This is a genomic window from Variovorax sp. VRV01, assembly GCF_014852545.1.
In the GTDB taxonomy this organism is placed as follows: Bacteria; Pseudomonadota; Gammaproteobacteria; order Burkholderiales; family Burkholderiaceae_C; genus Variovorax; species Variovorax beijingensis_A.
Genome location: NZ_JACVBS010000013.1, coordinates 1 through 188,002, shown reverse-complemented (window position 1 = coordinate 188,002; position 188,002 = coordinate 1). Strand labels below are relative to the sequence as shown.

Sequence of the window (188,002 nt, the reverse complement as noted above, 5' to 3'; positions counted from 1 at the left end):
CCGAACTTGGCCGACAGCACCGTGGCGATGGCCGCCGTCAGCGTGGTCTTGCCGTGGTCAACGTGACCGATCGTGCCCACGTTCACGTGCGGCTTGGTGCGGGTGAATTTACCTTTTGCCATTTTTCAATCCTTGAAAGAGCATTCCCGTGTATTGGTTTTATGTCTGCATCCGATTGCTGGTTCGCCCCGCACGGGAACGCGGCGGCACCGGATCGCAGACAACGAGGGCCGCGCACTGCGCGGCCCTGCATTCTTGAAACTTACTTTGCGCGAGCAGCCACGATGGCTTCGGCCACGTTACGGGGAGCTTCGGCGTAGTGCTTGAACTCCATCGTGTACGTGGCGCGGCCTTGCGACATCGAGCGCAGCGTGGTCGAGTAGCCGAACATTTCCGACAGCGGCACTTCGGCCTTGATGGACTTGCCGCCACCGATCATGTCGTCCATGCCCTGCACCATGCCGCGGCGTGACGAGAGGTCGCCCATCACGTTGCCGGCGTAGTCTTCGGGGGTTTCGACTTCCACGGCCATCATGGGCTCGAGAATCACGGGGTTGGCCTTGCGGGCACCTTCCTTGAAACCGAAGATCGCGGCCATCTTGAACGCCATTTCGTTCGAGTCCACATCGTGGTACGAACCGAAGTGCAGCGTGACCTTGACGTCGACGACGGGGTAGCCCGCCAGCACGCCTTGCGTCAGCGCTTCCACAACGCCCTTTTCCACCGCGGGGATGTATTCGCGGGGAACCACACCGCCCTTGATGGCGTCGACGAACTCGAAGCCCTTGCCGGCTTCCTGCGGTTCGATCTTGAGCACGACGTGGCCGTACTGGCCCTTGCCGCCCGACTGGCGAACGAACTTGCCTTCGGCTTCTTCGACGGTCTTGCGGATCGTTTCGCGGTAGGCCACCTGCGGCTTGCCGACGTTGGCTTCCACGCCGAATTCGCGCTTCATGCGGTCCACGATGATTTCGAGGTGGAGCTCGCCCATGCCGGCGATGATGGTCTGGCCCGATTCCTCGTCGGTCTTGACGCGGAACGAAGGGTCTTCCTGCGCGAGGCGCTGCAGGGCGATGCCCATCTTTTCCTGGTCGGCCTTGGTCTTGGGCTCGACGGCCTGCGAGATCACCGATTCCGGGAACACCATGCGCTCGAGCGTCACGATGGCCGCCGGGTCGCACAGGGTTTCGCCCGTGGTGACTTCCTTCAGGCCCACGCAGGCGGCGATGTCGCCGGCGCGGATTTCATTGACTTCTTCGCGGTTGTTCGCGTGCATCTGCACGATACGGCCGATGCGTTCCTTCTTGCCGCGTACCGGGTTGTAGACGCTGTCGCCCTTGGTCAGCACGCCCGAGTAGACGCGCACGAAGGTCAGCTGGCCCACGAACGGGTCGGTCATCAGCTTGAACGCGAGCGCCGAGAACTTCTCGTTGTCGTCGGCCTTGCGGGTGACAGGCGCTTCGTCTTCGTCGAGGCCGTTGACCGGGGGAATGTCGGTCGGTGCCGGCATGTATTCGACGACGGCGTCGAGCATGGCCTGCACGCCCTTGTTCTTGAAGGCCGAGCCGCACAGCATCGGCTGGATCTCGCCGGCGATGGTGCGCTGGCGGATGGCCTTCTTGATTTCTTCCTCGGTCAGCTCGTTGCCTTCGAGGTACTTGTTCATCAGCTCCTCGCTCGCTTCGGCAGCGGCTTCGACGAGCTTTTCGCGGTATTCGTTGCAGACGTCGGTCAGGTTCGCGGGGATTTCACCGTAGGTGAAGGTCACGCCCTTGTCTTCGTCCCAGATGATCGCCTTCATCTTCACGAGGTCGACGATGCCCTGGAAGTGCTCTTCGGCACCGATCGGGATCTGGATCACGACGGGGTTGGCCTTCAGGCGGTCCACCATCATCTGGCGCACGCGCAGGAAGTCGGCGCCGGTGCGGTCCATCTTGTTGACGAACGCAAGGCGCGGAACCTTGTACTTGTTGGCCTGGCGCCAGACGGTTTCGGACTGGGGCTGCACGCCGCCGACCGCGTCGTACACCATGACGGCGCCGTCCAGCACGCGCATCGAGCGCTCGACTTCAATCGTGAAGTCCACGTGGCCGGGGGTATCGATGATGTTGATGCGGTGTTCGTCGAACTTGCCGGCCATGCCCTTCCAGAAGCAGGTGGTGGCAGCCGAGGTGATCGTGATGCCACGCTCCTGCTCCTGCTCCATCCAGTCCATCGTGGCGGCGCCATCGTGCACTTCACCGATCTTGTGGTTCACACCGGTGTAGAACAGAATGCGCTCGGTCGTCGTGGTCTTGCCGGCGTCGATGTGCGCGGAGATGCCGATGTTGCGGTAGCGCTCGATGGGGGTCTTGCGGGACATGATTTACTTTCGGGTTAAATGCGTTGAGCGCTGGGCCTCGAGCACGGGCGACATCGCCCGAAACCCAACACCCAACGCCCAAGCGAAGTTTGATTCTTAGAAGCGGAAGTGGCTGAACGCCCGGTTGGCTTCTGCCATGCGGTGCACTTCGTCGCGCTTCTTCATGGCGCCGCCACGGCCTTCCGTGGCTTCCATGAGTTCGTTGGCCAGGCGCAGGGCCATCGACTTCTCGCCGCGCTTGCGGGCAGCTTCCTTGATCCAGCGCATCGAGAGCGCCAGGCGGCGCACGGGACGCACTTCGACCGGCACCTGGTAGTTGGCGCCGCCGACGCGGCGCGACTTGACTTCGACCATCGGCTTCACGTTGTTGATGGCAACGGTGAAGGCCTCGAGCGGGTCCTTGTCGGGGTTCTTCTTTTCGATGAAGTCGAGCGCGCCATAAATGATGCGCTCGGCGATCGCCTTTTTGCCGCCTTCCATGATCACGTTCATGAACTTCGACAGCTCGACATTGCCGTACTTGGGGTCCGGCAGGATTTCACGTTTGGGGACTTCGCGACGACGTGGCATTTTTCTAACCTCTTTGCTTCAGTTGGCATCGTTTCCGATACCGCGAGAGCCATTCCGGACTCTCACTTACTCGACCCGGGATTGGGTCACTTCGTTCGATGTGCCCGCCAAGGCAACCGAACACCGTTTGTTTTTTGGCAACAGGAAGGCTTAAGCCTTCTTGGGACGCTTCGCGCCGTACTTGGAGCGCGACTGCTTGCGGTCTTTCACGCCCTGCAGGTCGAGCGAGCCGCGCACGATGTGGTAGCGAACACCGGGCAAGTCCTTGACACGACCGCCGCGAACCAGCACGACGCTGTGTTCCTGCAGGTTGTGGCCTTCGCCGCCGATGTAGGAGATGACTTCGAAGCCGTTGGTCAGGCGGACCTTGGCAACTTTACGAAGCGCCGAGTTGGGCTTCTTGGGCGTCGTGGTGTAGACGCGGGTGCAGACACCGCGGCGTTGCGGCGAGTTCTGCATGGCAGGGCTCTTCGAATTGATCTTTTCGACCGTTCGACCCTGACGCACCAGTTGATTGATGGTTGGCATGAATGAATTAGTCCCAAAACAACCCGGCTTTTGGCTGTGAAGCCGCCCCTGCCTTGTCGTGACGCAAGAAAAGGAAACCGGGAATAACGAAAACGTGAAACCCTTCGGAAAATTCCGAAAAGCCCACGAGTATAGCAGGCGGGCTTGAAACGGCAAGGACAGCGTCGGCCGGCGTTGCCTGGCGCTCTTCCTTACTTGATCCAGAGCCGGACAGCATCCCAGGCGCGGCCGAGGATGCCCGCCTGCTCGACGCCTTCCAGCGCCACCAGCGGCACGTCCGCCAGCGGCTGGTCGTCCAGGGTCACCTTGAGCGAGCCCACCGGCTGGTACTTGGTGAACGGCGCCACCAGCGGATCGGGACGCGCCACCTGGGTCTTGATCTTGCTGGCGGTACCGGTCGGTACCGCGACCACGATGGCTTCCGGGCGGCCCAGCTTGAGCGTGTTGGCCTTGCCTTTCCAGACCGCCGGCGTGGCGGCCGGCTGGCCGGCGTCGAACAAGCGCACGGCGTCATAGGCGGTGTAGCCCCAGTTCAGGAGCTTTTGCGATTCGTTCGCGCGCACGGTCTCCCCCGAGGTGCCCAGCACGATCGACAGCAGCCGGCGCCCGCCGGTCAGGTTGGGGAAGTCGCGCTTGGCGGTGGCGATCATGCAGTAGCCGGCCGCTTCGGTGTGGCCGGTCTTCAGGCCGTCGACGGTCGGGTCGCGGAACAGCAGCAGGTTGCGGTTGGTGTCGTTGGTCGACGGTGTGCCGGGATAGCGGTATTTCTTGATCGCGTAGTACTTGGCTTCCTCGGGGAAGTCGCGCACCAGGCGCGTCGCGAGAATGCTCAGGTCGCGCGCCGTGGTGGTGTGGCCGGGCGCGGTGAGGCCTTCGGGGTTCTTGTAGGTGGTGTTCTTCATGCCCAGCGCCTTGGCCTGGGCGTTCATGAGCTCGACGAAATGCTCCACGGTGCCGCCCACGCCTTCGGCCAGCGCCACGGTGGCGTCGTTGCCCGACTGCACGATCAGCCCCTTGATCAGGTCTTCGACCGGCACCTGCATCTTGGGATCGATGAACATGCGCGAGCCGGGCATCTTCCAGGCGCGCTGGCTGACCGGCATGGTCTGGGTCAGCGTGATCTTCTTGGCACGCAGCGCGTCGAACACGATGTAGGCCGACATCAGCTTGGTGAGCGACGCCGGTTCGACCGGGCTGTCGATGTCCTTCTGCGCAAGGATCTGGTTGGCCGTGACGTCGAGCAGCAGGTAGCTGCGCGCGGCGATCTCGGGCGGCGCCGGCACCTGGGCAGCGGCGATCATGCAAGCCGATGCGGCGGCGGCCAGCACCAGCGCGCGAAACGCGTCAAAAAAACGATTCATGGGAGCAATAGGAGAGAAGCGGGGAGGAGGCGAAAACACAAGCCCGTGAGGCTTTTCATGCGGCGCCCGCGCGCAGATGGCGGACAACCAGGCTTTTGAGGAGGGGCAATTGTCCGTGAAAGAAATGGCCGCCCCCCGGAATAACCGTGACAGGCAGTGACTGCGGCCGCGCCCAGTCCATGACCGCCGCCAGCGGCACCGTGTCGTCGGCCTCGCCGTGGACCACCAGCGTGCGCTCGTGCGCCTCGGCCGGCAGCGTGGCGACGGAAAAGCGCGAAGCCGCCGTTCCAACGAGCACGAGCTGCCGCAGGTCGCGGCCGGCCCAGAGCTTTTCGGCCGCGCAGCTTGCCACGAAGGCGCCGAACGAGAAGCCGGCAATCGCCAGCGGGCCTTGGGGCGCGAGCTGGGAGATGACGTCCAGCATGTCTTCGCACTCGCCGCGCCCCTCGTCGTGCACGCCTTCGCTCGCACCCACACCGCGGAAGTTGAAACGCACCGCGGTCCAGCCGCAGGAGACGAATGCGCGCGCCAGGGTCTGCACCACCTTGTTGTCCATGGTGCCGCCGAACAGCGGATGCGGATGGGCGATCACGGCGATGCCGCGCGCAGCCTCGGCCGGCTGGTCGCGCTGCACCTCGATGACGCCGGCGGCGCCCTGGAGGCGAATCTTCTCGGTCTGGGAATTCATGGTGCGAGGAATGGAAGCACCCGGCCGCGAGGGTCCGGGCGCAGGGTACGAGCGCCGGACTTCGCGAAAAGTTCAGCGCCCGACATCGGGAGGCAGCAACAGGCGCTCGACGACCTGGCCGTTCTTCAGGTGCGAGTCGACGATCTCGTCGATGTCGTCGGCATCGACGAAGGTGTACCAGACCGCTTCGGGATAGACCACCGCCACCGGGCCGCCGGCGCAGCGGTCCAGGCAGCCCGCCTTGTTGACGCGCACCTTGCCGGGACCGGCCAGTCCAGCCTCCTTTACCTTCGCCTTGCAGCGGTCGAAACCCGCCTGGGCGTTGTGCAGGGCGCAGCAGTCTTCCCCGTTCTTGCGCTCGTTCAGGCAGAAGAAGATGTGGCGGCCGTAATAGCCGCGCGGCGCGGCGGAAGAGGAACTGGGCATCGGGAGATTTTAGTGACGCCCGCCGCAAGCCATCAGCCTGCCGGCCGCCCCCGGCGCGACAGCGCCGCCACCACATAGGCAAGGACCGCGAACGGCCACAGCCACCCGAGCCACTGCGCCAGGCCGTGGAAGCGGATGAAGCGCCCCTGCTCCCAGGTGGCGAGGGTCTGCGCGAAATAGGCGCTCTCGGGCGCCTGGTTCAGCAGGCTCAGCTGGATCACCAGCGCCACCAGCAGCAAGGCCGCGCACAGCCGGCGCGGTGCCCCGAGCAGCAGCACGCCGGCCACCATCGCCGTCGCAATGCCAACCTGCACCGGCAGGCCCAGCCAGGCCCATGCGTGCTCGGGGCCGTAGCTCAGCGCGGCCGACAGCGCCGAGGCGGCAATGCCCGCCAGCAGCGTGAGCGGCAGCAGCACGGCACGCCGGGCGACCGTGCGCGTCACCATGAAAGCCAGCAGGCATGGCACCAGGGCGCCGAGCATCACGCACAGCAGCTCGACGGCCGGCACCAGCGGCTCCAGCTCGAACTGGCGCAGCGGCATCCAGTCGATGAAAGGCGTGTCGAGCAGCCACTCCGAGACCGCGACCTCGAGGCGTTCGAACACCTGGCCGAGCCCGAAGGTGACGGCGGCCGGGAACAGCAGCGCCAACGGCCACAGCGCGAGCAGCACCAGCGCGCCGCGCGAGTCGTCGACGAACCACTGCGAGCGCGTGCGGCTCCAATGCGCCACCGCGCCGAGGCGCTCGAGCCCCGCCGCGAGCAGGGCCCCCAGCAGCGCGCCGGAGCTGTTCAGGCCCAGGTCGACATTGGAGGGAATGCGCGCGGGCAGATAGCTCTGCAGCGTTTCCATGGCAAAGGCCACGGCCGCGCCGGCCAGCGTGGCGCGCAGCACCGCGCGCCAGACGCTGGCGTCGCGCCGCGTTCGCAGCACCGCCAGCGCACACAGGAAGCCGAAGGGAACGTAGCCGCCCACGTTGATCGCGAAATCGAAGCCCGTCCAGTACTTGGGCCACGACGCCGACAGGTAGGCCCAGGGGGCGATGCCCTGGTCGCGCCAGTCGGCGAACGGGTACAAGCTGGCATAGACGATCAGCGCGGCGTAGGCCAGCGCCAGGGGCAGCGCGGCGGACTTGTGCTGTGTCTCCACCGTGGCTTTCGGGCTCAGAACGGCTTGACGACCACCAGCACCACGATGCCGAGCAGCAGCAGCACCGGCAGTTCGTTGAACCAGCGGTACCAGCGGTCGTTGCGCTGGGTGCCTCCGGCCACGAAACGGCGCAGCAGCACGCCGCAGGCATGGTGATACCCGATCACTGCCAGCACCAGCGCCAGCTTGGCATGCAGCCAGCCGTTGCCGGGGCCGCGCCCGATGCCATAGCCCAGCCAGAGCCAGAGGCCGAAACCCAACGCCGGAATGGCCAGGAAGGTGGTGAAGCGCAGCAGCTTGCGTGCCATCAGAAGCAAGCGCTCGCGTTCGGCCACGGACTCGGGCGGCACCATCGCCAGGTTGACGAAGATCCGGGGGAGGTAGAACAACCCCGCGAACCAGCTGGCAATGAAGACGATGTGAAGAGATTTAACCCAGAGCATGGGGCCAGTTTAGTGGCGGGACCGCACCATGCACGTCGGGCTTTGGCGCCGGCGCGGATGCAGCGGGCAAAAAAAAGCCCGACGTCTTCACGTCGGGCTGGGAAGCCCTTTTGCTGTCACACATCAAGGCACCCGCTCAGGGAGGAAAAGCGGGGAGCGGTAAACCGCCCGCTTTTGAATTTAACAAAGGCGAAACAAAGTTTCAAGCGGCTCGGGCCAGATTCTTTGACAATTCCGCGCAAAAAAAGAGAACCTTTGGTCTACGCATCCGGAGGGTTGTCGGACAACACTTGGCCAGCCGCTCAGCGCACGGGCGGAGGCTTCAGGCACAATTTTCCGCCTATGACGCCATCTTCCTTTGCCATGTATCCCGCCGGCCGGCCGCGCCGCCTGCGCCGCGACACCTTCACCCGCAACCTGGTCAGGGAGCATGCGCTGACGGCGCACGATCTCATCTATCCGGTGTTCGTGCAGGAAGGCGAGAAAAAACGCGACGCGGTGGCGTCGATGCCCGGCGTGGATCGCCTGAGCCTGGACCTGCTGCTGCCGGTGGCAGAACAGTGCGTGGAGGCCGGCATTCCGGTGATGGCGCTTTTTCCGGTGATCGACGCCAGCCTCAAGACGCCCGCGGGCGACGAGGCCTTCAATCCCGACGGACTGATCCCGCGCGTGGTCGCGGCACTCAAGTCGCGCTTTCCGGAACTCGGCGTGATGACCGACGTCGCGCTCGACCCCTACACCAGCCACGGGCAGGACGGCCTGCTCGACGACACCGGCTACATCCTCAACGACGCCACCGTGGAAGTGCTGGTGAAGCAGGCGCTCACACAGTCGCAAGCCGGCGTCGACATCGTGGCGCCGAGTGACATGATGGACGGCCGCATCGGCGCGATCCGCACCGCGCTGGAGGCCCGCGGCGACATCCATACCCGCATCATGGCCTACAGCGCCAAGTACGCGAGCGCCTTCTACGGCCCGTTCCGCGACGCCGTGGGCTCGGCCGCGACACTCGGCAAGAGCAACAAGAAGGTCTACCAGATGGACCCGGGCAACAGCGACGAGGCGCTGCGCGAGGTCGGCCTCGACATTGCCGAGGGCGCCGACATGGTGATGGTCAAGCCCGGCATGCCGTACCTCGACATCGTGCGCCGCGTGAAGGACGAATTCCGCGTGCCGACCTTCGCCTACCAGGTGAGCGGCGAATACGCGATGCTCAAGGCCGCAGCCCAGAACGGCTGGCTCGACCACGACGCGGTGGTGCTCGAGAGCCTGCTCGCCTTCAAGCGCGCCGGCGCTGACGGCGTGCTCACCTACTTTGCGCTCGACGCCGCGCGGCTGCTGCAAAAACAATAGCGCATGCGCATCTTCGAAATCGACCGCTCGCGCGTGAGCGAGCATCCGGCGCTGGCGCCTCTCGCACTGCCCGGGGCCTGTGCCGCGCAAGGCTATCTCTGGATTTCGCTCACACGCGAGGAATTCCGCGCCTCGCTGTCCGAGGTCCAGCAGATCCTGCAGTCGCTCTGCCAGGCGCAGCTGGTCGACCTGCACGTGGCGGACCTGCTCAACGACCAGCTGCCGTCGCACTACGACTACACCTCGCAATATGACGTGCTGGTGTTCCGGCGCCTCTCGAGCGGCCCTGGCCAGGCGGCGCTGGGCAACGGCAAGGGCACCACGGGCGGCGAGCCGCCCCTTCCCGCGCCGTTGCGCCGCGGCCCTCCCGTATTGCGCCGGGTCGACACCCGCCCGGTGGGTTTCGCGCTGTTCGACCGCGTGCTGCTGTCGGTGCACCCCGAGGACGGCGCGGTGCGCGATGCCTTTGCCGCCCGGCTGCTCGCCGCGGGATCGCCGGACGACAAGGGCGCCCCCGCGCTCGACGTGCGCGCCACCTCGGCCCGCGTGCCCACCGGCACCGCCGACCTGATGCTGCGCGTCGTCAACCAGATCGTCGACGGCTACCTGGACATGCGCCGCGAACTCACGCGCCAGCTCGACCACTGGCAGACCGAGCTGATCGATCCGCGCAGCCGCTTCACCAACTGGGGCGCGCTGATGGAAGCCCGGCAGTCGCTGCACCACCTGGACGAGATCTGCGAAGACCAGCGCGCGGCCATCCAGGACTGGATCGATTCGCTCGAGACGCTGCCCCCGGTCAAAGGCGAGGCGGAGCAGCGCGAGCGGGAACTGATCATGGTGCGAAGCCGCGACGTGCTCGAGCACATCGAGCGCGTGGTGCACCACGTGCACCGGCTCGAACAGAACGCGGAAACCGCGGTGCAGATGCATTTCAGCGTGCAGGGCCACCGCGCCAACGACATCATGCGGGTGCTCACGGTGCTGACGGCCATCTTCCTGCCGCTCAATCTCATTGCCGGCATCTTCGGCATGAACTTCGAGTTCATTCCGCTGGTGCACAAGGCGGATGGCTTCTGGATCGCCATGATCGCGATGCTGGTGATCGCGCTGCTGCTGGTGCTGGTGTTCTGGCGCAAGCGCTACCTGGCGCGCACGCGCTGAGGGCCCCGTCCCGCTTCAAAGCAAAAAAGCCACGCAATTGCGTGGCTTTTTTGCTTACCCGCGAGGGCCAGCGGTTTCGCCGGTCTTACTTGGCGACGGCGCCCGAGCCTTGCTGGGCCTGGACGCGTGCGTCCATCGGGTGGGGCATCGTCGAGATGACCTTGCTGTTGACGCGCGAGCCGCCGGTCACGTTCTGGTCGGGAGCGTAGGCCGTACGGACGGCTTCGGCTTCGACGAGCGCGCGGTCCTTCGACACGGCGACGGTTTCCGGGCCGCGCGAGCCGCGGGTCACGTTCTGGTTGGGAGCCGATGCGGTGCGCACGGCTTCGGCGTTGACTTCGTCGCGGCTCTTGGTCGAGACGGCGGTGTTCACGCCTTCGTAGGATTCGGCTTGGGCGCCGGTGGCGGCCAGCAGGGTCAGGGCAGCGGCGGCGAGGATGTGCGAAGTCTTCATTTCAATTCCTTGTATTGGTTGGATGGTTCGTCCACCAGGCTCGCTCGTTCATTCGTCCGTGCTCACCTGTGCGGCGAGTTTCCAACTGAACGGCCTGTGTAAATCACGCGGAACAGAGACACGGTGTTTCCTCTATTGAAACAATGACGCACCGGCAGCATGCACACGAACCGGGCGCACCGGCGCCTGCAAATGCCGGGGCTTCCCCGAGAATCGAAGCGGGCCGGCCGCGGAACGGAAACAATGGGCGCTTTGACTTTGACATGGACAGTCTCGATCTGATCAGAACCTTCCGGGAAGTGGCCTCGCATGGCAGCTTCTCGCACGCGGCCAAGAAGCTCGACATGTCGAAGGCGACGGTCAGCAAGTACGTGGCGGAACTCGAAACCCGCTTCGGCGTGCGGCTTCTCAACCGCTCCACGCGCTCCGTGAGCCTGACCGATGCCGGGCAACTGCTGCTCGAGCGCAGCACCCCGGTGCTCGAAATGGTGGAGCTCACCCAGGCCGAGCTGCAGGAGCGCGCCAGGCAGCCCGGCGGCCGGCTGCGGATTTCAGCGCCGCACGGCATGGGCAACGGCGAGTTTCCGAGCCTGCTGGCCGACTTCATGCGCTACTACCCGGACGTGAGCATCAGCCTGCAGCTGACCAACCGCACGGTCGACCTCGCGGAAGAAGGCATCGACGTCGACATCCGCAGCGGCCCGGTCGAGGACGCCAACCTGATCGTGCGCAAGCTGATGCTCATGGAGATGGTGGTCTGCGCCTCGCCGGTGTACTGGAAGAAACACGGCAAGCCCGAGCATCCACGCGACCTCTCGGCGCACGAGGCGCTCACGCATTCGCTGCTGGGCGCCCAGCCGGTCTGGCGCTTCGACGACGGCGGCGAGCCGCTGGACGTGCCGGTGAAGAGCCGCATGGACTGCACCGAGGGTGCGCCGCTGATCCGGGTCGCGATGCACGGCTTCGGCGTGATCTACCTGCCCTCGATCCTCGTGCAGTCGCACATCGAGCATGGCGAGCTGGTGCCGGTGCTGCAGGGCTATGCGCGCAAGGACATGTGGCTGTCGGCCGCCTACCTGCAGCGGCGCCACAACAGCGCGGCGCTGCGCGCGCTGCTCGACTTTCTGCAGACCCGCGTCGGCAAGGGGCCGGGCTCGCGGAAGAAATAGGCCGGGCCCCGGCCGCACTCAGCCGACGTGTTTGGCAAAGAACCCGAGCGTGCGCGTGCGCGCGAGCTTGGCGGCCTCGGCGTTGTAGGAGCCGCGCTGGTCGCAGTTGAAGCCGTGGCCCGATTCGTAGACGTGCACCTCCACCTCGGGATGCGCCTTCTTGAAGGCCTCGATGGTGTCCAGCGGGATCCAGTGGTCCTGGTTGCCGAAATGCGCGAGCACCGGCACCTTGGGCTGGCGCGCGGTTTCCTCCGGCGTGGTCATGCCGCCGCCGTAGTAGGGCGCCGCAGCGGCAATACCCGGAACCAGGCTGGCGGCGCGCCAGACCAGCAGGCCGCCCCAGCAATAGCCCACGATGCCGACCTTGCCGGCTTTCGACGCATAGGCCACGGCGGCCTCGATGTCCTGCAGCACGCCGGGCGCGGGCAGCGCCTCGACCGCGGTCTTCAGCGCGAAGCCGGCCTTCATGTCCTCGTCGCTGTAGCCGAGCTCGACGCCGGGCTTCACGCGATGGAAGGTCGAGGGCGACACCGCCAGGTAGCCGTCCGCCGCATAGCCGTCGGCCACCGAGCGGATGTGCGAGTTGACGCCGAAGATCTCCGGCACCACGACCACCGCGCCGCGCGGCTTGCCGGCCGGTTCGGCCACGTAGGCGGGAAAGGTGAAGCCGTCCTTGGCTTTCAGATCGATGAATTGACCCATGTTGTCTTGCTCCTTGAATGGCAACTGAAAGGAAAAGGAATGCCGGTTACTGGCGCAGCGCGCGTTCGACGAAGTCGAGCCGGTCCTGGCCCCAGAATATCTCGCCATCGATGACATAGCTTGGCGCACCGAACACCTGGATGTCGATCGCTTCCTGCGTGTAAGCCTCGTAACGCTCCTGCACCGCCTGGCTCTGCGACTGCTCCGCGCGCTTGGGCGACAGCCCGCATTCGACGACCAGCGAATCGAGCACCTTCGGGTCGCCGATGTTGCGCTCCTGCACCCACACGGCCGCGAACACTGCCGCGCACATGCGCATGGCGGCCTCGGTGCCGTCGTGCATGTCGACCGCGATGATGACCCGGGCCGCATCGTCGCTGGCCACCGGAAAGAACTTCGGCCTGGTGTTCAGCGGCAGGCCGAGGTGGCGCGAACAGCGCGCGAGGTCGACCAGCCGGTAGGCCTGGCGCTGCGGCGCGCGCTTGCCCAGCGGCAGCCCGCCCGACACCGGGAACACGCTGCCCAGGTCGATCGGCCGCACGCGCACCGTGGCGCCGGCAGCCGCAGCGATCGCGGCAAAGCGGGAATGCCCCAGATAGGTCCATGGGCTCTGTGGCGCAAAGTAGTAGTCAATCGTCTTGTCAGTGCTCATGCGCGTGCCCCCGATGATGTAATCCAAGCCAACGGTTTTAACTGACACGCAGTTTCTCTGCAGGAGGTAGGTTTTGGACCAGGTGCTCTTGATCACGGGCGGCGGCCGCGGCATCGGCGCCGCCACCGCCCTGCTGGCGGCGCAGCGCGGCTACGCGGTGGCTGTCAACTACGCGAGCAACTCGCTCGCCGCCGACGAGGTGGTGCGCGCCATTCGCGCGGGCGGCGGTACCTCCATTGCCGTGCAGGCCGACGTGGGCGACGAAGCCCAGGTGCTGGCCATGTTCGAGAAGGTCGATGCCAGGCTCGGCCGGCTCACGGCTCTGGTCAACAACGCCGGCGTCGTCGACGTGCAGGCCCGCGTCGACGAAATGAGCGTGGCGCGGCTGGAACGCATGTTCCGCATCAACGTGATCGGCAGCTTCGTCTGCGCGCGCGAAGCGGTTCGGCGCATGAGCACCCGGCACGGCGGATCGGGCGGCGCCATCGTCAACGTCTCGAGCGCCGCCGCGCGGCTGGGCTCGCCCGGCCAGTACGTCGACTACGCGGCCAGCAAGGGTGCCATCGACACCTTCACCATCGGCCTGGCCAAGGAAGTGGCCGCCGAGGGCATCCGCGTCAACGCGGTGCGCCCGGGCCTGATCGACACCGAGATCCATGCCTCCGGCGGCATGCCCGAGCGCGCCTTCGAGCTCGCGCCCACCGTGCCGATGCAGCGCACCGGCAGCGCGGAAGAAATTGCCGGCGCGATCCTGTGGCTGCTGTCCGCCGAGGCGAGCTACACCACCATGGCCCTGCTCGACGTGACCGGAGGGAGGTAGAAGTGAGCACCTCGATGGACCTGATCAAGCCGCTGGTCACGCTGGTGGCCATCGTCAACCCGCTGGCCATCGTGCCCTTCTTCATCCATTACACGCAGGGCTACTCGGATGCGCAGCGCCGCCACACGGTGCGCATGTCGGCCTTCAGCGCCTTCGTGGTGATTGCGGTCAGCGCGCTGATCGGGCTGCAGCTGCTGGCGTTCTTCGGCATCTCGATTGCCAGCTTCCAGGTGGGCGGCGGCCTGCTGCTGCTCATGAGTTCGCTGTCGATGCTCAACGCCAAGCCGGCCGAGAGCAAGACCAATGTCGAGGAACTGCGCGCCACCGAGGTCAAGGCGTCCATGGGCGCCTCCATTGCGGTGGTGCCGCTCACCATTCCGCTGCTCACCGGGCCGGCCACGATCTCCACCGTGGTGATCTATGCCGACAAGACGCAGCACCTGTGGGAGCTCGGGCTCCTGGTGGGGTATGGCGTGGTGGTGGCGCTGGCCACCGCGCTGGCGTTTTCGCTCGCGCAGCCGATCGCGCGCGTGCTCGGCAAGACCGGCATCAACATCATGACGCGGCTCATGGGCCTGATCCTCGCGGCGCTCGCGGTCGAGGTCATGGCCGACGGCCTGGGCAAGCTGTTTCCGATCCTGCAGCGCGTGGGCTGACCGAATCAGCCCAGCATCTTCTCGATGACTCGCCAGTGCGCGGGCTCGACCGGCGTGATCGACAGCCGGTTGCCCTTGCGCAGCACGACGAGCTCGGCCAGCTCGGGCCTGGCACGCAGCTCGGGCAGCGGCAGCAGGCGCGTCTTGCGAACGGCCTGCACGTCGACCAGCAGCCAGCGTGGATCGTCCTTCTTCGAGGCCGGGTCGTAATAAGGCGACGTCGGGTCGAACTGCGTCGGGTCGGGCTTGATGCCCGAGGCCACGCGCGCAAGGCCTGCGATGCCGGGCTCGGGGCAGCTCGAGTGGTAGAACAGCACGCCATCGCCGACCTTCATGCCGTCGCGCATGAAGTTGCGTGCCTGATAGTTGCGCACACCGGTCCAGGCCACGGTGGCGTTGGGCGCGGCGAGCGCATCGTCGATCGAGACCTCGTCGGGCTCGGATTTCATCAACCAGTAGTTGGGCATGGTCCCGCTATGGTGTCACATAGTCGGACACGACGACCCATTTCCCATCCTTGATCTGGGACAAGCGCGACTGGTCGTTGCCCAGGCGCTTGGTCGCGGTGTACGAGCTCTTGGGGCTGCCGAACATGTCGGGCTCGAAGGTCATGCTGTCCATGGACTTGATGAAGCTGTCGGTCGTGAGGTTCGGGCCGGCCTTCTGCGCCGCCTTGATGAACGAATCGATGATGACGTAGCCATACACCGAGAACACCGTCGGGTCTTCGTTGAACTTGGTCTTGTACTTGTTGGCCCAGAAGCGCAGCGGCTGCGACTGCTCGTCGGTGTAGGGGTTCTGCACCGTCATGGTGGCGTAGATGCCGTCCATGGCCTTGCCGCCGAGCTTGTGGATCAGGTCGGTGTAGGAGGCGCTGGAGCCCAGGAAGGTCGGGTTGAAGCCGGTCTTGCGCGCCTCGCCCACGGTGCCGATGGTCTCGCGGATGATGGTGCCGAGCACCACGAGGTCGCAGTTGGCGGCCTTCATCTTGGCGACCTGCGAGCTGAAGTCGGTGGCGCCGCGCTTGAACGAGGTCTTCTCGGCCAGCTCCATGCCGGCGGTCTTCAGGCCCGCCTCGGCGCCGCGCAGCACCTCGAGCCCGAATTCGTCGTCCTGGTAGATGGTGCAGACCTTCTTGGCGCCCTTCTCCTTGATCATCTTGGGCAGCGCCAGGCGGATCTGGTCGTAGTAGGTGGCCGCGAACGAGTACTTGAGCCGGTTCAGCGGCTCGTACATTTCGCGCGCCGCGGTGATCGGCATGAAGTTGACGATGTTCTTCTCGAACTGCACCGGCATGGCCGCCATGTTCTGCGCCGTGCCGATGTGGCCAGCCATGATGAAGATCTTCTCCTGGTTGACCAGCTTCTGCGCCGCGAGCACGGCCTTCTTCGGGTCGTAGCCCGAGTCCTCCACGAAGAGCTTGAGCTTGCGGCCGTGGATGCTGCCCTGCTCGTTGAGCTCGTCCACGCGCAGCTGCATGCCGTTGCGCGCCTGCTTGCCGAAGCCCGCGAGCGGGCCCGACAGGTCCTGGATGGTGCCGATGCGGATTTCGTCCTTGCTCACGCCCTGCTGCTGCGCGGACGCGAACGTCGCGACCAGGCCCAGCACGGCCAGGGTCGTCACTGTCTTGAGCTTCATCATGGCGTTGTCTCCTCGGGTTGACGAAAAATGAATCAGCGGTACATGGCTTCGATGCGCTCCGCGTACTTGGCCTGCACCAGCTTGCGCTTGAGCTTCATCGTCGGCGTGAGCTCTTCGTCCTCGGCGCTCAGCTGCGTTTCGAGCAAAAAGAATTTCTTGATCTGCTCGACCCGCGCGAACCTGGCGTTGACACGGTCGATCTCGCACTGGATCAGGCCCAGCACCTCCTGCGCGCGCGTCAGGCTTTCGTAGTTGCTGAATGGCACGTCGTGATCCTGCGCAAACTTCTCGACGTTCTCCTGGTCGATCATGACGATCACCGTGAGGTAGGGTTTCCTGTCGCCGATCACCACTGCGTCGGTGATGTAGGGGCTGAACTTGAGCTCGTTCTCCAGCTCGCTCGGCGTGATGTTCTTCCCCCCTGCCGTGATGATGATGTCCTTCATGCGGTCGGTGATGCGGAAATACCCTTCCGCGTCGACCGTTCCCACGTCGCCGGTGTGCAGCCAGCCGTCGGCGTCGATGGTCTCGGCGGTCTTCTCCGGCAGGTTGAGGTAGCCCATGAAGATATTGGGGCCGCGCACCAGGATTTCGCCCGTCTGCGGATCGAGGCGCACCTCGTTGTAGCTGGTGGCCGGGCCGATCGAGCCCGGCCGGATGCGCGAAGGCGGCACGCCGGTGGAAGCGCCGCACGATTCCGTCATGCCCCAGACCTCCAGCATGGGCACGCCCAGCGCGAGGTACCAGCGCACGAGCTCGGGCGAGATCGGCGCCGCGCCGGTCACGAGGAAGCGCGCGCGGTGGATACCGATGAGCTTGCGAACGTTGTCGAGCGCCAGCCAGCGCGCCAGGCGGAACTTCAAGCGCAGCCAGGCGCCCACCGGCTGGCCCTGGAGCACGCGCTCGGCAATCTGCCGGCCGACGCCGATGCTCCAGCCATAGGCGGCCTGCTGCAGGCGGCTGGCTTCCTTGAGCGCGATCATCACGCCCGAGTAGAACTTCTCCCACACGCGCGGCACGGCGGTGAACACCGTGGGCGAAATCTCGCGCACGTTCTCGGGCACCGTTTCCGGGTTCTCGACGAAGTTGAGGATCGAGCCGGTGTACATCGCGAAGTATTCGCCGCCCATGCGCTCGGCGATGTGGCACAGCGGCAGGAAGCACATGCGCTCGTCGCCTTCGCCCTGCGCGAGCAGCGTGTTGTAGCCGCGCATGGTGTAGACCAGCCCGCGGTGGCTGTGCATCGCGCCCTTGGGCTTGCCGGTGGTGCCCGAGGTGTAGACCAGGATCGCGAGGTCTTCCGGGCGGCAGGCGGCGATGCGCTGCTCCAGCGCCTGCGGATGGGCCTGCAGGTGGTCGCGGCCGAGTGCGCGCAGGGCGTCCAGGCTGATGACGCCCGGGTCGTCGAGGTCGCGCAGGCCTTTCATGTCGAACACGACGACCTTGCGCAGCATCGGCAGCCGCGCGCGCACTTCGAGCGCCTTGTCGAGCTGCTCGTCGTCCTCGACGAAGAGCACGGTGGTGCGCGAGTCCTCGCAGAGGTAGTGCACCTGCGAGGCCGCGTCGGTGGGATAGATGCCGTTGGACACGCCGCCGCAGCTGAGCACGGCGACGTCGCACAGCACCCATTCGATGACGGTGTTGGCGAGGATCGACGCGCATTCGCCCGGCCCGAAGCCGAGCGCCAGCAGGCCGCCCGCAATCTCGCGCACGGCCTCGGCGGTCTGCCGCCAGGTCCAGGCGCGCCAGATGCCGAATTCCTTCTGCCGCATCCAGACCTTGTCGGCGCGCAGCTCCACGGCCTTCCAGAACACGGCGGGGATGGTCTCGCCCGGCACGACGATGCCGGGACTCGGCTGCAGATGCGCGAGGTCCCAGAGGCCTGCTGGAGCGCGCAGGGCAGTTGTGCTCATGCCTTCATCTCCAGGTCTTCTTCTTTTTCCAGCGCCGCTCGCCGCGCACGCCGTCGTCCTTGACGCCGAGGTAGAACTCCTTGATGTCCTCCTTTTCGCGCAGGCGTTCGCAGGTATCTTCCATGACGATGCGGCCGTTCTCGAGCACGTAGCCGTGGTCGGAAGCGTTGAGCGCCATGTTGGCGTTCTGCTCCACGAGCAGGATGGTGGTGCCGCGCTCGCGGTTGATGCGCACGACGATCTCGAAGATCTCCTTCGTCAGCTTGGGGCTGAGACCGAGGCTGGGCTCGTCGAGCAGGATCAGATGCGGCGCGGCCATGATGGCGCGCGAAATGGCGAGCATCTGCTGCTGGCCGCCCGAGAGCAGGCCGGCATCCTGCGCGGCCCTTTCGCGCAGGATGGGAAAGTAGGTGTAGACGCCCTCCATGTCGCGCGCCACGCCGTCGCGGTCCTTGCGGGTGTAGGCGCCCATCAGCAGGTTGTCCTTCACGGACAGCAGCGGGAACACCTCGCGGCCTTCGGGCACATGGCTCAGGCCCTGCTGCACGATGTAGGCCGGGTCCTTGGCAGTGATGTCCCTGCCCTGGAACTCGATGCTGCCCTTTCTCGGGTCGATGATTCCCGAGATCGTTTTGAGGATCGTCGTCTTGCCTGCGCCGTTGGAGCCCAGCACGGTCACGATCTCGCCTTGCCTGACTTTCAGGCTCACGCCGCGGATGGCCTTGATGGGGCCGTAGGCGCTTTCGACGTTGAGTAGTTGGAGGACGACGTCGGTCACTTCGTTGTCCCTTGAGGATTTGCTCGATCGTTTGACAAGAACGGGGAGCGGCGTTGGGGCCCCTGCCCCGGGCCGGCCGACGTCACCGGCCCTTCGGGCTTCCCTGCGCTGCTCGCGACAAGCGGGGTCTCGCAGAACTCGCTTCGCTCAAACAGCTGCGAGCCCTGATCCGCTTGTCGCTCCGCTGCTCGGCGGCGCCTCAACGGCCCGCCCGGGGCAGGGGCCCCAACGCCGTGGACACGCTCAGGGTGGTTCCACCTCCGCCCGAGCCCGGTGTGCGGTGCGGGGTGGGCGCCCCCTCTGTGCCGCTGAGGAGCGCAGCTTTCCGCGGATAAGGGCTCGCCCTTGTTTGAGCGAAGCGAGTTTGGGCGAGACCCCGCGGAAAGCGAGCACCGGAAGGGAGCCCGAAGGGCCGGCATAGTGGGGGCGACCGCGCCGCACCGCATACCGGGCGCCTCCAACGAAGCGGCGAACAGAACATTCACGCCCCAACCCTCCTCAAGCTGCTCACGTCATCCACAGTCCCGAGATAAGCCTCGATGACACGCGCATCCGCCTGCACCTCGCGCGGCGTGCCGGTAGCCAGCACCTCGCCCATGTTCATCGCGAGCACGCGGTCCGACACCTTCGACACCAAGGACATGTCGTGCTCGACCATCAGCACCGACACCCCCAGCTCATGCTGGATGTCCTGGATCCAGAAAGCCATGTCCGCCGTCTCTTCGACGTTGAGCCCGGACGATGGCTCATCGAGCAGCAGCAGCTTGGGCTCGGTGCACAGCGCACGCGCGAGCTCCACCACCTTGCGCACGCCGTACGGCAAGCCGGCCACCATCGAATCGCGGTGATGCTGCAAATCCAGCAGATCGATCACCTGCTCCACCTTCTCGCGTGCCGCAATTTCCGCGCGCCGCGTGGCCGGCGTGAAGAACACCTCGCTCCAGAACCCCGTCTGCCGATGCGTGTGGCGGCCGATCAGCAGGTTGTGCAGCACCGTCGCATGCTCGAAGAGTTCGATGTTCTGGAAGGTGCGTGCAATGCCGAGTGCCGCAATCGCGTGCGGCGCCTGATGTGTCAGCGCCAGCGGCCCGGCCGCCCCGCCATGCCACGTGATCTCGCCCATTGTCGGCGTGTAGATCCGGCTGATCAGGTTGAACACCGTCGTCTTGCCCGCGCCGTTCGGTCCGATCAGCGTGAACACCTCGCCGCGCCGCACGTCGAAGCTCACCTTGTTGACCGCGAGCACGCCGCCGAAGCGCACGCTCAGGTCCCTGGCCGAAAGAAGGATGTCGCCGCTGCTCGTCATCTCAATCGGTCCGACTTGGTGAACGACTTCTGTCGCTTGAACAACCCCTTGCGGTAGAACGGAAAGAGCTGCAGCCAGGTGCGGATCTTGAGCCAGCGGCCATACAGCCCCAGCGGCTCGAACAGCACGAAGGCGATCAGCACCAGCCCGTATACCAGCCCCTGCAGCCCCGGCGCCTGCCCGATCACGGCCGGCAGCCAGTCCTTGCCCATCGAGATCAGCTGCGGCATCGCGATCAGGAAAATCGCGCCCAGGAACGCGCCATGCACCGAGCCCAGGCCGCCGATCACCACCATCAGCAGCAGGTCGATCGACTGCAGGATGTTGAACTGGTCGGGCGAGATGAAGCTCAGCTTGTGCGCATACAGCGCGCCGCCCAGGCCCGCGAGCGCGGCCGAGATCGCGAACGACATCGTCTTGTAGCGCGCCAGGTGAATGCCCATGCTCTGCGCCGAGATTTCCGAATCGCGGATCGCCACGAAGGCGCGGCCGGTCGGCGAACGCAGCAGGTTCAGGATGCCGAGCGTGCTGAGCACCGCCACCACCAGGCACAGGAAGTAGAAGCCATTGCCCGACCCGAGCGACCAGCCGAACAGCTGCGGCGGCTTCACATGCAGCCCCGCGTTGCCGCCCGTCACGCTCTCCCAGCGCGCGAACACTTCCTCGACGATGAAGCCGAACGACAGCGTGGCAATGCCCAGGTAGATGCCCTTCACGCGCAGGGCCGGCAGCGCGACCACCACGCCCACCGCCGCCGACAGCGCCGCGGCCGCGAGCAGCGCAATCGGAAACGGCACGCCCAGGTTGGTCAGCACCCCTTGCGTGTAGGCTCCCGCGCCAAGGAAGGCCGCATGCCCGATCGAGAACTGCCCCGTGAAGCCCGCCAGCAGCATCAGGCCCAGCCCGACGATGCCGTAGATCAGCACGAAGGTCAGCTGCGCGAGCCAGTACTCGTCGATCGCCCAGGGCGCGGCGACGAGGAACGCGGCGAGCAGGCCGTACCAGAACACATGGCCGCCGTGCTTGGCGAGGCGGATGTCCTGGTCGTAGCTGGTCTTGAAGATGAAGCGCATGAATCAGGTCCGTCGCCGGGCCGCCCCAAGGCGGACCTGCGCCCCCTCGGGGGGCAGCGAGTACACGAAGTGACGAGCGTGGGGGCACATGCTTCTACACCTTCTTGCGCAGCTTCTCGCCAAAGAGGCCGTTCGGCTTGATCATGAGCATCAGCAGCACCACGATGTACGGCGCCGTGTCCTTGAAGCCGTCGGGCAGGTAGAAGCCCGCAAACGATTCGACGATGCCGATCACCAGCCCGCCGACGATCGCGCCCGGCAGGCTGCCGAAGCCGCCCACCACCGCGGCCGGAAAGGCCTTGAGTCCGATGAAGCCCATGTTCGCGTGCACGAAGGTGATGGGCGCGAGCAGCATGCCGGCAATGGCCGCGACCGCCGCCGCGAGCCCCCACACCAATCCGTTCAGGCGCTTCACCGGAATGCCCATGTAGTACGCCGCGAGCTGGTTCTGCGACGAGGCCTGCATCGCGATGCCGAGCTTGCTGTAGCGGAACATCGCGAACAGCAGGCCGCAGAGGATGGCCGTGGCGATGATGATCGCGAGCTGCTCGAGGTTGACCACCAGCCCGCCCAGCTTCCAGATCTGGTCCTTGTAGGGCACGGGCAGCGTGTGGGTGTCGGTGCCGATGCCCGGCACCATGGTGATGAGCCCGCGCGCCACGTAGGCGATGCCGATGGTGAGCATCACGATCGAGAATTGCGGCTGCCCGAGGATCGGGCGGATCACCACCAGTTCGAGCAGCACGCCGAAGGCCGCCATCGCCACCACCGCGAGCAGGGCCGCGAGCCAGAACGGCATCCCGAACAGCGACATGCCGGCAAACGCGCCGAAGGCGCCGAGCATCATCAGGTCGCCCTGCGCGAAGCTCACGGTTTCGGTGGCCTTGTAGATCAGCACGAAGCCCAGCGCGATCAGCCCATAGATGCAACCTTGTGCAATGCCCGACAGCAGGAGTTGGAGGATCTGCATGGGGCCTCTTCTTGCGGCTACTGCCTGAAGCCGCCGGCTGCGTCGTGCAGCGCGAGGCGGCGCGAGCCGGCCAGGATGTCGCTGGGCTTCAGGCCGTAGACCTGGCGGATCGAATGGCTGAAGTGCGTCGAATCGGGATAGCCGGTGTCCAGCGCGATGTCGGTCAGCGTGCTGGCCTGGCGCACGTGGCGCAGCAGGCTGCGCGCGCGCTTCCAGGCGCGGAAGGCGCGAAACGCCATGCCGGTTTCCTGCTTGAACAGATGCAGGAAGCGCGAAAAAGAAAGATGCACCGAGGCCGCGCAGCCTTCCGCGGAAGTGGGTGCGGCCGGGTCGGCGTTGATGGCGTCGATCACCTTGCGGATGCGCGCATCGAGCGCGCGCGGCGCCAGCGGCCCGCCGAAGAACAGGGCATCGAAGTCGAAGCCGTCGAAGTCCGTGCCGCGGCCCGATGCGGCGAGCAGGTGCGCATGGACATTGCGCATGCGCCGCACGAAGGCCGGCGCATCGACCGGCCCGCAGTGCTGCATGAAGGCCGGCATCCGGGCGGGATCGACCGACTCCGATTCGATCAGCAGGTTGAAGATGAGCGGATGCGCGCTTTCCACGCGGTGCGGCACCTGCGGCGGCACCACCAGCAGCTCGCCCGCCTGCCAGGCGCCGCCGCCGACGCACAGGCGGTTCGGCGGCGCGCCGGCGGGCGATACGTACACCCCGTACCCGCCCATGGTGCGCTCGGCCGCGGCCCCGAGCAGCCCGGCGTAGAACACACGCTGGTGCGTGAGCCACATCAGGCGCTCCCCGCGCTGCGCGCCGCCGCTTTCCGGCGGCGCCGCCTTCGTTCGCTGCATGGTGTCGGTCTCCTGCATCGGGCCGCCGCCGGCCCGGGGCCGGCGCTGCGTTGGCTGGATCGTAGCGGCGGGGGCCGGCTGCGCGGCGTGCATTTGCGCGGGGACTTTCCCTAGGGCTTGCTGGCGCTATGGCACGAGCGCGCGGCGAAGCTCGGCGCAGCACAGCGCGACGGCCGTGTCGGCCTCGTCGAGCACCTTGCCCATGGTAATGAAGCCATGGATCTGGCGCTCGAAGCAGACGTACGCGGCACGGTTGCCGGCGGCGGTCAGCGCCTCGGCATAGGCCATGCCTTCGTCGCGCAGCGGGTCGTAGCCGGCCGTGAGCACCAGCGCGGGCGGCAGGCCCGAGAGATCGGCGCACAGCAGCGGCGACGCGCGCCAGTCGAGGTCGTGCCGGGGGTCGTCGATGTAGTGGTCGTGGAAGTACGCCATCGTGTCGCGGGTCAGCAGGTAGCCCTGGCCGTTGGCCTGGTGCGAGGGATGGCCGCGGCGCATGTCGGTGGCGGGATAGACCAGCAGCTGGAAGGCGATCGGCAGGTCGCCGGCATCGCGCGCGGCAATGGCCGCCACCGCGGCGAGGTTGCCGCCCGCGCTGTCGCCGCCCACCGCGAGGCGGCTTGCATCGAGGCTGAGCGAGGCGGCCTCGCGGCGCACCCAGCGGGTGGCGGCCAGCACGTCGTCGACGGCAGCCGGGAAGCGATGCTCAGGCCCCATGCGGTAGTCGACCGACACGACCGCGCAGCCCGCGCCGTTGGCAAGCGAGCGGCACAGCACGTCGTGTGTGTCGAGGTCGCCGATGACCCAGCCGCCGCCGTGGAAGTACACGAGCACCGGCAGCGCGGCATGGGCCAGGGAACCCAGCGGGCGGTATAGCCGCACCGGGATGGTGCCGTACGGCCCGTCGGCCTCCAGTCCGCGGACTTCGGCGACCGGCGGGGCCTCGGGTTGGGTGGTGGCGCGGCGCTCGCGATAGAAGGCGCGCGCCTCGGCCGGCGAAAGCGTGTGCGTGGGCGGGATGCCGCGCGCCTCGATGAAGTCAAGCAAGGCGCGCGCCTGGGGGTGCAGCATGGTGTCTCCGGTGGATCGGTCCGACCATGCCCGCGCCGCCCCGGCGCGGCTTGCGAAAACTGGCTAAGCCTTGCGCGGCTTCACGCGCGAGGCGGCTTCCTTGGCCAGCCTGCGGGCGGTGCCGGTGTCGGCCGCATGCACCAGCGCCACGCCCATGCGGCGCTTGGCAAAGCTCTCGGGCTTGCCGAACAGGCGGATGTCGCTGCCGGGCACCTGCAGCGCCTCGGCCACGCCGTCGAAGGCGATGCCGGCAGCATCCACGCCGCCATAGATCACGGCGCTGGCACCCGGGCTCTTGAGCGAGGTGTCCACCGGCAGGCCGAGGATGGCGCGCGCATGCAGCTCGAACTCGTTCTGCCATTGCGTGGCCATGGTCACCATGCCGGTGTCGTGCGGACGCGGGCTCACTTCGCTGAACCAGACCTCGTCGCCCTTCACGAACAACTCGACGCCGAACAGGCCCTGGCCGCCGAGGTCGGACGTGACGGCCTCGGCAATCTGCTGCGCCTTCTGCAGCGCGGCCGGCGCCATCGGGTGCGGCTGCCAGCTTTCGACATAGTCGCCGCTGACCTGCACATGGCCGATGGGCTCGCAGAACCGGGTCTGCACCGCGCCGGCCGCGTCCCTGGCGCGCACCGTGAGCAACGTGATCTCGTAGTCGAAGTCGATGAAGCCCTCGACGATCACGCGGCCGTGGCTCACGCGGCCGCCGGCCATGGCGTAGTCCCAGGCCTTCTGCACGTCGGCCGGGCCGTCGATCTTGCTCTGGCCCTTGCCGGAGCTGCTCATCACGGGCTTGACGATGCAGGGATAGCCGATGCCCGCGTCGATGGCCGCCTGCAACTCGGCCAGCGAGTCGCAGAACTTGTAGGGGCTGGTGGGCACGCCCAGCGTCTCGGCGGCCAGGCGGCGGATGCCTTCGCGGTCCATCGTGAGGCGGGCGGCACGGGCGGTGGGAATCACGCGCACCACGCCGGCGTCCTCGAGCTGCTGGAGCATCGGCGTGGCGATGGCCTCGATCTCGGGCACCACGAGCTGCGGCTTCTCGGCCTCGATCAGCGCCTTGAGCTGCTCGGGGTCGCTCATGGTGATGGTGCGCGCATGGTGGGCCACCTGCTGGCCCGGCGCGTTCTCGTAGCGGTCGACCGCGATGGTCTCCACGCCCAGGCGCTGCAACGCGATCAGCACCTCCTTGCCGAGTTCGCCGGAGCCCAGCAGCATCACGCGGGTGGCCGAGGGGGAAAGAGGGGTGCCGAGGGTGGTCATGGTCGGAGTCGAAAAGAGGGAAGAAAAAGCAATCGCAGCACTGTAAGCCACCCGCGGGCCACCGGTGTCACGCGCGGCAACGGCGGCCGGGCGGGGCTGCTTCACAATCGATCTCCTGCCGCGGTGGCGCGTCCACCCGCTCCCTCTTTTTTCGCTTTCATTCTTCAAGGAGTTTTCTCATGACGATTCAGACCGTCGGCATCATCGGCGCCGGAACAATGGGCAACGGCATCGCGCAGGCCTGCGCGGTGTTGGGCGTCAACGTGGTGATGATCGATGTCGCCCAGGCGGCGGTCGACAAGGGCCTGGCCACCATCTCGGGCAGCCTCGACCGGCTGATCAAGAAGGAAAAGCTCACGGCCGAGCAGAAGACTGCCGCGCTCGCGCTGATCAAGGGCTCGACCGATTACAACGACCTGAAGGGCGCGCAGCTCGTGATCGAGGCCGCCACCGAGAACCATGCGCTCAAGCTCAAGATCCTCAAGCAGGTCGACGAGCTGCTGGCGCCCGAGGTGATCATCGCCTCCAACACCTCCTCGATCTCGATCACCCAGCTCGCGGCCGCCACCTCGCGCGCCGACCGCTTCATCGGCATGCACTTCTTCAACCCCGTGCCGATGATGGCGCTGGTGGAGCTGATCCGCGGCTACCTCACGAGCGACGCCACGCACGACGCCGTCAAGGCGCTGGCCGAGAAGCTCGGCAAGTCGCCGATCACGGTGAAGAACGCGCCGGGCTTCGTGGTCAACCGCATCCTGGTGCCGATGATCAACGAGGCCTTCTTCGTGCTGTCCGAAGGCATCGCCACGGCCGAAGACATCGACGCCGGCATGAAGCTGGGCTGCAACCAGCCGATCGGCCCGCTGGCGCTGGCCGACATGATCGGGCTGGATGTGTGCCTGGCCGTGATGGAGGTGTACCTCGAGCAGTTCGGCGATTCCAAGTACCGGCCCTGCCCGCTGCTCAAGGAGATGGTGGCTGCGGGCCAGCTCGGGCGCAAGACCGGGCGCGGCGTGTACACCTACTGATCTGGCGTCCGACAAGAACAAGGAGACAAACGCCATGACCGCGACACCCACCACCCCGCCGGCAGAAGGCTGCATCGACACCCAGGTGCTCGACCACGTGCTCTTGATCGGCATCAACCGCCCCGCCAAGCGCAACGGCTGGACGCCGCCGATGTTCAGGCAGCTGGCCGAGGCCTACACCCGGCTCGACGACGACCCGGCGCTGCGCGTGGGCGTGCTGCATGCCTTCGGCGACCACTTCACGGCCGGGCTCGACCTGCCGGCGGTCACCGAGTACATGAAGCGCGGCGAGAAGGCGATTCCGGCGGGCCTGGTGGAGCCGCACGACTTCGGCCTGCCCGGCTACCGCCGCCGCACCAAGCCGATGGTGGCGGCGGTCAAGGGCATCTGCTTCACGGTGGGCATCGAACTGATGCTGGGTGCCGACATCGTGGTGGCGGCCGACAACTGCCGCTTCTCGCAGATGGAGGTGCAGCGCGGCATCATGGCCACGGGCGGCGCCACGCTGCGCATGGCCGAGCGCGCGGGGGTGGGCAACGCCATGCTGCATTTGCTCACGGCCGACGAGTTCGACAGCGCCGAAGCCTATCGCCTGAACTTCGTGCAGAAGGTGGTGCCGGCCGGACAGGAGCTCGACGCGGCGCTGGCCATTGCGCAGCGCATCGCGGCGCAGGCCCCGCTGGCGGTGGTGGCCACGCGGCTCAACGTGATCAAGGCCGTCGAACAAGGACCGCTCGCGGCCGTCTCGGAATTCATCGAGACACAGAAGCGGCTGTCGAACAGCGAGGACGCGGCCGAAGGCGTGCGTTCCTTCGTCGAGCGGCGGCCCGCGCGCTTCAGCGGCCGTTGACGCTGCCGGCGGGTCAGCCGCGTGCCTGGGCAATCACCAGCAGGCCGTCCATGATCAGGCTTTCGACCAGCTCGAAGTCCCCGTTCATCACGGGCGCCATCTTCCAGCCCGCGCCGCCGGTCATGTAGCAGGCGGGCTCGGCGCCGCAGTGCGAGCGCACGTGCTGCACCATGCGCTCGACCGCGCCGGCAATGGCATAGGTACCCCCGCTGGTGAGCGCGTCGCTGGTGTTGGTGGGGAATTCGCGCACCTCGCCGGTCGGCACGTGCAGGCCGGCCGTGCCCGACTCCAGCGCACGCAGCATGATGCCGTGGCCCGGCAGGATCAGGCCGCCCAGGAACTTGCCGCCGGCATCGATGGCCTCGACCGTCACCGCGGTGCCGATCATCACCACCACCATCGGCCGCGCCGGCCCCGCGTCCAGCATCCGGTGGCGTGCACCGATCATCGCCACCCAGCGGTCGGCGCCCAGCCGCGTCGGATGGTCGTAGCCGTTGACGATGCCGGCCTCGGCCGCGCTCGACACCACCCAACGCGGGGCGCAATCGAAGCGCTCGACGATCTGCTCCTCGGCGCGGCGGCGCACCGCGTCGCCGGCCACCACGCAGCCGAGCATGGAGCCGGGCGCGGGCAGCTCGGCCCAGGGGCCGTCGGCCAGCCGCTCGATGTGGTCGAGGAACTCCGCCCCATGCGCCTGCAGCGCGGCCCCCGGATGCGCCGCATCGTAGAGCGCCCATTTGAGGCGGGTATTGCCGATGTCGATCGCAAGGAAGGGGGATGCCATGGGCGGGATTATTGCGACTTTGTCGTGATCGATGCTGGCACGTCTTTGACACACGCGGCGCGGACCTACGCGCCCATGCCCGGTTTCGCCGCTACATTCGCGATTCCCCTCAACCAAGGCGCAAGGAGAGAACCATGGGTTTGCTCAGTTTCATCAAGGAAGCCGGCGAGAAGCTGTTCGGCGGATCGTCGGCGCAGGCGGCCGAGCCGGATGCCAACGCCAAGGCCGCGGCGGCCATCAAGACCTACATCGAGACGCAGAATCTCGGGCTCACGGGCCTGGAAGTGACCTACACCGCGAGCAGCGGCGTGGTGACCCTGGCCGGCCAGGCGCCTTCGCAGGAAGCCAGCGAAAAAGCCGCGCTGGCCGCGGGCAACGTGGCCAATGTGACGAGCGTCGACAACAAGCTGGTCGCCCCGCCCGCACCGCCGGCCCAGTACCACGACGTGGTGAAGGGCGACACGCTGTCGGCCATCTCCAAGAAGTACTACGGCGACGCCAACAAGTACAACGTGATCTTCGAGGCGAACAAGCCGATGCTGAGCCATCCGGACAAGATCTATCCGGGGCAGAAGCTGCGCATTCCGGTGCTGTGAGCTGATTCAGCCAGCTGCAATGAAAAAGGCCCACTGGTTTCGGTGGGCCTTTTTGTTTAGTTCTGCTTCCAGGGCAGCCCGCGCTTGCGCCAGCCGCCGATCTGCCCGCGGTGGCCGCTCTCATCCGGATTGCCCTCGAAACCTTCGAGGATGTTGTAGGCCTCCAGCCCCAGTTCGGTGGCGCGCCGTGCGGCGGCGATGGAGCGCACGCCGCTGCGGCACAGCAGCACCAGCTTCTTTTTGCCGTCCTCGCCCGCCGCGCGGATGCCGCCGTCGAAGGCCGGGTTGAGCGCCATGCCTGGCCACTGCTTCCAGGCCAGCGGCACGGCGCCGGGCACGTAGCCGACCCATTCGCGCTCGGCGTCGGTGCGCACGTCGACCAGCACGGCCTCGCCGCTGGCCATCCACTGCGCGGCCTGCTCGGGCGTCACGTCGCCGGCATAGCCTTTTTCCCCAACGGGTTCAGTCATCTCTTTCATTCCTTCCAATCGATAGGGTTACTTCACTGGCAACAGCCGTCTTCACGCTGTTCGGCGTCCTCGCCGGATGATGGAATTTTTCACCAGTTCGTGAAAACCCTGTTTGTCACATATTCCAGCGCGCCAAAGATGCGGATGGGCCTGCCGAACATCGCGCCAAGAAGGCGGGCAGGGTTTCTTCGGTCAGAAATTGTATGGAGAGAGACAAGATGACAGACAGCAAATCGCCCGGCCGCCGCAACCTCCTGAAGGGTGCCGCCGTTGCCGCAGGCGCCATGTCGGCGCCGATGGTCAGCATGGCCCAGACCACCTCCCTGCGCTTCCAGAGCACCTGGCCGGCCAAGGACATCTTCCACGAATATGCGCAGGACTTCGCGAAGAAGGTCAATGACATGGCGGGCGGCCGCCTCAAGATCGAGGTGCTGCCCTCGGGTGCGGTGGTGCCGGCGTTCCAGCTGCTCGAAGCGGTGAACAAGGGCACGCTGGACGGCGGCCATGGCGTGGTCGCCTACCACTACGGAAAGAACTCGGCGCTCGCGCTGTGGGGTTCGGGTCCGGGCTTCGGCATGGACGCCAACACGGTGCTGGCCTGGCACAACTACGGCGGCGGCAAGGCGCTGCTCGACGAAATCTACAAGAGCCTGAACATGGAGGTGGTGTCGTACCTCTACGGCCCCATGCCCACGCAGCCGCTGGGCTGGTTCAAGAAGCCGGTGGCCAAGGTGGAAGACATGAAGGGCCTGAAGTTCCGCACCGTGGGCCTGGCGGTCGACATGTTCACCGAGATGGGCACGGCGGTGAACCCGCTGCCCGGCAGCGAGATCGTGCCCGCGCTGGACCGCGGGCTGATCGATGCGGCCGAGTTCAACAACGCCTCCAGCGACCGCGTGCTCGGCTTTCCCGACGTGGTGAAGAACTGCATGCTGCAGAGCTTCCACCAGTCGGGCGAGCAGTTCGAGGTGCTGTTCAACAAGGGCAAGTACAGCGCGCTGCCGCAGGAACTGCGCTCCATCATCGACTACGCCGTGCAGGCCGCGAGTGCCGACATGAGCTGGAAGGCGGTGCAGCGCAACTCGCAGGACTATGCCGACATGAAGAAAGCCGGCATCAAGTTCTACAAGACGCCCGACGCGGTGCTGCGCGCGCAGCTTGCTGCCTGGGACAAGACGGTGGAGAAGAAGTCCGCAGAGAACCCGCTGTTCAAGAAGGTGCTCGACTCGCAGCGCGTGTTCGCGGAGCGCGCGCTGCAGTGGCAGAACGACTACGGCGTCGATTTCAAGATGGCCTACAACCACTACTTCGGCAAGAAGAAGAGCTGACACCGGTCGGTGTGCGCTTCGTGTCGCTTCGCCAAACCTCTTGCAGGGAGCAACACCTGTGGCCCGGCAAAGCCGGTTCCACGGTGTTCCACGGATGGGTCCTGCCTATCAACATGACATGAACACCCAACGCTTCCTCCACGCCGTCGACCGGTTCAGCATGGTCGTGGGCAAGACCTTCTCTTGGCTCATCGTGGCGCTGATGCTGCTGGTGTGCGGCGAGGTCTTCAAGCGCTACGCGCTCAACGCACCCACCGCCTGGATCTTCGATGCCAACAACATGCTCTACGGGACGCTCTTCATGATGGGCGGCGCCTACACGCTCTCGCAGGCCGGCCACGTGCGCGGCGACTTCCTCTACGGCAGCATGAAGCCGCGCACGCAGGCCGCGCTCGACCTGGTGCTGTTCATCCTCTTCTTCCTGCCCGGCGTGGTGGCGCTCACCTGGTCGGGCTGGACCTACTTCGGCGAATCGCTGGCGATGCGCGAGCAGACCTTCAATGCCGTCCCGATTCCGCTCTATCCCTTCAAGTTCGTCATTCCGGTGGCCGGCGCCGTGCTGCTGCTGCAGGGCATTGCCGAGATGGTGCGCTGCGTGCTGTGCCTGAAGACCGGCGCGTGGACGCCGCGCCTGAAGGACGCGGAAGAGATGGACGTGGTCGGCGAGCAGCTCGCCGGCAGCACCCATGTGGACGAAGCCGACAAGCGCGAGGTGATCGACAAGGCCAAGGCCATCGAGCAGGCTGCGCAGCAGCGCAAGAGCGGCACGGCAGGAGGTACCCAGTGAGCGACCCCGCACTCGGCCTCTCGATGCTCGGCCTGATCGTGGTCGTGATCATGCTGGGTTTTCCCACGGCGTTCACGCTGATGGGGCTGGGCATGTTCTTCGGCTTCATCGCCTTCCACGATCCCGCCGCGCACTGGCTGGACAACAGGATCTTCGACCTGATGGTGCAGCGCGCCTTCGGCGCCATGACCAACGAGACGCTGCTGTCGATCCCGCTGTTCGTGCTGATGGGCTATGTGATGGAGCGCGGCGCGCTGGTCGACAAGATGTTCCACAGCGTGCAGCTGGCCTTCCGCCGCGTGCCGGGGTCGCTCGCGGTGACCACGCTGATCGTCTGCACCTTCTGGGGCATTGCGAGCGGCCTGGTCGGCGCGGTGGTGGTGCTGATGGGCGTGATCGCGATGCGGCCGATGCTCAACGCCGGCTACGACACGCGCCTGGCGGCCGGCGTCATCACGGCGGGAGGCACGCTCGGCATCCTGATTCCGCCCTCGGTGATGATCATCGTGTACGCGGCCGTAGCCGGGCAGTCGGTGGTCAAGCTCTATGCGGCGGCGATGTTCCCGGGCTTCTTCCTCGCCTTTCTCTACCTGATCTACGTGATCGGCTGGGCCATGCTGCAGCCGAAGGTCGCGCCCAAGCTGCCGCCCGACCAGCAGCGCGCACCCATCTCACCCTGGGTCGCGCACATCGCAGCCAGCTATTCGCCGCGCATGCTGCCCGCGCTCGCAGCGGCCGTGGTGTCGCCGGCGCGCGCGCTGCGCGGCGCGGCCGAGGGCGTGCGCATCACCTGGTGGATGCTGCTGCGCAGCCTGCTGAGCGCGCTGGTGCCGCTGGCGCTCGCGGCCGCGACGCTGGGATCGGTCTGGTGGTACGTGGCGATCTACTCGCAGGCGGACAACAACAGCGGCAACGCGCCGGTGGCGCAGCAGCAGCAGCAGCAGCAGCAGGCGGCGCCCGAAGCTTCTTCCGGAACCGGGCTGGCCGAGCCGCCGGCGTCCGACGCGCCGAAGGAGCCTGCCGCGGAAGGCGGCCTGCAGGAGCCGCCGGGCGGCGTCGAGGAGCCTCCCGGCAGCGAAGCCCCGGCCCCCGCGGCGGCCGAGGGCGGCCTGCGGCAGCTCGGCGAAGCGGTCGATGCGCCGAAGACCGCCGCCGTGCCCGAGGCCTTCTACACCGGCTTCCTGCTGGCCAGCCTCTTCACGCTCGCGCTGCTGGCCTGGTACTACTGGCGCATGGACGCGGAGCAGTTCGAGATCCTGCGCATGCTAGTGTCGTCGGTGATGCCGCTGGCCACGCTCACCCTGGTGGTGCTGGGCGTGATCCTGTTCGGCATCACGACCGCCACCGAGTCGGCCGCGGTGGGCGCGGCCGGCGCCTTCCTGATGGCATGGCAGGCCGGCACGCTGAACTTCAAGAAGATCAAGGAGGCCGTGTTCCTCACGCTCAAGACCACCTCGATGGTGTGCTGGCTGTTCGTGGGCTCGGCGCTGTTCTCGGCGGTGTTCGCGCTGCTGGGCGGCCAGCGCATCGTCGAGGAATGGGTGCTGGGCATGAACCTCAGCCCGCTGCAGTTCCTGCTGCTGTCGCAGGCGATCATCTTCATCCTGGGCTGGCCGCTCGAATGGACCGAGATCATCGTGATCTTTGTGCCCATCTTCCTGCCGCTGCTCGCGCATTTCCAGATCGACCCGCTGCTGTTCGGCGTGCTGGTGTTCGTGAACCTGCAGGCGGCGTTCCTCTCGCCGCCGGTGGCGATGTCGGCCTTCTACCTGAAGGGCGTGTCGCCGCCGCACGTGACGATCAACCAGATCTTCGCGGGGATGATGCCCTACATGCTGATCGTGATCCTGTGCATGGTGTTCATGTACATCTGGCCGGGGCTGACGCTGTGGCTGCCACAGTACCTGTATGGATGAGGCGCCGCCGGTGCCGCGGCGGCACTGCGAGCGGAACCAGACGGAGAACGCCGGCGCTCAGCGGCGCCGCTCCACGTACGGCCGCGCCTGCAGCAGCACGATGCGCTCGCCCACCGTGGCCCATTCGATGTCCTGGTCGACGCCGTTGAACGCGCGCTTCACGGCCGTCCCCACGGTGGCCAGCCGCACCACCAGCTCGTCGGTCAGCACGTTGCGCCCGGCCTCGACCGGCACCTCCTTCACGCCGCCGTCCCTGTCCAGCTGCAGCGCCGTCTCTTCGGCCGAGCGGCTCAGCACCTGGATCGCTTTGGACCAGCTCGAATACATCACCTGCTCGGCCACGCGCCGCCCCTCCACCACGCGGATGCCGATGCCGCGCTTGGCCGAGATGTAGGTGGCGTGCGGATGGCCGGCGTCGAAGGGGTCGCGCGTGATCATCACGCCGGCGCTGGTGGAATCGATGGCCGTCTGCACGAACACGCCCATCAGCACCGACTCGGCGCCGAAGCCCGCGGCGCTGCGCGCCTCCCAGGCCTCGGGGTTGAACACCGAGGCCCAGACCTTCTTCACCGCGAGTTCGAGCGCGTCGCCGGTCTTGACGTTGGGCACGGTGGTGTAGAGCCCCGCGCCACTGAAGCCGGGCAGGTCTTCGGAGTTGGACGAGCTGCGCACGAACACGCCGCCACCGCCGAGCTGCGCCTGCCATGCGGCCCGCCATGCCGCAGCGCTGGCCGCATCGACCGGCCACTGCACGATCTCGTCGCGCAATTGCGCCAATGCCTTCTGCCGGATCTGCGGATCGCCCGCGAAACCGGGCTGCTGCCGCATGCTGGCGATGCGCCCGGCCAGGCCGTTCGCGCGCATGAAGCGGTCGTAGTGCGCGAACGGAATGCAGAAGCCGTCGGGCACGGTCGTGCCCGGAATGCGCGCGGCCAGCATGGCGCCGAGGTTGGCAGCCTTGGCGCCGCATTGCGCACTGTTCCGGGCGCGCAATGACGCCAGCGGCAGCAGGCGCGTCTCGCGCAGGTCCGGCTTCGCGGCCTTGCCGCTGCCCGGCAGTGCGCCGGTGGCCGCCGCACGCGCCGCGCGCGGCGGCAGCGCGGCGATCTCTTCCGCCGTGAGGCGGCGCACCTGGTAGCCCGACGCGGCCACCTTGAGCGCCACCCACTGCCCCGCGTGCTCGCGCAGCACGGCCGCGGCATCGCGCACATAGGCGTTGGGAATGCCCCAGCCCTTGGCCAGCAGGTTGACGTGCGACAGCGCGGTGGACGGCCGCTCGGTCAGCACGCCGGCCACGGGCGGCAGGCCGATCGGCACCTGGCGCAGCACGGCAATGTCGTCGGGCAGCAGCGCGTTCAGCGCATTCGCGCCCGAGGCCTCGTCCACGATGCGCACGCGGCCCGTGGCCGTGCCCAGGTTCATCGGCATGTAGGGCTGCTCGCGGATCAGCGCCTCCTGGCTGACGAAGCCGATGCCCGCCTCGTTCGCGATGCGTTCATGCAGCGTCGAGTTGGTCTTGAATTTCACGGACGCGAAGAAGCTGGCCTTCACCTGCGCATCGGCCTCGCGCAGCAGCGCGGGCGTGAGCCGGTCGCCTTCCCAGAACTCGTAGGTGAAGCTGCCGATGTTCTGCTGCCAGCTCAGCGTGCCGAACAGGAAGCGGCGATCGGGCACGAGGTAGTTGCGGTCGATCTCGCGCTTGCCCGCGCGCGGCGCGAGCCCGGTCTCGCGCACGAAGCGCACATGCAGCTGGTAGCGCGGCGTGTCGATGTAGTAGGTGCGCACCGGCCTCGCATGGCGGTCGACCGCGAACAGGACGTGGGCCAGTTGCATCGGGGTGCCGGCGTCGTACACGCGGGCCAGGGTGTCGAAGTCGCCGCGGCTGCGCAGCATCGGCAGCGACGCGGGTGCGGCCGGCCGCGCCGGAGGCTGCGCGCCTTCCGGAGCCGCCTTGTTGTTCTGCTGCTGGTAGTAGGAAGGCTTGCGCGCGAGCTGCGCGCCCGCGGGCGCGGCGGCAACAATGGCCATCGCGGCGCAGGCGAGCGCTGCCGCCCACCGGGCCGCACTATTGTTTCGGTAGCGCAATTCGCCCAGTGCACAGGCGTTCTTGTTGTTTTTCATGCCGAGTCCTCGATTACAAGCGGTTGCCGAATGTGCGTGCGCTTCACCAAGCAGGGGACATGCGCTGACAGCGGCAGCGGATTCTCGCGCGTTACATATCCAACGCTTTCATCCGGCCCCGGGAACCAGAGACAAACCCATGAACCGCCCCGCCTTTCCTGATCTTCACCGGCCATGGCACCGATGGCTGCTCGGCTTCGCGCTGCTGTGCCTCGGTGCGGCGGCCAGCGCACAGCAGGACCCGCCGGGACGCGTGGCGCGCCTGAACCTGCAGCAGGGCACGGTGAGCTTCGCGCCGGCCGGCGAAGACAGCTGGTACGACGCACAGCCCAACCGCCCCATCACCACCGGCGACCGGCTCTGGACCGACCGCAATGCGCGCGCCGAAGTCCACATCGGCTCGGCCGCGCTGCGCATGGACGGACAGACGCATGTCGAATTCTCCGAACTCGACGACGACACCGTGCGCCTCACCGCGAACCAGGGCAACCTGCAGCTGCGCGTGCGCGACGACCTCGCGGGCCAGCGTTTCGAGGTGGACACCGGCAACCTCGCGGTCGTGATCGACGCGCCCGGCGAATACCGCGTGGCGGCCGACCCGGCGGCCGGCACCACCTGGATCGCGGTGGCTTCGGGCCGCGTCACGCTCTATGGCGAGAACGGCGAATCGCAATCGCTGGGTGCGCGGCAGCAGCTCACCGTATCGGGCCGCAACCTGGCCGCGGTGGGCGGTGCGCCGGCGCAGAGCGGGAGCTTCGACGCGTGGGTGGCCGAACGCAACCGCATCGAGGACCAGTCGATCTCCGCACGCTATGTGTCGCGCGAGGTCGTGGGCTACCAGCAGCTCGACGCCTACGGCGACTGGCAGAGCGACCCGACCTACGGCGACGTCTGGTTCCCGCGCGGCGTGGACGCCGACTGGGCGCCCTACCGCGACGGCCAGTGGGTCAACATCGCGCCCTGGGGCCTGACCTGGGTCGACGCCGCGCCCTGGGGCTTTGCGCCTTTCCACTACGGCCGCTGGGCACGCGTGGGCCCGCGCTGGGCCTGGGTGCCGGGACGGCCGGCCGCACGGCCCGTGTATTCGCCCGCGCTGGTCGGCTTCGTGGGCGGCGGCGGCGCCAACGCCGCCTTGCAGATCGGCGATGGCCGCAGCGGCGTGGGCTGGTTCCCGCTGGCCCCCGGCGAGGCATGGCGGCCCGGCTATCGTGCGAGCCAGCGCTACCTCGACCAGGTGAACCGCATGGCGGCCTACCGCAACCGGCAGGCCGAGCTGCGCAACGGCTTCTATGCCAACCAGCAGATGGCGGGCGCCGTGACCGTGCTGCCGGCCGATCGCTTCGGCCGCGGCCCCTTCGGCCGGCGCGACCTGGTGCGGCTGCCGGACGACCGCTTCGCGCGCGTGCCGGTCGCGCCGGCGCCGGGCATCCCGATGCACAACTTCGGCGGCGGCTTCGGCCGGCCGGCCGCGGTGGCACCGCCGACGCAGCTGATGGCGCGCGAGCAGCAGGAACTGCGCTACGAACAGGCGCGGCGAACCCAGCAGATGCAGCAGGCGCAGGCGATCCAGCAACAGCAGCAGCAACAGCAGCAGATGGAATGGCAGCGCCAGCAGGGCTTGCGCCAGCAGCAGGAATGGCCGCAACGCGGCGCCCAGGACCAGTGGCAACAACGGCAGCAGCAGCAGATGCAGCTCCAGCAACAGCAGCAACAGGCTTTGCGGCAACAGCAGGAGGCGCAGCAGCGTGCAGCCCAGGCGCAGGCCCAGGCACAAGCCCAGCAGCAGATGCAGCAGCAACAACGCGCGGCACAGCAGCAGGCCCTGGCTCAGCAACAGATGCTGCGCCAGCAGCAGGAGGCGCAGCAACGCGCCGCCCAGGCGCAGCAGCAGATCCAGGCACAACAGCAGGCCCAGCGCCAAGCCCAGGAAGCGCAGGTGCGCGCGATGCAGCAGCAACGCGGCTTCACCGCACCAGCTCCAGCGCAGCCTCAACCTCAGGCCCAGCCGCACCTCCCTGCGCAACCGGGCCAGTCCGGCGCCGACGACCGCCGGCGGCTCTGGACCTCTCCCGACCAGCGCTGAACGCCGGTCTCACGGCGCGGCAGCGCCACCGCGCCGTGCAAGCCCCGCCGCAAGCGGCGCTCTTGGCCGGCGGCTACAGTCGCCGCCAAGGAGCGTCTTTCCATGCGCACATTCGACTTCGATCTTTTCGTCATCGGCGGCGGCAGCGGCGGCGTTCGCGCAGCCCGCATGGCGGCCCAGCAAGGCGCACGCGTGGCCTTGGCCGAGGCGGCCGAACTCGGCGGCACCTGCGTCAACGTGGGCTGCATTCCGAAGAAGCTCTACAGCTACGCGGCCGGCTATGCCGAATCCTTCGAGGAAGCCGCGGGCTATGGCTGGCAACTGCCGCAGGCGCCGCAATTCGACTGGGCGCACCTCAAGGACCAGCGCGCAAAAGAAATCAAGCGGCTCAACGGCGTGTATGCCTCGCTGTTGAAGAATTCCGGCGTCGTGCTGGTCACGGGCTGGGCGCAGCTGCTCGACGGCCACACGGTCGAGGTCGACGGCAAGCGCCACACCGCGCGCCATCTGCTGGTGGCCACCGGCGGCACGCCCTACGTGCCCGACATCCCGGGCCGCGAGCACATCGCCACCTCCGACGCGATGTTCGACCTCGACCCGTTTCCCAAGCGCCTGCTGGTGGTGGGCGGCGGCTACATCGCCTGCGAGTTCGCATCGATCTTCAACGGCCTGGGCGCCCAGGTGACGCAGCTGCATCGCCGCGCACACCTGCTCACCGGCTTCGACGACGACGTGCGGCAGTTCCTGGCCAACGAGATGGGCAAGGCGGGCGTCGAGGTGCGGCTGAACTGCGAGGCCACCTCGATCACGCGCGGGGCGCACGGGCTCACGGTCACGCTCGCGCGCGGCCAGCAGATCGAAGCCGACACGGTGCTGTTTGCGACCGGCCGCGTGCCCAACACCCAGGGATTGGGCCTCGAAGCGGCGGGCGTCAAGCTCGACGAGCGCGGCGCCATCGCGGTCGATGCGCACTACCGCAGCTCGGTGCCGTCGATCCATGCGGTGGGCGATGTGTCCACGCGCGTGCAGCTCACGCCGGTGGCGCTGGCCGAGGCGATGGTGGTGGTCGATGAACTGTTCGGCAAGGGCCGGCGCCGGCTCGACTACGAGTTCATTCCGACGGCCGTGTTCACGCACCCCAACATCGGCACCTGCGGCTACACCGAGCTCGACGCGCGCGCGAAGTTCGGCGACGTGGCGGTGTTCTCGAGCGAGTTCAAGTCGCTGCGCCACACGCTGTCGGGCCGCACCGAGCGCACCTTCATGAAGCTGGTGGTCGACAAGGCCAGCGACCGCGTGGTCGGCCTGCACATGGTGGGCGCCGATGCGGGTGAGGTGGTGCAGGGCTTTGCCGTGGCGATGCGCGCGGGCGCGACCAAGGCGCTGTTCGACAGCACCATCGGCATCCACCCGACGGCGGCCGAAGAGTTCGTGACGATGCGCGAGCCCATGCCGGGCTAGCGCTGCTTGTTTTCGAGCAGCTTCACCATCACGAACAGCACGCGGTTGGCGGGCGTGGGCACGCCCAGCGCCTCGCCGCGGCGCACGACGAAGCCGTTGAGGTGGTCGATTTCGCTGGGCTTGCCGCGTGCGAGGTCCTGCGCGGTCGATGAATACTGCGAGGGCATCGACTGCGCAATGCCGCGGATGGCCGCATCGGTATCGCCCGGGATTTCGACGCCGTCGGCCTTGGCCACGGCCAGGCATTCGGCGACCACGTCGCGGATCACCTCGGCCACGCCCGTGCCCTTCACGAGTTCGCCGTAGGGCAGCTGCGACACGGCCGACAGCGCGTTGTAGGCGCAGTTCAGCACCAGCTTGGCCCAGAGCGAGCCGCGCACGTTGCCGGAAATCTGCGTGGGCACGCCGGCGGTCACCAGCTGCTGCGCAACCTGTTCGCTGCGGCGCGAAGGCGCAATCACCAGCTCGCCGCGGCCGTGGTGCTTCACGTGGCCGGGGCCGGCCATCTCGGTGGCCACATAGACCACGGCGGCGGCCACCTCGCTGGACGGCAGCACCGCGCGCACCCGCTCGTCGTTGTCGACGCCGTTCTGCAGCGTGAGCACCAGCGCATCGGGCGAGAGATGCGGCTTGATCTGCGCCGCGGCCGCTTCGGTGTCGGTGGACTTCACGCAGAACAGCACAAGCTGGGCGCCCTGCACCGCGCTGGGCTCGGTACTGGCGCCGAGCGGCACCTGCTCGTCGAAGGCCTTCGTCTCCAGCCGCAGCCCGTTCGCACGAACCGCCTCCACGTGCGAAGGCCGGCCGATCAGCACCACCTCGTGGCCCGCGCGCGCCAGCATGGCACCGTAGTAGCAGCCGACTGCGCCGGCGCCCATGACTGCGACTTTCATCGTTTCGCTTCCTTGGTTGTCTGACTGTTCGAGTACAGAGATTAGCGAAGCCTGCTGCCTCATGCCTGCGTGCCGCGCGATTTCACGCCCTCCTCCATCAGCCATTCCCGAAACGCCACGAAGGCCGGCAGGTCGAGCCGGTCCGGCCGATAGCAGAGGTAGTGCCCCTGGTCCACGCGCACCGGCATGCCGCAGGGGCTCAGCAGCGATCCCTCTGACAGCTCCTCCTGCACCAGCAGCTTCGGCACCAGCCCGATGCCCAGGCCGCTGAGGGCCGCCTGGATCAGCGCCGAATACTGCGCGAAGCGCGGCCCGGCCACGGTCTGCACCTCGGGCACGCCGTGCTGCGAGGCCCACTGGCGCCAGGCGGTGGGCGCGCCCTCATGGTGCAGCAGCGTGTGGGCGACGACGTCGGCCGGCTGCGCGATGCGGTGGCGCTGCTCGACCAGCGCGCGCGCCGCGATCAGCACGAATTCCCTGCCCGCGATGTATTCGGACACCACGCCGGGCCAGCCGTCGGGGCCGTAGCGAATGGCGGCATCGACGCCGGCCGGGATGCCGTCGCTGGGCTCCAGGTGGCGGCTGAAGCTCAGCATCACATGGCGGCTCTTCTGGCTGAAGGCCGGCAGGCGCGGGATGAGCCACTTGGTGAGGAAGGTGGGCACGCTCGCGAGCGTTAGCAGACCGGCGCCGGCATCGCCCGAGCGCGCCTCGAAGGTCGCGGTCTCGATGGCGCGCAGCCCGCCCGAGATCTTCTGCCAGTACACCCGCCCCTGCGGCGTGAGCTGCACGCCGCGGCCGTTCTTCTGCAGCAGCTCGCGGCCCAGGAAGGCCTCGAGCCCCGCGATCTGCTTGCTGACCGCGCTCACCGTGATGCACAGGGCGCCGGCCGCGAGCGTGATGCTCTGGTGGCGCGCCACGGCGTCGAAGGCCAGCAGTTCCTGGATGGTGGGGCAGTCGCGCTTCATGCATGGCTCCGGTTGATGAAAGCTCCGTGAAAAACACTTTCCGATTGCTCAAGCGTCGTCATCCAGCTTTCACCCATAAGTACGCATGTGCTTCCTAGAATTCGCTGGAGCGCGGCAACTGGCCGTGCGCAAAAAGTAGCGCACCCGGAAAGTATGCCGGCTGCACAAGACATCGGGAGACATCCACTTGGTTCGCGGCATCTCGCTCATCTACGGCCTGTACCTGCTGCTGCCGATCGCCCTGCTGCTGGTCGGCAGCTTCGGCGGCAACTGGACCAACACGCTGCTGCCCACGGGCATCACCGGGCAGTGGTACCTCGACCTCTGGCTCGACAGCTCGTTCCGCAAGGCCTTCGTGAGCAGCCTGGTGGTGGCCATGTCGGCCTGCGCGATCAACACCGTGCTGGCGCTGCCGCTGGCCTATGCGCTGTACCACGGCGCTGGGCGCGGCAGCAGCCTGGCGGCGCGCATCGTGAGCGCCATGCCGATCGCGGTGCCCGCCATCACGCTGGCCTTCGGCTACATGATCGTGTTCAACACCGACCTCGCGCCATGGCTGGGTTCGATGCCGCTCTTGATCGCGGCGCACGCGATCCTCACGCTGCCCTACCTCACCAACACGCTGCTGGCCGACCTGCGCCACCTGGACCTGGGCCGGCTGGAGCAGGCGGCCGCGACGCTCGGCGCCTCGGGCTGGCAGCAGTTCACCGGCATCGTGCTGCCCAGCCTGCGGCAGAGCCTGATCAGCGGGCTGGTGATGGTGGCCGCCATTTCGGTGGGCGAGTTCGGCGTGTCGAACCTGCTCACGAGCTTCCAGAACCGCACCTACCCGGTGGTGCTGCTGCAGGCCTTCTACGGCGCGACGGGTTTCGCCTGTGCGGCCACGGTGATCCTGCTGGTGCTGGCGAGCGCGTCGGCCCTTCTTTCTTCCTCCCTTGTGAAGCAGCGCGCATGAGCCTCCTCCTCGACAACGTTAGCTACAACTACCCGGGCAGCACGCACGGCCTGCACGAGGTGTCGCTCGATGTGCGCACCGGCGAGCTGGTGGCGGTGATCGGGCCGAGCGGCTCGGGCAAGTCGACCCTGCTCAAGCTGGTGTCGGGCCTGGAAACCGGCCACACCGGCCGCATCGCGCTCGACGGCGAAGACATGTCGCGCACGCCGGTGCACCAGCGCCACATCGGCATGGTGTTCCAGAGCTATGCGCTGTTCCCGCATTTGAGCGTGCTCGACAACGTGGCCTACGGGCTCAAGCTGCGCAAGGTGGCTGCGGTCGAGCGCCGCAAGCGCGCGCAGGAGCTGCTCGACGTGGTGGGACTGGGCGAATACGCGCAGCGCGCCGTCGCGCAGCTCTCGGGCGGCCAGCAGCAGCGCGTGGCCCTGGCGCGCGCGCTCGCCATCGACCCGCGCGCGCTGCTGCTCGACGAGCCGCTCTCGGCCCTCGACGCCAGCGTGCGCGGCCACCTGCGCGACCAGATCCGCTCGATCCAGCAGCGCTTCGACGCCACCACGCTGCTGGTCACGCACGACCAGGAAGAGGCGCTCGTGATGGCCGACCGCGTGGCCATGCTCAAGGACGGCCGGCTGCTGCAGATCGCGACGCCGCGCGAGATCTACGAGAACCCCGCGAGCCGCGCGGTGGCGGAGTTCGTCGGGCTCTCGACGATCCTGCCCGCGAAGGTCGGCGCGCCGGACCGGCTGGACCTCGGCTTTGCCGAGCTCGCCGCACCCACGGGCAGCCGCACGGCCGGCAGCGCGGTGCATGTGCTGGTGCGGCCCGAGCACATCCAGGCCGATCCGCCGGCCGGCAGCATCAACCGCCTCGCGGGCCGCACCGGCGCGCAGCGCTACCTGGGCGCGCTCACGCGCTACGACTTCGAGGTGGCGGGTGCGGGCAAGCCCTTCCTCGCCGAATCGGCGACGCCCGCCGCCGAAGCGATTGCCATCGCGCCCGAACACCTTCGCCTGCTCGACCACTGACCTTTTTTCCCCTCCAAGGAGCCACCCCATGCAACGCAGACATCTGATCCAGGCCGCCGGCGCACTGCCCGCACTGTCATTGGCCTCCCTCGCGGCCCGCACCGCCTTCGCCTTCGACGGCCCGGAGCTCTACGCTGGCGAGAAGGCGCTGTACGCCGAGGCGCAGAAGGAAGGCCTGTGCGTCTCCTTCGACACCGGCCCCGAGTGGGCCAACTGGAAATCGCTGTTCCGCGACTTCAAGAAGCGCTACCCCGAGATCGAGCTGACCTACAACGACATCGGCTCCGCCGCCACCGTGGTCGCACTCGAAAAGACCAAGCGCCGCCCGCAGGCCGACACCGCCTACTACTTCGCGGCCTCCGCCGTCGACGCCGCGAAGAAGGACGTGGTCGCGCCCTTCAAGCCCGTGAACTTCGACAAGCTGCCGCCGGTGTTCCGCGAGGCCGAGGGCCGCTGGTTCACCATCCACACGCTCAACATCGCCTTCCTGGTCAACAAGAAGCTGGTGAAGAGCGTGCCCACCGGCTGGGCCGACCTGCTCAAGCCCGAGTTCAAGAGCACGGTGGTCTACCTCGACCCGCGCTCCACCGGCATCGGCCAGGTGCTGACCTTTGCCGCGGCCTATGCCAACGGCGGCAGCGTCGACAACGTACAGCCCGGCACGGACTACCTGGGCAAGCTGCATGCGGCCGGCAACGTGCTGCGCGTGGAAGGCACGACGCCGTACGCCAAGTTCCTCAAGGGCGAGATCCCGGTCTGGATCAGCTACGAGAACGATGGCCTCAAGGCCAAGCACGTCGACGGCATGGGCGACGCGGTGGAGGTCGTGATCCCGAAGGAAGCGAGCGTGGCCGCGCCCTATGCGATCAGCCTCGTGAAGAACGGCCCCAACCCCAATGCCGGCAAGCTGTGGCTCAACTTCATCATGAGCGAGGCCGGCCAGTCGCTGTTCGCGCAGGGCTTCGTGCGGCCTGCCGTGCCGGGCACGCCGCTCTCCGCCGATGTCGCGGCCAAGATGCCGGCCGCGCCGCAGATCCGTCCGCTCGACGTGGTGAAGGCCTCGGAACGCAAGGCCGAAGTCGACAAGCTCTGGGCGCAGGCCGCACTGGGCAAGTAGGCCGCCATGCGACGCTTTGGCGCCTGGCCGGCCTGGGCCTTCATGGCGCTGTTCTTCGCGGTGCCGCTGGCGGCGCTGCTGCCCGAGGCCTTCGGCGACGGCGGCAGTGCCTTCGGGCGGCTGTTCGGCAACCCGCTGTTCCTGGGCGCGCTGCGCAACACGCTGGGCCTGGGCCTCGCGGCGGGCGCGATCTCGGCGCTGGTGGGCACCTGCATCGCGATCGAACTCGCGCGCCAGCCCGAGGGCCGGCGCCAGTGGATGATGACCCTGCTGGGCTTGCCGCTGGCCTTCTCGGGCCTCGTGATCGCCTACGGCTTCATCCTGGCCTTCGGGCGCGCGGGCTTCGTGACGCAGCTGCTGGCCGGCCTGGGTGCGGACCCGGCCGCGCTCGGCAGCTGGATCTACAGCGTGTCGGGCCTGGGTTTTGCGTATGCGTACTACCTGATCCCGCGCGTGGCGCTGTCGCTGTACCCGGTGTTCGCCAACCTCGACCTGCGCCCGGCGCAGGCGGCGCGCACGCTGGGCGCCTCGCGGGCGCGGGCCTTCCGGGATACGGTGCTGCCCGAGGTGATGCCCTCGGTGCTGTCGAACGCCTGCATGGTGGCCGCGATCGCCATGGGCACCTATGGCACGGCGTTGGCGCTGGTGGGCACGCAGCTCAACATCCTGCCGCTGATGCTGTTCGCGCAGGTGGGCGACGGCGGTTCGGATTTTGCGGTGGCAGCGGCCTTGTCGCTGGTGCTGATGGTGGTGTGTGTGATCGTGATGGGAGTGGGCGATGTCCTTACGCGAAGGCGCGAGCGCGGTGCGGCCGGCGCCGGTCATTGAGGCGCTGGCGCGCCTGGCGCAGAAGCAACAGGGACCGGCGCGCCACCGCCAGCCGGTGGCCATCCTCGGCCCCGGCGACGGCGGCCCGGCCGAATGCGAGGCGGCCTACGCCGTGGCGCATGCGCTGGCCGGTGCTGGCATGGCGGTGGTCTGCGGCGGACGCGGCGGCGTGATGGCCGCGGCCTCGCGCGGCGCCGCCGAGGCCGGCGGCATTGCCGTGGGCATCCTGCCCGAGGACGACGACCGCAATGCCAACGAATGGCTCAGCGTGGCCATTCCCACCGGCATGGGCGAGATGCGCAACGGCATCATCGCGCGCAGCGGCGTGTGCCTGGTCGCCATCGGCGGCAACATGGGCACGCTGTCGGAAATGGCGATGGGGCTCAAGTGGGGCAAGCCGGTGTTCGTGATGCATGGCGACGTCGAACTGCCGGGCGCGGTGCAGGCTGCGGATGTGGACGACATGCTCGCCAAGGTGCTGGCCTGTCTTCTCGCCTGAGCCGGTTGCGGGGGCAGCAGCCGGCACGGCCGCATTGCACAATGCCGTCATGCCCTACATGCCCACTTTCGTCGCCCCCGCCCGCTTCAACGACGCCGCCGCCGCGCTCGAACAGGTCAAGTCCATCTACCAGGGCGGCCTGGCGCATCTGCGCGAATCGATGCTGCGCTTCGTGGCCGGGGAGGCGCTGCCGGGCCGGGTGCGGGCCTGCTACCCCTTCGTGCGGGTGCACACGCATACCGTCTCGCGCCACACGCCGCCGGCCAACGCGGGGCTGAGCTACGGCTTCGTCGCCGGGCCCGGCCGCTACGAGACCACGCTGACGCGGCCCGACCTGTTCTCGCGCTACTACCTCGACCAGTTCCGCCTGCTGCTGGAAAACCACCAGGTCGAGATCGAGGTGGGCACCAGCACGCAGCCGATTCCCATCCACTTCTCCTTTGCCGAGAACGACCACATCGAAGGCACGATGAGCGAGGAGCGGCGCGCGCTGATGCGCGACGTGTTCGACCTGCCCGACCTGGGCGTGATGGACGACGGCATCGCCAACGGCACCTACGAGGCGCTGGCGGGCGAGGCGCAGCCGCTGTCGCTCTTCACGGCCGCGCGCGTGGACTACTCGCTGCACCGGCTGCGGCACTACACCGGCACCGCGCCCGAGTGGTTCCAGAACTTCGTGCTGTTCACCAACTACCAGTTTTACATCGACGAGTTCGTGCGCCTGGGCCACGAGGCCATGGCCGATGAGAAGAGCGAGTACGTCGCCTTCATCGAGCCCGGCAACGTGGTCACGCGCCGGCGCGGGCTGGCCGCCGGCGCCAGCACCAGCTATGGCGGCCTGCTCGACGGCAGCCAGGGCACGGCGCCGCCGCGCCTGCCGCAGATGCCGGCCTACCACCTGGTGCGCGAGGACTGCAGCGGCATCAGCATGGTGAACATCGGCGTCGGCCCGGCCAATGCCAAGACCATCACCGACCACATCGCCGTGCTGCGCCCGCATGCCTGGATGATGCTGGGCCACTGCGCGGGCCTGCGCAACGCGCAGCAGCTCGGCGACTACGTGCTGGCGCATGCCTACGTGCGCGAGGACCACGTGCTCGACGAGGAGCTGCCGCTGTGGGTGCCGATCCCGGCACTCTCGGAAATCCAGCTCGCGCTGGAAAAGGCGGTGGCCGACGTCACGCGCTACACCGGCCCCGACCTGAAGAAGATCATGCGCACCGGCACGGTGGCGAGCACCGACAACCGCAACTGGGAGCTGCTGCCGGGCAACCAGCCGCAGCGCCGCTTCAGCCAGAGCCGGGCCGTGGCGCTCGACATGGAAAGCGCCACCATCGCGGCCAACGGCTTCCGCTTTCGCGTGCCCTACGGCACCTTGCTGTGCGTGAGCGACAAGCCGCTGCATGGCGAGATCAAGCTGCCGGGCATGGCCAACCACTTCTACCGCGAGCGCGTGGAGCAGCACCTGCGCATCGGCATGCGGGCCATCGACATCCTTCGCGAGCAGGGTTCGACCCGGCTGCACAGCCGCAAGCTGCGGAGCTTCGCGGAGGTCGCTTTTCAGTAATAGTTGGCACTTCCTAGGGTTTACACCTACTACCAGATGTAGGCGGGCGACGCATTTCGCGGACATCATCTGGAAACATTGTTCACAACTGGAAACAAAATGCCTCGCTCGTCGCCCGAGAAGCTTTCTCGCCGCAACTTCAATGCATGGATGGCGGGCGCGGCCGCCGCTGCGGGCGCGGGGCATGCCGTCCTGTGGCCCCGTTCGGCCGGAGCGGCGGAGCCGCAACTTGTTTCCAGGCTGCGCATCGTCATTCCGGCCAACGAAGGCGGCGGCTGGGACCAGACCGGCCGCGCGCTCGGCGCGGCGCTGCTGGCCTCGGGCGCGGCAGGCGAGGTGGTCTATGAGAACATCGGCGGCAAAGGCGGCACCATCGGTCTCGCAAAGTACGTCGAGAAATACGACGCCGACCCCGACACGCTGCTGATGAGCGGCATGGTCATGGTCGGTGCGGTGGCACTGCAGAAACCGGCCGTCACCATGGCCCAGGTCGCGCCGGTCGCGCGCCTCACCAGCGACTACGAAGTGGTGGCCGTGAAGGCCGACTCCCCCATCAAGACACCGAAAGACCTGATCGCCCAGCTGCGTGCCGATGCGGCCAAGGCCGTCATCGCGGGCGGTTCGGCCGGTGGCGTGGACCACATGTACGCCGGCATGCTGGCCCGCGTGGCCGGCAACACCGCGGGCCTGGTCTACCAGCCGTACCCCGGCGGCGCGCAGGTGGTGGAAGCGCTGGTCACCGGCAAGGCCGTGGCCGGCATCTCCGGCTTCAGCGAATTCAGCGCGGGCCTGTCCAACGGCACGCTGCGCGCCATCGGCGTGTCGTCGAAGCGGCCGTTCCTGGGCATTCCGTCGGTGCGCGAGCAGGGCGTGGACGCTGACCTGGCCAACTGGCGCGGCGTGCTCACCGGCAAGAAGGTGACCGAGCAACGCCGGGCCGTGTTGCTCGAGGCCGTGCACCGCGCCACCAACGCCGATGTCTGGCAGAAGACCATCAAGCGCAACAACTGGGATGCGTACTGGATGGCAGGCAAGGATTTCGAGAGCTTCCTCGAACTCGACCTGGCGATGGCCGGGCCGATGATCTACCTGCTCAAACTCAAGGCCTGACGGCGCTCTTCAGGCAAAGAGCTCGGGCATCTCGCGCTGCGCCCTGGGCGTGAGCGCCAGCGCGCGGCCGTCGAGTTCCTGGCGTACCCAGCCACGGCGCAGCGACAGCTGGAGCCAGGCCGCGCCGAGCGCGCCGCCCAGGTGCGGGCGGCGCTCGCTCCAGTCGAGGCAGGCGCAGGCAAAGCGCCGGCGCGAGCGGCGCACCGCATCCACCTCGACCCCCAGGCTCTCCAGCGCGATCGCGCCCTCGGGCGTGAGTTCGTACGCGCCGCTGTGCAGGCCGCTGAGCCAGCCCTGCGCATGCAGCCGGTCGTGCAGCGCGACGCCCGCCGTGCCGGCCATGTGGTCGTAGCAGGTGCGCGCGGCGCGCAGGCGGCTCGGCGTGCTGGGCTTGAACTGCTCGGCGCGCGGCGCGCCGGCCACCACCATCAGGCTTTCGAGGGCGGCCGCCACGTTGTCGCCGGCCAGCCGGAAGTAGCGGTGCTTGCCCTGCACCAGCAGCTCGACCAGCCGCTCTTCCTTGAGGCGCGCGAGGTGCGCGCTGGCGGTGGAGGCGGCCACCTCGGCGACGGTGGCCAGCTCGGTCGCGGTGCGCGCGTGGCCGTCCATCAGGCAGCTGAGCATGCGGGCGCGCGCGGGTTCGGCGATGGCGCCTGCAAGGCGGGCCAGCTGGAGATCCACGGTGGAGGATGAGTGCGTGTCCATGCGCCGATCGTAAGACCCGCCCGCAATCGACACTTCGTTCACGGGCGAAGTGTGGCCGCGGTGCCGGCTGCACACTGGACGCCATGAACACCAGCCCCACTTCCCTCGCCGGCCGGCCTGCCGATCCGGTCGCGGCCGTCACGCATGCCGATCCCTATCCCTTCTATGCCGAACTGCGCGCGGGGCCGCCGCTCGCGTGGAACGAGACGCTGCGCCTGTGGGTCACGAGCCGCGCGGAGGTCGTCGAATCGCTGCTGCTCGCGCACGGCGCGCTGCGCGTGCGGCCGGCGGCCGAGCCGGTGCCGCGCGCCATCGTGGGCAGCGCGGCGGGCGAAGTGTTCGGCCATCTCGTGCGCATGAACGACGGCACGGCGCACCAGGCCCATCGGCCTGCGCTGCAGCGTGCGCTGGCGGGGCTGGACCTCGGAGCCGTTCGCGCAGCGGCATTGCGGGTCGCGCACGGCGTGCCGGTGCAGCCCTTGTCGGACGCGCTGTTCTCCATGCCGGTGCGGGCCGTCGCGCACCTGCTGGGCTTTGGCGATGAAGCGCTGCCGCGGGTGGACCGGTGGATGCGCGATTTCGTCGCCTGCCTGTCGCCGCTGTCGACAGCAGAGCAGCTGCAAGGCGCCAGCGCCGCCGCGGGCGAGCTCATGGCGCGCTTCGAAGCGCTGGCCGCCGGCGCAGCGCCGCGCGATGGAACACTGCTCTCGGCCGTGCTCGCCGAAGGCGAAGCCAGCGCGCCGCTCCCGCGCTCACTGCTCGCGAACCTCGTCGGCCTGCTCTCGCAGACCTGCGATGCGACGGCCGGCCTGCTGGGCAACAGCCTGATCGCGGTGATGCGCGAACCATCGCTGCCGCAGGCAGCGCAGACCCAGGGCGGGCTGCAGGCCATCGTGGAAGAGACGGCGCGGCACGACCCCTCGGTGCACAACACGCGGCGCTTCGTGGCCGAGACCGTCACCATCGCGGACACGCCGCTGGCAGCGGGCGACACGGTGCTGCTGGTGCTGGCCGCGGCGAACCGCGATCCCGCGCTCAACCCCGAGCCCGAGCGCTTCAGCCTCGTGCGCGCGCGGCGCCGCATGCTCGGCTTCGGCCACGGCGTGCACGCCTGCCCGGGCCAGGCGCTGGCCTGCACGCTGGCCGCCGCGGGGCTGGAGGCGGTGCTGCATCGCAGGCCTGACCTCGCGGCACTGCGCGAACGCGGCTGGCACTACCGGCCTTCGGTCGCCGCGCGCATTCCGGTCTTTCATTGACGGGAATGCGAAGGCCGTTCAGGCGCGCGCGGAAGCCCAGCGTCCGGTGCCTTCCAGATGGGGCGACAGCGCCGCATCGCCCCAGCGCAGCGGCAGGGCCGCGGGCCGGCGCAAGGCGTGCTCGACGTGCAGCCGCAGCAGCCGCTCGGCACCTTCGAACTCGGCGATCTCGGGGCCGTTGAGCACCAGCTCCGCGGTGGCCGCCACATGCAGCAGATCGCCGCTGTCGTAGTCGATGAACAGCAGGCCCGCGCGCGGATGGGCCGCCAGGTTGCCCAGCGTGTTGAAGAAGCGGTTGCCGTTGAAGTCGGGCACCGTGAGCACGCCACCGTCGTCGACGCGAACGAAGCCGGGCCGGCCGCCGCGGTGCGACACGTCGACGCCGTGCGAACGTGCATCGGCTTCGTCGCCGGCAGCCGCCTCGTCCGGGTAGGCCGTGGCGATGAACAGCGTGTCGGCGCTGCCGATGAGACGCTGCGCGTCGAGATCGAGCGTGTCGAGCCGCTGCACGGGCGCGCTGCCGTCGCGCGCGGGCACCAGTTCCGGCTCGCGCGCCTGGATGTAGCGCGGGCAGTTGCCGAAGCTCTGCTGCACCGCGACCATGAAGCCGCGAGCATCGAGCGCCTCGACCGTGCCGTTCATGCGGTTGCGCCGCCGCGTGTGCGGCTCGATGCCCAGCAGGCCGAGCGCGGCGCCCTGGGCGAGCTGCCCGGCCAGCGGATCGCCAGTTGCCGGCAGCGCGTCGACGCGCAGGTGCGTGGCACCGGGCGAATACGCGAAGCCCGCGGGCGCCGCAAGCACGCTGGCCCAGGGCTGCAGATCGGCATCGAGGCTGCCGACCACGAGGAACGGCAGCTGCGCGAAGAATTCGCGGTGCTGGTCGGGCATGTAGTCGCGGATCACGCGCGGCCCCATGGCCTCCATGCGCTCGCGCCAGCCCGTCTGCAGTTGCAGTGCGCGCTCGCCGGCGTGGAAGGGCGCGGCGATCATGATTCCGCCGCCGCCAGCCCGACCGGCGTGCGCACCATCGGCACGAAGCCGGGCAGGGCCTCCACGCGCGCGAGCCAGGCACGCACCTGCGGGTAGGCATCGAGCGCCACGCGGCCTTCAGGCGCATGCGCCACGTAGGCGTAGTTCGCGATGTCGGCCAGCGTGGCCGCAGACCCGGCCAGGAAGGGCTGCTGCCCGAGGTGGATCTCCATCACCGCGAGCAGCGCATGCGAACGCGTGACGGTCTCCGTGGGATCGGCGGCCCGGCCGAACAGCGCCATGACGCGCGCGGCGGCTGGCCCGTAGGCCAGCGGCCCCGCGGCCACCGAGAACCAGCGCTGCACGCGCGCCGCGCCCACCGGGTCGCGCGGCATCCAGCGCGCCGGGTCGGCCGAATAGCGCTCGTTGAGGTAGACCAGGATCGCGTTGGAATCGGCCAGCGTCGTTTCGCCATCCTCGATCACCGGCACCTGGCCGAAAGGGTTGCGCGCCAGGAACTCGGGCGTGCGGTTGTCGCGCTTCTTCAGGTCGAGCTCGATGACCTCGAAGGGCAGGCCGAGCATCGAGAGGAACAGCCGCACCCGGTGCACGTGGCCCGAGATGGCGCTGCCATAGAGCTTGATGGGTTGGGCGGGAGGGGAGGCGATGGCGTTCATGGTGGTTCTCTGCAATGTGGAGTGGGCGTGATCGGGATTCTTCTCTCTTGCGCTGAATGAAGGAATAGCCATTCCTGCATTTGACTGCTGCGTCAATCGGTTTAATCCTGTTTAATCGCGCCATGGATCGTTTCAAGGCCATGCAGACCTTCGTGCAGATTGCCGACCAGGGCAGCCTGACCCGCGCCGCCGAGGCGCTCGGCAGCTCGCTGCCCGCGGTGGTGCGCGCGCTCGCCGCGCTCGAGGCGCACCTGGGCGTGCGCCTGTTCCACCGCACCACGCGCCGCCTCTCGCTCACCGAGGAAGGCCGCCACTACCTGCCGAGCGCGCGCGAGGTGCTGCTGGCGGCCGATGCCGCCGACCTCGCGCTCAAGGCCGAGGCGCGGGAGCCCGCGGGCCAGCTCACCATCACTGCGCCGGTGCTCTTCGGCCACATGTACGTGGCGCCCGCCATCACGCGCTTCATGCAGCGCCACGACAAGGTGCGCTGCAGCGTGCTGCTGCACGACCGCACGGTGAACCTGCTGGAGGAAGGCATCGACGTGGGCATCCGGATCAGCCCGCTGGCGGATTCGTCGCTCGTGGCGCAGACGCTCGGCACCATCCGGCGCGTAGTGGCGGCGAGCCCCGAGTACCTCGCGCGCCACGGCACGCCACGCCATCCGCGCGATCTCCATGGCGCCCCCTGCGTGCGCGGCCGCATCGACGCGCCGCCGCAGTGGATGTTCCACGACCGCGGCAAGACCGTCAGCGTGACGCCGAGCTGCCGCCTCGAGTTCAACCACCTCGCCCCGGCCATCGAGGCCTGCGCCGCGGGCATGGGCTTCGGCACCTTCTTCTCCTACCAGGTGCTGCCGCATGTGGCGCAGGGCCGGCTGCAGCTGGTGCTCGAGGATTTTGAGCCGCCGCCGCGGCCGGTGAGCGTGATCTATCCGAACGCGCGGCTGCTGCCGGCCCGCACGCGGGCCTTCATCGACTGGATGAAGACAGAGTTCAACGGCCTGCGGATGTGACGCCCCGGTTGCCGGATACGGTTCCGAACCTGCGCTGCTTGTCCATCGGTTGAAGCGATTGCGGCAGCGTTCGCGAGCCTGGGCCAGAATGGCCGCGTGCCATCCTCCTCTTCCACCCCCCTCTTTCACGCCAGCCATCTGCTCAAGCGCTATGGCGGCACCACGGTCGTGGACGACCTGTCGTTCGAGATCGCGCCCGGAGAATGTCTTGGCGTGATCGGCCCGAACGGCGCCGGCAAGACCACCACGATCCGCATGTGCCTGGGCCTGACCGCGCCCGACGGCGGCGAGATCTCCGCGCTGGGCCTGCAGATGCCGCGCGATGCGCTGGCCATCAAGGCGCAGCTCGGCGTGGTCTCGCAGTTCGACACGCTCGACCCCGACTTCAGCTGCGCCGAGAACCTCGTGGTGTATGGCCGCTACTTCGGCTTCAGCAAGGCGCAGGTGCGCGAGCGCGTGCCGCAGCTGCTGGAGTTTGCGGCGCTCTCGCACAAGGCCGATGCAAAGCCGGGCGAGCTCTCGGGCGGCATGCGCCGGCGCCTCTCGCTGGCGCGTGCACTGGTGAACGACCCGAAGCTGCTGATGCTCGACGAACCCACCACGGGACTCGACCCGCAGGCCCGCCACCTGATGTGGGAGCGCCTGCAGGTGCTGCTGCAGCAGGGCAAGTCGATTCTGCTGACCACGCATTTCATGGACGAGGCCGAGCGCCTGTGCTCGCGCCTGCTGGTGCTCGACCACGGCCGCAAGATCGCCGAGGGCCGCCCGCGCGATCTGATCGCCGAGCACCTGGAACCCGACGTGGTCGAGGTGTATGGCAACGGCGCGCTCTCGCTGGCCGAGTCGCCGGAACTGAAGGCGATGGCGGCGCGCGTGGAAGTGAGCGGCGAGACGGTGTTCTTCTACACGCAGGACGCGCGCCGGCTGCTCGATGCGCTCACGCGGCACGGCCGCCTGCGCACCTTCCACCGGCCCGCGAACCTCGAAGACCTTTTTCTCAAGCTCACGGGCCGGCAGATCCGCGAGGACGGCTAGGGTGAAATCATGAACACGACGACTGCAAGTTCTTCTGCTGCCGCGGCACCGCCGCCGGCCCGTTCCGTGTGGCGCGCGCCCGAGATCTCGTTGCGCTGGTGGCCCGTGTTCCTGCGCAACCTGCTGGTGTGGCGAAAGCTCGCGATACCGAGCCTGATCGGCAACATCGCCGAGCCGCTGATCTGGCTCGTGGCCTTCGGTTACGGCATGGGCGCGCTGGTGGGACAGGTGGCGGTGGACGGCGTGAAGGTGCCCTACATCCTGTTCCTCGCGAGCGGCTCGATCTGCATGAGCGCGATGAATGCCGCGAGCTTCGAGGCGCTGTACTCGGCGTTCTCCCGCATGCAGGTGCAGAAGACCTGGGACGGCATCATGAATGCGCCCGTCGGGCTGGACGACATCGTGCTGGCCGAGATGCTGTGGGCGGCGTTCAAGTCGATCTTCACCGTGACCGCGATCCTGTTCGTGATGCTCGGGCTGGGCATCAGCCACAGCCCCAAGCTGATCGTCGCTTGGATGGTGCTGATCGGCGCGGGCATCACCTTCTCCTCGATCGCACTGATCTTCAATGCGCTTGCCAAGAGCTACGACTTCTTCACCTATTACTTCACGCTGTTCATGACGCCGATGATGTTCTTGAGCGGCGTGTTCTTTCCTTTGGAACAACTGCCTTCCGCCGTGAGGGCCGTGGCGGCATGGCTGCCGCTGACCAATGCGGTGGCGCTGGTGCGGCCGCTGTTCATGGACCAGTGGCCTGGCGACTGGTGGCTGCATGCGGGGGTGCTGGCGGTGTATGCGGTTGCGGCTTTCTGGGTGGCGCTGGCGTTGACTCGGAAGAGGTTTGGGGGGTAGGTGGTTTTTTTGGGTTTCGGGGCCGGGTCTCGCCCCGGCGGGCGACTCACTTTCTTTGCTTCGCCAAAGAAAGTAAGCAAAGAAAGGCGACCCCTACTGTCTGCGTCCCTCCGCTTCGCTGCGGGCAACCTGCGGTGCTCGATTCCGGCGGGGGTCCGCAGAACTCGCTTCGCTCAAACAGCTGCGGCCCTGATCCCGCCTCCATCTGCGCTCCTCGGCGCATACAGAAGGGGTGGGAGCGGGTGGCCTTCGCTTCGCTCGGCCCCAATACCAACAGCCCAACTCAATACCAACAGCCCAACCACCGCGGGCGCTGCGCGCCTGCGGTGGCTTGGTGGCCGAGCGCAGCAATGGCCCGTTCGGTTTGCCCTCCCCTCTGGCTGCGCCGAGGAGCGCAGGGTTTCGCGGATCAGGGCTCTCAGCTGTTTGAGCGAAGCGAGTTCTGCGAGACCCCGCGAAACCCGAGCACCGCAGGTTGCCCCGTAGCGCAGCGAAGGGGTCGCAGACAGTGGGGTCGCCTTTTCTTTGCTTACTTTCTTTTGGCGAAGCAAAAGAAAGTGAGGCCGCCGCCGGGCGGAATCCCGGCCCCGGAAAGCCAACACCCAAAATGAGCCCAAAACAATTACATTGCACACAATTAAATTGCTCGCTACAATTCCAGCCATGCGCAGCAGCCCCACACAAGCCACAGACGAAATGCTCAAGCTGGACAACCAGCTCTGCTTCGCCGTCTATTCCGCCTCGTTGGCCATGACCCGCCTCTACAAGCCGGTGCTGGAAAAGCTGCAGCTCACCTATCCCCAATACCTGGTCATGCTCGCCCTCTGGGAACATGACGGGCCGATGGTCTCCGAGCTCGGCGAGCGCCTCTCGCTGGATTCCGGCACGCTCACCCCGCTGCTCAAGCGGCTCGAAGCCACCGGCTACGTGGCCAGGGTGCGCGACGCGGCCGACGAACGCCGCGTGCACATCACGCTCACCGCTGCGGGCCGCAGGCTCAAGGCCCGCGCCGCGAACGTGCCCGAATGCCTGATGGCCGCCGCCCAGTGCTCGGTGCCCGAACTGATTTCGCTCACCCAGCAGATTCAGTCGCTGCGCGACCGCATCAAGAAGGCGGCCTGACAGGCACACCGGTTTTCTCCCCGCTTCGATCGAAAGAGAGAGAAGCTTTTTTCACCCTCCCTCCATCATCAAAGGAATCACCATGACCACCAAGCTCGACAAGGTTCTCTACACCGCTGAAGCCCACACCGTCGGCGGCCGCGACGGCGCAGGCAAGTCCAGCGACGGCGCCATCGACGTCAAGCTCAGCTCGCCCGGTTCGGGCAAGCCCGGCACCAACCCCGAGCAGCTCTTCGCGGTCGGCTATGCCGCCTGCTTCATCGGCGCAATGAAGGCCGTCGGCCCGAAGATCGGCGTCAAAGTGCCTGAAGACGTGGCCATCGACTCCAGCGTTTCGCTTGGCCCCACGAACGGCGGCGCCGCCTACGGCATCGCCGTGAAGCTGGCGATCACGCTGCCCGGCCTCGACGCCGACCAGAAGCAGAAGCTGGTCGACACGGCCCACCAGGTCTGCCCGTACTCGAACGCCACGCGCGGCAACATCGACGTCGAGCTCTCGATCGCCTGATTCCGCGCCCTGCGCAACAACAAAAAAGCGTCCCGGCCACAAGCCGGGGCGCTTTTTTCATGGCCGAGCTTGTCTCACGGGTGACGCGGAAAAGGGAAGCGCGATAGCGCCTTTCATCGAGCTTGGCTAATGTGGCTGCAGCACGCGCCATCCCCGCAACCCACACCACCACCATGGAGATCGACACCATGAGCAGCACCACCAGCCTCCTGATCCGCAAGGGCGAACTCGCCACCACGCGGCTGCACACCGCCGCCGACCAGCCGCTCGCAGACGGCCAGGTGCGCGTGCGCATCGACAGCTTTGCGCTCACCTCCAACAACATCACCTACGCCGCCTTCGGCGATGCGATGAGCTACTGGCAGTTCTTCCCGTCCACGGAAGAAGGCTGGGGCAGCATCCCGGTATGGGGCTTCGCCAGCGTGGTGCAGTCGCTGCACCCGGGCGTGGCGGTGGGCGAGCGGCTCTACGGCTACTGGCCGATGTCGTCGGGCGCCGTGCTGAGCCCCGACCGCCTCTCGCCCGGGCGCTTCACCGATGCCGCCCCACACCGCGCCGAGCTGCCCGCGGTCTACAACCAGTACTTCCGCTGCAACGCCGACCCGCTCTACACCTCGGACACCGAAGACGTGCAGGCGCTGCTGCGCCCGCTGTTCATCACCTCGTGGCTGATCGACGACTTCATGGCCGACAACGATTTCTTCGGCGCCAACACCCTGCTGCTGTCGAGCGCATCGAGCAAGACGGCCTATGGCACCGCCTTCCAGCTGCACCAGCGCGAAGGCATCGAGGTGATCGGCCTGACCTCGCCCGCCAACGCGGCCTTCTGCGAGAGCCTGGGCTGCTACCACCGCGTGGTCACCTACGACGCGCTCGAGGGCATCGCGGCCGGCACGCCCTGCGTCTATGTGGACTTCGCGGGCAACGCCGGCCTGCGCAACGCGATCCACGCGCGCTTCTCCAACCTCAGGTACAGCTGCTCGATCGGCGGCACGCACGTCGAGCAGCTCGCGGCCAAGGGCGCGGGCAAGGACCTGGCAGGCCCGCGCGCCACGCTGTTCTTCGCGCCGGCGCAGATCAAGAAGCGCACCGCCGAGTGGGGCGCCGACGAATTCGGCCGGCGCATGGTGGCCGCCTGGCACCACTTCCTGGCCACGGTGACCGACGCGAAGAAGCCCTGGCTGCGCGCCGAGCACCACCACGGCGGCGAAGCGGTGCAGGCCGCCTATGCGCAGGTGCTGGCCGGCAAGGGCGACCCGCGCACCGGCCATATCCTTTCGCTTTACAAACAACCGGGCGGCCTCTGACATTCCGGGGGCCGGGGTAGCGACAATCGCTGCATGACCCTTTCCCCCGCAGCGCCCGCGAACACCCATCCTTACGAGAGCCTCACACCCGACGTGGTGCTCGACGCCCTCGCAACGCTCGGCCTGCACGGCGACGGCCGGCTCACGGGTCTGAACTCCTATGAAAACCGGGTCTATCAGGTCTACCTGGAAGACCGCAGTGCGGTGGTGGTCAAGTTCTACCGCCCCGAGCGCTGGAGCGAGGCCGAGATCCTCGAGGAGCACGGCTTCTCGCTCGAGCTGGCGGCGGCCGAAGTGCCGGCCGTGGCGCCGCTGGCTTTCGACGGCGCCACGCTGCACCGCCACGGCGGCTTTGCCTTCAGCGTGAGCCCCTACCGAGGCGGCCGCGCGCCGGAGCTGGACGATTTCGAAGTGCTCGAATGGGTCGGCCGCTTTCTCGCGCGCATCCACACGGTGGGCAGCGCCAGGCCTTTCGAGGCCCGGCCCGCGCTCGACCTGCAGACCTTCGGCATCGCCTCGCGCGACTGGCTGCTGGCCCACGACAAGGTGCCGCTCGACGTGCAGCGCGACTGGGAAAAGGCCTGCAACGAAGCGCTGGACATGATTGCCGCCACCGCGCTGGCGGTGAACGCCCCGGCCTCCGACTTCCAGCCGCGCAAGCTGCGCCTGCATGGCGACGTGCATCCCGGCAACATCCTGTGGACGCCGACCGACCGGCCCGGCGGCGGCCCGCACTTCGTCGACCTGGACGATGCGCGCACCGGCTTCGCGGTGCAGGACCTCTGGATGCTGCTGTCGGGCGAGCGCGCGCAGCGCACCGCGCAGCTCTCGGGCCTGCTCGACGGCTACGAGCAGTTCCGCGAATTCGACCGCCGCGAACTCGCGCTGATCGAGCCGCTGCGCACCCTGCGGCTCATCCACTACAGCGCCTGGCTCGCGCGGCGCTGGGAAGACCCGATCTTCCCGATCAACTTTCCGTGGTTCGGCTCCAGCGACTACTGGAAGGGCCAGATCCTCGTGCTGCAGGAGCAGTGCGAGCAGATGGCCGAAGAGCCGCTCTACGCTTAGGGCGCCGCTTCGGCCGCGAGGCTTTCTGCCACGCCCTGCAACAGCCGCTCGGCCAGCACGTTCGGCGGCCCGCTGCGCCACACGCCGTAGGCCTCCGATTGCGCCACCGCGCGGTCGAGCGGCCGGAACACCGCCCCGCGCAGAGCCGAATGCCGCATGGCCTGCGGCACCAGCGCGACGCCCATGCCCTGCGACACCAGCGAGACCACCGCGAGCCAGTGGCGCACCTCGTGCCGCACCTCGGGCAGGAAGCCGGCGTCGGCGCAGATCGACAGGATGCGCTCGTGGTAGTCGGGCGAGGCCTCGCGCGAGAACAGCACGAAGGGCTGGCTGCGCAGGTCGGCCGGCGCGAGCACGCGCTTGCGCGCCAGCGCGTGGCCTGCGGGCAGGCAGCACACGAAGGGCTCGGACAGCAGCAGGCGGTGCTGCAGCTCGGGCGGCATGCGGCTGGTGTGCACGAAGCCCAGGTCGAGACGGTCGTGCAGCAGCTCGGCGATCTGCACGCCGGAATTGATTTCGGCGAGCGTGACGCGCACCGCCGGGTGCCTGGCCTGGAACGCGCGCAGCGCCTGCGGCAGGCCGCGGTAGAGCATCGCACCGACGAAGCCGATGCGCAGCCTTCCCGCCGAGCCCGCGGCCACGTCGCGCGCCTCCAGCGCCGCCTCTTCCGCCTGCAGCAGCAGCCGCCGCGCCGAGATGCGCAGCGCCTCGCCCGCATGCGTGAGCCGCACCTCCTTGCTGTTGCGCTCGAACAGCCGCGCCCCCACCGACTCCTCGAGCTGGCGGATGGCCACCGACAGCGGCGGCTGCGAGATCGACAGGCGCCGCGCGGCGCGCCCGAAATGCAGCTCCTCGGCCAGCACGGAAAAGTAGCGCAGGTGTCGCAGTTCCATGGATAGGTAAATCGAATCGAACAAGACCTAATCGATATTAGACACGGATCGTCGGGGCCCCAACAATGCGGCGAACCAGGAGACAAACGCATGGCCCAGAACGACGCCACCGCCGCGCACGCCCACCCGATCCCCGACCGCCACGGCCAGAACCTGTTCACGGCCGACACCGAGCTGCACAGGCTGCTCGCGCTCTACCTGCCCGCCGATCTGCTGGCCCACATGCAGCCGCATTTCGAGCGGCTGGGCGGCCTCGCGGGCGGCCTGCTCGACGACCTGGCCGGCACCGCCGACCGCAACCCGCCCACGCTGAAGCAGCGCACCCGCACCGGCCTGGACGAGCAGAAGGTCATCAAGCATCCGGCCTACGTGGAGATGGAGCGCCTCGCGCTCAGCGAACTCGGCCTGGCCGCGATGTCGCACCGCGAGGAGACGCTGGGCTGGAAGGGCCGGATGCCGCCGCTCGTCAAGTACGTGCTGACCTATCTCTTCGTGCAGGCCGAGTTCGGCCTGTGCTGCCCGGTGTCGATGACCGACTCGCTCACGCGCACGCTCAAGAAGTTCGGCCGCCCCGAGTTGGTCGCGCGCTTCCTGCCGCGGCTCACGTCGCTGGACTTCGACGAGCTTGCGCAGGGCGCGATGTTCATGACCGAGCAGGCCGCGGGCTCCGACATCGCGGCCACTGCGACGATGGCGCGGCAAGAGACTGATGGCAGCTGGCGCATCACCGGCGACAAGTGGTTCTGCTCCAACCCCGATGCCGACTTCGCGATGGTGCTCGCGCGCGCCGAGAACGGCCTGCCCGGCATGAAAGGCGTGTCGCTGTTCCTGCTGCCGCGCCGGCTCGAAGACGGCAGCCTCAACCACTACCGCATCATCCGGCTGAAGGACAAGCTGGGCACGCGCTCGATGGCCAGCGGCGAGATCCGGCTAGAAGGCGCGATTGCGTACCTGGTGGGCGAGGAAGGCCGCGGCTTCGTGCAGATGGCCGACATGGTCAACAACTCGCGCCTGTCGAACGGCGTGCGCGCCGCCGGCCTCATGCGCCGTGCGGTGGCCGAGGCCGAATACATCGCCGCCGAGCGCCGCGCCTTCGGCCGCACGCTCGACCAGATGCCGCTGATGCAGCGCCAGCTCGACAAGCTGCGCCTGCCGGCCGAACAGGCGCGCACCATGGTGTGCCAGACCGCGCTGGCGCTCGCGCGCTCCGATGCCGGCGAGCCCGATGCCTACGCGCTGCTGCGCATCCTCACGCCGCTCATCAAGTTCCGCGCCTGCCGCGATGCGCGCAAGGTGACGGGCGATGCGATGGAAGTGCGCGGCGGCTGCGGCTACATCGAGGAATGGAGCGATCCGCGGCTCGTGCGCGATGCGCACCTGGGCTCGATCTGGGAAGGCACCAGCAACATCGTGGCGCTGGACGTGATCCGCGCCGTGAAGCGCGAGGGCTCGCTGCCGGTGCTGCGCGCGCACTGCGAGAAGCTGCTCGCCGATGCGGAACTGGCACCGGCTTTTGCGGCGGCGCTGCGCGATGCGCTGGCGCGCGCCGCCGCGCTGGCCGAGACGGCCGCCCGCGAAAGTGGCGACGTGCTGGCGCGGCAGGCCGCCTCGGCGCTCTACCACTGTACGAGCAGCATCGCGATGGCCTGGGAGGCGGCACGCAGTGGCTCGGCCGCGCGCCTGCGCTGGGCCCAGCTGGTGCTGCTGCACCGCGTGCTGCCGCGCGACCCGCTTGCGCCCGACGCGATGCCCGCGGACTGGAACCTCACCGCGATGCGCGCCGCCAACGCCGTCGCCTGATTCACGACACAAAAAACGGAGACATCACCTTGCGACACCTCACTCACTTCTTCGCGGCCCTGGCCGCCTGCGCCGCGCTGCTGGGCGCCGCACCCGCCGTGCAAGCCCAGGGGCCCTTCCCTTCCAAGCCCCTGATACTGGTCGTGCCCTTCCCGCCCGGCGGCCCGACCGACGCCATGGCCCGCACGCTGGCCGCCGAGATGAAGGACCGCCTCGGCCAGCCGATGATCGTGGAGAACCGTGCGGGCGCAGGCGGCAACATCGGCGCCGACTACGTGGCGCGCGGTGAGGCCGATGGCCACACGCTGCTGTTCGGCACCTCGGGCCCGCTCGCCATCAACGCGAGCCTCTACCGCAAGATCGGCTACGACCCCGTCAAGAGCTTCGCGCCCGTGATCCAGGTCGGCTACCTGCCGAACATCCTGGTGGTGAACCCCGCGCTGCCGGTGAAGGACGTGCGCGAACTCGTCGCCTATGCCAAGGCCAACCCCGGCAAGCTCAGCTATGCGTCCTCGGGCAACGGCGCCTCGTCGCACCTGGCGGGCGTGCTGTTCAACTCGGTGGCCGGTACCGACCTGCAGCACATCCCGTACAAAGGCACCGGCCCCGCACTCAACGACCTGCTCGGCAACCAGGTCGGCATGACCTTCACCGACATCCTCACCGCGCTGCCGTACGTGAAGGCAGGCAAGCTGCGCGCGCTGGGCGTGGCAACGGTCGCGCGTTCGCAGGCGCTGCCCGATGTGCCGACGATTTCGGAGCAGGGCTACAAGGGCTACGACGTGAGCGTGTTCTTCGGCATCGTGGCGCCGGCCGGCACGCCCGCGGACCGCGTGAGCAAGCTCAACCAGGCCTTCGCCGAGGTGCTGAACTCGCCCAAGGTGAAGCAGATGTTCGCGGCGCAGGGCCTGGAAGCCTCGGCGGACACTTCGCCACAGAAGCTCGGGCAGTTCATCGTGAGCGAGTCGGCCAAGTGGAAGGACGTCGTCAAGAAGTCAGGGGCGCAGCTGGATTGATTTCGCCTTGTTGTTCGGGGCGCGCTCACGCCGACGGGGTACCTTGCTCCGCGAATGTCCTCCGGCCTGCGGCCTCCCCCTTTATTTCGCTGCGCAAGGCACCCCATCGACGTGAGTGCTTTCAGAGCACTGCTTGATCGGCGGCAAACCAGCAGCGTGCCCCGGTGCACAGGGCATCGGGTGCTCCCCGCAGCGAAATCAAGGAGGAGGCCGCAGGCCGGGGGACATTCGCGGAGGGGAGTACCCGGTGGCCTGTGCACGCGCCCCGGACAACAGCACCAAGAACAACAGCGCCAGGAACAAAAGCCCCACACACAAAAGCACGGAACATCGAAATGACACAACCCCAAGGCGCCCTCGCCGGCATCCGCGTCCTCGACATCTCGCGCATCCTCGGCGGCCCGTACTGCGGCCAGATCCTCGGCGACCACGGCGCCGACGTGCTCAAGGTCGAACCGCCGCAGGGCGACGACACGCGCACCTGGGGTCCGCCCTTCAAGGACGGCGTGGCCTCGTACTACCACGGCCTGAACCGCAACAAGCGCGTGCAGCACCTGGACTTCTCCACCGACGAAGGCCGCAAAGCACTGCTCGCGCTCGTGGCCGAGGCCGACGTGCTGATCGAGAACTTCAAGACCGGCACCATGGAGCGTTGGGGCATCGGCTACGAGACGCTCTCGCAGCGCTTTCCGCGCCTCGTCTGGTGCCGCGTCTCGGGCTTCGGCGCCGACGGCCCGCTGGGCGCGCTGCCCGGCTACGACGCCGCCGTGCAGGCCATGACCGGCATCATGAGCATCAACGGCGAGGCCGACGGCGGCCCGCTGCGCGTGGGCCTGCCGGTGGTCGACATGGTGACCGGGCTGAACGCGGTGATCGGCGTGCTGCTCGCGCTGCAGGAGCGCAACCGCAGCGGCCGCGGCCAGTTCGTGGAGGCGGCGCTGTACGACAGCGGGCTCTCGCTGCTGCATCCACATGCGGCCAACTGGTTCATGGATGGCACCGAGCCCCGCCGCACCGGCAACGCACACCCCAACATCTATCCCTACGACGCGCTGGCCACGGGCACCGACCCGGTGTTCGTGGCGGTGGGCAACGACCGCCAGTTCGCGAGCCTGTGCCGCTGCATCGGCCTGCCCGGGCTGGCCGACGACCCGCTCTACCGCACGGCCGGTGCGCGCTCGGTGCACCGCGCAGGGCTCAAGCAGCAACTCGAGGCGGCGATGGCTGCGTTCGACGGCCGTGCGCTGGTCGAGCAGCTGATGGCCGCGGGCGTGCCGGCCGCGCCGGTGCTGCCGGTGGATGCCGCGCTCGCGCATCCGCACACGGCGCATCGCCAGATGGTGGTCGAGATGGAAGGCGGCTACCGCGGCATCGGCGCGCCCGTGAAGCTCAGCCGCACGCCGGCGAGCTACCGGCACGCGCCGCTCACGCCAGGCGAGCGCTTCCTGCCCGAATCCGCGGCCGGCGCCAGCGCCTCATGACTCGGGCCGCACGCCCGCGCCCGCCTTGGGCGCATGGAAGGCCTGCATGAACGCGCCCTGCAGTTCCGCCGGCAGGTCGGACCGGTGGCACATCGCATAGCCGAGGCTCGGCGGGTCGTCGGCAAGCGCAACGAAGCGGATGTCGGGCCGCGCAATGCAGGCAAGCGATTCCACCACCAGCCCGATGCCCGCACCGGCCGCCACCAGCCCCACGAGCGAGATCGACGAACTCGCGCACTGGTTGACCTGCGTGGTGATGCCCGCACGCGCAAGGTACGCGGCGATGCGGTCGAACACCACCGGCCCGATGTCGCGCCGCACCCCGACCAGCGTCTGCTGGCGCAGGTCCGCCGCCGCGATGCACCCGGCGCCCGCCAGCGGATGCGCGGCCGGCACCACGGCCATGAAGCGGTCGCGGGCCACCTCGCGCACCACGAGGTCGTCGCGCGAGGACGGCGGATGCACCACCGCCAGGTCGAGCCTGCGGTGCGCCACGGCTTCCTCGAGCTCGTCCGACAGGCCTTCGGTCAGCGCCAGCACCACGCCCGGGTGCGTGGCCGAAAAGGCACGCATGGCATCGGGAAAGAAAGACAGCGCCGCGATGGGCGTGACGCCGATCTCCAGCCGGTCGAAGGCGCCGCGCCCGATGGCGCGCGCGGCCTCGTCGGTTTCGGCGGCGCGCGACAACAGGCGCCGGGCATGCGGCAGCAGGCGCGCGCCCTGCTCCGTCAGCCGGACGCCGCGCGCCTGCCGGTCGAACAGCGCAAAGCCCAGGGCCTCCTCGAGCCGCTGCACCCGCACGCTGAGCGCGGGCTGCGAGATGGCGAGCAGCGAAGCCGCGCGGCGGATGTTGCCGATCTCGGCGAGCGTGACGAAGCATCGCCATTGCTTGAGTTCCAAGGAGCGGTCTCCAGCACAGCGCCGCAGGCAGCGGCGATCAGGGTGCGATCGGATTGCCCGGCGTGCCGGGGCTGCCGGCTGCAGGAGCGGCGGCATCGGCCACCGGGCGGTAGGAAACACGCACCGAGGAAGGCGGCGGCACCGCTCGCGGCGCAGAGGCGGCGGCCGGCTGGGTCACACCGCCCTTGGTGACCGTGACCGGCGCAGCGGTTGGAATCGCCGCCACGGGCGCCACACCCGTGATGCCGGAGGTACCGGAAACCGGGACCGTGGCCCCCACCGCCGCCGTCGTGACCGGCGCGGCGCCGCCTGCAGGCGCGTAGCCGGCCTTTCCGGCATTGGGATCGTGCAGCACCACGCTCTTGCCCACGCCCACGCCGGTGCCGATCGGACCGATGCCGACGCCGACACCCACGCCCGCATTGCCGGCCACCACGCCGGTGTTGTTGACCGCCACGCCCGCGCCGAGCGGACCCCAGCCGGTGTTGAGCCCGACGGAGAAATTGCCGTCCTTGGTGGCGCCCAGCCCGAGCGAGAGTCCGGGCACCAGCGGAATGCCAATGTGATAGTGCGAACAGCCGCTCACCGCCGCCAGCAGCAGCGCCGCCGCGACGGCGGCCGCTGCACGGGCGGTGCGCGGCCGGGCGTTCACACCAGCAGCGCGTTGACGCGCCTCACGTAGGCCGCGGGGTCGGCCGGCAGGCCGCCTTCGGCCAGCAGCGCCTGGTCGAAAAGGATGTTCGCAAGATCGTCGAAGTGCTCGGAGCCGTCGAGCTTCTTCACGAGCGCGTGCTCGGCGTTCACTTCGAGCACGGGCTTCAGGTCGGGTGCCGGCTGGCCGGCCTGCTTGAGCATGCGCGCGAGCTGCGTGCTCATGCCGCCGTCCTGCACCACCAGGCAGGCCGGTGAATCGACCAGGCGCGTGGTCACCCGCACGTCCCCGGCCTTGTCCTTGAGCGCTTCCTTGAGCTTCTCGAGCAGCGGCTTGAAGGATTCGGCGGCTTCCTCGGCGGCCTTCTTCTCGGCCTCGTCCTGCAGCTTGCCGAGGTCGACCGCGCCCTTGGCCACGCTCTGCAGCGGCGTGCCGTCGAACTCGGTGAGGTAGTTGAGCGCCCATTCGTCGACGCGGTCGGTCATCAGCAGCACCTCGATGCCCTTCTTCTTGAAGACCTCGAGCTGCGGGCTGTTCTTGGCGGCGGCGAGCGTGTCGGCCGTGATGTAGTAGATCGCGTCCTGGCCTTCCTTCATGCGCGCCTTGTAGTCGGCAAAGCTCACGCTCACGGTGTCGCTCGTGGTGGAGGCGAAGCGCAGCAGCTTGGCGATGCGGTCGCGGTTGCCGAAGTCCTCGCCCAGGCCTTCCTTGAGCACGGCGCCGAACTCGGCATAGAACTTGGCGTACTTGCCCGATTCGTCGGCCGCGGATGCCGCTGTTTCGGCGGCCGTCGGCGCATTCTTGTCGACCACGTCGGTCACGGACTCGGTCGGCTCGGGGGCCGGCACCGATTCGCCGGAGCCCACGTCGATCTTGCCCTCTGCGCTTTCCGGCCCGGTCTTCTGCTTCTTGGCCAGGTCTTCGAGCATGCCGAGCACGCGCTTGGTGCTGCCTTCGCGGATGGCCTTCACGTCGCGGCTTTCCTGCAGCAGCTCGCGGCTCACGTTGAGCGGCAGGTCGGACGAGTCGATCACGCCCTTCACGAAGCGCAGGTAGCTGGGCAGCAGCGCCTCGGCGTCGTCCATGATGAAGACGCGCTTCACGTAGAGCTTGACGCCCGCGCTCTTGTCGCGGTTCCACAGGTCGAACGGCGCCTTCGACGGAATGTAGAGCAGCTGCGTGTACTCGGTGCTGCCTTCCACGCGGTTGTGGCTCCAGGCGAGCGGCGCCTCGTAGTCGTGGCTGATGCTCTTGTAGAACTCTTCGTACTGCTCGGGCGTGATGTCCTTCTTGGGGCGGCTCCAGAGCGCGCTGGCCTTGTTGACGGTTTCCCATTCGCCGGTCTTGACCATGTCGCCGGGCTGGTCGTTCTCGCCTTCCTTCCACTCCTCCTTTTCCATGAGGATGGGCAGCGAGATGTGGTCCGAATACTTGCCGACGATCTGCTTGAGCTTCCAGGCGTTGAGGTATTCGTCGGCGTCGTCGCGCAGGTGCAGCGTGATGCGGGTGCCGCGCTCGGGACGCGTGATGTCGGCCACCTCGAAGTCGCCGGCGCCGCCGCTCGTCCAGCGCACGCCCTGCTCGGGCGGCAGGCCCGCGCGGCGCGACTCGACGGTGATCTTGTCGGCCACGATGAAGCCCGAATAGAAGCCCACGCCGAACTGGCCGATGAGCTGCGCGTCGGCCTTCTGGTCGCCGCTGAGCTTGCTCACGAAGTCCTTGGTACCACTTTTGGCGATGGTGCCGAGGTTCTCGATGGCCTCCTGGCGCGACAGGCCGATGCCCTTGTCGGTGATGGTGATGGTGCGCGCGGCCTTGTCGAAGGAAAGGCGCACGTCCAGCTCGGGCTGGTCCTCGTAGAGCTCGGGACGGTCGATGGCCTCGAAGCGCAGCTTGTCGCAGGCGTCCGATGCGTTCGAGATCAGCTCGCGCAGGAAGATTTCCTTGTTCGAATAGAGCGCATGCGTGACGAGGTGCAGCAGTTGCGCGACTTCAGCCTGGAACGGGAGTTTCGTGTTGGAAGAATCAGCCATGGGAAGAGAAGAAATATCGAAGCCAAAAAATTCTAAGCCGGGCGGCCTTGACCGCACGCTCGACTCGCCAACTCTGCGAGTTGGGGCTTTCGCCCCGAAAAACAATAGGCCTACCTGGCCTGCGATTCCACCTCGCGGGTCCAGCGGTCGATCAGCCGCTTGCGCTCGGCGGCCCTGCCGTATTTCTCGAAGTCGTACTTGATGAGCTTCACGTCGCTCATCGACGGAATGCGCGCATCGGGCTTGAAGGTCTTGTTGGCGGGCGACTGCAGGCTGCCGACCTGCCCCCCGATCGCCTGGCCGGCCGGGCTCATGAGCCAGTCGTAGTAGCGCTTCGCATTCTCCTTGTTGCGCGCGCCCTTGACCAGCGCGATGCCGCCCACCTCGTAGCTGGTGCCCTCGCAGGGCGCGGCGGTCTTGACCGGAAATTTGTCATACCGCCAGCGCTCGAAGCCGAAGATGAAGCTCACGCCGATGGCCACCTCGCCCTTGGCGACGTTGGGCGCCTGCGCCTGGCCGCTGCGGGTGTAGCTGGTGACGTTGCGGTGCAGCTTCCTCAAATAGTCGAAGGCCGCGTCCTCGCCCATCTGCTGCACCAGGCCCGCGATGATGGTGTAGGCCGTGCCGCTCGAGGCCGGGTGCGAGATCTCGATCTCGCCCCGGTATTCGGGCTTGACCAGGTCGGCCCAGCATTTGGGCTCGTGCAGCTTCTTGCGCTTGAGCAGCTCGGTGTTGAAGCCGAAGCCGATGGCGCTGGTGTAGAAGCCGCCCACCATGTTCTGCGACATCGCGTACTGGCGCACCGACCAGTCGTGCAGGTCGTTGATGTAGGCCGGCCGGTAGGCTTCGAGCAGGCCCTGCTCGGCGGCCTGCAGGAACGGGTCGCCGGTGCCGCCCCACCAGATGTCGGTCTTGGGGTTGGCCGCCTCGGCGCGCAGCTGGGCGCCGATCTCGCCGGTGCCCTTGTGCGCCTGCTGCACCCGGATGCCGGTCTCGCGCGTGAAGGCCGCGGCCGCGGCTTCGCACCAGCCCGCGTCGGTGCTGCACAGCGCGTTCACCGTGCCCTGCGCGGCGGCGCCGGCAGAAAAAAGCAGGGCCATGGCGCCCGCGCATGCGGCAAGGGCCGCGGCATTCCTCTGGACAAAGGGGCGCATGCGTTCTCCGGTGAATGAGTGACTGGCTGGCTGAAGGATGAAAGGCGACGAAAGGATAGCGGGCAAAGCCGCTCAGCGGGCCGCCAGCAGCGGCGGCAGGTGCTCGGCCAGCCAGTCGACCACCACCCGGGTCTTGTGGGGCAGGTAGCGGCTGCGCGAGCGGATCACGTTGAGCTCGAAGCCGAAAGGTCGCGGCTCCTCGAACACGCGCACCAGCGTGCCGGCCGCCAGCGCATCGGCCGCCAGCCAGGCCGGCAGGCGCGCGAGCCCCATGCCGCCGATGGCGGCTTCGAGCAGCACCTCGGCGCTGTCGCAGCGCAGCCGCGAGGGCAGCACCACTTCGGCCAGCCGGCCTTCGGCGTCGTGGAAGCGCCAGGGCGAGATCTGCCCGTCGCGGGCGTAGAACACCGCCTCGTGCGACGGCGATGCGCCCAGTTCGGCCACGCTGCCCGGGTGCCCGCGTTCGGCCAGGTAGGCCGGCGCGGCGCACAGCACCATCCACTGCACGCCGACCGGCCGCGCGACCAACTCGGCGCTGTCGGCCAGCTCGCCGCTGCGGATGGCCAGGTCCAGCCCGTCTTCGACCAGGTCCACGCGCCGGTCGTTGAAGGAAAGCTCCAGCGACAGCCCCGGATGCCGGCGCGCCAGCGCGAGCAGCAGCGGCCCGACCTTCAGCCGCCCCAGCATGGCCGGCATGCTCAGGCGCACCAGCCCGGCGGCGGTGCTGCGCGCGGCGTCGGCCATGGCCTCGGCGGCATCGAGTTCGGCCAGCACGCGCCGGCAGCGCTCGTAGTAGCCATGGCCTTCCTCGGTGAGGCTCTGGCTGCGCGTGGTGCGCAGGAAAAGCCGCGTGCCCAGCCGCGCCTCAAGCCGCGCAATGCTCTTGGCCACCGCGGAGCGGGTGACGTGCAGCCGCTCTGCCGCACGCGCAAAGCTGCCGGCCTCCACCGCGGCCACGAACTCTTCGATGCCCTGCAGGCGTGGACTCATTGGATACTTTCAGGCGCCATGGAGTTGAAAATTATCCACCACTGGATATATCAACTCGCCAATAGCATGAAGGCTTCTTTTTTTGTGGAGGCTTTTTCATGCAGGCAAGCAGAACGCTCAGGCGCTGGCAACTTTCTTCCTTCGGCCGCGAGCAGCTCGAACAGGTGGCGCTGCCGCTGCCCACGCCCGGCCCGGGCGAGGTCCTCGTGCAGGTGGGCGCGGTGTCGCTCAACTACCGCGACCTGCTGATGATCCGCGACGGCATGGGCATGAAGTTCGACCTGCCCTTCACGCCCGGCTCGGACATGGCCGGCACGGTGGTGGCCGTGGGCCCGGGCGTGCAACGCCTGGCCGTGGGCGACCGCGTGGTCAACACTTTCTGGGGCGGCTGGATCGACAGCCACTGGCCGGCCGAGGCCGTGTCGATGGGCGGCCCCGGCCCGGGCATGCTCGCCTCGCACGTGCTGATCGACGCGGCCTGGGCGGTGGCCGCGCCGGCCACGCTCGATTTCGCGCAAGCCAGCACGCTGCCGTGCGCCGGCCTCACGGCCTGGTTCGCGCTGGCCGAGAGCGGCGCGCTGCGGCCCGGCCAGACCGTGCTGGTCCATGGCACCGGCGGCGTGGCGCTGTTCGGCGTGCAGCTGGCGCGGCTCCATGGCGCGCGAGCCATCGTGGTCACGGGCAGCGAAGAGAAGCGTGCGCAGACGCTGGCGCTGGGCGCCAGCGAAGTGCTGATGCGAGACAGCGACTGGCCGGCCGAAGTGCGCCGGCTCACGCAGGGCCGCGGCGCCGACCATGTGCTCGAACTCGCGAGCGGGCCGAACCTCGACCGCTCGCTGCAGGCGGTGGCGCAGGGCGGGCGCGTGTCGATCATCGGCATGCTCGGCGGCGAAACGCTCAGCGCTTCGTACTACGCGGTGGTGCTCGGCCGCGTCACGGTGCAGGGCATTGGCGTGGGCCATCGGCGCGCGCTCGAAGACCTGGTGCGCGCCGTCGACGCCAATGCGCTCGAGCCCGTGATCGCGGCGCGATACGCCTTCGATGACTTGCCCGATGCGCTCGACCATCTCGCGCGCGGCGCCTTCGGCAAGATCGTCGTCGTGCCCTGACCAAGCCCTTTAGCGGTTTGCGCAACGCGTGTCAGAAACAAAAGACCGCTGAACTGTGAACAGGTTCCGCCAGCTGCAACAACATGCGTGACGCATGCTGTTTACGTTCCTAGAATCCGCCCGCGCGCGGCCCCCGGCCACGCAATTTTTTTCAACTTCTGGAGGGATGGAGCAGATGGAACATAGCACCTACAAAAAGTGGTCGGCCGAGTTCATTGGTACTTTCTGGCTCACGCTGGGCGGCTGCGGAAGCGCGGTCCTGGCGGCGGCCTTTCCGAACAACCTGGGCATCGGCTTCCTGGGCGTCGCGCTGGCGTTCGGCCTGACGGTGGTGACCGGCGCCTATGCGCTCGGTCCCATCTCGGGCGGCCACTTCAATCCGGCGGTGTCGATCGGCCTCGCGGCCGCGGGGCGCTTCAAGGCCTCGCAGCTCGCGGGCTACATCGTCTCGCAGGTGCTGGGTGCGATTGCCGCGGCCGGCGTGCTCTACCTGATTGCCACCGGCAAGCCCGGCGCCGACATCGGCGGCTTCGCCACCAATGGCTTCGGCGAACACTCGCCCGGCAAGTACGGCATGACGGCCGCGCTGGTGTGCGAGGTGGTGATGACCGCGGTGTTCCTGATCGTGATCCTCGGCGCCACCGCCAAGCGCGCGGCCGGCGGCTTCGCGGGCCTGGCCATCGGCCTGTGCCTCACGCTGATCCACCTGATCTCCATTCCGGTCACCAACACCTCGGTGAATCCCGCGCGCAGCACGGGCCCGGCGCTGTTCGGCCCGTCGTACGCGGTGTCGGAGCTGTGGCTGTTCTGGGTGGCGCCCATCGCGGGCGCGATCATCGGCGCGCTGATCTACCGCGCGCTGCTCGGCAACAGCGACGACTGATCAACTGCCGCTGGCCGACTGCACGAGCGGCAGCGCGGTCGACTGCCCGATCGACTCGGTGCCCGTCGCATGCGAGGCCGCATAGGCGCCGGCCTGCACGTCGGACACCGGCGTCGTCGAGTTCATGGCCGGCGCGCTGGTCGACTGGCCGATGGACTCGGTGCCGTCGGGACGCGCGGCGGCCATCGCGCCGGCCTGCACGTCGGGGTTCTCGGGCGAATTCATCTGCAGCGGGTGGTAGTCGGAGCCGTCGGTGGTCTCGGCCGACGCATTCACGGCACCGAGCGCCGCGAACGCGGCGAAGGAGCCAAGGGCAAGAAGCTTGAAGGAAGTGCGCATGGTGTGTGCTCCTGAGGGTTTGTCTCCGGCCGCGTGCCATCGCGCGAACTGCGCGTGGCAGGGCCTGGATGCACTCTAGGCAGCCCGGCTGAGCGCGCCGTGAGCAGGAAATTAGCCGGGCGTGAGCGGCGCCGTTGCCGCAGTCGCCGCCGGCGGCAGGTGCACCCGGGCCAGCAGCCCCGGCCCGCCGCCACCTTCTGCCTCATCGCGGTTGCGCAGCTCGATGCGCAGGCCATGCCGCTCGGCGGCCGTGCGCGCAATCGCCAGCCCGAGCCCGCTGCCGCCGGCCGGAGCGCCCGGCACGCGAAAGAAGCGGTCGAACACGCGGCCGATCGACGAGGCCGGAATGCCCGGCCCGTTGTCGAGCACGTCGACCACCGCATGGCCGTCGACCTCGTGCAGCCGCACGTCGACCACTCCGCCTTCGGGCGCATAGCGCAGCGCGTTGTCGATCAGGTTGTCGAACACGCTGCGCAGCTCGGCGGCCGGCGCCTGCACCACGGGCGCGATCGATCCCTCGAAACCGATGTCCACGCGCCGCGCGTCGGCCAGCACCATCAGCTGGCTCACGCTCTCGCGCAGCAGGGTCTCGATGTCGACCGCTTCGCGCGAGGGCGCGAGCGGGCGTCCCGGCGCGTCCTGCCGCGAGAGGCTCAGCAGCTGCTCGATCAGGTGCTGCGCGCGCGTGACGCCGGCCTCGAGCTGGTTGAAGCGCTCGGTGGCTTCGCCCGCGGGCACGTGCGCGCGCAGGTTCTCGATCTGCAGGCCGATCGCGGCCATCGGCGTGCGCAGCTCGTGGGCCGCGTCCTGCACGAAGCGGCGCTGCGTGGCGAAGGCGCTGCGCATGCGCGACAGCAGGTGGTTGAAGGCCTGGACCAGCGGCGCGATCTCGTCCGGCACGCGCGCCAGCGACAGCTCGGTGGGGCTGCGCTCGTCCTGCGAGGCCACGTCGCGCGCCACCGCGCGCAGCGAGCGCGAAGCCGCCGACACGATGAGCCAGAGGATCAGCAAGGCCAGCGGCAGCAGCAGCGCGATGGGCAGGCCTTCGAGCAGCGCGCGGCGCAGCGCCCGGCGCCGGCGGTAGTCCTCGTTCTGCAGCACCTGCACGCGCGGCTGGTCGGCGCGCGGCCCGGCCTCGGCCGTGAACACGCGCCAGCGCGACGGCGTGGGCGCATCGGCGCGCGCATCGCTGAAACCCGGCCGCGGCTGCAGCGGCACCACGGCCAGCGGCGGCCAGGAGCTTGCGCGCAGCGTGCGGCCATCGGCGCTCCAGAGCTGCACCACGAAGGCGCCGCGCACCAGGGCGGCGTTGCCGTCGAGCGGACGCGGCGTGCGCGGCGGATCGCTGCCTGCATAGGAATCGGCGACCAGCCGCATCTGCTCGTCGAGCGCGTTGTGCACCAGGTCGCCATAGGCCACGAAGGTGAACCACGCCGTCAGCGCCGCCGCCACCAGGTGCAGCGTGACGAGCCAGAACAGCAGTTGGGTGCGCAGCGAGCGCGGGCGCCACCAGCGGCCGCCGCGCACAGAGGTCATTGGCAAACCTCCGTGCTTCGCACTGCGGTGCGAGCCCCCTTCGGAGCGGCCGGGCGGGGGCTCATGCCGCAACGCGCCAGCCGAGCCCGCGCACGTTGCGGATCGAATCGGCACCGAGCTTGCGGCGCATGCCGTGGATCAGCACGTCGATGGCGTTGCTGGTCACTTCCTCGCCCCAGCCGTAGATGCGGTTCTCGAGCTGCTCGCGCGAGAGGATGGCGCCGGGCCGCTCGAGCAAGGCGTGCAGCAGCGCGAACTCGCGCGCGGTGAGCGCCTCGCGCGCCCCATCGACCAGCACCTCGCGCGTGGTGAGGTCCAGCTGCATCGTGCTGCCGCCGATCAGCGAATGCGCGGCGCCGTCGCGCCGGCGCACCACGGCCCGCATGCGCGCGAGCAGTTCGCGGAATTCGAAGGGCTTCCGCAGGTAGTCGTCGGCGCCCAGGTCGAGGCTGTGGATGCGGTCGTCCAGGCCGTCGCGCGCGGTGAGCACCAGCACCGGCGTGGCATCGCCGCGTTCGCGCGCGCGGCGCAGCACCTCGGTGCCGTCCTGCCGCGGCAGGCCCAGGTCGAGCAGCACGCAGGTGTAGCCGCCGTCGCCGAGCGCGCTCTGCGCCAGTTCGCCGTCGCGCACCCAGTCGGCCGACCAGCCCGCGCCCTCGAGCGCCTGCTTCAGGCTGCGCCCGATCATCTCGTCGTCTTCCACCAGCAGCACACGCATTGCGGCGACTCCTTGGGCGCCAAGGTAGCACGCGATCGGGATGACCGGTAGTGCCCTGCGCCGCGGCGCAGCGTAGAGGCGAAGTCTTAGGCGGGGCTTAGCACGCGAACCTCGTGCCGCTCGCCCTCGCCATCCGCTGCAAAGGCCAGCAGGCGCATGGCCTCTTCCTGCACGCCGAGCCGCTCGGCCTTCGGCCAGCGGGTGAAGGGCTCCAGCACCACCGCGGCCGTGTTGTTCTTCGCGCGCTCGATCTTCCAGACGCCCGCGACGAAGCCGTCGAGCAGCACCGTGCCACGCACGATGCCGTTGGCAGTGAACACGCGGGCGCGGTGCGCCTCGCTCATCACGCGGCTGCGGTCGGCATGCGAGAGCAGCAGGTTGTCCCATTCGGCGACGAGGCGCGGCGGCGCGGGCGTGTCAGGCCCGGGGCGCGGCGCGCGCGGCAGGTCGAACAATTCCTGGCCCTGCTCGCCGATGAAGCTGCGCAGCTGCGGCTGCAGGCGCTCGGCCACGGCCTTCCAGCCCGCGAGGCCCGACCATGCGCCGGCATCGGCGAGCGTGGCGGGGCCGAAGGCCGCGAGGTAGCGCAGCAGCAGCTCGTCCTGCGTGGCCGGTGCGGCATCGGCGGCGGATTCGCCGAGCCACTGCGCGATGGGCTGCAGCCGTGCGCTCTGGTGCGAGTCCCAGCTGCCCGCGGGCGGCAGGTGCACCAGCGGCACGCTGTTGCGGATGAGTGCGGCGAGCGAAGCGGGCTCGCGGTCTTTCCAGCGCGCCGCAAGAGCCTGGCCGAGTTCGGAGCTGGTGAGCGGGCCTTCGCGCAGCAGCGCGAGGCCCGCCTGCACCACCACCGCACGGTCGATGCCTTCGAGCGCCCGCGCGTGGCTGCTGCCCTTCAATCCGCGCTGGTGCACGGACTCGAGCAGCGGCCGCCAGGCCAGTGCGTCCTTTGCGGCCATCAGGTGCAGGGTCGCGCGCATCGTCGACATGCGCACGACGCGTCGCTGCTTGAGGGCTTCGGTCAACTGCTCGCGGCGAAAGCCTTCGAGCCGGCTCCACAGGCCGATGTAGGGCGGGTTCGGCGCCTGCGCCTGCAGCCCCGCGAGCTTTTCGATGGCCTGCGCGGGCGTCGCCTTGCGCCGCTCCAGCAGCATCTGCCGCGCCAGCGTGGCCCGGTTCAGCGCGCGCTGGCTCAGCACCACGGCCATCGGCAACGGCTCAGAACTTCTCGTGCGGAGCGAGGTAGCGCCACTGACCGACGGGCAGGTTGCCGAGCATCACGCGGCCGATGCGCACGCGCTTCAGGCCCACCACCTTCAGGCCGACCAGTTCGCACATGCGGCGGATCTGGCGCTTCTTGCCCTCGGTGAGCACGAAGCGCAATTGCTCGGGGTTCTGCCATTCGACCCGTGCCGGCTTGAGCGGCTGGCCGTCGAGGCTCAGGCCGTGGCGCAGCCTGGCGAGCATTGCGGGCGGGAAGACCGCCTGCACATTGGTCGTGACGGGATCGTCGTCGTCCATGCGCACCAGCTGCCCGGTGGGCGCGGGCTGGCCCAGGCCGTGGTAGGCCACGCGCACCAGGTACTCCTTCTCCATCACCGAGTCTTCGCCGATCAGCTGGCGCGCGATGCGCCCGTCCTGCGTCATCACCAGCAGGCCGATGGAATCGATGTCGAGCCGCCCGCACGGCGCGAGGCCGCGCAGCTGCTGCGGGCTGAAGAAGAAGCGCGCGTTGTCCTCGGCCCAGCGGTTCTGCGGCGTGAAGAGGGTCACCGCGGGCTCATGGCCGTCCTCGGCCTGGCCGCTCACATAGCCGATGGGCTTGTTGATGAGGATGGTGACCTGGTTCGCCTGCTGGCCCTTGGCGGCCTTGTCGACCTCGATGCGGTCGGACGGCGTGACCTTCACGCCCATTTCGGCCGGCTTGCCGTTGACGCGCACCCAGCCGTTGGCGATCCACTCATCGGCCTCGCGGCGCGAGCAGAGGCCGAGCTCGGCCATGCGTTTGTTGAGGCGGATCGGGGCGGGGGCGTCGGTCATGCGGGGCGCGGTCGGTTGGGGGCGGGTCACGCCCGGTGAAGCGGTGCGCAGCCGCATTTTCGCCGATGGGCGGCCGCCCGCGGGATGTGTCGCAATGCATGGGGATAATGCGCGCCAATGGCCCGCCGACGGCCCGGACCCGCATGACCAAAATCCTGATCCTCAGTGTGAGCGCCGGCAACGGCCACGTGCGCGCAGCGCAAGCCCTCGAAGCCGCCGTGCAGTCGGCCCCGCCGCACACGGCGGTCCATATCGATGCCATGGCCCATGTGGCCGGCGGCTTCCGCAAGGTGTACACCGACTGGTACATCCAGCTCGTGAACCGCGCGCCCGAGCTGTGGTCCTACCTGCACCAGCGCACCGACGCCACGCCGCACCACGCGCCTTCGCAGCGGCTGCGCCGCGGCATCGAGCGGCTGAGCACCGGCGCCCTGCTGCGCGAGATCCGCCGCGAGAAGCCCGACGCCGTGATCTGCACCCACTTCCTGCCGGCCGAGCTGCTGATGCGCGAGCGCAACCGCGGCCGCATCGACTACCCGGTGTGGCTGCAGATCACCGACTACGACCTGCACAACATGTGGCTGGTGCCGGGCATGGCAGGCTACCTGGCCGCCACGGAGGAAGTGGCCTTCAGGCTGCAAGCGCGCGGCATTCCCGCGGAGCGCATCCACGTGACCGGCATCCCGGTGATGCCGGCCTTCTCCGAGCCCGACGCGCCGGCGCTCGCGCGCAATGCCTGCGCCGCGGCGCTCGGCCTCGATCCCGCACGGCCGGTGCTGCTGATGGCTTCGGGCGGCGCCGGCGTCGGCGACCTGGCGAGCATGGTCGAGCGCGTGCTTTCGCTCGGCGGCGACAGCGGCTTGCAGGTGATTGCCGTGGCCGGCCGCAACACCGAGGCGCACGGCAGGCTGCAGGCCCTGGCCGCGCGCCATCCGGGGCGCGTGGTCGCCATCGGCTTCACCCACGAGATGCACAGGCTCATGGCGGCGGCCGACCTGGTCGTGACCAAGCCCGGCGGGCTCACGGTGTCGGAATGCCTGGCGCTCGGCAAGCCGATGCTGCTGATCTCGCCGATTCCGGGCCAGGAAGAGCACAACGCCGGCTTCCTGATGGAAGAAGGCGCGGGCTGGCTGGCCTACGACGCCATCGGCCTCGACTACAAGGTGGCACGCCTGATGGCCGACCCCGCCAAGCTCGCGGACATGGCCGAATGCAGCCGCGCGCTCGGCAAGCCGCGCGCGGCGGCCGCGGTGCTGCGCCACGTGCTGGGCGAAGCCGCATGACGGGCGCCGTGGAGAAGACGGGCGTGGCCCGCACGCTCGGCTACCTGGCATGGGTGGTGGTGATGGCCTTCTTCTTCGCCAATGCCGAGATCCAGATCGAAGGCGGCGCCGGCTGGGCCACCTCGCTGCCCACCTGGCGCATCGAGAACAGCATCTGGCTCGACATCTTCTGGGGCGGGCGCGCGATGACGGGCTACCACGCCTGGGTCTTCACCTTCATGGTGCTGGTGTTCCTGGCGCCGCTGGCCTTCAACGGACGCTGGACGTGGCGCGATTTCGGGCTGGCCGTGGCCGGCCTGATCGTGTTCTGGGTCTGCGAGGACTTCCTCTGGTTCCTCATCAACCCGGCCTTCGGCTGGGCGCGCTTCAATGCGGTGGATGCCTTCTGGCACAAGCACTGGATCTGGGGCGCGCCGGTCGACTACTGGGGCGGCCTGGCGGTGGCCCTGCTGATTTTGGTGACGCGGCACTGGCGGCGCGCGAAATGAGCGCAAGGAAATACAAGCGCAGGAACGGCAGCGGCGCCGCCGCGGCGCACGCCGCGCCGCGCCCCGGGCACTGGGCCGATCCGCTCGACGCGCTCGGCGTCGAGAACCTGCACCGCATCACGCCCACGCTGTACCGCAGCGCGCAGCCGCGCATCGCCAACGTGGCGGCGCTGAAGGCGCTGGGCATCGGCACCATCGTGAGCCTGCGCTCCTTCAACGACGATCGGAAGGTGTTCGCGGGCAGCGGCATCCGCCTGGTGCGCGTGCCGATCAACACCTGGTCGATCGACGACGCCAAGGTGCTGCGCGCGCTGGTGGCCATTCGCGAGGCCGAGAAGCAGGGGCCGGTGCTGATCCACTGCATGCACGGCGCCGACCGCACCGGCGTGGTCGCGGCGGCCTACCGCATGGCGGTGCAGGGCTGGGACAAGGAGAGCGCGCGCCAGGAGATGTTCCGCGGCGGCTACGGCTACCACACGCTGTGGCGCAACATTCCGCGCTACATCGATCGCTTCGATGCAGAGAAGATGGGCCATGCGCTGGCCCACGCACCGACGGTTCCCGCGGTGTCTTGAAGGCGTCTGCAGCTTTCGCACGCCGCTCCTATACTGGCCGCCCCGTGGCCCTGGGCCACCTTCGAACCTGCCTCTTTCACGAGGCTCAAGGGGCTCATCCATGGCACTGCAACTGCGCTCCCTCATCCGTGCGAACGGCGAACTCGAACTCTCGCTGCACGACGAGCCGATTCCCGAACCCCAGGCGCACGAGGTCGTGATCCGCGTCGAGGCCTCGCCGATGAATCCGTCGGACCTGGGCCTGCTGTTCGGCGCGGCCGACATGGGCACTGCCAAGGTCTCCGGCACGCCCGAGCGGCCGATCGTCACGGCCACCGTGCCCGAGCGCGCCATGCCGGCCATGGCCGGGCGGCTGGACCAGTCGATGCCGGTCGGCAACGAAGGCGCCGGCGTAGTGGTGAAGGCCGGTTCGTCGCCCGCGGCGCAGGCGCTGCTGGGCAAGACGGTGGCCGCGATCGGCGGCGCGATGTATTCGCAGTACCGGGCCGTGGCGGCGGCCCAGTGCCTGGAACTGCCCGCGGGCACCGCGCCGGCCGAAGGCGCATCATGCTTCGTGAACCCGCTCACTTCGCTCGGCATGGTCGAGACGATGCGGCGCGAAGGCCACAAGGCGCTGGTGCACACGGCCGCCGCATCCAACCTGGGCCAGATGCTCAACAAGATCTGCCAGAAAGACGGCATTGCGCTGGTCAACATCGTGCGCAAGCCCGAGCAGGAAGCACTGCTGCGCGGCATCGGCGCGAAGTACGTGTGCAGCACGAGCTCGCCCACCTTCCTCGACGACCTGACGCAGGCCCTGGTCGAGACCGGCGCCACGCTGGCCTTCGATGCCACGGGCGGCGGCAAGCTCGCGGGCCAGATCCTCGGCTGCATGGAAGCGGCGCTGAACCGCACCGCCAAGGAATACAGCCGCTACGGCTCGACCACGCACAAGCAGGTCTACATCTACGGCGGCCTCGACCGCTCGCCGACGGAGTTCGTGCGCAACTTCGGCATGGCGTGGGGCATGGGCGGGTGGCTGCTGTTTCCGTTCCTGCAGAAGCTCGGGGACGAAGGCGCGCAGCGGCTGAAGGCGCGCGTGGTGGCGGAGTTGAAGACCACGTTTGCGAGCCACTACACGCGGGAGGTTTCGTTGCTCGAGGCCTTGCAGCTCGATGCGATCGGGGTGTATGGGAAGCAGGCGACGGGGGAGAAATTTCTGCTCAATCCGAACAAGGGCGTGGCGGCTTGAATGCCGCTGCCCTCACCCCTGCCCTCTCCCGGAGGGAGAGGGAGCAATAGCCCGACACCATCTCGCCGCTCCGTCTTGTCCCCTCTCCCTCCGGGAGAGGGCTAGGGTGAGGGCTCTGTGCCCCCGACAAAGCGCGGCGCCCGCCAGCTAAACCACCAACCGATACCCCACGGCCGTTTCGGTCAGCAGATGCCGCGGCTGCGCCGGATCCGCTTCCAGCTTCTGCCGCAAATGCCCCATGTAGATGCGCAGATAGTGGCTCTGGTCGGTATGCGACGGGCCCCACACCTCGCGCAGCAGCTGGCGCTGCGTGAGCACGCGGCCGGCGTTGGCGACCAGCACTGACAGCAATCGGTACTCGGTCGGCGTCAGGTGCACCTCGGCACCAGCGCGCCGCACGATGCGCGCGGCGCGGTCCAGTTCGACCTCGCCGAAACGGAACACCGCTTCTGCCGTTTCGTCGCCGCCCGCCGCGCGCGGCCGGCGCAGGTTGGCGCGCACGCGCGCGAGCAGCTCGCCGGTGCCGAAGGGCTTGGTCAGGTAGTCGTCGGCGCCGGCATCGAGCGCGGCGATCTTGTCGGCCTCGTCGCTGCGCGCGGACAGCACGATGATCGGCACGGCCGACCAGCCCCGCACATCGCGGATCAGGGAGACGCCATCGCCGTCAGGCAGGCCGAGGTCGAGCACCAGCAGGTCGGGCTGGCGCGTGCCGGCCGCTGCGAGCCCGTCGCGCAGCGTGCCGGCCTCGTGCACCAGCCAGCCTTCGGCCTCGAGCGCACCGCGCACGAAGCGCCGGATCTGCGGCTCGTCCTCGATCACGATGGCGGTGGGCGATGGCATGGATTCAGAATTGTGCTTCGGCTGTTTCCGGTGGTTCCCGGCGCGGCAGGGTGACCGTGAATTCTGCACCGCCGCCCTGCGCATTGGCCGCGGCAATCTCGCCGCCGTGCGCGCTCACCACGGCGCGGCAGATCGCCAGCCCCAGGCCCACGCCCGGCGTGGCCGACTCGGTTTCGCCGCGCGTGAACTTGTCGAACAGCTTCTGCTCGCGGCCCAGGAGCGCGGCGGGCAGGCCCGGGCCGTGGTCGCGCACCGTGAGCCTCAGCGTGCCGGGCTCGGCCCGCGCGCCGACCACGATGGGCGGCGCGCCGTACTTGGTGGCGTTCTCGATCAGGTTGACCAGCACGCGCTCGATCAGCACGGCATCGAATTCGACCAGCGCAAGCCCGGGCTCGAGCGCGGTCTGCACCACGGTATGGCCGAGCGCGGTGCGCGCCGCGCGGATGGCCGAGCCGACCACCTCCTCCACCGACTGCCAGTCGCGCCGCAGGTTCACCGCGCCGCCCGCAATGCCGCTTTCGAGCCGCGCCATGTCCAGCAGGTTGTTGACCAGCGCATGAAGCTCGTGGGCCTGCGCGACGATGGCGCGCGCCGCCTCGGCATGCGCCTCGGGCGGCAGCGTCTGCAATGATTCGGCCAGCGCGATCAATGCGGTGAGCGGCGTGCGCACGTCGTGCGAAATGGCGCCGAGCAGCGCGTTGCGCAGGCGCTCCGATTCCATCTCGACCACCGCCTGCTGCGCCACCTCCACATAGTGCACGCGCTCCAGCGCAATCGCGATCTGCCGGGCCAGCGTGTCGAGCTGCTGCGCCTGCTCCGGGATCAGCAGCCAGCGCGGCTGCGCCGGCGAGAGCGCGAGCACGCCGCGCACGCGCATCGGGGCCTGCAGCGGCACGTAGTGCCAGGGCTGGGCCGCCAGCGTGGCGGTGGCCAGGCCCGCAGGCTGGCCGTGGCGGAAGGCCCAGTCGGCCACCTGCGCATCGAAGCCCTCAGGCGGGCTCTTGGGCAGCACGAGCTGGTCGGCCGCATCGGTGACCAGCACCAGCGCCTGGCCGCCGAAGTGCCCCTGCACCGCGGCGGCGCCCAGCGCCACCACCTGCGTGCTTTCCAGTGCGGCCGAGAGTTCGCGCGTGAGTTCGAACAGCGAGCGCGCGCGCCGCTCGCGGCTGGTCGACACGCCGGCCGCAAAGCGCAGCCCCGCCATCAGCTGGCCCACGAGCAGGCCCACGCCGAGCATGACCGCGAAGGTCAGCACGTACTGCACGTCGCTCACCGCGAACGACAGGCGCGGCGGCACGAAGAAATAATCGAACGCCGCCACGTTGAGCAAGGCCGCAAGCGCCGAGGGCCCGCGGCCGAAGCGCATGGCCACGCCGACCACGCCCAGCATGAACAGCATCACGATGTTGGACAGCTCCAGCACGCGGGCCAGCGGCGTGCAGACCAGCGTGAGCACGACGCTCGCGGCCGTGGCCCAGGCATAGCCCGGCCAATGGACAGGCGCCTTCTCGTGGTCGTCGTCATCGGCGCGCGTGGCGGCGATGGGCGCGCGCGCCAGGCGGCGCGAGCTGTCGGCGCGGCCGACTTCCATGATGTCGAGCGCGGGCGCGCGCCGTGCCAGCGCGCGCGAAAGCGGCATTGGCGTGGCGGGCCACCAGCGGCGCCAGCCGCCGGGCCGCTCCGGGCGCCCCAGCACCAGCGTGGCGCAATTGAGCCGCCGCGCCTCTTCGGCCAGCTGCTCGGCCACGTCGGAGCCGGTGAGCACCGCGGTGGCCGCACCCAGTTCCTCGGCGAGCTTGAGCACCGCGAGGATGCGGTCGCGCTCCTCGGCGGCGAGCCGCTGCAGCCGCGGCGTCTCGACATATGCGGCGTGCCAGCGCACATTGAGCTGCCCCGCAAGCCGCGCCGCAGTGCGCACCGTCTGCGCGTCGCCCTCGTGCGGCCCGACGCACGCGAGGATCGCGCCCGAGGTGTTCCAGGCCTGCAGCGCGCCGCCCTGCCCGTCCTTTCCGTTGCGGCCGGCCGCGCCCGACTGCTCGACGCGCCAGCCGCGCACGTCGTCTTCCACATGCTCGGCGGTACGGCGCAGCGCAATTTCGCGCAACGCGATCAGGTTGCCCTTGCGGAAGAAGTTCTGCGCGGCACGCTCGGCCTGCTGGGGCAGGTAGACCTTGCCGGCGGCGAGCCGCGCCGCGAGTTCGTCGGGTGTGACGTCCACCAGCACCACCTCGTCGGCTTCGTCGAGCACGGTGTCGGGCACGGTCTCGTGCACCCGCACGCCGGTGATGGCGCCGACCGTGCCGTTGAGGCTTTCGAGATGCTGCACGTTGAGCGCCGACCAGACCTCGATGCCCGCGGCCAGGAGCTCCTGCACGTCCTGCCAGCGCTTGGCATGGCGGGAGCCGGGCGCATTGGTGTGGGCCAGCTCGTCGACCAGCAGCACGGCGGGCTTGCGCGCGAGGGCGGCATCGAGATCGAATTCGGCGAGCCTGCGGCCGCGGTGGTCCACCTCCCGCAGCGGCAGCAGCTCGAGCCCCGCGAGCAGCGCCGCGGTTTCGCTGCGGCCATGGGTCTCGGCCACGCCGACCAGCACGTCGCGCCCCGCGGCACGCTCGCGCTGCGCGGCGCTCAGCATGGCCCAGGTCTTGCCGACGCCCGCGCTCGCGCCGAAGTAGATGCGCAGCTTGCCGCGCAGTGCGCGCGCCTCGTCGCTGCGCAGTTGCGCAAGCAGGGCATCGGGATCGGGGCGGGTGTCGGGCATGGTGCTGGCGGTGGCTGCGCAGGTTAGCGCATCGGCGCGCCCTTGCGGCGCTTGGCATGCCGCCGCGCGGTGCGCGAAAGCGCCCACCAGGCAAAGACCAGCGGCGCGAAGAGTGCTGCAAATGCCAGCAGCAAGTGGAAGAGGTCAGTGGCCATCGAGCGCGAGATTCAATGCCAGCACATTGACGCGCGGCTCGCCCAGCCAGCCCCAGAGCGGCGCCTGCGTGTGGCTGGCGACCAGCGCCTTCACCTGCTCGGGCGGCAGTCCGCGCACGCGCGCCACGCGTGCTGCCTGGTAGAGCGCGGCGGCGGGGCTGATGTCGGGGTCGAGCCCGCTGGCAGAGGCCGTGACCAGATCGACCGGCACGGCCGCGGTATTGCCCGGGTCGACGGTGCGCAGCGCCTCGATGCGCGCCTTGACCGCATCGGCCAGCGCCGGGTTGAGCGGCCCGAGGTTCGAGCTGCCCGAGGCGCTCGCGTTGTAGGGCTGCGGCGCGGTGGCCGAGGGCCGGCCCCAGAAGTGCTTCGGATCGCCGAAGTTCTGGCCGATGAGGCTGGAGCCCACGGCCCTGCCGTCGCGCACGACCAGGCTGCCGGCCGCCTGCGACGGAAACAGCGCCTGGGCCGCGCCGGTGACGGCCAGCGGATAGACCAGGCCGGTGAGCGCACTCAGCAGTGCGAAGAGCACCAGCGCGGGACGAATGATGTTGTTCATGGTGAAGAGCTCCTCAGACCAGATGGACTGCGACCAGCAGCCAGTCGGTCAGCTTGATGCCGATGAAGGGAACGAGCAGGCCGCCGAGGCCATAGATGGCCAGGTTGCGGCGCAGCAGCGCGGCCGCGCCCACCGGCCGGTAGCGCACGCCCTTGAGCGCGAGCGGAATCAGGAACACGATGACCAGCGCATTGAAGATCACCGCCGAAAGAATCGCCGACGACGGGCTCGCGAGCCGCATCACGTTGAGCGCGCCGAGCTGCGGATAGGTCGAGACGAAGATCGCCGGAATGATCGCGAAGTACTTCGCCACGTCGTTCGCGATCGAGAAGGTGGTGAGCGAGCCGCGCGTCATGAGCAGCGCCTTACCGGTTTCCACCACCTCGAGCAGCTTGGTCGGGTTCGAGTCCAGGTCGACCATGTTGCCGGCCTCCTTCGCCGCCTGCGTGCCGCTGCCCATGGCCACGGCCACGTCGGCCTGCGCGAGCGCGGGTGCGTCGTTGGTGCCGTCGCCGGTCATCGCGACCAGGCGGCCTTCGGACTGGTACTGGCGGATCAGCGCGAGCTTGTCCTCGGGCGTGGCTTCGGCCAGGAAGTCGTCGACGCCGGCCTCGGCCGCAATGGCCGCGGCGGTGAGCTTGTTGTCGCCGGTGATCATCACCGTCTTGATGCCCATGCGGCGCAGCTCGGCAAAGCGCTCCTTGATGCCGGTCTTGACGATGTCCTTGAGCTCGACCACGCCGAGCACGCGATTGCCCTCGGACACGGCCAGCGGCGTGCTGCCGCGGCGGGCGGTTTCCTCGGACGCGCGCAGCACCTCGGCCGGCATGCTGCCGCCGATCGATTCGACATGCCGGCGGATCGCATCGACCGCGCCCTTGCGCAGCAGCACCGCGTCGGCATCGAGGCTGTTCGGCGCGGCCGGCAGGTCGACGCCGCTCATGCGGGTCTGGGCAGTGAACGGCACGAAGCGCGCGCCTTCGACAGATGCGGCCTCCAGGCCATCGCGGCGAGCGAGTTCCACGATGCTGCGGCCCTCGGGCGTTTCGTCGGCCAGAGACGCGAGCATCGCGGCGCGTGCGAGGCGGCCCTTCGGCACGCCGGGCGCGGGCAGGAAGGCACTCGCCTGGCGGTTGCCGTGCGTGATGGTGCCGGTCTTGTCGAGCAGCAGCACGTCGACGTCGCCGGCCGCTTCCACGGCGCGGCCCGAGGTGGCGATCACGTTGGCCTGCATCATGCGGCTCATGCCGGCCACGCCCACGGCCGAGAGCAGGCCGCCGATGGTGGTGGGAATCAGGCACACCAGCAGCGCCACCAGCGCGGTGAGCGACACCACGGCGCCCGCGCCTGCGGCCTCCACGCTGAACAGCGAGAACGGCAGCAGCGTGACGGTGACCATCAGGAACACGAGCGTGAGCGCGACCAGCAGGATGGTGAGCGCGATCTCGTTGGGCGTCTTGTGGCGCTTGGCCGCCTCGACCATGCCGATCATGCGGTCGAGGAACGACTCGCCCGGGTTCACCGAGATGCGCACTACCAGCCAGTCGGACAGCACGCGCGTGCCGCCGGTCACCGCCGAGAAGTCACCGCCCGATTCGCGCACCACGGGCGCCGATTCGCCGGTGATCGCGCTCTCGTCGACCGAGGCCACGCCTTCGATCACCTCGCCGTCGAGCGGGATGACGTCGCCGGTCTCGACCAGCACCACGTCGCCCCTTCGGAGATTCGGCGCCTGTTCGGGAAGCCACTGCGCGCCGTGGTGCGGCTCCTTGAGCTTCTTGGCCCAGGTGTCCTTGCGCAGGCCGCGCAGCGAAGCGGCCTGCGCCTTGCTGCGGCCCTCGGCCAGGGCTTCCGCGAAGTTGGCGAACAGCACGGTGAACCACAGCCAGATGGTGATGGCCAGCACGAAGGCAGGCCTCATGCCGGTGTCGCCCGGGAAGCTCAGCGAATGCACCCAGAGCAGCGTCGTCAGGATGCTGCCGACGTAGACGATGAACATCACCGGGTTGCGCCACTGCGCGCGCGGGTCGAGCTTGACGAAGGCGGCCCATAGCGCGGGCTTGACCAGCGACGCATCGAGCAGCGAGAGAGTTGTCTTTGTATGAATCATGGTGCGCTCCTTCACTTCCAGAGCACGAGGTGTTCGACCACGGGCCCGAGCGCCAGCGCCGGCACGTAGTTGAGGAGGCCGACCAGCAGCACCGTGCCGATCAGCAGCGAGACGAACAGCGGCCCGTGCGTGGGCAGCGTGCCGCCGGTGACGGGCAGGCGCTGCTTGGCCGCGAGCGAGCCGGCAATGGCCAGCACCGGCACGATTACCGCGAAGCGGCCGAGCCACATCGCAAGCCCGAGCAGGCCGTTGTAGAACGGCGTGTTGGCCGAGAGGCCCGCGAAGGCGCTGCCGTTGTTGTTGGCAGCCGAGCTCAGCGCATAGAGGATTTCGGAGAAGCCGTGGGCGCCGGGGTTCGCGATGCCGGCCTTGCCCGCACCGGCCAGCACCGCCATCGCCGTGCCCGCCAGCACCAGCACGGGTGTGACCAGGATGGCGATGGAGATCAGCTTCATCTCGCGCACCTCGATCTTCTTGCCGAGGTACTCGGGCGTGCGGCCGATCATCAGCCCCGCGATGAACACCGCGAGCATCGCGAAGATCAGCATGCCGTACAGGCCGCTGCCCACGCCGCCGAACACCACCTCGCCCAGCTGCATCAGCACCATGGGCACCATGCCGCCGAGCGGCGTGAAGGAGTCGTGCATCGCAATCACCGCGCCGCACGAGGCGGCCGTGGTGACGGCGGCGAAGAGCGCCGAGGCATCGATGCCGAAGCGCACTTCCTTGCCTTCCATGTTGCCGCCGCTTTGCAGCACGCCATGCAGCTGGTCGACGCCGAGCGCGCCGAAGAGCGGATTGCCGGCCTGCTCGGCGGGAATGACGACCATCACCGCGGCCACGAACATCACCGTCATCGCCGCGAGCACCGCCCAGCCCTGGCGCAGGTCGCCCACCACGCGGCCGAAGGTGAAGCACAGCGCCGCCGGGATCAGGAAGATCGCGAGCATCTGCAGCAGGTTGCTGAGCGCGGTCGGGTTCTCGTAGGGATGCGCCGAGTTGGCGTTGAAGAAGCCGCCGCCGTTGGTGCCGAGCATCTTGATGGCTTCCTGCGAAGCCACCGGCCCCATGGCGAGCGTCTGCGTCCTGGTGGTGGCGTCTTCCATCACCGGCTCACCCTTCTCGTTCTTCAGCGGCTGGCCGTCGGCACCGTTCTTCGGCTGCTGGAAGGCCGTGGCCTCGACCGTTTCTACGGTCTTGTAGGCCTCGAAGTTCTGGATCGCGCCCTGGCTCACGAAGAACACCGCGAGCACGAACGACAGCGGCACCAGCACCCACAGCGTGATGCGCGTGAGGTCGGCCCAGAAGTTGCCGACCAGGCCCTTGGCCTTGCCGTCGCCGCGCCGCGCGAAGCCGCGGATCAGCGCGAAGGCCACCGCGATGCCCGTCGCGGCCGAGAAGAAGTTCTGCACCGCGAGCCCAAGCATCTGCGTGAGATAGCTCATGGCCGACTCGCCGCCGTAGCCCTGCCAGTTGGTGTTGGAGACGAAGCTCACCGCGGTGTTGAAGGCCGAATCGGGCGAGATGGCACCCATGCCCGCGGGATTCAGCGGCAGCCAGCCCTGCAGGCGCTGTAGCGCATAGACGAAGACCGCGCCCACGGCATTGAAGGCCACCAGCGCGAGCGCGTAGCGCAGCCAGTGCATCGATTGCTCGGGGCGCGTGCCTGCGAGCCGGTAGAGCGGCGCCTCGACGCGCTGCATCCAGCGCGGCACGCGCTCGTTGCACAGCGCGGCAAGGAATTTGCCGACAGGCCAGGCCAACACCAGCAGTGCGGCCAGAAAAAGAGCCAACAGGCCCCATGCGGAAGAAGTCATTTCAGAACTCCTCGGCACAGATCAGCGCGAACACGAGGTACGCGAACAGGAGCACGGCCACCAGCGCGCCGAAGCCGTAAAGTGCTTCGAGGCCGATCACGATGCGGCCCCTTGCGCCGTTCCCGCCGCATTCTTCGGCGCGCCAAGCCGGTCCAGCCCGACGGCCATGGCCGCGGCCACGGCCCACAGCGCCAGAAGGGCGCCCATCCAGACGAAGTCCATTCATCACTCCTCAAGCGAAAACAAGGACTCGAGTCTCGGCAGGCGTCCGTAAAAACGGGAAACAGAGTCGGCCAGGGCGCATAAAGAAACCGTAAAAGCGTCCCCTCTTTTCCAAGGGGCTCGACAACACCTCGGCCGCCGCTTGATAATCAAAGCAGCTTCTTTGAATAAGAAAGATGACCTCGCGCCCCCTCGACGCCAAGCCCGCCTGGATGCCGCACCAGCCGGCGGACCGCATCCTGTCCACGCTCAAGACCCGTGGCGCGCTCGGCATTCCCGACATCGCCAAGGTGCTCGACGTCACGGTGGAGGCCGTGCGCCAGCAGATGGCCAAGCTGCAGGCCGAGGGCCTGGTCGATGCCGAGAGCCGCCCCGCGGGCCGCGGCAGGCCCACGCAGATATGGCGCCTCACCGGCGCCGGCCACGCGCGCTTTCCCGACACGCATGCCGAGATGACGGTGCAGATGATCGGCGCCGTGATCAGCGTGTTCGGCGAGAAGGGCATGGACCGGCTCATCGGCGCGCGCGAGGAGGCCATGCGCGCCAACTACCGCGAGGCCATGCGCGGCACGCGCAGCCTCAAGAACAAGCTCGAGCGGCTGGCCGACATCCGCAGCCGCGAGGGCTACATGGCCGAGTTCCGGCCCGAGGGCGACGGCTTCCTCTTCATCGAGAACCATTGCCCCATCTGCGCCGCGGCGCGCGCCTGCACCGGCTTTTGTCGCAGCGAGCTGCAGCTCTTCGACGAAGTGCTGGGCCCCGGCGTGAGCGTGAGCCGCGTCGAGCACGTGCTCGCGGGCGCGCGGCGCTGCGCCTACCAGGTGAGCCCGAAGAGCGCGCCCTGATTCGATTCGATTTCTAAACCCGAAAGGAAAGCCCCACCATGGAACACACCCTGCCGCCCCTGCCCTACGCCCTCGACGCGCTGGCACCCGAGTACTCGAAGGAAACGCTCGAGTACCACTACGGCAAGCACCACAACGCCTACGTGGTGAACCTCAACAACCTGCAAAAGGGCACCGAGTTCGAATCGATGCCCCTTGAGGAAATCGTCAAGAAGTCCAGCGGCGGCATCTACAACAACGCCGCCCAGATCTGGAACCACACCTTCTTCTGGAGCTGCATGAAGCCCCAGGGCGGCGGTGCTCCGAGCGGTGCGCTGGCCAAGGCCATCGATGCCAAGTGGGGCAGCTACGACGCGTTCAAGGAAGCGTTCGTGAAGTCGGCCGTGGGCAACTTCGGTTCGGGCTGGACCTGGCTGGTGAAGAAGGCCGACGGCTCGCTGGACATCGTGAACATGGGCGCCGCGGGCACGCCGCTGACCACCGGCGACACCCCGGTGCTGACGGTGGACGTCTGGGAGCACGCCTACTACATCGACTACCGCAACCTGCGCCCGAAGTTCGTCGAGACCTTCCTGGCCAAGCTGGTGAACTGGGACTTCGCGGCCAAGAACTTCGGCTGAGGAACCGGGTTCGGCCCGGCGGGCATCCTCATCACCCGTTGATGAGGTTGAGGATGTTGCCGTCCGGGTCCTTGAACCACGCGACCTTCATGTCGCCCATGACATGGATGTCGCCTTCGAGCCTTGCGCCGGGCATGTCGTAGTGCTCGAAGCGCACCCCCTTGGCCTTGAGCGCGCCCACGAGCCGCTCGATGTCGCCACCGACCGGCCAGGTCACGGCCGTGGCCTGGTTGGTGCCCGCGAAGGCCGAGCGGTACACGTTGATGCGGGAGTTGCCGCTGCGGTAGACGATCACCTCGTCGCCCTCGGCATCGACCTGCGCCAGGCCCAGCGTGTCTTCATAGAAACGGCGCGCCACGGCGAGGTCCTTCACCGCGAGATTGGCCACCGCGTTGATGTTTCCGAGCATGAGAGTCTCCTGTGAAGCCCAGCGCGCAGTGGACGCGCGGCGGGCGAGCCAAAAATACTCAACCATTTGGTGGAGTATTTGACTCGCGGCGGCCCGTGTCAAGACCGCGCTAGTTGCTCGCGTGCTCGTGAAGCTGGGGGGCTGTTTTGTAGGAGGATGATGTAAGCCGCTGTTGCAGGGCCGAAAGCAACCCAAAGTAGTCATCGCGAACGCACACGCGCAATTCGTGAAGGAATGCACATCGCGCGGCCGCCGCAGCTTGAGCGGTTTTCAACGAAGCGTTCAGCGCCGGGCAACCACGTTGCGCGCCAGCAGGCACAGGATCTCGTACATCAGCGTGGCGCCCAGCAGCGCCGTGTTGCCCGACGGGTCGTAGGGCGGCGATACCTCGACCACGTCACCACCCACGAGGTTCAGGCCGTCCAGGCCGCGCAGCAGCCCCAGGGTTTCGCGCGTGCTCATGCCGCCAACTTCGGGGGTGCCGGTGCCGGGCGCATAGACCGGGTCCAGGCCATCGATGTCCAGCGACAGGTAGGTGGGTCCGTCGCCGACGATGCGCCGCGCTTCCCGCACGATGGCTTCCACGCCCTTGGCCTCGAACTCCTCGATGAAGACCACGCGCATGCCGCTGTCCAGCGAGTAGCGCCAGCCTTCGTCGGAATTCTGGGCCCCGCGGATACCGATCTGGATGGTCCGCCTGGGGTCGAGCAGGCCCGCCTCGACCGCACGGCGGAACGGTGAGCCATGGCTGAACTTGGAGCCGCGGAAGTCGTCCCAGGTGTCGGTGTGCGCGTCGATGTGCACCATGCCCAGCGGTTCGCGCGGCGCCATGGCCTGGAATATGGGGAAAGTGATCGAGTGGTCGCCGCCCGCGGCCAGCAGCGTCTTTCCGGCCGCGAACAGAGGCTCGAAGAAGCGGCGGATGTCTTCGTGCGAATGCTCCAGGTGGAACACGTCGGTGAAGGGCACGTCGCCGACATCGGCCACGCGGCAGGCTTCGAAGGGATTGAAGCCCGTCACGTGATGGATGGCACGTGTCATGGACGACATGTTGCGGATCTCGCGCGGACCGTAGCGCGCGCCCGGACGCGCCGTGACGCCGCCATCGAAGGGCACGCCGGCGAGGGCGATGTCGAGATCTTCGAGGCGCTGCGCGAAGGGCACGCGCATGAACGTCGGAATGCCGCTGTAGCGCGGCAGCGCCTGCATGGCAGTGTCTGTGCTCATCGAAGGCATGAGGTCTCGATTGAAATCAGAAGGTGGCGGGAGTGTTGACCCACAGCACGCGGGCCGGCGTTTTTCCGGGATTTCGGTAGCTGTGCGGAACGTCGCTGGAGAAGTAGAACGAGTCGCCGGTGGAGAGCCGGTAGACCTCGTCGCGCAAGCGCAGCTCGAATTCGCCTTCGATCACGTAGCCCACCTCCTCGCCGGAATGCGCGATCTGCTCCAGGCTTTCGGCCTTGGGCTCGAGCACGTGGATGTCGGCCTGCATCAGCTGGCCCCGGATGGGCACGATCACGCGCTCGAGCTTCACGCCGCTCTTCTTGCCGCGCGCGCCCGTGAACTCGATCACCGGCCGCTCGGCCGCGCGCGTCACTGGCGAGCTGGGCGGCGCGAAGGCGGCCGTGAGCTCGGCCACGTTGGTGTCGAGCGCGCGCGCCAGGCGGTGCAGGTTGGCCAGCGACGGCATGACCTGGCCGCGCTCCACCCGCGACAGCAGGCTTTCGGAGCAGCCGGCCGCATCGGCAAGTGCCTTCAGCGTGAGGCTGCGCACCATGCGCGCATGCTTGAGCCGCGGCCCGAGCGCGGTGAATGCGAGCGAGTCGTCGTCAGGCAGCGGGGCGCTGCTGTCGGCGGTGTTTTTCTTCGTTGTCTTGGCAGTGCGCATGGAGTGGTCAGGAGGCCGGCCTCGTGCCGGGAAGGTCAGGCATTCGCCATCACGGTGAAGTGCACTTCGACCGGGCGGTTGTCGTTGATCGGAATGATGTCCTGCGGGCAGGCCGACATCACGGCGACGCAGTCCATTTCGGCGCGAAGGTCCACGTAGTCCCCTGCCTTGGAAACGGGCGGGAGCCAGTCTACGCCGCCATCGGCGGCCACCGGAATGTTCATCCAGAGGTTGAGCGGCTGCGGCACCTCGCGCGCGCGCAGGCCAATGGCTTTCAGCGCCATTCGCATGTTGTCGGCGCAGTTGTCGTGATAGTCCGCCACGCCCAGGTTCTGGTAGCGGTAGGCGTCGCAGGCGGCCATGAGCGTGTCGTGCACGCCGGGCGAGGTGTCGGCCAGCAGGGTCATGATGGGCCGGCGGCGGTTGGTGGCCAGCGGGTCGCCGGCCTTGGGGATGATGCGGTCGATCACGGCGCGCGCGTGCTCCATCGACATGAACTCGCTCAGGTCGTCGGCCTTGAAGGCCCAGAAGTCGCACACCTGGCTGCCGTGCGTGTTGATGACGCGGATCACCTGGCCCTTGGCCAGCCGCACGGCGCGGCCGTTGCGCGCCGGCACTTCGTAGACCTTGCCGGGTTCGGGCGTGCCGTCGGCGGACACGGGTTCGCGCAGCGTGTTGTTCGCGCCGACGGGTTCGCCGTTGTCGGCCACGGCGGCGGGGGAAGCGGAGGACGGATGTTCCATGGTTCTATTCCTTGGGGTGCTCGGGAGGGGTGGAGGGAAAGACCGGCTCGGCCAGACGCACCAGGCACCAGGCCAATGCGCGCGTACAGGCCGTGAGGTCTGCGATGGGGGTGTCTTCGTCCGGGTGATGGCTGATGCCGGCGCAGCTGGGCGCGAACAGCATCGCGGCAGGGCAGAAGCCCGCCAGCGGCATGGCGTCGTGGAAGGCGCCGGACACCATGTCGCGGTGGCTCAGCCGCAGGGCGAGGCAGGCTTCGCGCGTCAGGTTCACGAGTGCGCCGTCGAACTGCACGGTGGGCTTGTCCTGCAGCACCTCGATGCGGCCGCCGGCAGGGAGCGTGGCGTCGAGCAGCGCGCGAACGGCATCGAGTGCGCCCGCTTCGGGGTGGCGGGCATCGACGGTGAAGGCGACGCGGTCGGCAATGGTGTTGATCGAACCGGGGCTGCATTCCCAGCGCCCGATGGTCACGCGCAGCCGCTCGTCGCCGCACTGCGCCGCGTGTTCGAGCAGCGCGTGGGCCATGCCTATCGCCTTGGCCTGCGCGTCGTCGCGCGCGGCCAGCGGCGTGGTGCCCGCATGCGCGCTGCGCCCTGGCACAGTGACGCGAAACCAGCGCACGCCCTGAATCGCCGCCACGCAGCCCACCTGCAGGCCGTCGGCTTCCAGCACGGGGCCTTGTTCGATGTGGGCTTCCACGTAGCTGTGAACGGGACGCGCCAGCGGCGTCTCGAGGCCGATCCAGCCCTGCCGCCGGGCCTCGGCATGGAAGTCTTCTCTCGCCGCATCGCGCGCGGCCTCGAAGCGCACACCTTCGCCGTCGCACGCGTCGAGGAATGCCCCCAGGCGTTCCGGTGCGGTGAAGGACACCGAGCCCATCAACCCGGGCGCGAAGCGCGAGCCCTCCTCGTTGGTCCACATGACCACGTCGAGCGGCCTGTGGGTGCGCACACCGAGCCGGTCGAACGCATCGAATACTTCCAGCCCCGCCGCGACACCAAAGGCGCCGTCGAGCCACCCACCCAGGGGCTGGGTGTCGATGTGGCTGCCGGTCATCACGGGCGCAAGGCCCGCATTCTGGCCGTCGCGGCGCACGAACACGTTGGCCGCCGCATCGATGCCGACGCGGTAGCCGGGTCGTTGCCCGAAGGGCTGCACCAGCCAGCGCCGCGCCGCAAGCTCCGGCGTGCTCAGTGCCTGGCGCGCCACGCCGCCTGTGGCCGCGCCGCCGTGCACCGCCAGCCCGCGCAGGCGCGCGTCGAGGCTCGCGGCAGCGACCGCACCAGCCACGTCGTCCGCGACGGCGTTGGCCCTCATGATGCCGATGGCCTTCATTGCACGCTCCCCATCGCGGTGTTGTTCAGGCTGCGGCGAATCCAGGGCTGGAGAAAGGACTGGATCCGCGGATGCGTCGGCTGGTGGATCACCTCACGCGGTGTGCCGATCGTCACGATGCGGCCCTTCTCCATGAACACGATGCGGTCCGACACCTCGGCCGCGAAGCTCATCTCGTGCGTCACCATGATCATCGTCATGCCGCCGCGCGAGAGCGACTTGATGACCTCGAGCACCTCGTCGACCAGTTCGGGGTCGAGTGCCGAGGTCGGTTCGTCGAGCAGCATCACCTCGGGCCCGACCGCCAGTGCCCGCGCGATGCCCACGCGCTGTTGCTGCCCGCCGCTCAAGTTGGGCGGCCGCGCGTCGGCCTTGGCCGACATGCCCACGCGCGCCAGCGCCTCGCCGGCCACGGCGCGGGCCTGGTCCTCGCGCAGGCCCTTGGCCAGCGTCAGCGGCGCCATCACGTTGGCCAGCACCGTCATGTGCGGCCACAGGTTGAACTGCTGGAACACCATGGCGACCGGCGCACGTACCTCGGCAATGATCCGCTCGCTCTCGCGCGCCAATGCACCGGCCGCGTTCCTGCGGTAGCCGAGCAGCGCACCACGAATGCGGACCTCGCCCTCGTCGTAGGCTTCGAGAAAGTTCATGCAGCGCAGCAGCGTGGTCTTGCCCGAACCCGAGGGCCCGATGAGCGAAACGACCTCGCCCTTGCGGACGTCCAGGTCGATGCCGGCCAGCACGCGGTTGTCGCCGAAGGACTTGCCGACGCCGCGCATGGAAACGATGGGGATGGTCACGGGTGCGTTCATGGAGGGAGGCTTCTCAGAGGGCCGAACGCGTACGCAGCGCCCTGGCCGCGCGGTTGATGAGCAGCGAGAGCCCCCAATAGCTCAGTGCCAGCAGCAGGTAGGGTTCGACATAGACGAACTGCTCGGACACGACCTTGCCTGCCGTCATCGTCAGCTCCGGGTAGGTGATGACGGAGGCCAGCGCGGACTCCTTCATCAGCAGGATGGTCTGGCTCGCGATCAACGGCAGGCTGGCGCGCAGGGCTTGCGGGCACTCGATGGTGGTGAATATCTGCCGCGACGACAGCCCCATGCAGCGGCCGGCCTCGATCTGCCCGCGCGGAATGCTTTGCCAGCAGGCGCGAAATATCTCTGCGAAGTACGCGCCGCCGTAGACCGCCAGCGTCAGGCCCGCGGCAGCGAAGGGGTCGAGCGAGATGCCCGCATTCGGCAGACCGAAGTACACGATGAAGAGATGGATCAGGAACGGCACGCCGCGCCAGATGCCCGTGTAGCCCCAGTAGAGCCACGCCGCCGCGCGCCACCCGGTTTCGCGCAGCGCATGAAAGCAGAAGCCGACGACGAGGCCGCCCGCCAGGCCGGTGAGCGTGAGCATCACCGTGCGCCAAGCCGCGGCGCCGAAGGCAGGCAGCAGCTCGCCGAGCAGCGAAAAATCGATCATGTGCGCCCCATCCGGCTGCGCAGCCAGCTGCCCAGCAGCAGTACCGCACCAGTCATCAGCAGGTAGCAGGCACCCACTGACAGGTACACCTCCAGTGGCCTGAAGTTGGACGCCACGATCTGCCGGCCGCCGCGCGCGAGGTCGGCCACCGAAATCACAGAGACGATGGCCGAGCTCTTCACGACATCGATGCCCTCCGACACCACCGCCGGCCACACGGCCCGCGCAAGCTGCGGCAATTGCACGTGCCTGAAGATGCGCGATGGCGAGATGCCGAACGAGGCTGCGGCCTCGATCTGCCCTGCCGGCACCGCGACCAGCCCGGCTCGCAGGATCTCGCACTGGAACGCGGCGGAGTTCAGGCCCAGCGCCACGATGGCCACCAGCAGGGGCGGCAGGTCGATGCCGTAGGCGCTGGGCAAATAGAACAGCATGAGCAGCTGCACGAGCAGCGGCGTGCCGCGAAAGAAGCTCAGGTAGGTGCGCACACCGGCGGGCACCAGGCCTCGGCCGCCGCGGCGCAGCGACAGGCCCAGCAGCACGGCGCCCCACGCGAAGCCCAGCAGGATGGCCGCCACCGCGACCGCCAGCGTCATGGCGGCGCCCTGCAGCAGCACCGGCAGGTAGGCGGCCAGGCGCTCGGCGAGTGTCGCGGCGTTCATCGCGGGCGGGCTTCGTTGGCTATGCGTTGGCTAAGTGTCGGTCGCGGCGGCTTCGCTCACATCTGGGGCACCGGCACCGCATCGGTGGGCACATCCATCGTGAAGCCGAACCACTTCATCTGCAGCGCCTTGAGTTGCCCGCTCTTCTGCGCACGCGCGATGCCGTCGCTGAAGAACTTGACCAGCGGCGCGCTGTCCGCGTCCTTGCGGCCAACCCAGCCGAAGTAGGTCTTGGGGCCGATCGGCGCGGGGATGACCGCATAGACGTCGCCGCGCGTCTTGACCACCGTCGCAAGATTGGACAGCGACTGCGCCACCGCTGCCAGCCGGCCGGCAGCGAGGTCGGCATAGGCCTCGTCGAAGCTCACGTATTCGCGGATGGTGACCGCCGGCTTGCCTTCGGCCTGCAGCTTCTTCGCGTACTCCTGCAGGGCGCGCAGCTGGGCCGAACCGGCTTGCGAGCCGACCGTCTTGCCGGCGATGCCCGCGGGATCGGTCAGGGCCGCGTCGTCCTTGCGCTTGACCAGCGCAGTGGTCGCATCGGCGATGGGCACGGTGAAGGCGAACTTGTCGGCGCGCTCCTTGGTGAGCGTCACCGAGGTCACGACGAAGTCGAAGCGCTTGGTCGCCAGCCCCGGCAAGATGCCCTGGAACGGCACGTCGAACTGCTTGACCTTGACGTCCGGCAGGTCGGCCAGGATCAGGCGCATGAGGTCGGGCCCGTAGCCCACGATCTTTCCGTCCTGCAGATACTCGAAAGGCGCGAACTGCGCCTCGGTGCCGATGACGATTTCCTTCTTGCTCTTCACCGTCTCCAGCATGTCGGCGCTGTGCGCGGCACCGATCAGGAGCAGGGAAAGAACGCCAGCGAATGCGCGACTGAACAGCATGACAAGGCCCTCGAATGTGAAGTAAAGGCGGGTGCGTTGGGTGGAATTCCACAAGTCACTTGCATTTGTGCAAGTGACTTGCATAAAAAGCATACAAGTTTCGTGCCAGGCAAGATGAGTTCTCGCGGCACAGGCGTGGTGCAAAAAAGCGCGTCGGGCGCACTGGCGGAGTGCCCGAGCCCCCCGCAAGTCGATATGAGGCCCATCGCGAACGAAGAAATCCGCCGAGCGCGGGTTCCGGCACACTGCACCTTTGGTGCAGTGGGGTCATGCCCGAAGACTGCAACCCTGAAATCGCCCCGATAAAGAGACAACACCCATGATCCGCAAGCTCACCTGCTCGCTGGCCCTCGCGCTGGCACTTCCCCTGGCCTTCACTGCCCCTGCACAGGCGCAGTCCTACCCCGCCAAGCCCATCCGCATGATCGTGCCCTTCCCGCCCGGCGGCGGCACCGACATCCTGGCGCGGCTGGTCGCGCAGAAGCTCACCGAGGCCAACCACTGGACCGTGGTGCCCGACAACCGCGGCGGCGCCGGCGGCACCATCGGCATTGCGGAGGCCGCGCGCGCCGCGCCCACGGGCTACGACATCGTGATGGGTCAGAAGGACAACATGGTCGTCGCGCCCTGGCTCTACAAGAACCTGAGCTACCACCCGGTGAAGGACCTCACGGCCGTGGCCCACGTGGCCTACACGCCTGTGGTGATCGTCACGCAGGCCAACTCGAAGTTCAAGACGCTCGACGACGTGGTGAAAGCCGCGCGCGCCGCGCCCGACACCGTCACCTACGGCTCGCCGGGCAACGGCACCACCATCCACCTGGCCGGCGAGATCTTCAACGGCGCCGCCCAGATCAAGATGCGCCACGTGCCCTACAAGGGCTCCAACGCGGCCATGATGGACGTGCTCGCGGGCAACGTCGACCTGATGGTGTCGTCGGTGCCCTCGGCGCTGGCGCAGATCAAGGCGGGCAAGCTGCGCCCGCTGGCCGTGACCTCGGCCAAGCGCAGCACCTCGCTGCCCGAGACGCCCACCGTGGCCGAGCTCGGCTACAAGGGCTTCGACGTGTCCACCTGGTACGGCCTCTTCGTGCCCGCCAAGACGCCGAAGGACGTGATCGCCACGCTGAATGCCGAAGTCAACAAGCTGCTGGCCACGCCCGAGATGAAGGCCGCCATCATCGCCCAGGGCGCCGAGCCGCAGGGCATGACGCCCGAACAGTTCGAGTCGCTGCTGAAGACCGACTACGAGAAGTGGAAGGGCATCGTGCAAGCCTCGGGCGCGACCATCGAATAAGCCCGGCGTCGCAGAATGGCGTCTCCACCACAGGCCGCACCGACGGCACGGAGACACCGATGGCAGCACAGCGCAAGAATTCGAAGAACGCCTTTCTGCTGAAGACATCCGCCCTGGCAGCGGTTGTTGCCCTGGCGCAGGGCTGCGCGCAGACGCCGCCCGGCACCACCGCGCCGCTGGCCGCCACCCCCTCGGAGGCCAGTGTGGCGGCCCACGTGGCCACCGCCACGCGCGCGGCCGGCACCGACCTCAAGGCCCTGCTGACCCTGTGCCAGCCCGCCCCCGCGGCCCGGCCGCCGCAGGACGCGCTCGACAAGAGCCTCACCGCATTCATCAACCGGCCCGCGCCGCCGCCGGGCCAGGCCTTCGACAACCTGTACTTCGTGGGCGCCGACTGGGTCAGCGCCTGGGCGATCAAGACCTCGCAGGGGATCATCCTGATCGATGCGCTCAACACCGAGGCCGAGGCCGCGGCGCTCATTGAAGGCGGCATGCGCAAGCTGGGGCTCGACCCGGCGCAGATCAAGTACGTGATCGTGACGCACGGCCACGGCGACCACTACGGCGGTGCCGGCTACCTTGCGCAGAAGTACCGTGCGCACGTGGTGATGAGCGAGGCCGACTGGACCATGACCGAAACCCGGCTCGAGTTCGCGACACCGATCTGGGGCGCACCGCCCAAGCGCGACATTTCGGTGAAGGACGGCGACCGCATCACGCTCGGCGACACCAGCGTGACGCTGTACCTCACGCCGGGCCACACCATGGGCACGATCTCGCCGGTGTTCGACGTGAGCGCGGGCGGGCGCAAGCACCGCGCGATGCTCTGGGGCGGCACGGGCTTCAACTTCGGCAAGGACGTGCCGCGGCTGGACGCCTACATCGGCGCCACGCAGCGCATGGGCGCGATCGCGCAGAGCCAGCGTGTCGACGTGCTGCTGTCGAACCATTCGAACATCGATGGCTCGCAGGCCAGGCTCGCCGCCCTGCGCCAGCAGCCTGCGCCGGCCGCGAACCCCTTCGTTCTGGGCACACCGACTGTGGAGCGCGCGCTGGCCGTGATGGGCGAATGCGCGCAGGCGCAGCGCGACCGGTTTTTGCTGTAGCGACGTCGCCTTGCTCCTTCCCCCTCTGGGGGAAGGTTGGGATGGGGGCTGCCCCGCATTTGGCGCTGCGAGGGAATTGATGCCGCCGTGCCCCCACCCCTGCCCTCCCCCGGAAAGGGAGGGAGAAATGCGGGATCAGTCCGGCGTGAACTTCTTGTTGAAGATGTCGACGTCCGATGCCAGCTCGAAGGTCGCCACCTGGCCCATCTTGCCGTCACTCAGGCGGCAGGCGGAGAACAGGCTGTAGCGGCCCTTGAAGTAGAACTCGTCCATCACGATCAGCGCGTACGGATACGGCACGAAGACCTGGTGCTCGAAGATGACGCGGTGCACGTTCCTCGGCGACGGAAAAAGCTTGTAGTCGCCGGTATCGATCGACTTTGCGGTGGCCATGGTGTGCTCGCCTTGCCGGCGCTCAGGCCGGGTCGCGCACGTCGGCCACGGGGTTGCGGCCGAAGTCCTCGCGCGCCAGGTACTTGAGCACCTTGGCCGCGGCGGTGGCGGGACTGTCGAGCCGGCCTTCCTCCTTCATGCTCACGAAGCGCGTGCGGTCCGGGAACTTTTCGGCCGATGCGCCGCGCAGCTGCACCTGCATGTCGGTGTCGATCACGCCGGGTGCGAGCGAGACGATGCGTGCGCCGTTCGGTGCGGCAGCCTCCTCGAGCGCGACGGCGCGCGAGAAGTGGTCCATGCCGGCCTTGGCGGCGCAATAGGGCGCCTGGCTTCCCATGGCATTGCGCCCGAGGCCCGACGAAATGTTCAGCACCTTGCGCGTGCCGCGCCATTCGCGGGTCGCGCCCAGGAAGGCGGCCGTCAGCAGCATCGGTGCTTCGAGGCCGATGCGCAGCGCCTGCGAAAGATCGCCATCGGCCGCGGCCGAGAGCGGCGCCGGATTGCCCACCGTGCCGGCGTTGTTGATCAGCGTGGCGCTGTCGAAACGCCGGGCGTCCTGCGAGGCGAGCCAGTCGCGCACGCGCGCAGCGGCCGAAACCGGGTCGGCCAGGTCCTGTTCCCATTGCATGAGTTCGACGCCACTGCCTGCCTTGGCCGCTTGACCGGCGAGTTCGGGGCTCTGGCGGCGCGAGATGCACAGCAGCAGGTTGCCGGGCTGGAGAAGCTGCTCGGCCATGGCGCGACCGAGGCCGCGGGAAGCGCCGGTGATCAGGTAGAGATGAGAGGTGGGCATGGGCGATGTATGAGGGTCGGGAAAGCCGTTCGACGGAGCCGGTGAATATAGAAGATGCCGATCCTGCGGGTAATGGCCTGGCTCATTCTCGTTCGCCGGTCCGCTCGCGTTTCCGCCATTTGACAACTCACCGCTCCAGCACTAGGCTGAGCTTGCAGAACGTAATACTTTTGCTTTACTCAAACCTGGGTCAGGAGGCATCATGCTAAGGATCATTGCAGCCCTGAGCGCCACGCTCATGCTCGCTACCGTGACCGCGGTGGCGCAGGAACCAGCCCCATCCAGCCACAAGGGCATGGCCAAGGCCGGTGGAGCCAAATCCGACGCCGCCGCCATCAGCAAGGCAACGAGTGCCGCGCCGCCGGACATCGGCCGCCATGCCGCGGTCATGGCCATGGGCGCCGACGGCAAGATGAGGGAGTTGCGCCCCGGCACCAATGGTTGGATGTGCATGCTCGATCTCGTCGGCGATTCGATGTGCCTCGACAAGACGTGGCAGGCCTGGGGCGACGCCTGGATGAACAAGAAAGACCCGCCGAAGCCGCAGGCGGTGGGCGTGGCCTACATGCTCAATGGCGACAAGGGCGCCAGCAACACCGATCCCTATGCGACCAAACGAACGGCTGACAACCAGTGGGTCGTGAGCGGACCGCACATCATGATCCTGCCGACGGAGGCGAGTCAGCTCGAGTCGTATCCGACGGACTGGACCAAGGGTGGTCCGTGGGTGATGTGGAAGGGAACGCCCTACGCCCACATCATGGTGCCGACGAAGGCAATGGCGAAATAGGTGCGCGCCGCCCACCCTACCCGCCGCGAAACTGCCCCCTCAAAAAACCCCGATGGCGCGCAATATGCGCCATCTGCGCCGGCGCAATCGTTCCGTCCAGGTCGTGCTCGTCGGCGCCATTGAGCACCGCGTTCGCATGCCCCATCGCGCGCTCGACGATCTCATGCTCGCTCACGCCGAGCTGCGCGCCCAGGTCCATGGCCACGCGCCGCATCGCGCGCTGCGAGAGCATCCACATGGCGCCGAAGCGGTCCCATGCCAGCGCGGCCTGTTCGGCTTTCTCATGGTCGGCCAGGATGTCCTTGAGCGGCCTGGCGAGCAGTTCGTCCATGGCTTCGAGCCGCTCGCTCAAGGCGGCGTTACGCTGCGCCAGCTGCTCGGGCGTCGGGCCTTCTTCTTCGTTCTTCGAAGGTTGTCGAGGCGGCGGCACATAGCCCGCCAGGTCGGCATCGGCGGGCACGATGCGGAGTTGGTCGTCGAGGCTCATGGCTTGCGTTCCCGTTCTTCAATGTCAATGCCGGTGTCGGCGGATGCGTTCTTGCGGCCGCTCATCGCGCTCGCGCGCAGGCCCGGCAGGTCGAGCACGCGCAGCCCACCGTACTCCACGCGGATCAACCCTTCTGCCGACAGGCCGTTGAGCGCCTCGTTCACGCGCTGGCGCGACAGGCCGACCAGGTAGGCCAGCTCCTGCTGCGTGATGCGCAGGACCTCGCCCACGCCCGGATAGAGCACCGGGTTGAACAGCGACACGAGGTTACGCGCCACGCGCGCGTCGGGGTTGTTGAGCCGGTCGATCTCGAGCGCCGCAATGAACTGGCCGAGCCGTTCGTTGAGCTGGTTCATCACGAAGCGGTTGAAGCCGATGGAGTGGTCCAGCAGCCAGTGGAAGCTCTCGATCGGCAGCCCCGCCACCACGCTGCGCCGCAGCGCCTGGATGTTGTAGCGGTAGGGCTCGCGCTTCATCACCGTGCCTTCGCCGAACCAGCCGCCGGGCGGCACGCCGGTGTAGGTGACGGAGCCGCCGTCGGCGTTGTCGTTGCTCATCTTGAGCAGGCCCTCGACCACGCCGAACCAGTAGGTAGGCGAGCGGCCGACGCGGCAGACCAGGTCGCCGACCTCGGCCTCGCCCACCACCAGCGCGGCTTCGGCGCGGCGGCGCTCGGCCGGTGTGAGCGTGGGCAGCCAGGGAATGCCGTCGAGCTCGGCAGCATTGGCAGGGCGCACGCGGTCCTTGATCGAACCGCCGAGCACGCTGTGTTGGGAATTGCCGTGAGGCATCGGGAAACTCCGGGGAGTAGTGTCCCTAGGATTGTCGTTGGAACGACAACCTGGCGTCAAAGTGGGGCCTACGATCCGCCCACTGTGCAAACCACCGCCCCCACCTTTCCCCGTCTGCTGCTTGCGCACGCGCAAACCCAGCCCCAGGCGCCCGCCATCCGCGAGAAGGACCTCGGCATCTGGCAAACCTGGAGCTGGAGCGCCGTGGCGCAGGAAGTGCGCGAAATGGCCTGCGGCCTCGCGAGCCTGGGCTTCAAGCCCTTCGACAACCTGTCCATCGTGGGGGCCAACCGCCCGCACCTGTACATGGCGGTGCTTGCGGCGCAGAGCCTGCGTGGCGTGCCGGTGCCGCTCTACCAGGACGCGGTGGCCAGCGAGATGGTCTTCATGCTGCAGGACGCGGCCATCGACTTCGTGATCGTCGAGGACCAGGAGCAGGTCGACAAGCTGCTCGAGTGCCGCGAGCTGCAGAAGGACCAGCAGCACGGGATCCGCCACATCATCTACGACGACCCCAAAGGCCTGCGCCACTACGACCAGCCCGGGCTCATGAGCTACGAGCAGCTGCGCGAACTGGGCCGCGAATTCGACAAGGCCCACGTCGGCTACTACGACCGCGTGGTGGCCAGCGGCGAGGCCACCGATGTCGGCGTGATCCTCTACACCTCGGGCACCACCGGCCGGCCCAAGGGCGTGTGCCAGACGCATGCGAGCTTCATCGCGGCGGGCCGCGGCGGCGTGGAGACCGACAGGCTCGGGCCCGGCGACAACATCATGAGCTACCTGCCGATGGCCTGGGTGGGCGACCACCTGTTCTCGGTGGCGCAGTGGCTGGTGGGCGGCTTCACGCTCAACTGCCCGGAGTCGAGCGAGACGGTGATGAACGACATGCGCGAGATCGGACCGAGCTACTACTTCGGCCCGCCGCGCACCTTCGAAGGCCTGCTCACGGCCGTGTCGATCCGCATGGAAGACGCGGCGGCTCCGAAGCGCTGGCTGTACGGCAAGTTCATGGCGCTCGCGCAGCGCGTGGGTGCGGACATCCTCAACGGCGCGCCAGTGAGCCTGGGCGACCGCCTGATGTACGGCCTCGGCAACCTGCTGATCTACGGACCGCTGCGCAACGTGCTGGGCATGAGCCGCATCCGCGTGGCCTACACGGCCGGCGCGGCCATCGGGCCCGACCTGTTCCGCTTCTACCGCTCGATCGGCGTCAACCTCAAGCAGTTCTACGGCCAGACCGAGACCTGCGCCTACGTCTGCCTGCAGCAGGACGGCAAGGTCAAGCTGCAGACGGTGGGCACCGCGGCACCGGGCATCGAACTGAAGATCGCGGACGACGGCGAGGTGCTGGTGCGCGGCGTGTCGGTGCTCAAGGAATACTACAAGCGCCCCGACGCCACGGCCGAGGTGCTCGACGCCAACGGCTACTTCCACACCGGCGACGCCGGCGTGCTCGACAGCGAGGGTCACCTGCGCATCATCGACCGCGCGAAGGATGTGGGCCGGCTCGCGAGCGGCGCGATCTTTGCCCCCAACTACATCGAGAACAAGCTCAAGTTCTTCCCGCAGATCAAGGAAGCCGTGTGCTTCGGCAACGGGCGCGACGAGGTCTGCGCCGCCATCAACATCGACTTCGAAGCGGTGGGCAACTGGGCGGAACGGCGCGGACTGGCCTACGGCGGCTATGTCGATCTGGCCGGCAAGCCCGAGGTGCTGGCGCTGGTGGGCGAGTGCATCGCCAAGGTGAATGCCGACCTTGCGAGCGAGGACGGCATGGGCGAGACGCAGATCGCGCGCTTCCTGGTGCTGCACAAGGAGCTCGATCCCGACGACGACGAGCTCACGCGCACGCGCAAGGTGCGGCGCGGCTTCATCGCCGAAAAGTACGCGGTGCTGGTCAGCGCGCTCTACGGCGGCAGGACCGAGCAGTTCATCGAAACCCAGGTCAAGTTCGAGGACGGACGCACCGGCGCGGTGAGCGCCACGCTGAAGATCGTCGAGGCCAGGACCTTCCCCATCGTGAAGGCCGCGGCATGAGCAGCAACAGAAAAGTCGGCGACGTCATCCTCGACGTGCAGAACATCAGCTTGAGCTTTGGCGGCGTGAAGGCGCTCACGGACATCAGCTTCAACGTGCGCGAGCACGAGGTGCGGGCCATCATCGGCCCGAACGGCGCGGGCAAGAGCTCGATGCTCAACTGCATCAACGGCGTCTACTGGCCGCAGCAGGGCTCCATCACCTTTCGCGGCCAGACCTTCAAGCACATGAACTCGCGCCAGGTGGCCGAGATGGGCGTGGCGCGCACCTTCCAGAACCTGGCGCTGTTCAAGGGCATGAGCGTGCTCGACAACATCATGACGGGACGCAACCTCAAGATGAAGAGCGGCCTGTTCGCGCAGGCACTGCGCTGGGGCCCGGCCGAGCGCGAGGAATTGCGGCATCGCGAGTTCGTCGAGCACATCATCGACTTCCTGGAGATCCAGGCGCACCGCAAGACGCCGGTAGGCCGCCTGCCCTACGGCCTTCAGAAGCGCGTGGACCTGGGCCGCGCGCTCGCGATGGAGCCGCAGGTGCTGCTGCTCGACGAGCCGATGGCCGGCATGAACGTGGAAGAAAAGCAGGACATGAGCCGCTTCATCCTCGACGTGAACGACGAGTTCGGCGCCACCATCGTTCTCATCGAGCACGACATGGGCGTGGTGATGGACATCTCCGACCGCGTGGTGGTGCTGGACTACGGCAAGAAGATCGGCGACGGCACGCCGCACGAGGTTCGCAACAACGAAGACGTGATCCGGGCGTACCTGGGCGTGGAGCACTGACATGGGCTTTTTCCTCGAAACCCTCTTCGGCGGCCTCATGGTCGGCATGCTCTATTCGCTGATCGCCATCGGCTTCGTGCTGATCTACAAGGCCTCGGGCGTCTTCAACTTCGCGCAGGGCGCGATGGTGCTGTTCGCGGCCCTTGCGATGGCGCGCTTCGCCGAATGGTTCCCGCAGTGGTTCGGCTTCGAAAGCCAGGTGCTCGCGAACATCCTGGCCTTCATCGCGGCCATGGGGGTGATGGTGATCGTGGCCTGGCTGATCGAGCGGCTCGCGCTCAGCAAGCTGGTAAACCAGGAAGGCATCACGCTGCTGATGGCGACGCTGGGCATTGCCTACTTTCTCGACGGCGTGGGCCAGACGATCTTCGGCAACGACATCTACAAGATCGACATCGGCATGCCCAAGGAACCGCTGATGGTGCTGCAGGGCACCTTCCAGGGTGGGCTGCTGCTGAGCCAGGAAGACCTGGTTGCCGCGCTGGTGGCCGCAGGCCTCGTGGTGGTGCTGGCGATCTTCTTCCAGAAAACTGCCACGGGCCGCGCCCTTCGCGCCGTGGCCGACGACCACCAGGCGGCGCAGTCGATCGGCATTCCGCTCAAGCGCATCTGGGTGATCGTGTGGTCGGTGGCGGGCTTCTCGGCACTGGTGGCCGGGATCATCTGGGGCTCCAAGCTGGGCGTTCAGTTCTCGCTCTCGCTGGTGGCGCTGAAGGCGCTGCCGGTGGTGATCCTCGGCGGGCTCACCTCGATACCGGGCGCGATCATCGGCGGCCTGCTGATCGGCGTCGGCGAGAAGCTCTCTGAAATCTATCTCGGCCCCATGCTCGGCGGCGGCATCGAGATCTGGTTCGCCTATGTGTTGGCGCTCGTCTTCCTGCTCGTGCGGCCTCAAGGCCTGTTCGGCGAAAAGATCATCGATCGGGTCTGAAATGTTTTACAGAGAAAACGGCCAGTTCAAGTCGAGCTACCGCGCCGACCAGCAGATCTTCCCGATCGCGCAGGACCGCATCGCCATCCTGGTGCTGCTGCTCGTGGCCTTCATCGTGGTGCCGCTGGGCGTCTCGGACTACTGGATGCGCGCCATCCTCACGCCCTTCCTGATCCTGTCGCTCGCGGCGCTGGGCCTCAATATCCTGGTGGGCTACTGCGGGCAGATCTCGCTCGGCACGGGCGCCTTCATGGCGGTGGGTGCGTATGCGGCCTACAACTTCCAGGTGCGCATCGACGGCATGCCGCTGATCGCGTCTCTGCTGCTGGGCGGCCTGTGCGCCACGGTGATCGGCGTGCTGTTCGGCATCCCGAGCCTGCGCATCAAGGGGCTGTACCTGGCCGTGGCCACGCTGGCGGCGCAGTTCTTCACCGACTGGGCGTTCCTGCGCATCCAGTGGTTCACCAACAATTCGTCGTCGGGCTCGGTGAGCGTGGCGGGGCTCAACGTGTTCGGCGTGCCGATCGAGTCGCCGGTGCAGAAGTACCTGTTCTGCCTCATCTTCGTGGTGGTGTTCGCGCTGCTCGCGAAGAACCTGGTGCGCAGCGCCATCGGCCGCGAGTGGATGGCGATGCGCGACATGGACGTGGCCGCCGCGGTGATCGGCATCCGCCCGGTGTACGCCAAGCTCACGGCCTTTGCGGTGAGCAGCTTCATCGTCGGCGTGGCGGGCGCGCTGTGGGGCTTCGTCCACCTGGGCGCATGGGAGCCGGCGGCGTTCAGCATCGACCGCTCGTTCCAGCTGCTGTTCATGGTGATCATCGGCGGGCTCGGCTCGATCATGGGCAGCTTCTTCGGTGCCGCGTTCATCGTGCTGCTGCCGCTCTTCCTGAACCAGCTGCCGGGCTGGCTGGGCTTCTCGATCTCGACCGCGCTGGCCTCGCACCTGGAGACCATGATCTTCGGCGCGCTGATCGTGTTCTTCCTGATCGTCGAACCGCACGGCCTGGCGCGGCTGTGGTCCACGGGCAAGGAAAAGCTGCGGCTCTGGCCCTTCCCCCACTGATTTTCCGTTCGTAGAAACCGGCACCGAGGTGCCCACATAAGGAGACAGGCATGAAACTGAAATCGCTCGCTCTGACCGCCGCCCTGGTGGCCAGCACCCTCGGCGCGCTGCTTGCGCCATCGCTCGCGCAAGCCCAGGCCAAGGAACAGTTCTTCCCGCTGCTGGTGTACCGCACCGGCCCCTATGCGCCCAACGGCACCCCATGGGCCAACGGCAAGCAGGACTACATCAAGTACATCAACGCGACCGGCGGCATCAACGGCGTGAAGATCACGTTCGAAGAGTGCGAGACCGGCTACGCCACCGACAAGGGCGTGGAGTGCTATGAGCGCCTGAAGGGCCGCCCGGGCGTGACGCTGTTCGACCCGCAGGCCACCGGCATCACCTTTGCGCTGACCGACAAGGTGCCCACCGACAAGATCCCGCTCATCACGCTGGGCTACGGCCTGTCGGCGTCGCAGGACGGCAGCGTGTTCAAGTGGAACTTCCCGCTGATGGGCAGCTACTGGACCGCGGCCGACATCCTGATCCAGCACATCGGCAAGAAGGAAGGCGGCATGGACAAGCTCAAGGGCAAGAAGATCGCCCTCGTGTACCACGACTCCCCGTTCGGCAAGGAGCCGATTCCGCTGCTGCAGGAGCGCGCCAAGCAGAACGGCTTCGAGCTGTCGCTGATTCCGGTCACCGCGCCCGGCGTGGAGCAGAAGTCCGCCTGGCTGCAGGTGCGCCAGTCGCGCCCCGACTACGTGCTGCTGTGGGGCTGGGGCGTGATGAACTCCACCGCGCTGAAGGAAGCCGTGGCCACCGGCTATCCGCGCGAGAAGATGTACGGCGTGTGGTGGGCCGGCGCCGAGCCTGACGTGAAGGACGTGGGCGCCAATGCCAAGGGCTACAACGCGCTGGCGCTCAACACCTCGGGCGCGGAGCCGAAGGTGATCCAGGAGATCCTCAAGCAGGTGCACGACAAGGGCCAGGGCACGGGGCCGAAGGACGAAGTGGGCTCGGTGCTCTACACCCGCGGCGTGATCATCCAGATGCTGGGCATCGAGGCCGTGAAGCGCGCGCAGGAACGCTTCGGCAAGGGCAAGGTCATGACCGGCGAGCAGGTGCGCTGGGGCATGGAGAACCTCGCGCTCGACCAGAAGAAGCTCGATGCACTGGGCTTCTCGGGCGTGCTGCGTCCGCTGAGCACTTCGTGCCAGGACCACATGGGCTCGACCTGGGCGCGCGTGCACACCTGGGACGGCGCCAAGTGGGGCGGCATGTCCGACTGGTACCAGGCCGACGAGCAGATCATCAAGCCGATGGTGAAGGTTGCGGCCGAGAAGTACGCCGGCGAGAAGAAGCTGACGCGCCGCGACGCGGCGGACTGCAGCATGTGACGGCTTGAAGAACCGTGGCGGCTCGCAGGAGCCGCCATTCGAAAGCGCAGCCCTTGTTGTTCTTTCGAATGCTTCGGACCACACCATGAGCGAACCCAACATCATCCTCAACGTCAACGGCATCGAGGTCATCTACAACCACGTGATCCTCGTGCTCAAGGGCGTTTCGCTCGTGGTGCCCGAGGGCGGCATCGTGGCGCTGCTCGGTGGCAACGGTGCGGGCAAGACAACCACGCTGCGCGCGGTGAGCAACCTGCTCGCAGGCGAGCGCGGCGCGGTCACCAAGGGCACCATCGAACTGCGCGGCGAACGCATCGAGGCGCTGTCTCCGGCCGAGCTGGTGAAGCGTGGCCTGATCCAGGTGATGGAAGGCCGCCATTGCTTCGCGCACCTGACGATCGAGGAAAACCTGATGACCGGCGCCTACACGCGCACCGACGGCAAGGCCGCGGTGCAGCAGACGCTGGAGAAGGTGTATGCGTACTTCCCGCGGCTGAAGACGCGGCGCACCTCGCAGGCGGCCTACACCTCGGGCGGCGAGCAGCAGATGTGCGCGATCGGCCGCGCGCTGATGGCCAACCCGACCATGGTGCTGCTCGACGAGCCCTCGATGGGCCTGGCACCGCAGATCGTGGAAGAGGTGTTCGAGATCGTGAAGGACCTCAACACCAAGGAGCGCGTGACCTTCCTGCTGGCCGAGCAGAACACCAACATGGCGCTGCGCTACGCCGACTACGGCTACATCCTGGAGAACGGCCGCATCGTGATGGACGGCGAGGCGAAGAGCCTGCGCGAGAACGAGGACGTGAAGGAGTTCTACCTTGGCGTCGGCGGTGCGGATCGCAAGAGCTTCCGCGACGTGAAGAGCTACAAGCGCCGGAAAAGGTGGCTGGCGTGATGGCCCACCCCCGTTCCTCGCTCACTGCGTGTAGCTCGATTCCCCCCTCGAGGGGGCGCACCCGGCGGCCCGGCAAAGCCGGTTCCGCGGGTGCCCGCGAACGGGCTTCGTTGCGCTCGCCATCCCATGAAGAAGGGCATTGAATCCATGACCGACCACTACGACGCCCTCGAAATCCGCGACCCCGCCGAACGCGAGCGCGACCTGCTGGCCGCGCTGCCGAAGCAGATCGCACAGGCCCAGACCGCCGCGCCCGCGTTCGCGAAGATCCTCGACGGCGTGAAGCCCGCCGACATCACCACGCGCGAAGCACTCGCCAAGCTGCCCGTCACGCGCAAGACCGAACTGCTCGAACTGCAGAAGCAGCGCCGCGCCGACGACCCGTTCGGCGGCTTTTCCACCATCGGCCGCGGCACCCGCATGCCGCGCGTGTTCGCGAGCCCCGGCACCATCTACGAACCCGAGGGCGAGGCGCGCGACTACTGGCGCACGGCGCGCGCGCTGCATGCCGCGGGCTTTCGCGGCGGCGAGCTCATCCACAACAGCTTCAGCTACCACATGACGCCCGCCGGCTCCATCATGGAAAGCGGCGCGCGGGCCATCGGCTGCACCGTGTTCGCGGGCGGCACCGGCCAGACCGAGCAGCAGCTCGAAGCCATGGCCGACCTGAAGCCCGAGGGCTATGCGGGCACGCCGAGCTTCCTCAAGATCCTGCTGGAAAAAGCCGAGGAGAAGGGCCTGAAGCTGCCCTCGCTCACCAAGGCGCTGGTGTCGGGCGAAGCCTTTCCTCCGAGCCTGCACGACTGGATCGCCGCGCACGGCGTGCAGGGCACGCAGTGCTATGCCACCGCCGACCTCGGCCTGATCGCCTACGAGACCAGCGCGCGCGAAGGCCTGGTGCTCGATGAAGGCGTGCTGGTCGAGATCGTGCGTCCCGGCACCGGCGACCCGGTGCCCGACGGCGAGGTGGGCGAGATCGTGGTGACCACTTTCAACCCCGACTATCCGCTGGTGCGCTTCGGCACCGGCGATCTTTCCGCCGTGCTCGCAGGCACCTGCCCCACCGGCCGCACCAACAAGCGCATCAAGGGCTGGCTCGGCCGCGCCGACCAGACCACCAAGGTGCGCGGCATGTTCGTGCACCCCTCGCAGGTGGCGGAGATCGCGCGGCGCTTTCCGGAAGTGCAGCGCGCGCGCCTCGTGGTCTCGGGCGAAATGGGCGACGACCAGATGACCTTCAGGCTCGAATGCGCAGCAGGTGCGCCGGCCGGGCTCGAGGCGCGCATTGCCGATGCGGTGCGCGAAGTGACCAAGCTGCGCGGCACCATCGAGCTGGTGGCGCCGGGTACCCTGCCGAACGACGGCAAGGTGATCGAGGACGCGCGCAGCTACAAGTAGCGGCGGTAGAACCGGCGCGTGAGCGCGCGCATCGCCAGCACCAGCAGCACCAGGTAGACCGCCGACAGCAGGACTGCGAGCGCCACGAGGCGGCCGTCGCTGCTCGTCCCCGAGAAGCTCGCGCTCGCGACCCACAGCAGCCCGCCGAGCGCAAGGGCGGCGCAGGCCAGCTGCAGCAGCACGAAGGCAGACACCGCGGCCGCCACGGCCCGGAACGGACGCGCCTGCGCGGGCCCCGGCGCGGCGCCGAGCCAGCCGCCCCAGAACGCCAGCGCAAAGACCAGCAGCGGCACCGCGAACCAGCCGAGCAGAAGCGGCACCAGGTCCGAATCCCTCGAGGTGTCGACCCAGCCGCTTGCCGCGTGGCCGATCCACAGCTGCAGCGAGACAAGAGTCGCGGCGGCCACGAGTGCCACCGCGCGGCGAGGCGGTGCGATGCCCGCGCCGTCGTCCGCCGCGCCGGGCGATGCATCCACGGGCGCAGTGCCGCGCTCGCGCAGCGCGAAGCGGGCGGCCAGCCACACGCTCGCGACGAGCACGAGCATCTGGATGGCCGACTGCACGAGCATCGACACCCCCATGACCGGGCGCAGGCCGTACGTGCCGACGCGCTCGTGCAGCGGCCCACCGGGCATGAAGAGCAGCTGCGCCTGGTAGAACAGCGGCGTCAATGCCAGCATGTTGACGAGCCTTGCCGCAAGGAACACGGCACCGAAGCGGCTGCCGGCCCCGCGAAGCTGTGCGGTGCGCACCGCGCCGCGTTCGTCGAGCGCCTGGCGCGCATGGCACCACGCCAGCGTGGCCGCCAGCAACCATACCGAGACGGCGCGCGACAGCAGCGGCACCCATACGCCGGGTTGCGCATACACGCCGCGCATCTGCTCGCCGTGCGGCGAGGAAGGCAGCAGCTGCGCCGCCATGCCCAGCGCGAACAGAGTCGCATCGACCGCCACCGCGATCCATGCGAAATTTCCGGGCAGGCGCTGCGCGCGCTCGAACGAAGAGGATGCGGCCATGGGATGGGAGCGTACCGGAACGCGCGGCCCCATCCGCGTGCGCGCCGCACCGGCCGCATGCTCAGTGGATCGCGGCCTCGTGTGCGAGTTCGAACATCGTCGTCATCTCGCGGATGAACGCGGGCAGGTCGCCGGGCTTGCGGCTTGTCACCAGGCCGCTGTCGACCACCACCTCCTTGTCGACCCACTTCGCACCGGCGTTGTGCAGGTCGGCGCGCAGCGAAGGCCATGAGGTCATCCTGCGGCCCTTCACACCGCCGGCATCGATGAGCGTCCATGGTCCATGACAGATGGCCGCGATGGGCTTGCCCGACTCGACGAAGGCACGCACGAAGGCCACGGCCTTCTGGTTGATACGCAGCGCGTCGGGGTTGGCGACGCCGCCGGGCAGCAGCAGCGCGTCGAAGTCGTCGGCATTGGCGTTCTTGAGCGGCACGTCGACCTCGAAGGTGTCGGCGGGCTCGAGCTGCTTCCAGGCGCGCACGCTGCCGTCGAGTGGCGAAACGATCTGCGTCTGCGCGCCGGCATGGTCGAGCGCCTTGCGCGGCTCGGTCATCTCGGCCTGCTCGAAGCCGTCCGCCACGAGGATGGCAACCTTCATTCCGTCCAGTGAAGAAGAAGAGATGGTGGGCATGGGTGAGTCACTCCTTGAAGGTGGTTTTTTTGATGGCAATGACACTTCACCCTAGGGCCCACGCCCGCGGCGCGCATCGGCGCGCGCCGGGTCCGCCTGTCGGACGGTTCGACGGGCGGCAACCTTCTCTTACGGCACGCTGCCGCTATTTGCGGCAGCTGGCCGGCAGCGCCTTTTCGGGCAGGCCGTCGCCGGCCACGCAGTTCCAGGCAATGCCGTCCTCGGTGGCCGAGGGCTCCATGCGCAGCGTGCCCTTGGCCTTTGGAAGCACCACATCCACCACCATGCTGTCCGGATCGAGCGTCAGCTCCGAGCCGCCGGGCAGGGTCTCGGGCGCGCCGGCGGTGGCGAGGGAATCGGGAATCTCTTCCTTCTGCTTGTAGTAGTTGCCGAGCGCTTCGCGCACCGGCGCGGCTTCGGACCAGGCCTGCGAAACGGCTGCCCGCGACTCGTAGTCCTTGTAGGCCGGAAGAGCCACCCCAGCCAGCACGCCGATGATGGCCACCACCACCAGGAGCGCCAGCGCGCCGCCGCCGGCACGGCCGGTGTACGGCACGAAGACCGCGAGCAGGTAGGCCACCGGATTGCGGCTCGGCAGCTTCGCGCCCGGATCGATGGCGCGCGCGACGCGCTTGGTGAGCCAGGGATAGCCGGCGATCAGTTCATGGAACGAGGCCCAGAAGCCGCTGTTGCCCACCGACTGGTCGGCGTAGCGCTGCAGGTCGACGTGGCGCCACTGCTGCGCGCCGGCGGCCAGCGCCACGAGCGCGCGGGGCGCGGAGTCGGGCTGCTTGCAGCAGGCGGCGCCGTGCAGGTCGCAGGTGTATTCCTGGGCCCGCGAATAGGCGGCGCCGAGCAGCGGCAGCCACAGCACCGGGGCGCGCCAGATGTGGCCCGTGAGGTGGCCGCGCCGGATGTGGCCCAGCTCGTGGCCGATGTAGAAGTTGATGCCGTCGGGCTGGGCCTCCATGGCGTCGACCACGTCGGACAGCAGCACCACGAAGTTGCGGCCGAAGAAGCGCGTGGCAAAGGCATTGAAGATGCCGTCGCCATGCAGCAGGTAGGCCTCGGGCGGGTTCTGGATGCCCAGATGGCCGCAGCAGGCCTCGAATCGCGCATGCAGTTCCGGCAGCTGGGTGGGCGAAAGCTTCACGGCCGTGCCCTTGATCCAGGCGATGACGGCCGACTGTGCGAACACGTAGGCGATGAAGCCGAGCAGGACATAGACGAGCGCGATGCCCAGGGTGCCCAGCACCAGCAGCGCCCAGACCAGCAGGCCGAGCCCGAGCGTGATGTTGCCGAGCCAGCGCTCGCGCGGATAGACCCATGGATCCATTGGAATTTCCTCCTCGATGCGGGCCCGAAGGCCTGCGGTGTTGTGGTTTTTCTTCGCGCCTCCCCAGGCGCGACTTGCGAGCGCGCATCATGCCCCAGGAAGGGGCGGATTTCGGCCCGTGCCTAAGGGCTATTCGCTATTCGTCAGGTCATGGTCAGCCTTTATGATCGCGGCCGTTTTTGAATTTCACCAACCGAGAGACACACATGAAGAAATTGCTTGCACTCACGGCGTTCGCCGCTGCTGCCGCCGGCGCCTGGGCCCAGGATTTCCCCGCAGGCAAGACCGTCACGCTGGTGGTGCCCTTCTCCGCCGGCGGCCCGACCGACCGCGTGGCCCGCGACCTGGCCGAAGCCCTGCAAAAGACCCTGGGCACGACGATCGTGGTGGACAACACCGCGGGTGCCGGCAGCTCCATCGGCACCGCCAAGGTGGCCCGCGCCGCGCCGGACGGCTACACGCTGCTGCTCAACCACATCGGCATGTCGACGATGCCGGCGCTCTACCGCAAGCTGCCGTTCAACGTCGAGAACGACTTCGAATACCTCGGCATGGTCAATGAAGTGCCGATGACGCTCATTGGCAAGCCGACGCTGCCGGCCAACAACTACAAGGAGCTGACGGCCTGGATCGCGGCCAACAAGGGCAAGATCAACCTCGGCAACGCCGGCCTGGGCGCCGCCTCGCACCTGTGCGGCCTGCTGTTCCAGAGCGCGCTCAAGGTCGAGATGACGCCGGTTCCCTACAAGGGCACCGCACCGGCCATCGCCGACCTGCTGGGCGGCCAGATCGACCTGCTGTGCGACCAGACCACCAACACCACCTCGCAGATCGAGGCCAAGAAGGTCAAGGCCTACGCCGTGACCACGAGCAAGCGCCTGACCACGCCGGCCCTGAAGGACCTGCCGACGCTCGCCGAATCGGGCCTGAAGGACTTCGAGGTCTCGATCTGGCACGGCGTGTACGCGCCCAAGGGCACGCCGGCACCGGTGCTGAAGAAGCTCAACGAAGCCATCAAGGCCGCCATGAAGGACCCGGGCTTCATCAAGCGCGAGGAAGCGCTGGGTGCGGTGATCACCACCGACAAGCGCACCGAGCCGGCCGAGCACAAGAAGTTCGTCGCAGCCGAGATCGCCAAGTGGGGCCCGATCATCAAGGCCGCCGGCGTGTACGCCGACTGATTTCCCCCGCGCTCAAGAAAAAAGAGCCGCCGGCCCTCGGGACCGGCGGCTTTTTTCATGGCGGTGACAGCAGGAAGAATCAGGGCAGCGTGACCGTCCACACCTCGAAGTTCTTGCGCACGTCGACCTGGCGCGCGGTGCGGGCCGTGAAGCTGAAGGTGCTCAGCGAGGAGCCCTGTGCGTACTGCCAGCTGTTGTTGCCGGCCGGCACGCAGTGCGTATCGCTGGGGCTGACCGGCTGGCAATAGACCATCGCCTTGCGCGCCGTGCTGCGCACGGTGACGGTTTCGCCGAAGCGGGCGCCGCCGGGGCCGGGCGCCCTGCCGAAAACACCGAACGAGGTGGGTGCGAGCGCACCGGCCGGAACGGTCCAGGCATCGAGGCCGCCGTCGGCGCTGAAGTCGACGTTGTTGGGCTCCGACGGCGTCGGTGCCGCAAAGACGATGCCCCGCGCGGAGCCCAGGCTTTCCGCGAGCATTTCAGCGCGCAGGGCCGGCGTGAGTTCCACCATCGGCGTCTGCACGGCTTCCGCGATGGTGGGCACGCGCGAGAAGGTGCGCACGTACTGCACCACGTTCGGGGTGGCGCCGTCGGCGCGGAAGAACTCCAGCTTCCATACCGACTGGTCGGCGATCTTGCCGAGTTCCTCGTCGGTATACGCCGGCGTGGCGAAGAGATTGGCGCTGTCGAAATCGCTCGGGCTGCCGGGCTGGGCCGGGTCCAGGTAGCGCGCCGACATGCGCCACAGCGCCGAATTCAGGGCGGAGCCGGCCGTGCCGTCCGGCGTGAGCACCAGCGTGTTCAGGCCGGCCTTGGGCACCAGCACCAGCTCCTTGCCCGGCAGTGAAGCGGTCGTTGCCACCACCTTCGAAAGGATCGGATCGCCGTTGCCGTCGCGCACGTTGTCGATGGAGACGGCGTAGCCGACCGAATGGAAGACCAGGTTCTGGTGCTTCAGGTAGTCCTTCTTCTCGAGCTGCGGGCGAACGGACGCGCGGTAGGTGTGGCTGTTGCCGGTGAGCTTCAGCGCGCCATCCACGATCTTGGCGTTGAAGACGTCGTTGTCGGTGTTGCCCAGAACGTCGGTCCAGCGGTAGGTGAGCGCGACGTCGCCGTTCTTGTGGAAGTATTCGAAGTTGCCGCGGTCGTGCTTCAGGTTGGTGGGGCCAAAGCGGAACAGGCTTTCGAACGAGCGGCGCGCACCGCCGCTCACGCGGCCGATGGGCGCGCCGGCCGCCACGAAGCTGGCCGGATCGTCGTTCACGAACAGCGTGCGGCAGGCTGGCGCCACCACGTTGGCGGCGCTGCCGTAGGCATTGCCGTCGGGCTCGATGGGGCTGTCGACGCGCTGTGCGAGCGGCAGCGCATAGCAGGCGTTGATGCGGTCGAGCAGCGCCTGCACCATGGCCGGCGTGGGCGGCTGCACCAGCGTTGCGGCGTCGATGGCGGGCAGCGTCGCAATGGTGGCGTCGCCGCTGCGAAAGACGATGGACACCGGCGGGCTGTCCTCGCCGGCGGGCAGCGCCTTCACCGTGATCTCGATGTTGGCCGCCGTGCCGTCGGGGCGCACCGACACGTTGAGCGCGTCGAGCACGCGATCCTGGCCGGTGCCGTTGGCCTGGAACTCGCCGCTCATCGGGTCGATGCTCGCGTCGAGCGCGGTCAGCAGCGGCTGCAGCGCGGCGACCAGCTTGGCCACCTGGTCGCCGATCGACCCCGCCGTGACGGCGCCGGCGTCGGCCTGGATCGCCGCGGCCAGCTGCGAGGGGTCGCCGTTGGGCGACAGCTGCGCCACGATGATGGTGGTCAGCGGCGTCACGTTGGTGGTGCCGGTCGCGGTGCTCGCGGTGGTGCTGTAGAGGGTCAGGTCGTCGCGCACGGCCTGGATCACCAGCGGCGCCTTGGTGCCGGCGGGCAGCGAGCAGCTGTAGCTGCCTTCGGGCGTGGTGGTCACTTCGCAGACCTTGGCGCCGGTCTGGTCGAACACCGTGAGCACCGCACCGGCGAGCGCCGCGCCGGTGGCGACGGTGCCGCTGAGGGTGGTGGCCGCTGCTGCGGGGGGCTCGCCGCCGTTCGACGCCGCCGGAATGAAGCCGAACCCGCCGCCGCCTCCTCCTCCTCCGCCTCCCCCGCCGCATGCGCCGAGAAGCGCGAGGGTGACAACGGACAGGGCATGCGGGATCTTCCGGGTGAGAGAGGGCATCGGTGGGCTCTTCGAATAGGTTGAAAGCCCCGGACCATCCGGGGTCCGCAAACAATAGCTTTCACTTTTTCAAAGAAAATGATGCAAATGCATCATTCTTGAAAACCGCCGGCGGGCCGCGGTGGCAATCACCGGAACATGGGATGCCCGCTGCGCGGGCGCGATGGAAAACTGCGCCGATGACCAGGCCCGCCGCCCTTCATGACTTCAGCGAGTTGCTGCTGCAGCTCTACCGGCTCTCGCACGAGCTGCCCATCCACGCCTTCCAGGATGCCGCGCTCGACCTCATCAAGCCGGTCCTGGCCTTCGATTCCTCGATGTGGGGCACCGCCACCCGAACCGACAACGGCATCGACATCCACACCATCCACCTGCACAACCAGCCGGTGGAAATGCTCGCGGCCTACGAAGAGGTGAAGCACCTCGACACCGCGGCGATGGAAGTGGGCAAGCAGCCGAAGTCGACGCTCTCGTTCAATGCCAATGCCTGGTTCCACCGCAAGGACCAGGCGCAGCTGCGCGACTACGGCGAGCGCTTCGAACAGGCCAACTTCTTCATCAGCTCGGACGTGCACCCGCAGACGAACTTCGTGCACTGGCTCAGCCTGTTCCGCTCGGACCCGGAGGCGCACGGCACCGAAGACGAACGGCAGCTGCTCGCGAGCCTGGCGCCGCACGTGATGCAGGCACTGGCGCTCAACCGCATCGTGCACCTCGACCGGCTCGAGACCGGCGGCCAGGCACCCGGCGGCTCCGCCATCGGCGACCTGCGCGGCGTGCTCTATCACGCCGACGGCCCTTTCGAAGCGACGCTGAAGGCCGAGTGGCCGTCGTGGCACGGGCGCACGCTGCCCGACGCGCTGCTGAAGCATTTCCTCGGCGGCCATGCGCGCTACAGCGGGCGGGCGGTCGTGGTCACGCACCATGTGGAGCAGCGCCTGCTGTTCCTCAAGAGCCGCAGGCGCTGCCTGGCCGACAGCCTCACGCCGCGCGAGCACACCATTGCCGAGCTGCTGGCCCGCGGCGACACGCACAAGGACATCGCGGCCATGCTGAACCGCTCGCCGGCCACCGTGCGCAACCACATCCAGTCGATCTACGACAAGCTGCAGGTGGGCAACGTGGCAGGCCTGATCCAGGAGCTGCGGCTCGCGGGCTGACCGGCCCGCGCGCAGCCTCACTTCGGCCGGATCGCGTCGGCCGTGCCCTGGATGAAGGCCTTGATGCTCTCGATGTCCTCGCCCGAGAGCTTGCCGGTGAAGTCGGGCATGCCGCGCGCCATGGCCGGGCCCTTGAGGATGAACTTGTCGAGGTTCTCGATGTAGGCCGCGTCCATGTAGCCGAGGTTCGGGATGTTGCCGCCGCGGTCCACGCCCGGCACGCCATGGCAGAACACGCAGTTGCTCACATAGAGCATGGTGCCGGTCTGGACCTTGGCGGGGTCGTACTTCACGCCCTGCACCAGCTTGTCCATGCGGTACTGCACGAAGTCGGGCATCTTCGCGCTGCCGCCCACGGCAAAGGTGTAGACCGTGCCCGGGCCCTGCCGCTCGGTGGCGCGCTGCGCGAGGCCGTAGACGCCGCCCCAGCCCACCGCGACCGACACATACTGCTTGCCATCGACCATGTAGGTGGCGGGCGCGGCCACCACGCCGGTGCCGGTGGCCGTTTCCCAGAGCTTCTCGCCGGTCTTCGCGTTGTAGGCCACCAGCCGGCCGTCGGCCGTGCCCTGGAACACCAGGTTGCCGGCGGTGGTGAGCGTGCCGCCGTTCCAGGGCGAGACATAGTCCACGCCCCAGGCCTCCTTCTGCGCCACCGGGTCCCAGGCGACGAGGCGGCCGAAGGGCTTGCTCTTGGGCGGCTCGGCGTTGGCGAACATCGCGGTGTTCCAGCCCAGCGCGGCATGCGGGCGGCCGGGTGCGTTCTGGTCGAACTTCCAGTCCTTGTCGTCCATCAGGTTGATCGGAATGTTCTGCGCCGGCAGGTAGGCCAGGCCCGTCTGCGGGTTGAACGACATCGGATGCCAGTTGTGCGCGCCGAAGGGGCCGGGAATGCTGTCGCCGGGCTTGTCGTTCTGGCGCGCGGCCGCGATCTCGATGGGACGGCCGTTCTTGTCGTAGCCCGTGGCCCAGTTCACGTCGACGAAATTCTTCGCCGAGATGAACTTGCCGTTGGTGCGGTCGATGACGAAGAAGAAGCCGTTCTTCGGCGCATGCAGCAGCACCTTGCGCGCCTTGCCGCCGAGCGTGACGTTGGCCAGGATCATCGACTGGGTGGAGGTGTAGTCCCAGTTGTCGCCCGGCGTCTCCTGGTAGTGCCACACGTACTTGCCGGTGTCGGGGTTCAGGGCCACCACCGAGCCGAGGTAGAGGTTGTCGCCGCCCTTGGGGCTGCGCTTCTTGTGCGCCCAGGGCGAGCCGTTGCCGGTGCCCACGTACATCAGGTTGAGCTCGGGGTCGAAGGCGAAGCTGTCCCATGCGGTGCCGCCGCCGCCGGCTTCCCAGTACTTGCCGCTCGGGTCCCAGGTCTTGGCGGCGCGCGCCATCGATTCGTCCTCGAAGGGCTTGGCCGGGTCGCCCGGCACCACGAACCAGCGCCACTTCTGCTCGCCGGTCTTCGCGTCGTAGGCCGTGACGTAGCCGCGCACGCCGTACTCGGCGCCGCCGTTGCCGATGATGACCTTGCCCTTGAAGACGCGCGGCGCGCCGGTGATGGTGTAGGAGCCCTTCTGCCCCTCGATGGTGTTCTTCTCCCAGACCTTCTGCCCTGTGACGGCGTCGAGCGCGATCAGGCGGCCGTCGAAGGCGCCGACGTAGACCTTGCCCTCGTGCAGCGCGACGCCGCGGTTCACCACGTCGCAGCAGCCCCTGAAACCCTTGGACTTGTCGACCTGCGGATCGAAGCTCCAGAGCTTCTGCCCGGTGCGCGTGTCGATGGCATGCACCACGCTCCACGACGCGGTGACGTACATGACGCCGTCCACCACCAGCGGCGTGGCCTCGACGCCGCGCGTGGACTCGAGGTTGTAGGACCAGGCGAGGCCCAGCTGCTTGACGTTGCCGGCGTTCACCTGGTCGAGCTTGCTGAAGCGCGACTCGGCGTAGTCCAGGCCGTAGCTCGGCCAGTCGGGGGTCTTCTTCTGGGCCGCATTGGCGCGGATGAAGTCGCCGTTCACCTGCCTGGCGGCCGAGGCCTGGGCCGCGGCGGGCGAGCTGCCCGCGCACAGCAATGCACCGGCGAGCACGAGCAACCCGGAGTGGATCTTTTTCATCGGGAGTCTCCTTTGTGCCGCAAGGATCGTTTTTGCCGCCCTCGCGTTCACCTTCGGGATTTCCCCAGTCCGGCGCTGTTCCATTGCGGAACACATTCGACAGGGGCAGCGATCTCCCTTTCCTGGTTCCCCCATTTCGAGGAGCAGCGAACAGCATGGCTTTCGAACGGCTGGGCACGGCAACTGCGCCGCGCCAACTTTTTTCCAGCACGCCCGCGCAGCGCGTGGCGCTCGCGCGGCAGCAGTTCTTCGAGGAAGGCGTGCGGCCTTCGGGCCTGGTCGGCGAGGCGGTGATCCAGTCGTGGCTGCGCTGCACGCGAAACCACAGCGACCGCCAGCGCATCGTGCCTTTCGATGCGGTCACGCCAAGCCGCCTGCACGCCACGCTGGCGCGCAACCGCGAGCTGCTCGAGGTGGCGCGGCAGGAACTCGCAAGCATGGAAAGCGCGCTCGCAGGCACCGACTGCCGCGTGATCCTGACCGACGGCGAAGGCGTGGTGGTGCATGTCACGCAGCAGCCGGCCGCCGCGCACCAGCCGGTGCTGCGCAAGACCGCGCGCGTGGGCGTGAACATTTCAGAGCGCATCGTCGGCACCACGGCGCCCGGCATCGTGGCGACCACCGGTCAGGCCTGCACCGTCGACGGCGCGGAGCACTACTTCGACGTGCTGTCGCAGATGCAGTGCGCCGCGGCCCCCATCCGCGACGTGGCAGGCCGGCTCGCAGGCGTGCTCGACATCACGATGGAAGCGCGGCGCTTCGGCTTCGACGCGGCCTCGATGGTGGGGCTCTATGCCACGACCATCGAGAACCGCCTGCTGCAGGCGCAGTCGCGCGACCACCTGATCCTGCGCTTCCAGGCCAGCCCCACCCTGCTGGGCACGCCCATGGAAGCGCTGGCCGGCGTGGCGCCCGACGGCACCATCGCCTGGCTCAACAGTGCCGGCGCGCGGCTGATCGGTCGCCTGCCCGAAGAAGCCGGCGAACGCGATGTCGAATCGATGCTGGGCCACGACCTCGCGAGCCTGCTGCGGCTCGAAAGGCGCGAAGCCGCGCAGCCGCTGCGCCTGGCCAGCGGCCTGGGCGTGTGGGTGCAGGCGCGCTTGAAGGCTGCGGACGGCGTGGACTTCAGGCATGCCGTGGCGGTGCCCGGCGAAAGCAGTGCCATGCTGTCCGTCGAGCCCGCAACGGCAACCGAGCCGCTGGCGGCGCACGAGCACACGCAAGCAATCGCCTCGCACCACGCACCGGCGCAACCGCTGCCGGGCGAAACCCTGCGCGAGCACAGCCGCAAGCTGATCGAGGAAGCGCTGGCGGCGCAGGGCGGCAATGTGTCGCAGGCGGCGCGGCAGCTGGGCGTGTCGCGCGGCACGCTGTACCGGCGGCTGCGCGACTGGCGCGAAGAGGACAAGGGCACGCTGCGCGCGCCGGGCTGAACGCTCAGCGCCTGGGCAGCGCGTAGGCGATCACGTGGTCGCCCGTGCGCGTGCCCAGCGAGCCGTGGCCGCCCGCTGCCACCACCACGTACTGGCGTCCGTCGCTGCCGCGGTAGCTCATCGGCGTGGCCTGCCCGCCCGCGGGCAGGCGGCTGCGCCAGAGCTCCTTGCCGTTGGCCACGTCGTAGGCGCGCAGGTAGTAGTCGAGCGTGCCCGAGAGAAAGGCCACGCCGCCGGCCGTCATGACCGGCCCGCCGAGGCTGGGCACGCCCATCGCAAAGGGCAGCGGCAGCGGCGAGCTGTCGCGCACCGTGCCGTTCCTGTGCTTCCACACCACGCGGCCGGTGCGCAGGTCGGTCCCGGCCACATGGCCCCAGGGCGGCGCCTGGCACGGCAGGCCGAACACCGAGGTGAAGGCGCGCAGCTGCACCGCGAACGGTGCACCGAAGTTCTCGTTGAGCGCGGGCAGGCTGTCGTTGGGCCGGTTCTTGCCCTGCACGTAGAGCGAGGTGTCGTCGGCGCGCGGAATGAGCTTCGACACGAAGGCCAGCGAGGCCGGCGTGGTGAAGGCCATCTGCCGCACCGGGTCGACCGCCACGCCGCCCCAGTTGAAGACGCCGAAGTTGCCGGGGTAGATCAGCGAGCCCTCGGTCGACGGCGGCGTGTAGCGGCCTTCGTAGCGCAGCCGGTGAAAGGCGATGCGGCAGGCCAGCTGGTCGAACACGGTGCCGCCCCACATGTCGGCCGGCGTGAGCGCGGGCGGATCGAAAGACAGCTCGGACACGGGCTGCGTGAGCGAGGTGTGGTCGCCCGCGGCCGGCCCCTGCGGCGCGGGCCGTTCATGGACCTTGGTCACGGGCTTGCCATCGCGCCGGTCGAGCACGAACAGCTCGCCCTGCTTGGTCGGCTGCACGAGCGCGGGCACCGTCTCGCTGCCGATGCGCAGGTCGACGAGGCTGGGCTGCGAGGGCACGTCGTAGTCCCAGAGGTCGTGGTGCACGGTCTGGAAGCTCCAGCGCACGCGGCCGGTGGCCAGGTCCAGCGCCACCACCGAGGACGAGTAGCGCTCCGCCCCTTCGCTGCGCTTGCCGCCCCACTGGTCGGGCGGCTGGTTGCCGGTGGGCACGTAGACCAGCCCGAGCGCCTCGTCCACGCTGGAGATCGACCAGCTGTTCGGCGAGTTGGCCGTATACGTGCGGTCGGCCGCGATGGGCGCGGTGTCGTCCGGGTTGCCCGAATCCCAGTTCCACACCAGCGCGCCGGTGTCGATGTCGAAGGCCCGGATCACGCCCGAGGTCTCCTTCGTCGAAACATTGTCCAGCACCGTGCCGCCCACGATGACGAGTGAGCGTGTCACCACCACCGGCGAGGTCGAGTAATAGGAGCCGGGCTTCACGTTGGGCATGTTCTTCCACAGGTCGATCTGGCCGGTGCCGCCGCCGAAGCGCGTGCAGGGCCTGCCGCTTTCGGGATTGAGCGCGATGACGCGGCCATCGGCCGTGGGCATGAAGAGCTTGGCGTCGCAGTCGCCGCTGGCAGCCGGGGTTGGCGAAGGCGAAGCAGGCGCGGGCCGCACCGCACGGCCCGGGTCGTAGGACAGGCCGCGGCAGGTCAGGTGTTGCAGGGCCAGCGGGCGCCGGATCTCAGGCGTGTAGCGCCAGAGCTGCTGGCCGGTGGTCGCGTTCAGTGCCACCACCGACTGGTGCGGCGTGCAAAGGAAAAGCCGCTCGCCGATCTTCAGCGGCGTGACCTCGAAGGTCGTCTCCTCGGGGTCGCCGCTCTGGCCGCGCACGTCGCCGGTGCGGAAGTGCCAGGCCTCCTGCAGCTCGCCCACATTGGCCGGCGTGATCTGGTCGAGTGCCGAGTAGCGCTGGCCCATGCCGTTGCCGCCGTAGGCCGTCCAGTCGTCCTTCGGCGGGGCCGGTGCGGCGTTCGCCGGCGCCGCGGCGGCTGCCGTCGGCGCCGGCATGGCGCCCTCCACGCGCGTCGCATCGCGCGTCCACGAGAACACCGCGGCGGCCAGGAAGGCCAGCAGCACCACGCCGAGAAAGCCCCGTGCAGGCGCCACGCCCGCGGCGCTGCGGCGCCCGAGTGCGCGCGCCACCCAGGGCGTGAGCAGGAACACGCCGAGCACGAAGAACACGTCGCCGCGCGCCGCCAGCGGCCACCAGTCGAACCCCACTTCCCACAGGGCCCAGACCAGCGTGAACGCCACCACGGCCGCATAGGCCCAGAGGCCGGCGCCGCTGCCGCGCGGCAGCAGCACCGCCGCAATGATGAGCCCGAGCCCCGCCACGAGGTAGTACCACGAGCCGCCGAGCACTGCGAGCCAGGCGCCTGCCGCCCCCAGCCCCAGGCCCGCAAGGCCGATGACAACGGCAGTGATGTTGAGCAGCGCGGAAGAAGGCGCACGAACGCGCGCGGCGGCATCGGGCATGGCACGGACTCCAGGTTTTTTCTCGAACCTAGGCCAAGGCCGCGGCGATGGGCGTAGGCGGTTTGCGCATGTCGCCGTGCATCACCGGACGCGCGGCCGCTTGCCGCCGATCTTCTTAAACAGAAGGTATTCGGTATTCGTTGCGCGCGGCGCGGGCCCGGCGCGTGCGCGCATCGGGCTGCAGCGGCCGGAGGTATTCGTGCAGCGCCAGTGCGGCGGCGCCCACGGCGGGTGCAAGCGCGCGATAGCGCGCGATGCGCAGATCGGGCGCGGGCATGCCGGCCGCATCGGCATGGCGCCCGACCCACTCGAAGGCCGCCTGCGCCAGGCCGAGATGGCCGGTGCAGGACTTGCCGCCGAGCACGATGGCGCGCGGATCGAAGGTGACCCACAGGTTCTGCAGCAGCACGCCGAAGAAGGCTGCCGCATGCGCGATGCCGGGCGCTTCGCGCTCGAGCGCGCGCGAGCCGAAGAAGGCCTCGGCGCAGCCGCGGCGCCCGCACGAGCACAGCGGCCCATCGAGCTGCAGGATGGTGTGGCCGATCTCGCCCGCCATGCCTTGCGCGCCCGTGAAGAGCCGGTCGTTCAGCACCACGCCGGCGCCCACGCCCACGTCGCAGCTCACGAAGATCAGCGGGTCCGCGCTCTCGCCGCCGGAGAACTCGTATTCGCCCAGCGCGGCGGCATCGGCATCGTTCTGCAGCTGCACCGTGACGCCCGGCAGCCCGGCCGCGGCAAAGGCTTCTTCCAGCGCGGGCAGCAGGCTCACGTTGCGCCAGCCGAGGTTGGGCGCGAAGCGGACCACGCCGGTGCAGTCGTCCACCGCGCCGGGCACGCAGACGCCGATGCTCGACAGGCGCAGCCCCAGTGCGTCGAGCTGCCCGTACGCGGCCGCGGCCATGCGCGCGACCTGCGCGCAGGCGCCGGCCGGTGCGCTGTCGGCCAGCGCCTGCGTGTCGGCATGCAGCACCTCGCCCTGCAGCGAGACGCACACCAGGCGCACCGTTTCGACCGCGATCTCGACACCCATCAGCGCACGCACGCCGACGTTGATCCGCAGCGGCGTCGAAGGCCGTCCCAGCCCATCGGCGACGGTGGTGCCCGCCTCGCTGAGCCAGCCCTCGTCGAGCAGCTCGCGCACCAGCAGGCTCACGGTCGACTTGGTGAGGCCGCTCTCGCTCGCGAGCCGTGCACGCGACAGGCCCGGCCGCGCGCGCAGGAGGCGCAGCAGCACGCTGCGGTTCATGCGCTTGAGCAGCTGCTGGTCGCCGATGGTCACGGGGCTCCCCTGCCTTCGCTCACCTGTGGGCCTGCTCTTTTCCTTCGGGGCGCTTGCCGGCGATGATCATGCCGAGCACTTCGTCCTCCGTGACGTCCGCGGTGCGGTAGGTGCCCACGAGCTTGCCGTTCTTCATGACCGCGACGCGGTCGCTCAGCGAGAACACGTCGGGCATGTCGTGCGTGATCAGGAAGATGCCGACGCCGTCGGCCTTGAGCTGCTTCACGAGTCCGCCGACCATCGCGGTTTCTTCGGGTCCGAGCGCGGCGCAGGGCTCGTCCATGATCAGGATGCGCGCGTTGAAGTACAGCGCGCGCGAGATCGCCACCACCTGCCGCTGCCCGCCCGAGAGCCTGCGCACCGGGATGCGGATGTTGGTGAAGTTCTTGTTCAGGCGCTGGAACACCTTGCGCGCCTGCACTTCCATGAAGTGGTCGTCGAGCGTGTTCCAGCGCGTCATCTTCTCGCGGCCGAGAAAGAGGTTCGACACGGAGTCGAGGTTGTCGGCCAGCGCGAGGGTCTGGTAGATGGTCTCGATGCCGAGCGCCTGCGCTTCGGCGGGCGTGCGGATGTGGACCTTCTCGCCCGCGATCAGCGTGTCGCCCGAATCGACCGGATAGGCGCCCGCGAGCATCTTCATGAGCGTGGACTTGCCCGCGCCGTTGTGGCCGAGCACGGCGACCACTTCGCCGGGATGGAGGTTGATGCTCACGCCGTCCACGGCCTTCACGCCGCCGAAGGCCTTGCGGATGTCGCGCAATTCGACCAGGGCTTGGGATGTGCCGATATCGCTCATCTCAGTTCTCCCCAAAGCGCTTGCGATAGAGAACATCGAACACCACCGCCACGATCAGCACCTGCCCGATGATCACCATGCGCTTGCCGATCGGCACGTCGAGCAGCAGCATGCCGCTGTCGAGCGACTGCATGATCAGCGCGCCCAGCACCGAGCCGAAGATCGAGCCGGTGCCGCCCGCGAGCGCCGTGCCGCCGATCACGGCGGCCGCGATCACGTACAGCTCCATGCCCGTGCCGAGCGAGTTGGTGCCCGCATTGAGCCGCGCGATCGACACGATGGCCGCCACCGTCACCAGCACCGCGAGCAGCGCAAACAGCATCAGCGTGACGCGCTTCACCGGAATGCCCACCAGCGCTGCCGCATCGGGGTTGCCGCCCATCGCGAACACATAGCGGCCGAAGCGCGTGCGGTGCACGATGAACGACAGCACGATCGCCACCACGGCCCAGATCAGCACCGGGATCGGCAGGCCCTGCGGCGCGTCCTTCGAGGCGATCTGGTAGTTGTTCATGACCGCCGCGAAGACGAACACCACGGCCGCCGGCACCGCGGTCAGCAGCACTTCCAGCCACAGCGGCTCGTTGGGCATCCCGTGGTGCGCGCGTGCGCGGCGCTTCTGCAGCATGCGCGCGAACAGCACCACCGCCACGAAGGCCGCGAGCAGCCAGGTCATGGTGGTGCCAATGCCGCCGTCGTAGCCGCCGCCCAGGCGCTGGAAGAACTCGTCGTTCACGGGCTGCGTCTTGCCGTCGGCCACCAGGAAGGCGGCGCCGCGGAACGACATCAGCCCGCCGAGCGTGACCACGAACGAGGGCACGCCCAGCATCGCCGTGAGCCAGCCCTGGTAGATCGACACCAGCAGCGCCACCGCAAGCCCCGCGAGGCAGGCCGCGGGCCACGACCAGCCCGAGGTGTATTGCAGATAGGCGATCAGCACGCCCACGAAGCCCATGACCGAGCCGACCGACAGGTCGATGTGGCGCGCCACGATCACCAGCACCATCACCGTCGACACGATGCCCACCACCGCCGTCTGCTGCGCCACGTTGTAGAGGTTCTCGGGCGACAGGAACACGCCGCCCGACATCACGTTGAAGACCACCCCCATGGCGATCAGCAGCACGCTCATCAGCAAGAGCCGCAGGTCGACGCCCGTGCGCCGCCACCAGCCTGGCGTTGGATTGCTCATTTTTCAGATCCTCTCGAAGGAACAACAGGTGCGCGGCAGCGGCCGGGCGGGCCCATGGGCCGGCCGGACACGGCAGTGCTGCGCGGGTTGCGGCGCTTCTTCGCGCGCGCGCTCTTCTTGCTACTTGCAGGCCGCGGGCGCGCTGGCCGCCTGGACGCCCTTGCAGAGCTCGTCCTTCTTGATCCAGCCGGCCTTCACGACCACGTCGAGGTTGTCGCGCGTGATCGGCACCGGCGTGAGCAGGCGCGACGACAGCGAGATCTTCTTCGGCCCGGAATTCCAGGGCGCGGCCTTCTCGACCGGCTTGCCCTGCGACAGCGCAATGGCGGCGCTGGCGGCTTCGCGGCCGAGTTCGCGCGAGTCCTTGAAGATGGTGGCGGTCTGCGTGCCCAGCGCAATGCGGTTGAGCGCCGCGAAGTCGGCGTCCTGGCCCGACACCGGAATGCCGCGCAGGCCCTTGGCCGTGAGCGCGGCCACCGCGCCGCCGGCCGTGCCGTCGTTGGCCGCCACCACCGCGTCGACCTTGTTGGCGTTCTTGGTGAGGATCTGCTCCATGTTCTTCTGCGCCACCTCGGGCTTCCAGCCCTCGGTGTATTCGTCGCCGACGATCTTGATGTCGCCCTTCTTGATGGCGGCGTCCAGCACCTCCTGCTGGCCCGCGCGCAGGAAGTCGGCGTTGGGATCGCTCGGCGAGCCCTTGATGATCACGTAGTTGCCCTTGGGCTTGACCTTGAAGACCTCGCGCGCCTCCATGCGGCCGACCTCGACGTTGTCGAAGGTGATGTAGAAGACGCCGGGCGCCTCGATCAGCCGGTCGTACGCGACCACGGGCACCTTCTGGCGCGTGGCCTTGGTGACGGCCGGAAGGATCGCATCCTTGTCCATTGCCAGCACGATCAGCGCCTTGGCGCCCTTCGACATCAGCCCCTCGATGTCGCCCAGCTGCTTCTCGGGCGAGCCGCCCGCATCGGCGCTGATGTACTTGGCGCCGAGCTTCTCGAGCTGCGCCTTGATCGCGGCCTCGTCGGTCTTCCAGCGCTCTTCCTGGAAGTTGGACCAGCTCACGCCGACCACGGTCTGGGCCACTGCGCCCACGGCAGAAAGGCCGAAGGCCATGGCGGCCAGGGTGTGCTTGAGTTGCATGGATGTCTCTCCTTGGAAGGTGTGCCCGGCGAAAAGGCCGTGTAAGAAATTAGTTAGTTTGAAGGGCGAACTAACTATCCCATCGCGGCCGTGCGCTGGGCACCCGGGAATTCCCGGGGGAATGCACACGCCGGCGCGCCGGCTCGAGCATCGAAAAAATCGATGCTCAGCGAAAAAATATATCGCTTTCGGTTGTGAGGCGTGCTGCTTAAAGTCCGGGCCATCCTGAACTCAAGAGATGCGATCGCCGCCATGAATGCACCCGCCACGAGAATCCCTTTCCACCTCGCCTTTCCCGTCCGCGACATTGCCGAAGCCCGCGCCTTCTATGGCGGCCTGCTCGGCTGCCCCGAGGGCCGCAGCGCGCCCGAATGGGTCGACTTCGACTTCTACGGCCACCAGATCGTGGCGCACCTCGCGCCCGATGAATGCGGCCACAAGGCCAGCAGCGCGGTCGACGGCCACGACGTGCCGGTGCGCCACTTCGGCGCCATCCTCCCGATGGACCAGTGGCAGGCGCTGGCCGACAAGCTCGTGGCGCGGCAGACCCGCTTCGTGATCGAGCCCTACATCCGCTTCAAGGGCGAGCCGGGCGAACAGGCGACGATGTTCTTTCTCGATCCGTCGGGCAATGCCATCGAGATGAAGTCGTTCGCGAATCTCGATTCGCTGTTCGCCGTCTGAAGGCCCCAACCACAGCCCATCGTGATGAAACATTGAACCATGCATCGATTCTTGAGATGCTCGGTTCATGATCAACGAGCTCAGAACCTTCATCGCCGTCTGCCGCCACGGCACCTTTGCCGCCGCGGGAGAGCGGATCGGCCTGACGCAGTCGGCGGTCAGCAGCCAGGTCAAGCGGCTCGAGGAAGCCCTGGGGTTCGCGCTGTTCGAACGGACCGGGCGCTCCGCCACCTTGAATGCGGCCGGCCAGACGACGCTGGCGCGCGCGGAGGAGATCTGCGCGCTCTACGCCAGGCTCGGCGAGCTTCCCGATGACGCCGCGAGCGGCGGGCTGCTGCGCATCGGCGCCATTGCCTCGGCGCAGTCGACGCTCGTCGCGCGGGCGCTTGCAAGGCTGCGCAAGCAGCAGCCGCTGCTGCGCGTCCATGTGTCGCCCGGCGTGTCGATGCGGCTGATGGACGAGCTCGACGCGGGCACGATCGATGCGGCGGTGATCATCCGGCCGCCGTTCGGCCTTCTTCCGGAACTGGCGTGGCAGCCGCTGGTGCAGGAGCCGTACGTGCTCATCGCGCCCAGGAAACTGCCGGGCAAGGACTGGCGCGCGCTGCTCCAGGAGCAGCCCTTCCTGCGCTACGACCGCGCGTCGTTCGGTGGCCGCATGGTGGAAAGATTCCTCCGGCGCGAAGGCATCGCAGTCAACGATTCGATCGAACTGGACGAGATCGCCGGGCTCATCCACATGACGTCCAAGGGGCTGGGAGTTGCGCTCGTTCCGCTGGTCGAGGCGCACCTTCCGCTGCCCGCGGGCGTTCGCATGCTCCCGCTCGGCGAATTCACGTTCCACCGCGAGGTGGGCCTCCTGCAGCGCAAGCCGCGCGCCAGCCCGCCTGCCGCCGCGCAGTTTGCGCAGTGCCTGCGGGAAGCCGCTCAGTAGACATCGCGCCGGTAGCGGCCCTCTGCCACCAGGTCTTCGTAGGCCGCCGAACCCAGCACCTCGCGCAACGCGAGGTCGACGCCCGGCGCCATGCCTTCGAGGCTGCCGCAGACGTAGACCACCGCACCCTCGGCCACCCATTGGCGCAGCAGGCCGGCCGCCTCGCGCAGCCGGTGCTGCACATACCGGCGCTCGGCCTGGTCGCGCGAGAACACCAGGTCGACGCGCTCGAGCGCCGCGGCCGCCTGCCACTGCGCTATTTCCTCGGCGCAGAAGGCGTCGTGCGCCGCATTCCGCTCGCCGAACACCAGCCAGTTGCGGCCGTGGCCCCTCCGCACGCGCTCGCGAAGATGCGCGCGCAGGCCGGCAAAGCCGGAGCCATTGCCGATGAAGACGCAGGGCGCCTCATCGTCGACGAGCGCGAAAGCGGGATTGGGCAGCAGGCGAAGCTCGACCTGTGCATCCAGCGGCGCCCCCTCGGTCAGCCAGCCCGAGGCCACGCCCATGCCGTCCGCGTGGCGGACCTGGCGCACCAGCAGCTGCACGCAGCCATCGGCCGTGGTCGAGGCCACCGAATAGCGCCGCGGCGCCAGCGGCACCAGCATGTCGGCCAATGCCTGCGCGCTGGCCGCCGGTGCGGCGGGAAGCATGCTGCGAGACAGCGCGTCTTCGAGCGTGCGCTCGCGGCCATCGCAGTGCACGCGCGCTCGTCCGTCGAGGCCGGTGCGGCGCAGGAATTGCCCGACGGCGTGGCCGGGCTGGCGCGGCAGCAGTTCGACAAGCGCGCCCGGCGCCCAGGCGGCTGCGCCGGCATGCGCGAGCTCGATCTCGAAGAGCGGATCGCCCTGGCTGCCGGCATTGAGCAGGGTGCGCCGCACGAGGCGCCAGGGCGCGAAGGGCACCGCCTTCGCTTCGTGCGCCCTCCATTCGGCGGGCTGCAGCACGCCGAAGGCTTCGGCCAGCGCGTGCTGCCAGCGGGCCAGCGCACCGGCATCGCCGTTGTGCACTTCGATCATCGGGAACAGCGCCTGCGCGCCGTGGCCGCGCAGGTCGTGGTCGAGCGACCGGCCGAAGCCGCAGAAGTTGGCGTAGTGCCGGTCCCCCAGCGCGAGCAGGCCGTAGTGCACATGCTGCAGGCCGGAGCCGGTCTGCAGCGCGAACTGGCGCGCAAACGCGCGCAGGCTGTCCGGCGGATCGCCGTCGCCGAAGGTGCTGGCCACCAGCAGCACCTTGCGGTAGCGCCGCAGCGCATCCACGCTCAGGCGCACCAGCGGCTGCAGCACCACCGCGACGCCGGCCGATTGCAGCACCGCGGCCGTCTGCAGCGCGATGCGCTCCGCCTGGCCGGTCTGGCTCGCAAAGGTGAGCAGCACGGGCTCGGCGCCGGGCCCGTCGGACCGCAGCGCAGGACCGAGCCGCGTGCGCTCCTCGCGTACGGCCCGCTTGGTGCGCCGGCGTCCGAGGTAGAGCATCCACCCCGTGATCGCGAACAGCGCCAGGCCCAGGCTGCTGAGCAGCATCACGATGCGGCCCGGCAATCCCCAGTAGGTGCCCATGTGCATCGGATAGATGCTGTTGACCAGCCGGCCGGCCAGCGGCTTGTCGGCATAGCGCTGGTGCCGGGTGGGCTCGCCGGTGGCGGCGTCAAGGTAGAGGCGGTTGCGTGCGCGTTCGTGTTCGGGGTGGGCGCGCAGGTAGGTCACTTCGAGCTGCGATGCATTGCGCGCCGGCAGGCGCAGCGTGGCCAGGCTCCAGTCGCCGCCGGTTTCGTCGAGGAAGGATTGCCACACGCGCTGCAGGTCGGGCGCCGCCTGCGCCTTGGCGGGCGCGCTGCCGGCCTGCATGCCCTGCGCACGGACCACGCGCCCTTCGCCGGCGGCGTTGTCGACCATCGCGCGCACGGCGTCGAAGCCCCAGTAGATGCCCGTGAGGCTCGAGACCAGGTACACCAGCAGCGCGAGGGTGCCGGCCACCGCATGCAGGTTCCAGAGAAAGGCGCGGCCGGTCAGCGCGAAGTCCAGCTTCAGCCAGGCCCGCCACGCGAGCGGCCGGCGCGGCCAGCGCAGGTAGAGGCCCGACAGCGCAAGCACCAGCAGCCCCGCGGCCAGCGTGCCGGTGACGGGCTTGCCCGCATCGCGCGGCAGCAGCAGCCAGCGATGCAGGTGCTCGGCGAACTCGAAGAAGGCCTCGCCCTTGGGCACGGGCAGCAGCGCGCCGGTCCAGGGATCCACCAGCCGGACCTCGCCCTGGCGCTGGCCTTCGGGCGGCGCGAAGTTGATGCGCGCCGGCCGCCCGGCTTCGGCAAACACCGTGAGCGCCGCGATGCGCAGTGCCGGCTCGGCCGCCTGCACCTGCGCCGCGAGCGCCGCGGGCCGCAGCGCTGGCGCACCAGCCAGGTTGGGAATGTGGCGCAATTCGGGATTGAGCGCGTCGACGATCTCCGCGCGAAAGGAAAGCACCGCGCCGCTCAGCCCGATCACGACGAGCACGCTGCCGGCGGTGATGCCGATGAACCAGTGGATCTGGAACCAGATCCGTCTCAGGAGAGCCATGGAAAAAACGCCGAAGGATGTGGAGGGCCGCTGCCGTCTTGTTGCGGATTCGTTCAAAGGTCGACCTTGAGCGTCGCCTTGATGCTGCGCGGCGCGCCCACGGCCAGCCGCGTGCCGGCCGCCGCCCAGTAGCGCTTGTCGGCCACGTTGTCGACGTTGACCTGCCACAGCGTGCGCTTGCCGAACAGCTGCGTCACGTAGCGCGCGCCCAGCCCGAAAATGGTGTTGCCGCCGATGAAGGCCTGGTTCAGGTCATCCACCGGCCGGCGCCCCGTGTAGTAGGCGCCCGCGTTGACCGACAGGCCCGGCACTGCGGCAATGTCGTACGAGAGGAAGGCGCTGGCCGTTTGTTTGGCGGTGTTCTCGGGCATCTTCCCGTTGTATTGCGCGTTGATGCCGCGGAACTCGGCATCCAGCGACTGGGCCGACAGCTGCCAGGCGAGCGCGCGCGTCAGGCGGCCCTGCGCCGAGACTTCGAGGCCGCGGTAGCGCTGGCGGCCGTCGGCCACGAAGGTGTTGGCGCTGTTGGTGTAGGCGCCGGGGCGTTCGATGTCGAACAGCGCACCCGACAGCAGCATGCCGCCGTCGCTGAGCCAGCGCAGGCCGATTTCCTTCTGCTTGCTCACGCCGGGCGGCATGTGGGCATTCTGGTTGGCGGTGCCGGCGGGCGCGATCTCGCCTTCCTCCACGCCCTCCGCATAGGAGACGTAGCCCACCAGCGCGGACGTGAACTTGTAGCTCAGCGCCGCGAGCGGCGTGGTCTTGCGCACGTCGTAGGCGATCGGCGGGATCGTGGCGCTCGCGCCCTGCGTGCTCTCGTAGTGGGTGCGGCGCAGGCCGGCCACCAGCTGCCACTGCGGCGAGAAGCTGATGCGGTCGAGCGCATAGAGCCCGAGCTCCTCGCTTTCCTGGGCGCCGGTGGTGGGCCGGGCCGGCCGCGCCGTCAGCGGCAAATAGCCGATGGGCACCGGGTTGTACAGGTTCTGCACGGTGCTGGCGCCGCCGTAGTTGCGCTGGAAGATCGGGTCCTGCGTCTTCTTGCTGCGCGCGGCGCCGAGCGTGAGTTCGTGCTGCACGCTGCCGGTCGAGAAGGTGCCGAACAGCTCGGTGCGCAGCAGGTCCGAGGTCTGCTTGAGGCTCTGGTCGTTGCCGGTGATGCGGCCGGCGCCTGTCAGCACGTTGTAGTTGCTGAAGCTTGCAAGCCGGCGGTCGCGCTCGGCTTCGGAGTGGCCGGCTTCCACGGTCAGCGCCCAGTTGTCGCCGAGCGAATAGTCGGCGCGCAATTGCGTGTTGGTGACTTCGGCATCAAACACGGCCCACGGCGGCCCGAGCAGCTTGTCGGGGTTGGGCACGGCGGGCAGGGCAATCACGCCGTTGACGGCCGCCAGCCGGGTGATGCCGGCCTGCTCGGTGATGCGCTTGCGGTAGTTCTCGACGTCGGCCTTGAGCGTGAGCCGGCTGTTGATGCGCCAGTCGAACGCGGCCGACACGAACCTGCGGTTGCCGTCCACGCCGTCGATGTTCGAGCCGATGCGCCCGCCGGCGGCGTTGATGCGCAGCCCGTACTGGTTCTGGTCGCCGAACTGGCGCCCGAGGTCGGCCAGTGCCTGTGCCGAGCCGCGGTCGTCGAGCGTGAGGCCCACGGTGCTCACGGGCGTGCTGCCGGCGCGCTTGGTCACGAGGTTGACGATGCCCGCCGGCGTGGTGAAGCCGTAGTAGAGCGCCGAGGCGCCCTTCAGCACCTCGACGCGCTCCTTGTTCTCCATGGGAATCTCGGAGACGTTGGGAATCGCGAGCGAGCCGTTGAGCCGGTAGTTCGTCCGGTTCTCCACCGCGATGCCGCGGATCACGAGCTGGTCGAAGGTGTCGCCGCCGTTCTGCTGGCGCGTCACGCCGGCCGTGTTGCGCAGCGCCTCGTAGATGCTGGCCGCGCCCTGCAGCTCCAGCACCTCGCGCGTGACGGTGTTGACCGTGGCGGGCACGTCCATGATGCCGGCGCCGCGGAAGGTGCCGGCCTCCACCGTGTTGGCGACGAAGCCGGTGGTCGCACTGGATTCCACCGTGACGGTGCCGAGCTGCCCGCGCGCCTCGGCGGCCGGCTCGGTGATTTGGGCATGGGAAAAGGCCCCCGCGAGCGCGAGAGGCGTGGCCAGAAAAAACTTGTGCATGGGAAAGGCAGGGGCCGGCGCTGCTTCGATCGACGCGGGCAGCGGCCGCAAAGGAATCGTGCGGACGGGGGCGCCATTCTACCGATGCATTTGAGAATCATTCTCAGACTTCCACTGCGGGAACACGGCAGGGGGTAAGCCCTGTGAGGCCATGTCGTCACGCTTGATACGATTTTTGCCGGAACGCCCCCGTCAAGGGCGCTGGAGACAAGATGGACCCGAGCAATTCAGGCACGGCGCTGTACCGCGCCATGGTGCGCATCCGCGCCTTCGAAAACGCCGCCGAAGCCGCGAGCCAGGGCGGCGTGAGCGCCTATGGCCAGCAGGCCGCCGGTGCCGCCAAGGTGCGCGGGCCGCTGCACCTTTCGACCGGGCAGGAGGCGGTGCCCGCGGGCGTCTGCGCGCATCTGCGCACGAGCGACTACCTCACCTCCACGCACCGCGGCCACGGCCACACGCTGGCCAAGGGCGCCGACCTCGCCCGCATGATGTGCGAGCTGTTCGGCAAGGCCACCGGCTTCAACGGCGGCAAGGGCGGCTCGATGCACATCGCGGACTTCTCGGTCGGCATGCTGGGCGCGAACGGTGTGGTGGCTGCGGGCCTGCCGATTGCGGTCGGCGCGGCGCATGCGCAGAAGCTGCTCGGAAAAAATGGCGACATCACGGTCTGCTTCTTCGGCGACGGCGCCATCAACCGCGGGCCTTTCCTCGAGGCGCTGAACTGGGCGCGCGTGTACGGCCTGCCGGTGCTCTTCGTCTGCGAGGACAACCGCTGGAGCGCCACCACCGCGAGCGGCCCGATGACGGCGGGCGAAGGCGCATCGGCGCGCGCCGCCTCGATGGACATCGCGGCCACGCAGGTCGACGGCAACGACGTGTTCGCGGTGCACGAAACCGCCGCGCGGCTGGTCGCCGAAGTGCGCGGTGGCGCCGGACCGCGGCTTTTGCATGCGCTGACCTACCGTGTGAAGGGGCATGTGTCGGTCGACCTCGCGGCCTACCGCGATCCGGCCGAACTGGCAGCCGCGCTCGAAACCGATCCGATCGCGCGGGCACGCGGGCACCTTCTGGACATGGGCGTGGCCGCCGCGACGCTGGATGCCATCGAGAATGCCGCGCGCGACGAGGTGGACACCGCCCTCGCCGTGGCCGACGCCGCGCCCTGGCCCGAGCCCGGCGCTGCCTTCACCGACGTGCAGACCACGGGAGCAGGCCAATGGCTGTGACAACCACGCTGAGTTATTCCGAAGCCGCCGTGCTCGCAATCCAGCGCGAAATGGAAGCCGATGCGCGCGTGGTCGTGCTCGGCGAGGACGTGGGCCGCGGCGGCATCTTCGGCCAGTACAAGGGCCTGCAGCAGGCCTTCGGCGCCGAGCGCGTGATCGACACGCCGATCAGCGAGGCCGCGATCATGGGCGCCGGCGTGGGCATGGCGCTCGCGGGCCTCCGGCCCGTGGTCGAGATGCGGGTAGTCGACTTCGCGCTCTGCGGCATGGACGAACTGGTCAACCAGGCCGCCAAGAACCGCTTCATGTTCGGCGGCCAGGGCCGCGTGCCGCTGGTGGCACGCATGCCCGGCGGCATCTGGGACGCCTCGGCCGCGCAGCATTCGCAGTCGCTGGAGGCCTGGTTCGCGCACCTGCCGGGCGTGGTGGTGGTGAGCCCGTCGACGCCGCAGGACAACTACGGCCTGTTGCGCGCCGCGCTCGCGTGCGGCGACCCCGTGGTCTACATCGAGCACAAGACGCTGTGGGGCCTGCGCGGCGAGGTCGACGAAGACATCGCCGTGCCGCTCGGCAAGGCGCGGCGCGTGCGCGAAGGCAATGCGCTCACGCTCGTGAGCTGGAGCCGGCAGATGCAGGCCTGCGCGGCGGCCTGCGATGCGCTGGCGGCCGAAGGCATCGCGGTCGACCTGATCGACCTGCGCACGCTCTGGCCCTGGGACCGCGAGACGGTGCTCGCGTCGTGTGCGCGCACCGGGCGGCTGCTGGTGGCGCACGAGGCGGTGCAGGCGGCGGGCTTCGGCGCCGAGATTGCCGCCAGCGCCGCCGAGGCCACGGGCTGCCGCGTGGCGCGGCTTGGCGCGCCGCGCATCCCGGTCGGCTATGCGCCGGTGCTGGAGGCGCAATCGCGCGTCGGCGCCGAGGCCATCGCGGCCGCCGCGAGAAAACTGCTGGGCTGAACCAGCCGCGCCATGGACCCGCTCTTCTTCAAGCTGGTGCGGGTGGTCAATCTCACGGCGCGGCCCTTTCACGAGAAGGTGGGCCGCGAACACCACCTCACGCTCAACGAATGGCGGGCCATGGCGGTGCTCGGCGCGCAGCCGGGGCTCAATGCCACGCAGATCGCCGATCTCACCGGCCTCGACAAGATGGCGGTGAGCCGCGCCCTGGCCGGCCTGAAGCGCCACAAGCGCGTGCAGCCCGTGGGCGACCCCACCGACCGGCGCCGCAGCCGGCTCTACCTGACGGCGGCCGGCAAGGCGCTGCACGAAACCGTCGGCGTGCTGGGCCGGCAGCGCGAGGCCGCGCTGTTCGAGGGCATCGCGGCCAACGAGCTCGCCCGCCTCGATGCCACCCTGGACAAGCTCATTGCCGCCGTCCAGCGCGCCGGATAGCCTTCAGGCCGCGAATCCGCCGTCGATGTTGAGGCTGGCGCCGGTAACGAACGCGGCTTCGGGACTCGCGAGGTACGCCACCATGCCGGCGATTTCCTCGGGGCGCGCGTGGCGGGCCAGCGCCATCAGGCCGTGCATCGCGGCGGCGTTCGGGCCGTCGACCGGGTTCATGTCGGTGTTGACCGGGCCGGGCTGCACGTTGTTGACCGTGATGCCGCGCGGGCCGAGGTCGCGCGCGAGGCCCTGCACCAGTCCCTTGAGCGCCGACTTGCTCATGGCATAGGCGCTGCCGCCGGGCCAGGGCATGCGCTCGGCGTTGGTGCTGCCGATGTTGATGATGCGCCCGCCCTCGCCCATGTGGCGCACGGCGGCCTTGGCCGCCACGAAGACTGCGCGCACGTTGATGTCCAGCGTGCGGTCGAAATCCTCGAGCGAGAAATCATCGAGGGTGCCGGGCAGGAAAACGCCGGCGTTGTTGACCAGCACGTCGATGCGGCCGAGCTTGCGCGCGGCTTCGTCGATGCCGGCGGTGAGCGCGACGGCATCGGCGCTGTCGATCTTCAGCGCCAGCGCACGGCCGCCTTCGGCCTCGATGCTGCGCACGAGTTCGTCGGCCGGCGCGCCGGAGCTGGCATAGCTGAAGGCGACGGCGGCGCCGTCCTCGGCCAGGCGGCGCACGATCGCGGCGCCGATGCCGCGCGAACCGCCGGTGACGAAAGCGACCTTGCCCGTGAGCACGGGGGAAGTGGATTTGCTGAGTGCCATGGTGATGGTTTCCTAGCGGTTGTGAGGTGGAAGACCTTCAGTGTCGGGATTCCATTACCGTTCCGGTAGCCATCAATCGTTCCAATCAGATTCAACCATTGGTTGAAAATAGGCCCATGGAACCGCTCAATCACCTCCAGTCCTTCGTGCAGAGCGCCGAAAGCGGCAGCTTCTCGGCCGCTGCCCGCCGGCTCGGGCTCACGCCGGCCGCGGTCAGCAAGAACGTCGCGCGGCTCGAAGCCCGGCTGGGCGTGCGGCTGTTCCAGCGCAGCACCCGCCGCCTCACGCTGACGGAGGGCGGCGAGCGTTTCCTGGGCCAGATCGGCGGGGCGCTGGCCACGCTGCAGGACGCCGTGGCCGGCCTGTCGCAGGACGACGGCCAGCCCGCCGGCACGCTCAAGGTGAGCATGGGCCAGGCCTTCGGCCGCGAGCATGTGCTGCCGATGATGGGCGACTTCCTCGCGCGATACCCGTCCATCCTGCCCGACTGGCACTTCGACAACCAGCAGGTGGACCTGGTGGGCGAAGGCTTCGACGCGGCCATCGGCGGCGGCATCGAGCTGTCGCCCGGCGTGGTGGCACGCGAACTGGCGCGCATCCATGTGGTGGCGGTGGCCGCACCGGGCTACCTGGCAGGGCGCACGCTGCCGGCACAGCCCGCGGAACTGGCGCAGCTCGACGCCCTGCTGCGGCGCTCCTCGCCCACCGGCCGGCTTCGCAGCTGGACGCTGCAGCATGCGAGCGGCGACCAGGCCACGGTGGAGCTGCCCCGGCCGCGCGCGATCTTCAACGACCCCGAAGCGATTGCGCACGCCGCGCTGATGGGCCTGGGCGTGGCGATGCTGCCGATGCCCTTCGTCGAACGCGGGCTGCGCAGCGGCGAGCTGGTGCGCCTGCTGCCCGAGTGGCACTTCGACGCGGGCGCGGTCTGGCTCTACTACCCGAGCAAGAAGCTGCTGCCCGCGAAGACGCGCGTGTTCATCGACTTCGTGCTGGAGCGTTTTCGCAGCGAGCGGTTTGCACAGCGGATGCAGGTGGCATAGCCGGCGTACCCACGGGGTTTTTACCCGCCACGCGCGCGGCGGTTCCCCTGTACAAACGCCCGCATGACCTCTTCTTCAAACTTCAAGACGAACCGCCGCGCCGCACTGGCCGCTTCCGCCTGCGCCATCGCCCTCGCGGCTGCCCCTTCCTGGGCCCAGAACACCTGGCCGAACAAGCCGGTGCGCATCGTCGTGCCCTTCGCGGCCGGCGGCACCACCGACATCCTGGCGCGCGCCGTCGCGCCCGAACTGTCGAAGGCCTTCGGCCAGCAGTTCATCGTCGACAACCGCGCGGGCGCGGGCGGCAACGTGGGCGCCGAGATCGTGGCGCGCGCGCCGAACGACGGCTATACGCTCCTGATGGGCACGGTCGGCACGCACGGCATCAACCGCGCGCTCTATCCCAAGCTGCCGTTCGACCCGATCAAGGACTTCGCGCCGATCACGCTGGTGGCGGCCGTGCCGAACGTCATGGAGATGAACGCCGACAAGGCCAAGGCGCTGAACATCCACAACGTGCAGGACTTCATCAAGTACGCCAAGGCCAACCCGGGCAAGCTCAACATGGCCTCCAGCGGCAGCGGCACCTCGATCCACCTGGCAGGCGAGCTCTTCAAGAGCATGACCGGCACCTTCATGGCCCACATCCCGTACAAGGGCTCGGGCCCGGCGCTGCTGGACATGGTGGGCGGCAACGCCGACGTGATGTTCGACAACCTGCCTTCGTCGATGGCGCAAATCAAGGGCGGCAAGCTCACGGCCCTGGCCGTGACCAGTGCCAGGCGCTCGCCGGCGCTGCCCGACGTCCCGACGGTCGAGGAAGCGGGCGGCCCGACGCTCAAGGGCTTCGAGGCGAGCTCATGGTTCGGCCTGCTGGCGCCGGCCGGCACCTCGCCCGAGATCGTGAACCGGATCCAGCAGGAAGTGGCCAAGTCGCTGGGCACGCCCGCCATCAAGGAAAAGATGCTGGCGCAGGGCGCCATCCCGAGCGGCAATTCGCCGGCCGACTTCGCAAAGCTGATTGCCAGCGAGCACGTGAAGTGGGCGAAGGTGGTGAAGGACTCCGGCGCGAAGGTGGACTAACCCCCAGGCTTCGCGACAGGCGCTCAGGTCTTCCAGGTCACGTCTTTTTTATCGGCCAGGGAGTCCCTGAGCATGTGCAGCAGCGGGGCTGCGCGCTGGTGCAGGCCCACGTGCTGCTTTTCGGCCTCGTTGGCGTGGCCTTCGACGGCGTAGTCGTCATGGTTGTGCGGATTGCTGGCCTCGCGCGCCAGCGCGGATTCGAGCGCCGCAATGGCGCCCGGGATCTGCTCGAGGGTGATGATGCCCTGCGGCGCAGGCGCCTTGCCGACGATGTCGAACAGCTGGCGTGCATGCACCTCCAGCATCACGAAGTCAGGGGAGGCCCGGGACTGGAATCGGTACAGCATGGTTGTTCTCACTCACTTGTAGATGTAGTCACGGGCAAAAGGGTACACCGATTGCGCGCCGCGCAGAACACCGTGCTCGACCCGCCCGTCGGGCTTGGTCGAAAGCATCTGGTGCAGTGAGATCCAGCCCTGCTCGAAGCTCATGGCCGAGCCCGCCAGGTAGAGGCGGTAGGCGCGCAGGATGCGCTCGGCATTCTCGCCCTGCCGCCCGCCCGCGCGCGCGAGCACTTCGCGCGCCGTGTCGAGCTGCGACTCCAGCGCGTCGGACCAGGCCCACAGCGTGCGCGCATAGTGCGGGCGCAGGCTTTCGGTATCGACCATCTCCAGACCCGCGGCCGCCGTCTCGCGCAGCACGTGCGTCACATGCAGCAGCTCGCCGCCCGGGAAGATGTACTTCTCGATGAAGTCGCCCATGCCCGCGCCCAGCTGGCGGTAGTCGAGCTGGCCCGAGGTGATGCCGTGGTTCAGCACCAGCCCGCCGGGCTTGAGCAGCGAATGGATCTTGCGGAAATAGGTGGGCATGTTGGCCGCGCCCACATGCTCGAACATGCCGACCGACGAGATCTTGTCGAAGGGCGCATCGGCCGAAAGCTCGCGGTAGTCGCGCAACTCCACCCGCACGCGGCCCTGCAGGCCCTTTTCCTCGATCAGGCGCTGCACGTGCGCATGCTGGTTCTTCGACAGCGTGATGCCGGTGGCGTCGACGCCATAGTGCTCCGCCGCCCACAGCAGCAGCCCGCCCCAGCCGGAGCCGATGTCGAGAAAACGCTCGCCGGGCTGCAGCATGAGCTTGCGGCAGATGTGGTCCAGCTTGGCCTCCTGGGCTTGCGCCAGCGTCAGCCCCGGCGTGCGGAAATAGGCGCACGAATACACCCGGCGCGGATCGAGCCACAGCGCGTAGAAGTCGTCGGAGACGTCGTAATGGAACTGGATCTGCTCGGCATCCTTGTGCAGCGAATGCGAGTTGTGGGACTTGGCCAGCCGCAGCAGCCGGGTCCACCAGGTGGTGTTGGTCTCCGCGGGGTTGCCGGGCAGCATGCCGACCGTGGCGTCGATCAGGTCGCGCATTGCGCCTTCGATCTGCACCCGGCCCTCCACATAGGCCTCTCCGATGGCCCCCACCTGATGCGCCGCCAGCTTGGCCAGCGCCGACCACTCGCTGAACGCCAGGGTGACGCGCGACCCCGGCTTGGCAACTCTTCGACCATCGGGCAGTTCCAGCGCGATGGGCACGGGCAGCGACGCAAGCTGCGACTCGATCTTGGGTATCAAGCTTTGCATGGTGAAGCGATGGTATTGATTTTTTCGATTTTTTGCATGACACCCACGGCGCCCCGGGTACCCCGCCGGGGAAGGCCCCGTTGACACCAGATTGTTTATGCTTAAACTATTCAACCATGAACAGCCTAACCGCCGGCACCTCTGCCGCACCCGCCATGGACCTTCAACGCATCCTGTGCATCGGCGGCGGCCCCGCGGGCCTGTACTTCGCGCTGCTGATGAAGGCGCGCAACCCCGCGCTCGAGATCACCGTGGTGGAGCGCAACCGCCCCTTCGACACCTTCGGCTGGGGCGTGGTGCTCAGCGACCAGACGCTCGCCAACCTGCGCGCGGCCGATGCCGAGACCGCGGCGCTGATCGGCAGCGAGTTCCACCACTGGGACGACATCCAGGTTTTCTTCAAGGGCCGGCAGGTGCGCTCGGGCGGCCACGGCTTCTGCGGCATCGGCCGCAAGCGTCTGCTGAACATCCTGCAGGAGCGCTGCCTCGCGCTCGGCGTGAAGCTGGTCTTCGAGACCGACGCCACCGACGACCAGGCGATCGCCGCCCAGTACAAAGCCGACCTGGTGATTGCAAGCGACGGCCTCAACAGCCGCATCCGCCAGCGCTATGCCGACGTGTTCAAGCCCGACATCGACCTGCGCAACTGCCGCTTCGTGTGGCTGGGCACGCACCAGACCTTCGACGCCTTCACCTTCGCCTTCGAACAGACCGAGCACGGCTGGTTCCAGGCCCATGCCTACCAGTTCGATGACAAGACCTCGACCTTCATCGTCGAGACGCCCGAGGCCGTGTGGAAGGCCCACGGCCTCGACCGGATGGAGCAGCCCGAGGCCATCGCCTTCTGCGAGAAGCTGTTCGCCAAGTACCTGGGCGGCCATTCGCTCATCAGCAATGCCACGCACCTGCGCGGCTCGGCCAACTGGATCCGTTTTCCGCGCGTGGTGTGCGAGCGCTGGACGCATCGCATCGACGTGCAGGGCCGCTCGGTGCCCGTGGTGCTGATGGGCGACGCGGCGCACACGGCGCACTTCTCGATCGGCTCGGGCACCAAGCTCGCGCTGGAGGACGCAATCGACCTGGCCAACGAATTCGCGCAGGGCGGCACCGTCGACCACGTGCTCGAGGGCTACGAGGCGCGCCGCAGCGTCGAGGTGCTCAAGATCCAGAACGCCGCACGCAACTCCACCGAATGGTTCGAGAACGTGCCGCGCTACACCGGCATGCAGATCGAGCAGTTCGCCTACTCGCTGCTCACGCGCTCGCAGCGCATCAGCCACGAGAACCTGCGCGTGCGCGACACGCAATGGCTCGGCGGCTACGAGCAATGGCTCGCTGGCGGCAAGCCCATTGCGCCCATGCTGATGCCGCTGCAGGTGCGCGGCCTCAGGCTCAAGAACCGCATCCTGGTGTCGCCGATGGCCACCTACAGCGCGGTCGACGGCGTGCCGCAGGACTTCCTGCTGGTGCACCTGGGCGCGCGCGCACTCGGCGGCGCCGCCATGGTGTTCGTCGAGATGACCAGCCCGACGCCCGAAGGCCGCATCACCCCCGGCTGCACGGGCCTGTACAACGACGCGCAGCAGGCCGCGTTCAAGCGCATCGTCGATTTCGTGCACACGCAGTCGAGCGCCAAGATCGCCATGCAGCTCGGCCACAGCGGCCCCAAGGGTTCGACGCGCGTGGGCTGGGAGGGCACCGACGAGCCGCTAGCAAGCGGCAACTGGCCGCTGCTGGCCGCCAGCGCGGTGGCCTACGGCGAACAGAACCAGCTGCCGGCCGCGATGACGCGCGAACAGATGGACTTCATGCGCGACCAGTTCGTGGCGTCCACGCGCCGCGCCGCCGAATGCGGCTTCGACTGGCTCGAGCTGCACTGCGCGCACGGCTACCTGCTGTCGGCCTTCATCAGCCCGCTGACCAACCTGCGCACCGACGAATACGGCGGCGGCATCGAAGCGCGCTGCCGCTACCCGCTCGAGGTGTTCCGCGCCATGCGCGCCGTGTGGCCGCAAGACAAGCCGATGAGCGTGCGCATCTCGGCGCACGACTGGGCGCCCGGCGGCAACACCGATGCCGATGCCGTGGTGGTGGCGCGCCTCTTCAAGGAAGCCGGTGCGGACTTCATCGACGTGTCTTCCGGCCAGACCACGCGCGCCGCCAAGCCGGTGTACGGCCGCATGTACCAGACGCCGTTCTCGGACCGCATCCGCAACGAGGTCGGCATCTCGACCATCGCGGTGGGCGCCATCACCGACGCCGACCAGGCCAACAGCATCATCGCGGCCGGCCGCGCCGACCTCTGCGCCATCGCGCGCCCGCACCTTGCCGACCCTGCGTGGACCTTGCACGAGGCCGCCAAGCTGCAAAGCCGCGACGTCGACTGGCCCAAGCAATACCTGAGCGGACGCGACCAGATGTACCGCGAGATCGCCAAGCAGCAGCAGATCTCCGCCGCCGCGTTGGCTCAAAACAGCGAGGAGACGCATTGAAATGAAACCCCCACGCTCATCGCTTCGCGTATCGCTGCCCCCCGAGGGGGCGCGTCAGTGCCTTCGGGCGGCCGGGCGCCACTGACATGGACCTCGAAGCACGCGCCCACAGCGAGCACCCCGAGGCCCTGCGCCTCTGGCTGCGGCTGCTCACCTGCACCCAGCTGATCGAGAAGCAGGTGCGCAACGAACTGCGCTCTCAGTTCGCCACCACGCTGCCGCGCTTCGACCTGATGTCGCAGCTCGAGCGCTCGCCCGACGGCCTGAAGATGAACGAGCTCTCGCGCCGCATGATGGTGACGGGCGGCAACGTTACCGGCATCACCGACCAGCTCGTGACCGAAGGGCTGGTGGAACGCATCAACGTCGAGGGCGACCGCCGCGCCTGGCGCGTGCGGCTCACGGCGCGCGGGCGCAAGCTCTTCAACGAGATGGCGCAGCAGCACGAAGACTGGATCGTCGATGCCTTCGCGGCCCTCAGCGCCAAGGAGATCGCGCAGCTGCACAAGCTGCTCGGCAAGGTCAAGCAACACTCACACAGCCAGATGGCGGAGGCCGAATGAAGCACTACATCGGCGCGGGCAATCCCATGCACGCGCAATTCGAGGCCAAGGCGCCTTACGCGGCGAAGCACTTCGCATGGCACTACGAAGCGGGCGTCGGCACCATCACGCTGAATCGCCCCGAGCGCAAGAACCCGCTCACCTTCGACTCGTACGCCGAGCTGCGCGACCTGTTCCGCGCCTTGGCTTATGCGACCGACGTGAGGGCCATCGTGGTCACCGGCGCCGGCGGCAACTTCTGCTCGGGCGGCGACGTGCACGAGATCATCGGCCCGCTCACCGGCATGCGCATGCCGGAGCTGCTCGAGTTCACGCGCATGACCGGCGACCTGGTGAAGGCCATCCGCCATTGCCCGCAACCCATCGTCGGCGCCATCGACGGCGTGTGCGCCGGTGCCGGCGCGATGATCGCGCTGGCCTGCGACCTGCGCTACGGCTCGCCCGCCACGCGCACCGCCTTCCTGTTCACGCGCGTCGGCCTGGCCGGCGCCGACATGGGCGCCTGCGCCTTGCTGCCGCGCGTGATCGGCCAGGGCCGCGCTTCCGAGCTGCTGTTCACCGGCCGCGCGATGACGGCCCAGGAAGGCCATGCCTGGGGCTTCTTCAATGCGCTGCATGAAAGCGACGCCTTGCTCGAAGCGGCCACCAAGGTGGCGCGCGAACTGGCTGAAGGCCCGAGCTTCGCGCACGGCATGACCAAGACCATGCTCTCGCAGGAGTGGTCGATGACCATCGAACAGGCCATCGAGGCCGAAGCGCAGGCGCAGGCCATCTGCATGCAGACCGAGGATTTCAGGCGCGCCTACGAAGCGTTTGCGGCCAAGCGCAAGCCCGTGTTCGGCGGAGACTGAAGTCATGATGACCAAGATCCCCGCACCACCGTCGACAACGCACCTCGCGCTGCCGTTCTTCGACGACGCGCATCGCGCGCTCGCGAGCGAGCTGCTGCCCTGGTGCGCCGCGCAGGAGGTCGACGAGCGCGACGACCGCGCGGCCTGCCGCGACTGGGTGCGCCGCCTCGGCGACGGCGGCTGGCTGCGCTATGCCGTGCCCGGCAGCGCAGGCGGCGCGCTGGAGCGCCTCGATTCGCGTGCGCTCGTGCTGCTGCGCGAAACGCTCGGCTACCACTCGCCGCTGGCCGACTTCGCGTTTGCGATGCAGGGGTTGGGCAGCGGCGCGATCACGCTCGCGGGCACGCCCGGGCAGCAATCGCAGTACCTCACGGCCGTGGGCAGGGGCGAGAAGATCGCGGCCTTTGCCCTCAGCGAACCCGACGCGGGCTCCGACGTGGCGGCCATGGCCATGCGCGCCGAAGCCACGCCCGACGGCTGGCGCCTCAACGGCGAGAAGACCTGGATCAGCAACGGCGGCATCGCCGACTTCTACTGCCTGTTCGCCAAGACCGATCCCGCGGGCGGCACGCGCGGCATCACGGCGTTCATCGTCGATGCAACGGCAGCCGGCCTCGACACTTCCGAGCACATCGACGTGATGGCGCCGCATCCGCTGGCCACGCTGCGCTTTCAGGACTGCATCGTGCCGCGCACGGCGCAACTCGGCGAACTCAACGGCGGCTTCAAGCTCGCGATGCGCACGCTCGACATCTTCCGTGCATCCGTCGCAGCGGCGGCATTGGGCATGGGTCGCCGCGCGCTCGCCGAAGCCATCGCGCATGCGAAGGGCCGGCGCATGTTCGGCCAGACGCTCGCCGACTTCCAGCTCACGCAGGCCAAGCTCGGCGAGATGGCCGCGCTGATCGACAGCGCCGCACTGCTCACCTACCGCGCCGCATGGATGCGCGACGACGCCGAACGGCGCGGCGCACCCGCGGTGGGCGACGTGTCCGCCGCAGCGGCCATGGCCAAGATGTGCGCCACCGAGAACGCGAGCCGCGTGATCGACATGGCGCTGCAGATGCACGGCGGCCTCGGCGTGAAGGTTGGCACGAAGATTGAGAGCCTCTACCGCGACATCCGCTCGCTGCGCATCTACGAAGGCGCGACGGAAGTCCAGCAACTGATCATCGGCAAATCCGTTTTGCGGGGATAAACACCGTGTCTGCCCAAGTCGACCGCTTCGTTCACGACCGCCTGCCGCCCGCCGAGCAGCTGCCGGTCTTCCGCTACGACCTCCCGGAGCTGCAGTTGCCCGATCAGCTGAACCTCGTGGAGGAGCTCCTGGACAAGGCGCCCGCCAAGGGCTTCGGCGACAAGCCGATGCTGCGTTCGCCCGCCGGCACGCTGACCTATTCGCAGGCCGCCGTCGAAGTCAACCGCATCGCGCAGGTGCTGACCGAAGACCTCGGCCTCGTGCCCGGCAACCGCGTGCTGCTGCGCGGCGGCAACTCGGTGGCCATGGCGCTGTCGTGGCTCGCGGTGGTCAAGGCCGGGTTGATCGCCGTCGCCACCATGCCGCTGCTGCGCGCCAAGGAGCTCGGCGAGATCGTCGAGAAGGCGCGTCCCGTGGCGGCGCTGTGCGACGGACGCCTGCTCGACGAACTCGTGCTGGCGCAGCGGGAGCATCCCGTGCTCGCATCGGTGATCGCGTTCAACCAGCCCGATGCGCCCGATTCGCTGTCGGCGCGCGCGGCCGGCAAGAGCGGCGTGTTCACCGCCTGCCCCACGGCGTCGGACGACATCGCCCTGCTCGCCTTCACCTCCGGCACCACGGGCAAGCCCAAGGCACCGGTCACCACGCACCGCGACGTGCTCGCAATGTGCAACACCTGGCCCCGGCATGTGCTGCAGGCGCGCAGCGACGACATCGTGATCGGCTCGCCGCCGCTGGCTTTCACTTTCGGGCTCGGCGGGCTGCTGTTGTTCCCGATGTGGGCCGGCGCCTCGGTGTACTTTGCCGATGCGCCGTTCACGCCCGAGGGCCTGGTGAAGCTCATCAACGAGGTCGGCGCGACCATCTGCTACACGGCGCCCACCTTCTATCGCCAGATGGCGCCCTTCGTGCGGCAGCACGGCGTGCCGAGCCTGCGCATCTGTGTGAGCGCGGGCGAGGCGCTGCCCGACGCCACGCGCCAGCTGTGGAAGGAAGCCTCCGGCATCGAGATGCTCGACGGCATCGGCGGCACCGAGGTGTTCCACATCTACATCTCGGCCGCCGGCGACCAGGTGCGCCGCGGCGCGGTCGGCAAGGTGGTGCCCGGCTTCACCGCCAAGGTGGTGGACGACCAGGGCAACGAAGTGCCGCGCGGCACCATCGGCAAGCTGGCGCTGCAGGGCCCCGTGGGCTGCCGCTACCTCGACGATCCGCGCCAGGCCGACTACGTGAAGAACGGCTGGAACTACCCCGGCGATTCGTTCGTGCAGGACGACCACGGCTACTTCTTCTACCAGGCGCGCGCCGACGACATGATCATCACGGCTGGCTACAACGTCGGTGGGCCCGAGGTCGAGGACGCGCTGCTCAAGCACCCGGCCGTGGCCGAGTGCGGCGTGATCGGCAAGCCCGATGCCGACCGCGGCATGATCGTGAAGGCCTTCTGCGTGCTGAAGCCCGGCCATGAAGGCGATGCGGCGCTCGTCAAGGCGCTGCAGGACCATGTGAAGGCCACCATCGCACCGTTCAAATACCCGCGGGAGATCGAGTTCGTGACGGTGCTGCCGCGCACCGAGACCGGCAAGCTCCAGCGATTCAAACTGAGACAATTCAACGACGACACCACATCATGATGAACAAACTCTTGCAGCCTCCAGGCTGGTTGCCCCCCAAGGGCTATGCGAATGGCGTGGCTGCGCGCGGCACCATGGTGTTCGTCGGCGGCCAGATCGGCTGGAATGCGCAGCAGCAGTTCGAGTCGGACGACTTCATCGAGCAGTGCGGCCTGGCGCTGCGCAACATCGCCGCAGTGCTGCGTGAGGCCGGTGCCGGCCCCGAGCACATGGTGCGCATGACCTGGTACGTGACCGACCGCGACGAATACAGCCGCCGGCTCGGCGAACTCGGCCCGGTGTACCGCGATGCCATGGGGCGCAATTTCCCGGCCATGACCTGCGTGCAGGTGGCGGCGCTGGTCGAGCACCGCGCCAAGGTCGAGATCGAGGTCACGGCGGTCATTCCGGACTGACGGAACACCGCCAGATCTACCCGACCCGCGATCAAGCTAGAGCCGACGTCTTCAACTACATCGAGATGTTCTACGACCCAAAGCGGCGCCACAACACTGCCTGCCGGCGACCTATCACCTGTAGAGTCAGAACGACGCCATTTCCAACGACTCAAAAGTGCCTAGGGAATCCGGGCGATTCACACCTCGCTCAAACGGGTTGGCAGGTTTTATTTTGAGTGAGACGATCGATGAAGCGTTTTCACACAGCCTCGTCCGATGGCGGCGCTACGACGTCCTGCCGCCATCAAGCACAGACGTCGTGAACCTCGCGTCCGAGGGCAAGACTCATTCTCGCGCACAGTACCGTGAGCCATCCAATCCAGACGGGCGTTTCTACTTCGCCGCAGAACTGGATACCGCTGGGTTCGACTGAGGCCCACATGTAGCGGGCGTCGCCCTCCTGCCCGTACCAAGCCGTCCCATTCTTATTCCCCAACCAACCATCCATCGACTCGTTGACGGTCGAAACCTTTGCCCGCTCTTGCTCGGACAGGTCGTACGGGATATTCAGGGTTATGTCTTCTCGCAAGTGCCGTCCTCCATGCTGTTTGCGTAAGCGTTCTGCCCGTTGCCGCGTCTTTGGAATTCGAAATCGGGGCCGCTGTCGAAGGTCCGGAACTGGCCGAACTCGGAGGTCTAGCTTCGCCAAACGACAGTCCGTTTCCGCTGTGCTGCTTAGCTGTCTCTGACTTGCAGGGCTACCGTGCGGCGAACAGTTGGCGACCGGGTTTGCATTCGATCGGGAACAGCGACGACACCGCGGTGGGAGCGAACCGCGTGGCCTCGATGGCCGAGTGCGGTCACAGAGGCGCGTCGGCGCCTCTTTTCACCTCTTCGTACTTGGAGTGAGCGGTGCTTGAGATTCTCCGTGGGCGTCGTGAGCCTTGGTGCGCGCTTCACGTAGGGCGAATTTCGATGATCGCCGTCGCAAAAGCGACGGCTTTTATTCTTCGAGAAGTTGATACGGCCTGAGCTCCAATGCCAAAGCGAGACGCTCAAGATTGTCGAGTGAAATGTTGCGAGCTTGACGTTCAACGTGAGCGACAAAGGTCCGATGCAGCCCTGCCTCGAACGCCAGTGCCTCTTGCGACCATCCCCTTAATCCGCGCTGCCGGATCAAATTCAACGCAAGCACTTCCCTTGCCGAGGCTTCGGGTTGCTTCGAAGAATTCCTAGAACTTTTCACAGGGGAAGTCTTCGAGAAAGCTGCTTTTGCGTCAGCCGTGTTTGAGTCACAATCGGCAGACCTACGGCTTCTGCTAGGGGTCTCTGTTCATGCGAAATGTCCGGCTTCCGTCTCCGTTTCCTACCGGGCGCTCGCCGAAGCTGCCGGCATCGATCACGCGCACTCGGTCGAGGCAACCCGCACCTGTCGTGCGCAGCCTGTCCGCGGCACGCATCGGTGCACAGGTGAGAGCACTTCGCATGGCGGCGGAGATGTCGGGTGGGGTGCTGGCGAAGGCCTCGGGGATTTCTGCCTCGATGCTCTCGCGCATCGAGCGCGGGCTGGTCTCACCTTCGGTAGAGACGCTGGAGCGACTCGCGAATGGTCTGGGCGTGCCGACATCGCGCTTCTTCGGGGACCAGGCTCGGCGCACGGACTTTTGCCACGTGCGCGCTGGGCAGGGTGTTGTGGTTGATCGCGTCGGCGCGGTTTCAGACTACCGCTACGAACTGCTGGGTCACCTCCTGTCGGGCAACCTGTTCGTCGAGCCGTACCTGGTCACGTTGCTGCCTGGCGCCGACCCCTACGTGACCTTCCAGCACCCGGGCCTCAAGTTCCTGTACTTCCTGTCCGGGGAGGTCAGCTACCGCTATGGCGGCAGGACTGTGGAGGTGAGGGCAGGGGACTCGCTGCTGTTCGATGCGACCGCACTGCATGGGATCGAGGCCATTCAGACCCAGCCGGTCTCTTACCTGTCGGTGGTGTTCACGCTGCGAGAGTAGGCTGTTCTTGGCGGCCCTGCCGCGCTGCGCGGGTGACGCGGATGCCCATCCGATGGCTCGCCCCGAATTCCCCACGTGCCGAATTCACCTCTCCGTCCGTAGCTTTCTCTCGGTGTTCGGCATGCCGAACACCGAGAAAGCCTCGAACGGGTATCGACAGCGGAGGTCTTCCGCTTGATGGAGCCGTGAGGAAATTTATGCGGCGGTCGTGTGGGCTCGCTCTGCGATCGGGAGGAATTTTTCGGTTTCGGTAGCCTGGACGCGGCGGTCGCAGGACGACATCGAAACTTCGAGGGCAAAGTCTTTGTGCGGTCGATCACTGTCCGTGATCTCCGACGACATCGACACGCTGGGCCCGCTGGAGCTTCGCGAGAGGCTGCGCAAGGCCGACGCGCAGTTGGCGTTCCAGAAGTCGATCATTGCTTACGGAATACCTGCGATAAGCCGCCGCCGGCCACAAACAAGAATGCCCTCATTGCGAGGGCATTTTTCATGGAGGCAGGGATCTGCCGATCCGAAGATCCTCATCGGCCAAAGAAAAAAGGCCCTTTGAATTTCAAAGGGCCTTTTAAATTGGTTGCGCGAGCAAGATTTGAACTTGCGACCTTTGGGTTATGAGCCCAACGAGCTACCAGGCTGCTCCATCGCGCGGCAAGATGGAATTATACCTTATTCAGCAGCGCCTTGCTCGGCGGCTTCTTCTTTAATTTCAGGACGGTCGACCAGTTCGACCAGTGCCATGGGTGCATTGTCGCCAACGCGGAAACCCATCTTCAGGATGCGGGTGTAGCCGCCCGGACGCGCTGCGAAGCGCGGGCCGAGTTCGCCGAAGAGCTTGACGACGCTGTCGCGGTCGCGCAGGCGGTCGAAGGCCAGGCGCTTGTTGGCAACCGTGGGCTTCTTGGCGAGCGTGATCATCGGTTCGATGACGCGGCGCAGTTCCTTGGCCTTGGGGACCGTGGTCTTGATGACTTCGTGCTCGATGAGCGAATTCATCATGTTCTGCAGCATCGCAAGGCGGTGCGAGCTGGTGCGGTTGAGTTTGCGGAGTCCGTGTCCGTGACGCATGGTGCTTTCCTTTACTTTATTAAACAGGCAGCCGTATCAGGTACTGCCCGGTGCACGGGCCCTCGTGGGCCCACTTCTTCAAAAAATCAACGCTTGTCGAGGCCGGCCGGCGGCCAGCTTTCAAGCTTCATGCCCAAGGTCAGGCCGCGCGAGGCAAGCACTTCCTTGATTTCGTTGAGCGACTTGCGACCCAGGTTCGGGGTCTTGAGCAGCTCGTTCTCGGTGCGCTGGATCAGGTCACCGATGTAGTAGATGTTTTCGGCCTTCAGGCAGTTGGCCGAACGCACGGTGAGTTCGAGCTCGTCGACAGGGCGCAGCAGGATCGGATCGAATTGCTGTGCGCTGCGCGGTGCCGGTGCATCGAATGCAGCCAGTTCGCCGCCTTCGAGCTGGGCGAACACAGCCAGCTGTTCAACCAGGATTTTAGCCGAGGCGCGCACAGCGTCTTCGGCGGTGATCGCACCGTTGGTTTCGATTTCGACCAGCAGCTTGTCCAGGTCAGTGCGCTGTTCGACACGGGCGCTTTCGACCGTGTAGCTCACGCGCTTGACGGGCGAGAACGAGGCGTCCAGGACGATGCGGCCGATCGACTTGGTCGGCTCGTCGGCGTAGCGGCGCATCGTGCCGGGCACGTAGCCGCGGCCCTTTTCGACCTTGATCTGCATGTCGAGCTTGCCGCCTTGCGACAGGTGCGCGATCACGTGGTCGGGGTTGATGATCTCGACGTCGTGCGGGGTCTGGATGTCCGATGCCAGCACCGGGCCTTCGCCGTCCTTGCGCAGGCTCAGCGTGACTTCGTCGCGGTTGTGGAGCTTGAACACCACGCCCTTGAGATTCAGCAGGATGTTGACGACATCTTCCTGCACGCCGTCGATCGACGAGTACTCGTGCAGAACGCCGGCGATCGTGACTTCAGTGGCCGAATAACCGACCATCGACGACAGCAGAACGCGGCGCAGCGCGTTGCCGAGCGTGTGGCCGTAGCCGCGCTCGAAAGGCTCGAGCGTGACCTTGGCCTTGTTGGCGGCAAGTTGCTCGACCTGGATGGTCTTGGGTTTCAGCAGGGTGGTTTGCATGCAGACTTCCTCTCAATACCCCCGGCTCGTTACACCGGTAAGGCTGGTGAAGCACCCGTCGGGAGTGCCTCCCGATGGGAACAAAAAAATCAAAATCGGGCCGCGAAGCGCGGCCCGTTGTCGTCTGGTTAGCGCGAGTACAGTTCGACGATCAGCGATTCGTTGATGTCGGCTGCGAATTCGTCGCGATCGGGCACCTTCTTGAAGGTACCTTCGGCCTTGTCGGCGTTCACTTCGACCCAGGCCGGGATACCGACTTGCTGGGCGAGTTGGAGCGCTTCGGCAATGCGGGTCTGCTTCTTCGACTTGTCGCGAACGGCGATCACGTCGCCGGTCTTGACCAGGTACGACGGGATGTTGACCGACTGGCCATTCACCGTGATCGCCTTGTGCGACACGAGCTGGCGTGCCTCGGCGCGCGTCGAGCCGAAGCCCATGCGGTAGACCACGTTGTCCAGGCGCGATTCGAGGATGAACAGCAGGTTGGCACCGGTGTTGCCACGGCGGCGGTCGGCTTCCTCGAAGTAGCGGCGGAACTGCTTCTCGAGCACGCCGTACATGCGCTTGACCTTCTGCTTTTCGCGCAGCTGCAGGCCGTAGTCCGACGTGCGCTGACCCGAAGTGCGGCCATGCTGGCCGGGCTTGGAATCGAACTTGGCCTTGTCCTGGATGGAGCGGCGGGCGCTCTTGAGGAACAGGTCGGTGCCTTCACGGCGGGAAAGTTTGGCCTTGGGGCCGAGATAGCGTGCCACGATTTTTCCTTTGTGTCATCTGCCGCAGTTGCCTGCGGGAGCCATCGGCGAGGACGCGGATGGCGGTGGGCTTAGTAAAAAAACAAATGCGCAGCCGCTCAAAAGCCGGCTGCGCCTTGCGGACTGACGATCAGATGCGGCGACGCTTCTGGGGACGGCAGCCGTTGTGCGGAACGGGCGTCACGTCGGCAATGGAATTGATCCGGATGCCGAGCGCAGCCAGTGCGCGCACCGACGATTCGCGACCGGGGCCGGGGCCCTTGATCTCGACGTCGAGGTTCTTGATGCCTTGTTCGACAGCAGCACGGCCGGCCACTTCGGAAGCCACCTGCGCAGCGAACGGCGTCGACTTGCGCGAGCCCTTGAAGCCCTGGCCACCCGACGAAGCCCACGACAGGGCGTTGCCCTGGCGATCGGTGATCGTGATGATGGTGTTGTTGAACGAGGCATGCACGTGGGCGATGCCGTCCGCAACGTTCTTGCGAACCTTCTTGCGAACGCGCTGTGCGGCGTTGTTTGCAGGTGCTTTAGCCATGCTGGTCTATCCTTATTTCTTCAGGGACTGCGCAGCCTTGCGCGGACCCTTGCGGGTGCGGGCGTTGGTGCGCGTGCGCTGGCCGCGCATCGGCAGGCCGCGACGGTGACGGAAGCCGCGATAGCAGCCGATGTCCATCAAACGCTTGATGTTCATCGTCGTCTCGCGACGCAGATCGCCTTCGATGGTGAACAAGGCGATCTGGTCGCGGATCTTTTCGAGATCGGCGTCGGTCAGGTCCTTGATCTTCTTCGAATATTCGATGCCGCTCGCTTCGCAGATTTGACGGGCGCGGGTGCGACCGATGCCGAAGATGGCGGTCAGGCCGATTTCAGCGTGCTTGTGCGGCGGAATGTTGATGCCAGCAATACGTGCCATGTGCGTCCTCTAATACTCTTCAATCAACCCTGGCGCTGCTTGTGGCGCGGGTCGGTGCAAATCACACGCACCACACCTTTACGGCGGATGACCTTGCAATTACGGCAGATGGTTTTGACCGAAGCCGAAACTCTCATTTCATTCTCCTAAAACTGTTTAACGTGGCGGTCTACCGCCCGAACTCAATACTGCAACACAGCCCTACGATGTCTTGAAGTTGGCCTTCTTCAGCAGCGATTCGTACTGCTGGGACATCATGTAGTTTTGCACCTGGGCCATGAAGTCCATCGTGACGACCACGATGATCAGCAGGGAGGTACCACCGAAGTAGAACGGCACGTTGTACTTCAGGATCAGGAACTCGGGCAGCAGGCAGACGAAGGTGATGTACACCGCGCCGGCCAACGTCAGGCGAACCAGAATCTTGTCGATATAGCGAGCGGTCTGGTCACCCGGACGAATGCCCGGAATGAATGCGCCGCTCTTCTTCAGGTTGTCGGCCGTTTCCTTGCTGTTGAACACGAGCGCCGTGTAGAAGAAGCAGAAGAAAACGATCGCGGCAGCGTACAGCAGCACGTAGATCGGCTCGCCCGGACGCAGTGCGCCGGCAATGTCCTTGATCCAGCCGAAACCACCTTCGCCGGTGCTGAACCAGCCGACCACCGTTGCCGGCAGCAGGATGATCGAAGAGGCGAAGATCGGCGGAATCACACCGGCCATGTTCAGCTTCAGGGGCAGGTGCGACGACTGGCCGCCATAGACCTTGTTGCCGACCTGGCGCCGCGCATAGTTCACGAGGATCTTGCGCTGGCCGCGTTCGACGAACACCACGAAGTAGGTGACCAGCACCACGATCGCGATGATGAACAGCGCAATGATCGGGTTCATCGCACCGGTCGTCACCAGCGAAGCGAGGCCGCCGATGGCATTGGGCAGGCCGGCCGCGATACCTGCAAAGATCAGGATCGAGATGCCGTTGCCCAGGCCGCGTTCGGTGATCTGCTCGCCGAGCCACATCAGGAACATCGAACCTGCCGTGAGGCTCACCATGGCGGTCAGGCGGAAGCCGAAACCGGGCGAGATGACCAGGCCGGCCGAGGACTCGAGCGCCACTGCAATGCTGAACGACTGGAACAGGGCCAGGCCGAGCGCGCCATAGCGCGTGTACTGCGTGATCTTGCGGCGGCCGGCCTCGCCTTCCTTCTTCAATTGCTCGAAGGTCGGAAGCACGTAGGTCATCAGCTGCATGATGATCGACGCCGAGATGTACGGCATGATCCCCAACGCGAACACGGTGAAGCGCGACAGCGCCCCGCCCGAGAACATGTTGAACAGGCTCAGGATGCCGCCCTGCTGGCCCTGGAACAACGCCGCCAGCTGGTCCGGGTTGATGCCCGGCACAGGAATGTGCGCGCCGATCCGATAGACCACGAGCGCGAGCAGCAAGAAGACGAGCCGGCGACGCAGGTCGCCGAACTTGCCTGTCTTTGCGATCGTTGCCGCGTTAGTTGCCACGAAGAACTTCTTTCAGTCCAGTGTGATCAGGCGACGCTGCCGCCGGCTGCTTCGATCGCAGCCTTGGCACCAGCAGTTGCACCCACGCCCGTCAGCTTGACGGCCTTGGTGAGTTCACCGGTCTTGACGACCTTGACGACCTTGGCGAGCTGGCCCACGAGGCCGGCTTGCTTGAGTGCCAGGACGTCCACTTCGGCCAGGCCGAGCTGCTCGAGGGCAGTCAGCGTGACTTCGGCGTTGAACTTCAGCAGGTGCGACTTGAAGCCACGCTTGGGCAGGCGGCGCTGCAGCGGCATTTGACCGCCTTCGAAGCCGACCTTGTGGAAACCGCCTGCACGCGACTTCTGACCCTTGTGACCGCGGCCCGCGGTCTTGCCGATGCCGGAGCCGATACCGCGGCCGACACGGCGCTTGGCGTGCTTGGCGCCAGCTGCCGGCTTGATGCCATTGAGTTCCATATCAGTCTCTCTTACAGAACTTTGACCAGATAACTGATCTTGTTGATCATGCCGCGCACCGCCGGGGTGTCCTGCAGCTCGCTCACGCTGTTGAGCTTGCGCAGGCCGAGGCCACGCACGGTCGCGCGATGCGATTCCTTGGTGCCAATCGGGCTCTTGACCAATTGCACCTTGAGGGTTTGTTGTTGCGTCGTCATTTGAATGCTTCCTTCAGCCTTGCGAGAGCTTGCGCTCAGGCGAAGATTTCTTCGACGGTCAGGCCGCGCTTGGCAGCCACTTCGGACGCGGTCGTCGAGTTCTTCAACCCGTCGAGCGTGGCGCGAACCATGTTGTAGGGGTTCGACGAACCGTGGCTCTTGGCCACGATGTCGGTGATGCCCATGACTTCGAACACGGCGCGCATCGGGCCGCCGGCGATGATGCCGGTACCCTTCGGGGCGGGGATCATGACGACCGAAGCGGCGCCATGGTGACCCGTCACGCGGTGATGCAGCGTACCGTTCTTGATCGAGATCTTGGCCAGGTTGCGACGGGCTTCTTCCATCGCCTTCTGCACTGCAGCGGGCACTTCCTTGGACTTGCCCTTGCCCATGCCGACGCGGCCATCGCCGTCGCCCACGACGGTGAGTGCTGCGAAACCGAGGATACGACCACCCTTCACCACCTTGGTGACGCGGTTGATCGCGATCATCTTCTCGCGCAAACCGTCTTCAGGGCCTTCGTTCTGCGTTCTTGCTTGAATCTTTGCCATTTTGAATCTCGTGTCCGTTTAGAACTGCAGGCCGGCTTCGCGGGCAGCGTCGGCCAGCGCCTTCACGCGGCCGTGGTACGCGAAACCAGCGCGGTCGAAGGCGACCTTCTCGACGCCGGCAGCCTTCGCCTTTTCAGCGATGCGCTTGCCGATGGCCGTTGCAGCGGCAGCATTGCCGCCCTTGCCCGAACCGCCGAGCGCAGCGCGCACTTCGGCTTCGGCCGTCGATGCGGTGGCGATCACCTTGGTGCCGTCGTCGGAGATGACGGTGGCATAGATGTGCAGGTTGGTGCGGTTCACCGTCAGACGGGCCACACCCTGCGTCGCGATGCGGATGCGGGTCTGGCGCGAGCGGCGAAGACGCTGTGCTTTTTTGGTCAACATCATTTTGCTGCCCCTTACTTCTTCTTGGTCTCTTTGATCACGATCTTCTCGTCCGAATAACGGATGCCCTTGCCCTTGTAGGGCTCAGGCGGACGAACAGCGCGGATCTCAGCGGCGATTTGACCAACGCGCTGACGGTCAGCACCCTTGATCACGATTTCGGTCGGGGTCGCAGTGGCCACCGTGATGCCTTGCGGCATGTCGATGTTGACCGGGTGCGAATAGCCGACTTGCAGGTTCAACTTGTTGTTGGACGCTGCAGCCTTGTAGCCGACGCCGACCAGGTTGAGCTTCTTCTCGAAGCCCTTGGTCACGCCAACCACCATGTTGTTCACCAGCTGACGGATCGTGCCGCTCATCGCGTTCGCTTCACGCGACTCGTTGGCGGGCTCGAAATTCAGCTTGCCGTCGTTGCTGACGACCTTGACCAGGGGATTGCGCGCAAGGTTGAGCGTGCCGCCCGTGCCCTTGACGCTGATCTGGTCTTCCTTGATCGACACATCCACGCCTGCGGGGATGGTGATCGGCATTTTTCCTACTCGGGACATTTCAGTTACTCCTCGATGTCTCGGTTAGGCGACGTAGCACAGCACTTCGCCACCGACACCGGTAGCGCGCGCCTTGCGGTCGGTCATCACGCCCTTGGGGGTCGTGACGATCGCGACGCCGAGGCCGTTCTGGACTTGCGGAATGGAAGCACTGGCCTTGTAGACGCGCAGGCCGGGGCGGCTCACGCGCTCGATGCGCTCGATGACCGGGCGGCCAGCGTAGTATTTCAGGGTAATGACGAGTTCGGACTTGCCGTCTTCGGTCTTGACCTGGAAACCGTCGATATAGCCCTCGTCCTTCAGGACCTGCGAGATCGCGATCTTCACCTTGGAAGACGGGACCGACACAGTGGGCTTCGCCACCATCTGCGCGTTACGGATACGCGTCAGCAGGTCGGCAATGGGATCACTCATGCTCATGTTGTTTGCTCCTGCCTGGCTTACCAGCTGGCCTTGGTGACACCGGGGATGTCGCCATTGAAGGCCAGTTCGCGGATCTTGGCGCGGGCCAGACCGAATTGACGGAAGGTGCCACGGGGGCGACCGGTGATTTCGCAACGGTTGCGCTGGCGCGTGGGGTTCGCGTTGCGCGGCAGCTTCTGCAGGCCCAGGCGGGCGGCAGCGCGCTCTTCGTCGCTCTTCTTCAGGTCGTTGGAAATTGCCTTCAGTTCCGCGTGCTTCGCAGCGTACTTGGCGACCAGCTTGTCGCGCTTGAGTTCGCGTTGGATCAGGGATTGTTTAGCCACGGTGCGCCTCAGTTCTTGAACGGGAAACGGAAACCAGCGAGAAGCGCCTTGGCTTCTTCGTCGGTCTTGGCCGTCGTCGTGATGCTGATGTTGAGACCGCGCAGGGCATCGACCTTGTCGTATTCGATCTCGGGGAAAATGATCTGTTCCTTGACGCCGATGTTGTAGTTGCCACGGCCGTCGAACGCACGGCCGGAAATGCCGCGGAAGTCGCGAACACGCGGCAGCGCGATGGTCACGAAACGGTCCAGGAACTCATACATCTGCACGCCACGCAGCGTGACCATGCAGCCGATCGGCTGGTTTTCGCGGATCTTGAAACCGGCGATGGCCTTCTTCGACTTGGTGACCACGGGCTTCTGGCCGGCGATCTTGGTCAGGTCGGCAACTGCGTTGTCGAGGACCTTCTTGTCGGCGACAGCTTCACCCACGCCCATGTTGAGCGTGATCTTGGTGAGGCGGGGGACCTGCATCGGCGACTTGTAGCCGAACTTTTCCGTCAGGTCTTTCGCGATCTTTTCGCGATAGTGTTGTTGGAGACGTGCCATGTGAGTACCTCTTAGGCGAACTTGATTTCGTCGCCGCTGGACTTGAAGACGCGAACAGCCACGCGCTTGCCGTCAGCACCCTGGGTGATCTTGATGCCCACGCGATCGGCCTTGCCGGTCGCGGCATTGAAGATCGCCACGTTGGATTGGTGGATGGGCATGGTCTTCTCGACGATGCCGCCGGTCGTACCCTTGAGGGGGTTCGGCTTGGCGTGCTTCTTGACGATGTTCACGCCCTCGACGACGAGGTGCGAATCATCCTTGCGCAGCGAGACGGTGCCGCGCTTGCCTTTGTCGCGCCCGGCCAACACGATGACCTGGTCGCCTTTGCGAATCTTGTTCATGGCGTTGTTGTCCTTAGAGAACTTCGGGGGCCAGCGACACGATCTTCATGAACTTTTCGGTGCGCAGCTCGCGCGTCACCGGTCCGAAGATGCGGGTGCCGATCGGCTCCAGCTTGGCGTTGAGCAACACGGCTGCGTTGCCATCGAATTTGACGAGCGAACCGTCGGCGCGACGGATGCCCTTGGCGGTGCGGACCACCACTGCGCTGTAGATCTCGCCCTTTTTGACGCGACCACGCGGAGCGGCTTCCTTGATGCTCACCTTGATGACGTCGCCCACGCTGGCATAACGCCGCTTGGAGCCACCGAGCACCTTGATACACAGGACGGACTTCGCGCCTGTGTTGTCGGCCACTTCGAGCCGGGATTCAGTTTGGATCATTGCTAGTAGTTCCCAACTTGTACCGATGCGCCTCCGGGAGGGAAACGCTGCGGTCAGTCTTGGGCCCGTCGTCCGCACCTCGAACCACTCGAGGCACTTCCGCTTTGGGCTGAAAGCTTCGCCTTTTTTGAAGCGAAGCCTGCGATTGTTGCACGCAGGCCAAGGCATGTCAACTGCCTTCTGAGATCGAAATGGACTGGAACTAGACTTGGCGGTGTGCGCACCTTCGATCCAGGCCCCACATCGCCCATGCGCCGCCGGCTGCTGGCGGGCGCGGGCGCCATGGCGGCGGGGCTCGCAGGGCTGGGATTGGGCGGCTGCCGCAGTCCGGCCCTTCCGCCGGCGGGGCCGCAGCGGCTGCGCCGCCTGGCCGAGGCGCACTGGCCGCACCGGCTGAATATACAGGGCACGACCGCCGGCGGCCTCTCGGGCATCGATTACGACGTCGAAAGAAGTGAGTACCTGCTGCTCAGTGATGATCGGTCAGACCTGAATCCCGCGCGCTTCTATATGGTGCAGTGGGCGCCTCCGTGGGTCCAGCCGCCCGAACCCCGGAGTGTCGTGCAGCTGCAACGCCCGGGCGGCGGCCCCTGGCCCGCGCGGCGCCGCGCCGAGCCCGGCACCCCGGTTCCGGACCCCGAAGCGTTGCGCCTGCGGCCCGGCGCCGGCACCCTGCTCTGGACGAGCGAAGGCGATGTCGGGCGGGGGTTCGGCCCGGCCCTGTACGAGTCGGCGCGCGATGGCCGCCTGCTGCGCGAGTTCGCGCTGCCGGCCATGTTCAACCCCGATCCGGCGCAGCGCCGCGGCCCGCGCGACAACCTGGGCTTCGAGGGCCTGGCGCTGACACCCGACGGCCGGCACGCCTGGCTCGCGATGGAGAACGCGCTGATCCAGGATGGCCCGGTGCCCACCACGCGCGCGGCGGGCGGCCCCTGCCGGCTGACCCGGATCGAGCTGGAGACCGGCCGGGCCACGCGCCAGATTGCCTATGTTCCCGATGCGATCCCGCTGCGGCCGCTCGTTCCCGGCAGCCATGCCGACAACGGCATCAGCGAGATCCTGATGCTCGATGCCGACCGCATGCTGGTGCTGGAGCGCGCCTATGCCACCGGCGCCGGCAACTCGCTGCGCCTCTACGAGATCGACACCCGCGACGCCTCCGACGTGCTGGACGTGGACACGCTCGCCCCGGGCAACCAACGCGCGGCCGCCAAGGACCTGGTCGCCGACTTCGCCACGCTCGGCCTTTCGCACCTCGACAACACCGAGGGCATGTGCTGGGGACCGCCACTGCCGGACGGCAAGCGCACGCTGGTGGTGGTGAGCGACGACAATTTCAACCCGCTGCAGACAACCCAGTTCGCGGCATTCGAATACACCGACCGACCATGACCATCGCCGTCACCTTCCTGCCCCGCACCGCACCGCCGCCGCTGCCTCCGATCGCCTTCATCGGCGGCGGCAACATGGCCAGCGCCATCATCGGCGGCCTCATCAAGCAGGGCACGCCCGCCGGCACCTTCGAGGTGGTCGAGCCCTTCGAGGAGGCGCGCACCAAGCTTGCGCAAGCCTTCGGCATTGCCGCCCACGCCGAGGCCGGCGATGCCCTTTCGCGCTGCTCGGTGGTTGTGTGGGCGGTCAAGCCGCAGACTTTCGCACAAGCCGCCCAACCGGTGCGCGCGTTCGCAGAAAACGCACTGCACCTGAGCGTGGCGGCCGGCATTCCGTCGGGCAGCATTGCGCGCTGGCTCGGCAGCGAGCGCGTGGTGCGTGCCATGCCCAACACGCCGGCGCTGGTGGGCCAGGGCATGACGGGCCTTTTTGCGCGGGCCGCGGTGGACGCCGCCGACCGCGCGCTGGTCGGACAGCTGCTGGCACCGACCGGCGAGCTGCTCTGGGTCGGCGACGAAGCCGCGCTCGATGCGGTGACAGCCCTGTCCGGCTCCGGCCCGGCCTACGTGTTCTATTTCATCGAGGCGATGACCGAAGCCGGCGTCGAGATGGGCCTGCCGCTCGAGCAGGCGCAGCGGCTGGCCATCGGCACCTTCAGCGGCGCCTCGGCGCTCGCGCACAGCGCCACCGAGCCGCCCTCGGTGCTGCGCGAACGCGTGACCTCCAAGGGTGGCACCACCCATGCGGCGATCACGTCGCTCGAGGGTGCCGACGTCAAGGCGAAGTTCAAGGCCGCCATCCGCGCGGCGCAGAAACGCGCCGCCGAGCTGGGCGAGGAATTCGGCCGCGCCTGAAGCGCGTCAGGCCGGCAACGCGCGCGGCCCGAGGAAGAGCAGCCACTCGGCCGCCAGCGTGACGGTGCCGTCCTCGAGCTCGAGCAGCACCGCCTCCTTGAGCAGGAAGCTGCCGCCGGGCTTGGACGCCACCTCGAGAACGCGCACACGCGCCCGGAAGCGCGCGCCGACCGGCATCGGCCTGACGAAGCGCAAGCGGTCGAATCCGTAGTTCAACGCGTGATTCGCATCGAAGGGCAGCAGCGTCCGCATGGCCTCGCCGGTCAGCTTTATCAGGTGCGACACCTGGAAGAAGCCCGGCACGATCGTTCCGCCGTAGTCCGCCTCGCGTGCGGCGCGCTCCGGATCGAGGTGGATCCATTCGCCCTCGCCGTCGCCCGACAGCGCCGCGTAGCGGTCGACCATCTCCTGCGTGATGAGGTGCCATCCGGACAGGCCTTCCTGGCCGATCTTCTGTGTCAGGCGATCGAGCATGTGCGTGTCCTCTCTGTCTACCGGATGGCATAGCCGGCCACGATGCCGGCGAACACCGCGAAGCCGAGCCAGTGGTTCAGCCGGAAGGCCTTGAAGCAGCCGTCGCGCGTGCGCCCGCGGATCAGCCGCCAGTGCCAGGCCGCCTGTCCCGCGGCCGCGGCGATTCCCGCGAAGAACGGGGCACCCAGCGAGCGGCTCGCGCCGGCCCAGGTCCAGACCGCCAGGAAGATCGCGTAGCTCAGCATCACCGCCGCCACGTCGAAGCGGCCGAAGGTGATGGCCGAGGTCTTCATGCCGATCTTCAGGTCGTCGTCGCGGTCGACCATTGCGTACTCGGTGTCGTAGGCCAGCACCCAGAACAGGTTGCCGGCCAGCAGCCAGGCAGCGAACACCGGCACGGCGGCTTGCACCGCCGCAAAAGCCATCGGGATGCCGAAGCTGAAGGCAACGCCGAGCACCGCCTGAGGAACCGACACGAAGCGCTTGGCGAAGGGATAGGCCAGCGTGATGGCCAGCGCCGCGAACGACCACAGGATGGTGAGCCGGTTGGTCGTGAGCACCAGCCCGAAGGCCAAGAGCGCCAGCACGGCGCCCAGCACGAGCGCCTCCCTGACCGACACCGCGCCGCTGGTCACCGGCCGCTGGGCGGTCCGCTTCACATGGCGGTCGAAGTCGCGGTCGGCCACGTCGTTGACGCAGCAGCCCGCGCTGCGCATCAGGATGGTGCCCAGCACGAAGACGGCCAGCAGGTGCCAGCCCGGCCAGCCCTCGGCCGCAAACCAGAGCGCGCCCAGCGTGGGCCACAGCAGCAGCAGCCAGCCGGCGGGACGGTTCCAGCGGATCAGGTCGAGATAGAGCGCAAAACGGCGGGCGAGCATGCGGCAGGCAAAAAAAGAGCGGCCATTGTGCCGCTCCTGGGTTCCCGGGCCCGGGCGATCAGTCCTCGAGCAGCGAGCGCAGCATCCAGGCCGTCTGGTCGTGCACGGTGCAGCGCGCAGTCAGCATGTCGGCCGTCGGGTCGTCGCCGGCTTCCTCGGCCACGGGGATGAATTCGCGCGCGATGCGCGACACGGTTTCGTGGCCCTTGACCAGGATGCGCACCATTTCCATCGCCTTGGGCGGGGTCTGGGGCACGTCGGGCACGGTGGCGATCTTGCTGAACTCGGCATAGGAGCCCGGCGCATAGTGGCCCAGCGCGCGGATGCGTTCCGCGAGCACGTCGGTGGCGCCCCAGAGTTCGGTGTACTGGCCCATGAACATCGCATGCAGCGAGTTGAAGTGCGGCCCCGTCACGTTCCAGTGGAAGTTGTGGGTCGTGAGGTAGAGCGTGTAGGTGTCGGCCAGCACGCGGCTCAGGCCCTCGGCAATGGCGGCGCGGTCCTGGCGCTCGATGCCGATGTTGATGAGGGGCGCATTGCGGCTGCCGGATTCCTGCGCCACCACGGTGCCGCCCTTCTTGGGCACCTTGCCGGACGACGATGCTTTCTTCGATGCTTTGGCCATGGCTGGAAACTCTTTCTTCAGGTTTTGCTGAACACACCGTTATTCTGAAAGCCGACCCGCGGCTTCGCAACAGCGCCACTCTATCCCGGTGATGAATGAATTCGAACGGCTGCCGCGTAGGCCAAGTTCGCGTATTTCTACGACAGCCGTTTGACACCCGGCAGTTCGCACGCATAGATCGCGTTGCGCAAGGCCGCGATCGCCTCGTAGCGGGTGAAGGTGCGGCGCCAGGCCAGCACCACGCGCCGCGTCGGCGGATCGCGGTCGTGCGCGTCGCGCACCGGCAGGTAGCGCACCATCTGCTCGGGCTCCTTGCGCCCTTTGACCTTGGGCTTGAGCGCTTCGGCCGGCACCGACAGGCGCGGCACCAGCGTCACGCCCATGCCCGAGGCCACCATGTGCTTGATGGTCTCGAGCGACGAGCCCTCGAAGCTCTTGCGGATGCCCTCGGCATTGCTCGAGAAGCGCGCGAATTCGGGACAGACCTCGAGCACGTGGTCGCGAAAGCAATGGCCGGTGCCCAGCAGCAGCATGGTTTCGTTCTGCAGCTCTTCCGAAGTGACCGATTCGCGGTCGGCCAGCTTGTGCTTCGTGGGCAGCGCGGCCATGAAGGGCTCGTCGTAGAGCGGCGCCATGGCCAGGCCGGTGTCGGGGAAGGGCTCGGCCATGATCGCGCAGTCGATCTCGCCGGCACGCAGCATCTCGAGCAGCTTGGCGGTGAAGTTCTCCTGCAGCACCAGCGGCATCTGCGGCGTGCGCGCAATCACCTGGCGCACCAGGTCGGGCAGCAGGTACGGGCCGATGGTGTAGATCACGCCGAGGTTCAGCGGGCCGGCCAGCGGGTCTTTTCCGCGCTTGGCGATTTCCTTGATGCTGGCGGCCTGGTCGAGCACGCTCTGCGCCTGCTGCACGATCTGCTCGCCGAGGGGCGTGACGGTGACTTCGCCCGCGCTGCGCTCGAAGAGCTTGACCTCGAGTTCGTCCTCGAGCTTCTTGATGGCCACCGAGAGAGTGGGTTGGGAGACGTAGCAGGCCTCGGCCGCCTTGCCGAAGTGCCGTTCGCGGGCTACTGCGACGATGTATTTGAGTTCGGTGAGAGTCATAGCTTGCGTCAATTATGCGCAAGCGTCCGTGACCGGACATTGTCTGGGGCTTAGCTGCCAGCAGGGGCGGGACGTCAGGACCCCGAAGCGGTGACGACCTTGACCTTGCCCGCCATGCCGGCCTGGTAGTGGCCCGCGATGAGGCAGGCGAAATCGAAGTCCCCGGCCCGGTTGAAGGTCCAGACGATTTCCCCGGTCTTGCCGGGCGGGACGTGCGCCATGTAGGGCTCGGAATGCTCCATGCCAGGGAACTTCATCATCAGCGCCGCGTGCTCGTCGAGTTCCTTCTTCGTGCCGAGCACGAACTCGTGCATGACCTGCCCGTCGTTCCGGATCGAAAGCCTCACCGTCTCGCCCTGCTTCACCTGGATGCGGTCGGGGGCGAAGCGCATGCTGTCGGCCATCCTGAACTCGAGCTTCCGGGTTGCGCTGCCCGCATCGCCCGCAATGCCCCAATCTTTCTGTTCCTTGCGAACCGGCCCGCTCGGCGCGCCGTGATCCTCGTCGCCATGTGCGAAGCCGGGATTCGAGAACGCCAAGGTGCTGGCGAGCATCAATGTCCTGATGGATGTCATGGGAGTTCCTGCGTGGTTGGCGTGGAAATGGCGCACGGGCGACGCCGGTCATGGTTTTCGTGCGTTCGCCGGTTCATTCATTCAGGCTGCCGATGCGGCCCTGCGCCGCTGCAGCCAGGTGACCGACCACGCCCCTGCCGTGCACAGCACCAGGTAGACGGCGGCGACCAGGAGGTAGACCTCCACCACGCGCCCATCGCGCTGGCCCACCTTGCTTGCCGCTCCGAGAAAGTCATTCAGGCTGATCACGTAGACCAGCGAGGTGTCCTTGAGCAGGGCAATGGTCTGGTTGATCAGAGACGGCGTCATGTTGCGGAACGCCTGCGGCAGGATCACGTGCCGCAAGGCCTGCCCCGGCGTCATGCCAAGCGATTGCGCCGCCTGCATCTGTCCCGCGCGGACACTGCCGATGCCGGCGCGGATGATCTCGCAATAGTAGGCCGACTCCGCGAGCACGAAGGCCACGAGCGCCGCATAGATGGGGCCGACCGACAGGTTCGGATCCCCGGTGGCGGTCCGCAGCACCACGGGCATCAGAAAGTAGATCCAGAGAATCGTGAGGATCAGCGGAATCGAACGGAACAGGTTCACGTAGCCGGCCACGAGGGCCGCAACGGGACGCGGCGCAAAGATCCGCGTGATCGCCAGCAAGGTGCCCACTCCGACGCCCGCCGCCATGGCGGCCACCACGAGGAAGGCCGTCATCTGCAGGCCCTGCGCCAAGTAGGGCCAGGCGCGCTGCAGGGAGACCCAGTCGAAGTCGTATCCCATCAGGCGGCCCCCAGCAGGCCCGGCACGCGCGCGCGCCGCTCGATGTGGCGCATCAGCACGATCACGCCGTAGGTGATCGCCATGTAGACGAAGGTCGCGGCAATGAAGGCCTCGAACGGATGCGCACTGAATTCACTGAGCTGGCGGGTCTGCCCCGTCAGTTCCATGAGCCCGATGGTGAGCGCCACCGCCGAGTTCTTGAACACGTTCAGGAAGTCCGAAGTCAGCGGCGGAATGACGATGCGCAGGGCCTGCGGCAGGATCACGTACCGATAGGCCGCCGCGGTCCCCAGGCCGAGCGCCATGGCCGCCTGCTTCTGGCTGCGCGGCACCGACTCGATGCCCGCCCTCACCTGTTCGGCCGCCTTCGCGGCCGTGTACAGCGTGAGTCCCACCAGCACGGTAAGAAACTGGTTCGTCGTCGGGTTCATCTGCTTCAGTGCATTGCCCCAATCGACAGGCAACAATTCGGGCACCACGAAGTACCAGAGAAACAGCTGGACCAGCAGCGGCGTGTTCCGAAAGCAGTGGATGTACACCGTGGACAGGTAGCGCGCGGGACGGTTCGGCAGCGTCCTTGCGACACCGGCCACCAGGCCGAGGCCCAGCGCCAGCGTCCAGGCCAGCAACGACAGGAGCACCGTCCACCACAACCCGCGCAGAAGCATCAGGCCGTACAGGCCCTCGCCCGTGACTGAAGGCTTGAAAAAGATCAACCAATCCCAGGTGTAGTGCATCGTGCGGGGCAATCGGAGTGGCGGGCGCTTTCAAGCGGTCGTGCGGGAGTGGGCGCTGCCGCTCACAGCGGCTGGTCGTTCGGATGGCGCAGGAGTTCCTGCATGTCGGGCGACATCGGGAAGTTGACCGTGATGCTGCCCTTCACGGCAATCGGCTTGAGAAAATACTTCTCGTACAGCGAGGCAAACTCGCCCGATCGCATCATCCCGGTGATCACGCCGTCGACGAGCTTCTTGAAGGCAGCATCGCCCTTGCGCAGCATGCAGCCGTAGGCCTCCTTCTGCTGGGGCACGCCAACCACTTCCCAGTCGGACGGATTGCGGGCTCGCGCGATGTTGCTGAACAGAATGATGTCGTCCTGCGTGGCGGCGACGGCCCGGCCTGTTTCAACGGTCAGGAAATTCTCGTTGATGTCCTTGGCCAGGATGATGTTGATGCCCCACTTGTTCTTCTCGTTGAGCTGCCGCAGCATGCGCTCGGCCGTGGTGCCCGCGCTCACGACAACGTTCTTGCCGACCAGATCGGACCAGTGCTTGATGCCCGAGTTCTTGCGCACGAGCAGCCGTGCCCCGACCACGAAGAAGGTGGTGGAGAACGACACCTGGTTCTGCCGCTCGGCGTTGTTCGTGGTGGAGCTGCACTCCAGGTCGACCGTCTGGTTGGCCACCAGCGGAATGCGCGTCTGCGGCGTCACCTCCAGCGTCTTGACCTCCAGCCTGGCGAGCTTCTGGTCCTTCTTCACCTGCTCGACCACGCGCTGCGAGATCTCCCAGGCAAAGCCCGCCTGCTTGTTGTTGTCGTCCAGGTAGTTGAAGGGAATGGACGCGCCGCGGGTTGCCAGCGTGATGGAGCCAGTGTCCTTGATCTTCTTGAGCGTGCCGTCCAGCGGCTGCGCGGCGGCAGCGGCGCACAGCGCCAGTGCGGCAGAGGCGAGACAGGAGCGAATCAGGGGCTTGAGGATCATCGTGGGCTCCGGTGGTCTTGGATCAAAGGGTGGAACTCTTCTGGAAGGCGTTCAGCGCGCCCAGCAGCTCGTCGAGCAGCGCCTGCGGGTCCTGAAGGCCGATGGACAGGCGGATGACCGGGCCGTGCACGTCGCAAAATTTGCGCCCGGCCAGCTCTTGCGCGGGATAGAAGGCCGCGATGCTGCGCACGCCGCCCCAGCTCGCGCCGATGGAAAAATGCCTGAGCTCACGGAACATCGCGCGGTAGGCGTCGTAGGGAGCGTCCACGAGCTGCAGCGACATCACGCAGCCCGCCTGCTTGAAGTCGCGCGCCCACAGGGCATGGTCCGGTGTTCCGGGCAACGCGGGAAAGAGCATCCGGCGCACCAGCGGGTGCTCGGCAAGCCGCCCGGCAATCAGTTGCGCGCTGCCGGCCTGGCGCTCCATGCGCACCTGCATCGTGTCCAGGCCGCGGGCGACGAGAAAGCAATCCTCCGGGCTCACCGCCAGCCCCATCTGCGATTGAAGGCCGCGCAAGGACCGGTACAGGTTCTCGTCCTGGATCGCGATGCTGCCCATCAGCACGTCCGAATGGCCGCCCATGTACTTGGTGCAGGCATGGACGCACAGGTCCACGCCATGCGCCAGGGCGGCAAAGCCCAGCGGGCTGGCCCAGGTGTTGTCGATGGCCGTCAGCACGCCGCGGGCGCGGGCCACGGCGGTGATCGCCGGTATGTCCTCCACCTCCATCGTCACGGTGCCCGGCGACTCCAGCCAGATCAGCCGCGTGTTGGGGCGGATGAGCCGCTCGATGTCCGAGCCGATGCGCGGCGGGTAGAACTCGACCTCGACGCCGAGAGCCTGCAGCCGTTCGACCGCGAAGGATTTGGCGAGACCGTATGCGGCGTCAGTCATCAGAAGGTGGTCGCCCTTCTTGAGCAATGCGAGCAGCACGCTGCAAATGGCCGCCTGGCCCGAAGGGAAGACAACGCAGTGCGCGGCGCCGTCCAGTTCGGCAATGCGGAGTTCCAGCGCGCGCTGCGTGGGCGTGCCGGTGGTTCCGTAGCTGAAGCCGTCCGGCAGGCGGTTGCGCCGGTGCACGAAATCGTCGAGCGAATCGAAGACGACCGTGGAGGCCCGCCATACCGGCGGTGCCAGGCTGGCGAAGGCGCCCGCAGCTGAAGCGTCGAGAGCAGGGATCTGGGAATTCAACATGGGAAAGAGGGGTCGGTGCCTTGGCTGCAGTTCACTGCGCCGGCGCGGTTTCAATGAGCCGCAAGGCTTGCTTCATCTGGTCGACGGCCATGTTCTCCAGGTCGGTGTAGACCTTCATGTCCGCCGACAGCCGCGCAAAGGTCTCCCGTGCCGCCGCGACCTTGGCCGGATCGTTGGTCTTCGGATTGGCCAGCGCCGCTTCGAGGCGCTTGTACTCGCTGGTGAGCAAGGCCGGCTGCTCGCCCAGCGCCCGCAGGCCGGCATTGGTCATCGAGCGGATGCGCAGCACCATCCTCACGTCGGATTGCTCCATCTCGGCTTGCGCGCGTTCGAATGCGAGCTTCGCGGCCAGGGCCGCTTCGCTGTCGAGCTTCTTCGTCGCCGCAACGGCGTTGAACTTGGCGATGTCGGCCGAAAGGTCATGTGCCCACGAGGGCGCAGCCAAAGCCAGTGCGGTCACTGCAATGACGGTTCGAAGTTTCACGTCGCTTCTCCAGGTGGGTGGCTGAAGCCGCAACTCTAGGACCGCATAGATAATCTGAATCGCGCTCAAAGTTTTTTCTCCATAAGTGGTTGTTATATGTTGCTGCGCGAGATCGAGGTGTTCCGTTCGGTGATGTCGGTGGGGTCCGCCAGCAAGGCCGCCGCGCTGCTGGGGGTCACACAACCTGCCATCAGCCAGTCGCTGAAACGGCTCGAAGACGCGGCCGGCTTCGCGCTTTTCCGCCGGCTGCGGGGCCGCCTGCATCCAACACCCGAAGCGCAGGCGCTGCTGGTCGAGGTGGAGCGGGTTTTCGTGGGCCTCAGCAGCATCGAGCACCGCATGCGCAGCCTGAAGCGCTTCGGCGTCAACACGCTGCGCATGGCGGTCTATCCCGCCTTCGGCCTGACCTTCGTGCCGCGGGTGCTGTCGCGCCTGGTCACCGAGCGTCTGGACGCCGATGCCCGGCCACAGATTTCGCTGCAGGTGCTCAGTTCGCGGGAGGTGCACGAGGCCGTGCTGGGGCGCCAGGTCGACTTCGGGCTGATGGCCGACGAAATGCCGACCACGGGCCTGGAGCACTCCGAATTCGCGCGCTTTCCGGGCGTGGTGGTCATGCATCCGAAGCACCGCCTGGTCAATGCCAGGACCATTCAGCCGCAGCAGATTGCGGAAGAGCCGTTTCTTGCGCTCAACCCCGAGGACGCTTCGCGAAGGCGCCTCGAGCGCGGGCTGGCGGAGCGCAACGTCGCCCTGAGCGTGCTGGTCGAAACGCCGTATGCGGCGAGCGTCTGCGAAATGGCGCTGAGCGGAATGGGCATCGGCGTCGTCAATCCGGTCACGGCGCTGGAGTACGCGCGGCGCGGATTAGTCATCCGCCCGCTGTCGCTCGATGTCTCTTTCGCCGGGCTGCTGGTGCTGCCACCGGGCCAGCCGCTGTCGGGGCTTGCGCTGCGCATGCTGCAGCTCATGCGCATCCAGCTTGCCGAGGACCAGAAGGCCCTTGCGGCCTTTCTCAAGCCCCGCCCCAAGGCTTGAGGGCGCTTATTTCGGCGAGTTTCCCTGGACCGGATCGCGGTGCTTGATCCTCGCGTTCACGCGCAGGACTGCCGCCTGACGCGGCCTACGCCTTCAGGTACTCGGCCTTGGTGCCGAGCCAGCGATCGATGTGGCGCTGGGCCAGGTCGGGGTGCTTGTCGAGCATCAGTGGTGCAAGCTCGCGCGCCCAGTCGAGCAGCATCGTGTCGGTGGCAAGGTCGGCAAAACGCAGCAGCGGCGCGCCCGACTGGCGCGCGCCCAGGAATTCGCCCGGGCCGCGGATCTCGAGGTCGCGCCGCGCAATCTCGAAGCCGTCGCCGGTTTCGGCCATGGCCTTGAGCCGGGCCCGGGCCGCTTCGCCGACGCGGCCGCTGTCGCCCGGCGCGTAGAGCAGCACGCAGGCCGAGGCTGCGGCGCCGCGCCCCACGCGGCCGCGCAACTGGTGCAGCTGCGAGAGCCCGAAGCGCTCGGCATGCTCGATCACCATCAGCGAGGCGTTCGGCACGTCCACGCCCACTTCGATCACCGTGGTGCTCACCAGCACCTGGATCTCGTTGGCCGTGAAAGCGGCCATCACCGCCTGCTTCTCGGCCGTGGGCATGCGCGAATGCAGCAGCCCGACGTTGACGGCTTTGCCGAGCGCATCGGCGAGCTCGTCGCGCGTCTCGGTGGCGTTGCGCAGGTCGACGGCCTCGCTTTCCTCGATCAGCGGGCAGACCCAGTAGACCTGCCGGCCCTGGGCGATCTGCGCCTGGATGCGGTCGATCACCTCGTCGCGGCGGTGGTCGGCCACCAGCTTGGTGACGATGGGCGTACGGCCCGGCGGCAGTTCGTCGAGCGTGGAAACGTCCAGGTCGGCGTAGTAGCTCATCGCCAGCGTGCGCGGGATCGGCGTGGCGCTCATCATCAACAGATGCGGTTCGAGGTGGCCCACGGCCTTGCCGCGCAGCGCCAGGCGCTGCGCCACGCCGAAGCGGTGCTGCTCGTCGATGATCGCCAGTGCGAGGTTCCTGAAGCGCACCTTCTCCGAGATGACGGCATGGGTGCCGATGACCAAGGCCGCCTCGCCGCTCTCGACCGCGGCCGACATCGCGTCGCGCTCCTTCTTCTTCTGGCTGCCGGTGAGCCAGGCCACGCGCAGGCCGCGTTCGGCCAAGAGCGGATCGAGCCAGCCGACCAGCTTGCCGAAGTGCTGCGCCGCGAGGATTTCGGTCGGCGCCATCAGCGCGCACTGAAAGCCCGCGTCGATGCAGCGCGCCGCCGCGAGCGCCGCCACCACGGTCTTGCCCGAGCCCACGTCGCCCTGCAGCAGGCGGTGCATCGGGATCTCGCGGGCGAGGTCGCGCGTGATTTCCTCGCCCACGCGCTGTTGCGCGCCGGTCAGGGCGAAGGGCAGCACCGCGAGCAGTTGCGCATGCAGCGAGCTCGCTTGCGGCTCGGCCGAGGAAGGCAGCATCGGCGCACGCTGCGCCGCGCGCTCCAGCCGCGCCTGCAATTGCGAGAGCTGCTGCGCCAGCAGCTCTTCCGCCTTGATGCGCTGCCACGCCGGGTGGCTGTGGTCTTCGAGCGTGGCCATCGCCACGTCGGGCGTCGGGTAGTGCAGGAAGGTCAGCGAACTGCGCAGGTCCCAGGCGCCGCGCCATCCGATCTGCACGGGAATCGTCTCGTCGAGCACCGCGCGCGCCAGGCCCGAGCGCACCTCGCGCCGCAGCACCGGCTGGGGCAGTCCGGCAATGGTCGAATAGACCGGCGTCAGTGCCTGCGGCAGCGCCGTGCCGGCAGCCTTGACGGTGGGATGCATCATTTGCCGCCCGACGAAGCCGCCGCGCATCTCGCCCCGCACGCGCACGCGCGCGCCGACGGCCAGCTGCTTCTGCTGCGAGGGATAGAAGTTGAAGAAGCGCAGCTGGCAGGTGTCGCTGCCGTCGTCGATGGTGGCGATCAGCTGCCGGCGCGGGCGGAACACCACTTCGCACTCGGTGACCACGCCCTCGACCTGCGCCATGTCGCCGTCGCGCGTGTCGGCCAGCCGCACGATCCGGGTCTCGTCCTCGTAGCGCATCGGCAGGTAGAGCGCGAAGTCGATGTCGCGCACCAGGCCGAGCTTGCGCAGCGCGCGCTGCACGGCGCTCAGCCCGGCACCGGGCGCGGCCGGGGCGGCGGCGGGCGGGCTTGTGGTCTTTTCGGGCGGCACGGACTTCGCGGAAGCGGGCATGGGACAATTCTGCCCGGCTCCAGCCACGTCCTCCTCATCTTCCATGCCTCCTTGGCACGGGCCCGTCCGGCCCTCAAGCACCATGCGCGCCTTCACGCTTTCCGATTTCGATTTCGACCTGCCGCCCGAGCTGGTGGCCCAACACCCGGCCCCCGAACGCACGTCCTCCCGTCTCCTCGACGGCACGGGCGACGCGCCCGCCGACCGCATCTTCAAGGACCTGCCCTCGCTGCTGCGCGCGGGCGATCTGCTGGTCTTCAACGACACGCGCGTGGTCAAGGCGCGGCTGTTCGGCGAGAAGCCGACCGGCGGCAAGCTCGAGTTGCTGGTGGAGCGCGTGCTGCAGGGCCACGAGGTCGTGGCGCACATGAAAGTGAGCAAGAAGCCGCCGGTGGGCACCACGCTGCAGATGGTGGGCGGCTTTCGCGCGACGCTGCTGGGCCGCTGGCCCGACGAGCAGGGCGCGCTGTTCCGCTTCGGCTTCGAGAGCGACGACGCCGGCGAAGACCCCTACGCGCTGATGGCCCGCTGCGGCCATGTGCCGCTGCCGCCCTACATCACGCACACCGATTCGGCCGACGACGAAAGCCGCTACCAGACCGTGTTCGCGCGCGTGCCCGGCGCGGTGGCTGCACCGACCGCTGCGCTGCATTTCGACGAGGCGCTGCTGGCCGAGCTCGAAGCCCGCGGCGTGCAGCGCGCCAACGTCACGCTGCATGTGGGTGCGGGCACCTTCCAGCCCGTGAAGACCGAGAACATTTCAGAGCACACGATGCATGCCGAGCGCTACGAAGTGCCCGAGGCCACGCAGCGCGCCATCGCCGACTGCAAGGCGCGCGGCGGTCGCGTGGTCGCGGTCGGCACCACCACCGTGCGCACGCTCGAATCGTGGGCCAGGAGCGGCGAGGCCGCGGGCGACACGCGCATCTTCATCACGCCGGGCTTCGTGTTCGAGCACGTCGACCTGCTGGTCACCAACTTCCATTTGCCGAAGAGCACGCTGATGATGCTGGTCTCGGCCTTTGCGGGCTATGAACACGTGATGGCGCTCTATGCCCACGCCATCGCGCAGCACTACCGTTTCTTCAGCTACGGCGACGCCATGCTGCTGGCGCGCGCTCCCACATGAAAACCAACCACGCCATCCGCGCCTCGCTGGCCGCGCTCGCCTTCGGATGCACGCTGCTGCTGCCCGTGGCCGGCCATGCACGCGGCTACACGCCGCAGGGGCTGTGCGGCGGCTATACGCGGCTCGACATCGGCAGCCCCGCAGGCACCTGCGTCGCGCTGCTGGCCGACGAGGCCCAGGGCCTGCGTGCGCCCCGGCGCATCCTCGAGGTGGCGCCGGGGCGCTACTGGGTCGTCGACATGGGATCGTGGGAGCCGCGCCGCGGCCGCCTGCTCGAGATGGTGCTGCCCACCGAAGGCGCCGCGCCACGGCGCGCGCGCTTCAGCGTGCTGGCCGAGCAGCTCGACCGGCCGCTGGGCCTCGTGGCCGGGCCCGACGGCAAGATCTACGTCGGCGAGTCGGGCACGATCTGGCGCACGCCGATCCCTCTGCCCGGCGGCACTCTGCAGCGCGAGACGGTGATCGACGGCCTGCCGGGCGACGGCACGCATCCGCTCAAGGAACTGGCCTTCGGACCGGGCGGGCGGCTCTACGTCAACGTCGGCTCCGACTCCGATGCCTGCCGCGATGCGTCGTCGAAGCAATACCCGCTGCCCTGCCCCGACCTGGCCGGACCGAAGCCGCGCGCCGCCGTGTACGAGGCCGTGCTCGCCGGGCCGGACCACAAGCTGCAGAGCTTCAAGCCCTTTGCCACCGGCCTGCGCAACTCGGTCGCCCTGACCGTGCTGCCGGACGGCCCCGCCAAGGGCACCGTGCTGCAAGGCGAGAATTCCATCGACTACGAAGACGTGGGCCAGCCGCCCGAAGAACTGAACCGGCTGCAGGCCGGGCGCGACTACGGCTGGCCCTATTGCGTAGGCAACCGGCAACCCGCGCGCGGCTACGAGAACCGGCACGACTGCAAGGCCACCGAGGCACCGCTGATGCTCTGGCCCGCACACGCCGCGCCGCTGCAGATGATCACCGGGCCCGCGGACAGCCGCTTCGCGGGCCAGCTGCTGGTCGCCTGGCGCGGCCACCAGCCGCCCGGCCACCGCGTGGTGGGCTACAAGCTCGATGCGCGCGGCCTGCCCTCGGGCAAGCCGATCGAATGGCTTGCCGGCTGGAGCCCCAAGGCCGGCGTGCGCCCGATGGGCCGCCCCACCGGCATCACCGTCGACCGGCAGGGCCGCCTGCTCGCCGTCGAAGACTTCAACCGTACCATCCTGATGCTGCTGCCGGACACCGGCGCCGCCCCCCAGAAATGACCGACACCACGTCCCTGCCGCGCCTGAAGTTCGAACTTCTCAAGACCGATCCCGCGAGCCACGCGCGCCGCGGCACGCTCACGCTCAACCATGGCGTGGTGCAGACGCCGATCTTCATGCCCGTGGGCACCTACGGCACCGTCAAGGGCGTGATGCCGCGCAGCCTCGAGGAAATGGGCGCGCAGATCATCCTGGGCAACACCTTCCACCTCTGGATGCGCCCCGGCCTCGACGTGATGGCCAGCTTCGGCGGGCTGCACCAGTTCGAGAAATGGAACAAGCCGATCCTCACCGACTCGGGCGGCTTCCAGGTCTGGTCGCTGGGCGCGATGCGCAAGATCAGCGAGGAAGGCGTGAAGTTCGCCTCGCCCGTCAATGGCGACAAGCTGTTCCTCACGCCCGAGGTCTCGATGCAGATCCAGACCATCCTCAACAGCGACATCGTGATGCAGTTCGACGAGTGCACGCCCTACGACACCCAGGGCCACATCACGACCGAGGCCGAGGCGCGCATCTCGATGGAGCTGAGCCTGCGCTGGGCCAAACGCTGCCAGCACGAGTTCGCGCGGCTTCAGAACCCGAACGCGCTGTTCGGCATCGTGCAGGGCGGCATGTTCGAGAACCTGCGCGAGGAATCGCTCGCGGCGCTGGTCGACATGGACTTTCCGGGCTACGCCATCGGCGGCGTGAGCGTGGGCGAGCCCAAGGAGGAGATGCTGCACATCATGGGCCACACGCCGCACCGGCTGCCCGCGAACAAGCCGCGCTACCTGATGGGCGTGGGCACGCCCGAAGACCTGGTGCAGGGCGTGGCCGACGGCGTCGACATGTTCGATTGCGTGATGCCCACGCGCAACGCGCGCAACGGCACGCTGTTCACGCGCTTCGGCGACCTGAAGATGCGCAATGCGCGCCACAAGAACGATCCGCAGCCGATCGACCCGAGCTGCACCTGCTACGCCTGCGCGGGCGCACCGCGAGGCCCCTCCGGTAGCCCGGGCGTCTCGTGGAACGACGGCGGGCGCGAAGGCTTCAGCCGCGCCTACCTGCACCACCTCGACCGCTGCGCCGAGATGCTCGGGCCGATGCTCGCCACCATCCACAACCTGCACTACTACCTGAACCTGATGCGCGAGATCCGCGAATCGCTCGAGGCGGGCACGTTCACGGAATTCCGCGCGCGCTTCAAGTCGGAGCGCGCACGCGGCATCTGACGCGCAGCGCTACTTCGGCGGCTGGATCGCGAGCGGCGTGGCGTAGGGCTCGATGCGCAGCAGTTCGTTCCTGAACACCACGATCTGCCTGAGGGGCGCCTGCACCAGCGCGCCGCCCGCGTCCTTGTGCGAGGCGTATTGCCACAGCGTGAGCTGGCCCTTGGCCGCGAGCTGAGCGGCCAGCCGTTCCACGGCAGGATTGGAGCCCGACCCCAGCTGCGCCGCATCGGCGCCCACGATCACCTCGTCGCGCGGCGAGACCAGCTTGAAGAGCTGCATGGACGCCGCCGCCTGGGCGCGCACGGGGCGCACCGCCAGCACGGCGGGAAGAAGCGCGAGCCCAAGAAGGGTGCGGCGGGGAAGCGTGTTCGTCGTCATGGAGAAGGAGCGTAGCCACCAACGCCCGCGCCGGCCATTCGCCGGAAGCCATACGCCGGCCGGCGGCCCCTCGCCATGCAGGGGCACGCCCATCCGGTACGCTTGCCGCTCGTAGCCATCGCTGTTGCCGCATTCACATGACCACCGACGCATCACCACTTTCGTCCTACACCGCCCGCTATCCCTCGCTGGCCGGCCGCACCGTGTTCATCTCGGGCGGTGCGAGCGGCATCGGAGAGGCGCTGGTCCGGGCCTTCCACGCGCAGGGCGCGAAGGTCGGGTTCTGCGATCTCGACACGGCCGCCGGCACTGCGCTCGCGGCGCAGCTGCAGGGCGAGACGCCCGCGCTGTTCATCGCATGCGACGTGACCGACACGGCGGCGCTCGCGGCCACCATTGCCGCGGTGCGCGCGCAATTCGGCCCGATCGGCGTGCTGCTCAACAATGCGGCCAACGACCGGCGCCACGAGATGGCCGACGTCACCAGCGAAGACTTCGACCGCCTCGTGGCCGTCAACTTCAAGCACCAGTTCTTTGCCGCGCAGGCGGTGGCGGACGACATGCGCGCGCTGGGCGGCGGCTCGATCATCAACTTCGGCTCGATCAGCTGGATGATCAAGGGCCGCGGCTATCCGGTCTACCAGGCCTGCAAGGCGGCCGCGCGCGGCCTCACGCGCTCGCTGGCGCGCGACCTGGGCAAGCAGAACATCCGCGTCAATTCGATCGTGCCGGGCTGGGTGATGACCGAGCGGCAGATCAAGCTGTGGGTCAAGCCCGAGTCGGGCGCGGAGATCGATGCGGCCCAGTGCCTGCCGGGCCGTGTGATGGCCGAGGACATCGCGGCGATGGCGCTGTTCCTGGCCGCCGACGATTCGCGCATGTGCACCGCGCAGGACTACGTGGTGGACGCGGGCTGGACCTGAAATAGGCTCGCCCCCAAAAAAGAAAATTCCCGGGTACCGATCTTCTTAGTCGCGCAGTTCGGCCGGCAGCGTGCCGCCATTGGCGGCGATGCGGCTCATCACCTGCTTGTGCAGGCCGATGTTCCATTCGGCCGAACCCGGCTCGCCATCGCTGTAAAGAATTTCGCTGGCCAGTTCCTTGCGCGCGGCGAGGCTGCTGTCCAGGCCCAGCAACTTGAGCAGGTCGACGATCGAGGTGCGCCAGTTCAGGCCGGCGGCACCAGGCATCGCGTCCAGGACGGCGGGCACGTCGCCCAGCGGGATCGCAGGCGGCGGTGCGGCAGCGGCCGGCGCGCCCGGTGCAGCCGCCGGCGGTGCGGCGACGACTTCAGCGGCGTTGGCCGACGGAAAAATCTTGGAAAAAATCTTGCCGAAAATGCTCATGGGTGTGCTCCGTCAATGTGAATGGGAAAACCCGCGGCACGGCGTTGCGTGCCGCAGCCCCGGGGTTGTAGCACGCCCATGCGGCGGTTCCGCTACGTGGCCGGCAGAACCGGGGCACCCGGCGTGACCAATTGCGCAGTGCCGGTCACAGGTATGTGCGGCGACTGCGCCCGCGCGCCCGCTGAGGTTCCGCAGGCATGGCAGAACTTGGAGAACGCGCTCTTGCGCGTCTCGCACTGGCCGCAATGGTCGAACAGGCCGATGCCGCAGTGCGGGCAGAAGTCGATCTCGCCGTTCTTCAGGTCCACCGGGCGTTCGCAGCCGGGGCACACGCCCTTGCCGAGCCGTGCGAGTGCGACGTCGTAGCTGAGCTCCTCGCGCCGCACCTGGTCGGGCTGCTGCTCGGCGAGCTTCTGGCGCGCGAGGTAGGCGTTGAGCGCAACGATCGCATAGCGCCCCACGAGCACCGTGACCACAATGCCCACCGCGTAGCGCACGTAGCCGCCATAGCTCGGCAGGTAGGGCACCAGCTCGACGAAAAAGGCGAACAGCGCGAAGAAGATGAAGCCCCAGACGAAGGGCCAGTAGGTGCTCTTGCGCTTCTTCGCAAAGAGCCAGCCGGCCACGACCAGCAGCGGCAGCGTGAGCGCGAGGCGGTAGGCGAACACGCGCAGCTCGACGCGGCGGTACTCCGCTTCGAGCTTTTTTTGCGCATCGCGCTCCAGCAGCGACAGCGCCTCGCGGGCGCGCTGCTCGGCCTGGCGCGCATCGAGCACGATCTGCTGCTGCGCATTGACCAGGCGCTGGGCCTCGTCTTCCTTCTGCTTGAAGGCATCGAGCGCCTTGGTACGCGCGATCAGCTCCGTGTCCTGGTCGGGCTGCGCGGTGGCGCGCCGCGTGGCGATCCAGTTGCCGAAGGTCTCGCGGGCGTTGGCACTGGCCTGCCGTGCGGCGCTCTGCTGCAGGCGGACCTGCTCCAGCTGCCGCGTCGCCTGCAGCTCGGCGGCCTCCGACGCCTTGATGGTGCTGCGCAGCGGCTCGGCCGCGGGGCGGTCGATGAAGTCGTCGAGTTCGAGCGTGCGCTCGACCCGCGGCAGGTCGTCCACGATAGCGCCGCCGAGCCCGATCAGGAAGCTCGCGAACACCAGCGCCACGAGCCAGAGGCCGCGGCGAAACCATTTTTCGGACAGACGCAATGACTTGCTCATTTCATTCTTTCGGTGAGAGAGAGAGATTTCTTACTGCAGCTTGAACGCCACCGGCGCCGCGCCGAGCCCTGCGCGCGGCATCCACGCGAACACCGAGTCGACCGTCACGGTTTCGATGCGGTCCGAGAACCGCTTCTCGTTCGGATGGTCGTCGAAAGCCACGTTGGCCGAGCCCACGCGGCCGCCCAGCCGCGTCAGCGGGCCGAGCTTGAGCGTGGTCGGCTCGTAGCCCTTGAACTGCAGCCACGCCTGCGCCTGCGCGCGGCTCGCGATGGTGGCGGGCTCCATGGCCGCGGCCAGCGTCTCGACCGCCCACTGGTTCGACTGCTGGTACTTCTGTCCCCAGGCGTAGCTCACGATGCTGTAGGGCGCAATGTTCAGCCGCACGATGCGCGCGGGCGGCTCGCGGAGCGCGGCCAGCAACTGCACCTGCACGGCGGGCGCGGGCACGACCCAGGCGGCCTCGTAGCGCCACAGGTCGTCGAGGAAGAACTCGCCGAGCCCCTGGCGGTAGACCGCGGCCACGGCGCTGCCGCACTGGTTGAGCTTGTGCACCACGCGCCATGGACCCTCGTCGGTCTTGTAGGCGATGCCCAGGTGCGAATAGCGCAGGCCGTACTTGCCCAGGTCCTGCCCGGCGCGCGCCAGCAGCACGACGCGCGCGCCGCTCGCATCGAGCTGCTGCGAAGTGCGCTCGGCCAGCTGCATGCCCTTGGCGATCAGCTCGGCGGTCGGCCTGGCCTGCTCGCAGGAGCGGCCGGCCTGCGCCTGCAGCGGCAGTGCCGCCGAGAGCGCAAGCAGGAACGCAGGGAAGACCGCGCGCTTCACGACAGCCTCTCGTTGTACAGCAGCGCACGGCCGATGGCATTGGGCACGAAGGCCAGCACCTCGCCCGCGGCCGACAGCACGACGCCGGTGCCGATCACACTGACCAGCACGCCCGTGCCGACCGCCGCCGATGCGGCATTGGCGGCGCGCCCCATCACCTTGACGCTGGCACGCGCACCGTCCGAGGCGCGCTCCAGCAGGTAGACGGTGCCGTCGGCCGAGGCCTCGACCGCCACCACCGTAAGCATCGAGCCACCCACCGAGAGCGCGGCGGGCAGCGCGGCCACGGCCGTCGCGGAGGCACCCACCGCCGAAGCGGCACCCACGACCGAGGCCACCGGCAGCAGCGAGAGTGCGGCCGAAGCCTCGCTCTGCGCCTGGGCATGAAGGGGCAGCGTGGCGCCTGCGAAGGCGGTGCAGGCGGCGATCAGAAGCGCAGCAACGGATTTTTTCATGGCGGTCTTTCGTGGATGGATGGATGAAGAAAAAGCGGCGCTCATTCGGCCGAGGCGGCGGCTTCCTGGCGGGCGGCGCGGCGGCCTTGCAGCCGCGCTTCGGCCAGGTCGGCCTCGTGGCGGTCGCGCAGGGTCTTGGCCAGCGTGAAGGCCGAGCTGATCAGGAACAGCCAGCTCACGCCCAGGAAGGCCTTGTAGGCGTCGTTGATCTCCATGCGGACCAGGCCCCAGCCGGTCAGGCCCATCGCGGTGAAGAAGCTGCCCCAGACCACCAGGCGCCACATCGGCACGTCGCGGCCCGCCGTGCCGCTGGCGCCCGCCTGCTGGCTGTCGCGCACGAACTTGGCCAGCATGAAGGCGGTGCTGAGGCAGAACACATAGCCCATCACCATGAACGCACGGTCCAGCGCCTCGCCCGGCAGCCAGCTCAGGCCGGTGGCGCACAGGAACACGGCGATCGCGAAGGAAGCCCAGACCTGGAACTGCCAGGCCCGCGTGTCGCGCTGGATCGAAACGGTGGTGGAAGGGAAGGTTTGCATGCGTGCCTCGCGGCGTAGTGAAGGTGAGCGAATGATGGTCCGCTCCCGCGCCACGGGACTCGAATGCTTCGACCAGTTCCGGTTTGAGCCGCTACGGGTATCTTGAAGAGATACTTTTCGGCACCTTGTGCGCCGGAGAGGCCGCGCCTTACGCGGCCAGCAGCAATCCGCTCACGCGCTGCTGCAGCGCCTCGGGCCGCACCTCGGCCGGCGGCACGGCATGGCCGACGTTGAGCCCCACGCGGCTAAAGAAGCCGCGGCGGAAGGGCTTGGCCATGGCCACGTTCTGGCCGCCGCGCAGCTCGATGCGGCTGAAGTACGAGCCCCAGAGATTGGTCAGCGCCATCGGGATCACCGGCGGCTCGATGCCTTCGGCGCGCGCGCTTTCGATGATCTTCATCACGCCGCCCTTGAAGGGCTGCAGCTGGCCGTCCCGCGTGATGGCGCCCTCGGGAAAGATGGCCAGCAGGTCGCCCTCGCGCAGCACGCCCAGCGCCTTCGCGAACGCCGCTTCGTAGGCCGCCGGGTCTTCCTTTTGCGGCGCGATCGGAATCGCCTTGGCCAGCCTGAACAGCCAGCCGAGCACCGGCACCTTGAAGATGCGGTGGTCCATGATGAAGCGGATCGGACGCGGGCTCGCGGCCATCAGCAGTATGGCGTCGATGAAGCTCACGTGGTTGCACACCAGCACCGCGGCGCCCTCGGTGGGAATGTGCTCGTCGCCCTTGATCTCGAAGCGGTAGACGAAGTGCGACAGCATCCACGCGATGAAGCGCAGCAGGTATTCCGGCACCAGCATGAAGATGTAGAACGCCACCACGGCGTTGGCAATGCCGGTGAACAGGAAGATCTGCGGAATGGTGAAGCCGGCGCCGAGCAGCGCACCCGCGATGACCGAGCTGCCGATCATGAACAGCGCGTTGAGGATGTTGTTGGCCGCGATGATGCGTGCGCGGTGCGTGGGCTGGCTGCGCAGCTGGATCAGCGCGTACATCGGCACGCTGTAGAGCCCCGCGAAGAGCGACAGCAGCGCCAAGTCGGCCATCACACGCCAGTGCGCGGCCTGGCCCATGAAGGCGCCCAGCCCCATGACCGCTACCGGAGGCAGCGCGCGCGATGCAAAGTACAGGTCGATGGCGAACACGCTCATGCCGATCGCGCCCAGCGGCACCAGGCCGATCTCGACCTGCCGGCGGCTCAGCGTCTCGCACAGCAGCGAGCCCACGCCGATGCCCACCGAGAACACCACCAGCAGCAGAGACGCCACCTGCTCGTCGCCGTGCAGCACTTCCTTCGCGAAGCTGGGGAACTGGCTCAGGAACACCGCGCCGAAGAACCACATCCACGAGATGCCCAGGAGCGAGCGGAACACCACGATGTTGCCGTGCGCGAGCTTGAGGTTGCGCCAGGTCTCGCTGAACGGGTTCCAGTTGATCATCAGCCCCGGGTCGGTGGCCGGCGCCCGCGGAATGGCCTGGGCCACGCCGCGCCCCACCAGTGCCAGCAGCACGCAGGCCACCGCCACCGTCGTGTGGCCGACCTGCGGCAGCGCCACCAGCAGCCCGCCCGCCACCTGCCCGAGCAGGATGGCGACGAAGGTGCCCATCTCGACCATGCCGTTGCCGCCCGTGAGTTCGCGCGCGTCGAGCACCTGCGGCAGGTAGGCGAACTTGACCGGCCCGAACAGCGTGGAATGCAGGCCCATGAGGAACACGCAGCCCAGCAGCACCACCGCATCGGCGCGCACGAAGCCCCAGGCCGCGAGCAGCATGATCGCGATCTCGAGGTTCTTGACGAAGCGGATCATCTTCGTCTTGTCGAACTTGTCGGTGAGCTGCCCCGCCGTGGCGGAGAACAGCAAAAACGGCAGGATGAACAGCGCGCCGATGGCCAGGCCCGCCATGGCCGGCGGCATCCAGCTCAGCTGGAGCTGGTAGGTCACCATGACGGTGAAGGCGAACTTGAAGAGGTTGTCGTTGGCCGCGCCCGCGAACTGGGTCCAGAAGAAGGGCGCGAAGCGCCGCTGCCCGAGAAGCGCGAACTGGTTCGCGTGGGCGTTCGCCTCGTGGGGCGCGGTGGCGGCAGTGGCAGCAGCGGCGGGGGTTGTCATTCGGAGCATCTCCTCTTGTTATCTACTGGCGCAGCGACACGCAGTGCGCGAAGACTGGGGGCGGGCCTATGTCATGCCGTCACGGCGGCGGCTGCGTCGGGATTGTGCCGCAGCAGGGTCGCGCGCCAGTTCATGTCGAGCTTGCGCAGCGCCGCCAGCACCGGCAGGCCCGCCAGCGATGCGGTCAGGTGCTTGAGGGTGTGGCCCGAAACCACCTGCTGCGTCGCCTCGTAGATCGCGTGGTCGGCCAGCTCGAAGGCCTTGGCCAGGGCATAGAAGCAGATCACCCAGCCCAGCTTGAGCCCGACCGCGCCGCGCATCGGCGTGGCGATCGCGAGCGTGAGCACCAGCGCCATGCCGCCGAACTGCACGATGGCCCAGGGCAGCACGTTGCCGCTTTCCTGGAACACCTCGGCCGACAGCAGCCCGGCCATCAGCACGAACCAGGCGGCCGGCCAGCCGGCGCGCTGGCTCACGCGCTCGCAGACCGCGATGCCGATCAGCCCCGCGAACGCCACCGCCATGCCGGCGCGGTCGGCCGCGAGCCGGGCGCCGTCGGGCATCAGGTGGAAGAAGGCCGATCCCGCAGCAGTGGCGACCAGCCCCGCAAAGAAAAGCCAGGCGCAGTCGAGCGTGTTGTCCGGCGGATCGTTGGCCGGCGGCGCCAGCGGGAACTGCGCCAGCGCCTCCTGGTGGGCGCGGTCGATCCGGTTGAGCCGGTACAGGCCCCAGAAGCCGATCAGCATGAAGGGCAGGTTGCTCAGCACGTCCATGGCGTTGGGCAGGCCGTGCCAGCTGCGGTCGTCGGCGAACACCGAGGCAATGGCCACCTCGGCCGCCGGCAATGCGGGTCCGAACAGGGCCACCAGCGCGAGCAGCGCGAAGGTGAAGAGCAGTCCGCGCTCGCGGCGGCTGAGGGTGGGCAAAGGCATGGCGGTCCTCGGTGGTGGGTGGTACGAGCCGCGGAATTTAGTTGCCAGTCTCTCTACAGGCATCGAGAATCGATACGAGGCACTAATTCACACCTTTCAGTATCTTTTTCTAATACCTCCTTCCGCATCAGCACCCTCATGAGCACCACCGTCGACCTCGTCCAAGCCCTCAAGAACGAACTCAAGAGCGCCCGCATGACCTACGCCGACCTGGCGCGCTCGCTCGACATGGCCGAATCCAGCGTGAAGCGCATGCTGGCCAAGAGCGACATGCCGCTGTCGCGCGTCGATGCGATCTGCCGTGCGCTCAAGATCGACTTCGCGGAGTTGGCGCGCCGCGTGGCCGACGCCCAGCCGCTGCTGAAGGAGCTGACCCAGGAGCAGGAAAAGGCGGTGGTCAAGGACAAGAAGCTGCTGCTGGTGGCCATCAGCGTGCTGAGCCAGTGGACGCTGGAGCAGATCGTGGCTTCGTACCGGATCAGCGAGGCCGAGTGCATCGGCTGTCTGGCGCAGCTGGACCGCATCGGCATCATCGAACTGCGCCCGCTGAACCGCTACCGGCTGAAGCTGGCCAAGACCTTCCGCTGGCGGCCGCACGGCCCGGTGATGGAGTTCTTCCGCGAGAACGTGGTGCTCGACTACTACCGCGGCGGCTTCGATGGCCCGGCCGAAGGGCTGCTGCTGGTGCACGGGTCGATCAGCCGCTCGCTCGCGCCCGCGTTCCTGGAACGCCTGCAGCGCGTGGCGCAGGACTTCGCGCAGCAGCACCAGACCGACCAGAAGCTCTCGGCCAAGGACCGCGAGGGCTACACGCTGCTGCTGGGCATGCGCAACTGGGAGTTCGAAGCCTTCACACGCCTGCGCAGAGCTTGAGGCCAGGCAGCCGCCCACCCCAGGAACACCGAGGAACCGGCTTTGCCGGGCCTCCGGTGTTGCCCCCGGCAGGGGGTTGGAGAAGCGACACGAAGTGCGCGGAGCCTGGGGGCGAGCCTTATTTCGCGGCCTCTAGTGCGTCGCGCGTGGTGCGCGCGGCCTTTTGGGCCGCCTCGGCAAAGTCGTCGCCGGAGGAGGCGTAGATGATGGCGCGCGACGAGTTCACGATGATCGGCGCGTCGGGGCGCCAGCCGGCGCGCACCGTGGCCACCGCATCGCCGCCCTGGGCGCCGACGCCCGGAATCAGCAGCGGCACCGTCGGCGCGAGTTCGCGCACGCGCTCGATCTCCGCCGGATAGGTCGCACCCACCACGAGGCCGAGCTGTCCGTTGAGGTTCCACGGGCCCTGCGCCAGCTTGGCGACGTGCTCGTAGAGAAAGGGCTGGCCCTCGATGTCCGCCAGGCGCTGGCCTTGCAGGTCGGAGCCGCCGGGATTGCTGGTGCGGCAGAGCAGGAAGGCGCCCTTGCCCTGGTGCTTGAGGTAGGGCGCCACCGAGTCGAAGCCCATGAAGGGCGACAGGGTCACGGCGTCGGCGCCGTAGCGTTCGAAGGCCTCGATGGCGTACTGCTCGGCCGTGGAGCCGATGTCGCCGCGCTTGGCGTCCAGGATCACGGGCACGTCGGGCGCGTTGCGGCGCATGTGCTCCATCAGTTGTTCGAGCTGGGCTTCGGCGCGGTGGGCCGCGAAATAGGCGATCTGCGGCTTGAAGGCGATGACCAGGCCGGCCGTCGCGTCGACGATGCGCGCGCAGAAGTCATAGATGCGGCTGGCGTCGCCCTTGAGCTGCCCCGGGAACTTGGCTGGCTCCGGATCGAGCCCCACGCAGAGCAACGAACCGTTTTTTTGCTGTGCATTGGCCAGCTTGTCGAGGAAAGTCATGGGGTCCGATTTTAAGGACCCGCCTGCCGGCCCTCAGGTCGGCGGTGTTTGCTGTTCAGCGGCCAGGCACAAATCCGCCCAGGCGCGGGCCTTGTCGGCCGGGTTTCGCAGCAGGTAGGCAGGGTGGTAAGTGGCCACCACCGGCACCCCGCTGGCCGAGGGCAGCGGCACCGCGCGGCCGCGCAGCTTGCCGAGCGGATCGGTGCTTTGCATCAGGCTCTGGGCGGCCAGCGGGCCCATGGCGAGCACCAGGCTCGGCGCCAGCGCGGCCGCATGTTCCGCGAACGCCTCGTCCATCGGACGCGGGCTGCCGGGCTGGCCGGCGCCTACGCCGCGGTGCGTGCGCATCAGGTGCACCGGCGTCTTGCCGTCGTGCAGCTGGAGGGCGCGCAGCATGTTGTCGAGCAGCTTGCCGGCATCGCCCGCAAAGGGCTCGCCGTGGCGGCCGTCGGCTTCGGGCGGCATGTCGGCCACCACCAGCCAGCCGCCTTGCGCTGCCTCGGCCGAGGCCTCGGCATAAAGGCGGCGCGGCGCATCGACCAGCACGGCGGCGCCCTGCGCGAGCAGCGCGGGAGCGGTGGGACGCGCCGCCGGGGCCGGTGCGGCTGCGACGGGCCTTGCGGCCGGCGTGGG

Annotated in this window: 192 protein-coding genes, 1 tRNA gene and 1 pseudogene; 76 read left to right on the top strand and 118 right to left on the bottom strand. The window is 67.9% G+C overall.

Annotated features, from left to right (window positions below):
• From IB278_RS22825 to IB278_RS22785, 9 genes are all read right to left on the bottom strand, one after another.
• On the bottom strand, positions 1-122 hold a 122-nt coding region (locus tag IB278_RS22825), incomplete at its 3' end, for a GTP-binding protein (RefSeq protein WP_235926911.1).
• Positions 123-262: 140 nt separating this feature from the next.
• Positions 263-2,362: an elongation factor G gene (gene fusA / locus IB278_RS22820; RefSeq protein ID WP_145739589.1), complete on the bottom strand. Its 2,100-nt coding sequence runs from the start codon at positions 2,360-2,362 to the stop codon at positions 263-265.
• 96 nt (positions 2,363-2,458) lie between these two features.
• A complete protein-coding gene (gene rpsG / locus IB278_RS22815; RefSeq protein WP_013543947.1) occupies positions 2,459-2,932 on the bottom strand; it encodes a 30S ribosomal protein S7 in 474 nt (157 codons plus the stop codon).
• Positions 2,933-3,082: 150 nt separating this feature from the next.
• A complete protein-coding gene (rpsL, locus tag IB278_RS22810) occupies positions 3,083-3,460 on the bottom strand; it encodes a 30S ribosomal protein S12 (RefSeq protein ID WP_013543948.1) in 378 nt (125 codons plus the stop codon).
• 191 nt (positions 3,461-3,651) lie between these two features.
• Complete coding sequence (locus IB278_RS22805; protein ID WP_145739587.1) at positions 3,652-4,821, bottom strand: D-alanyl-D-alanine carboxypeptidase family protein; 1,170 nt, start codon at positions 4,819-4,821, stop codon at positions 3,652-3,654.
• Positions 4,822-4,876: 55 nt separating this feature from the next.
• The gene (locus tag IB278_RS22800) at positions 4,877-5,509 is read right to left on the bottom strand and encodes an alpha/beta hydrolase (protein WP_145739585.1); all 633 of its coding nucleotides are present in this window, start codon (positions 5,507-5,509) and stop codon (positions 4,877-4,879) included.
• A 72-nt stretch (positions 5,510-5,581) separates the two neighbouring features.
• Positions 5,582-5,935, bottom strand: a complete 354-nt coding sequence (locus tag IB278_RS22795; protein ID WP_015867673.1) for a (2Fe-2S) ferredoxin domain-containing protein — start codon at positions 5,933-5,935, stop codon at positions 5,582-5,584.
• Positions 5,936-5,967: 32 nt separating this feature from the next.
• Positions 5,968-7,083 (bottom strand): VanZ family protein, encoded by a 1,116-nt coding sequence (locus tag IB278_RS22790; protein WP_145739584.1) that lies wholly within the window; start codon positions 7,081-7,083, stop codon positions 5,968-5,970.
• Between the two features lie 14 nt (positions 7,084-7,097).
• Positions 7,098-7,526: a CopD family protein gene (locus tag IB278_RS22785; protein WP_015867675.1), complete on the bottom strand. Its 429-nt coding sequence runs from the start codon at positions 7,524-7,526 to the stop codon at positions 7,098-7,100.
• Between the two features lie 363 nt (positions 7,527-7,889).
• Between IB278_RS22785 and hemB the strand changes: the two genes are divergently transcribed.
• Both hemB and IB278_RS22775 read left to right on the top strand, forming a co-directional pair.
• Positions 7,890-8,879 carry a porphobilinogen synthase gene (gene hemB, locus IB278_RS22780; protein WP_145740538.1) on the top strand — a complete coding sequence of 330 codons (990 nt, stop codon included), beginning with the start codon at positions 7,890-7,892 and terminating at the stop codon, positions 8,877-8,879.
• A 3-nt stretch (positions 8,880-8,882) separates the two neighbouring features.
• Positions 8,883-10,043, top strand: a complete 1,161-nt coding sequence (locus IB278_RS22775; RefSeq protein WP_145739582.1) for a magnesium transporter CorA family protein — start codon at positions 8,883-8,885, stop codon at positions 10,041-10,043.
• Positions 10,044-10,128: 85 nt separating this feature from the next.
• Here IB278_RS22775 and IB278_RS22770 read toward each other — a convergent pair whose 3' ends face one another.
• Positions 10,129-10,497 (bottom strand): DUF4148 domain-containing protein, encoded by a 369-nt coding sequence (locus tag IB278_RS22770; RefSeq protein WP_145739580.1) that lies wholly within the window; start codon positions 10,495-10,497, stop codon positions 10,129-10,131.
• A gap of 263 nt (positions 10,498-10,760) precedes the next feature.
• Between IB278_RS22770 and IB278_RS22765 the strand changes: the two genes are divergently transcribed.
• Entirely contained in the window at positions 10,761-11,666 is a 906-nt protein-coding gene (locus IB278_RS22765; RefSeq protein WP_145739578.1) for a LysR family transcriptional regulator, read from the top strand.
• An 18-nt stretch (positions 11,667-11,684) separates the two neighbouring features.
• Here IB278_RS22765 and IB278_RS22760 read toward each other — a convergent pair whose 3' ends face one another.
• Together IB278_RS22760 and IB278_RS22755 are read right to left on the bottom strand one after the other, a co-directional pair.
• Positions 11,685-12,368, bottom strand: a complete 684-nt coding sequence (locus IB278_RS22760) for a dienelactone hydrolase family protein (RefSeq protein ID WP_145739576.1) — start codon at positions 12,366-12,368, stop codon at positions 11,685-11,687.
• A gap of 46 nt (positions 12,369-12,414) precedes the next feature.
• Positions 12,415-13,020, bottom strand: a complete 606-nt coding sequence (locus tag IB278_RS22755) for a 2-hydroxychromene-2-carboxylate isomerase (RefSeq protein ID WP_145739575.1) — start codon at positions 13,018-13,020, stop codon at positions 12,415-12,417.
• A gap of 73 nt (positions 13,021-13,093) precedes the next feature.
• On the opposite strand from IB278_RS22755, the gene IB278_RS22750 reads away from it, so the two are divergent.
• A complete protein-coding gene (locus tag IB278_RS22750) occupies positions 13,094-13,840 on the top strand; it encodes an SDR family oxidoreductase (RefSeq protein WP_192325520.1) in 747 nt (248 codons plus the stop codon).
• Positions 13,841-13,842: 2 nt separating this feature from the next.
• The gene (locus tag IB278_RS22745) at positions 13,843-14,496 is read left to right on the top strand and encodes a MarC family protein (RefSeq protein WP_015867683.1); all 654 of its coding nucleotides are present in this window, start codon (positions 13,843-13,845) and stop codon (positions 14,494-14,496) included.
• Between the two features lie 5 nt (positions 14,497-14,501).
• Here IB278_RS22745 and IB278_RS22740 read toward each other — a convergent pair whose 3' ends face one another.
• From IB278_RS22740 to purT, 10 genes are all read right to left on the bottom strand, one after another.
• A complete protein-coding gene (locus tag IB278_RS22740; protein ID WP_145739571.1) occupies positions 14,502-14,963 on the bottom strand; it encodes an EVE domain-containing protein in 462 nt (153 codons plus the stop codon).
• Positions 14,964-14,970: 7 nt separating this feature from the next.
• Positions 14,971-16,134, bottom strand: coding sequence for an ABC transporter substrate-binding protein (locus tag IB278_RS22735; protein WP_145740537.1), 1,164 nt, complete (start codon positions 16,132-16,134; stop codon positions 14,971-14,973).
• A gap of 35 nt (positions 16,135-16,169) precedes the next feature.
• Positions 16,170-18,050, bottom strand: coding sequence for an AMP-dependent synthetase/ligase (locus tag IB278_RS22730; RefSeq protein ID WP_192325518.1), 1,881 nt, complete (start codon positions 18,048-18,050; stop codon positions 16,170-16,172).
• A gap of 4 nt (positions 18,051-18,054) precedes the next feature.
• On the bottom strand, positions 18,055-18,828 hold the full coding sequence (locus IB278_RS22725) for an ABC transporter ATP-binding protein (RefSeq protein WP_192325516.1): 774 nt from the start codon (positions 18,826-18,828) through the stop codon (positions 18,055-18,057).
• 481 nt (positions 18,829-19,309) lie between these two features.
• Positions 19,310-20,134 (bottom strand): ABC transporter ATP-binding protein, encoded by an 825-nt coding sequence (locus IB278_RS22720; protein WP_145739565.1) that lies wholly within the window; start codon positions 20,132-20,134, stop codon positions 19,310-19,312.
• Entirely contained in the window at positions 20,131-21,207 is a 1,077-nt protein-coding gene (locus tag IB278_RS22715) for a branched-chain amino acid ABC transporter permease (RefSeq protein ID WP_145739563.1), read from the bottom strand. Before IB278_RS22715 ends, IB278_RS22720 begins: the two co-directional genes overlap by 4 nt.
• Before the next feature lie 94 nt (positions 21,208-21,301).
• A complete protein-coding gene (locus tag IB278_RS22710) occupies positions 21,302-22,177 on the bottom strand; it encodes a branched-chain amino acid ABC transporter permease (protein ID WP_192325514.1) in 876 nt (291 codons plus the stop codon).
• Between the two features lie 17 nt (positions 22,178-22,194).
• Entirely contained in the window at positions 22,195-23,025 is an 831-nt protein-coding gene (locus IB278_RS22705) for a helix-turn-helix transcriptional regulator (protein WP_192325512.1), read from the bottom strand.
• A gap of 126 nt (positions 23,026-23,151) precedes the next feature.
• Positions 23,152-24,093, bottom strand: coding sequence for an alpha/beta hydrolase (locus IB278_RS22700; protein WP_192325510.1), 942 nt, complete (start codon positions 24,091-24,093; stop codon positions 23,152-23,154).
• Positions 24,094-24,156: 63 nt separating this feature from the next.
• The gene (gene purT / locus IB278_RS22695; protein ID WP_192325508.1) at positions 24,157-25,359 is read right to left on the bottom strand and encodes a formate-dependent phosphoribosylglycinamide formyltransferase; all 1,203 of its coding nucleotides are present in this window, start codon (positions 25,357-25,359) and stop codon (positions 24,157-24,159) included.
• Between the two features lie 179 nt (positions 25,360-25,538).
• On the opposite strand from purT, the gene IB278_RS22690 reads away from it, so the two are divergent.
• Together IB278_RS22690 and IB278_RS22685 are read left to right on the top strand one after the other, a co-directional pair.
• On the top strand, positions 25,539-26,387 hold the full coding sequence (locus tag IB278_RS22690; protein ID WP_192325506.1) for a 3-hydroxybutyryl-CoA dehydrogenase: 849 nt from the start codon (positions 25,539-25,541) through the stop codon (positions 26,385-26,387).
• A gap of 34 nt (positions 26,388-26,421) precedes the next feature.
• Positions 26,422-27,237 carry a crotonase/enoyl-CoA hydratase family protein gene (locus IB278_RS22685; RefSeq protein ID WP_145739550.1) on the top strand — a complete coding sequence of 272 codons (816 nt, stop codon included), beginning with the start codon at positions 26,422-26,424 and terminating at the stop codon, positions 27,235-27,237.
• A gap of 13 nt (positions 27,238-27,250) precedes the next feature.
• Here IB278_RS22685 and IB278_RS22680 read toward each other — a convergent pair whose 3' ends face one another.
• A complete protein-coding gene (locus tag IB278_RS22680; RefSeq protein WP_145739548.1) occupies positions 27,251-28,021 on the bottom strand; it encodes a type III pantothenate kinase in 771 nt (256 codons plus the stop codon).
• A gap of 134 nt (positions 28,022-28,155) precedes the next feature.
• Between IB278_RS22680 and lysM the strand changes: the two genes are divergently transcribed.
• A complete protein-coding gene (gene lysM / locus IB278_RS22675) occupies positions 28,156-28,617 on the top strand; it encodes a peptidoglycan-binding protein LysM (RefSeq protein WP_145739546.1) in 462 nt (153 codons plus the stop codon).
• Positions 28,618-28,673: 56 nt separating this feature from the next.
• Here the strand turns inward: lysM and IB278_RS22670 are convergent, their stop codons facing one another.
• Positions 28,674-29,087, bottom strand: a complete 414-nt coding sequence (locus IB278_RS22670; RefSeq protein ID WP_145739544.1) for a rhodanese-like domain-containing protein — start codon at positions 29,085-29,087, stop codon at positions 28,674-28,676.
• A gap of 218 nt (positions 29,088-29,305) precedes the next feature.
• On the opposite strand from IB278_RS22670, the gene IB278_RS22665 reads away from it, so the two are divergent.
• The 3 genes from IB278_RS22665 to IB278_RS22655 all read left to right on the top strand — a co-directional run bounded on the left by IB278_RS22665 (position 29,306) and on the right by IB278_RS22655 (position 33,118).
• A complete protein-coding gene (locus tag IB278_RS22665) occupies positions 29,306-30,415 on the top strand; it encodes a TRAP transporter substrate-binding protein (RefSeq protein ID WP_145739543.1) in 1,110 nt (369 codons plus the stop codon).
• Between the two features lie 118 nt (positions 30,416-30,533).
• Positions 30,534-31,202, top strand: a complete 669-nt coding sequence (locus IB278_RS22660; protein ID WP_145739541.1) for a TRAP transporter small permease subunit — start codon at positions 30,534-30,536, stop codon at positions 31,200-31,202.
• Complete coding sequence (locus IB278_RS22655; protein WP_192325504.1) at positions 31,199-33,118, top strand: TRAP transporter large permease; 1,920 nt, start codon at positions 31,199-31,201, stop codon at positions 33,116-33,118. Before IB278_RS22660 ends, IB278_RS22655 begins: the two co-directional genes overlap by 4 nt.
• A gap of 57 nt (positions 33,119-33,175) precedes the next feature.
• Here the strand turns inward: IB278_RS22655 and IB278_RS22650 are convergent, their stop codons facing one another.
• Positions 33,176-35,239 carry a PEP/pyruvate-binding domain-containing protein gene (locus IB278_RS22650; RefSeq protein WP_145739537.1) on the bottom strand — a complete coding sequence of 688 codons (2,064 nt, stop codon included), beginning with the start codon at positions 35,237-35,239 and terminating at the stop codon, positions 33,176-33,178.
• A 139-nt stretch (positions 35,240-35,378) separates the two neighbouring features.
• Between IB278_RS22650 and IB278_RS22645 the strand changes: the two genes are divergently transcribed.
• Both IB278_RS22645 and gorA read left to right on the top strand, forming a co-directional pair.
• On the top strand, positions 35,379-37,322 hold the full coding sequence (locus IB278_RS22645) for a DUF6600 domain-containing protein (protein ID WP_145739535.1): 1,944 nt from the start codon (positions 35,379-35,381) through the stop codon (positions 37,320-37,322).
• 102 nt (positions 37,323-37,424) lie between these two features.
• Positions 37,425-38,783: a glutathione-disulfide reductase gene (gorA, locus tag IB278_RS22640; protein ID WP_145739533.1), complete on the top strand. Its 1,359-nt coding sequence runs from the start codon at positions 37,425-37,427 to the stop codon at positions 38,781-38,783.
• Here the strand turns inward: gorA and IB278_RS22635 are convergent.
• Together IB278_RS22635 and IB278_RS22630 are read right to left on the bottom strand one after the other, a co-directional pair.
• Positions 38,780-39,676 carry a ketopantoate reductase family protein gene (locus IB278_RS22635; RefSeq protein WP_145739531.1) on the bottom strand — a complete coding sequence of 299 codons (897 nt, stop codon included), beginning with the start codon at positions 39,674-39,676 and terminating at the stop codon, positions 38,780-38,782. The genes gorA and IB278_RS22635 overlap by 4 nt on opposite strands.
• 59 nt (positions 39,677-39,735) lie before the next feature.
• Positions 39,736-40,644, bottom strand: coding sequence for a LysR substrate-binding domain-containing protein (locus IB278_RS22630; RefSeq protein WP_145739529.1), 909 nt, complete (start codon positions 40,642-40,644; stop codon positions 39,736-39,738).
• Positions 40,645-40,831: 187 nt separating this feature from the next.
• On the opposite strand from IB278_RS22630, the gene IB278_RS22625 reads away from it, so the two are divergent.
• The 7 genes from IB278_RS22625 to IB278_RS22595 all read left to right on the top strand — a co-directional run bounded on the left by IB278_RS22625 (position 40,832) and on the right by IB278_RS22595 (position 47,745).
• Entirely contained in the window at positions 40,832-41,599 is a 768-nt protein-coding gene (locus IB278_RS22625) for an ABC transporter permease (RefSeq protein WP_145739527.1), read from the top strand.
• A complete protein-coding gene (locus IB278_RS22620) occupies positions 41,596-42,624 on the top strand; it encodes an ABC transporter ATP-binding protein (protein WP_192325501.1) in 1,029 nt (342 codons plus the stop codon). Before IB278_RS22625 ends, IB278_RS22620 begins: the two co-directional genes overlap by 4 nt.
• 28 nt (positions 42,625-42,652) lie before the next feature.
• On the top strand, positions 42,653-43,741 hold the full coding sequence (locus tag IB278_RS22615) for an extracellular solute-binding protein (RefSeq protein WP_145739524.1): 1,089 nt from the start codon (positions 42,653-42,655) through the stop codon (positions 43,739-43,741).
• Between the two features lie 6 nt (positions 43,742-43,747).
• Positions 43,748-44,569 (top strand): ABC transporter permease, encoded by an 822-nt coding sequence (locus IB278_RS22610; protein WP_145739522.1) that lies wholly within the window; start codon positions 43,748-43,750, stop codon positions 44,567-44,569.
• Positions 44,520-45,068: a TIGR00725 family protein gene (locus IB278_RS22605; RefSeq protein ID WP_145739519.1), complete on the top strand. Its 549-nt coding sequence runs from the start codon at positions 44,520-44,522 to the stop codon at positions 45,066-45,068. Before IB278_RS22610 ends, IB278_RS22605 begins: the two co-directional genes overlap by 50 nt.
• A gap of 49 nt (positions 45,069-45,117) precedes the next feature.
• Positions 45,118-46,635 (top strand): AMP nucleosidase, encoded by a 1,518-nt coding sequence (locus IB278_RS22600; protein ID WP_145739517.1) that lies wholly within the window; start codon positions 45,118-45,120, stop codon positions 46,633-46,635.
• Between the two features lie 99 nt (positions 46,636-46,734).
• Positions 46,735-47,745 carry a Bug family tripartite tricarboxylate transporter substrate binding protein gene (locus tag IB278_RS22595; RefSeq protein WP_370878959.1) on the top strand — a complete coding sequence of 337 codons (1,011 nt, stop codon included), beginning with the start codon at positions 46,735-46,737 and terminating at the stop codon, positions 47,743-47,745.
• Positions 47,746-47,754: 9 nt separating this feature from the next.
• Here IB278_RS22595 and IB278_RS22590 read toward each other — a convergent pair whose 3' ends face one another.
• Positions 47,755-48,450: an ArsR/SmtB family transcription factor gene (locus IB278_RS22590; RefSeq protein ID WP_145739515.1), complete on the bottom strand. Its 696-nt coding sequence runs from the start codon at positions 48,448-48,450 to the stop codon at positions 47,755-47,757.
• A gap of 83 nt (positions 48,451-48,533) precedes the next feature.
• On the opposite strand from IB278_RS22590, the gene IB278_RS22585 reads away from it, so the two are divergent.
• Positions 48,534-49,706: a cytochrome P450 gene (locus IB278_RS22585; protein WP_192325499.1), complete on the top strand. Its 1,173-nt coding sequence runs from the start codon at positions 48,534-48,536 to the stop codon at positions 49,704-49,706.
• Positions 49,707-49,724: 18 nt separating this feature from the next.
• On the opposite strand, the gene IB278_RS22580 is transcribed toward IB278_RS22585, so the two are convergent.
• Complete coding sequence (locus tag IB278_RS22580; RefSeq protein ID WP_192325497.1) at positions 49,725-50,696, bottom strand: pyridoxamine 5'-phosphate oxidase family protein; 972 nt, start codon at positions 50,694-50,696, stop codon at positions 49,725-49,727.
• The gene (locus IB278_RS22575) at positions 50,693-51,352 is read right to left on the bottom strand and encodes a glutathione S-transferase family protein (protein WP_192325495.1); all 660 of its coding nucleotides are present in this window, start codon (positions 51,350-51,352) and stop codon (positions 50,693-50,695) included. Before IB278_RS22575 ends, IB278_RS22580 begins: the two co-directional genes overlap by 4 nt.
• Positions 51,353-51,474: 122 nt before the next feature.
• On the opposite strand from IB278_RS22575, the gene IB278_RS22570 reads away from it, so the two are divergent.
• The 7 genes from IB278_RS22570 to IB278_RS22540 all read left to right on the top strand — a co-directional run bounded on the left by IB278_RS22570 (position 51,475) and on the right by IB278_RS22540 (position 58,257).
• Complete coding sequence (locus IB278_RS22570) at positions 51,475-52,365, top strand: LysR family transcriptional regulator (protein ID WP_192325493.1); 891 nt, start codon at positions 51,475-51,477, stop codon at positions 52,363-52,365.
• Positions 52,366-52,422: 57 nt separating this feature from the next.
• Positions 52,423-53,400: an ATP-binding cassette domain-containing protein gene (locus IB278_RS22565; protein WP_186454112.1), complete on the top strand. Its 978-nt coding sequence runs from the start codon at positions 52,423-52,425 to the stop codon at positions 53,398-53,400.
• A 9-nt stretch (positions 53,401-53,409) separates the two neighbouring features.
• The gene (locus tag IB278_RS22560) at positions 53,410-54,252 is read left to right on the top strand and encodes an ABC transporter permease (RefSeq protein ID WP_145739503.1); all 843 of its coding nucleotides are present in this window, start codon (positions 53,410-53,412) and stop codon (positions 54,250-54,252) included.
• 663 nt (positions 54,253-54,915) lie between these two features.
• Positions 54,916-55,374: a MarR family winged helix-turn-helix transcriptional regulator gene (locus IB278_RS22555; RefSeq protein WP_145739501.1), complete on the top strand. Its 459-nt coding sequence runs from the start codon at positions 54,916-54,918 to the stop codon at positions 55,372-55,374.
• A gap of 82 nt (positions 55,375-55,456) precedes the next feature.
• Complete coding sequence (locus IB278_RS22550; protein WP_145739499.1) at positions 55,457-55,882, top strand: organic hydroperoxide resistance protein; 426 nt, start codon at positions 55,457-55,459, stop codon at positions 55,880-55,882.
• 188 nt (positions 55,883-56,070) lie between these two features.
• Positions 56,071-57,189: a DUF2855 family protein gene (locus IB278_RS22545; protein WP_186454101.1), complete on the top strand. Its 1,119-nt coding sequence runs from the start codon at positions 56,071-56,073 to the stop codon at positions 57,187-57,189.
• A 33-nt stretch (positions 57,190-57,222) separates the two neighbouring features.
• Complete coding sequence (locus tag IB278_RS22540; RefSeq protein WP_145739495.1) at positions 57,223-58,257, top strand: serine/threonine protein kinase; 1,035 nt, start codon at positions 57,223-57,225, stop codon at positions 58,255-58,257.
• Here the strand turns inward: IB278_RS22540 and IB278_RS22535 are convergent.
• On the bottom strand, positions 58,254-59,150 hold the full coding sequence (locus tag IB278_RS22535) for a LysR family transcriptional regulator (RefSeq protein ID WP_145739493.1): 897 nt from the start codon (positions 59,148-59,150) through the stop codon (positions 58,254-58,256). The two genes, IB278_RS22540 and IB278_RS22535, sit on opposite strands and share 4 nt — an antisense overlap.
• Before the next feature lie 90 nt (positions 59,151-59,240).
• Between IB278_RS22535 and IB278_RS22530 the strand changes: the two genes are divergently transcribed.
• The 3 genes from IB278_RS22530 to IB278_RS22520 all read left to right on the top strand — a co-directional run bounded on the left by IB278_RS22530 (position 59,241) and on the right by IB278_RS22520 (position 63,447).
• Positions 59,241-60,950 (top strand): acyl-CoA dehydrogenase family protein, encoded by a 1,710-nt coding sequence (locus IB278_RS22530; protein ID WP_192325491.1) that lies wholly within the window; start codon positions 59,241-59,243, stop codon positions 60,948-60,950.
• Positions 60,951-60,979: 29 nt separating this feature from the next.
• Entirely contained in the window at positions 60,980-61,966 is a 987-nt protein-coding gene (locus IB278_RS22525; protein ID WP_192325489.1) for a Bug family tripartite tricarboxylate transporter substrate binding protein, read from the top strand.
• Positions 61,967-62,301: 335 nt separating this feature from the next.
• Complete coding sequence (locus IB278_RS22520) at positions 62,302-63,447, top strand: CaiB/BaiF CoA transferase family protein (protein ID WP_145739486.1); 1,146 nt, start codon at positions 62,302-62,304, stop codon at positions 63,445-63,447.
• Here IB278_RS22520 and IB278_RS22515 read toward each other — a convergent pair.
• The 5 genes from IB278_RS22515 to IB278_RS22495 form a co-directional block, all read right to left on the bottom strand.
• Positions 63,442-64,347 (bottom strand): LysR family transcriptional regulator, encoded by a 906-nt coding sequence (locus IB278_RS22515; protein WP_192325488.1) that lies wholly within the window; start codon positions 64,345-64,347, stop codon positions 63,442-63,444. The two genes, IB278_RS22520 and IB278_RS22515, sit on opposite strands and share 6 nt — an antisense overlap.
• A 37-nt stretch (positions 64,348-64,384) precedes the next feature.
• Positions 64,385-64,999: a hypothetical protein gene (locus tag IB278_RS34105; protein ID WP_145739482.1), complete on the bottom strand. Its 615-nt coding sequence runs from the start codon at positions 64,997-64,999 to the stop codon at positions 64,385-64,387.
• Positions 64,996-67,032 carry a molecular chaperone HtpG gene (gene htpG, locus IB278_RS22505; RefSeq protein ID WP_145739480.1) on the bottom strand — a complete coding sequence of 679 codons (2,037 nt, stop codon included), beginning with the start codon at positions 67,030-67,032 and terminating at the stop codon, positions 64,996-64,998. The genes IB278_RS34105 and htpG overlap by 4 nt, the downstream gene beginning before the upstream one ends.
• 110 nt (positions 67,033-67,142) lie before the next feature.
• Positions 67,143-68,186, bottom strand: a complete 1,044-nt coding sequence (locus IB278_RS22500; protein ID WP_145739478.1) for an ABC transporter substrate-binding protein — start codon at positions 68,184-68,186, stop codon at positions 67,143-67,145.
• Between the two features lie 72 nt (positions 68,187-68,258).
• A complete protein-coding gene (locus IB278_RS22495) occupies positions 68,259-69,176 on the bottom strand; it encodes a LysR family transcriptional regulator (protein ID WP_192325486.1) in 918 nt (305 codons plus the stop codon).
• A 98-nt stretch (positions 69,177-69,274) separates the two neighbouring features.
• Here IB278_RS22495 and IB278_RS22490 point away from each other — a divergent pair, with 98 nt between their 5' ends.
• Both IB278_RS22490 and aqpZ read left to right on the top strand, forming a co-directional pair.
• Positions 69,275-70,285: a zinc-dependent alcohol dehydrogenase family protein gene (locus tag IB278_RS22490; protein ID WP_192325484.1), complete on the top strand. Its 1,011-nt coding sequence runs from the start codon at positions 69,275-69,277 to the stop codon at positions 70,283-70,285.
• Positions 70,286-70,460: 175 nt separating this feature from the next.
• The gene (gene aqpZ, locus IB278_RS22485) at positions 70,461-71,168 is read left to right on the top strand and encodes an aquaporin Z (protein WP_145739472.1); all 708 of its coding nucleotides are present in this window, start codon (positions 70,461-70,463) and stop codon (positions 71,166-71,168) included.
• Here aqpZ and IB278_RS22480 read toward each other — a convergent pair whose 3' ends face one another.
• From IB278_RS22480 to IB278_RS22460, 5 genes are all read right to left on the bottom strand, one after another.
• On the bottom strand, positions 71,169-71,507 hold the full coding sequence (locus IB278_RS22480) for a hypothetical protein (protein WP_145739470.1): 339 nt from the start codon (positions 71,505-71,507) through the stop codon (positions 71,169-71,171).
• A 111-nt stretch (positions 71,508-71,618) separates the two neighbouring features.
• The gene (locus IB278_RS22475) at positions 71,619-73,043 is read right to left on the bottom strand and encodes a sensor histidine kinase (protein WP_145739469.1); all 1,425 of its coding nucleotides are present in this window, start codon (positions 73,041-73,043) and stop codon (positions 71,619-71,621) included.
• 61 nt (positions 73,044-73,104) lie between these two features.
• Entirely contained in the window at positions 73,105-73,761 is a 657-nt protein-coding gene (locus IB278_RS22470; RefSeq protein ID WP_145739467.1) for a response regulator transcription factor, read from the bottom strand.
• A gap of 86 nt (positions 73,762-73,847) precedes the next feature.
• Positions 73,848-74,966, bottom strand: a complete 1,119-nt coding sequence (locus IB278_RS22465; protein ID WP_145739466.1) for a winged helix DNA-binding domain-containing protein — start codon at positions 74,964-74,966, stop codon at positions 73,848-73,850.
• A 10-nt stretch (positions 74,967-74,976) separates the two neighbouring features.
• Positions 74,977-75,798 carry a pseudouridine synthase gene (locus tag IB278_RS22460; protein ID WP_145739465.1) on the bottom strand — a complete coding sequence of 274 codons (822 nt, stop codon included), beginning with the start codon at positions 75,796-75,798 and terminating at the stop codon, positions 74,977-74,979.
• Between the two features lie 143 nt (positions 75,799-75,941).
• Between IB278_RS22460 and IB278_RS22455 the strand changes: the two genes are divergently transcribed.
• The 4 genes from IB278_RS22455 to IB278_RS22440 all read left to right on the top strand — a co-directional run bounded on the left by IB278_RS22455 (position 75,942) and on the right by IB278_RS22440 (position 79,375).
• Entirely contained in the window at positions 75,942-77,081 is a 1,140-nt protein-coding gene (locus IB278_RS22455) for an MGDG synthase family glycosyltransferase (protein ID WP_186454100.1), read from the top strand.
• A complete protein-coding gene (locus tag IB278_RS22450) occupies positions 77,078-77,569 on the top strand; it encodes a hypothetical protein (RefSeq protein ID WP_145739461.1) in 492 nt (163 codons plus the stop codon). Before IB278_RS22455 ends, IB278_RS22450 begins: the two co-directional genes overlap by 4 nt.
• Positions 77,566-78,144, top strand: coding sequence for a dual specificity protein phosphatase family protein (locus IB278_RS22445; protein WP_145739460.1), 579 nt, complete (start codon positions 77,566-77,568; stop codon positions 78,142-78,144). Before IB278_RS22450 ends, IB278_RS22445 begins: the two co-directional genes overlap by 4 nt.
• Before the next feature lie 100 nt (positions 78,145-78,244).
• A complete protein-coding gene (locus tag IB278_RS22440; protein ID WP_145739458.1) occupies positions 78,245-79,375 on the top strand; it encodes a zinc-binding dehydrogenase in 1,131 nt (376 codons plus the stop codon).
• A gap of 147 nt (positions 79,376-79,522) precedes the next feature.
• Here the strand turns inward: IB278_RS22440 and kdpE are convergent, their stop codons facing one another.
• The 8 genes from kdpE to IB278_RS34095 are packed head-to-tail and all read right to left on the bottom strand — an operon-like array spanning position 79,523 to position 87,839.
• On the bottom strand, positions 79,523-80,215 hold the full coding sequence (gene kdpE / locus IB278_RS22435; protein ID WP_145739456.1) for a two-component system response regulator KdpE: 693 nt from the start codon (positions 80,213-80,215) through the stop codon (positions 79,523-79,525).
• Between the two features lie 4 nt (positions 80,216-80,219).
• Positions 80,220-82,976 (bottom strand): DUF4118 domain-containing protein, encoded by a 2,757-nt coding sequence (locus IB278_RS22430; protein WP_145739454.1) that lies wholly within the window; start codon positions 82,974-82,976, stop codon positions 80,220-80,222.
• Between the two features lie 23 nt (positions 82,977-82,999).
• Positions 83,000-83,131 carry a hypothetical protein gene (locus tag IB278_RS34100; RefSeq protein ID WP_261380201.1) on the bottom strand — a complete coding sequence of 44 codons (132 nt, stop codon included), beginning with the start codon at positions 83,129-83,131 and terminating at the stop codon, positions 83,000-83,002.
• Positions 83,121-83,690, bottom strand: coding sequence for a potassium-transporting ATPase subunit KdpC (gene kdpC, locus IB278_RS22425; RefSeq protein WP_145739453.1), 570 nt, complete (start codon positions 83,688-83,690; stop codon positions 83,121-83,123). Before kdpC ends, IB278_RS34100 begins: the two co-directional genes overlap by 11 nt.
• A 13-nt stretch (positions 83,691-83,703) precedes the next feature.
• A complete protein-coding gene (gene kdpB, locus IB278_RS22420) occupies positions 83,704-85,800 on the bottom strand; it encodes a potassium-transporting ATPase subunit KdpB (RefSeq protein ID WP_192325482.1) in 2,097 nt (698 codons plus the stop codon).
• Positions 85,801-85,811: 11 nt separating this feature from the next.
• Positions 85,812-87,617: a potassium-transporting ATPase subunit KdpA gene (gene kdpA / locus IB278_RS22415; protein WP_145739449.1), complete on the bottom strand. Its 1,806-nt coding sequence runs from the start codon at positions 87,615-87,617 to the stop codon at positions 85,812-85,814.
• A gap of 1 nt (position 87,618) precedes the next feature.
• A complete protein-coding gene (gene kdpF, locus IB278_RS22410; RefSeq protein WP_145739447.1) occupies positions 87,619-87,717 on the bottom strand; it encodes a K(+)-transporting ATPase subunit F in 99 nt (32 codons plus the stop codon).
• The gene (locus tag IB278_RS34095; protein WP_261380200.1) at positions 87,714-87,839 is read right to left on the bottom strand and encodes a hypothetical protein; all 126 of its coding nucleotides are present in this window, start codon (positions 87,837-87,839) and stop codon (positions 87,714-87,716) included. The genes kdpF and IB278_RS34095 overlap by 4 nt, the downstream gene beginning before the upstream one ends.
• A gap of 176 nt (positions 87,840-88,015) precedes the next feature.
• Between IB278_RS34095 and IB278_RS22405 the strand changes: the two genes are divergently transcribed.
• The gene (locus tag IB278_RS22405) at positions 88,016-88,684 is read left to right on the top strand and encodes a helix-turn-helix transcriptional regulator (protein WP_145739446.1); all 669 of its coding nucleotides are present in this window, start codon (positions 88,016-88,018) and stop codon (positions 88,682-88,684) included.
• Positions 88,685-88,722: 38 nt separating this feature from the next.
• Positions 88,723-89,304 carry a superoxide dismutase gene (locus IB278_RS22400; RefSeq protein ID WP_145739444.1) on the top strand — a complete coding sequence of 194 codons (582 nt, stop codon included), beginning with the start codon at positions 88,723-88,725 and terminating at the stop codon, positions 89,302-89,304.
• 31 nt (positions 89,305-89,335) lie between these two features.
• Here the strand turns inward: IB278_RS22400 and IB278_RS22395 are convergent, their stop codons facing one another.
• From IB278_RS22395 to IB278_RS22355, 9 genes are all read right to left on the bottom strand, one after another.
• A complete protein-coding gene (locus IB278_RS22395) occupies positions 89,336-89,713 on the bottom strand; it encodes a VOC family protein (protein WP_145739442.1) in 378 nt (125 codons plus the stop codon).
• Between the two features lie 282 nt (positions 89,714-89,995).
• Positions 89,996-90,940, bottom strand: a complete 945-nt coding sequence (gene speB, locus IB278_RS22390; RefSeq protein WP_192325480.1) for an agmatinase — start codon at positions 90,938-90,940, stop codon at positions 89,996-89,998.
• 25 nt (positions 90,941-90,965) lie between these two features.
• A complete protein-coding gene (locus IB278_RS22385) occupies positions 90,966-91,601 on the bottom strand; it encodes a cupin domain-containing protein (RefSeq protein WP_145739438.1) in 636 nt (211 codons plus the stop codon).
• A 35-nt stretch (positions 91,602-91,636) separates the two neighbouring features.
• Entirely contained in the window at positions 91,637-92,344 is a 708-nt protein-coding gene (locus IB278_RS22380) for a DUF1989 domain-containing protein (protein WP_192325478.1), read from the bottom strand.
• A gap of 4 nt (positions 92,345-92,348) precedes the next feature.
• Positions 92,349-93,677: a M20 family metallo-hydrolase gene (locus IB278_RS22375; protein WP_225613071.1), complete on the bottom strand. Its 1,329-nt coding sequence runs from the start codon at positions 93,675-93,677 to the stop codon at positions 92,349-92,351.
• Positions 93,674-94,492: an amino acid ABC transporter ATP-binding protein gene (locus IB278_RS22370; RefSeq protein WP_145739432.1), complete on the bottom strand. Its 819-nt coding sequence runs from the start codon at positions 94,490-94,492 to the stop codon at positions 93,674-93,676. Before IB278_RS22370 ends, IB278_RS22375 begins: the two co-directional genes overlap by 4 nt.
• A gap of 13 nt (positions 94,493-94,505) precedes the next feature.
• Complete coding sequence (locus IB278_RS22365; RefSeq protein WP_192325474.1) at positions 94,506-95,153, bottom strand: amino acid ABC transporter permease; 648 nt, start codon at positions 95,151-95,153, stop codon at positions 94,506-94,508.
• Positions 95,150-95,815: an amino acid ABC transporter permease gene (locus IB278_RS22360; protein WP_192325472.1), complete on the bottom strand. Its 666-nt coding sequence runs from the start codon at positions 95,813-95,815 to the stop codon at positions 95,150-95,152. Before IB278_RS22360 ends, IB278_RS22365 begins: the two co-directional genes overlap by 4 nt.
• A 56-nt stretch (positions 95,816-95,871) precedes the next feature.
• On the bottom strand, positions 95,872-96,705 hold the full coding sequence (locus IB278_RS22355; protein WP_192325470.1) for a transporter substrate-binding domain-containing protein: 834 nt from the start codon (positions 96,703-96,705) through the stop codon (positions 95,872-95,874).
• A gap of 319 nt (positions 96,706-97,024) precedes the next feature.
• Here IB278_RS22355 and IB278_RS22350 point away from each other — a divergent pair, with 319 nt between their 5' ends.
• Positions 97,025-98,002, top strand: coding sequence for a Bug family tripartite tricarboxylate transporter substrate binding protein (locus tag IB278_RS22350; protein WP_145739424.1), 978 nt, complete (start codon positions 97,025-97,027; stop codon positions 98,000-98,002).
• A gap of 59 nt (positions 98,003-98,061) precedes the next feature.
• Positions 98,062-99,108 (top strand): MBL fold metallo-hydrolase, encoded by a 1,047-nt coding sequence (locus IB278_RS22345; RefSeq protein ID WP_192325468.1) that lies wholly within the window; start codon positions 98,062-98,064, stop codon positions 99,106-99,108.
• A 135-nt stretch (positions 99,109-99,243) separates the two neighbouring features.
• On the opposite strand, the gene IB278_RS22340 is transcribed toward IB278_RS22345, so the two are convergent.
• Together IB278_RS22340 and IB278_RS22335 are read right to left on the bottom strand one after the other, a co-directional pair.
• Complete coding sequence (locus tag IB278_RS22340; protein WP_015867751.1) at positions 99,244-99,501, bottom strand: hypothetical protein; 258 nt, start codon at positions 99,499-99,501, stop codon at positions 99,244-99,246.
• A gap of 22 nt (positions 99,502-99,523) precedes the next feature.
• Positions 99,524-100,294: an SDR family NAD(P)-dependent oxidoreductase gene (locus tag IB278_RS22335; protein WP_192325466.1), complete on the bottom strand. Its 771-nt coding sequence runs from the start codon at positions 100,292-100,294 to the stop codon at positions 99,524-99,526.
• A gap of 202 nt (positions 100,295-100,496) precedes the next feature.
• On the opposite strand from IB278_RS22335, the gene IB278_RS22330 reads away from it, so the two are divergent.
• Positions 100,497-101,084, top strand: a complete 588-nt coding sequence (locus IB278_RS22330; protein ID WP_145739419.1) for a hypothetical protein — start codon at positions 100,497-100,499, stop codon at positions 101,082-101,084.
• A gap of 16 nt (positions 101,085-101,100) precedes the next feature.
• Here IB278_RS22330 and IB278_RS22325 read toward each other — a convergent pair whose 3' ends face one another.
• On the bottom strand, positions 101,101-101,571 hold the full coding sequence (locus IB278_RS22325; protein WP_192325464.1) for a hypothetical protein: 471 nt from the start codon (positions 101,569-101,571) through the stop codon (positions 101,101-101,103).
• On the bottom strand, positions 101,568-102,362 hold the full coding sequence (locus IB278_RS22320) for a Crp/Fnr family transcriptional regulator (protein ID WP_145739416.1): 795 nt from the start codon (positions 102,360-102,362) through the stop codon (positions 101,568-101,570). Before IB278_RS22320 ends, IB278_RS22325 begins: the two co-directional genes overlap by 4 nt.
• An 84-nt stretch (positions 102,363-102,446) precedes the next feature.
• On the opposite strand from IB278_RS22320, the gene IB278_RS22315 reads away from it, so the two are divergent.
• The 7 genes from IB278_RS22315 to IB278_RS22285 all read left to right on the top strand — a co-directional run bounded on the left by IB278_RS22315 (position 102,447) and on the right by IB278_RS22285 (position 110,862).
• Positions 102,447-104,402 carry an AMP-dependent synthetase/ligase gene (locus tag IB278_RS22315; protein WP_192325462.1) on the top strand — a complete coding sequence of 652 codons (1,956 nt, stop codon included), beginning with the start codon at positions 102,447-102,449 and terminating at the stop codon, positions 104,400-104,402.
• Entirely contained in the window at positions 104,399-105,187 is a 789-nt protein-coding gene (locus IB278_RS22310) for an ABC transporter ATP-binding protein (protein ID WP_145739413.1), read from the top strand. Before IB278_RS22315 ends, IB278_RS22310 begins: the two co-directional genes overlap by 4 nt.
• 1 nt (position 105,188) lies before the next feature.
• The gene (locus IB278_RS22305; protein ID WP_145739411.1) at positions 105,189-106,118 is read left to right on the top strand and encodes a branched-chain amino acid ABC transporter permease; all 930 of its coding nucleotides are present in this window, start codon (positions 105,189-105,191) and stop codon (positions 106,116-106,118) included.
• 1 nt (position 106,119) lies between these two features.
• Complete coding sequence (locus tag IB278_RS22300; protein ID WP_145739410.1) at positions 106,120-107,184, top strand: branched-chain amino acid ABC transporter permease; 1,065 nt, start codon at positions 106,120-106,122, stop codon at positions 107,182-107,184.
• A gap of 50 nt (positions 107,185-107,234) precedes the next feature.
• Positions 107,235-108,566: an ABC transporter substrate-binding protein gene (locus IB278_RS22295; RefSeq protein WP_145739408.1), complete on the top strand. Its 1,332-nt coding sequence runs from the start codon at positions 107,235-107,237 to the stop codon at positions 108,564-108,566.
• Positions 108,567-108,651: 85 nt separating this feature from the next.
• On the top strand, positions 108,652-109,464 hold the full coding sequence (locus IB278_RS22290) for an ABC transporter ATP-binding protein (RefSeq protein ID WP_145739406.1): 813 nt from the start codon (positions 108,652-108,654) through the stop codon (positions 109,462-109,464).
• Between the two features lie 147 nt (positions 109,465-109,611).
• The gene (locus IB278_RS22285) at positions 109,612-110,862 is read left to right on the top strand and encodes a phenylacetate--CoA ligase family protein (protein WP_145740532.1); all 1,251 of its coding nucleotides are present in this window, start codon (positions 109,612-109,614) and stop codon (positions 110,860-110,862) included.
• On the opposite strand, the gene IB278_RS22280 is transcribed toward IB278_RS22285, so the two are convergent.
• The 3 genes from IB278_RS22280 to IB278_RS34225 all read right to left on the bottom strand — a co-directional run bounded on the left by IB278_RS22280 (position 110,853) and on the right by IB278_RS34225 (position 113,848).
• Complete coding sequence (locus IB278_RS22280) at positions 110,853-111,878, bottom strand: hypothetical protein (RefSeq protein ID WP_192325459.1); 1,026 nt, start codon at positions 111,876-111,878, stop codon at positions 110,853-110,855. The genes IB278_RS22285 and IB278_RS22280 overlap by 10 nt on opposite strands.
• A 61-nt stretch (positions 111,879-111,939) precedes the next feature.
• A complete protein-coding gene (locus IB278_RS22275; RefSeq protein ID WP_192325457.1) occupies positions 111,940-112,512 on the bottom strand; it encodes a type 1 glutamine amidotransferase domain-containing protein in 573 nt (190 codons plus the stop codon).
• A 145-nt stretch (positions 112,513-112,657) separates the two neighbouring features.
• Positions 112,658-113,848: a M48 family metalloprotease gene (locus tag IB278_RS34225; protein ID WP_192325456.1), complete on the bottom strand. Its 1,191-nt coding sequence runs from the start codon at positions 113,846-113,848 to the stop codon at positions 112,658-112,660.
• 206 nt (positions 113,849-114,054) lie between these two features.
• Here IB278_RS34225 and IB278_RS22265 point away from each other — a divergent pair, with 206 nt between their 5' ends.
• Complete coding sequence (locus tag IB278_RS22265) at positions 114,055-115,029, top strand: tripartite tricarboxylate transporter substrate-binding protein (RefSeq protein WP_145739399.1); 975 nt, start codon at positions 114,055-114,057, stop codon at positions 115,027-115,029.
• 79 nt (positions 115,030-115,108) lie between these two features.
• Here IB278_RS22265 and IB278_RS22260 read toward each other — a convergent pair whose 3' ends face one another.
• Positions 115,109-117,232 carry a carboxypeptidase-like regulatory domain-containing protein gene (locus IB278_RS22260; protein WP_145739397.1) on the bottom strand — a complete coding sequence of 708 codons (2,124 nt, stop codon included), beginning with the start codon at positions 117,230-117,232 and terminating at the stop codon, positions 115,109-115,111.
• Positions 117,233-117,411: 179 nt separating this feature from the next.
• Between IB278_RS22260 and IB278_RS22255 the strand changes: the two genes are divergently transcribed.
• Complete coding sequence (locus IB278_RS22255) at positions 117,412-118,392, top strand: helix-turn-helix transcriptional regulator (protein ID WP_145739395.1); 981 nt, start codon at positions 117,412-117,414, stop codon at positions 118,390-118,392.
• Positions 118,393-118,409: 17 nt separating this feature from the next.
• Here the strand turns inward: IB278_RS22255 and IB278_RS22250 are convergent, their stop codons facing one another.
• Entirely contained in the window at positions 118,410-120,503 is a 2,094-nt protein-coding gene (locus tag IB278_RS22250) for a PQQ-dependent dehydrogenase, methanol/ethanol family (RefSeq protein WP_192325454.1), read from the bottom strand.
• A gap of 155 nt (positions 120,504-120,658) precedes the next feature.
• On the opposite strand from IB278_RS22250, the gene IB278_RS22245 reads away from it, so the two are divergent.
• Positions 120,659-121,939: a helix-turn-helix domain-containing protein gene (locus IB278_RS22245; protein ID WP_192325452.1), complete on the top strand. Its 1,281-nt coding sequence runs from the start codon at positions 120,659-120,661 to the stop codon at positions 121,937-121,939.
• Between the two features lie 4 nt (positions 121,940-121,943).
• On the opposite strand, the gene IB278_RS22240 is transcribed toward IB278_RS22245, so the two are convergent.
• From IB278_RS22240 to xylF, 5 genes are all read right to left on the bottom strand, one after another.
• Entirely contained in the window at positions 121,944-124,376 is a 2,433-nt protein-coding gene (locus tag IB278_RS22240; protein WP_192325450.1) for a membrane-bound PQQ-dependent dehydrogenase, glucose/quinate/shikimate family, read from the bottom strand.
• Between the two features lie 115 nt (positions 124,377-124,491).
• Entirely contained in the window at positions 124,492-125,655 is a 1,164-nt protein-coding gene (locus IB278_RS22235; RefSeq protein ID WP_145739387.1) for an ROK family transcriptional regulator, read from the bottom strand.
• Positions 125,656-125,674: 19 nt separating this feature from the next.
• Positions 125,675-126,451, bottom strand: coding sequence for an ATP-binding cassette domain-containing protein (locus tag IB278_RS22230; protein WP_145739385.1), 777 nt, complete (start codon positions 126,449-126,451; stop codon positions 125,675-125,677).
• A gap of 1 nt (position 126,452) precedes the next feature.
• Positions 126,453-127,643, bottom strand: a complete 1,191-nt coding sequence (locus tag IB278_RS22225) for a sugar ABC transporter permease (protein ID WP_192325448.1) — start codon at positions 127,641-127,643, stop codon at positions 126,453-126,455.
• 120 nt (positions 127,644-127,763) lie between these two features.
• Entirely contained in the window at positions 127,764-128,786 is a 1,023-nt protein-coding gene (gene xylF / locus IB278_RS22220) for a D-xylose ABC transporter substrate-binding protein (protein ID WP_145739381.1), read from the bottom strand.
• A 252-nt stretch (positions 128,787-129,038) separates the two neighbouring features.
• Here xylF and IB278_RS22215 point away from each other — a divergent pair, with 252 nt between their 5' ends.
• A complete protein-coding gene (locus IB278_RS22215) occupies positions 129,039-129,470 on the top strand; it encodes a VOC family protein (protein ID WP_145739380.1) in 432 nt (143 codons plus the stop codon).
• Between the two features lie 67 nt (positions 129,471-129,537).
• Entirely contained in the window at positions 129,538-130,404 is an 867-nt protein-coding gene (locus tag IB278_RS22210) for a LysR family transcriptional regulator (RefSeq protein ID WP_145739378.1), read from the top strand.
• Here the strand turns inward: IB278_RS22210 and IB278_RS22205 are convergent.
• Both IB278_RS22205 and IB278_RS22200 read right to left on the bottom strand, forming a co-directional pair.
• Complete coding sequence (locus IB278_RS22205) at positions 130,398-132,956, bottom strand: PepSY domain-containing protein (RefSeq protein ID WP_192325446.1); 2,559 nt, start codon at positions 132,954-132,956, stop codon at positions 130,398-130,400. The two genes, IB278_RS22210 and IB278_RS22205, sit on opposite strands and share 7 nt — an antisense overlap.
• Positions 132,957-133,009: 53 nt before the next feature.
• Positions 133,010-135,124: a TonB-dependent siderophore receptor gene (locus IB278_RS22200; protein WP_192325444.1), complete on the bottom strand. Its 2,115-nt coding sequence runs from the start codon at positions 135,122-135,124 to the stop codon at positions 133,010-133,012.
• A 212-nt stretch (positions 135,125-135,336) separates the two neighbouring features.
• Here IB278_RS22200 and IB278_RS22195 point away from each other — a divergent pair, with 212 nt between their 5' ends.
• The 3 genes from IB278_RS22195 to IB278_RS22185 are packed head-to-tail and all read left to right on the top strand — an operon-like array spanning position 135,337 to position 137,741.
• Complete coding sequence (locus tag IB278_RS22195; protein ID WP_145739372.1) at positions 135,337-136,350, top strand: thiamine pyrophosphate-dependent dehydrogenase E1 component subunit alpha; 1,014 nt, start codon at positions 135,337-135,339, stop codon at positions 136,348-136,350.
• Positions 136,341-137,306 carry an alpha-ketoacid dehydrogenase subunit beta gene (locus tag IB278_RS22190; protein ID WP_145739370.1) on the top strand — a complete coding sequence of 322 codons (966 nt, stop codon included), beginning with the start codon at positions 136,341-136,343 and terminating at the stop codon, positions 137,304-137,306. The genes IB278_RS22195 and IB278_RS22190 overlap by 10 nt, the downstream gene beginning before the upstream one ends.
• A 12-nt stretch (positions 137,307-137,318) precedes the next feature.
• A complete protein-coding gene (locus IB278_RS22185; protein ID WP_145739368.1) occupies positions 137,319-137,741 on the top strand; it encodes a MarR family winged helix-turn-helix transcriptional regulator in 423 nt (140 codons plus the stop codon).
• A gap of 3 nt (positions 137,742-137,744) precedes the next feature.
• Here IB278_RS22185 and IB278_RS22180 read toward each other — a convergent pair whose 3' ends face one another.
• Positions 137,745-138,506 carry an SDR family oxidoreductase gene (locus IB278_RS22180; RefSeq protein WP_192325442.1) on the bottom strand — a complete coding sequence of 254 codons (762 nt, stop codon included), beginning with the start codon at positions 138,504-138,506 and terminating at the stop codon, positions 137,745-137,747.
• Between the two features lie 116 nt (positions 138,507-138,622).
• Between IB278_RS22180 and IB278_RS22175 the strand changes: the two genes are divergently transcribed.
• Both IB278_RS22175 and IB278_RS22170 read left to right on the top strand, forming a co-directional pair.
• Positions 138,623-139,549 (top strand): LysR family transcriptional regulator, encoded by a 927-nt coding sequence (locus IB278_RS22175; protein WP_145739364.1) that lies wholly within the window; start codon positions 138,623-138,625, stop codon positions 139,547-139,549.
• 63 nt (positions 139,550-139,612) lie between these two features.
• Complete coding sequence (locus IB278_RS22170) at positions 139,613-140,632, top strand: Bug family tripartite tricarboxylate transporter substrate binding protein (RefSeq protein ID WP_145739362.1); 1,020 nt, start codon at positions 139,613-139,615, stop codon at positions 140,630-140,632.
• A 23-nt stretch (positions 140,633-140,655) separates the two neighbouring features.
• Here IB278_RS22170 and IB278_RS22165 read toward each other — a convergent pair whose 3' ends face one another.
• Both IB278_RS22165 and IB278_RS22160 read right to left on the bottom strand, forming a co-directional pair.
• Positions 140,656-140,979, bottom strand: a complete 324-nt coding sequence (locus IB278_RS22165) for a DUF1840 domain-containing protein (RefSeq protein ID WP_145739360.1) — start codon at positions 140,977-140,979, stop codon at positions 140,656-140,658.
• A 12-nt stretch (positions 140,980-140,991) separates the two neighbouring features.
• On the bottom strand, positions 140,992-142,260 hold the full coding sequence (locus IB278_RS22160; protein ID WP_192325440.1) for an SAM-dependent methyltransferase: 1,269 nt from the start codon (positions 142,258-142,260) through the stop codon (positions 140,992-140,994).
• 155 nt (positions 142,261-142,415) lie between these two features.
• On the opposite strand from IB278_RS22160, the gene IB278_RS22155 reads away from it, so the two are divergent.
• From IB278_RS22155 to IB278_RS22125, 7 genes and pseudogenes are all read left to right on the top strand, one after another.
• The gene (locus tag IB278_RS22155; protein WP_412556332.1) at positions 142,416-144,752 is read left to right on the top strand and encodes a bifunctional salicylyl-CoA 5-hydroxylase/oxidoreductase; all 2,337 of its coding nucleotides are present in this window, start codon (positions 142,416-142,418) and stop codon (positions 144,750-144,752) included.
• 86 nt (positions 144,753-144,838) lie between these two features.
• The gene (locus IB278_RS22150; protein ID WP_015867787.1) at positions 144,839-145,315 is read left to right on the top strand and encodes a MarR family winged helix-turn-helix transcriptional regulator; all 477 of its coding nucleotides are present in this window, start codon (positions 144,839-144,841) and stop codon (positions 145,313-145,315) included.
• Complete coding sequence (locus IB278_RS22145; protein ID WP_192325436.1) at positions 145,312-146,166, top strand: enoyl-CoA hydratase family protein; 855 nt, start codon at positions 145,312-145,314, stop codon at positions 146,164-146,166. Before IB278_RS22150 ends, IB278_RS22145 begins: the two co-directional genes overlap by 4 nt.
• Before the next feature lie 4 nt (positions 146,167-146,170).
• Positions 146,171-147,364, top strand: a complete 1,194-nt coding sequence (locus tag IB278_RS22140; protein WP_192325435.1) for an acyl-CoA dehydrogenase family protein — start codon at positions 146,171-146,173, stop codon at positions 147,362-147,364.
• Between the two features lie 5 nt (positions 147,365-147,369).
• Positions 147,370-148,998 carry an AMP-binding protein gene (locus tag IB278_RS22135; protein WP_192325433.1) on the top strand — a complete coding sequence of 543 codons (1,629 nt, stop codon included), beginning with the start codon at positions 147,370-147,372 and terminating at the stop codon, positions 148,996-148,998.
• Positions 148,995-149,393 (top strand): RidA family protein, encoded by a 399-nt coding sequence (locus IB278_RS22130; RefSeq protein WP_145739348.1) that lies wholly within the window; start codon positions 148,995-148,997, stop codon positions 149,391-149,393. Before IB278_RS22135 ends, IB278_RS22130 begins: the two co-directional genes overlap by 4 nt.
• An 8-nt stretch (positions 149,394-149,401) precedes the next feature.
• Positions 149,402-149,558, top strand: a pseudogene (locus IB278_RS22125) (IS3 family transposase); the annotation flags it as partial.
• A gap of 121 nt (positions 149,559-149,679) precedes the next feature.
• Here IB278_RS22125 and IB278_RS22120 read toward each other — a convergent pair.
• Both IB278_RS22120 and IB278_RS22115 read right to left on the bottom strand, forming a co-directional pair.
• Positions 149,680-149,964 carry a hypothetical protein gene (locus IB278_RS22120; RefSeq protein ID WP_192325430.1) on the bottom strand — a complete coding sequence of 95 codons (285 nt, stop codon included), beginning with the start codon at positions 149,962-149,964 and terminating at the stop codon, positions 149,680-149,682.
• Between the two features lie 414 nt (positions 149,965-150,378).
• Positions 150,379-150,570, bottom strand: a complete 192-nt coding sequence (locus IB278_RS22115; protein ID WP_309926384.1) for a helix-turn-helix transcriptional regulator — start codon at positions 150,568-150,570, stop codon at positions 150,379-150,381.
• Between the two features lie 239 nt (positions 150,571-150,809).
• Here IB278_RS22115 and IB278_RS22110 point away from each other — a divergent pair, with 239 nt between their 5' ends.
• Entirely contained in the window at positions 150,810-151,382 is a 573-nt protein-coding gene (locus IB278_RS22110; RefSeq protein WP_192325429.1) for a helix-turn-helix domain-containing protein, read from the top strand.
• 325 nt (positions 151,383-151,707) lie between these two features.
• The gene (locus tag IB278_RS22105) at positions 151,708-151,935 is read left to right on the top strand and encodes a hypothetical protein (RefSeq protein ID WP_192325427.1); all 228 of its coding nucleotides are present in this window, start codon (positions 151,708-151,710) and stop codon (positions 151,933-151,935) included.
• A 21-nt stretch (positions 151,936-151,956) separates the two neighbouring features.
• Here the strand turns inward: IB278_RS22105 and IB278_RS22100 are convergent.
• From IB278_RS22100 to rplN, 18 genes are all read right to left on the bottom strand, one after another.
• Positions 151,957-152,033 (bottom strand) — tRNA-Met (locus IB278_RS22100).
• 18 nt (positions 152,034-152,051) lie between these two features.
• Positions 152,052-152,450, bottom strand: a complete 399-nt coding sequence (gene rplQ / locus IB278_RS22095; RefSeq protein WP_015867792.1) for a 50S ribosomal protein L17 — start codon at positions 152,448-152,450, stop codon at positions 152,052-152,054.
• An 86-nt stretch (positions 152,451-152,536) separates the two neighbouring features.
• On the bottom strand, positions 152,537-153,526 hold the full coding sequence (locus IB278_RS22090; RefSeq protein ID WP_009124827.1) for a DNA-directed RNA polymerase subunit alpha: 990 nt from the start codon (positions 153,524-153,526) through the stop codon (positions 152,537-152,539).
• Between the two features lie 128 nt (positions 153,527-153,654).
• The gene (rpsD, locus tag IB278_RS22085) at positions 153,655-154,278 is read right to left on the bottom strand and encodes a 30S ribosomal protein S4 (protein WP_013544104.1); all 624 of its coding nucleotides are present in this window, start codon (positions 154,276-154,278) and stop codon (positions 153,655-153,657) included.
• A 130-nt stretch (positions 154,279-154,408) separates the two neighbouring features.
• The gene (rpsK, locus tag IB278_RS22080) at positions 154,409-154,813 is read right to left on the bottom strand and encodes a 30S ribosomal protein S11 (protein ID WP_009124825.1); all 405 of its coding nucleotides are present in this window, start codon (positions 154,811-154,813) and stop codon (positions 154,409-154,411) included.
• Between the two features lie 12 nt (positions 154,814-154,825).
• A complete protein-coding gene (gene rpsM, locus IB278_RS22075) occupies positions 154,826-155,191 on the bottom strand; it encodes a 30S ribosomal protein S13 (protein WP_013544105.1) in 366 nt (121 codons plus the stop codon).
• Between the two features lie 23 nt (positions 155,192-155,214).
• Positions 155,215-155,328: a 50S ribosomal protein L36 gene (gene rpmJ / locus IB278_RS22070; protein ID WP_013544106.1), complete on the bottom strand. Its 114-nt coding sequence runs from the start codon at positions 155,326-155,328 to the stop codon at positions 155,215-155,217.
• Between the two features lie 64 nt (positions 155,329-155,392).
• The gene (gene secY, locus IB278_RS22065) at positions 155,393-156,706 is read right to left on the bottom strand and encodes a preprotein translocase subunit SecY (protein WP_145739339.1); all 1,314 of its coding nucleotides are present in this window, start codon (positions 156,704-156,706) and stop codon (positions 155,393-155,395) included.
• Between the two features lie 26 nt (positions 156,707-156,732).
• A complete protein-coding gene (rplO, locus tag IB278_RS22060) occupies positions 156,733-157,164 on the bottom strand; it encodes a 50S ribosomal protein L15 (protein WP_145739337.1) in 432 nt (143 codons plus the stop codon).
• A gap of 11 nt (positions 157,165-157,175) precedes the next feature.
• Positions 157,176-157,361, bottom strand: coding sequence for a 50S ribosomal protein L30 (gene rpmD, locus IB278_RS22055; RefSeq protein ID WP_009124818.1), 186 nt, complete (start codon positions 157,359-157,361; stop codon positions 157,176-157,178).
• A 35-nt stretch (positions 157,362-157,396) separates the two neighbouring features.
• Positions 157,397-157,915 carry a 30S ribosomal protein S5 gene (gene rpsE, locus IB278_RS22050; RefSeq protein WP_124959016.1) on the bottom strand — a complete coding sequence of 173 codons (519 nt, stop codon included), beginning with the start codon at positions 157,913-157,915 and terminating at the stop codon, positions 157,397-157,399.
• Positions 157,916-157,933: 18 nt separating this feature from the next.
• A complete protein-coding gene (gene rplR, locus IB278_RS22045; RefSeq protein ID WP_021012927.1) occupies positions 157,934-158,299 on the bottom strand; it encodes a 50S ribosomal protein L18 in 366 nt (121 codons plus the stop codon).
• 14 nt (positions 158,300-158,313) lie between these two features.
• A complete protein-coding gene (gene rplF, locus IB278_RS22040) occupies positions 158,314-158,847 on the bottom strand; it encodes a 50S ribosomal protein L6 (RefSeq protein ID WP_013544111.1) in 534 nt (177 codons plus the stop codon).
• A gap of 24 nt (positions 158,848-158,871) precedes the next feature.
• The gene (gene rpsH / locus IB278_RS22035; RefSeq protein WP_021012928.1) at positions 158,872-159,267 is read right to left on the bottom strand and encodes a 30S ribosomal protein S8; all 396 of its coding nucleotides are present in this window, start codon (positions 159,265-159,267) and stop codon (positions 158,872-158,874) included.
• Between the two features lie 20 nt (positions 159,268-159,287).
• Positions 159,288-159,593: a 30S ribosomal protein S14 gene (gene rpsN / locus IB278_RS22030; RefSeq protein WP_015867798.1), complete on the bottom strand. Its 306-nt coding sequence runs from the start codon at positions 159,591-159,593 to the stop codon at positions 159,288-159,290.
• Positions 159,594-159,601: 8 nt separating this feature from the next.
• A complete protein-coding gene (gene rplE / locus IB278_RS22025) occupies positions 159,602-160,141 on the bottom strand; it encodes a 50S ribosomal protein L5 (RefSeq protein ID WP_013544114.1) in 540 nt (179 codons plus the stop codon).
• A gap of 11 nt (positions 160,142-160,152) precedes the next feature.
• Entirely contained in the window at positions 160,153-160,485 is a 333-nt protein-coding gene (gene rplX / locus IB278_RS22020; protein ID WP_015867799.1) for a 50S ribosomal protein L24, read from the bottom strand.
• A 13-nt stretch (positions 160,486-160,498) separates the two neighbouring features.
• On the bottom strand, positions 160,499-160,867 hold the full coding sequence (gene rplN / locus IB278_RS22015) for a 50S ribosomal protein L14 (protein ID WP_009124801.1): 369 nt from the start codon (positions 160,865-160,867) through the stop codon (positions 160,499-160,501).
• Positions 160,868-161,116: 249 nt separating this feature from the next.
• On the opposite strand from rplN, the gene IB278_RS22010 reads away from it, so the two are divergent.
• Positions 161,117-162,259, top strand: a complete 1,143-nt coding sequence (locus IB278_RS22010; protein ID WP_192325425.1) for an esterase-like activity of phytase family protein — start codon at positions 161,117-161,119, stop codon at positions 162,257-162,259.
• Complete coding sequence (gene proC, locus IB278_RS22005) at positions 162,256-163,113, top strand: pyrroline-5-carboxylate reductase (RefSeq protein WP_192325423.1); 858 nt, start codon at positions 162,256-162,258, stop codon at positions 163,111-163,113. Before IB278_RS22010 ends, proC begins: the two co-directional genes overlap by 4 nt.
• Before the next feature lie 6 nt (positions 163,114-163,119).
• On the opposite strand, the gene IB278_RS22000 is transcribed toward proC, so the two are convergent.
• The 10 genes from IB278_RS22000 to IB278_RS21955 form a co-directional block, all read right to left on the bottom strand.
• Positions 163,120-163,587, bottom strand: a complete 468-nt coding sequence (locus tag IB278_RS22000; protein ID WP_192325421.1) for a MaoC/PaaZ C-terminal domain-containing protein — start codon at positions 163,585-163,587, stop codon at positions 163,120-163,122.
• Positions 163,588-163,604: 17 nt separating this feature from the next.
• Positions 163,605-164,465 (bottom strand): 4-hydroxybenzoate octaprenyltransferase, encoded by an 861-nt coding sequence (gene ubiA / locus IB278_RS21995; protein WP_192325420.1) that lies wholly within the window; start codon positions 164,463-164,465, stop codon positions 163,605-163,607.
• Positions 164,466-164,523: 58 nt separating this feature from the next.
• Entirely contained in the window at positions 164,524-165,090 is a 567-nt protein-coding gene (locus IB278_RS21990) for a Dps family protein (RefSeq protein WP_145739326.1), read from the bottom strand.
• A gap of 137 nt (positions 165,091-165,227) precedes the next feature.
• Entirely contained in the window at positions 165,228-166,193 is a 966-nt protein-coding gene (locus IB278_RS21985; RefSeq protein WP_145739324.1) for a LysR substrate-binding domain-containing protein, read from the bottom strand.
• Between the two features lie 74 nt (positions 166,194-166,267).
• Positions 166,268-166,768 carry a plastocyanin/azurin family copper-binding protein gene (locus IB278_RS21980; protein ID WP_145739322.1) on the bottom strand — a complete coding sequence of 167 codons (501 nt, stop codon included), beginning with the start codon at positions 166,766-166,768 and terminating at the stop codon, positions 166,268-166,270.
• An 81-nt stretch (positions 166,769-166,849) separates the two neighbouring features.
• Positions 166,850-167,539 (bottom strand): amino acid ABC transporter permease, encoded by a 690-nt coding sequence (locus IB278_RS21975; RefSeq protein WP_145739320.1) that lies wholly within the window; start codon positions 167,537-167,539, stop codon positions 166,850-166,852.
• On the bottom strand, positions 167,539-168,276 hold the full coding sequence (locus tag IB278_RS21970; RefSeq protein WP_145739318.1) for an amino acid ABC transporter permease: 738 nt from the start codon (positions 168,274-168,276) through the stop codon (positions 167,539-167,541). Before IB278_RS21970 ends, IB278_RS21975 begins: the two co-directional genes overlap by 1 nt.
• A gap of 62 nt (positions 168,277-168,338) precedes the next feature.
• Positions 168,339-169,241 carry a transporter substrate-binding domain-containing protein gene (locus IB278_RS21965; RefSeq protein WP_192325418.1) on the bottom strand — a complete coding sequence of 301 codons (903 nt, stop codon included), beginning with the start codon at positions 169,239-169,241 and terminating at the stop codon, positions 168,339-168,341.
• A 22-nt stretch (positions 169,242-169,263) separates the two neighbouring features.
• Complete coding sequence (locus IB278_RS21960) at positions 169,264-170,436, bottom strand: trans-sulfuration enzyme family protein (protein ID WP_192325416.1); 1,173 nt, start codon at positions 170,434-170,436, stop codon at positions 169,264-169,266.
• A gap of 31 nt (positions 170,437-170,467) precedes the next feature.
• The gene (locus tag IB278_RS21955; RefSeq protein ID WP_145739312.1) at positions 170,468-170,920 is read right to left on the bottom strand and encodes a hypothetical protein; all 453 of its coding nucleotides are present in this window, start codon (positions 170,918-170,920) and stop codon (positions 170,468-170,470) included.
• Between the two features lie 96 nt (positions 170,921-171,016).
• Between IB278_RS21955 and IB278_RS21950 the strand changes: the two genes are divergently transcribed.
• Positions 171,017-171,955, top strand: coding sequence for a LysR substrate-binding domain-containing protein (locus tag IB278_RS21950; protein ID WP_145739310.1), 939 nt, complete (start codon positions 171,017-171,019; stop codon positions 171,953-171,955).
• An 85-nt stretch (positions 171,956-172,040) separates the two neighbouring features.
• Here the strand turns inward: IB278_RS21950 and recG are convergent, their stop codons facing one another.
• Positions 172,041-174,170: an ATP-dependent DNA helicase RecG gene (gene recG / locus IB278_RS21945; RefSeq protein ID WP_192325414.1), complete on the bottom strand. Its 2,130-nt coding sequence runs from the start codon at positions 174,168-174,170 to the stop codon at positions 172,041-172,043.
• Between the two features lie 82 nt (positions 174,171-174,252).
• On the opposite strand from recG, the gene queA reads away from it, so the two are divergent.
• From queA to tgt, 3 genes are read left to right on the top strand one after another with little or no spacing between them, the layout of a single operon-like run.
• On the top strand, positions 174,253-175,299 hold the full coding sequence (gene queA / locus IB278_RS21940) for a tRNA preQ1(34) S-adenosylmethionine ribosyltransferase-isomerase QueA (protein WP_192325412.1): 1,047 nt from the start codon (positions 174,253-174,255) through the stop codon (positions 175,297-175,299).
• Positions 175,296-176,546, top strand: coding sequence for a PQQ-dependent sugar dehydrogenase (locus tag IB278_RS21935; RefSeq protein WP_192325410.1), 1,251 nt, complete (start codon positions 175,296-175,298; stop codon positions 176,544-176,546). The genes queA and IB278_RS21935 overlap by 4 nt, the downstream gene beginning before the upstream one ends.
• Positions 176,543-177,760 carry a tRNA guanosine(34) transglycosylase Tgt gene (gene tgt / locus IB278_RS21930; protein ID WP_145739301.1) on the top strand — a complete coding sequence of 406 codons (1,218 nt, stop codon included), beginning with the start codon at positions 176,543-176,545 and terminating at the stop codon, positions 177,758-177,760. Before IB278_RS21935 ends, tgt begins: the two co-directional genes overlap by 4 nt.
• A gap of 9 nt (positions 177,761-177,769) precedes the next feature.
• Here tgt and IB278_RS21925 read toward each other — a convergent pair whose 3' ends face one another.
• Positions 177,770-178,138 carry a hypothetical protein gene (locus tag IB278_RS21925; protein ID WP_225613070.1) on the bottom strand — a complete coding sequence of 123 codons (369 nt, stop codon included), beginning with the start codon at positions 178,136-178,138 and terminating at the stop codon, positions 177,770-177,772.
• A gap of 137 nt (positions 178,139-178,275) precedes the next feature.
• Here IB278_RS21925 and IB278_RS21920 point away from each other — a divergent pair, with 137 nt between their 5' ends.
• Positions 178,276-179,061, top strand: a complete 786-nt coding sequence (locus IB278_RS21920) for an SDR family NAD(P)-dependent oxidoreductase (RefSeq protein WP_192325408.1) — start codon at positions 178,276-178,278, stop codon at positions 179,059-179,061.
• A 45-nt stretch (positions 179,062-179,106) separates the two neighbouring features.
• Here the strand turns inward: IB278_RS21920 and IB278_RS21915 are convergent, their stop codons facing one another.
• The 7 genes from IB278_RS21915 to IB278_RS21885 all read right to left on the bottom strand — a co-directional run bounded on the left by IB278_RS21915 (position 179,107) and on the right by IB278_RS21885 (position 185,556).
• A complete protein-coding gene (locus tag IB278_RS21915) occupies positions 179,107-179,484 on the bottom strand; it encodes a DUF3597 domain-containing protein (RefSeq protein WP_009124759.1) in 378 nt (125 codons plus the stop codon).
• 92 nt (positions 179,485-179,576) lie between these two features.
• Positions 179,577-180,692, bottom strand: a complete 1,116-nt coding sequence (locus tag IB278_RS21910; RefSeq protein ID WP_192325406.1) for a serine endopeptidase — start codon at positions 180,690-180,692, stop codon at positions 179,577-179,579.
• Between the two features lie 30 nt (positions 180,693-180,722).
• The gene (locus IB278_RS21905; RefSeq protein WP_145739292.1) at positions 180,723-181,520 is read right to left on the bottom strand and encodes a DUF2145 domain-containing protein; all 798 of its coding nucleotides are present in this window, start codon (positions 181,518-181,520) and stop codon (positions 180,723-180,725) included.
• On the bottom strand, positions 181,517-181,975 hold the full coding sequence (locus IB278_RS21900; protein ID WP_145739291.1) for a hypothetical protein: 459 nt from the start codon (positions 181,973-181,975) through the stop codon (positions 181,517-181,519). The genes IB278_RS21905 and IB278_RS21900 overlap by 4 nt, the downstream gene beginning before the upstream one ends.
• Positions 181,976-182,016: 41 nt before the next feature.
• The gene (locus IB278_RS21895; protein WP_145739289.1) at positions 182,017-182,514 is read right to left on the bottom strand and encodes a YiaA/YiaB family inner membrane protein; all 498 of its coding nucleotides are present in this window, start codon (positions 182,512-182,514) and stop codon (positions 182,017-182,019) included.
• Between the two features lie 148 nt (positions 182,515-182,662).
• Positions 182,663-184,624, bottom strand: a complete 1,962-nt coding sequence (locus tag IB278_RS21890) for an MFS transporter (RefSeq protein WP_145739288.1) — start codon at positions 184,622-184,624, stop codon at positions 182,663-182,665.
• Between the two features lie 71 nt (positions 184,625-184,695).
• Positions 184,696-185,556, bottom strand: coding sequence for a hypothetical protein (locus tag IB278_RS21885; RefSeq protein WP_145739286.1), 861 nt, complete (start codon positions 185,554-185,556; stop codon positions 184,696-184,698).
• Between the two features lie 138 nt (positions 185,557-185,694).
• Here IB278_RS21885 and IB278_RS21880 point away from each other — a divergent pair, with 138 nt between their 5' ends.
• The gene (locus IB278_RS21880) at positions 185,695-186,429 is read left to right on the top strand and encodes a helix-turn-helix domain-containing protein (RefSeq protein ID WP_145739284.1); all 735 of its coding nucleotides are present in this window, start codon (positions 185,695-185,697) and stop codon (positions 186,427-186,429) included.
• A gap of 118 nt (positions 186,430-186,547) precedes the next feature.
• Here IB278_RS21880 and pyrF read toward each other — a convergent pair whose 3' ends face one another.
• Positions 186,548-187,369 carry an orotidine-5'-phosphate decarboxylase gene (pyrF, locus tag IB278_RS21875; RefSeq protein ID WP_192325404.1) on the bottom strand — a complete coding sequence of 274 codons (822 nt, stop codon included), beginning with the start codon at positions 187,367-187,369 and terminating at the stop codon, positions 186,548-186,550.
• 33 nt (positions 187,370-187,402) lie between these two features.
• The coding region (locus tag IB278_RS21870) for a uracil-DNA glycosylase family protein (RefSeq protein ID WP_192325402.1) at positions 187,403-188,002 on the bottom strand (600 nt) is incomplete at its 5' end.

Coding starts and splice junctions, on each gene's coding strand:
- IB278_RS22155 (WP_412556332.1), top strand. CDS start 142,416: ATGGACCTTCAACGCATCCTGTGCATCGGCGGCGGCCCCGCGGGCCTG.
- IB278_RS22000 (WP_192325421.1), bottom strand. CDS start 163,587: ATGCTCGATCGCCTGACACAGAAGATCGGCCAGGAAGGCCTGTCCGGA.
- IB278_RS21880 (WP_145739284.1), top strand. CDS start 185,695: ATGAGCACCACCGTCGACCTCGTCCAAGCCCTCAAGAACGAACTCAAG.
- IB278_RS22665 (WP_145739543.1), top strand. CDS start 29,306: ATGACAGACAGCAAATCGCCCGGCCGCCGCAACCTCCTGAAGGGTGCC.
- IB278_RS22545 (WP_186454101.1), top strand. CDS start 56,071: ATGAGCAGCACCACCAGCCTCCTGATCCGCAAGGGCGAACTCGCCACC.
- IB278_RS22325 (WP_192325464.1), bottom strand. CDS start 101,571: ATGAGCCTCGACGACCAACTCCGCATCGTGCCCGCCGATGCCGACCTG.
- IB278_RS22775 (WP_145739582.1), top strand. CDS start 8,883: ATGCGCATCTTCGAAATCGACCGCTCGCGCGTGAGCGAGCATCCGGCG.
- IB278_RS22190 (WP_145739370.1), top strand. CDS start 136,341: ATGGCTGTGACAACCACGCTGAGTTATTCCGAAGCCGCCGTGCTCGCA.
- IB278_RS22375 (WP_225613071.1), bottom strand. CDS start 93,677: ATGAAGGCCATCGGCATCATGAGGGCCAACGCCGTCGCGGACGACGTG.
- IB278_RS22600 (WP_145739517.1), top strand. CDS start 45,118: ATGCCCTACATGCCCACTTTCGTCGCCCCCGCCCGCTTCAACGACGCC.
- IB278_RS22355 (WP_192325470.1), bottom strand. CDS start 96,705: ATGCTGTTCAGTCGCGCATTCGCTGGCGTTCTTTCCCTGCTCCTGATC.
- IB278_RS21920 (WP_192325408.1), top strand. CDS start 178,276: ATGACCACCGACGCATCACCACTTTCGTCCTACACCGCCCGCTATCCC.
- IB278_RS22340 (WP_015867751.1), bottom strand. CDS start 99,501: ATGGCCACCGCAAAGTCGATCGATACCGGCGACTACAAGCTTTTTCCG.
- IB278_RS22405 (WP_145739446.1), top strand. CDS start 88,016: ATGACCTCGCGCCCCCTCGACGCCAAGCCCGCCTGGATGCCGCACCAG.
- gorA (WP_145739533.1), top strand. CDS start 37,425: ATGCGCACATTCGACTTCGATCTTTTCGTCATCGGCGGCGGCAGCGGC.
- IB278_RS22010 (WP_192325425.1), top strand. CDS start 161,117: ATGCGCCGCCGGCTGCTGGCGGGCGCGGGCGCCATGGCGGCGGGGCTC.
- IB278_RS22345 (WP_192325468.1), top strand. CDS start 98,062: ATGGCAGCACAGCGCAAGAATTCGAAGAACGCCTTTCTGCTGAAGACA.
- IB278_RS22575 (WP_192325495.1), bottom strand. CDS start 51,352: ATGAACGCCATCGCCTCCCCTCCCGCCCAACCCATCAAGCTCTATGGC.
- IB278_RS22380 (WP_192325478.1), bottom strand. CDS start 92,344: ATGGAACATCCGTCCTCCGCTTCCCCCGCCGCCGTGGCCGACAACGGC.
- recG (WP_192325414.1), bottom strand. CDS start 174,170: ATGCCCGCTTCCGCGAAGTCCGTGCCGCCCGAAAAGACCACAAGCCCG.
- IB278_RS22460 (WP_145739465.1), bottom strand. CDS start 75,798: ATGACCGACGCCCCCGCCCCGATCCGCCTCAACAAACGCATGGCCGAG.
- kdpB (WP_192325482.1), bottom strand. CDS start 85,800: ATGATTCATACAAAGACAACTCTCTCGCTGCTCGATGCGTCGCTGGTC.
- IB278_RS21980 (WP_145739322.1), bottom strand. CDS start 166,768: ATGACATCCATCAGGACATTGATGCTCGCCAGCACCTTGGCGTTCTCG.
- rplO (WP_145739337.1), bottom strand. CDS start 157,164: ATGGAACTCAATGGCATCAAGCCGGCAGCTGGCGCCAAGCACGCCAAG.
- tgt (WP_145739301.1), top strand. CDS start 176,543: ATGACCGACACCACGTCCCTGCCGCGCCTGAAGTTCGAACTTCTCAAG.
- IB278_RS34225 (WP_192325456.1), bottom strand. CDS start 113,848: ATGGATCCATGGGTCTATCCGCGCGAGCGCTGGCTCGGCAACATCACG.
- htpG (WP_145739480.1), bottom strand. CDS start 67,032: ATGGCTGATTCTTCCAACACGAAACTCCCGTTCCAGGCTGAAGTCGCG.
- IB278_RS22670 (WP_145739544.1), bottom strand. CDS start 29,087: ATGACTGAACCCGTTGGGGAAAAAGGCTATGCCGGCGACGTGACGCCC.
- IB278_RS22495 (WP_192325486.1), bottom strand. CDS start 69,176: ATGAGTCCACGCCTGCAGGGCATCGAAGAGTTCGTGGCCGCGGTGGAG.
- IB278_RS22735 (WP_145740537.1), bottom strand. CDS start 16,134: ATGAAGCTCAAGACAGTGACGACCCTGGCCGTGCTGGGCCTGGTCGCG.
- rpsH (WP_021012928.1), bottom strand. CDS start 159,267: ATGAGCATGAGTGATCCCATTGCCGACCTGCTGACGCGTATCCGTAAC.
- IB278_RS22555 (WP_145739501.1), top strand. CDS start 54,916: ATGCGCAGCAGCCCCACACAAGCCACAGACGAAATGCTCAAGCTGGAC.
- IB278_RS21900 (WP_145739291.1), bottom strand. CDS start 181,975: ATGAAAAAATCCGTTGCTGCGCTTCTGATCGCCGCCTGCACCGCCTTC.
- IB278_RS21915 (WP_009124759.1), bottom strand. CDS start 179,484: ATGAGCATTTTCGGCAAGATTTTTTCCAAGATTTTTCCGTCGGCCAAC.
- IB278_RS22400 (WP_145739444.1), top strand. CDS start 88,723: ATGGAACACACCCTGCCGCCCCTGCCCTACGCCCTCGACGCGCTGGCA.
- IB278_RS22230 (WP_145739385.1), bottom strand. CDS start 126,451: ATGAGCGATATCGGCACATCCCAAGCCCTGGTCGAATTGCGCGACATC.
- IB278_RS22705 (WP_192325512.1), bottom strand. CDS start 23,025: ATGCAGCGAACGAAGGCGGCGCCGCCGGAAAGCGGCGGCGCGCAGCGC.
- IB278_RS22475 (WP_145739469.1), bottom strand. CDS start 73,043: ATGACCTCTGTGCGCGGCGGCCGCTGGTGGCGCCCGCGCTCGCTGCGC.
- IB278_RS22580 (WP_192325497.1), bottom strand. CDS start 50,696: ATGATCGCCGCGCCCTTCCACGCCGGCGAGCGCGCACTGCAACTGCAG.
- IB278_RS22350 (WP_145739424.1), top strand. CDS start 97,025: ATGATCCGCAAGCTCACCTGCTCGCTGGCCCTCGCGCTGGCACTTCCC.
- IB278_RS22760 (WP_145739576.1), bottom strand. CDS start 12,368: ATGGGTCAATTCATCGATCTGAAAGCCAAGGACGGCTTCACCTTTCCC.
- IB278_RS22210 (WP_145739378.1), top strand. CDS start 129,538: ATGATCAACGAGCTCAGAACCTTCATCGCCGTCTGCCGCCACGGCACC.
- IB278_RS21970 (WP_145739318.1), bottom strand. CDS start 168,276: ATGCACTACACCTGGGATTGGTTGATCTTTTTCAAGCCTTCAGTCACG.
- IB278_RS22360 (WP_192325472.1), bottom strand. CDS start 95,815: ATGAACGCCGCGACACTCGCCGAGCGCCTGGCCGCCTACCTGCCGGTG.
- IB278_RS22660 (WP_145739541.1), top strand. CDS start 30,534: ATGAACACCCAACGCTTCCTCCACGCCGTCGACCGGTTCAGCATGGTC.
- rpmJ (WP_013544106.1), bottom strand. CDS start 155,328: ATGAGAGTTTCGGCTTCGGTCAAAACCATCTGCCGTAATTGCAAGGTC.
- IB278_RS22140 (WP_192325435.1), top strand. CDS start 146,171: ATGATGACCAAGATCCCCGCACCACCGTCGACAACGCACCTCGCGCTG.
- IB278_RS22480 (WP_145739470.1), bottom strand. CDS start 71,507: ATGCGCACTTCCTTCAAGCTTCTTGCCCTTGGCTCCTTCGCCGCGTTC.
- ubiA (WP_192325420.1), bottom strand. CDS start 164,465: ATGCTCGCCCGCCGTTTTGCGCTCTATCTCGACCTGATCCGCTGGAAC.
- IB278_RS22455 (WP_186454100.1), top strand. CDS start 75,942: ATGACCAAAATCCTGATCCTCAGTGTGAGCGCCGGCAACGGCCACGTG.
- IB278_RS22160 (WP_192325440.1), bottom strand. CDS start 142,260: ATGCAAAGCTTGATACCCAAGATCGAGTCGCAGCTTGCGTCGCTGCCC.
- IB278_RS22610 (WP_145739522.1), top strand. CDS start 43,748: ATGCGACGCTTTGGCGCCTGGCCGGCCTGGGCCTTCATGGCGCTGTTC.
- IB278_RS22185 (WP_145739368.1), top strand. CDS start 137,319: ATGGACCCGCTCTTCTTCAAGCTGGTGCGGGTGGTCAATCTCACGGCG.
- IB278_RS22595 (WP_370878959.1), top strand. CDS start 46,735: ATGCCTCGCTCGTCGCCCGAGAAGCTTTCTCGCCGCAACTTCAATGCA.
- rplN (WP_009124801.1), bottom strand. CDS start 160,867: ATGATCCAAACTGAATCCCGGCTCGAAGTGGCCGACAACACAGGCGCG.
- IB278_RS22245 (WP_192325452.1), top strand. CDS start 120,659: ATGGCTTTCGAACGGCTGGGCACGGCAACTGCGCCGCGCCAACTTTTT.
- IB278_RS22225 (WP_192325448.1), bottom strand. CDS start 127,643: ATGAGCAATCCAACGCCAGGCTGGTGGCGGCGCACGGGCGTCGACCTG.
- IB278_RS22730 (WP_192325518.1), bottom strand. CDS start 18,050: ATGAGCACAACTGCCCTGCGCGCTCCAGCAGGCCTCTGGGACCTCGCG.
- IB278_RS22635 (WP_145739531.1), bottom strand. CDS start 39,676: ATGAAAGTCGCAGTCATGGGCGCCGGCGCAGTCGGCTGCTACTACGGT.
- IB278_RS22500 (WP_145739478.1), bottom strand. CDS start 68,186: ATGCGCCCCTTTGTCCAGAGGAATGCCGCGGCCCTTGCCGCATGCGCG.
- IB278_RS22690 (WP_192325506.1), top strand. CDS start 25,539: ATGACGATTCAGACCGTCGGCATCATCGGCGCCGGAACAATGGGCAAC.
- IB278_RS22540 (WP_145739495.1), top strand. CDS start 57,223: ATGACCCTTTCCCCCGCAGCGCCCGCGAACACCCATCCTTACGAGAGC.
- IB278_RS22680 (WP_145739548.1), bottom strand. CDS start 28,021: ATGGCATCCCCCTTCCTTGCGATCGACATCGGCAATACCCGCCTCAAA.
- IB278_RS22795 (WP_015867673.1), bottom strand. CDS start 5,935: ATGCCCAGTTCCTCTTCCGCCGCGCCGCGCGGCTATTACGGCCGCCAC.
- IB278_RS22430 (WP_145739454.1), bottom strand. CDS start 82,976: ATGCCCGACACCCGCCCCGATCCCGATGCCCTGCTTGCGCAACTGCGC.
- kdpC (WP_145739453.1), bottom strand. CDS start 83,690: ATGAACAACATCATTCGTCCCGCGCTGGTGCTCTTCGCACTGCTGAGT.
- IB278_RS22260 (WP_145739397.1), bottom strand. CDS start 117,232: ATGCCCTCTCTCACCCGGAAGATCCCGCATGCCCTGTCCGTTGTCACC.
- IB278_RS22330 (WP_145739419.1), top strand. CDS start 100,497: ATGCTAAGGATCATTGCAGCCCTGAGCGCCACGCTCATGCTCGCTACC.
- IB278_RS22715 (WP_145739563.1), bottom strand. CDS start 21,207: ATGCGCTTCATCTTCAAGACCAGCTACGACCAGGACATCCGCCTCGCC.
- IB278_RS22800 (WP_145739585.1), bottom strand. CDS start 5,509: ATGAATTCCCAGACCGAGAAGATTCGCCTCCAGGGCGCCGCCGGCGTC.
- IB278_RS22165 (WP_145739360.1), bottom strand. CDS start 140,979: ATGCTGTACCGATTCCAGTCCCGGGCCTCCCCTGACTTCGTGATGCTG.
- kdpE (WP_145739456.1), bottom strand. CDS start 80,215: ATGCCATCGCCCACCGCCATCGTGATCGAGGACGAGCCGCAGATCCGG.
- IB278_RS22090 (WP_009124827.1), bottom strand. CDS start 153,526: ATGCAAACCACCCTGCTGAAACCCAAGACCATCCAGGTCGAGCAACTT.
- queA (WP_192325412.1), top strand. CDS start 174,253: ATGCGCGCCTTCACGCTTTCCGATTTCGATTTCGACCTGCCGCCCGAG.
- rplR (WP_021012927.1), bottom strand. CDS start 158,299: ATGTTGACCAAAAAAGCACAGCGTCTTCGCCGCTCGCGCCAGACCCGC.
- IB278_RS21950 (WP_145739310.1), top strand. CDS start 171,017: ATGTTGCTGCGCGAGATCGAGGTGTTCCGTTCGGTGATGTCGGTGGGG.
- IB278_RS22290 (WP_145739406.1), top strand. CDS start 108,652: ATGAGCGAACCCAACATCATCCTCAACGTCAACGGCATCGAGGTCATC.
- rplE (WP_013544114.1), bottom strand. CDS start 160,141: ATGGCACGTCTCCAACAACACTATCGCGAAAAGATCGCGAAAGACCTG.
- xylF (WP_145739381.1), bottom strand. CDS start 128,786: ATGCAACTCAAGCACACCCTGGCCGCCATGGCCTTCGGCCTTTCTGCC.
- IB278_RS21985 (WP_145739324.1), bottom strand. CDS start 166,193: ATGACTCTCACCGAACTCAAATACATCGTCGCAGTAGCCCGCGAACGG.
- IB278_RS22365 (WP_192325474.1), bottom strand. CDS start 95,153: ATGATCGATTTTTCGCTGCTCGGCGAGCTGCTGCCTGCCTTCGGCGCC.
- IB278_RS22615 (WP_145739524.1), top strand. CDS start 42,653: ATGCAACGCAGACATCTGATCCAGGCCGCCGGCGCACTGCCCGCACTG.
- IB278_RS21990 (WP_145739326.1), bottom strand. CDS start 165,090: ATGGCCAAAGCATCGAAGAAAGCATCGTCGTCCGGCAAGGTGCCCAAG.
- IB278_RS22310 (WP_145739413.1), top strand. CDS start 104,399: ATGAGCAGCAACAGAAAAGTCGGCGACGTCATCCTCGACGTGCAGAAC.
- IB278_RS22630 (WP_145739529.1), bottom strand. CDS start 40,644: ATGAAGCGCGACTGCCCCACCATCCAGGAACTGCTGGCCTTCGACGCC.
- IB278_RS22275 (WP_192325457.1), bottom strand. CDS start 112,512: ATGCCCACCATCTCTTCTTCTTCACTGGACGGAATGAAGGTTGCCATC.
- fusA (WP_145739589.1), bottom strand. CDS start 2,362: ATGTCCCGCAAGACCCCCATCGAGCGCTACCGCAACATCGGCATCTCC.
- IB278_RS22175 (WP_145739364.1), top strand. CDS start 138,623: ATGGAACCGCTCAATCACCTCCAGTCCTTCGTGCAGAGCGCCGAAAGC.
- IB278_RS21895 (WP_145739289.1), bottom strand. CDS start 182,514: ATGCAAACCTTCCCTTCCACCACCGTTTCGATCCAGCGCGACACGCGG.
- rplF (WP_013544111.1), bottom strand. CDS start 158,847: ATGTCCCGAGTAGGAAAAATGCCGATCACCATCCCCGCAGGCGTGGAT.
- IB278_RS22785 (WP_015867675.1), bottom strand. CDS start 7,526: ATGCTCTGGGTTAAATCTCTTCACATCGTCTTCATTGCCAGCTGGTTC.
- proC (WP_192325423.1), top strand. CDS start 162,256: ATGACCATCGCCGTCACCTTCCTGCCCCGCACCGCACCGCCGCCGCTG.
- IB278_RS22255 (WP_145739395.1), top strand. CDS start 117,412: ATGACCAGGCCCGCCGCCCTTCATGACTTCAGCGAGTTGCTGCTGCAG.
- IB278_RS22370 (WP_145739432.1), bottom strand. CDS start 94,492: ATGAACGCACCCGTGACCATCCCCATCGTTTCCATGCGCGGCGTCGGC.
- IB278_RS34100 (WP_261380201.1), bottom strand. CDS start 83,131: ATGGCCACTGACCTCTTCCACTTGCTGCTGGCATTTGCAGCACTCTTC.
- IB278_RS22535 (WP_145739493.1), bottom strand. CDS start 59,150: ATGGAACTGCGACACCTGCGCTACTTTTCCGTGCTGGCCGAGGAGCTG.
- IB278_RS21960 (WP_192325416.1), bottom strand. CDS start 170,436: ATGTTGAATTCCCAGATCCCTGCTCTCGACGCTTCAGCTGCGGGCGCC.
- rpmD (WP_009124818.1), bottom strand. CDS start 157,361: ATGACGACGCAACAACAAACCCTCAAGGTGCAATTGGTCAAGAGCCCG.
- IB278_RS22145 (WP_192325436.1), top strand. CDS start 145,312: ATGAAGCACTACATCGGCGCGGGCAATCCCATGCACGCGCAATTCGAG.
- speB (WP_192325480.1), bottom strand. CDS start 90,940: ATGAGCACAGACACTGCCATGCAGGCGCTGCCGCGCTACAGCGGCATT.
- IB278_RS22320 (WP_145739416.1), bottom strand. CDS start 102,362: ATGCCTCACGGCAATTCCCAACACAGCGTGCTCGGCGGTTCGATCAAG.
- IB278_RS22285 (WP_145740532.1), top strand. CDS start 109,612: ATGACCGACCACTACGACGCCCTCGAAATCCGCGACCCCGCCGAACGC.
- IB278_RS22445 (WP_145739460.1), top strand. CDS start 77,566: ATGAGCGCAAGGAAATACAAGCGCAGGAACGGCAGCGGCGCCGCCGCG.
- IB278_RS22450 (WP_145739461.1), top strand. CDS start 77,078: ATGACGGGCGCCGTGGAGAAGACGGGCGTGGCCCGCACGCTCGGCTAC.
- IB278_RS22605 (WP_145739519.1), top strand. CDS start 44,520: ATGTCCTTACGCGAAGGCGCGAGCGCGGTGCGGCCGGCGCCGGTCATT.
- rpsM (WP_013544105.1), bottom strand. CDS start 155,191: ATGGCACGTATTGCTGGCATCAACATTCCGCCGCACAAGCACGCTGAA.
- IB278_RS22590 (WP_145739515.1), bottom strand. CDS start 48,450: ATGGACACGCACTCATCCTCCACCGTGGATCTCCAGCTGGCCCGCCTT.
- IB278_RS22620 (WP_192325501.1), top strand. CDS start 41,596: ATGAGCCTCCTCCTCGACAACGTTAGCTACAACTACCCGGGCAGCACG.
- IB278_RS22770 (WP_145739580.1), bottom strand. CDS start 10,497: ATGAAGACTTCGCACATCCTCGCCGCCGCTGCCCTGACCCTGCTGGCC.
- hemB (WP_145740538.1), top strand. CDS start 7,890: ATGTATCCCGCCGGCCGGCCGCGCCGCCTGCGCCGCGACACCTTCACC.
- IB278_RS22465 (WP_145739466.1), bottom strand. CDS start 74,966: ATGGCCGTGGTGCTGAGCCAGCGCGCGCTGAACCGGGCCACGCTGGCG.
- IB278_RS22440 (WP_145739458.1), top strand. CDS start 78,245: ATGGCACTGCAACTGCGCTCCCTCATCCGTGCGAACGGCGAACTCGAA.
- IB278_RS22385 (WP_145739438.1), bottom strand. CDS start 91,601: ATGCGCACTGCCAAGACAACGAAGAAAAACACCGCCGACAGCAGCGCC.
- IB278_RS22205 (WP_192325446.1), bottom strand. CDS start 132,956: ATGGCTCTCCTGAGACGGATCTGGTTCCAGATCCACTGGTTCATCGGC.
- IB278_RS22395 (WP_145739442.1), bottom strand. CDS start 89,713: ATGCTCGGAAACATCAACGCGGTGGCCAATCTCGCGGTGAAGGACCTC.
- IB278_RS22805 (WP_145739587.1), bottom strand. CDS start 4,821: ATGAATCGTTTTTTTGACGCGTTTCGCGCGCTGGTGCTGGCCGCCGCC.
- IB278_RS22215 (WP_145739380.1), top strand. CDS start 129,039: ATGAATGCACCCGCCACGAGAATCCCTTTCCACCTCGCCTTTCCCGTC.
- IB278_RS22335 (WP_192325466.1), bottom strand. CDS start 100,294: ATGCCCACCTCTCATCTCTACCTGATCACCGGCGCTTCCCGCGGCCTC.
- IB278_RS21925 (WP_225613070.1), bottom strand. CDS start 178,138: ATGACGACGAACACGCTTCCCCGCCGCACCCTTCTTGGGCTCGCGCTT.
- IB278_RS22470 (WP_145739467.1), bottom strand. CDS start 73,761: ATGCGTGTGCTGCTGGTGGAAGACGACGAGATGATCGGGCGCAGCCTG.
- IB278_RS22710 (WP_192325514.1), bottom strand. CDS start 22,177: ATGCAGATCCTCCAACTCCTGCTGTCGGGCATTGCACAAGGTTGCATC.
- IB278_RS22295 (WP_145739408.1), top strand. CDS start 107,235: ATGAAACTGAAATCGCTCGCTCTGACCGCCGCCCTGGTGGCCAGCACC.
- rpsL (WP_013543948.1), bottom strand. CDS start 3,460: ATGCCAACCATCAATCAACTGGTGCGTCAGGGTCGAACGGTCGAAAAG.
- IB278_RS22700 (WP_192325510.1), bottom strand. CDS start 24,093: ATGCTGCACCCCCAGGCGCGCGCCTTGCTTGACTTCATCGAGGCGCGC.
- IB278_RS22720 (WP_145739565.1), bottom strand. CDS start 20,134: ATGACGAGCAGCGGCGACATCCTTCTTTCGGCCAGGGACCTGAGCGTG.
- IB278_RS22645 (WP_145739535.1), top strand. CDS start 35,379: ATGAACCGCCCCGCCTTTCCTGATCTTCACCGGCCATGGCACCGATGG.
- IB278_RS21935 (WP_192325410.1), top strand. CDS start 175,296: ATGAAAACCAACCACGCCATCCGCGCCTCGCTGGCCGCGCTCGCCTTC.
- IB278_RS22570 (WP_192325493.1), top strand. CDS start 51,475: ATGGATCGTTTCAAGGCCATGCAGACCTTCGTGCAGATTGCCGACCAG.
- IB278_RS21910 (WP_192325406.1), bottom strand. CDS start 180,692: ATGAGCAAGTCATTGCGTCTGTCCGAAAAATGGTTTCGCCGCGGCCTC.
- purT (WP_192325508.1), bottom strand. CDS start 25,359: ATGACCACCCTCGGCACCCCTCTTTCCCCCTCGGCCACCCGCGTGATG.
- IB278_RS22200 (WP_192325444.1), bottom strand. CDS start 135,124: ATGCACAAGTTTTTTCTGGCCACGCCTCTCGCGCTCGCGGGGGCCTTT.
- IB278_RS22560 (WP_145739503.1), top strand. CDS start 53,410: ATGAACACGACGACTGCAAGTTCTTCTGCTGCCGCGGCACCGCCGCCG.
- IB278_RS22150 (WP_015867787.1), top strand. CDS start 144,839: ATGGACCTCGAAGCACGCGCCCACAGCGAGCACCCCGAGGCCCTGCGC.
- IB278_RS22740 (WP_145739571.1), bottom strand. CDS start 14,963: ATGCCCAACTACTGGTTGATGAAATCCGAGCCCGACGAGGTCTCGATC.
- aqpZ (WP_145739472.1), top strand. CDS start 70,461: ATGGAACATAGCACCTACAAAAAGTGGTCGGCCGAGTTCATTGGTACT.
- IB278_RS21885 (WP_145739286.1), bottom strand. CDS start 185,556: ATGCCTTTGCCCACCCTCAGCCGCCGCGAGCGCGGACTGCTCTTCACC.
- IB278_RS22195 (WP_145739372.1), top strand. CDS start 135,337: ATGGACCCGAGCAATTCAGGCACGGCGCTGTACCGCGCCATGGTGCGC.
- IB278_RS22250 (WP_192325454.1), bottom strand. CDS start 120,503: ATGAAAAAGATCCACTCCGGGTTGCTCGTGCTCGCCGGTGCATTGCTG.
- lysM (WP_145739546.1), top strand. CDS start 28,156: ATGGGTTTGCTCAGTTTCATCAAGGAAGCCGGCGAGAAGCTGTTCGGC.
- IB278_RS22685 (WP_145739550.1), top strand. CDS start 26,422: ATGACCGCGACACCCACCACCCCGCCGGCAGAAGGCTGCATCGACACC.
- pyrF (WP_192325404.1), bottom strand. CDS start 187,369: ATGACTTTCCTCGACAAGCTGGCCAATGCACAGCAAAAAAACGGTTCG.
- IB278_RS22530 (WP_192325491.1), top strand. CDS start 59,241: ATGGCCCAGAACGACGCCACCGCCGCGCACGCCCACCCGATCCCCGAC.
- IB278_RS22300 (WP_145739410.1), top strand. CDS start 106,120: ATGTTTTACAGAGAAAACGGCCAGTTCAAGTCGAGCTACCGCGCCGAC.
- rpsK (WP_009124825.1), bottom strand. CDS start 154,813: ATGGCTAAAGCACCTGCAAACAACGCCGCACAGCGCGTTCGCAAGAAG.
- kdpA (WP_145739449.1), bottom strand. CDS start 87,617: ATGACTTCTTCCGCATGGGGCCTGTTGGCTCTTTTTCTGGCCGCACTG.
- rplX (WP_015867799.1), bottom strand. CDS start 160,485: ATGAACAAGATTCGCAAAGGCGACCAGGTCATCGTGTTGGCCGGGCGC.
- IB278_RS22765 (WP_145739578.1), top strand. CDS start 10,761: ATGGACAGTCTCGATCTGATCAGAACCTTCCGGGAAGTGGCCTCGCAT.
- IB278_RS22240 (WP_192325450.1), bottom strand. CDS start 124,376: ATGCCCGATGCCGCCGCGCGCGTTCGTGCGCCTTCTTCCGCGCTGCTC.
- rpsE (WP_124959016.1), bottom strand. CDS start 157,915: ATGGCAAAGATTCAAGCAAGAACGCAGAACGAAGGCCCTGAAGACGGT.
- IB278_RS22170 (WP_145739362.1), top strand. CDS start 139,613: ATGACCTCTTCTTCAAACTTCAAGACGAACCGCCGCGCCGCACTGGCC.
- IB278_RS21965 (WP_192325418.1), bottom strand. CDS start 169,241: ATGATCCTCAAGCCCCTGATTCGCTCCTGTCTCGCCTCTGCCGCACTG.
- IB278_RS22180 (WP_192325442.1), bottom strand. CDS start 138,506: ATGGCACTCAGCAAATCCACTTCCCCCGTGCTCACGGGCAAGGTCGCT.
- IB278_RS22550 (WP_145739499.1), top strand. CDS start 55,457: ATGACCACCAAGCTCGACAAGGTTCTCTACACCGCTGAAGCCCACACC.
- IB278_RS22755 (WP_145739575.1), bottom strand. CDS start 13,020: ATGAGCACTGACAAGACGATTGACTACTACTTTGCGCCACAGAGCCCA.
- IB278_RS22280 (WP_192325459.1), bottom strand. CDS start 111,878: ATGGCCGCATCCTCTTCGTTCGAGCGCGCGCAGCGCCTGCCCGGAAAT.
- IB278_RS22490 (WP_192325484.1), top strand. CDS start 69,275: ATGCAGGCAAGCAGAACGCTCAGGCGCTGGCAACTTTCTTCCTTCGGC.
- IB278_RS34095 (WP_261380200.1), bottom strand. CDS start 87,839: ATGGACTTCGTCTGGATGGGCGCCCTTCTGGCGCTGTGGGCCGTGGCC.
- IB278_RS21890 (WP_145739288.1), bottom strand. CDS start 184,624: ATGACAACCCCCGCCGCTGCTGCCACTGCCGCCACCGCGCCCCACGAG.
- IB278_RS22520 (WP_145739486.1), top strand. CDS start 62,302: ATGACACAACCCCAAGGCGCCCTCGCCGGCATCCGCGTCCTCGACATC.
- rpsG (WP_013543947.1), bottom strand. CDS start 2,932: ATGCCACGTCGTCGCGAAGTCCCCAAACGTGAAATCCTGCCGGACCCC.
- IB278_RS22650 (WP_145739537.1), bottom strand. CDS start 35,239: ATGAAAAACAACAAGAACGCCTGTGCACTGGGCGAATTGCGCTACCGA.
- rplQ (WP_015867792.1), bottom strand. CDS start 152,450: ATGCGTCACGGACACGGACTCCGCAAACTCAACCGCACCAGCTCGCAC.
- IB278_RS21975 (WP_145739320.1), bottom strand. CDS start 167,539: ATGGGATACGACTTCGACTGGGTCTCCCTGCAGCGCGCCTGGCCCTAC.
- IB278_RS22585 (WP_192325499.1), top strand. CDS start 48,534: ATGAACACCAGCCCCACTTCCCTCGCCGGCCGGCCTGCCGATCCGGTC.
- IB278_RS22305 (WP_145739411.1), top strand. CDS start 105,189: ATGGGCTTTTTCCTCGAAACCCTCTTCGGCGGCCTCATGGTCGGCATG.
- IB278_RS22265 (WP_145739399.1), top strand. CDS start 114,055: ATGAAGAAATTGCTTGCACTCACGGCGTTCGCCGCTGCTGCCGCCGGC.
- IB278_RS22130 (WP_145739348.1), top strand. CDS start 148,995: ATGATGAACAAACTCTTGCAGCCTCCAGGCTGGTTGCCCCCCAAGGGC.